At 63.8% G+C, this 230,686-nt stretch carries 189 protein-coding genes (2 of these 189 only partly in view); 111 read left to right on the top strand and 78 right to left on the bottom strand.

Annotated features, from left to right (window positions below):
- Positions 1–552, top strand: partial view of a DUF3379 family protein gene (locus NDK18_RS14660; protein ID WP_250626156.1) — the 3' portion only. Its footprint begins 183 nt before the window's first position; the window shows 552 of its 735 coding nt (coding positions 184–735); its start codon lies off the left edge, out of view; it ends in the stop codon at positions 550–552.
- A gap of 49 nt (positions 553–601) precedes the next feature.
- The gene (locus tag NDK18_RS14655; RefSeq protein WP_250628183.1) at positions 602–1,318 is read left to right on the top strand and encodes a glycosyltransferase; all 717 of its coding nucleotides are present in this window, start codon (positions 602–604) and stop codon (positions 1,316–1,318) included.
- 4 nt (positions 1,319–1,322) lie between these two features.
- Here the strand turns inward: NDK18_RS14655 and NDK18_RS14650 are convergent, their stop codons facing one another.
- Complete coding sequence (locus NDK18_RS14650; protein WP_250626154.1) at positions 1,323–2,324, bottom strand: patatin-like phospholipase family protein; 1,002 nt, start codon at positions 2,322–2,324, stop codon at positions 1,323–1,325.
- A gap of 7 nt (positions 2,325–2,331) precedes the next feature.
- Entirely contained in the window at positions 2,332–3,315 is a 984-nt protein-coding gene (locus NDK18_RS14645; protein ID WP_250626153.1) for a helix-turn-helix transcriptional regulator, read from the bottom strand.
- Positions 3,316–3,491: 176 nt separating this feature from the next.
- Between NDK18_RS14645 and NDK18_RS14640 the strand changes: the two genes are divergently transcribed.
- Both NDK18_RS14640 and NDK18_RS14635 read left to right on the top strand, forming a co-directional pair.
- Positions 3,492–4,370, top strand: a complete 879-nt coding sequence (locus tag NDK18_RS14640; RefSeq protein ID WP_250628182.1) for a hypothetical protein — start codon at positions 3,492–3,494, stop codon at positions 4,368–4,370.
- Between the two features lie 80 nt (positions 4,371–4,450).
- Positions 4,451–5,296, top strand: a complete 846-nt coding sequence (locus NDK18_RS14635) for a DUF481 domain-containing protein (protein WP_250626151.1) — start codon at positions 4,451–4,453, stop codon at positions 5,294–5,296.
- 2 nt (positions 5,297–5,298) lie between these two features.
- On the opposite strand, the gene hemC is transcribed toward NDK18_RS14635, so the two are convergent.
- The 4 genes from hemC to NDK18_RS14615 form a co-directional block, all read right to left on the bottom strand.
- The gene (gene hemC, locus NDK18_RS14630; protein WP_250626150.1) at positions 5,299–6,231 is read right to left on the bottom strand and encodes a hydroxymethylbilane synthase; all 933 of its coding nucleotides are present in this window, start codon (positions 6,229–6,231) and stop codon (positions 5,299–5,301) included.
- A gap of 86 nt (positions 6,232–6,317) precedes the next feature.
- The gene (locus tag NDK18_RS14625; RefSeq protein WP_250626149.1) at positions 6,318–7,025 is read right to left on the bottom strand and encodes a LytR/AlgR family response regulator transcription factor; all 708 of its coding nucleotides are present in this window, start codon (positions 7,023–7,025) and stop codon (positions 6,318–6,320) included.
- Positions 7,006–8,076 (bottom strand): sensor histidine kinase, encoded by a 1,071-nt coding sequence (locus NDK18_RS14620; RefSeq protein ID WP_250628181.1) that lies wholly within the window; start codon positions 8,074–8,076, stop codon positions 7,006–7,008. Before NDK18_RS14620 ends, NDK18_RS14625 begins: the two co-directional genes overlap by 20 nt.
- Before the next feature lie 34 nt (positions 8,077–8,110).
- Complete coding sequence (locus tag NDK18_RS14615; protein ID WP_250626147.1) at positions 8,111–8,776, bottom strand: alpha/beta hydrolase; 666 nt, start codon at positions 8,774–8,776, stop codon at positions 8,111–8,113.
- A gap of 89 nt (positions 8,777–8,865) precedes the next feature.
- On the opposite strand from NDK18_RS14615, the gene rbsK reads away from it, so the two are divergent.
- Positions 8,866–9,759, top strand: a complete 894-nt coding sequence (gene rbsK, locus NDK18_RS14610) for a ribokinase (RefSeq protein ID WP_250628180.1) — start codon at positions 8,866–8,868, stop codon at positions 9,757–9,759.
- A gap of 26 nt (positions 9,760–9,785) precedes the next feature.
- Positions 9,786–11,669 (top strand): LTA synthase family protein, encoded by a 1,884-nt coding sequence (locus NDK18_RS14605; protein ID WP_250628179.1) that lies wholly within the window; start codon positions 9,786–9,788, stop codon positions 11,667–11,669.
- A 16-nt stretch (positions 11,670–11,685) separates the two neighbouring features.
- Here NDK18_RS14605 and NDK18_RS14600 read toward each other — a convergent pair whose 3' ends face one another.
- From NDK18_RS14600 to rpmH, 6 genes are all read right to left on the bottom strand, one after another.
- Positions 11,686–11,934, bottom strand: coding sequence for a hypothetical protein (locus NDK18_RS14600; protein WP_250626144.1), 249 nt, complete (start codon positions 11,932–11,934; stop codon positions 11,686–11,688).
- Positions 11,935–11,999: 65 nt separating this feature from the next.
- Entirely contained in the window at positions 12,000–12,932 is a 933-nt protein-coding gene (locus NDK18_RS14595; RefSeq protein WP_250628178.1) for a ketopantoate reductase family protein, read from the bottom strand.
- Positions 12,933–12,971: 39 nt separating this feature from the next.
- Positions 12,972–14,297 carry a tRNA uridine-5-carboxymethylaminomethyl(34) synthesis GTPase MnmE gene (gene mnmE / locus NDK18_RS14590; protein WP_250628177.1) on the bottom strand — a complete coding sequence of 442 codons (1,326 nt, stop codon included), beginning with the start codon at positions 14,295–14,297 and terminating at the stop codon, positions 12,972–12,974.
- 43 nt (positions 14,298–14,340) lie between these two features.
- A complete protein-coding gene (yidC, locus tag NDK18_RS14585) occupies positions 14,341–16,053 on the bottom strand; it encodes a membrane protein insertase YidC (protein ID WP_250626141.1) in 1,713 nt (570 codons plus the stop codon).
- Between the two features lie 61 nt (positions 16,054–16,114).
- A complete protein-coding gene (rnpA, locus tag NDK18_RS14580; protein WP_250626140.1) occupies positions 16,115–16,501 on the bottom strand; it encodes a ribonuclease P protein component in 387 nt (128 codons plus the stop codon).
- A 10-nt stretch (positions 16,502–16,511) separates the two neighbouring features.
- Entirely contained in the window at positions 16,512–16,646 is a 135-nt protein-coding gene (gene rpmH / locus NDK18_RS14575; RefSeq protein WP_250626139.1) for a 50S ribosomal protein L34, read from the bottom strand.
- A 178-nt stretch (positions 16,647–16,824) separates the two neighbouring features.
- On the opposite strand from rpmH, the gene dnaA reads away from it, so the two are divergent.
- From dnaA to NDK18_RS14530, 9 genes are all read left to right on the top strand, one after another.
- The gene (dnaA, locus tag NDK18_RS14570) at positions 16,825–18,171 is read left to right on the top strand and encodes a chromosomal replication initiator protein DnaA (protein WP_250626138.1); all 1,347 of its coding nucleotides are present in this window, start codon (positions 16,825–16,827) and stop codon (positions 18,169–18,171) included.
- 201 nt (positions 18,172–18,372) lie between these two features.
- Positions 18,373–19,473, top strand: a complete 1,101-nt coding sequence (gene dnaN / locus NDK18_RS14565; protein ID WP_250626137.1) for a DNA polymerase III subunit beta — start codon at positions 18,373–18,375, stop codon at positions 19,471–19,473.
- Between the two features lie 82 nt (positions 19,474–19,555).
- Entirely contained in the window at positions 19,556–20,638 is a 1,083-nt protein-coding gene (recF, locus tag NDK18_RS14560) for a DNA replication/repair protein RecF (protein ID WP_250626136.1), read from the top strand.
- 55 nt (positions 20,639–20,693) lie between these two features.
- Positions 20,694–23,114, top strand: coding sequence for a DNA topoisomerase (ATP-hydrolyzing) subunit B (gene gyrB / locus NDK18_RS14555; protein WP_250628176.1), 2,421 nt, complete (start codon positions 20,694–20,696; stop codon positions 23,112–23,114).
- 222 nt (positions 23,115–23,336) lie between these two features.
- Entirely contained in the window at positions 23,337–24,626 is a 1,290-nt protein-coding gene (locus tag NDK18_RS14550) for a tetratricopeptide repeat protein (RefSeq protein WP_250626134.1), read from the top strand.
- Positions 24,627–24,836: 210 nt separating this feature from the next.
- Positions 24,837–25,496, top strand: coding sequence for an energy transducer TonB (locus NDK18_RS14545; RefSeq protein WP_250626133.1), 660 nt, complete (start codon positions 24,837–24,839; stop codon positions 25,494–25,496).
- 57 nt (positions 25,497–25,553) lie between these two features.
- Complete coding sequence (locus tag NDK18_RS14540; RefSeq protein WP_250626132.1) at positions 25,554–26,321, top strand: MotA/TolQ/ExbB proton channel family protein; 768 nt, start codon at positions 25,554–25,556, stop codon at positions 26,319–26,321.
- A gap of 11 nt (positions 26,322–26,332) precedes the next feature.
- On the top strand, positions 26,333–26,752 hold the full coding sequence (locus tag NDK18_RS14535) for an ExbD/TolR family protein (RefSeq protein WP_250626131.1): 420 nt from the start codon (positions 26,333–26,335) through the stop codon (positions 26,750–26,752).
- 6 nt (positions 26,753–26,758) lie between these two features.
- Positions 26,759–27,175 (top strand): ExbD/TolR family protein, encoded by a 417-nt coding sequence (locus NDK18_RS14530; protein WP_250626130.1) that lies wholly within the window; start codon positions 26,759–26,761, stop codon positions 27,173–27,175.
- Positions 27,176–27,259: 84 nt separating this feature from the next.
- Here the strand turns inward: NDK18_RS14530 and NDK18_RS14525 are convergent, their stop codons facing one another.
- Both NDK18_RS14525 and NDK18_RS14520 read right to left on the bottom strand, forming a co-directional pair.
- Positions 27,260–28,003, bottom strand: coding sequence for a pyridoxine 5'-phosphate synthase (locus tag NDK18_RS14525; protein ID WP_250626129.1), 744 nt, complete (start codon positions 28,001–28,003; stop codon positions 27,260–27,262).
- A 111-nt stretch (positions 28,004–28,114) separates the two neighbouring features.
- Positions 28,115–28,771: a 4'-phosphopantetheinyl transferase family protein gene (locus NDK18_RS14520; RefSeq protein ID WP_250628175.1), complete on the bottom strand. Its 657-nt coding sequence runs from the start codon at positions 28,769–28,771 to the stop codon at positions 28,115–28,117.
- Between the two features lie 39 nt (positions 28,772–28,810).
- On the opposite strand from NDK18_RS14520, the gene NDK18_RS14515 reads away from it, so the two are divergent.
- Positions 28,811–32,374, top strand: coding sequence for a PAS domain-containing hybrid sensor histidine kinase/response regulator (locus NDK18_RS14515; RefSeq protein ID WP_250628174.1), 3,564 nt, complete (start codon positions 28,811–28,813; stop codon positions 32,372–32,374).
- A 339-nt stretch (positions 32,375–32,713) separates the two neighbouring features.
- Complete coding sequence (locus NDK18_RS14510) at positions 32,714–33,205, top strand: hypothetical protein (RefSeq protein WP_250628173.1); 492 nt, start codon at positions 32,714–32,716, stop codon at positions 33,203–33,205.
- An 18-nt stretch (positions 33,206–33,223) separates the two neighbouring features.
- Here NDK18_RS14510 and NDK18_RS14505 read toward each other — a convergent pair whose 3' ends face one another.
- From NDK18_RS14505 to NDK18_RS14495, 3 genes are all read right to left on the bottom strand, one after another.
- On the bottom strand, positions 33,224–33,922 hold the full coding sequence (locus tag NDK18_RS14505; RefSeq protein WP_250626125.1) for a DUF899 family protein: 699 nt from the start codon (positions 33,920–33,922) through the stop codon (positions 33,224–33,226).
- 23 nt (positions 33,923–33,945) lie between these two features.
- Positions 33,946–34,605: a glutathione S-transferase family protein gene (locus NDK18_RS14500; protein WP_250626124.1), complete on the bottom strand. Its 660-nt coding sequence runs from the start codon at positions 34,603–34,605 to the stop codon at positions 33,946–33,948.
- Positions 34,606–34,723: 118 nt separating this feature from the next.
- Positions 34,724–35,470, bottom strand: a complete 747-nt coding sequence (locus NDK18_RS14495) for a glucose 1-dehydrogenase (protein ID WP_250626123.1) — start codon at positions 35,468–35,470, stop codon at positions 34,724–34,726.
- Between the two features lie 106 nt (positions 35,471–35,576).
- Between NDK18_RS14495 and NDK18_RS14490 the strand changes: the two genes are divergently transcribed.
- Together NDK18_RS14490 and NDK18_RS14485 are read left to right on the top strand one after the other, a co-directional pair.
- Positions 35,577–35,933 carry an ArsR/SmtB family transcription factor gene (locus NDK18_RS14490; RefSeq protein WP_250626122.1) on the top strand — a complete coding sequence of 119 codons (357 nt, stop codon included), beginning with the start codon at positions 35,577–35,579 and terminating at the stop codon, positions 35,931–35,933.
- A 92-nt stretch (positions 35,934–36,025) separates the two neighbouring features.
- On the top strand, positions 36,026–36,310 hold the full coding sequence (locus NDK18_RS14485; RefSeq protein WP_250628172.1) for a hypothetical protein: 285 nt from the start codon (positions 36,026–36,028) through the stop codon (positions 36,308–36,310).
- Between the two features lie 184 nt (positions 36,311–36,494).
- Here the strand turns inward: NDK18_RS14485 and NDK18_RS14480 are convergent, their stop codons facing one another.
- The 6 genes from NDK18_RS14480 to acs form a co-directional block, all read right to left on the bottom strand.
- Positions 36,495–37,028, bottom strand: coding sequence for a hypothetical protein (locus tag NDK18_RS14480; protein WP_250628171.1), 534 nt, complete (start codon positions 37,026–37,028; stop codon positions 36,495–36,497).
- Positions 37,029–37,053: 25 nt separating this feature from the next.
- Positions 37,054–37,503, bottom strand: a complete 450-nt coding sequence (locus tag NDK18_RS14475; protein ID WP_250628170.1) for a DUF4262 domain-containing protein — start codon at positions 37,501–37,503, stop codon at positions 37,054–37,056.
- Positions 37,500–37,994: a hypothetical protein gene (locus NDK18_RS14470; protein ID WP_250628169.1), complete on the bottom strand. Its 495-nt coding sequence runs from the start codon at positions 37,992–37,994 to the stop codon at positions 37,500–37,502. Before NDK18_RS14470 ends, NDK18_RS14475 begins: the two co-directional genes overlap by 4 nt.
- Positions 37,995–38,002: 8 nt before the next feature.
- On the bottom strand, positions 38,003–38,434 hold the full coding sequence (locus tag NDK18_RS14465; protein WP_250628168.1) for a GNAT family N-acetyltransferase: 432 nt from the start codon (positions 38,432–38,434) through the stop codon (positions 38,003–38,005).
- A gap of 84 nt (positions 38,435–38,518) precedes the next feature.
- Positions 38,519–39,175, bottom strand: a complete 657-nt coding sequence (locus tag NDK18_RS14460) for a response regulator transcription factor (protein WP_250626120.1) — start codon at positions 39,173–39,175, stop codon at positions 38,519–38,521.
- Between the two features lie 9 nt (positions 39,176–39,184).
- Positions 39,185–41,098, bottom strand: a complete 1,914-nt coding sequence (acs, locus tag NDK18_RS14455; protein ID WP_250628167.1) for an acetate--CoA ligase — start codon at positions 41,096–41,098, stop codon at positions 39,185–39,187.
- 198 nt (positions 41,099–41,296) lie between these two features.
- Between acs and NDK18_RS14450 the strand changes: the two genes are divergently transcribed.
- Together NDK18_RS14450 and NDK18_RS14445 are read left to right on the top strand one after the other, a co-directional pair.
- The gene (locus NDK18_RS14450) at positions 41,297–42,745 is read left to right on the top strand and encodes a porin family protein (protein ID WP_250626118.1); all 1,449 of its coding nucleotides are present in this window, start codon (positions 41,297–41,299) and stop codon (positions 42,743–42,745) included.
- Positions 42,746–42,829: 84 nt separating this feature from the next.
- The gene (locus NDK18_RS14445; protein ID WP_250626117.1) at positions 42,830–44,494 is read left to right on the top strand and encodes an MFS transporter; all 1,665 of its coding nucleotides are present in this window, start codon (positions 42,830–42,832) and stop codon (positions 44,492–44,494) included.
- 64 nt (positions 44,495–44,558) lie between these two features.
- Here the strand turns inward: NDK18_RS14445 and NDK18_RS14440 are convergent, their stop codons facing one another.
- A complete protein-coding gene (locus tag NDK18_RS14440; RefSeq protein WP_250628166.1) occupies positions 44,559–44,825 on the bottom strand; it encodes a hypothetical protein in 267 nt (88 codons plus the stop codon).
- A 124-nt stretch (positions 44,826–44,949) separates the two neighbouring features.
- Here NDK18_RS14440 and NDK18_RS14435 point away from each other — a divergent pair, with 124 nt between their 5' ends.
- Together NDK18_RS14435 and NDK18_RS14430 are read left to right on the top strand one after the other, a co-directional pair.
- A complete protein-coding gene (locus tag NDK18_RS14435) occupies positions 44,950–45,564 on the top strand; it encodes a carbonic anhydrase (RefSeq protein WP_250626115.1) in 615 nt (204 codons plus the stop codon).
- A gap of 41 nt (positions 45,565–45,605) precedes the next feature.
- Positions 45,606–48,404 carry a serine/threonine-protein kinase gene (locus tag NDK18_RS14430; RefSeq protein ID WP_250626114.1) on the top strand — a complete coding sequence of 933 codons (2,799 nt, stop codon included), beginning with the start codon at positions 45,606–45,608 and terminating at the stop codon, positions 48,402–48,404.
- Here the strand turns inward: NDK18_RS14430 and NDK18_RS14425 are convergent.
- Positions 48,401–48,997, bottom strand: a complete 597-nt coding sequence (locus NDK18_RS14425; protein WP_250626113.1) for an ECF-type sigma factor — start codon at positions 48,995–48,997, stop codon at positions 48,401–48,403. The two genes, NDK18_RS14430 and NDK18_RS14425, sit on opposite strands and share 4 nt — an antisense overlap.
- 215 nt (positions 48,998–49,212) lie before the next feature.
- Here NDK18_RS14425 and NDK18_RS14420 point away from each other — a divergent pair, with 215 nt between their 5' ends.
- The 3 genes from NDK18_RS14420 to NDK18_RS14410 all read left to right on the top strand — a co-directional run bounded on the left by NDK18_RS14420 (position 49,213) and on the right by NDK18_RS14410 (position 69,327).
- Positions 49,213–49,959: a SapC family protein gene (locus NDK18_RS14420; protein WP_250628165.1), complete on the top strand. Its 747-nt coding sequence runs from the start codon at positions 49,213–49,215 to the stop codon at positions 49,957–49,959.
- 109 nt (positions 49,960–50,068) lie between these two features.
- Positions 50,069–67,696 carry a beta strand repeat-containing protein gene (locus NDK18_RS14415; RefSeq protein WP_250628164.1) on the top strand — a complete coding sequence of 5,876 codons (17,628 nt, stop codon included), beginning with the start codon at positions 50,069–50,071 and terminating at the stop codon, positions 67,694–67,696.
- Positions 67,697–67,716: 20 nt separating this feature from the next.
- Positions 67,717–69,327 (top strand): ShlB/FhaC/HecB family hemolysin secretion/activation protein, encoded by a 1,611-nt coding sequence (locus NDK18_RS14410; protein WP_250628163.1) that lies wholly within the window; start codon positions 67,717–67,719, stop codon positions 69,325–69,327.
- 8 nt (positions 69,328–69,335) lie between these two features.
- On the opposite strand, the gene NDK18_RS14405 is transcribed toward NDK18_RS14410, so the two are convergent.
- The 4 genes from NDK18_RS14405 to NDK18_RS14390 all read right to left on the bottom strand — a co-directional run bounded on the left by NDK18_RS14405 (position 69,336) and on the right by NDK18_RS14390 (position 71,883).
- A complete protein-coding gene (locus NDK18_RS14405; protein ID WP_250628162.1) occupies positions 69,336–69,692 on the bottom strand; it encodes a VOC family protein in 357 nt (118 codons plus the stop codon).
- A 22-nt stretch (positions 69,693–69,714) separates the two neighbouring features.
- Complete coding sequence (locus NDK18_RS14400; RefSeq protein ID WP_250626108.1) at positions 69,715–70,380, bottom strand: Rossmann-fold NAD(P)-binding domain-containing protein; 666 nt, start codon at positions 70,378–70,380, stop codon at positions 69,715–69,717.
- A complete protein-coding gene (locus tag NDK18_RS14395; RefSeq protein ID WP_250628161.1) occupies positions 70,377–71,243 on the bottom strand; it encodes an SDR family NAD(P)-dependent oxidoreductase in 867 nt (288 codons plus the stop codon). The genes NDK18_RS14400 and NDK18_RS14395 overlap by 4 nt, the downstream gene beginning before the upstream one ends.
- 67 nt (positions 71,244–71,310) lie before the next feature.
- Positions 71,311–71,883 carry a TetR/AcrR family transcriptional regulator gene (locus NDK18_RS14390; protein WP_250626106.1) on the bottom strand — a complete coding sequence of 191 codons (573 nt, stop codon included), beginning with the start codon at positions 71,881–71,883 and terminating at the stop codon, positions 71,311–71,313.
- 283 nt (positions 71,884–72,166) lie between these two features.
- On the opposite strand from NDK18_RS14390, the gene NDK18_RS14385 reads away from it, so the two are divergent.
- The 6 genes from NDK18_RS14385 (at position 72,167) to NDK18_RS14360 (ending at position 79,572) form a co-directional block, all read left to right on the top strand.
- Positions 72,167–74,347 carry a glycoside hydrolase family 3 N-terminal domain-containing protein gene (locus tag NDK18_RS14385; RefSeq protein ID WP_250626105.1) on the top strand — a complete coding sequence of 727 codons (2,181 nt, stop codon included), beginning with the start codon at positions 72,167–72,169 and terminating at the stop codon, positions 74,345–74,347.
- Between the two features lie 66 nt (positions 74,348–74,413).
- On the top strand, positions 74,414–75,706 hold the full coding sequence (locus NDK18_RS14380) for an NAD(P)/FAD-dependent oxidoreductase (RefSeq protein ID WP_250628160.1): 1,293 nt from the start codon (positions 74,414–74,416) through the stop codon (positions 75,704–75,706).
- A 148-nt stretch (positions 75,707–75,854) separates the two neighbouring features.
- Positions 75,855–77,273 (top strand): cytochrome ubiquinol oxidase subunit I, encoded by a 1,419-nt coding sequence (locus NDK18_RS14375; RefSeq protein WP_284692154.1) that lies wholly within the window; start codon positions 75,855–75,857, stop codon positions 77,271–77,273.
- A 6-nt stretch (positions 77,274–77,279) separates the two neighbouring features.
- Positions 77,280–78,287: a cytochrome d ubiquinol oxidase subunit II gene (cydB, locus tag NDK18_RS14370; protein WP_250626103.1), complete on the top strand. Its 1,008-nt coding sequence runs from the start codon at positions 77,280–77,282 to the stop codon at positions 78,285–78,287.
- Positions 78,287–78,421: a DUF2474 family protein gene (locus tag NDK18_RS14365; RefSeq protein ID WP_250628159.1), complete on the top strand. Its 135-nt coding sequence runs from the start codon at positions 78,287–78,289 to the stop codon at positions 78,419–78,421. The genes cydB and NDK18_RS14365 overlap by 1 nt, the downstream gene beginning before the upstream one ends.
- 38 nt (positions 78,422–78,459) lie before the next feature.
- The gene (locus tag NDK18_RS14360) at positions 78,460–79,572 is read left to right on the top strand and encodes an S-(hydroxymethyl)glutathione dehydrogenase/class III alcohol dehydrogenase (RefSeq protein ID WP_250628158.1); all 1,113 of its coding nucleotides are present in this window, start codon (positions 78,460–78,462) and stop codon (positions 79,570–79,572) included.
- Here the strand turns inward: NDK18_RS14360 and NDK18_RS14355 are convergent.
- The gene (locus tag NDK18_RS14355) at positions 79,562–80,470 is read right to left on the bottom strand and encodes a patatin-like phospholipase family protein (protein WP_250626100.1); all 909 of its coding nucleotides are present in this window, start codon (positions 80,468–80,470) and stop codon (positions 79,562–79,564) included. The genes NDK18_RS14360 and NDK18_RS14355 overlap by 11 nt on opposite strands.
- An 11-nt stretch (positions 80,471–80,481) precedes the next feature.
- Positions 80,482–81,498 carry a class 1 fructose-bisphosphatase gene (locus tag NDK18_RS14350; RefSeq protein ID WP_250626099.1) on the bottom strand — a complete coding sequence of 339 codons (1,017 nt, stop codon included), beginning with the start codon at positions 81,496–81,498 and terminating at the stop codon, positions 80,482–80,484.
- A gap of 99 nt (positions 81,499–81,597) precedes the next feature.
- Between NDK18_RS14350 and NDK18_RS14345 the strand changes: the two genes are divergently transcribed.
- From NDK18_RS14345 to NDK18_RS14330, 4 genes are read left to right on the top strand one after another with little or no spacing between them, the layout of a single operon-like run.
- The gene (locus tag NDK18_RS14345) at positions 81,598–81,765 is read left to right on the top strand and encodes a hypothetical protein (protein ID WP_250626098.1); all 168 of its coding nucleotides are present in this window, start codon (positions 81,598–81,600) and stop codon (positions 81,763–81,765) included.
- A gap of 32 nt (positions 81,766–81,797) precedes the next feature.
- On the top strand, positions 81,798–82,502 hold the full coding sequence (locus NDK18_RS14340; protein WP_250628157.1) for a helix-turn-helix transcriptional regulator: 705 nt from the start codon (positions 81,798–81,800) through the stop codon (positions 82,500–82,502).
- Between the two features lie 41 nt (positions 82,503–82,543).
- The gene (locus NDK18_RS14335; RefSeq protein ID WP_250628156.1) at positions 82,544–84,265 is read left to right on the top strand and encodes a DUF885 domain-containing protein; all 1,722 of its coding nucleotides are present in this window, start codon (positions 82,544–82,546) and stop codon (positions 84,263–84,265) included.
- Positions 84,266–84,303: 38 nt separating this feature from the next.
- Entirely contained in the window at positions 84,304–84,939 is a 636-nt protein-coding gene (locus tag NDK18_RS14330; RefSeq protein ID WP_250628155.1) for a hypothetical protein, read from the top strand.
- 17 nt (positions 84,940–84,956) lie between these two features.
- Here the strand turns inward: NDK18_RS14330 and NDK18_RS14325 are convergent, their stop codons facing one another.
- The 8 genes from NDK18_RS14325 to NDK18_RS14290 form a co-directional block, all read right to left on the bottom strand.
- Positions 84,957–85,763: a hypothetical protein gene (locus tag NDK18_RS14325; protein ID WP_250628154.1), complete on the bottom strand. Its 807-nt coding sequence runs from the start codon at positions 85,761–85,763 to the stop codon at positions 84,957–84,959.
- 98 nt (positions 85,764–85,861) lie between these two features.
- On the bottom strand, positions 85,862–87,826 hold the full coding sequence (locus NDK18_RS14320; RefSeq protein WP_250628153.1) for a M61 family metallopeptidase: 1,965 nt from the start codon (positions 87,824–87,826) through the stop codon (positions 85,862–85,864).
- An 84-nt stretch (positions 87,827–87,910) separates the two neighbouring features.
- Complete coding sequence (locus tag NDK18_RS14315) at positions 87,911–88,630, bottom strand: PIG-L deacetylase family protein (RefSeq protein ID WP_284692153.1); 720 nt, start codon at positions 88,628–88,630, stop codon at positions 87,911–87,913.
- A gap of 28 nt (positions 88,631–88,658) precedes the next feature.
- Complete coding sequence (locus NDK18_RS14310) at positions 88,659–90,104, bottom strand: carbohydrate porin (protein WP_250628152.1); 1,446 nt, start codon at positions 90,102–90,104, stop codon at positions 88,659–88,661.
- 69 nt (positions 90,105–90,173) lie between these two features.
- Positions 90,174–91,478 carry a C4-dicarboxylate transporter DctA gene (gene dctA, locus NDK18_RS14305; RefSeq protein ID WP_250626091.1) on the bottom strand — a complete coding sequence of 435 codons (1,305 nt, stop codon included), beginning with the start codon at positions 91,476–91,478 and terminating at the stop codon, positions 90,174–90,176.
- A 76-nt stretch (positions 91,479–91,554) separates the two neighbouring features.
- Positions 91,555–92,454, bottom strand: a complete 900-nt coding sequence (locus NDK18_RS14300; protein WP_250628151.1) for a substrate-binding domain-containing protein — start codon at positions 92,452–92,454, stop codon at positions 91,555–91,557.
- On the bottom strand, positions 92,447–93,310 hold the full coding sequence (locus NDK18_RS14295; protein WP_250628150.1) for an amidohydrolase family protein: 864 nt from the start codon (positions 93,308–93,310) through the stop codon (positions 92,447–92,449). Before NDK18_RS14295 ends, NDK18_RS14300 begins: the two co-directional genes overlap by 8 nt.
- 38 nt (positions 93,311–93,348) lie before the next feature.
- Complete coding sequence (locus NDK18_RS14290) at positions 93,349–94,020, bottom strand: 4-carboxy-4-hydroxy-2-oxoadipate aldolase/oxaloacetate decarboxylase (RefSeq protein ID WP_250628149.1); 672 nt, start codon at positions 94,018–94,020, stop codon at positions 93,349–93,351.
- A gap of 102 nt (positions 94,021–94,122) precedes the next feature.
- Between NDK18_RS14290 and NDK18_RS14285 the strand changes: the two genes are divergently transcribed.
- The 3 genes from NDK18_RS14285 to NDK18_RS14275 all read left to right on the top strand — a co-directional run bounded on the left by NDK18_RS14285 (position 94,123) and on the right by NDK18_RS14275 (position 96,524).
- Entirely contained in the window at positions 94,123–95,346 is a 1,224-nt protein-coding gene (locus NDK18_RS14285) for a LysR family transcriptional regulator (RefSeq protein ID WP_250626087.1), read from the top strand.
- Between the two features lie 90 nt (positions 95,347–95,436).
- Positions 95,437–95,835 (top strand): MbcA/ParS/Xre antitoxin family protein, encoded by a 399-nt coding sequence (locus NDK18_RS14280; protein WP_250626086.1) that lies wholly within the window; start codon positions 95,437–95,439, stop codon positions 95,833–95,835.
- Positions 95,832–96,524 (top strand): RES family NAD+ phosphorylase, encoded by a 693-nt coding sequence (locus NDK18_RS14275; RefSeq protein ID WP_250626085.1) that lies wholly within the window; start codon positions 95,832–95,834, stop codon positions 96,522–96,524. Before NDK18_RS14280 ends, NDK18_RS14275 begins: the two co-directional genes overlap by 4 nt.
- A gap of 27 nt (positions 96,525–96,551) precedes the next feature.
- On the opposite strand, the gene NDK18_RS14270 is transcribed toward NDK18_RS14275, so the two are convergent.
- Entirely contained in the window at positions 96,552–97,271 is a 720-nt protein-coding gene (locus NDK18_RS14270; protein ID WP_250628148.1) for a glucose 1-dehydrogenase, read from the bottom strand.
- Positions 97,268–97,798 (bottom strand): LysR family transcriptional regulator, encoded by a 531-nt coding sequence (locus NDK18_RS14265; protein WP_250628147.1) that lies wholly within the window; start codon positions 97,796–97,798, stop codon positions 97,268–97,270. Before NDK18_RS14265 ends, NDK18_RS14270 begins: the two co-directional genes overlap by 4 nt.
- Positions 97,799–98,034: 236 nt before the next feature.
- Between NDK18_RS14265 and NDK18_RS14260 the strand changes: the two genes are divergently transcribed.
- From NDK18_RS14260 to NDK18_RS14240, 5 genes are all read left to right on the top strand, one after another.
- Positions 98,035–98,442: a GFA family protein gene (locus NDK18_RS14260; protein ID WP_345777083.1), complete on the top strand. Its 408-nt coding sequence runs from the start codon at positions 98,035–98,037 to the stop codon at positions 98,440–98,442.
- A gap of 53 nt (positions 98,443–98,495) precedes the next feature.
- A complete protein-coding gene (locus NDK18_RS14255) occupies positions 98,496–98,714 on the top strand; it encodes a hypothetical protein (protein WP_250628146.1) in 219 nt (72 codons plus the stop codon).
- A 21-nt stretch (positions 98,715–98,735) separates the two neighbouring features.
- On the top strand, positions 98,736–99,056 hold the full coding sequence (locus tag NDK18_RS14250) for a hypothetical protein (RefSeq protein ID WP_250628145.1): 321 nt from the start codon (positions 98,736–98,738) through the stop codon (positions 99,054–99,056).
- 202 nt (positions 99,057–99,258) lie between these two features.
- Complete coding sequence (locus NDK18_RS14245; protein ID WP_250628144.1) at positions 99,259–99,921, top strand: SGNH/GDSL hydrolase family protein; 663 nt, start codon at positions 99,259–99,261, stop codon at positions 99,919–99,921.
- Between the two features lie 69 nt (positions 99,922–99,990).
- On the top strand, positions 99,991–100,386 hold the full coding sequence (locus NDK18_RS14240; protein WP_250628143.1) for an Imm50 family immunity protein: 396 nt from the start codon (positions 99,991–99,993) through the stop codon (positions 100,384–100,386).
- A 13-nt stretch (positions 100,387–100,399) separates the two neighbouring features.
- Here the strand turns inward: NDK18_RS14240 and phhA are convergent, their stop codons facing one another.
- Entirely contained in the window at positions 100,400–101,287 is an 888-nt protein-coding gene (phhA, locus tag NDK18_RS14235; RefSeq protein WP_250628142.1) for a phenylalanine 4-monooxygenase, read from the bottom strand.
- 127 nt (positions 101,288–101,414) lie between these two features.
- Between phhA and NDK18_RS14230 the strand changes: the two genes are divergently transcribed.
- From NDK18_RS14230 to NDK18_RS14220, 3 genes are read left to right on the top strand one after another with little or no spacing between them, the layout of a single operon-like run.
- Positions 101,415–101,900, top strand: a complete 486-nt coding sequence (locus tag NDK18_RS14230; RefSeq protein WP_250626075.1) for an Lrp/AsnC family transcriptional regulator — start codon at positions 101,415–101,417, stop codon at positions 101,898–101,900.
- Between the two features lie 13 nt (positions 101,901–101,913).
- Positions 101,914–102,735 (top strand): lysophospholipid acyltransferase family protein, encoded by an 822-nt coding sequence (locus NDK18_RS14225; protein ID WP_250626074.1) that lies wholly within the window; start codon positions 101,914–101,916, stop codon positions 102,733–102,735.
- Positions 102,732–103,736, top strand: coding sequence for a YheT family hydrolase (locus NDK18_RS14220; protein WP_250626073.1), 1,005 nt, complete (start codon positions 102,732–102,734; stop codon positions 103,734–103,736). Before NDK18_RS14225 ends, NDK18_RS14220 begins: the two co-directional genes overlap by 4 nt.
- A gap of 54 nt (positions 103,737–103,790) precedes the next feature.
- Here the strand turns inward: NDK18_RS14220 and NDK18_RS14215 are convergent, their stop codons facing one another.
- Entirely contained in the window at positions 103,791–104,411 is a 621-nt protein-coding gene (locus NDK18_RS14215; RefSeq protein WP_250626072.1) for a Yip1 family protein, read from the bottom strand.
- Positions 104,412–104,573: 162 nt separating this feature from the next.
- Between NDK18_RS14215 and NDK18_RS14210 the strand changes: the two genes are divergently transcribed.
- The 7 genes from NDK18_RS14210 to NDK18_RS14180 all read left to right on the top strand — a co-directional run bounded on the left by NDK18_RS14210 (position 104,574) and on the right by NDK18_RS14180 (position 109,953).
- Positions 104,574–105,716, top strand: a complete 1,143-nt coding sequence (locus NDK18_RS14210; RefSeq protein ID WP_250626071.1) for a PQQ-dependent sugar dehydrogenase — start codon at positions 104,574–104,576, stop codon at positions 105,714–105,716.
- Between the two features lie 143 nt (positions 105,717–105,859).
- Positions 105,860–106,240, top strand: coding sequence for an ElaB/YgaM/YqjD family protein (locus NDK18_RS14205; protein ID WP_250626070.1), 381 nt, complete (start codon positions 105,860–105,862; stop codon positions 106,238–106,240).
- Between the two features lie 39 nt (positions 106,241–106,279).
- Entirely contained in the window at positions 106,280–106,768 is a 489-nt protein-coding gene (locus NDK18_RS14200; RefSeq protein ID WP_250626069.1) for an ABC transporter ATP-binding protein, read from the top strand.
- Positions 106,722–107,018 carry a hypothetical protein gene (locus tag NDK18_RS14195; RefSeq protein WP_250626068.1) on the top strand — a complete coding sequence of 99 codons (297 nt, stop codon included), beginning with the start codon at positions 106,722–106,724 and terminating at the stop codon, positions 107,016–107,018. The genes NDK18_RS14200 and NDK18_RS14195 overlap by 47 nt, the downstream gene beginning before the upstream one ends.
- A complete protein-coding gene (locus tag NDK18_RS14190) occupies positions 107,015–108,184 on the top strand; it encodes an AI-2E family transporter (protein ID WP_250628141.1) in 1,170 nt (389 codons plus the stop codon). Before NDK18_RS14195 ends, NDK18_RS14190 begins: the two co-directional genes overlap by 4 nt.
- Before the next feature lie 81 nt (positions 108,185–108,265).
- The gene (gene cycA / locus NDK18_RS14185) at positions 108,266–109,633 is read left to right on the top strand and encodes a D-serine/D-alanine/glycine transporter (protein WP_250628140.1); all 1,368 of its coding nucleotides are present in this window, start codon (positions 108,266–108,268) and stop codon (positions 109,631–109,633) included.
- Positions 109,630–109,953: a hypothetical protein gene (locus NDK18_RS14180; protein ID WP_250628139.1), complete on the top strand. Its 324-nt coding sequence runs from the start codon at positions 109,630–109,632 to the stop codon at positions 109,951–109,953. The genes cycA and NDK18_RS14180 overlap by 4 nt, the downstream gene beginning before the upstream one ends.
- Positions 109,954–109,955: 2 nt before the next feature.
- Here NDK18_RS14180 and NDK18_RS14175 read toward each other — a convergent pair whose 3' ends face one another.
- Genes NDK18_RS14175 through NDK18_RS14165 form a run of 3 tightly spaced genes read right to left on the bottom strand, consistent with a single transcriptional unit; the run spans position 109,956 to position 115,768 of the window.
- A complete protein-coding gene (locus NDK18_RS14175; RefSeq protein ID WP_250628138.1) occupies positions 109,956–111,371 on the bottom strand; it encodes an efflux transporter outer membrane subunit in 1,416 nt (471 codons plus the stop codon).
- Positions 111,371–114,565 carry an efflux RND transporter permease subunit gene (locus NDK18_RS14170; protein WP_250628137.1) on the bottom strand — a complete coding sequence of 1,065 codons (3,195 nt, stop codon included), beginning with the start codon at positions 114,563–114,565 and terminating at the stop codon, positions 111,371–111,373. The genes NDK18_RS14175 and NDK18_RS14170 overlap by 1 nt, the downstream gene beginning before the upstream one ends.
- A 9-nt stretch (positions 114,566–114,574) precedes the next feature.
- On the bottom strand, positions 114,575–115,768 hold the full coding sequence (locus NDK18_RS14165; RefSeq protein ID WP_250628136.1) for an efflux RND transporter periplasmic adaptor subunit: 1,194 nt from the start codon (positions 115,766–115,768) through the stop codon (positions 114,575–114,577).
- 131 nt (positions 115,769–115,899) lie between these two features.
- Here NDK18_RS14165 and NDK18_RS14160 point away from each other — a divergent pair, with 131 nt between their 5' ends.
- The 3 genes from NDK18_RS14160 to NDK18_RS14150 all read left to right on the top strand — a co-directional run bounded on the left by NDK18_RS14160 (position 115,900) and on the right by NDK18_RS14150 (position 120,180).
- Positions 115,900–116,919 (top strand): LysR family transcriptional regulator, encoded by a 1,020-nt coding sequence (locus NDK18_RS14160; RefSeq protein ID WP_250626059.1) that lies wholly within the window; start codon positions 115,900–115,902, stop codon positions 116,917–116,919.
- 3 nt (positions 116,920–116,922) lie between these two features.
- Positions 116,923–118,995 carry a beta-L-arabinofuranosidase domain-containing protein gene (locus NDK18_RS14155; protein ID WP_250628135.1) on the top strand — a complete coding sequence of 691 codons (2,073 nt, stop codon included), beginning with the start codon at positions 116,923–116,925 and terminating at the stop codon, positions 118,993–118,995.
- 90 nt (positions 118,996–119,085) lie between these two features.
- Entirely contained in the window at positions 119,086–120,180 is a 1,095-nt protein-coding gene (locus tag NDK18_RS14150; protein WP_250628134.1) for a serine hydrolase domain-containing protein, read from the top strand.
- Here NDK18_RS14150 and NDK18_RS14145 read toward each other — a convergent pair.
- Both NDK18_RS14145 and NDK18_RS14140 read right to left on the bottom strand, forming a co-directional pair.
- Positions 120,134–121,696, bottom strand: coding sequence for a winged helix-turn-helix domain-containing protein (locus NDK18_RS14145; RefSeq protein ID WP_250628133.1), 1,563 nt, complete (start codon positions 121,694–121,696; stop codon positions 120,134–120,136). The genes NDK18_RS14150 and NDK18_RS14145 overlap by 47 nt on opposite strands.
- Positions 121,696–122,490, bottom strand: coding sequence for an undecaprenyl-diphosphate phosphatase (locus NDK18_RS14140; RefSeq protein ID WP_250628132.1), 795 nt, complete (start codon positions 122,488–122,490; stop codon positions 121,696–121,698). Before NDK18_RS14140 ends, NDK18_RS14145 begins: the two co-directional genes overlap by 1 nt.
- 230 nt (positions 122,491–122,720) lie before the next feature.
- Here NDK18_RS14140 and glnA point away from each other — a divergent pair, with 230 nt between their 5' ends.
- The 4 genes from glnA to NDK18_RS14120 all read left to right on the top strand — a co-directional run bounded on the left by glnA (position 122,721) and on the right by NDK18_RS14120 (position 127,773).
- Positions 122,721–124,133 carry a type I glutamate--ammonia ligase gene (gene glnA, locus NDK18_RS14135; RefSeq protein WP_250626054.1) on the top strand — a complete coding sequence of 471 codons (1,413 nt, stop codon included), beginning with the start codon at positions 122,721–122,723 and terminating at the stop codon, positions 124,131–124,133.
- A 138-nt stretch (positions 124,134–124,271) separates the two neighbouring features.
- On the top strand, positions 124,272–125,312 hold the full coding sequence (locus tag NDK18_RS14130) for a virulence RhuM family protein (protein WP_250628131.1): 1,041 nt from the start codon (positions 124,272–124,274) through the stop codon (positions 125,310–125,312).
- 93 nt (positions 125,313–125,405) lie between these two features.
- Positions 125,406–126,746, top strand: a complete 1,341-nt coding sequence (locus NDK18_RS14125; protein WP_250628130.1) for a hypothetical protein — start codon at positions 125,406–125,408, stop codon at positions 126,744–126,746.
- 37 nt (positions 126,747–126,783) lie between these two features.
- Positions 126,784–127,773: an LLM class flavin-dependent oxidoreductase gene (locus NDK18_RS14120; RefSeq protein WP_250628129.1), complete on the top strand. Its 990-nt coding sequence runs from the start codon at positions 126,784–126,786 to the stop codon at positions 127,771–127,773.
- 11 nt (positions 127,774–127,784) lie between these two features.
- Here NDK18_RS14120 and NDK18_RS14115 read toward each other — a convergent pair whose 3' ends face one another.
- From NDK18_RS14115 to NDK18_RS14080, 8 genes are read right to left on the bottom strand one after another with little or no spacing between them, the layout of a single operon-like run.
- Positions 127,785–128,570 carry a 3-hydroxybutyrate dehydrogenase gene (locus NDK18_RS14115; RefSeq protein WP_250626051.1) on the bottom strand — a complete coding sequence of 262 codons (786 nt, stop codon included), beginning with the start codon at positions 128,568–128,570 and terminating at the stop codon, positions 127,785–127,787.
- Between the two features lie 5 nt (positions 128,571–128,575).
- Positions 128,576–129,973 (bottom strand): sugar porter family MFS transporter, encoded by a 1,398-nt coding sequence (locus NDK18_RS14110; RefSeq protein ID WP_250628128.1) that lies wholly within the window; start codon positions 129,971–129,973, stop codon positions 128,576–128,578.
- 34 nt (positions 129,974–130,007) lie between these two features.
- A complete protein-coding gene (locus NDK18_RS14105; protein ID WP_250628127.1) occupies positions 130,008–130,922 on the bottom strand; it encodes an SMP-30/gluconolactonase/LRE family protein in 915 nt (304 codons plus the stop codon).
- Positions 130,919–131,683 (bottom strand): SDR family NAD(P)-dependent oxidoreductase, encoded by a 765-nt coding sequence (locus NDK18_RS14100; protein WP_250626048.1) that lies wholly within the window; start codon positions 131,681–131,683, stop codon positions 130,919–130,921. The genes NDK18_RS14105 and NDK18_RS14100 overlap by 4 nt, the downstream gene beginning before the upstream one ends.
- Entirely contained in the window at positions 131,683–132,831 is a 1,149-nt protein-coding gene (gene dgoD / locus NDK18_RS14095) for a galactonate dehydratase (protein ID WP_250626047.1), read from the bottom strand. The genes NDK18_RS14100 and dgoD overlap by 1 nt, the downstream gene beginning before the upstream one ends.
- Positions 132,828–133,466, bottom strand: coding sequence for a 2-dehydro-3-deoxy-6-phosphogalactonate aldolase (locus NDK18_RS14090; protein ID WP_250626046.1), 639 nt, complete (start codon positions 133,464–133,466; stop codon positions 132,828–132,830). Before NDK18_RS14090 ends, dgoD begins: the two co-directional genes overlap by 4 nt.
- Positions 133,463–134,395, bottom strand: coding sequence for a 2-dehydro-3-deoxygalactonokinase (locus tag NDK18_RS14085; protein WP_250628126.1), 933 nt, complete (start codon positions 134,393–134,395; stop codon positions 133,463–133,465). Before NDK18_RS14085 ends, NDK18_RS14090 begins: the two co-directional genes overlap by 4 nt.
- On the bottom strand, positions 134,392–135,102 hold the full coding sequence (locus NDK18_RS14080) for a FadR/GntR family transcriptional regulator (RefSeq protein WP_250628125.1): 711 nt from the start codon (positions 135,100–135,102) through the stop codon (positions 134,392–134,394). Before NDK18_RS14080 ends, NDK18_RS14085 begins: the two co-directional genes overlap by 4 nt.
- Before the next feature lie 130 nt (positions 135,103–135,232).
- On the opposite strand from NDK18_RS14080, the gene NDK18_RS14075 reads away from it, so the two are divergent.
- Positions 135,233–136,108: an alpha/beta hydrolase family protein gene (locus NDK18_RS14075; RefSeq protein WP_250628124.1), complete on the top strand. Its 876-nt coding sequence runs from the start codon at positions 135,233–135,235 to the stop codon at positions 136,106–136,108.
- Here NDK18_RS14075 and NDK18_RS14070 read toward each other — a convergent pair.
- Genes NDK18_RS14070 through NDK18_RS14050 form a run of 5 tightly spaced genes read right to left on the bottom strand, consistent with a single transcriptional unit; the run spans position 136,089 to position 142,221 of the window.
- On the bottom strand, positions 136,089–136,811 hold the full coding sequence (locus tag NDK18_RS14070) for an ABC transporter permease (protein WP_250626042.1): 723 nt from the start codon (positions 136,809–136,811) through the stop codon (positions 136,089–136,091). The two genes, NDK18_RS14075 and NDK18_RS14070, sit on opposite strands and share 20 nt — an antisense overlap.
- Entirely contained in the window at positions 136,808–137,731 is a 924-nt protein-coding gene (locus tag NDK18_RS14065; protein WP_250628123.1) for an ABC transporter ATP-binding protein, read from the bottom strand. The genes NDK18_RS14070 and NDK18_RS14065 overlap by 4 nt, the downstream gene beginning before the upstream one ends.
- Complete coding sequence (locus tag NDK18_RS14060; RefSeq protein WP_250628122.1) at positions 137,728–138,840, bottom strand: ABC transporter permease; 1,113 nt, start codon at positions 138,838–138,840, stop codon at positions 137,728–137,730. The genes NDK18_RS14065 and NDK18_RS14060 overlap by 4 nt, the downstream gene beginning before the upstream one ends.
- On the bottom strand, positions 138,827–139,753 hold the full coding sequence (locus tag NDK18_RS14055) for an ABC transporter substrate-binding protein (protein ID WP_250628121.1): 927 nt from the start codon (positions 139,751–139,753) through the stop codon (positions 138,827–138,829). The genes NDK18_RS14060 and NDK18_RS14055 overlap by 14 nt, the downstream gene beginning before the upstream one ends.
- 26 nt (positions 139,754–139,779) lie before the next feature.
- Positions 139,780–142,221 carry a TonB-dependent receptor plug domain-containing protein gene (locus NDK18_RS14050; protein WP_250626038.1) on the bottom strand — a complete coding sequence of 814 codons (2,442 nt, stop codon included), beginning with the start codon at positions 142,219–142,221 and terminating at the stop codon, positions 139,780–139,782.
- A gap of 222 nt (positions 142,222–142,443) precedes the next feature.
- Here NDK18_RS14050 and NDK18_RS14045 point away from each other — a divergent pair, with 222 nt between their 5' ends.
- Both NDK18_RS14045 and NDK18_RS14040 read left to right on the top strand, forming a co-directional pair.
- Complete coding sequence (locus NDK18_RS14045; protein WP_250628120.1) at positions 142,444–143,106, top strand: glutathione S-transferase family protein; 663 nt, start codon at positions 142,444–142,446, stop codon at positions 143,104–143,106.
- Positions 143,107–143,316: 210 nt separating this feature from the next.
- On the top strand, positions 143,317–143,556 hold the full coding sequence (locus tag NDK18_RS14040) for a hypothetical protein (protein WP_250626036.1): 240 nt from the start codon (positions 143,317–143,319) through the stop codon (positions 143,554–143,556).
- A 100-nt stretch (positions 143,557–143,656) separates the two neighbouring features.
- Here the strand turns inward: NDK18_RS14040 and NDK18_RS14035 are convergent, their stop codons facing one another.
- Positions 143,657–144,094 (bottom strand): carboxymuconolactone decarboxylase family protein, encoded by a 438-nt coding sequence (locus NDK18_RS14035; RefSeq protein ID WP_250626035.1) that lies wholly within the window; start codon positions 144,092–144,094, stop codon positions 143,657–143,659.
- 91 nt (positions 144,095–144,185) lie between these two features.
- Between NDK18_RS14035 and pdxR the strand changes: the two genes are divergently transcribed.
- Together pdxR and NDK18_RS14025 are read left to right on the top strand one after the other, a co-directional pair.
- A complete protein-coding gene (pdxR, locus tag NDK18_RS14030) occupies positions 144,186–145,607 on the top strand; it encodes a MocR-like pyridoxine biosynthesis transcription factor PdxR (protein ID WP_250628119.1) in 1,422 nt (473 codons plus the stop codon).
- A gap of 87 nt (positions 145,608–145,694) precedes the next feature.
- Positions 145,695–145,937, top strand: coding sequence for a hypothetical protein (locus NDK18_RS14025; RefSeq protein ID WP_250626033.1), 243 nt, complete (start codon positions 145,695–145,697; stop codon positions 145,935–145,937).
- A 5-nt stretch (positions 145,938–145,942) separates the two neighbouring features.
- On the opposite strand, the gene NDK18_RS14020 is transcribed toward NDK18_RS14025, so the two are convergent.
- Both NDK18_RS14020 and NDK18_RS14015 read right to left on the bottom strand, forming a co-directional pair.
- On the bottom strand, positions 145,943–148,099 hold the full coding sequence (locus tag NDK18_RS14020) for a glucosidase family protein (RefSeq protein ID WP_425600649.1): 2,157 nt from the start codon (positions 148,097–148,099) through the stop codon (positions 145,943–145,945).
- A gap of 66 nt (positions 148,100–148,165) precedes the next feature.
- On the bottom strand, positions 148,166–148,837 hold the full coding sequence (locus NDK18_RS14015; protein WP_250628117.1) for a class I SAM-dependent methyltransferase: 672 nt from the start codon (positions 148,835–148,837) through the stop codon (positions 148,166–148,168).
- A 136-nt stretch (positions 148,838–148,973) separates the two neighbouring features.
- Between NDK18_RS14015 and NDK18_RS14010 the strand changes: the two genes are divergently transcribed.
- Positions 148,974–149,516 carry a DinB family protein gene (locus NDK18_RS14010; RefSeq protein ID WP_250628116.1) on the top strand — a complete coding sequence of 181 codons (543 nt, stop codon included), beginning with the start codon at positions 148,974–148,976 and terminating at the stop codon, positions 149,514–149,516.
- A 24-nt stretch (positions 149,517–149,540) separates the two neighbouring features.
- Here NDK18_RS14010 and NDK18_RS14005 read toward each other — a convergent pair whose 3' ends face one another.
- Together NDK18_RS14005 and NDK18_RS14000 are read right to left on the bottom strand one after the other, a co-directional pair.
- Positions 149,541–149,702, bottom strand: coding sequence for a hypothetical protein (locus NDK18_RS14005; protein ID WP_250626029.1), 162 nt, complete (start codon positions 149,700–149,702; stop codon positions 149,541–149,543).
- Between the two features lie 84 nt (positions 149,703–149,786).
- Positions 149,787–158,384, bottom strand: a complete 8,598-nt coding sequence (locus NDK18_RS14000; RefSeq protein ID WP_250628115.1) for a glycoside hydrolase family 94 protein — start codon at positions 158,382–158,384, stop codon at positions 149,787–149,789.
- A 357-nt stretch (positions 158,385–158,741) separates the two neighbouring features.
- On the opposite strand from NDK18_RS14000, the gene NDK18_RS13995 reads away from it, so the two are divergent.
- The 16 genes from NDK18_RS13995 (at position 158,742) to NDK18_RS13920 (ending at position 186,898) form a co-directional block, all read left to right on the top strand.
- A complete protein-coding gene (locus NDK18_RS13995; protein WP_250628114.1) occupies positions 158,742–160,244 on the top strand; it encodes a serine hydrolase domain-containing protein in 1,503 nt (500 codons plus the stop codon).
- 87 nt (positions 160,245–160,331) lie between these two features.
- Positions 160,332–160,724, top strand: a complete 393-nt coding sequence (locus NDK18_RS13990; protein WP_250628113.1) for a hypothetical protein — start codon at positions 160,332–160,334, stop codon at positions 160,722–160,724.
- Positions 160,725–160,827: 103 nt separating this feature from the next.
- Complete coding sequence (locus tag NDK18_RS13985; protein ID WP_250628112.1) at positions 160,828–161,568, top strand: STN domain-containing protein; 741 nt, start codon at positions 160,828–160,830, stop codon at positions 161,566–161,568.
- Position 161,569: 1 nt separating this feature from the next.
- Entirely contained in the window at positions 161,570–162,106 is a 537-nt protein-coding gene (locus NDK18_RS13980) for an RNA polymerase sigma factor (protein WP_250626024.1), read from the top strand.
- Positions 162,107–162,111: 5 nt separating this feature from the next.
- Positions 162,112–163,086, top strand: coding sequence for a FecR family protein (locus NDK18_RS13975; protein ID WP_250626680.1), 975 nt, complete (start codon positions 162,112–162,114; stop codon positions 163,084–163,086).
- Positions 163,087–163,296: 210 nt separating this feature from the next.
- Positions 163,297–164,874: a ShlB/FhaC/HecB family hemolysin secretion/activation protein gene (locus tag NDK18_RS13970; RefSeq protein WP_250628111.1), complete on the top strand. Its 1,578-nt coding sequence runs from the start codon at positions 163,297–163,299 to the stop codon at positions 164,872–164,874.
- A 39-nt stretch (positions 164,875–164,913) separates the two neighbouring features.
- Positions 164,914–166,722: a DUF2341 domain-containing protein gene (locus tag NDK18_RS13965; RefSeq protein WP_250628110.1), complete on the top strand. Its 1,809-nt coding sequence runs from the start codon at positions 164,914–164,916 to the stop codon at positions 166,720–166,722.
- A 12-nt stretch (positions 166,723–166,734) separates the two neighbouring features.
- Positions 166,735–167,139, top strand: a complete 405-nt coding sequence (locus NDK18_RS13960) for an ExbD/TolR family protein (protein ID WP_250628109.1) — start codon at positions 166,735–166,737, stop codon at positions 167,137–167,139.
- Entirely contained in the window at positions 167,136–167,831 is a 696-nt protein-coding gene (locus NDK18_RS13955) for a TonB family protein (RefSeq protein ID WP_250626020.1), read from the top strand. The genes NDK18_RS13960 and NDK18_RS13955 overlap by 4 nt, the downstream gene beginning before the upstream one ends.
- Positions 167,832–167,886: 55 nt before the next feature.
- Positions 167,887–169,599 (top strand): putative porin, encoded by a 1,713-nt coding sequence (locus NDK18_RS13950; protein ID WP_250628108.1) that lies wholly within the window; start codon positions 167,887–167,889, stop codon positions 169,597–169,599.
- Positions 169,600–169,608: 9 nt separating this feature from the next.
- Positions 169,609–170,238, top strand: a complete 630-nt coding sequence (locus tag NDK18_RS13945) for a hypothetical protein (protein WP_250628107.1) — start codon at positions 169,609–169,611, stop codon at positions 170,236–170,238.
- A gap of 71 nt (positions 170,239–170,309) precedes the next feature.
- Positions 170,310–170,699, top strand: a complete 390-nt coding sequence (locus NDK18_RS13940; RefSeq protein ID WP_250628106.1) for a hypothetical protein — start codon at positions 170,310–170,312, stop codon at positions 170,697–170,699.
- 142 nt (positions 170,700–170,841) lie between these two features.
- The gene (locus NDK18_RS13935) at positions 170,842–183,906 is read left to right on the top strand and encodes a filamentous haemagglutinin family protein (protein ID WP_250628105.1); all 13,065 of its coding nucleotides are present in this window, start codon (positions 170,842–170,844) and stop codon (positions 183,904–183,906) included.
- 350 nt (positions 183,907–184,256) lie between these two features.
- A complete protein-coding gene (locus NDK18_RS13930) occupies positions 184,257–185,606 on the top strand; it encodes a substrate-binding domain-containing protein (protein WP_250626015.1) in 1,350 nt (449 codons plus the stop codon).
- A gap of 147 nt (positions 185,607–185,753) precedes the next feature.
- Positions 185,754–185,942 carry a hypothetical protein gene (locus NDK18_RS13925; protein WP_250628104.1) on the top strand — a complete coding sequence of 63 codons (189 nt, stop codon included), beginning with the start codon at positions 185,754–185,756 and terminating at the stop codon, positions 185,940–185,942.
- Between the two features lie 173 nt (positions 185,943–186,115).
- Complete coding sequence (locus tag NDK18_RS13920) at positions 186,116–186,898, top strand: hypothetical protein (protein ID WP_250628103.1); 783 nt, start codon at positions 186,116–186,118, stop codon at positions 186,896–186,898.
- Positions 186,899–186,964: 66 nt separating this feature from the next.
- On the opposite strand, the gene NDK18_RS13915 is transcribed toward NDK18_RS13920, so the two are convergent.
- Complete coding sequence (locus NDK18_RS13915; RefSeq protein WP_250626012.1) at positions 186,965–187,270, bottom strand: ArsR/SmtB family transcription factor; 306 nt, start codon at positions 187,268–187,270, stop codon at positions 186,965–186,967.
- Between the two features lie 83 nt (positions 187,271–187,353).
- Between NDK18_RS13915 and NDK18_RS13910 the strand changes: the two genes are divergently transcribed.
- The 4 genes from NDK18_RS13910 to NDK18_RS13895 all read left to right on the top strand — a co-directional run bounded on the left by NDK18_RS13910 (position 187,354) and on the right by NDK18_RS13895 (position 191,232).
- On the top strand, positions 187,354–188,448 hold the full coding sequence (locus NDK18_RS13910; RefSeq protein ID WP_250628102.1) for an NADH:flavin oxidoreductase/NADH oxidase: 1,095 nt from the start codon (positions 187,354–187,356) through the stop codon (positions 188,446–188,448).
- Between the two features lie 103 nt (positions 188,449–188,551).
- Positions 188,552–189,604 carry an alpha/beta fold hydrolase gene (locus NDK18_RS13905; RefSeq protein ID WP_250628101.1) on the top strand — a complete coding sequence of 351 codons (1,053 nt, stop codon included), beginning with the start codon at positions 188,552–188,554 and terminating at the stop codon, positions 189,602–189,604.
- A 40-nt stretch (positions 189,605–189,644) separates the two neighbouring features.
- On the top strand, positions 189,645–190,430 hold the full coding sequence (locus NDK18_RS13900) for a VOC family protein (protein ID WP_250628100.1): 786 nt from the start codon (positions 189,645–189,647) through the stop codon (positions 190,428–190,430).
- Between the two features lie 361 nt (positions 190,431–190,791).
- The gene (locus tag NDK18_RS13895) at positions 190,792–191,232 is read left to right on the top strand and encodes a hypothetical protein (RefSeq protein ID WP_250626009.1); all 441 of its coding nucleotides are present in this window, start codon (positions 190,792–190,794) and stop codon (positions 191,230–191,232) included.
- On the opposite strand, the gene NDK18_RS13890 is transcribed toward NDK18_RS13895, so the two are convergent.
- On the bottom strand, positions 191,221–192,120 hold the full coding sequence (locus tag NDK18_RS13890) for a LysR family transcriptional regulator (protein WP_250628099.1): 900 nt from the start codon (positions 192,118–192,120) through the stop codon (positions 191,221–191,223). The genes NDK18_RS13895 and NDK18_RS13890 overlap by 12 nt on opposite strands.
- A gap of 109 nt (positions 192,121–192,229) precedes the next feature.
- Here NDK18_RS13890 and NDK18_RS13885 point away from each other — a divergent pair, with 109 nt between their 5' ends.
- The gene (locus NDK18_RS13885; RefSeq protein WP_250628098.1) at positions 192,230–193,279 is read left to right on the top strand and encodes an SDR family oxidoreductase; all 1,050 of its coding nucleotides are present in this window, start codon (positions 192,230–192,232) and stop codon (positions 193,277–193,279) included.
- On the opposite strand, the gene NDK18_RS13880 is transcribed toward NDK18_RS13885, so the two are convergent.
- Entirely contained in the window at positions 193,276–194,838 is a 1,563-nt protein-coding gene (locus tag NDK18_RS13880; protein ID WP_250628097.1) for a glycoside hydrolase family 30 protein, read from the bottom strand. The two genes, NDK18_RS13885 and NDK18_RS13880, sit on opposite strands and share 4 nt — an antisense overlap.
- A gap of 74 nt (positions 194,839–194,912) precedes the next feature.
- On the opposite strand from NDK18_RS13880, the gene NDK18_RS13875 reads away from it, so the two are divergent.
- From NDK18_RS13875 to NDK18_RS13845, 7 genes are all read left to right on the top strand, one after another.
- The gene (locus NDK18_RS13875; protein WP_250628096.1) at positions 194,913–195,428 is read left to right on the top strand and encodes a VOC family protein; all 516 of its coding nucleotides are present in this window, start codon (positions 194,913–194,915) and stop codon (positions 195,426–195,428) included.
- Positions 195,425–196,261, top strand: a complete 837-nt coding sequence (locus NDK18_RS13870; RefSeq protein WP_345777082.1) for an AraC family transcriptional regulator — start codon at positions 195,425–195,427, stop codon at positions 196,259–196,261. Before NDK18_RS13875 ends, NDK18_RS13870 begins: the two co-directional genes overlap by 4 nt.
- A 78-nt stretch (positions 196,262–196,339) precedes the next feature.
- Entirely contained in the window at positions 196,340–196,942 is a 603-nt protein-coding gene (locus NDK18_RS13865) for a LysE family translocator (RefSeq protein WP_250628094.1), read from the top strand.
- 211 nt (positions 196,943–197,153) lie between these two features.
- The gene (locus NDK18_RS13860; RefSeq protein ID WP_250628093.1) at positions 197,154–198,575 is read left to right on the top strand and encodes a serine hydrolase domain-containing protein; all 1,422 of its coding nucleotides are present in this window, start codon (positions 197,154–197,156) and stop codon (positions 198,573–198,575) included.
- Between the two features lie 46 nt (positions 198,576–198,621).
- A complete protein-coding gene (locus tag NDK18_RS13855) occupies positions 198,622–198,990 on the top strand; it encodes a DUF6249 domain-containing protein (RefSeq protein WP_250626001.1) in 369 nt (122 codons plus the stop codon).
- Positions 198,983–199,555, top strand: coding sequence for an RNA polymerase sigma factor (locus NDK18_RS13850; RefSeq protein ID WP_250628092.1), 573 nt, complete (start codon positions 198,983–198,985; stop codon positions 199,553–199,555). Before NDK18_RS13855 ends, NDK18_RS13850 begins: the two co-directional genes overlap by 8 nt.
- On the top strand, positions 199,552–199,875 hold the full coding sequence (locus NDK18_RS13845) for a DUF5056 domain-containing protein (RefSeq protein ID WP_250628091.1): 324 nt from the start codon (positions 199,552–199,554) through the stop codon (positions 199,873–199,875). The genes NDK18_RS13850 and NDK18_RS13845 overlap by 4 nt, the downstream gene beginning before the upstream one ends.
- Before the next feature lie 49 nt (positions 199,876–199,924).
- Here the strand turns inward: NDK18_RS13845 and NDK18_RS13840 are convergent, their stop codons facing one another.
- Positions 199,925–200,818: an SDR family oxidoreductase gene (locus NDK18_RS13840; RefSeq protein ID WP_250628090.1), complete on the bottom strand. Its 894-nt coding sequence runs from the start codon at positions 200,816–200,818 to the stop codon at positions 199,925–199,927.
- Positions 200,819–200,916: 98 nt separating this feature from the next.
- Between NDK18_RS13840 and NDK18_RS13835 the strand changes: the two genes are divergently transcribed.
- The 9 genes from NDK18_RS13835 to NDK18_RS13795 all read left to right on the top strand — a co-directional run bounded on the left by NDK18_RS13835 (position 200,917) and on the right by NDK18_RS13795 (position 211,322).
- Entirely contained in the window at positions 200,917–201,756 is an 840-nt protein-coding gene (locus NDK18_RS13835; protein ID WP_250628089.1) for a helix-turn-helix transcriptional regulator, read from the top strand.
- A gap of 93 nt (positions 201,757–201,849) precedes the next feature.
- Positions 201,850–202,149 (top strand): autorepressor SdpR family transcription factor, encoded by a 300-nt coding sequence (locus NDK18_RS13830; RefSeq protein ID WP_250628088.1) that lies wholly within the window; start codon positions 201,850–201,852, stop codon positions 202,147–202,149.
- On the top strand, positions 202,146–202,568 hold the full coding sequence (locus tag NDK18_RS13825; protein WP_250628087.1) for a hypothetical protein: 423 nt from the start codon (positions 202,146–202,148) through the stop codon (positions 202,566–202,568). Before NDK18_RS13830 ends, NDK18_RS13825 begins: the two co-directional genes overlap by 4 nt.
- A gap of 258 nt (positions 202,569–202,826) precedes the next feature.
- Positions 202,827–203,690, top strand: a complete 864-nt coding sequence (locus tag NDK18_RS13820; protein ID WP_250628086.1) for a c-type heme family protein — start codon at positions 202,827–202,829, stop codon at positions 203,688–203,690.
- 3 nt (positions 203,691–203,693) lie between these two features.
- Positions 203,694–204,377, top strand: coding sequence for a toll/interleukin-1 receptor domain-containing protein (locus NDK18_RS13815; protein ID WP_250625983.1), 684 nt, complete (start codon positions 203,694–203,696; stop codon positions 204,375–204,377).
- 89 nt (positions 204,378–204,466) lie between these two features.
- Complete coding sequence (locus tag NDK18_RS13810) at positions 204,467–205,711, top strand: alpha/beta hydrolase-fold protein (protein WP_250628085.1); 1,245 nt, start codon at positions 204,467–204,469, stop codon at positions 205,709–205,711.
- 60 nt (positions 205,712–205,771) lie between these two features.
- Positions 205,772–207,118 (top strand): ComEC/Rec2 family competence protein, encoded by a 1,347-nt coding sequence (locus NDK18_RS13805; protein WP_250628084.1) that lies wholly within the window; start codon positions 205,772–205,774, stop codon positions 207,116–207,118.
- 275 nt (positions 207,119–207,393) lie between these two features.
- Complete coding sequence (locus NDK18_RS13800; protein ID WP_250628083.1) at positions 207,394–209,370, top strand: glycoside hydrolase family 76 protein; 1,977 nt, start codon at positions 207,394–207,396, stop codon at positions 209,368–209,370.
- Positions 209,371–209,597: 227 nt separating this feature from the next.
- Positions 209,598–211,322 (top strand): tetratricopeptide repeat protein, encoded by a 1,725-nt coding sequence (locus NDK18_RS13795; RefSeq protein WP_250628082.1) that lies wholly within the window; start codon positions 209,598–209,600, stop codon positions 211,320–211,322.
- 46 nt (positions 211,323–211,368) lie between these two features.
- On the opposite strand, the gene NDK18_RS13790 is transcribed toward NDK18_RS13795, so the two are convergent.
- The 4 genes from NDK18_RS13790 to NDK18_RS13775 form a co-directional block, all read right to left on the bottom strand.
- Positions 211,369–212,133, bottom strand: coding sequence for a tetratricopeptide repeat protein (locus tag NDK18_RS13790; protein ID WP_250628081.1), 765 nt, complete (start codon positions 212,131–212,133; stop codon positions 211,369–211,371).
- Positions 212,134–212,245: 112 nt separating this feature from the next.
- Entirely contained in the window at positions 212,246–212,677 is a 432-nt protein-coding gene (locus NDK18_RS13785) for a nuclear transport factor 2 family protein (RefSeq protein ID WP_250628080.1), read from the bottom strand.
- Positions 212,678–212,859: 182 nt separating this feature from the next.
- The gene (locus tag NDK18_RS13780; RefSeq protein ID WP_250628079.1) at positions 212,860–213,390 is read right to left on the bottom strand and encodes a GNAT family N-acetyltransferase; all 531 of its coding nucleotides are present in this window, start codon (positions 213,388–213,390) and stop codon (positions 212,860–212,862) included.
- Between the two features lie 106 nt (positions 213,391–213,496).
- On the bottom strand, positions 213,497–214,087 hold the full coding sequence (locus NDK18_RS13775; RefSeq protein WP_250628078.1) for a TetR/AcrR family transcriptional regulator: 591 nt from the start codon (positions 214,085–214,087) through the stop codon (positions 213,497–213,499).
- Positions 214,088–214,614: 527 nt separating this feature from the next.
- Here NDK18_RS13775 and NDK18_RS13770 point away from each other — a divergent pair.
- Positions 214,615–215,490 (top strand): NAD(P)H-binding protein, encoded by an 876-nt coding sequence (locus NDK18_RS13770; protein ID WP_250628077.1) that lies wholly within the window; start codon positions 214,615–214,617, stop codon positions 215,488–215,490.
- Here the strand turns inward: NDK18_RS13770 and fos are convergent.
- Positions 215,487–215,900 (bottom strand): fosfomycin resistance glutathione transferase, encoded by a 414-nt coding sequence (gene fos / locus NDK18_RS13765; RefSeq protein WP_250628076.1) that lies wholly within the window; start codon positions 215,898–215,900, stop codon positions 215,487–215,489. The two genes, NDK18_RS13770 and fos, sit on opposite strands and share 4 nt — an antisense overlap.
- Positions 215,901–215,995: 95 nt before the next feature.
- Between fos and NDK18_RS13760 the strand changes: the two genes are divergently transcribed.
- The 3 genes from NDK18_RS13760 (at position 215,996) to NDK18_RS13750 (ending at position 220,937) form a co-directional block, all read left to right on the top strand.
- Positions 215,996–217,540, top strand: coding sequence for a rhomboid family intramembrane serine protease (locus tag NDK18_RS13760; protein WP_250628075.1), 1,545 nt, complete (start codon positions 215,996–215,998; stop codon positions 217,538–217,540).
- 17 nt (positions 217,541–217,557) lie between these two features.
- Positions 217,558–218,142, top strand: a complete 585-nt coding sequence (locus NDK18_RS13755; RefSeq protein ID WP_250628074.1) for an RDD family protein — start codon at positions 217,558–217,560, stop codon at positions 218,140–218,142.
- 338 nt (positions 218,143–218,480) lie between these two features.
- Positions 218,481–220,937 (top strand): TonB-dependent receptor plug domain-containing protein, encoded by a 2,457-nt coding sequence (locus NDK18_RS13750; RefSeq protein WP_250628073.1) that lies wholly within the window; start codon positions 218,481–218,483, stop codon positions 220,935–220,937.
- 3 nt (positions 220,938–220,940) lie between these two features.
- On the opposite strand, the gene NDK18_RS13745 is transcribed toward NDK18_RS13750, so the two are convergent.
- Complete coding sequence (locus tag NDK18_RS13745) at positions 220,941–221,930, bottom strand: zinc-dependent alcohol dehydrogenase family protein (RefSeq protein WP_250628072.1); 990 nt, start codon at positions 221,928–221,930, stop codon at positions 220,941–220,943.
- Between the two features lie 138 nt (positions 221,931–222,068).
- Positions 222,069–222,971 carry a LysR family transcriptional regulator gene (locus NDK18_RS13740; protein WP_250628071.1) on the bottom strand — a complete coding sequence of 301 codons (903 nt, stop codon included), beginning with the start codon at positions 222,969–222,971 and terminating at the stop codon, positions 222,069–222,071.
- A gap of 312 nt (positions 222,972–223,283) precedes the next feature.
- On the opposite strand from NDK18_RS13740, the gene NDK18_RS13735 reads away from it, so the two are divergent.
- Together NDK18_RS13735 and cls are read left to right on the top strand one after the other, a co-directional pair.
- The gene (locus NDK18_RS13735; protein WP_250628070.1) at positions 223,284–227,825 is read left to right on the top strand and encodes an autotransporter domain-containing protein; all 4,542 of its coding nucleotides are present in this window, start codon (positions 223,284–223,286) and stop codon (positions 227,823–227,825) included.
- A gap of 150 nt (positions 227,826–227,975) precedes the next feature.
- Positions 227,976–229,244 (top strand): cardiolipin synthase, encoded by a 1,269-nt coding sequence (gene cls / locus NDK18_RS13730; protein ID WP_250628069.1) that lies wholly within the window; start codon positions 227,976–227,978, stop codon positions 229,242–229,244.
- 115 nt (positions 229,245–229,359) lie between these two features.
- Here cls and NDK18_RS13725 read toward each other — a convergent pair whose 3' ends face one another.
- On the bottom strand, positions 229,360–230,133 hold the full coding sequence (locus tag NDK18_RS13725) for an IclR family transcriptional regulator (protein ID WP_250625968.1): 774 nt from the start codon (positions 230,131–230,133) through the stop codon (positions 229,360–229,362).
- 369 nt (positions 230,134–230,502) lie between these two features.
- On the opposite strand from NDK18_RS13725, the gene NDK18_RS13720 reads away from it, so the two are divergent.
- Positions 230,503–230,686: the start of an alpha-L-fucosidase gene (locus tag NDK18_RS13720; RefSeq protein ID WP_425600646.1), read on the top strand. The gene runs 1,523 nt beyond the window's last position; the window shows 184 of its 1,707 coding nt (coding positions 1–184); its start codon is at positions 230,503–230,505; its stop codon lies off the right edge, out of view.

Below are 230,686 nucleotides of genomic sequence, written 5' to 3'. Positions count from 1 at the left end.
CTGCTGGCCCAGGCTACCGTCGAGCGCCGCCGCGACGGCTTCCGTCGCCGTACCTGGATGGCGATGGCCGCCAGTGCGGTGTTCGCCGTGGCCGTCGGCGGCTTCGGCTGGAATTACGCCGACGCCCACAGCCTGCCGGCCATGGCCGTGGCGCACATGCCTTACGAGATGAATTCCCTGGCCATGACCTCCCCGGTAGCCGACCAGGATATCGAGGCGGGCTTCGCCGGTCGCGGCGTCCGCTTGCGCGGGCCGATGCCCTCGGATGTCACCTACGTCCACGATTGCATGGTGGGCGGCGAGGAAGCGGTGCACCTGGTCACCCGTGCCGGCACCGACCAGCCCGTGGTGGCCCTGTATATCCCCGGTCGCAAGGGCGACAACCGCAGCGACTTCACCCGGGGCGGCTGGAAGGGTCGTGACGTCCCCATGGCCGGCGGCACCCTGGTGCTGCTTTCGCGCGACGCGAGCATGGACGCCCTGGACCGGGCCGAGGGCTCATGGCAGCGCGCCATCGATGGCGTGGGCGGGAACCGGGTGGTTTCGCTCTGAGGGCCCAGTTGCGCGATAATGCGCGACCCGCCTCTCCAGGGATCGTCCGATGCCCCAGCTCGCCGTCGTCGTGCCCGTGTTCAACGAGCGCGACAACATCCCGCCGCTGCTGGCCGAGATCGCCACGGCGCTGCGTGGCAACGTCGACTACGAGGTGATCTACGTCGACGACGACTCCAGCGACGACAGCCTCGCCGTGCTCCAGGCGGAAAAATCCCGCCACCCGGAGTTGCGCATCATCCACCACGTCACCCGCAGCGGGCAGAGCACCGCGGTGTGGAACGGCGTGCGTGCGGCGAACGCGCCGTGGATCGCCACGCTCGACGGCGACGGCCAGAACGACCCGGCCGATATTCCCAAGCTGTTGGCGGCGCGGGGCACCGCTCAGGCGCAAGTGCGCCTCTTCGCCGGCTGGCGCACCACGCGCCGCGACAGCTTCAACAAGCGCATTTCCTCGAAGATCGCCAACGGCGTGCGCTCGCGCATGCTCAGGGACGACACGCCGGACACCGGTTGCGGCCTGAAGCTGTTCGAGCGCGAAGTGTTCCTTCGGCTGCCCTACTTCGACCACATGCACCGCTACCTGCCTGCACTGGTCAAGCGCGCCGGGTTTCAGAGCGTGAGCGTACCGGTGGGCCACCGGCCGCGCACGATGGGCACGTCGAAGTACGGCATGCTCGACCGCCTGTGGGTAGGCCTGGCCGACCTTCGCGGCGTGGCCTGGCTGATGCGCCGGGGCAAGGTCACGCAGACACGCGAACTTTGACGCCCTAGAGCAGCGTCGTACCCGAACCCGTCGGTTCGCGGTCGCGAGTGGAGAGGGCTCGGTCGGCTTCGGCCAGCTGCATGGCCGGCGGCCAGTGATCAAGCCGTTGCCTGGCCCGCGTGCGGCCCAGTTCGATCAGCTCCTTGGCGCGATAGAACTCGTAGGCCAGCGACACGTTGCGCGGGATCTCGATCAATAGGTCGGGCGGGTAGGCCGCCAGGCGCAGCCGGGCGAGGTTCGCCTGCATCAGGTCCATCGCCTGGTTCAGCAGTTCCATCGCCCCAGGCGTACGCGCCTTGACCTGGCTATGCGGGATCACCTTGTTCAACATGTCGCCGATGCGCTTGCGGTACCCGGATTCTTCGTCCTGGCGGATTTCCTTGTCGCGCTCGGGAGTGGGTGACTCGGCCACGCCATCCACGCTTACCGCGATCACGTAATCGGCCGGCTCGCGAAGGAGCGGCATCACCGGCAGGGGGTTCATCAGCGCGCCGTCCACCAGGCGCCGGCCGTCCTGTACGTGCGGGCGGAACACGGTGGGAATGGCAATCGACGCACGGATCGCATCGAACAGCGGTCCACGGGTAAGCCACACCTCGCGCTCGCGGTCCAGGTCCGTCGCCACCGCGGTATAGGCCAGGGGCAGGGACTCGATGTCCATCTCGCCGATCAGTTCGCGAAGCGCGCCCATCAGCTTGTCGCCCTTGATCAGGCCGCCGCCGGAGAAGGTCCAGTCGACCATGCGCAGCACATCCATGCGCGCCAGGCCCGATACCCAGTCGCGATAGACATTGAGCTTGCCCATGGCATAGATGCCGCCGATCAGGGCACCCATCGAGGTGCCGGCGATGGCGGTGATCTCGAAGCCGCGGGCTTCGATTTCCTCGATGGCGCCAATATGCGCCAGGCCCTTGGCTCCCCCGGCGCCCAGCGCCAGCGCGACGCGGGGACGACGCGGCAAACCGCTATCGGCGGGCACCGCTCCTGTTTCTGCGATTTCAGTCATCGATGCATCAGGCTGTTTGTTGCTGGTAACCGGTGAGGGCAAGCTGGAGCATGATCTTCATCTCTTCGCGAAGCGGGAGCGGGCCGACGATTTCAGCGTCTGGCCCGTATTTGAGCACGTCCATCAACAATTCCCGGGAATTGGAATAAGGCACCTTCAACTCGTAGCGGCCATCGGGTAGCCATTCGCCCCGCTGTTGCGAATGCCAGTGCTCATCGGCCACCCAGCGCGCGGCATGGGCTGAAAAACGGATCGTGGCCCATGCCTTGGGCTTGCCGGCGAAGATGCCGTAGCTGGAGGCCAGCATCTCGTTGAGTTCCGCTTCACCCACATCCTTAGCCGCGGCGTCCTGCACGCGCGGCTCGACGATACGGTCAACCGCAAAGCTGCGCAGCGCCTCGCGGTCGTGGTCCCAGGCATCCAGATACCAGTTGTCGCGGTAGTGGGTGAGCCGCTGCGGCGACACCGTGCGGCGCGAGTCGGCGTTGGTGGTGCGCGCCTTGTAGCGGAAGGTGATGCTCTTACGCTCCAGCGTGGAGCCCGCAACGATACGGAATGTCTGCTGGTCCATCGTGCGCGCACCCCAGGAGATCACCCGGATGCGGTCCACTGGCAGCGACTTGCCGCTGCCATGGTCGGACAGCAGGCGCTCGATGCGCGTCTTGAAGGGCGCCAGCGCGTTGGCCAGCACGCCGGGGTCCGAACGGCCGATCAACTCGTTCAACGCCAGCAGGGCGGCAAGCTCGTCGGATGTGAGCCAAAGGCCCGGAAGCTCGAAGCTGTCGCCCTCGCCCACCTCGTAGCGGAAGGCGGCTTGCTCGCCAGGTGCGCTCTGCACCGGCGCGCCCAGGCCATCGCGGAGGAACGCCACGTCGCGGTAGAGCGTGGCCCGGGAGCATTGCAATTCGTCCATCAACCGCGGCAGCGGCACCGGGTAGTGGGCCGACTTCAACAGGCGGTGGAGGGTCAGAATACGCTCGTAGCGGTCCATGTTCGTCGCCGTGAAGTGGGGGCAGGGCGCCCATTGCACAGCTTGCCACGGCTGGCGTGTCTTCGGCATGAGGCCAAATGGCGTTTGCTTCCGGACGCGGCTGGGGTAAAGATAGCCGATCATGCGGCCTCCCCAGCCGTACCTTCCCCTTCAGCCAGACATGGAATCCCCCATCCATGGCCGACCGAACGTTGACCTCCCGGCGTCCGCTGGATATGGCCAGCATCCCGCTGACCGGCGTCGTGCTGTCGGTACTGGCCACGGCCGGTTACGGGCTCTGGCTGCTGATGGGCGTGGCACTGGCGGCCGGAGTCTATGTCGACGGGCGCGGTGAAGTACTTGCGCCCTTGCTTGCGGGCGTGGTGCTGGTATCGGGCGGCCTGATCGCCAGTTGCCTGCGCGTGCCCGGGGCACGCCTGTGGCACGGATGGGAACCCACGCAAGGCAGCCTGCCCACCATCGAGGGCCTGGTAGCCATGGGTGCCTATCTGCCGATGCTGGCCGTGGCAGGGCTCGCCCGCGGCAGCAACGATTTCTGGGCCACCCGCCTGGCCGGGCTGGCGCTGGCCGCGCTTTGCCTGGCCACCCTGCTGCAGTCCGCGCGCAATGCCTGCCGCCGCGACGGCATGCGCCCGCCCATGCCCATCCTGCTTCCCCTGGCCAAGCTGGTGGCGGCGTTGCTGGCCGGCGGCCTGTGCCTGTGGCTGTGCGTGGTACTGGAAACCACCGAGCATGGTGAAGGAAATGTGTATGTGGCCCGGGTCTTCGTTCTGATCGCGGCGCTGGCCTCGGGCGTGCTGGACAGCCTTCGCTGGCGGGCGCTGTCGCATGGCCCGATTGGCCGTCTGGACGCCCCGACGGCCGAACCCGTGGCCTCCCAGGGCCGTCTGACGGCCGCGGTGCTGGGGGTGGGGGTACCCTGCGTGCTGGCCGCGGTGGGCTCCGGCGCCCTGGAAGCCGGCGCCGCCGCCATGGCGGCGTTAAGCTGTGTCATAGGACAATGCCTGGGACAACGGCTCTTTTGCGCGGCGCATGCCCGCATCCGCCTCGGCTGATTTCCCTCGAAAGCCCCGTGTGCCGGCCCGCTTGGCCCCGGCTCGTTGACCCCCTGTAACCCAACTACTTCGGACCGACGATGAAAAAAATTCCCCTCGCCACGATATTGCTTGCCGCGTCCTGGGGCGTGCATGCCCAGACCATCGATTCCACCATCCCGCCGCCGCCGGCCGTCTCCGATTCCACCGGCGCTGCCAATGGCGGCTGGACGGGTTCGGGCGAATTCGGCTTCGCTTCGGCGCGCGGTAATTCGCGCACCGAGAACGCCAACGCCAAGCTTGGGCTGGCCCAGGAAAACGAGTACTGGAAGAACTCCTTCTACTTGAACGGATTGCGCTCCAAGGGCGATGTATCCATCGTCGATTCCAACGGCCAGACCATCGACAAGTTCGGCACTACCGCCAACCGCTACGATTCAGGTGCCTCGGTGGGCTACAAGTTCGACCCGCGCAGCTACATCGTGGGCGCGGCCCGCTACGAGCACGACGACTTCGGCGCCAACATCTGGCAGGGCATCGTCTCGATCGGTTACGGCTACATCGCGCTTAAAAACGACCGTACCGAGCTCTCGTTCGAAATCGGCCCCGGTTACAAGGAATACCAGCCGACGAAGTCCGAAGTGGACACCAACGGCGACGGCATAGCCGACACCACCCTCCGGCCCGATCGCAAGAACGAAGTGGTGGCGCGCGGCCTTATCAACGCCAAGTACCGCCTCACCGACAACACCTCGATCGAGGACACGTTCCTGACGGAAGCCGGTTCGCAGAACAAGTACTACCAGAACGACCTTGGGTTCTCGGTGAGCATGACCAAGAAGCTGGCGCTGAAGCTCGCCTACCAGGTGCGCTACAACAGCGACACCCAGCCGGGTACGCAGTCCACCGATACGCTGTACACCACCAACCTGGTCTACAACTTCTAAAGCTATGCCTGGTGGCCGGCGTGTGGGGCGAGCAATTCGTCCGCGCCGGCCTCGCGCAACATGCGCGCCACTTCCTGACCCAAGGCGACCGGATCGTCCGTCGCGCTATCAGCCGTGGCGCGCAGGATGCGCCCGGATTGGACGTCGCCGACCAAGCCGTGCAGGGTAAGCCCGTGCTCGGCCACCACGCACCACGCCGCCACCGGCACGCTGCAATTGCCGCCAAGCTGTTCGTTCATCGCGCGCTCGGCTGTCACCGCGATGCGCGTTTCCTCATCGTCCAGGGCGCTTGTGAGCTCGTGCACACGGATATCGTCCTCTCGGATCTCGATGGCGATCGCTGCCTGCCCCGGGGCCGGCAGCCATTCGGGAGACGACAGCCGCGAGCGGATGCGGGAAGCCAGCCCCAGGCGCTCAAGGCCCGCACAGGCCAGGATGATCGCGTCGTAGTGGCCATCGTCGAGCTTGGCGACACGCGAATTCACGTTGCCGCGAAGGTCGAGCAGTTGCAAATCGGGGCGCACGGCGCGCAAGAGCGACTGGCGGCGCAGGGACGAGGTACCTACGCGCGCACCGATGGGAAGATCGGAGAGCTTTTCCGCCACGTTGCTGACGAAGGCATCGGCGGCGTCGGCGCGCGGCAGGATGGCCGAGAGCGCGAAGCCAGGTTCAAGCACCGCGGGAACATCCTTGAGCGAATGCACGGCGAGGTCGGCGCGATGCTCGAGCATGGCCACTTCCAGTTCCTTCAGGAACAGGCCCTTGCCGCCGACGGTCGCCAGCGAGCGGTCTAGGATTTCATCGCCGCGGGTGCTCATGGGTACCAGCTCGACCGCGAGGCCCGGGTGCGCCTGGCGCAGCAGGGCAGCCACGTGCTCGGCTTGCCAGAGGGCCAGGGCGCTCTTGCGCGTGGCGATGCGCAGTGTCTGGCTCATCGGCAGGTTCTCGGTAAGGTGCAAGGGATGGTCATTGTCACGCAATCGAGCGGCACGCGCAGCGCGGCACGGTGTCGCCAGTCGTGTCAGGCCTCGCGCAGGCGCTGGCGCACGGCCACCAGGTTGCGGCGGCTGACCTCGGGCATCGCATCGGTACCGGCCAGGCGCGCCAGCACGCGGCCGTCGGCGAGCGTCTTCAGGCCCAACAGGGCGTGCGCGGGCACCAGGCAATTCCGGTGCAGACGGATGACCCGCTCGCCGAAGGCTTGCTCGATCTGCCGCAGGGACTCGTCCATCAACCAGGTGTCGCGTTCGAGGTGGACTTCCACGTATTTTTCGTCGGCAACAAAATAACGGACGTCGGCAAGGTCCAATCGGCGGCTTTCACTGCCGCGGCGCACTACCAGGGTATTGCCTTGCTGGGGCAACGGCTGCGCGATGCGCGCGCGGGCACGCGCCAGTGCCTCGGCCAGGCGTTCGCTGCGCACGGGTTTGAGCAGATAGTCCACCGCGCCCAGTTCGAAGGCGCTGATGGCGTGTCTTTCATAGGCTGTGCAGAAGATCACCTGCGGCGCGCCGGCCACGCTGGCCAGCCGCTGGGCCACGGCTTCGCCGGTGAGCGCCGGCATCTCCACGTCCAGCAGCAGGACATCCGGATGCAGGGCGGCGCAGGCGGACAGGGCCGATTCGCCATCACCCACGCTACCGACCACGTCGATGTCGCGCATATCCTTGAGCATCAGCTCCAGGCGCGCGCGCGCCAGGGGTTCGTCGTCAACGACCAGAACGCGCATGGCGGGGAGATCCCGGTAGATAGATGCTGACTACGAAGCGGCCATCGACCGGGCCGGCATCGACCCGTGCGGCGGTACCGAAATGATGTGCGATGCGCTGGCGAACATTGTCCAGGCCATGGCCGTGGCCGCCGCTGACCGGCGCGTCGTGCAACGGATTGTCGATACGCAATTCCACGCCGCCACGATGGGCGTGCCCGCTGATGTTCACCGTGCCCCCCTCCACCGAAGGTTGCACGCCGTAACGCACCGCGTTCTCGACCAGCGGTTGCAGCAACAGGCGCGGCATCGGGAAGGCCACCGGCAAATCGCCGATGTCGCGGCGAATGGTGAGCCGCGTGCCCAGGCGCAGCTGCTCGATCGCAAGGTAGCGATCGACGAGTTGCAGCTCTTCGTACAAAGTACCTACTGCCGCCCTGTCGGCACCGAGTGCGGCCCGGAAAAGTTCGGCGAGGTTCTCGACGGTGCGCTCGGCGGCGGTGGGGTCCACACGCACCAGGGCCGCCACGGTATTCATGCTGTTGAACAGGAAATGGGGGCGGATGCGAGCCTGCAGGGCATCGACCTGGGCCTGCGCCACCGCCGCCATGCGCGCCTGCCACTGCGCCACCACGTAGAAATAGCGCAGCAGTCCCGCGCCGAGCAGGGCGGTGACCGCCGTGCAACGACGCACGAAAGGGGCCGCCGACACGGGTGTCAGCCCCATGCCCAGCGAATGGTCCAGGGCGGCCACGATCATCGCCGCCACTGCCACCAGCACTACCAGCAGCACCCAGACGCCAGCATAGGGAAAAAGGCCCGGCAGCCGCTCCAGTTGATTGCGCAGCTTGCAAAGCGCCAGCGTGGAAAGCGCCGCGATCCAGGCCACGAACAGCATGGCCACCGTGTAGTCCTCGATACGCGCAGCTTCGCCGGGCGTAAGCCACATCAGGGTGACGGTCATCGCGCCCACCAGCAGCAGGGCGAACAGCACCGGAAGACTGCAGAAGTCGGGCAGGCCCACGCCCTGTCCGCGCAGTTTTCCTTCGATAGCGGGGCTGGGATCAGGCATGGCGCGAGTATGCACGATGGCCGTGCAGGCGTCGTCAGTTAGCCAGGCGCTTGCCCAGCCATGCCTTGAGGTCGGCGATCTCGGGCGCGCACACCTGATGCGCCATCGGATAGGCGTGCCACTCCACGTCGGTGCCACCTGCCATCAGAATATCGCGGGAGGCCGCACCCAGTGCCAGCGGGATGACCGGATCGGCCGTGCCATGACCCCAGAACACCTTCAAACCGGCGTTGGCCGGATGGCTTTCCGCGGTCAGCGTATCCCGCAACGGAAGATAGGTGGACAAGGCGACAAGGCCTGCCAGTCGTTCGCGATAACGCAGTGCCGCCGACAGGACCACCGCGCCACCCTGCGAGAATCCGGCCAGCACGATGCGGTGTGCCGGCACCCCGCGTTCGTTTTCGCGTGCGATCAGGGCCTCGACGGCGGCGATCGAATGCCCGATGCCCGGCGCGCGCTGGCGGTCAGCTTCGTCGAAGCTCACGATGTCGTACCAGGCGCGCATCGGCATGCCGTTGTTGATCGTCACCGGGCGCACGGCCGCATGCGGAAAGACGAAACGGAGGGGGGGCCAGGAAGGGTCGACAAGCTCCGGGACGATCGGCGCGAAGTCGTTGCCATCAGCGCCCAGGCCGTGCAGCCAGATGATGGAATGCGTAGGGGCGGGGCCGGTTTCGTGTTCGACGGTCTCGGGGATCATGGGCGAGGGGGCAGCCTTGGGAACGGGCATGCTAACGCATCGACTATCCTAGGCATCGTGATCAAAGACGCGGTAAAGGAAACGGTGGCATGGCACGCATCGTCGTGGTGGGCAGCATCAACATGGACCTGGTCACGGTGACCGCACGTTTTCCCGGCCCCGGGGAAACCCTGATGGGCGAACGCTTCCTTACCGTGCCCGGTGGCAAGGGCGCCAACCAGGCGGTGGCCGCGGCTCGCCTCGGCGCACGCGTGTCGTTGGTGGGAGCGCTAGGCCGTGATGCTTTTGGCGACCAGCTGTACACGGGCCTTCAACGCGAAGGCATCGACCTTACCCACGTCAGGCGCCTGGACGATACCGAAAGCGGCACGGCGTCGATCACCGTGGCCAGCGGTGAGAACCAGATCGTGGTGGTGCCGGCGGCCAATGCCCGTGTCACCGCGGCCCAGGTGGAGAAATCCGCTGCCGCCTTCGATGGCGCCGACGCCGTGCTGCTTCAACTGGAAATTCCCCTCGAAGCGGTGGAAGCGGCGGTCGACGTAGCCGCCCGGGCCGGCGTGCCGGTGATCCTGAATCCCGCGCCGGCGCAGCGCCTTCCTGCGGCACTACTCAAACGCGTGCGTTACCTCACGCCGAACCAGCACGAACTGGCCGGCGTGCTTGGCGAAAACGCTGACGGGGACTTCCGCGCGCTGATGGCATGCGCACCCTGCCCGGTGGTCCTTACGCGCGGCAGCGAAGGCGCGTGGTATCGCGATGGTGGCGAGCCGGTACACCAGCGTGGCTTCAAGGTGGATGTCGTGGACACCACGGGCGCCGGCGATACCTTCAACGGCGCCATGGCGGTATTCCTGGATCGCGGCATCGATGAAGCCGTGCGCCTGGCCTGCGCCGCGGCCGCGCTTTCGGTATCGCGGCTGGGCGCGCAGGGTGGCATGCCGTCGTTACGTGAAACCGAAGCCCTCGCGTCCGCGGTAAAGTAAACGATTGCCTTCAAGGACCACCTGATTTGTTCTCCCTGTGCTGGCGTTTCTTCCTTGCCGCGGTGCTCCTGACCACCGTCTGCCGCCTGGCGTTCGCGATCTGGCAAGGAGCGCGCGTCCGCGGCGCCGGCGGCTTGCGGCCGGTGATGTGGGGCGGCCTGCGCATCGACTTGAGCTTCTTCTCGATGGTCGCGGGCTTTCCCTTCCTGCTGGCGCCGTGGCTTGGCGGCCAGCCGTGGGCGGTGTGGATCGTCGGGACGTGGTTTTCGGTGTGGTGGTGCATCGTGGTGTTGCTGGAGGTTTGCACGCCACAATTCGTCATCGAGTACGACACGCGGCCCAATCGCCTGTTCATCGAGTACCTGGGCAACCCCCGCGAGGTTTCCACGATGCTCTGGCGCGGTTTCAAGGCGATGCTGCTTGGCGGCCTGCTGGTCACGGTGTTGCTGTGCTGGGGCGGGCTTGCCTTCATCCATGGCGGCGGCCCGGATCCCGCGCTGGCCTTGTGGCAGAAGGCGGTGCTTACCCTGGTCCTGTTCGTGGTGTTGTTCGCGCTCGGTCGCGGCAGCCTGGGGCACCGGCCGCTCAACGCCGCGCAGGTGGCATTCTGCAGCGATGCGATGATCAACCAGTTGCCGCTGAACTCCGCTTTCGTGGTGGCCAACGCGATCATGGTGATGCGCAGCGACAAGCCCGCGTCGGCCGTGTACGGACGCATGCCCGCCGATGAGGTGCAGGCGACGGTGGCGAAAGCGTGGGGTCGAGCCGATGGCGACATGCAGCAACGCCAGGTGCCCAGTGTGCGGCGCGCGGCCAAGCCGAACCTGGTGATCATTATCGAGGAAAGCCTGGGCGCGCAGTTCGTCGGTTGCCTGGGGGGCCGCGGCCTCACGCCCAGGCTCGATGCGCTTGCCGGTGAAGGCTGGTTGCTGGCCCGAACCTACGCCACCGGAACGCGTTCGGTGCGTGGCCTGGAAGCGGTGATGACCGGTTTTCCGCCTACCCCCGCCGAAGCGGTGGTGAAGCTTCCGCGCAGCCAGCGCGATTTCTTCACCATCGCCGGATTGTTGAAGCAATTCGGCTACGCCTCGCGTTTCATCTACGGCGGTGAAGCCCACTTCGACAACATGAAGAGTTTTTGCCTTGGCAATGGCTTCGACGACGTGGTGGACCTGCCGAAGTTCGCCGTGAAGCCGGGTTTCATTGGTTCCTGGGGCGCGTCCGACGAAGACATGTTCAATGAGTTGCACCATCGGCTGATGCGGGACGGCGACGCTCCGACCGTGAGCGTGGCATTTAGCGTGAGCAACCATACGCCGTGGGAATATCCCACCGGCCGTATACCGGCGGATGGTGACCCGGCCACGGTGGACAACACCGTGCGCTATGCCGACTGGGCCATGGGCGAGTTCTTTGATCGCGCGAAGACATCGCCGTACTGGGAAAACACCGTGTTCCTGGTGGTGGCCGACCACGACGCCCGCGTGCATGGGGCGAGCCTGGTTCCCGTGCGGCATTTCCATATCCCGGCATTGATCGTGGGAAGCGGCGTGACGCCGCGCCGAGACGAACGGCTGGTAAGCCAGATGGATCTTCCGCCCACGTTGCTTTCCCTGATGGGTATCGATTGCGTGCACCCGATGCCAGGCGCCGATCTAACCCAGCGCGACCCGGACCGCGCCGTGATGCAGTACAGCGATAACCAGGGTTACCTGAAGGGCACGGATCTGTTGGTCATGCAGCCGGACACGGCGCCTATGCAGTTCGCCTACGACAGGGCGAGTGAAACCATGACGCCCATGGATGTGGATCCCCTGCTTGCCCGCGAGGCACTTGCCCAGGCGCTATGGGCCAGCGCCAGTTACATGGGCCAACGCTACCGGGTGAGTCCCGACCAACCGCAGGGCTGATCCGCTGGCCTGGTGTCTAGAGATAGGTAAGGCGCCAGGTGGGGATGTTCGTGCCCAACAGTTCCATCGTGGCCGGGTCCGGCTGCGTTGCGGGTTCGGTCACCATGGGCCTTGTGCCCTGGTAGCAATCCCCCGCGTCGACGACATGGGGGCCTTCAACGTGATGGTACGAACAGGTTGGAGCGACGACGGCGCCCCGAAAGGTGATGCTTCCCGTGTCAGCGGCGAGCGTGGACAGGGCAACGGACAGGAATAACGGGTTCATGGCACACACTCGCGCGGAGGCTCGAGTCTGCGTGTGTGCACCTGTCGTCGCGCTCCGTGCCCGGCTTAGCCTTGCGTGGTGTTTGCGCGGGAATTTTCGTAGGCGCGAAGATGCACCGTTGCCGCTTCCAGTGTCGGCGCGTCAATGTTCGCCGACGTCGCGCGCCTGAGAAGACTGCCCAGGATGTGCTCGCCCTCGGTGGACGATCCGCGCTGGATGTCCCTGAGCATCGAAGCCGTCAACGGTGAGTCTTTGGCGGTAAGCGCGGCGCCTGCACGCTGCCGTACTTCAGCACGCGGGGCGAAACCTTGCCACGCGGCCACCGCCGCGCACTCGTCATAGAGCTTCAGCGCGAGCGACACGCCGCCGGCATCGACGACCTCGCCGACGGACGCACGCATCAGGCAGTTGATGCCCGCGAGCGAAGCGATGAAGCACCACTTCTCCCACATCGCCAGCTGGATGTCGTCGGGCACCTGAACGGTGAAGCGTGTCTTTGACAGGTCGCTCTGGATGGCACCCACGCGCGCACTGTGGGAGCCATCGAGCTCGCCGAAACTCAGCAGATCCAGATCATTGTGGTGACGCACATCGCCCTCGGCATCCAGGCTCGCCGAGATCACGCTTAGCCCACCCAGCACGTTGCGGACGTCGAAGCGATGCTGCAGCCGTTCGATATGATCCATGCCGTTCAACAGTGGAATGATCGCCGTGTCTACACTTACCGCAGGCGCGATCGCCTCCATCGCGCTGGCCAGGTCATAGGCCTTGCAGCTGAGTATGATCGCGTCGTACTCCGCCTTCAGGCCATCGGCCTGCACCAGGGGCGGCTTGTCGACCAGGATATCGCCTTTGGGGCTGGTAACGCGCAAACCCCGCCTGGCCAACGCCGCGGCACGGTGTTCACGTACCAGGAACGTAGTGTCCAGGCCGGCTTCGAGCATGCGACCGCCAAAAAAGCCGCCGAGGGCGCCGGCACCGAGGATGAGGTAGCGCATGTCCATTCCTTATGGGAGCGAGATAGCTATCTTAGCCCGCTACTTGCCGATGCAGAACGACCCGAAAATGCTGCCCAGCAAATCGTCAGCTGTGTGGCTGCCGGTAATCTCTCCAAGGCTCGCCTGCGCAGTGCGCAACGATTCGGCGGCCAGTTCACCGGCACGTGCGGCGAGCGCTTCGTCGGCATGCACAAGTTGTGCGGCGGTCGCCTCCAGCGCCAGGACATGACGCCGACGGGCACTGAAGTTTCCATCCCCTTGTCGGAAACCGGCCAACTCGCGCAAGCGGGCGCGGAGCGCGTTCACGCCTTCACCCGTAAGCGCTGACAACGCGATGCGATCTTTTCCATCGCTCGAAGCAGGATCAACGTCCTGCTTGTTCAATATCACAAGGCGGGCAATGTCCTCCGGGACATCATCCAGTAGCGCCATGTCGTCTTCGACGCTCGACGCCGTCGTCACCAGCAGCGCCACATCTGCCTTGCGCAGGGCATCATTCGCGCGCCTCACGCCTTCGCGCTCCACCACGTCGTCGGTGTCGCGCAAGCCTGCCGTGTCCGCCAGTTCGATCACCATGCCATCAAGGCTCACCAGCTCGTGCACGATGTCGCGCGTGGTGCCTGCGATGTCGGTGACGATGGCGCGCTCGCGCCCGGCCAGGGCGTTGAGCAAACTGGACTTGCCCACGTTCGGGCGGCCAACGATGGCAACGCTAAGGCCATCGTTCAGACGCACGCCACGACGCGTTTCGATGAGCAGATCATCAAGCGACGCACGCAAGGCATCGAGTTGCCGCTGGATCACGGGATCGGCCAGAAAGTCGATTTCCTCTTCGGGGAAATCGATGGCTGCTTCCACGTGGACACGCAGATGGATCAGCTGTTCCTGCACGGCTTCGACCTTGCGCGAAAACACGCCTTCCATCGAACGCATCGCCGCGTGCGCGCCTGCGCGCGATCGTGCGGCGATCAGGTCGGCCACGGCTTCGGCCTGCGCGAGGTCCAGCTTGCCGTTGAGGAACGCCCGCTCGGTGAACTCGCCGGCGCGTGCCAGGCGCGCGCCAAGCGTGCATACATGGCGCAGGAGTTCATCGAGCAACACCATGCTGCCGTGGCCCTGCAGTTCCAGCACGTCTTCGCCGGTGTAACTGGCGGGCGCGGGGAAGTACAGCAACAAGCCGTGGTCGATGGTTTCGCCCGTCGTGTCACGGAAGACACTCAGGTGGGCATGGCGCGCGCGCGGTGCGCGGCCCAGCAATGAGTGGGCAATGGCAGGCGCCAGGGGCCCCGACACGCGAACGACGCCTACACCCGCCATACCTGCGGCGGTGGCGATCGCGGCGATGGTGTCGTTATCGTGGTCCATAAGCGGAGCGGGGCGCATCCTTCGATGCGCCCCGCGTTTTTCCTCAAGCCGTTTTCAGTTTTGTATCCGCGCGGTCGACGCTGCGCGTGATGAGGTACTGCTGCAGAAGGCTGGTGGCACCGTTGATGATCCAGTACAACACCAGGCCCGCCGGGAAGAAGGCGAAGACCACCGCGAAGATCAGCGGCATCACCTTCATCATCTTCGCCTGCGCCGGATCCATGCCCACCGCTGGTGTCAGCCACTGCGTGGCCATGGTGATCAACACGTAGATCGCCGGCAGGATGAACAGCGGGTCGGGCGAGGAAAGGTCGTGGATCCAGCCGAAGAACGGCGCATGGCGCAGTTCCACGCTTTCCATCAGCACGCGGTACAGGCCGATGAACACCGGGAAGGTGATCAGGATCGGCAGGCAACCGGACATCGGGTTGACCTTCTCCTTCTTGTACAGCTCCAGCATGGCCTGCTGCATCTTGGCCTTGTCGTCGCCGTAGCGTTCCTTCAGCGCCGCCACGCGCGGCTGCAGTTTGCGCATGCGTGCGCCGGAGCGGAACTGCGCATCGGTGAGCTTGTACAGCGCGGCCTTGAGCAACAGCACCAGCAGGATGATCGCCACGCCCCAGTTGCCGGAGATCGAATGCAGCTTCGACAGCGCCCAATGCAACGGCTGGGAGATTGCGGTGAGCCAGCCGTAGTTGGTGGAAAGCTCAAGGCCCGGCGCGATGGCGTTCAACGTACCCTGCAGCTTCGGACCGATGTACAGGCGCGCGTTGCTGTCGTGCGCCTGTCCCGGTGCCACGGTGATGGCCGGGCCAAAGGCGCGGATCAGATACCGCGGCTGCGCGGTGTCCGGATCGAGCACCTTGGTGGAATACGCAACCGCGTCGGTCGCCGGCGGAATCCAGCCAACGAAGAAGTAATGCTGGATCATCGCGCTCCAGCCACCGGTGATCGGGCGGTCCAGAGGCTTCTTGATGAACTCGGCGAACGGCATCGACTCGTATTTTTCGTCGGTGCTGTACCAGGCGGCGCCGAAGAAGCTGTGCGAGGACGGATCGGTGTAGGACGTCCACCAGCCGGCAGGCTTGGGCTGGTCCACGCGCTGCAGCTGCTGGTAGGCGTTGCCGGTCCAGGCGCTGCTGCCGCCGTTTTCGATGTGCTGGTCGAAACCGATGACGTAGCTGCCGCGGGTGAAGGTGTAGCTCTTGGTCACCTTAAGGCCGTTGTCGCCCGTCCAGGTGAGGTTGACGCCCACCTGGTTCTGCCCATCGGCCAGGGTGTAGTTGGTCTGCTCGGCATGGAACAGCGCGCGATGGTCGGGGGCGGCACCGTTGGTGCTGACCAAGCCATCCTGTGCGGCGAAGTAGTGGTCGGTGGAATCGTTGAGCAGGCGCACCGGCGGCGGCGCGGGGTTGTTCTTGGTGACCGGCGAATCCGGGTAGGCCAGGAGCTCGGCGCGTACCAGGCTTCCGCCACGGGTATCGATGGTCAGGCGGAGCACGTCGGTGGTGACGGTGACCAGTTCCGCAGCGGGAGCTGCCGGCGCATTGGCCTTGTCGACATTCGCCGCATTGGCGGCGGCCGGCACGGCTTCGGCGCTGCTGCCGGAGGCGGCGGGCACGCCACCGTCGGAGGCTGCGGTAGCCGTGGGCACAGCCACGGGCGGCGGCGGGGCGTAATCCTTCTGCCAGGCTTCCATCAGCAGGTAGGAGACGGCGATGAGCGCCAGGAAAAGGAACAGCCGCGATTGATTCATTAGCTTGGACGTGTCCGGTGGCGCGACGGGCACGGTCGCGGGACGAAGGAAGAAAAGAAGATCAGCTCGCGATTGTGCCGGGAGGCAGCGCCGCCTTCAACGGCCGCACCCGGGCAAAGAGCTCATCAAGCTCGGCAAGGAGCTCCGCGCCCGAACACTCCAGCGCGATAGTGCGGGCGGTCACGACGATATCAACCGGGGGCAAGCCGGGGAGGGCGCGGCGAAACGACTCACGCGCCAGGCGCTTCAGGCGGTTGCGGTCAACCGCACGCTTGGAAACACGCTTGGAAATGGCCAGGCCCATGCGGGCGTTGCCAACCTCGTTGTTTCCATAGCGCAAAACAAAACAGCGGCCGCTTAAGCGACCGCTGCTGGCCTGGCGAAGCGCGTCGAAGTCGGCGGCGCGCCGTAGCCGCGCCTGGCGCGGCATGCCGGCAGCTGCAGCCATCAGCGGGCTACTACGGGATCAGGCGCTTGCGACCCTTGGCGCGGCGGGCGCTGAGGATCTTGCGACCGTCGGCTGTGGCCATGCGGGCACGAAAACCGTGGGTACGGGCGCGCTTGAGGACGCTGGGCTGAAAAGTCCGCTTCATGGCGAAGTCCGTGTGTCTGGATGAAAAAAGGTTGGAGAGTATGGAAAGTTTTTGGCGTCCTGTCAAACACATGGGTGTGGCCGCTGGCCGGATGGCGCCCGGGGGGGGTGGCCCCTTGCTGATAGACTCCACTGTCCTTCCCGCGTCCCGCGGGAGACGAGCCTAGACCGATACCCCGATGAGTGAACTTTGGCGGCGCTGCCTTGAGCGTCTGGAAGGCGAATTGAGCGCCGAGGATCTGCATACCTGGCTGATGCCCTTGCAGGCCCGCGAAGATATCAACGGATTGCATCTTTTTGCGCCCAATCCGTACACCCTGGACGCCGTACGCGAGCAATACCTGCCCACCATTCGTGGTGTGGTGGATCACCTGGCCGGCCGGGAGATCCCCGTGCGCCTGGAGGTGGGTTCGAGCGCACCACGCGCCGCCCCGCCGCGCCCGGCCTCGTCGATGCCAAGCGCCACCCGCCCCTCCGAGCCTTCCCTGCCGGTTGAGCCCGAATACGCGCACAATCTCGACCCGCACTACACGTTCGAGACCTTCGTGGAAGGCAAATCGAACCAGTTGGGCAAGGCCGCGGCGATGCAGGTGGCGATGAACCCGGGCCGGGCCTACAACCCGCTGCTGCTGTATGGCGGCACGGGCCTGGGCAAGACGCACTTGATGCATGCGGCAGGCAACCTGATCGTGGCCAACAACCCCGGTACGCGGGTGCTTTACCTGCGTTCGGAGCAGTTTGTCAGCGGCATGGTGCGGGCCCTGCAAACGAAGAGCATGGATGAGTTCAAGCGGCGCTTCCGCTCGGTCGATGCCCTGCTGATCGACGACATCCAGTTCTTCGCCGGCAAGGACACCACGCAGGAAGAATTCTTCCATACGTTCAACGCGCTGTTCGAAGCCAAGCAGCAGATCATCCTGACCTGCGACCGCTACCCGAAGGAGCTGGACAAGCTCGAACCACGCCTGAAATCGAGGTTGGGCTGGGGTTTGTCGGTGGCGATCGAGCCGCCCGATTTCGAAACGCGCGCGGCCATCTTGTTGTCCAAATCGCACGACAAGGGCATGGCCGTGTCCGAAGATGTGGCCATGCTGCTGGCTCGCCGGATCCGCTCCAACGTGCGCGACCTGGAAGGCGCGCTCAACACGCTGGCCGCCCGGGCGAACTTCTACGGCAAGCCGATCACCACCGATTTCGCCGAGGAAACCCTGCGTGATCTCCTCAACACGCATGCGCAGGCCGTGACTGTGCCGAACATCCAGAAGACGGTGGCCGACTACTACCAGGTACGGCTGTCCGACCTCTTGTCCAAGCGCCGCGTGCGTTCGCTGGCAAGGCCGCGGCAGATGGCCATGGCACTGTCGAAGGAATTGACCGAGCACAGCCTGCCGGAGATTGGCGAGGCTTTTGGCGGGCGTGACCACACCACGGTGCTGCATGCCTGCCGCACCATTCGCGGTTTCTGCGAAAAGGACGTTCGCATGCGCCAGGATTGGGAACAGCTGATCCGTATATTAACGGGCTGACAAGGTGTGGATAATAGTTGGGTAACTACCGGTGCCCGACTTATCCACAGGTCGCGCACAGTCCGCAGACCAAACGATACATCCGAAGCTCCAAGATAAGTTTTTGATTTTAAATGATTTATCGGACTTCTTAAGTTACGCACAGCACCTACAACCACCACTAAATACATCTTAAAAACAAAAAGCAGGAGTAGGGGACGCATGCAATTCAGCATCCAACGGGAAGTTCTGCTAAAGCCCCTGCAACAGGTGGTGGGAGTAGTTGAGCGTCGGCAGACCCTGCCGGTACTCGCCAACCTGCTGGTCCAGGCCTCGGGCGAGCGTGTGTCATTCACCGGCACGGACCTGGAAGTGGAAATGATCGCCAGCACGCCGGCGACCGGAGTCCACGAAGGCGAAGTGACCATTCCGGCACGCAAGCTCTTCGACATCGTCCGGGCCCTTCCCGACGGCGCCAAGATCGACGTGAAACTCAACGGCGAGCGTGTCGCCCTGAATGCCGGACGCAGCCGCTTCACCCTGGCCACCTTGCCCAGCACCGAATTCCCGGTCATCGACGAAATCGAGCTGGTGGAGCGGGTCACGCTTCCCGAGGAAGTCCTGCGCGACCTGATGGACCGCACGTCCTTCGCCATGGCCAACCAAGACGTCCGTTATTACTTGAACGGCATGCTGCTGGATCTGCAGGAGCACACGCTGCGTTGCGTTGCCACCGATGGCCACCGCCTGGCGCTGAAGCAGACCCAGCTGGAAAGCTCGGTGGCCGCTCGCCGCCAGATCATCATCCCGCGCAAGGGCGTGAATGAGCTGGTGGGTTTGTTCGAGACGGGCGAGGGTTCGGTAGAGATCGAATTCGGCCGGAACCACCTGCGCGTCCGCCGCGGCGATGTGGTGTTTACCTCCAAGCTGATTGACGGCCGTTTCCCGGACTACGAAGCGGTGATCCCGCTCGGCGCCGACAAGACGGCCACGATCGATCGTGAGGTGCTGCGCAGTGCCCTACAGCGTGCGGCGATCCTGTCCAACGAGAAATATCGTGGCGTGAAGCTGGAGCTGAGCCCCGGCAAGCTGCGCATCGTGGCTCACAACCCCGAGCAGGAAGAAGCGGTCGAGGAAGTGGAATGCGAGACATCCGTGTCGGATCTCGCCGTCGGCTTCAACGTGGGCTATCTGCTCGACGCCCTGGGTGCGCTGCGAGGCGAGAACGTGCGTTTGAGCCTGCGCGATGCGCAATCGAGCTGTTTGCTGCAGGAAGAGGGCAACGAGGATGCCCGTCACGTGATCATGCCGCTGCGCCTGTGACACCTCCGGCAGCCTCTTGCCGGAAGCCGACGCCGGGACGGTCCTTCGACCTCCCGGCGTCTTTCGTTGCGGGGGCGGTGCGATGAAGATCGATACCCTGCGTATCGCCAACCTTCGATCGTTGGCCGATGTCTCACTGTCGCTCGCGCCTGGTGTGAACCTTTTCACTGGCGCCAATGGTGCTGGCAAGACCAGCGTGCTGGAGGCGGCTTACCTTCTTTCGCACGCCGGTTCCTTCCGAGCTGGAAGCCGGGAGAACCTGATCAGCCGTAGTGCGACGGGGTTTTCGGTGTTTGCCGAGGTCTCACTGGAATCCGGGGCCCGTCATCGCCTCGGATTCGGCAAGGAGGGTGGGAAATGGGCGGCAAGGGTGGACGGCGCCGCGGCGTCCAGTTTTGGCGCCCTCGTACAGCACGCTGCCGTTGTCTGTTTCGAACCAGGATCCCACGCCCTGATTGCCGGCCCCTCCGATGAGCGACGCCGCTTCCTCGACTGGGGTGTGTTCCACGTGGAACACGATTTCCTGTTGGCTTGGCGCCGCTACCAGCGCGCACTTAAGCAACGGAACAGCCTGCTGCGGCAAGGCGGGTCGGTGGACTTCGGTCTTCTGGAGCCCTGGGAGGCTGAACTGGCTCAGTCAGGTCAAGCGATCGATGCCCATCGGAAATCCTATCTTGAGCAGCTTCGGCTCCACTTGGCCCGCTATGCAGCGGCCCTGCTTCCGGAACTGGGCGCCGTGGAGCTGGTATATCGCCGGGGCTGGCCTGACGACCTGACCCTTGATCTGGCCTTACGGGGCCGCCGGGAGCGCGATCTTGGGCGGGGGCACACCACGGTGGGTTGCCACCGGGCGGACTGGTCGATCCACTTCGAAGGCGCCCCTTTGCGGGAACATTTGTCCCGTGGCCAGGAAAAGCTCACAGCGATGGCCGCCCTACTGTCCCAGGCGGCGCTTTATGCAGCGAACCGCGGCGAATGGCCGGTTATCTGCCTGGATGATCTTGCATCTGAGCTCGATCGCACCCATCAAGAGTGGGTGGTGGGGCAGCTTCTTCAGCATCAGGTACAGGTGCTTATTACCGGCACGGACGTCCCATCGGCGCTTGAGACGGCCCGGACCACGATGTTCCACGTGGAACAAGGCCAAGTCGCCGCCCTGCTATAATTGACCGAATGCCCGATCCGCGCCTCCGGCGCGGCGGTGCCTGATGGATGGGTGCATGACCGACCAAACATACGATTCAAGCAACATCAAGGTTCTGAAAGGCCTGGATGCCGTCCGTAAGCGTCCTGGCATGTATATCGGCGACACCGATGACGGCACTGGCCTGCACCACATGGTGTTCGAGGTGGTGGATAACGCCATCGACGAGGCTCTGGCCGGGTATTGCGACCAGGTCGATGTGATCATCCACGACGATGGCTCGGTGAGCGTTCGCGACAATGGCCGCGGCATTCCGGTGGACACCCATCCGGAAGAGGGCAGGTCCACCGCCGAGGTGGTGATGACGGTCCTCCATGCCGGCGGCAAGTTCGACGCCAATTCCTACAAGGTGTCCGGCGGCCTGCATGGCGTGGGCGTCTCGGTAGTGAATGCCCTTAGCGCCAAGCTATGGCTCACCATTTACCGCGACGGCCAGGAATACAACCAGGAATACGCCAACGGCGAGCCGCTGTATTCGATCAAGCCGATCGGGGCGTCGTCGCTGCGCGGCACCATGGTGCGCTTCCTGCCCAGCACGGCCACCTTCACCACCAACCACGAATTCCACTACGACATCCTGGCCAAGCGCCTGCGTGAACTGGCGTTCCTCAATTCCGGCGTCACTATCCACCTGTCGGACGAGCGGAGCGAACGCAAAGACACGTTTGCCTACGAAGGCGGCATCCGTTCGTTCGTGCAGCATCTGTCGGAATTGAAGCAGCCGCTGCACCCGAACGTGATCAGCATCAACACCCAGCAAGACGACATCACCGTTGAAGTCGCCATGCAGTGGACCGATGCCTACCAGGAAACGATGTTCTGCTTCACCAACAACATCCCGCAGCGCGACGGGGGCACCCATCTCACGGGCTTCCGCACCGCGCTTACGCGCACCCTGCAGGGTTATATCGAGCGGGAAGGGCTGGCCAGGAACGCCAAGCTGACCGGCCTTTCCGGCGACGATATGCGCGAAGGCATGATCGCCGTGCTCTCGGTGAAGGTGCCGGATCCTAAATTCTCCTCGCAGACCAAGGACAAACTGGTCTCCAGCGAGGTCAAGACCGTGGTGGAGCAGGTGGTGAACGACAAGTTCTCCGAATACCTGCTCGAGCATCCGGCCGAAGCCAAGATCATTGCCTCGAAGGTCGTTGACGCTGCCCGTGCGCGCGAAGCGGCCCGCAAGGCCCGCGAAATGACCCGCCGCAAGGGCGCGCTGGATATCGCAGGCTTGCCCGGCAAGCTCGCCGATTGCCAGGAGAAGGACCCGGCCCTGTCGGAACTGTTCCTGGTCGAGGGTGACTCCGCCGGTGGTTCGGCCAAGCAGGGCCGCAACCGCAAGACCCAGGCCGTGCTGCCGTTGAAGGGCAAGATCCTCAACGTGGAGAAAGCCCGCTTCGACAAGATGATCAGCTCGGCCGAGGTCGGCACGCTGATTACCGCGCTGGGCACGGGCATCGGCAAAGACGAGTACAACCCCGACAAGCTCCGCTACCACCACATCATCATCATGACCGACGCGGACGTGGACGGATCCCACATCCGCACGCTGCTGCTTACCTTCTTCTACCGGCAGATGCCGGAGCTGATCGAGCGTGGCCACGTGTATATCGGCCTGCCGCCGCTGTACAAGGTGAAGCAGGGCAAGCAGGAGATGTACATCAAGGACGATGCCACCTTGAACAACTACCTGATTTCCAGCGCGGTGGACAATGCCAGCCTGGTCTACAGCCCGGATGCGCCGCCGATCACCGGCGAGGCCCTGGAAAAGCTGCTGAAGGACTACCAATCCGCACTCGACCAGATCGGTCGCATGGCCCATCGGTACGACACGGCCGCTTTCACCGGCATGCTGGAGCAGCCAGCCCTCACCGATGCCCACTGGCAGGATCCAGCCATGATGGAGGCCTGGCTCCAGGGCGTCACCAAGGGCTTGAACACCAGCGGCCTGGGCCGGCCCAGCTACCGCATGGCGCTGCGTCCTGCAGCGGGCGAACAGACCGCGGCGATCGAAATCGTGCGTACCCAGCACGGCCTGGACCACATCTGGCTGTTGCCGCGTTCGTTCTTCAGCGGCCCGGAATTCCGTCCGATCCGCACGGTGGCCGAAGCGGTTGCCGGGATGATCCAGTCCGACGCCGTGGTTCGCCGCGGAAACGCCTCGCGCGGCGTGCTGCGCTTTGTCGAGGCCCGCAACTGGTTGCTCGACGAGGCCAAGAAGGGCCGTACCATCCAGCGCTTCAAGGGCCTGGGTGAAATGAATCCCGAGCAGCTGTGGGAAACCACGGTCAACCCGGAAACCCGTCGCATGCTCCAGGTGGGCATTGAAGATGCGGTCGCGGCCGACCAGATGTTCTCCATGCTGATGGGTGAGGCGGTGGAACCGCGCCGCGATTTCATCGAGGCGAATGCGTTGAAGGTCGCCAACCTCGACGTTTGAGCGTTCATGAGTGCCGTCCCGCCGCAAGGGCGGGGCGGCAGAATGCACAAAAAATTCCCTTGTACGACAATATGTTTCGTGGCGCGCCAACGTTTATATAACAAGTCATTGTTTTGACACACCTTTCTTTGCCGCACCGCAGCTTGTTCCGAGTTGGCTACCGGGTTACCCTCTTGGGTCCCCCATCGCGTTCAGGCGCGATGCCAACCAAAGGTGAGGCGAATGAAACAGGGTTCCCTTCTGAAAGCACTTGCGTGTGCCGCGTTCCTGGCCACGCTGGCCGCAACGCCGGCCATCGCGAAAGACACCAAGGATGCTCCCAAGCAGGAAGCGCTTTACCCGAACGCCACTCGCGCCGAGCCCAAGCTCGACAAGGTCGACCAGAAAGAAGCCGACACGCTCAACCAGGGCCTGCAGGCTGCGCAGGATAACGACGACGCCAAGGCGCAGCAGTTGCTGCAGCCGATCGCCGACGGTTCGAAGAGCAAGTACGCACAGGCGCTGGCAACCCAGGCGCTGGCCAACATCAAGTACAACGGTGGCGACCACAAGGGCGGCATCGAACTGTTGAAGAAGTCCATCGACAGCAACGCGCTGCCGAACGACACGTACTTCCAGTTGCAGTTCAACCTTGCCCAGTACTACGCCGGCGACGAACAATATCCGCTGGCCCTGCAGACGCTGCAGCAGTGGCGCGACCAGGGCAAGAAAGAAACCGCCGAAGCCTACGGCCTTGAAGGCATGATCGACTACCGGATGGAGAAATATCCGGAAGCCATCGCCGCCATCAACAAGGCCAAGACGATGACCGACAAGCCGAACGCGCAGTGGGACCAGATCCTGCTGGCGAGCTATTCGGAATCGGGCCAGTCCGACCAGGTGGCCAAGCTTGCTTCCGACCAGCTGGCGAAGAATCCCAACGACTCCACGGCGCTGCATAACGCCAGCGCGGTATTGCTGCAGCAGCAGAAATATCCCGACGCCATCAAGCTGCTTGAGCAGGCGCGCAGCACCAACACGTTGAACGAAGAATCCGACTGGCAGAACCTGGCCAAGTCCTACATGCTGCTGGCCCAGGACGGCACCGATGCCAAGGGCAACGGCGCCAAGGCCGTGGCCGTCATCGACGACGGCATGAGCAAGGGCAAGCTTCAGAAGTCCGCCGAGAACTACAAGCTGCAGGGCGACGCCGCGATCATCGGGGAGAACGAAGCAGGTTCCATCCAGTACTACCAGAAGGCCGAGCCACTCTCCAAGGACGGCGAGGTAGGCCTTGCCATGGCCCGCGTGCAGCTGCAGCAGGATCAGTACGCCGCGGCGAAGAAATCCGTCACCGCCGCGATCGCCAAGGGCGTCAAGCACAAGGGCAGCGCGTACATGGTGCTGGCCGAGAGCGAGCGCGGGCTGAAGAACAAGCCCGCTGCCGTTGCCGCGATGAAACAGGCTGCCCAAGACCCGGAGACGGCGTCCAAGGCGAATGCCTGGCTCAAGCAGGCGGCAGCAGCGAAGTGAAAGCCAGGTAAAGGCATCGGTAAAAATGCGCCGTGGGGGCGCGAATAGACGTCCATATAACGCCCCTTCGCTGCTATACAAATGCCATAAGCTGGTGTACCGTTGAATACTTTCCGCCCAGGCGTTCAGGCGAAGTTCGCAGTGTCAATGCGGCTTTGCCGACAATCCCTGTGCGATCCGACTTCCGATCGACTTGCTTGATAGTGAAAGATGGCCTCAAGTAACGAATTAACCGGCCAAGCGCCGTTCAGCTGGGGACGCACGAGCGCGTTGGCGGTAGCCATCGCGGTCCATGCGGTCGGCTTCCTCATGCTGGTTGCGCCCGCCACTCCTCCCAAGCAGCAGGAGAAAGAGAAAGAGCGCGTGGTGAACGTCGATTTCATCGAACCGCCGCCGCCTCCTCCTCCCCCGCCGCCTCCGCCGCCCGAGCCGCCGAAGCAGCCGCCGCCGAAGATCATCCAGCAGATCAAACCGCCAGCGACACCGCCGCCGCCGACACCGCCGCCGGCAGTGGAGGAAGCGACTACCAATCCGCAGCCCGCTCCGCCTCCCGCGCCTCCGGCCCCGCCGGCTCCGCCCTCGGCGATCGAAGCGAGTTCGGACCTGTCGTACCAGAGCCGCAATCCGCCCAAGTACCCGCCGCAGGCCGTACGCCAGCGTCATGAAGGTACCGTCGTATTGCTGGTGCTGGTGGCCGTCGACGGCTCTGCCAAGGATGTGAAGGTCGATAAGTCCAGCGGTTTCCGCGAGCTGGACCAGGCCGCGGTTCAGGCCGCGCAACGCTGGAAGTTCAATCCAGCCAAGCGTGGTGGTCAGATCGTCGAGGGCTATGCTCGCGTACCGGTAACATTCAATCTAAGCCAGACTTGATCACGCCTCGTGTTCTCGTCTATCAAAGTTCACGCTTGACTTCCCAAGGGTAGCGTTATGTTGCAAGACACCTCCGCTTCTGCTGCTCCGGCAGCACAGTCCAACGCCGAAGCCATGAAGGCCATGGGCTTCGATCACCTCATCCACAATTTCGATCCGCTTGGTTGGATCGTCTTCGTTGTGCTGGTGATCATGTCCTTCTCTTCCTGGTACTTCATCATCGCCAACGCAATCCGCAACGGCATGGTTCGTGGCCGCGCCGAACGCGTGATCCAGGGCTTCTGGGGCAACAGCTCCACGCAGGATGCAATCCGCGTGCTCGAAGAACAGCCCAAGGGCGAACCGTTCTCCAAGATCGCTCTGGACGCAGCTTCCGCTGTCGCCCATCACCAGCAGGCTGCTGGTGGCCGTCTTGCCGAAACGCTCTCGCGCTCGGAATTCATCGACCGCGCCCTGCGCCAGGCCGTCGCTCGCGAAAGCCTGCGCCTGGAGGGTGGCCTCACCCTGCTGGCAACGGTCGGTTCGTCCGCGCCGTTCATCGGTCTGCTCGGTACGGTGTGGGGTATTTACCACGCGCTGATCCGCATCTCCTCGTCGGGCGACGCCTCGATGCAGGCGGTGGCCGGCCCCGTCGGCGAAGCGCTGATCATGACCGCCTTCGGTCTGTTCACCGCCATCCCGGCCGTGCTTGCCTACAACTTCTTCAACCGTTCCAACCGCCTGACCTACGCCCGTTTCGACGAATTCGCGCACGACCTGCACGACTACTTCGCTACCGGCGCACGTGTCGAAGCCGGTGTGGCTCCGGTCGTCGTCAAGAAGTGAGGGTCTAACCCATGTCCATGAGCACCGGGGGCAATAGCGGCGGCCCCATGTCGGAGATCAACGTCACGCCCCTCGTGGACGTGATGCTGGTGCTCCTGATCATCTTCATGATCACGGCGCCGCTGATGACGCACCGGATCAAGATCGACCTGCCCAAGGCCGACCCACACGTGAAGGAAGAAGTGCAGGTCGAGCCGATGGACGTGGCCGTGAAGGAAGATGGTTCGCTGTACTCGGGCGACGCGCCGGTGACGGAAGCGGAGCTCAAGAGCCAGTTCGCCGTTGCAGCCAACAAATCCCCGCAGCCGGAAATCCAGCTGCGCGCCGATCGCACCACGCAGTACAAGACGGTGCGCAAGGTGTTGGGCTTTGCCAAGGATGCCGGCATGGTGCACGTGGCCTTCCTCACCACCGGCAACGGCAAGGAGTAAGCAGCCATGGCATTCAGTTCAGGCAACAGCAGCGGCCCGATGTCGGAAATCAACGTCACGCCCCTCGTGGACGTGATGCTGGTGCTCCTGATCATCTTCATGATCACGGCGCCGATCCTTTCCCATAAGGTCAGGATCGATCTCCCGCAGCCGAGCAATAATCCTCCGCCGGATGTCACCCCGCCGGATCCGATCCACCTGCAGATCAAGCAGGATGGTTCGCTCTTCTGGAACGACACCCCCGTCGACGAGACCGGTTTGCGGGCTCAGATCGCGGTGGTCGCCCAGCAGTCGAACCAGCCGGAACTGCAGATCGACGCCGACGACAACGCCCAGTACGAGGCGGTCGCCAGGGTCCTTTCCGATGCGAAAGGCCAGGGCCTGGTGAAGATCGGTTTCGTCAACACCGGTGGCGGTCAGTAATACTCAAGTTACCGATTCAAAGCACTACCCTTTGGAAAACCCCCGCCTCGCGCGGGGGTTTTTTTATGCGGGAATCGGGCGACCCTAGTGCAGGATCTGCAGGTAACGACGCACCACGTTGGCCATGCCCGAATACAGCGACTCGGTGATCAGCGCATGGCCGATGGACACCTCGGCAAGGCCCGGAATCGCGGTCTTGAAGGTGCCGACGTTGTCGAGGCTAAGATCATGCCCGGCATTCACCGCCAGCCCCGCCTGCTGCGCCTTGCGTGCAGTGTGCGCACAAAGCTCCAGGGCTTCTTTCACCTTGCCGGCGGCGAAGGCCTCGGCGTAGGGGCCGGTGTAGATTTCCACGCGCTGCACGCCGATGCGCGAAGCTTCAGCGAAGCCTTCGCCACCGGCATCGACGAACAGGCTCACCCGGCATCCCAGCTCGCGGAACTGAGCCACCAGGGGCGCGAGCATGTCGCAATCCCTGGTGAGGTCGAACCCGTGGTCCGAGGTGATCTGCCCGTCGCCGTCCGGCACCAGGGTGACCTGGGTAGGCCGCGTTTCACGCGCCAGTTCCAGGAGGCCCGGGTACTCGCCGCGGGCCGGGGCAAACGGGTTGCCCTCGATGTTGTATTCGCCGCGGCCGCGCAGAAGGGTGGCCAGCAGGCGCACATCGCTTGGGCGGATGTGTCGCTGGTCGGGGCGCGGATGCACGGTCAGGCCATCGCAACCGGCCTCGAGGCAGGTGTGCGCGGCTGTGGCAAGGTCCGGTTCGTTGCCGCCGCGGGAGTTGCGCAGCACGGCGATCTTGTTGAGGTTGACGCTAAGGAAGGTCATTGCAGGTCCATAGACAAGAACGGCGCAGGCCTCGCGGCGTGCGCCAGTGACTGTTACGGAGCATAACGCGCCACGTCCATGTGGCGCCCTTCCACGACTGGCAACGAAGGATCAGACCGGAGCGTGGGCGAAAGGTTCCTCGCCACCGGGCAACAGCACGCGGCGTGTGCGTTGCTCATCGGACCACGCAACGTGCGCGTGCAGGCCCGGCCCGACCGCCGGTTCCACCAGGCTCCAGCGCGAGGCCGGTGCCAGGTCGCCCTCGAACCCATGCGCCGCAGGTCCATCGTTCCAGGTGAAGCCCACCCGGTGCAGGCCATACGAAAGACCCTGGCCGTGGGCCTTCAATACCGCCTCCTTGGCCGTCCACAGTCGCAGGAAGGCAGCCTGTCGGCCTTCCGGTGGTTGCGCTGCCAGCCACGCTGTTTCATCGGGGGCGAAATAGCGCCCGGCAATATCCAGCAGGCGTGGCCGTGGGCGGTCGCGCTCGATGTCCACGCCCAGCTCCGGCAGTTCCCAGGCCACGCCAAGCAGGGCCACTTCGCCCGTGTGCGACCAGCTGAAAGACAGCCGGGCGTGGGCATCCTCGAGCGCCGGCTTGCCAAACGGGCCGCGGCCCAGGCGCAGATCGCCCGGCGATACGCCCAGGTACGCGGCGAGCCAGGGCAGCACCGCGTGTCCGGCGTCTTCGTTGCACGACGCCAGGCGCATCGGCCACAGGTGGATCTCGTCGTCGGCAAGATGGGGCAGGCGGGAGGGCACGCTCATCCACCGATGGTAACGTCCGCGCGCCGGCATGGCGAAGGAATGGATAAGTTATGCCTAGAATGGCTGCATGAACTCCGGGGGCACGACGTGATTGCAGGCGGCTACCTGCTGCTGCTGGCGCTGGTGTACGTGGGCTTGCTGTTTGCCGTGGCCTACGCCGGCGATCGCCGTCCACTTTACCCGCGGCAGCCGCGGCTGCGCCCGATCGTCTACAGCCTGGCGCTGGCGGTTTATTGCTCGTCATGGACGTTCTACGGCGCCGTAGGCACTGCGGCGCGCGACGGCCTGGCCTACCTTCCGATCTACCTTGGTCCACTGTTGCTGCTGGTGATGGGCTTCGGGTTGATACAGCGCCTGGTGCTGGTATCGCGCGAGCGCAACATCACCTCGATCGCGGACTTCATCGCCGCACGCTTCGGCAAATCGCATGGGCTGGCGGCGCTGGTGGCGATCATCGCGGTGGTGGCGATCATCCCGTACATCGCCCTGCAGTTCAAAGCCGTGGCCATGTCCTTCCATGTGCTCACCGCAGGCCATCCAAACGCGGCGATCCCGCTGGTCGGTGACAGCGCGATGTGGTGCGCCATCCTGCTGGCCACTTTCGCCATCCTGTTCGGCACGCGCAGCATCGACGCCTCGGAACATCACCACGGCATGATGCTGGCGGTGGCCGTGGAATCGCTGGTGAAGCTGGTGGCGTTCATCGCGATTGGCGTGTACGCCTGGATGCATGGCCCGGGCCTGGCTGCCAGCTACGCGCCCGCCGTCGCCGAACTGAAGCAAGGCTTGCCCACCGGTTTCATCGCGCAGACGCTGCTGGCCTTCTGCGCGATGTTCTGTTTGCCGCGGCAGTTCCACATCGGCGTGGTGGAATGCGAAGACCCCCAGGACCTGCGCCGCGCGCGGTGGATGTTCCCGGCCTATATGGTGCTGATCAGCATTGCCGTGTTGCCGATCGTTGCCGCCGGCATGCACCTGCCATCGGTACGCGGCGGATCGGCCGACGCCTGGGTACTTAATCTCCCATTGGCCCTGGGCAACGAGGGTATGGCGTTGCTTGCCTTCGTCGGTGGTTTCTCCGCCGCCACCGGCATGGTGATCGTGGCAGCGGTGGCCTTGTCGACGATGATCAGCAACGACCTGGTGATGCCTGCGTTGCTGCGTATCCATCGCTTGGGGCTAGAGCATCGCAGCGACCTGTCGTACATCGTGCTTCGCGTGCGGCGGGTGGCCATCGTGCTGCTCGCGGCCGGTGCCTACGCCTACTATCGCCTGCTTGCCGGTGACGAAAACCTCGCCGCCACGGGCCTGCTTGCCTTCGCCGCCGTGGCGCAGTTCGCCCCGGCGATCGTCTCGGGCCTGTACTGGCGCGGCGCGAGCCGGCTGGGTGTGTACGTGGGGCTGCTGGCGGGCTTCGCCACCTGGGCTTATACCTTGCTGATGCCGGCGATGATCCGCTCGGGCTGGCTGCCACAGGCCTGGTTGCAGGAAGGTCCGCTGCAGCTGGACTGGCTGCGGCCTACCGGCTTGTTCCACCTCACAGGTTGGGATCCGGTCACGCACGGCACGTTCTGGTCGCTGCTGATGAACGTTGGCGCCCTGGTGTTCATCTCCCTGCGCGTGCGGCCCGGCATCGAGGAGCGCCTGCATGCAGCGTTGTTCGTCGATCCGTTGGCCGGGGTGACCACCGGTGCGGGCGACTGGCGCGGAAGAGTGGCCGTGCGCGATCTCTTCGCCATCGCTGGCCGCATCGTGGGCGAGCGCGGCACCGAACGCGCCTTCGCCGACTATGGCGCGCGTCGCGGCAAGGAACTGCAGCCGGGTGAATCGGCTGACCGTGCGCTGATCCAGTTCACCGAGCGCCTGCTGGCCGGCGCGGTGGGGGCGGCCAGTGCCCGGCGCATCCTGATCAGTGCGTTGTCGGGTACGGGCCTGGATATCGCCGAGGCCGTGGCTTTGATGGACGAAGCTTCGCAGGAACTTCGCTTCAACCGTGAGCTGCTTTCCACCACGCTTGAAAATGTATCGCAGGGCATCAGCGTGGTCGACGCGACGATGCGCCTGGTGGCCTGGAACCGGCGTTACGTGGAGTTGTTCGATTACCCCGAAGGCATGGTGTATGTGGGCCTGCCGGTGAGCGACCTGATCCGCTGGAATGCGGAACACGGCGAGTGCGGCGTGGGTGAAGTGGAGCAACACATCGCCAAGCGCATCGGGTACATGCGGGCAGGCTCGCCCCATCTCTTCCAGCGTATCCGCCCGGATGGCACGGTGATCGAAATGCGCGGCCGCGCACTGCCGGGCGGTGGTTATGTCACCACCTACACCGATGTCACCGCGTACAAACACGCCGAGCAGGCCCTGATCGAAGCCAATGAGAACCTGGAACAACGCGTGGGTTTGCGCACCGCGGAACTATCCGAGGCTCTGGCTGACACCGCGAAGGCACGGCTTGATGCGGAAACCGCCAATGCCTCGAAGACGCGTTTCCTGGCAGCAGCGAGCCACGATCTGTTGCAGCCGCTGAACGCGGCCAGGCTGTTCACCTCCGCCTTGCGCCAGTATCCCAAGCTCGACGAGGAAAGCGCACAGCTGGCCGAACGCATTGATGCATCTTTCCGCGCCGCGGAAGATCTGCTCGACGCCTTGCTTGATGTCTCGCGACTTGACGCCGGCAGCTACCGGCCCGACGTCAGCGCGTTCTCGCTGACGGATCTGTTCAATTCCCTGAAACCTCAATTTGCCGTGGTGGCCGAGCAGCGCGGCATCGCCTTCGACGTGGTGCCCACCACCTTGTCGGTGCGCAGCGACCCGCAGCTCCTTCGCCGAATCGTGCAGAACTTCCTTTCCAATGCCCTGCGCTACACGCGGCGCGGGCGTGTGTTGATGGGCGCACGACGCAGTGGAGACCAGGTGCGCATCGAGGTGTGGGACACAGGGCCGGGCATTGCGCTGGACCAGCAAGCCAGGATCTTCGGTGAGTTCCAGCGACTGGATCGTCCCTCGCCGTGGGGCGAGAAGGGCCTGGGCCTGGGGCTTTCCATCTGCGAGCGTATTTCGAACATCCTCGGGCATCGGCTGGACCTGCACTCCGAAGCTGGCACTGGCAGCTGCTTCAGCGTGACGGTGCCGCGCACGGCGCATGTGGCGCCCAAGCAGGTGCGGCCGATGACCTTGCCCGGCGGCGAGCAACTTCCGCTGCGCGTGCTTTGCCTGGACAACGATGCCACCATTCTTGAAGGCATGCGTGCACTGCTGGGTCGTTGGGGAGTCACTTGCCTGACGGCGGAAAATGAAGCGGATGCCGAAGCCATTCTGCGTAGCGAGACGGTGGATCTGATCCTTGCCGACTTCCACCTCGATGATCATGCCGACGGGCTGGATGTGCTTGAGCGCTTCGGCAAGATCATGCCGAACCTTCCACCGGCCGCGCTGATCACAGCGAACAATAGCCCGCAGTTGCTGCAGCGAGCGCGTGCACTTGGCTATCCGCTATTGCATAAGCCAGCCAAGCCGGCCGCGCTGCGCGCACTTCTGGTGGCGTTGGCGCGGCGCAAGTCGACGGCCCGGGACGATGACGACTGGCGGCAGAATATTGCTTAGCTTATTGCGGTTTTCGCGCTCTCGTTCGGGGACGCTGCATCTTTCGTCCAGGAGGCATCGATGTCGGTAGCCAGCACTTGCCCGGCAGGTCCGACACGCTAGCCGATCGCGCTGAGACTTGCGTCCCACTCCTATCATCGGTCGTGGGAAGTTGCCGGTTTGGCCTATAGATTTAGTCGCCGCCCTAAATGGGTGGTGCAATGATGCAGGCGTCGGATTCTTCGAGAAGGCGATGATCTGACGGTAGGCATTTCGTTGTGCCGAAATGCACGCGGAGTGTGCACTTGCCCGACTTCAACAGTCTTGGCGCTCTTATGACAAGGGCTGGGCGCGACCACTATGAGAGCCATCCTAAAAATCGTTTCTGCGACCTCCATGGCGGTCCTGTCCGTCGCTCCCGTATGCGGCGCCGACGTACCCATAGCCAAGGCCCGGCAAATTGCTGGCTCGATCGCGCCGACGACCGTTCAAGCTGCGCGCGTCGTCATGCAGGCACCACGCGTTAACGCAAGCCGTGCGGCAACTGCGGACGACGAAGCTGTCTGCATAGGGACAGATCCCTCGGCCTGCATGGCTCAGGGCATGGGCGTGACACACACGGCATTTTGCGATGTGGAAGACATCGGGTTCGCGGCCTGTCTAGCTAGCTATGCTCCCGCCGTTGTTAACCATGCGGCGCCGGCTCGTCAGGTGTTCACCGTCACCGTGCGTAACAGCGAAGGAAACATACGCACGATCACCGTCTTGTTGACCGGTGCGCAAACCGCCGGGGACGCCGCCACCATGGCTCTCGAAGGCACCTCGGGCGAGACAGTAGTGGCGGTGAACTGAGCACTAGGCAACCCGCTACTAGAGCTTCGGATACCAGTCGCTGCCACGGCCCTCCGGCGTGCTGTCCAGGATCGTCCACATCGGCGCGAGGTCGGGCGCTCCACGTGGATCCTGCCCGGGGTCGGCTGTGACTCCGCCCATTTCCCCGCTCCAGAAATGCCGAATGACGCCGTCGCGTCGCGTGAACACATTGAACCCCGGAACGTCGCTGCCGTCGTCGGCGATGGCGTGGTAGTCGCGACTGAAGTTGTCGTTTACGTCGAAAGCGAGCCTCAGGTCTTTCCAGCCGCGTTCCTTCTTGAACGCCACTAACTTGGCGATCGGCGAGCGCGCCACCACCACCAACGACACGCGCTCGCCGATCGGTTTGGCCTCTCCGTTCCAGGCATCGAGCAAGGTCGTGCACATCGGGCAGGGACGCTCGCGCTGCGGGCCGAACATGTAGCTGTAGATCACCAGCGTCTGCTTGTCGCCAAAAAGGCCGGCGAAATCCACAGGGCCTTCTTCGCCTTCGAAGCGGTAGTCGCCCTTCACTTCGCCGCCGGCAGGCAAGGCCCGGCGTTGTTCGGCAACGCGTTCGATGTGCCGGCGTAACTCAATTTCCTCGGCCAGGAGGGCGGTGCGTGCCGCGCGGTAGGCAACGCTCTCGTTGGGGAAGGTCACGCCATTGCGCTGGGCGAGCTCCAAGGCGGGGGGGAGGGATGCGGCATCATTCATGGCAGTTCTCCAGGACAGCGGCTTCAGTCGCGGTCAGGCGCACCGAGCGGGAAGAAATGGCGATACGGTCGGCCTTCGTCCACCGCTCGCGCAAACGACGGCCGTGCCAGCAGCCGCTGGCGGTAGGCGATCACGTTGGCAAACTTCGTGTCGATGCGATGCGTCCAATCGGCATAGAACAGGAACGGCGCGGCGCCACAGTCGGCCAGGCTGAAGGTGTCGCCCGTCGCCCACTTGCGCGTTGCCATGGTTTTATCCAGCCACGCGTAGGCGGTGTCCAGCATCTCGCGCGCGTCGGCAGCGCCGGTTGCGTCTTTCTTATCCTCCGGACGCATGCTGTCGAAGACAAGCTTCTGTTGCGGGGTGGAGATGTAGTTGTCGAAGAAGCGATCCATCGAGCGCACATCCAGCGCCGCGGCAGGCTCGGACGGCAGCAGCGATACGGGACCTGGGTGATGGATGCCGAGGTACTCGATGATCGTGGTGGCTTCGGGCACCACGCGGCCACCGTCCACCAGCACGGGGAAGCGCTTCATCGGCCAGAGGCCGGCGAATGTCTGGTAGGTCTCGGGATCTTCCGGGGCGAGCATGCGCCACTGGAACGGAGTGCCGTTCTCGTAAAGGGCTACCAGGACTTTCTGGCAGTAGGACGAGAAGGGGTGGGCGTAGAGCTCCAGGGCCATCGTTGGGTTTCCTCGTTCGACGTGGGGTTATACCCATGATGTCGAACGGGCCAGGGGGAAATCGACATGCACGATGGCATGCATGTCGATTTATTATTTCCCGGGGTGAAAAGCCGGTTTAGCGGACGCCGCCGCCGGCAAACAGATGCTCGCCGGTAAGCCAGGCCGAATCGTTCGAGGCCAGGAACACGGCGATCGAGGCGATATCGTCGGGCTGGCCGATGCGGCCGAGCGGGGTATTGGCCACCGCCTGCTTCTCGAAATCCGAACCGATGAAACCGGCGGTATGGGTGCCCTCGGTCTCCACCATGCCCGGGTTCAGGGCGTTGACGCGGATCTTGCGGGGGCCCAGCTCACGCGACAGCACGCCGGTGATGGCATCGACCGCACCCTTGGTGCCCGTATAGACCGCGCTGCCCGGCGGCACGATGCGGGTTACCAGCGAGCCGACATTGATGATGCTGCCGCCTTCGCCCAGGTGCGCGGAGGCCGCCTGGCTGACCAGCAGCAGGCCCAGTACGTTGATGTTGAACTGGCGGTGGAAGTGGTCTTCAGTGAGCTCTTCCAGGCTGCCGAATTCGTAGACGCCGGAGTTATTCACCAGCACGTCGAGCTTGCCGTAGGCCTTGATGGCACCATCGACGATGCCCTTGGCCTCGGCGGCCTTGGAAACGTCGCCCTGTACCGCCACGGCCTTGCCGCCAGCGGCGACGATCTCACCGACCACCTTGTCGGCCCCTGCCTTGCTGGAGGCGTAATTCACCACGACCGAAGCGCCGGCGGCGGCCAGGGCCTTGGCGATGGCGGCGCCGATACCCTTGGATGCGCCCGTAACAATGGCGACCTTTCCTTCTAGCTTGCTCATGGGATGCCTTTATCTATCTGGTAGAGGAATAACGGGTACTTAAATCCCGTAGTTCACGACATTGGAACTACTAAACCAGACTTCAAGGGGGTGGTAAAATGAAATCATGAGGCCGCTTGTCCACCCCGCCATCGAGGACATCACCGTCGAGGGCATCCTCCACGTCCTTTCCGACCCCGTCCGGGCCGCCATCTACGCGAGCCTGGCGGCCTCGGAAAGCGCGCGCACCTGCTCGAATTTCCTCCAGATGCAGGACAAGGAAATCCCCAAATCCACGCTTTCCCAGCATTTCCGCATGCTTAGGGAGGCCGGGCTGATCCGCAGCGAGCGGCATGGGGTGGAAATGCGGAACACCTCCCGCTGCCAGGAGGTCGACCAGCGCTTCCCGGGGTTGCTCGGGGCGATCATGCAGGCGCATGCCCAGCAGTGCGCGCAGAAGCAGGCTGCCAAGAGCGACGGCTAACGCTCGTTGTTCCGGGCGCGCAGCCGCCTCATCGAAGTCCCAAGCACAGACGATGGTTACCATGGGACCGACCGAGGTCGCGGAACTCACGAATGTATTTCAAGGTGCGAATCAACGGCTCGGATTTCGGCGTGTTCGGTCATCCGAACGTGCTTAACATGAGCCTCTCCGTCCAGTGGATTACCCACGACGGCATCGAAGGAACCGAGTTGTTCGCCAGCGCCGTATGCATGGAAGGCGACAAGAGGTTTCTTTATGACTGGGCGCAACATCGCCTTTCAGCGACGGATGTTGTCGAGATAGCGCCGACAGATGAAAGGGATGTTCCCGCGCCCCGCGTCAAATACGAGATGAAGCCAAGATCGCCGGACGAATAACGGGCGCATCCGCCTGGAGTTGAATCCGACATTCTGCCGTTGAACCACTCTTGGAATCTGGAGATGGGCATGCCAGGCGAAGCGATGAAAGCAAGCATCAAGGAAATGAAGCGGAAGAAGGAATCCGCGTAGCAGTTCCTTCTGATGACGGTTATCGTCTGAACAGAAGTTGCCTTGTCATGGCTTACTTGCTCAAATGCCGAGTCAGCCTGACATCAGCAAACTGCTTGGCTTTACCGTCGTCGATGTTGTCGATCCACCAGCGCCATGTGTCATGGGCGGCATCGTAGGAGAAGGCGTTTTGCAAGGAAGTCGATCCGTTTACGTCATTCCATTTGAAGAGTAACGTCTTCGGATCCTTCTCCGCGTGCCCGAGGCCTTCGGTCACGAGGCCATTGCCACCGGTACTGTCCAACCATAGGCAGGTGTATTGATTGAGCACCGGGTTCCACCCGACATAGACGATTGCCTCGTACTCGGGCTTCCCGTCGTGCTTCTTCGCGCGCGACACTTCGTGGATTTGTATGTACTGACGACCAAGCACCCACTGTGCAGTCACATCGTGTACTACGTCGCGGTGGGCGATCTTTCCCGATAGCACCCACTGGCCTGTAAGGTGATTGAGGAGCGGATCATTGATCGCCTGGGCAAACGCTGCGTTACCCAATGGAGCGAAGGCTATCAACACGATGCCCAAGAACGAATGCACGGGTTTCATATGCGTCCCCTGACGGTGGAAGGGTCTAGTCGAGCATCGGCTGAAACCGACGGAAATCGTCGCTACTGTCTTCATCCCAGGGCCAGTAGCCAAACGTGGACGGATAGACAAGCTGGACGAGACGGAACGACTCGCTCTTATACAGCCAGAGATTCCAGCCTACGTATTCACGATAGTGCCGCGGGTCGACTTGACGAACCTCGCAATCAAACCCTTCAAGAAAGCCACTTACGCGCTGACCTGGTTGGAAACGCTCCCCAGCCCGCGCTCTCTCGCAGTATCCATTGATCATGGAATGGGCCAGCTCCTTCCGGAGGCCGATGATGATGACTTCCGGCTGTCCCGCGGACTTCTCGATTCCAACCGAGTAACTGAAGGGAGGCAAGTCTGCTTCCGCGAGTATGTGCAGAACGTGGCAGCCGTACTTCTCTATGTCATCGAGACACTTTTTCTCGCCATCATCCATTTCTATCATCTGAAATGCTCATTCGAAACCTCGACAAGCGCTAGCGCTTCCTCGAATACCCGTTGTCCATCATCGCCCCACCATTGGTGCACGGAAACTTCGCCACCCAGGGTTTGCAGGTCCCGAAGAAGGGCTATCAATCCATCTATTTGAGGGCCTCCCCATTCCGGGCCCATACGGTAATCGAGAATCAGCTCGTTGAGGCCAACGAATACGCCAAGGTCGGGAAGGCGGCAACCAGCGCAGGTGATGCCGTTAAGCAGTATCTGAATCGATTCCGCATCGCCGGATATCACAAGCGCGGCATCCCCGGGGCCTGTAAATGGCGCCTCTGACTGAGAGGCCCTCAGCCACAGCGTTGGCCCGTTGGCTGAGTGGTTAATGGCGCCGAGAGTAAACAGGCGCGTGAACGCCCTTACGGTATGACCCGGCTCCGAAAACCTTACCTCGATTTCAGGGAGCGACCCATCATCGGTCTCGAAATAGTCAAGAAGCGTCATCACGGCTTTCAAGAGAGCTTGGCCCGGAAATGAAAGCATTCCATTCCGAAGCCCTCACGAAAGTAGAACCGATGCGCATGCTCCCTGGTAACCCGCGAGATCAGCTGCACTTCACTGCACCCAAGCGCGCGTCCTTCGTCCTTGAGTCTTGAAATTAGCCGCGCGCCATAACCATGCGAGCGAACGCGTTCGTCAACCACCAGATCATCGATGTAGATCAGGCTTTCGCAATACAACATGTGCATCACTCGATACGCAGCTACCGCCCGAACTTCCCCCTCGTCCAGAAGCGCCAGGACCTTCAGTCCATCGCTTGCCATGAGGCGGCGGATCATCGCCACATAGTTCGATCGCTCAAGGTGAGGGCGCAGTTGCAGCACGACATCAAACGTCGCCGCAATTTGTTCGTCGGTCTCCGCGTGAATAATCTCGGTCGTCATGTGAGGTCTGCTGGAGTTAAGCGATGCCCAAGCCGTCCATCTCGACGAAGGTCGCATCGCCGAGAGCAGTATGGCTTAGACAAACTACATCGGCGGCGTTCCCGCCGGCTCTACCGCCAGATGACTCGCCGCCAACGCCACTTGCGTGCGATTGGATACCCCGAGTTTCCGCATGATCGCCGTCATATGCGCCTTCACCGTAGCCTCGGACACGCCAAGGTCATAAGCGATCTGCTTGTTCAACAACCCCTCGGCGATCATGTTCAACACACGGAATTGCTGCGGTGTGAGCGAGGCCACCCTCGCGGCGATATCTTCTTCACTGGGATCAAGCGCACTGCCGTTGCCGATCATCTGCGGCGGAAGCCACGCATCGCCGTCGAGCACCGCGTGGATTGCCCGCACGATCTGATCCACCGGTGCGGACTTAGGAATGTAGCCCGAGGCGCCGTGGGCGATGGCGCGATGGGCCACCTGCGATTCCTCGTGGCCGGACACCACGATGATCGGCAGGCCCGGGTACTGGCCGCGGATATGAGCCAGCGCCGAATAGCCACGGGCGCCGGGCATGTGCAGGTCCAGCAGCAACAGGTCGGCGTCGGCGTGGCCTTCCACCAGTACCAGCAGTGCATCCACGCTATCGGCCGTGTACACCTGGGCGCCGGGTAGCGCCGCCAGTACCGCACGCTGCAGGGCGTCGCGGAACAGCGGATGATCGTCGGCGATCAGGACGTCGGCCATGGGGAGCCTTTATTTCACCAGCCGCTCATGCACGAGATTGGCCACCACGCTGGGATCGGCGAGTGTGGAAATGTCGCCCAGCTGGTCGGGCTGGTTCTCGGCAATCTTGCGCAGGATGCGGCGCATGATCTTGCCTGACCGTGTCTTGGGCAGGCCGGGCGCCCACTGCAGGTAATCGGGCGCGGCGATCGCGCCGATTTCCTTGCGCACGCCGGCAATCAGTTCCTTGCGCAGTTCATCGCTACCGGTTTCCCCGGCATTGAGCGTAACAAAGGCATAGATGCCCTGGCCCTTGATCTCGTGCGGGCAGCCGACCACGGCGGCCTCGGCCACCTTCGGGTGCGCTACCAGTGCGCTCTCCACTTCCGCGGTGCCTATGCGGTGGCCCGACACGTTGATCACGTCGTCCACGCGGCCGGTGATCCAGTAGTAGCCGTCTTCATCGCGCCGCACGCCGTCGCCGGTGAAGTAGTGCCCGGGATAGGTCTTGAAATAGGTGTCGATGAAACGCTGGTGGTCGCCGTAGACGGTGCGCATCTGGCCCGGCCACGAGCGCGTGAGCACCAGGTTGCCGGAGGCCGCGCCATCCATTTCCTTGCCGTCGGTGTCCACCACCGCAGGCACGATGCCGAAGAAGGGAAGCGTTGCCGAGCCCGGCTTGGTGGCGATGGCGCCGGGCAGCGGGGTGATCATGATGCCGCCGGTTTCGGTCTGCCACCAGGTATCGACGATCGGGCAACGGCCATCGCCCACCACGCGCGAATACCATTCCCAGGCTTCCGGGTTGATCGGTTCGCCCACGCTGCCCAGGATACGCAGCGACTTGCGCGAGGTTTTTTTCACTGGCGCATCGCCTTCGCGCATCAGTGCGCGGATGGCGGTGGGCGCGGTGTAGAACAAGGTGACCTTGTGCTTGTCCACCACGTTCCAGAAACGCGAAAAATCAGGGTAATTCGGCACGCCGTCGAACATCACCACGGTGGCGCCGTTGGCCAGCGGCCCGTACACCACGTAGCTGTGGCCGGTGATCCAGCCCACGTCCGCGGTGCACCAATAGATGTCGTCCTCGCGCAGGTCGAACACGCGCTCGTGGGTGAGGCTGGCGAACACAAGGTACCCGCCGCTGGTGTGCAGCACGCCCTTGGGCTGGCCGGTGGAGCCTGAGGTGTACAGCGTGAACAGCGGATCTTCCGCGTTCATCGGTTCGGCGGGGCAATCGGTGCTCTGGCCTTCCATCAGCGTGTGGTACCAGCGGTCGCGCGGCGACTGCATGGTGATCGCGCCACCTGTGCGGCGCACCACGATCACCGTCTCCACGCTGTCGGTGCCGCGCTTGGCAAGGGCGGCATCCACATTGGCCTTCAGAGGGATCTTCTTGCCGCCGCGGACGCCTTCGTCGGCCGTGATCACCAGGCGTGAGCCGGAATCGGCGATGCGGCCGGCCAGGGAATCGGGCGAGAAGCCGCCGAACACCACCGAATGGATGGCGCCGATGCGCGCGCAGGCAAGCATCGCCACGGCGGCTTCCGGGATCATCGGCATATAGATCGCCACGCGATCGCCCTTGCCCACGCCAAGGTTCTTCAGCGTGTTGGCGAACTTGCAGACCTCCCCGTGCAACTCCTTATAAGTGAGTTTGCGGGTTTCGTCCGGGTCGTCGCCCTCGAAGATGATGGCCGTCTTGTCGCCGCGTGTGGCCAGGTGCCGGTCAAGGCAGTTGGCCGAGACGTTCAACTGGCCGTCTTCATACCATTTGATGTGAAGATCCTTTGCATCCCAGGAGACATCGGAGATCTTCGTGGGAGCGCGCACCCAGTCGAGCCGGCCGGCCATGTCCTTCCAGAAGCCGTCGGGATCGTCCACCGATCGGGCATACATGGCCTGGTACTGGTCGGCGGTAAGGCTATGGGACGGCTTGGACATGCATGGGCTCCAGCGCGCCGCCGGGCGGGCGGCATAGGGGATGAAAGACACCGTAGACGGGAGGCCGAGTGTAGCCGTTGCCAGGCGACACCGATGTACAGCCCTCCTTACGACTTTGGTCGAGTTTCGACCTTTGGCGAATAGCACCCTTGCTGTCACATGGCCATGCTCGGCACGCCAATGGTTGGGGAGGCCATGATGAACACGATCGAAGTCGGCAGCCGCAAGGTGCTTGCCCTGGGTATTGCCTGTGCCCTGTTGCTTCCATTCACCGCGGCGCATGCGCAGTCGTCCACGAAGAAACCCACCGTCCGCGAGCAGAAGCTCGAGCAACGGGTGAACCAGCTCGAGCAGGAACTGGCTGAGCTCAAGCAGATGATCCAGGAACAAAAGGCCGATACCGCCCAGGCCACCGCCACGGCGCAGGCCGCGCAGACCCAGGCCCAGGCCACCGAAACCCGGGTTGCCACGGTAGCCGCTACGCCGCCGCCGAAGCCGGTGTTCTCCAGCGCGCCGGGCGTATCGGTGGCGCTGCACGGCTTCATCAACGCCAGCGCCTTCAGCCAGGACAAGGGCTTCACCTACGGCAACGGCCAGAACGCCGAATTCCCGATTCCGGGCTCGGCAGGACACGTGAACGATTCGCTCACCGGCGTGGATGTGCGTAACACACGGTTCTGGCTCGATTTCACCGGGGCCAAGTTCGGCGGCGACTGGACCGGCGGCGGCCGCATCGAGATGGACTTCTTCGGCGGCTTCAACGGCACCGGTGCCTACGCCCAGTCGCAGCCCACGCCGCGCCTGCGCCAGGCCTATATGGACATCACCAACCCGACGACGGGTTCGACCTTCCGTATCGGCCAGCAGTGGGACCTGTTGTTCCCGCTGGACATGACCCCGCAGTCGCTCTCCCACATCGCCTTCCCCCTGGGCTACGGCACGGGTTTCACCGGCTGGCGCTTCAGTGGTATTTCCTGGATGAAGGAATTGAACCACGGCAGCGACGGCCCGATCTGGCGCCTGGACCTTGGCGCGTACGGCGGTACGTGGAGCACGCCGGGTTCGACCAACAACTACACCACTGCTGGCAATGTGGGCTTCAACCCGCAGTACGAAGCCCGCCTGCACGTGCAGGACAAGACTTGGCTGGCCTTCGTGGCCGCCCACTACAGCAAGGTGGATCTGCGCGGCGTCGATGGCGCCACGGCCACGCCGATCAAGAGCGACATCAAGAGCACCGCGATCCAGGCCGGCGCGCAGTGGATGCCCGGCAATTGGGTGTTCAAGGCACTGGCCTATGCCGGCAACGGCATTGGCGAAGTCTTCGGCGATCTTTCCCAGTTCGGCGACATCGCCGACAAGGGCGGCTATGCGCAGGTCGGCTACAAGTTCACGCCGAACTGGTCGGTGTACGGCTTCTACTCGCAGAGCAAGCCCGACACCGACGACGTGGTCAAGTGGTTGTCCCGCGGTTCCACCGGATTGCTGAAGAACCGCCAGTCGGCGTTGAGCCTTCAGTACACCGCGGGACCGTATGACCTCAGCCTTGAGTGGATCCACGCCAAGCTTGATTCCACCACCAACGGCACCACGCGGCAGACCACGCAGGGCAACGAAATTACCCTCAACGGTAATTACAAGTTCTAAAGCGACGATGGCGGCCCGCAATGGCCGCCATCTTTCGCACAAGCGTGCCTCGTAAATAACTGCGAACCTCACCAGGGGTGCACCATGGCAACAAGCCCATCCGGCGTCCGCGCCGACGGAACGATCGGTACCAGCCACAAACGCGTCGTCTTCGCGTCGAGCCTGGGAACCGTCTTCGAGTGGTACGACTTCTACCTCTATGGCTCCCTGGCCGCCGTCATCGGCAAGCAGTTCTTCGGTGGACTGAACGAGACCAGCCAGTTCATCTTCGCCCTGCTGGCATTTGCCGCGGGATTCGCCGTGCGTCCATTCGGCGCCATCGTGTTCGGGCGGGTAGGCGACCTGATCGGCCGCAAGTACACCTTCCTGATCACCATCGTGATCATGGGTACGTCGACCTTCCTGGTGGGCGCGTTGCCCAGCTACGCATCCATCGGATGGGCTGCGCCGATCATCCTGATCATCCTGCGGCTGCTGCAGGGACTGGCGTTGGGCGGTGAGTACGGCGGCGCGGCAACGTATGTTGCCGAGCATGCGCCGATGGGCAAACGCGGCCTGTACACCAGCTTCATCCAGATCACCGCCACTTTCGGCCTGTTCCTGTCGCTGCTGGTGATCCTGGGCATGCGCTTTAGCCTGGGCACCGAGGCCTTCGAGGCCTGGGGCTGGCGCATCCCATTCCTGCTGTCGGCGATCCTGGTGGGTATATCGGTATACATCCGCCTGCAGTTGCAGGAGTCGCCGGTCTTCAAGGAGATGAAGGAACAAGGCAAGGGCTCGAAGGCTCCGCTGACGGAGGCCTTCGGCAAGTGGCCGAACCTCAAGCTGGTGATCCTGGCGCTCCTGGGTGCCACGGCGGGCCAGGCCGTGGTCTGGTACACCGGCCAGTTCTACTCGCTGTATTTCCTTACCCAGAGCCTGAAGATCGACGCCACGGCGGCCAATCTGCTGATTGCCGCGGCGCTGCTGATCGGCACGCCGTTCTTCGTGGTGTTCGGCGCGCTATCGGACAAGATCGGACGCAAGCCCGTGGTGTTGGCCGGTTGCCTGCTGGCGGCGCTCACGTACTTTCCGATCTTCAAGGGCATCACCCACTATGGCAACCCGGCCATCGAGACCGCTGCCGCCGCTTCACCGGTGACGGTGGTGGCCGATCCGAACGCCTGCAGCTTCCAGTTCGATCCGGTGGGCAAGAAAACCTTCACCAGCTCCTGCGACGTGGCCAAGAGCGTGCTGGCGAAGCGAGGCATCCCTTATTCCAACGTGGATGCGCCGGCGGGTACCGTGGCCCAGGTGAAGATCGGAAGTACGACGGTGGATTCCTTCGAGGGCGGGGGCATGGCCAAGCCGGACTTCACCGCCAAGGCCAAGGCATTCACCACTGCCGTGGGTGCGGACCTGAAGACAGCCGGTTATCCGGAGAAGGCCGACCCGACGCAGTCGAATTACCCGATGCTGGTGCTGCTGCTGACCATCCTGGTGCTGTACGTGACCATGGTGTACGGGCCGATCGCCGCCTGGCTGGTGGAGATGTTCCCCACGCGCATCCGCTATACCTCGATGAGCCTGCCGTACCACATCGGCAATGGCTGGTTCGGCGGCTTCGTGCCCACCATCGGCTTCATGCTGGTGGCCTGGAAGGGCGACATCTATTACGGGCTTTGGTATCCGATCGGTGTTGCGCTGATGACGTTCGTCATCGGCCTGCTGTTCGTGCGCGAGACCAAGGACGTGAGCATTCGCGACTAGCTGCGATCGCAAGCGACACATGTGAAAAGGGAGCGGCCTGGCCGCTCCCTTTTTTATTCCGCCTTCAAGGTTTTTCCGGCGGCGGCTTGGTGATCGACTCGCGGAGCTTCTTCATTTCATAGGCGTTGAGCATTTCGGGCTTGGCGTTGCCCTCGATGCGCTCCTGGGCGAAGGCCAGCCCCGTGGCGATGAGCCCGGCCAACCCCAGGAACAGGCACAGGCCGAGCAACCCCGGCGATTTCGTCGCGAAGCACACGAGCACCATCAGGAGGGTGAAGGCAGCAAGAATCCAGCGCATGGGTCGACCGGCGGGCAGGGCAGGTTGGCGCATCATAACGCCGCCCGCGCGCACGTGAATCGCGGCTGTTGGGGATACTCCGTACGGTGGCGAACGGCGTCCAGGCACGTATCGGCGTAACATGAGGGGGCTTTTTTTCACGAGGCGGGCGATACCCATGCAGAAGTTGTTCGACGGCTACGCGCGGTTCCGGTCGACCCAATGGCCCGAGCGCCGAAAAACCTTCGAAGGCCTGGCCGATGAAGGCCAGAATCCGCAGACCATGGTCATTGCCTGCTCGGACAGCCGGGTGGATCCCACGATGATCTTCGACGCGGAGCCTGGCGAGCTGTTCATCCTGCGCAACGTGGCGAACCTGGTCCCCCCTTACGAGCCCGATACGGCTTTCCACGCCACCAGCGCGGCGCTGGAATATGCCGTGCGCGTGCTGGAAGTAAAGGACCTGATCGTGATGGGCCACGCCATGTGCGGTGGCATCCGCGTGCTGCTCGACGGCCCTCCGGCGCAAGGCGGCGACTTCCTCGTGCCGTGGATGCGCATCGCCGAGTCAGCCAAGTTCCGGGTGTTGGCCCGCGCTCCCGCCGATGTCCACACCGAGTGCGAGTACGAGACGGTGAAGCTGTCGCTGGGCAACCTCATGACCTTCCCGTGGCTTGCCGAGCGGGTGGAAGCGGGCTCGCTCAAGCTCACCGGCATGAGCTTCGACATCCGCTCGGGGCAGCTGTTGATGCTGCAGGGCGATGGCACCTTCGCTCCGGTGGACACCCCGTAGCCTGCTCGTGCCTATAATCGCGCCCTGGGCCAGGGGGCGGCATGGACGGGGCCAACGACGAACGCTACAGGCGGGCGAAAGAACTTGCGCATGCAGCGGCGGAGCTACCGCCAGGCAAGCGCATGGCCTTCGTGCGCGAGCGCGCCGGTGACGATGCCGCGCTGATCGCCGAAGTGGGCTGGATGCTCGACGCGATCGAGGTGACCGCGGGCCTGCCGCACGCGCTGGAAAACCCCGTTGATCTTTCGGGCCTGAGTGCCCAGGCCGCCGCGCCGCGCCACTACCAGATCATCCGCCGCCTGGGCGAGGGCGGCATGGGCGTGGTGTACCTTGCCTCGCGCAATGACGGCGGTTTCGTCCAGCAGGTGGCGCTGAAATTCCTCAATGCCGCCGCGGAAGACTCACCCGCCCTGCTCGAGCGCTTCGCCCAGGAACGCCACCTGCTGGCGCGGCTGGAACATCCGGGTATCGCCCGGCTGCTCGATGGCGGCCTGCTGGCCGACGGCCGTCCCTTCCTGGCGCTTGAGTTCGTGCAGGGCGAGCGCATCGACGACTGGTGCGAGGAAAAATCGCTCAACCTGCGCCAGCGCATCGCCCTGTTCCTGAAGGTGTGCGCAGCGGTCGAGTTCGCCCACCGCCATCTGATCATCCATCGCGACATCAAGCCGGCCAACATCCTGGTGACCCCGGACGGGGAACCGAAGCTGTTGGATTTCGGCATCGCGCGCATGCTCGACGAGGTCCCCGATACCGACCGCGGCGATGGCGACGCCCTCACCCTGGCCTATGCCAGCCCCGAGCAGGTGCAGAAGCGCCGCCTCACCACCGCCGCGGACGTTTATTCGCTGGGGGTGGTGCTGTACCAGTTGGTGGCCGGCCGCCGGCCTTTCCAGGACCTGGTGACGCCGCACCACCTCTCCAGCGCCATCATCAGTGGCGACTTCCTGCCGCCCAGCCGGAGCCCTCGTGGCGATGCCGCCTCGGCGGCAGCGCGCGCGCCGGTACCGGCGGACGTCGATGCCATCGTGATGAAGGCCATGCGCCGGCAGGCTCGCGACCGCTATGCTGGCGTGCACGAACTGGCCGAAGATCTTCGCCGCTTCCTCGAACACCGGCCGGTGCAGGCCCGCAAGGCCACGCCGGCCTACCACGCGGGCCGTTTCGTGCGCCGCAATCGCCTTGGCGTTGCCGCCGGCGTCTTGCTGGCGGTGTCCACCCTCACGGGCCTGGGCGTATCGCTGTACGAATTGGCCCAGGCGCGCGCGCAGGAACGCCTGGCCACCAGCCGGCAGCGTGAACTCGAGCGCGCCGTGGCCTTCGAGCAATCGATGCTCGAAGGCGTGGACATCGATGCGATGGGCCATGGCCTGGCCGATGGCGAGCGCCGGCAACTGGGCGATCGGGCGACAGCCATTTCCGGCGTGGGCTTCAGCGACCTGGCGCGGGAATCGCTGGACGTACACGTGGTGTCCCATGCGCTGGACGCCATTGACGGCCGCTTCGCCGATGAACCACTGCTGGGCGCGAGCCTGCGTCAATCGCTGGCACGCGTGCTGGTGACCATCGGCAGCTATGGCCATGCGGTGCGCGAGTTGCAGAAGGTGCTTGATGTGCGCACTCGCCTGCTTCCCGCCGGTGATCCGGCAGTGCTTTCGGCGCAGGTGGACCTGGCCCGGGCGCTGGATCTGTCCGGCCAGTTCGGCCAAGCGCGCGCCATCTTCGAGGCTGCCCTGGCCAAGGCGCAGGCGCTGGGGCCCGACGATACGTTGCGTACCGCCGCCGAATCGGGCCGCGCCCGCGCCATGGCCGACAGCGGCGACCTGATCCCCGCGCTCGCCGCACAGGAGGCCCTTGATGCGCGCCTGTCGTCCCGGTTTCCGGCATCGGATCCGGGCCTGATGCAGCTTCGGCGCGAGCGCGTGGCTACCTTGATCCGCCTGGGCCGACGTGATGAAGCCAGGGCCATCATCGAGCCGCTGGCCGCGGTGTCCCTCCGTGCCCTGGGCCCCGACCACCCCGATACCCTCGATGCGCAGGCCACCCTGGCGTCGCTGCTCAATTACCGGAACGAGTACGAACGCTCGCTGGCGCTGGCGCGCACCGTGGCCGCCGCGCATGAACGCCGCTTCGGCTTCGACCACCCTGCCACGCTTCGCGACGAAGACCTGGTCGCCGCCAACCTGGTGCGCCTTGAGCAGTTCGACGAAGCCCGGCCGCTGCTCGAGCACATCATCCGGGTGCGGCGCCAGGCGCAGGGCGACGATCAGCCAGACACGCTCGAATCGATGACCACCATGGTGAGGCTGCTCACCCGCACCGACGACTGGGCCGGCGCGACCACCCTGCAACAGTCGATCCTTCAGGCGCGCCGACGCGTATTAGGCCCCGACCATCCGGACACCCTGTTCGCCCAGGCGAGCCTCGCGGGGTTTCTCTCGCACGAGGGAAAATACGCCCAGGCACTGGATCTGGCCACCACGGCGCTGGCCGCCCAGCGGCGTACCCTGGGCATGGATCATCCGATCACCTTCGGCACCCTCGACCTGATCGCCCGGATCCATACCCAGGCAGGCGAGCTCGCCGCCGCCCGCGACGTCCATGCCGAGGCCCTGGCCAACCGCCAGCGCGTGCTGGGCACCATGGACGCGCACACCCTGGAAAGCGCCACGCGCCTGTTCGAGATCCTGGAAAGGCTTCACCAGACGGCCCAGGCCCAGGCCATCCGCCACCGCTATATGGATCCGCTGGTCGCCATGGATCCGGCCACGCTCAATGCCAGCATGCGCGACATGCGCGATGGCACGGTGGACCTGCTCACCCAGTACGGCAACGCCCCTTAAGCGGCGGACAGTTCCCGCCGCAGCCAGGCACGGGCGATGCGCCATTCGCGTTGCACGGTACGCGGCGAGATGGCGAGCACAGCGCCGATTTCCTCCTCGCGCAGGCCGACGAAGAAGCGCATCTCCACGATCTGTGCCTGCCGCGGGTCCAGCGCCTCCAGCTGGCGCAGGGCGTCGTCCAGCTCGTCGGGCGAGGCCTGTTCGGCCAGGTTGTCGGCGATCTGGGTAATGCCGGTACGGTCGAGCGCGCAGGGTCGTTTCTGGGCGTGGCGGCGGCGGGCGGAATCGATCAGCACCCGGCGCATGGCCCGGGCGGCCAGGCCGATCAGATGCCCGCGGTCGGCGACCTCCGGCAGCTTGCCGCCGTGGAAAAGCCGGAGGTACGCCTCGTTGACGAGCTCGGTGGGGTTCATCGTGCAGTCGCCGTGCTCGTGGCGCAGCTGCGCCCGGGCCAGCCGGCGCAGGCTGCCGTACATCCGCCGCATCAGTTCGTCCATGGCCGCCGGCTCGCCGATCTCGGCCAGCCGCAGCAATTGGGTCACTTCGCCCGGCTGCGCGGCCGCCGGTGCAATGACGTTTTCGCCCATCTGCATATCGTTTTCCCCCTGCCGGGAAGAGGTTACTCCAAGCCTGTGACGGCGTGTGTCGTCTTTTCCGGACCCCTTGCGCATCCCCTAATAGGACCCTCAGTGAGCGCTGGGTCCCCATTCGAGGGAGGAGGGCAGTCCGGGATCTTTCGGATTGACGCCCGGTCACGCCCACCCCGACAATGTGTGACGTAGCTCACATTTTCTTCAGGGGGAATCTTGTGAAGCAATTACTTATCTATGACCGTCCGCGGGAATTGAACCGCGTGGCGCACCGCCAGCTGCGCTTGTCGCCGGCCCCGGTGAGCTTCGGGTTCGCCCGTGCGGTGAACTCCGTGCCGCTGGTGGTGGCCGAGTTCCAGCGGGCGAGCCTGGACTATCCGATCGTCTTCGCCGGCGCCCCGGGCGCCGAGCAGCCGGCCGTCCTGCTGGGCCTGTCCCAGGGCGACAACCTGTTCGTCAGCGACGATGGCGGCTGGGCGCTCGATGCCTACCTGCCGGCCTTCATCCGCCGCTACCCGTTCGTGCTGGCCGAGAAAGACGGGGGCGAGGATTTCACCGTGTGCATCGATGAGGCCTTTGCGGGCCTGGGCACCGAGGAAGGCGCGCACCTGTTCAACTCCGATGGCACCGAATCCACGGTGTTGGCCCACGCGGTGAAGTTCCTTACCGATTTCCAGGTCAGCCTGAAGCAGACGCGCGCCTTTACCGAGCGCCTGCGCGAGCTGGACCTGCTCCAGGCCCGCACGCTGCACGTGCAGACCGCCTCGGGCAAGGCCAGCATGCTGGACGGTTTCCAGGTGGTGGACGCCACGCGCCTGGCAGCGCTGAAGGGCAAGCCTTTGCAGGCGCTGCACGCCAGCGGTGACCTGGCCACCATCCATGCCCACCTGTCGTCGCTGCAGAACGTGCAGCGGCTTTCGGCGCGCCTGGATCGCCGGCAGCCGGTCAGCAACACGATCAACTGAAGTGTCCGGCGCCCCGCGAGGGGCGCCTTCGAAATACGTGCGGACGGGGCATTTCCCGTCAACCGGCGCCCGGGCAAAGCCCTGCGGTGCCAACAGGGGATCTACGGATATGTCGAGCTCGTCATCGCACGCCGCCCGCAAGGGCGCTTCCTCGCAGCTGCGCGAAAGCCAGGCCACCGGCATCGGCGCGCATCCCTTGCGGAAGCTCTCGGTAGCCCTGGCCAGCGCGCTCAGCCTGGGCGCACCGGCAGCGTGGGCGGCATCGACGGTGACGGTCTCGGCGAACCGGTTGCCCGGCACCACCAACATCACCCAGACCAACGCGACCACCATCGACGTCAGCACGGTGGCGAAGAACGGCAGCAAGACCGCGTTCAATACCTTCAAGGACTTCACCGTCGGCGGCGGCGACAAGGTGAACCTGCACCTGCCTACCGGTACCGAGAACCTGGTGAACCTGGTGGACAACCAGGCGGTGGTGAACGGCACGGTCAGCAGCTTCCTGGGCAGTACCGAGGGCGCCGGACGGGTGTTCTTTGCCGATTCCAACGGCTTCGTGCTGGGTACCACCGGCGTGATCAACGCCGGCGCGCTGGCCATCGCCACGCCCAGCCAGGCCACCATGGCCAAGCTCAACGCCGAAGGCGCCAACGGCGGCGGCACGGTGACCGACACCCTGCTCAACGGTTCGATCGACCACGGCGCTGCCGATGTCAGCCTGAAGGGCACGATCAACACCACCTCCGGCGTGCGCGTGCAGGCGCGTGCGATCGATGCCTCGGGCACGGTGTTCGTCACTGGCGGCGCCAATGGCACGGGCCTGGCGGCGGTGAACGTGGGCGACGACGGTGCCATCACGGTGGTCGCGGATGACAAGGGCATCCACCTGGATGCCGCCACGATCGATGTGTCCGGCACGTTGAAGTCGGCCGACAGCGGCAACAACGCGGTATCGGACATCACGCTGACGGCCGATGCCGAGGACACCGTACTGTCGGGCCAGTCCACCGCGACCACCGGCATCACAGTGTCGGGCACGATCACCGGCAAGAACGTCACGCTGTCGGCCAATAGCCGCTCCACCGCGGACTATTCCGATCTTAACCAGGCGATCAACACCCTCGACGGCCTGCTGCCTTCGGGCGTGGTGAACATCGGCCTGCCGGCGCTGCCCTTCGGCGTGGTCGCCTCCAATGCCACGGCCAAGGTGCAGGTGCAATCCGGCGCGCATATCAATGCCACCGGTGACGTGACCGTGCAGGCGCTGTCGCAGTCGAAGTCGGCCACTTCCGCGCTGAACAGCGTGGGCTCAAGCCCCGTGCTGGCCGCGGCGATCTACGGCGAAGTGCGCGGCACCACCGAGGCCTCCGTGGCCGGTGGCGCAAGCATCAACGCCTCGGGCAACGTCACCATCAAGGCCTTGCACGGCTCGGACCTGGATATTTCCTCGGAGGTTTCCGGCGACAAGGCCGTTGCTGTCTCCGCGGTGGTCGGCAATGTCATCGTCGATACCCAGGCCACCATCGCCTCGGGTGCCAGCATCACCGGCCAGGACATAAGCGTGCTGTCGCGCAACAGCGGTAGCTACGAGATCGAATCGAAGGTGGAAGCCACCGGCAACAGCCCGGTGGGCGCCAACGCCGCGCTGCTGTTCGTCGATACCAACGCCCGCGCCGAGAGCGACGCAAACCTTGGCAGCGTCGCCACTCCGATCAAGTCGCTGACCGTGGTAAGCGGGTCGACCACCGAAAAGATGTCGGTATCCACGGAAACCTCCGTGGGTACCGAGGCCGAAGACACCGATCCGAAGGAAGTGGTCTCTTCCGGCGGCGACGGCCTGGTTGCCTGGCTCGAAGGCAAGCTCGGCGACTACTTCCTCAAAGCCGACGCCGAAGTAGGCAAGCAGGAAGGCGAAACCCCCGTAAGCACCACGCCAGAAGGCGAAGACGCCGACAAGAACAAGAGCTACGTCCGCGGCGGGCTGGGCCTGTCGCTGATCGACGCCGACCAGGGCTCGCACGCGGTGATCGGACCCAATGCAGTGGTGGTGGCATCGGGCAACGTGGCCGTGCAATCGCTGATCGAAAGCAAGGGCACGCAGACCAGCGCCACCACCGAAACCGAATCGGGCGACGACAACAGCGCCAACGTCTCGGCAAGCCTGGCCATCGATGTCACCCTGGTGCACAACGATGGTTCGGCCACCATTGGCAGCAACGCCAACATCACCGCGCTGAACATCGGCGTGGGCAGCGAAGTGACCGTACCCTGGGACCTGCCCAGCACCTCGGGCCTGGATGATTTTGCCAACATCCCCGAATTCCTGAGCACCATCTACGACGACCTGAAGGCCAACGGCGCGCCGCTGGCCGCCAGCTACGTCAACGCTACCTCCAAGACCGACAAGGTCGGTATTGCCGGCGCGGTGAACTACTTCCAGCTCGGCAACGACAACACTGCGTGGGTGGGCAGCGGCGCTTCGCTGCATGCCACGGCCAACACCGATGCCGCGTGGACGGCAACGGCCACCTTCGGCAGCGATGCCGAGGGCACCGCCATCGATGACGCCACTCTCGCGTGGTCGCATTCGCTTGGTGTGACCGCTGACACCACCGTCCAGACCATTGACATCGCCGGCAACTTCGACCTGCTGAAGGTGCAAGGCACCGCCGGCACCGGCACCGATGCCAGTTCCGTCGGCGGCGGCGTGAACCTGGTGAACTACAGCGACAACACTACCGCTGGCATCGGCGATGCGGCCACCATCCAGGCGGCCGCCGTGAACGTGGAAGCCAACGATACCCAGCAGATGGTCGTGGTCACGCCGTCAGCCGGCCGTGGCTCGGGCATCTCGGGCAATGTCATCTTCGCGATGGCGAACATCGACAACGCCACGCACGCATCCATCGCCAACACCGCCAAGGTCACCGCCGGCAGCGTCGACGTCGATGCCCACCAGGGCGTGGGCGTGTGGTCGATCGCCGGCGCCATCGCGCAGGGCACCAGTGTCGGTGTCGGCGTAGGCATCGCCATCAACAACCTGACCACCGATACCCAGGCCTACATCGGCGACAACAGTGCCGATGGCACCGTGGCCGAACCCGGCGCGGCGGCGGCCTCGGTACGGCCGACGGCTGGCATCCATGCCGACAGCGTCGACGTCACGGCGTCCACCGATGGCCGCAGTGGCGCCATTGCTATCGCCGGCGCCCAGGCCAAGGGCGAAGAGCCCGCCTCGGGCGGCACAGGCGGCACAGGCGGTACGGGTGGCACCGGTGGAACGGGCGGTAGCGGCAGCACCAGTACCGACGACACACCCGAGTCGCTCTCCAACGACCAGAGTCCGGATTTCCTCGCCACCACGCAGGGCAAGTCGGACGACAGCACCGGCGGCTTCGGCATCGATACCCTGCTGGGCAAGATCCCCGTGCTTGGCGACCTGCTCAAGACCGGCCAGAAAGAAGAAGGTGCCACCGAAAAAGCGGGCAATACCGAATCCAAGCCCAAGGTCGCGGTGGGCGTGGCCGGCAGCGCCACGGTCGGCCTCGGCAACCTTGATACCAAGGCGTTCATCACCGGCGCCACCATCGACAAGAACTCAGGCGACGCCTCGGATATCGACGTCACCGCACTGAACCAGACGGACCTTATCAGCGCCAGCGGTTCGGCTGCCTTGTCCACGGCCAAGACTGATAACAAGCCCAGCGCCGGCATCGCCGGCGCGGTGGCCTATAGCTTCATGGACAACGACACCCAGGCGTGGCTCGACGGCGTCACCGCCGCGCACGCCGGCGATGTCACCGTACAGGCGCTTTCGGGCGGGTCGATCGTCGATCTGGGCCTGGGGCTGGCTTACAACAAGAACAATGATCAGAAGAGCGGTTCGGTGGCGGGTTCCTTCTCCATCGGTACCGCCAGCAACAGCACCACGGCGGACATCCGCAATTCGACGCTCACCGCGGCCGATGACACCGCGAAGGTCATCGTCACCAGTTACGACCACACCGACATCGGCGCCGGTGGCGGCGCCTTTGCCATCGGCGGCAGCAAGGGCGTGGGCATCGGTGTCACCTACACGGATATCGGCAATACCAACACCGCGGGCGTGCACGGCAGCACGCTTGATGGCTTTGGCGGCATCTCGGTGCAAGAGCTCAATGCCGCGCGCATTGCCTCGGCCTCGGTGGCTGGCGCGTTGCCTTCCGGCGACGAGAGCGTGGGGCTCACCGGCTCCTTCACCTTCAACACCATCCACAACGACAACGAAGCCACCATTACCGGTTCGACCATCAGTGATGGCCATGGCGATGTCGTCGTCAGCGCGACCGGTGGCGCACCGGTGGCGGCGTACGACACGTTGCTTACCGGCAATGGCAAGTCCATCGCAGACGTGATCGACTTCAGCGGCGGCCCGCTGGCCCAGCAGGGCGATGTCGGCTCGGCGATCTTCGCCGTATCCGGCGCGTTGTCTGCCGGCAACGATGCCGTGGGCCTGTCGTTTGCCTACAACAACATCGCCAATACCTATGCCGCCTCGCTGGTCGGCGGCAGTACGAACACCACGGGCAATGTTGCCGTCAATGCCATCGACAGCACGCGCATTTTCGCGTTGGCTGCCGGTATCGGTGCATCCGATGGCGATTTCGCCGGCGCGGGCTCGGTCACCGCCAACTTCATCAACGACAATGTCTCGGCCACCATCGGCGACACCGCGGCCACCAGCGCCACCACCACGGTGAACGGCGCGACGGTTTCGGCCAAGGCCGATAACGCTGCCACCATCGATACCCTGGCTGGCGCGATCTCCATCTCCACCAGCGGTGATTCGGCCGGCCTTGCGGTGGCCTTCGACGAGATCGGCAACCAGACCTCGTCCACCATCGCCAACGCCAAGATCGTTACCACGGGCACGGCGACGGCGACCGGCTGCGACGCCACCACGGCATCGGTTTCCGCCAGCGCCTGTTCCACCGGCACCATCAATGCCGCCGCAGTGGGCGTGGCCGGTGCCGACGGCGTGGCGCTGACCGCCTCGCTTGCCATCAACGACATCGGCCTTGAGGACACCGGCGCCATCGGCAGCCTGGCCGACGCACTGCGCGATACCTATACCAAGGCCACCATCACCGGCAGCGCCATCAGCACCAGCAGTGTTGGCGTGCACGCGAACGATTCGAACACCATCAACGCCCTGTCCGGCGGCATTGCCGCTTCCACCCAGGCCGCCGCCGGTGCGGGCTTCGCGCTGGAGAACATCGGCGCCAACACCTCGGCCACGTTCAGCGACAGCACGCTGCAGGCCACCGGTACGGTGGATGTGGCCGCCGGTTCCACGGGCTCCATCAATGCCCTGGCCGTCGGTGGCGCGATCTCCGGCGATATCGCCGTGGGTGCATCCATCAGCGGCAATGTCATCGGCAATCACACGCTGGCGACCGTCGACGGCATCACCGGCTACAACGGTGCCGCGCGCGGCAGCATGCAAGATCTCAACGTAAAGGCTATCGACAGCGCGTCGATCAATGCCTACGCCGGCACGCTGGCGATCGGCTTCGAAGGTGCTGGCGTGGGCGCGGCGTCCACCATCAACACCATCACCAACATCACCCATGCCACCTTGAGCGATTCCACGCTTGACACCACCGGCAGCACGGATGTGGAAGCCACCTCCAAGGCGGTGATCCAAACCGTGGCGGCGGCGGCTTCTGGCGGCGAAGGGCTTGGCCTGGCGGGTGCGCTCACGGTCAACACCATCGACAACGACATCGAGGCCAGCGCCACCGGCAACGATGTGGACAGCAGCGGCAACGTGACCACCATCAAGGCCACGGACGACGCGAAGATCCTTTCGATGGCAGGCTCCATCGGTGCATCCGCCGGCGCCGGCGTCGGTGCTTCGATCGCCGTCAACGATATCGGCACCAAGACCATCGCCGAACTCAGCGGCGGTACCTGGCACGCCAAGGACGTCACCGTCTCGGCCACCAGCACCAACCCCAACGCCGAAGGCAGCGACCCGGCACGCCAGCTCGACGCCAACATCCAGACCATGGCCGCCGGCGTCGGCGGCGGGCAGGTGGGTGGCGCAGCTTCCGCCGCGGTGAACATTTCCACGGCCACGATCCGTGCCGACATCACCGGTGGCGCGAAGGTCACCGCCGAGGACAACGTGGGCGTGCTGGCAGCCAACCGCCAGGGCGTGGACGTGTTCGCCGGTAGCTTGGGGATAAGCGCCGACGCCGTGGGCCTGGGCATCGGCGCGGTGGTGAATTACCTCAACGACAGTACGTCGGCTTATATCGATGGTGCTTCCAGCGTCAACGCGCTGGCCAAGAATGCTTCCGATACGCTGGCCGTGAACAGCGGCACGCTGGCCCACGCGTCGGATCTTGATGTCTCGCAGATCCATGACGCATCCGATTACACGAACCCGGATCTTTCGCAGACCCAGGCGAACGTGACGGGCGTTGCGGTGAATGCGGCCTCGTCGCAGGCGGTGACCACGCTGGGTGTCAGTGCGGCGGTAGCTTTCGACCCGTTCGGCTCGGCGGCCATCACCGCCATGGCCAACGCCAATGTGCTCGGTGGCGGTACGCACGCGTACATCAACGGCGCCAGCATCAACCAGTCCAACACCGGTGCGGGCACGCAGCAGAGCGTGGACGTGCGCGCCAGCAGCCACGCCTATGACGCCGCCTTCGTGGCTGGCGTCGCCGCCGGCGCGACCGACGTCGCCGCCACGGGCGCGGTGGGCGTGAATACCTTCAATCGCAGCACCAAGGCCGAGATCACCAACAGCACGCTGACCAGCCGTGGCGCCACCAACGTGGCCGCCGAAGCCAGCCAGCGCAGCGTCGATGCCGTGGTCGGCCTTGCCGCCGGCCTCGTCGGCGGTGCAGGCACGGGCGTCACCAACGTGTTCAATGCCGATACCGAGGCCAATGTCTATGGTGGCTCGCTCACCACCGGCTCGCTCGCCATCGGCGCGCACGACGAGACCGACGCCAACATGATCGGTGGCGCGGGTGCCTTCGGCGGCGTGGCCGTGGCAGGTACGTTCCTGCTGTCATCCTCGAACAACACCACGTTGGCAAACCTGGGCAGCACGGCGGGCGATACCGCGGTGCATACCAGCGGCGCGGTGGGCGTCAACGCCACCTCCGACGTGAACCTGGGCAGCACCATGGTCAGCGGCGCGGGTGCGGGCGGACCGGCCATAGCAGGCATGGCCTCGTTCACCATCGTGGGCAATACCACCAAGGCCACCACCGAGAAGCTTCGCCTGGACCAGGCCGGAGGCGACGCCGGCGCGCAAGCGCTGAACGTGCACGCCACTGAAAATATCCACCTGGTGCCCAACGCCGCCAGCGCGGCGTTGTCCACCGCTAGCGTGGGCGTGGGCGCGGCTGCCAACGTGGCGTTGCTGGAAAGCAACGTGTCCGCTTCCGTGCTGGACAGCACGATCAAGTCGGCCGGCACCGTGGATGTCGCCGCCGTCAGCAACAAGACGCTCGACGTCACCACCGTCTCGGGCGCCCTGGGCACCGATGCCGGCATCAGCGGATCGTTGGGCCTGGTGATCGTGGGCAACGGTTCGCTCACCGGCAACGATGCCGGGGACAACCCGCTCTCCGAACTGGACAAGGGCGGCAACGGCAGCCTGACCTCGATGAACAGCTTCGGCGGTTCGTCCAACGTCAGCAGCACGCAGATGGGCGGCCAGCTGAGCGACGCGGACGCGGCCACCATCAATGCCGCCAGCAAGGTGTCGCTGCTCGACAGCAACCACAATCTCAAGCGCACGCAGGACGGCACGCAGGCGCTGGTGTCCAATTCGTCGATCACTACCGTGAGCCTGAACGTTACCGGCACCGGTACGACCTCGGTGACCAACGTGGTGGGTAACCTGGCCGGTGGCGGTTTCCTCGGCGCGGGCGGCGCGATCGGCTTCAGCGTGGTCAACCAGTCCATCGGTGCCCATGTCGATACCAGTTCGACGATCGATGCCACAGGCACGGTGAAGGTCAGCGCCAAGGCGAACAACGGCACGGCTACCGCTTATTCGCCGACGGGTGCGGAAAGTGGCGATTACAGCGTGGCCACCAGCGCCTACCAGGGCGCGGCGGGCCTCGTCGGCCTGGGTGCGGCCGTGTCCATCTCGCAGCTCAACAACCAGGTGAACGCCAGCCTCGACGCCGACGTCACCGGTCACGGTTCGAACGCGGTGAACATCTCCGCCGAGGACGATAGCGCGGTAGCGGCGCGTGGCGGTGGCCTGGTCGCCGGCGGCGCGGCTGCCGGCGTCGTGGTGTCGCAGGCGCAGAAGAACGGTTCGGTAAGCGCAGGGATCGCCGCCAACACCACCATCACCAACAGCGGTGCGCTGAGCATCGGCGCTACCAGCCAGGGTGCCAGTTCCGCCAAGGCAACGGCCGTCACCGCGGGCCTCCTGCTTGCCGCCAACGGTGCGGACGCCAATGCAAGCGACGATGAGACCATCTCGGCGACGATCGGCAAGAGCGCCAACATCACCGCCACCTCCATTGCCCTGCAGGCCATGGACCAGCCGGACGTGGAAGCCGACGCTTTCGGCGTGGCCGTATCCGGCGGCGTTTCCATCGGTGCTTCGGTGGCCACGGCCGATGCCGGCACCCACGTCACGACCCTGGTGGACGACAGCGCGACGCTGACCTCGAGCGGTGCCACCACGCTTGCGGCTACCAGCGGTGCCACCACTACTGGCGGCGTGCGCGCCAAGGCCGTGGGCGGTGCCGGCGGCCTGCTGCTGGGCGCCAACGCCAGCGTAGCCAAGGCCACTTCGGAAGCGCAGGTCAGCGCCACCACCGGCACCGGCGTTCACTTGCCCCTGGGCATGATCGCCATCAGTGCCAACAACATCAGCTACCAGGACGCCTCGGCCACCGCCGACGCCGTAGGCCTGGTTGGCGTCGGCGCGGCCGCGGCCGATGCCGAGGCCTCAGGCAGCACGATCGCCGGCCTGGGGGCGTCGAACACGTCCGCGACCACGCGCAATAGCGATCTTGCGATCGCAGCCCTCGGCACCGACGACAACGAGAGCGATGCCACCGCCGGCAGTGGCGGCGTGATCTCCGGTAACGCGGCCGTGGCCAGCACCAGGAACACCACCACGACCACGGCGTCGATCGGCGACAGCGCCAACGTGCACGCCGCGGCCATCGAGATAGGCGCGCTGCACAACGACAACTATGCCGTCGAAGTGAATGCGGAAGGCGCGGGCATCGCCAACATGAGCGGCGCCTTCGCCTCCAGCACGGCGACCAACAACGTCAATGCCACCGTGGGCAGCAACGCCAAGCTCTATGCCACCGGCTACGTCGACATCGGCAGCAGCAACGTGTTCGCCAATGTCGGTACCCACCAGCAGGTACAAGGTGGCGGCGGTGGCGTGCTCTCCGGTGCCGCGGCCGACAACAGCACGACGCTTTCAGGGTCGTCCACGGCCAGCATCGGCAACACCACCACCATCGTGTCCGGCCTGGACAGCGGCATGGCCGACCAGCTGGCCACCAAGTACGACGGCCTGACCTACACCGGCGGTACCGACCTCTTCGCCAACCCGGGTCGCATCCGCCTGGGTGCCAGCAGCCAGGTCATTGCCAACGACACGGTGTCGCTGGATTCAGGCGGTGCGGTCGCGGGCGCGGGTGCCAGCGACGAGCTCACGGTTAACCTCACCAACAATGCCACCGTGGGCAACGACGACAAGTTGCTGACCAACGGCGACATCGGCATCGGTACCTATACGCAGTCCACCACCACGCAGTCGGCGCTTACCCATACCTACGGCGGCGGCGCGCTGGGCGATGCCTCGGCTTCGACGACGGTCAACAGCACCCAGTCGGTGGGTGTGGGTACCAACGCGATGCTGCTGGGCTTCGGCCAGATCAACGTCACTGCCGGCATGGATCCGTCGGGCTTCATTCCGTCACTGTTCTCGGCCGACACCATCGGCCAGTCGTACGTGATCGGGCTGATCGCCATCGCCACGGGCTCGGCCAACACCAACATCCACAGCAATGCCACCACCACCATCGGTGCCGGCGCGAATGTGCTTGGCGGTGCGGACATCAGCCTGGGCAGCTATCGCGGCACCAACAGCGTCAGCGCCGAAGGTACGGGCCATGGTTACGAGCTCGGCTTCATCCCGGTCACCAGCGACGACAGCAACGCGCGTGCCGACGGCAGCGAGGCGCTGGCCCTGGCCGGCAGTGTCACCGCCGGCATCTACGCCGACAGCAACATCGCCATCGATGCCAATGGACAGCTGACGCACAGCACCGGCGCTCCCGTGCAGGTTACGTACTCGGCGAACTTCAGCCCGTGGAACTACATCAACAATCACCTGGCGGGCCTCACCGACAACACCGACAGCAGCGGCAATAGCGGCGTTCCCATCGTCACCGGCCAGGGCGCACCGACAGCGCCGACCGGCGTGGGCGTGCAGAACAGCAACGTCAACGACGACGGCACGCAGACGGGCACGACCGTCGGCACCACCACGGGTACCAACCCGGGTTCGGTTACCGGCAACCCGGACGACCTGTCGGTGGGCGATATCCTGAAGGGCACCACCACCAGCGGTAGCACGCCGGCCTATACGCTGGGTTCGCTGTATGCCGCTGGCGGCAACGTCACGGTGCATGCCGGCAGCATCAGCGGCAGCGGCGCGCTCAACGCGCACGGCAGCCCGTCGATCAGCGTGACCAACGCCAGCGCCGACTATCTGGTGCTCAACGACATCACCATCCCCACCGGTGGCGGCGGCGCGGTGACCTTCACCGGCAGCGCAAACGAAAGTTCCGACACGTCGATGCACGTGAACCGGGACACCAGCAACATTGCACCGTCCATTACCCTCAACAACAGCTACACCGGCAGCGTGAGCAACACGCCGGCAAGCGTGACCCAGGGCCCGGCGATCTTCCTGGGCGGCACCATCAGCAATCTCGACGGCCTGGTGGACATCAGCAATGCCTCCGGTTCCGTGGGCCAGTTCGCGCCGATCTCGGCGCAGCAGATCAAGGAGTTCGTGCCCAACGGCGCGGTGGCGGTGTACCTGCCCGACGGCACCTACCACTCCGGCGCCGATCCGGTGGCGTCGTACCAGCCGTACCAGATCAACCTGGGCGACGCGAACTCCGCGATCATGTACGTGGCCAATGCCATCTACAACCCAAACGGCGCCTATACCGACGCCAACGCCTTCACCTCGATGCTGTACAACCAAGCCGGCGGCGGCACCATCGGCGGCGTTTCGCTGATGTTCCTCGGCCAGTGCGCGCCGTACGCGAACAGCGCCTGCGGTTCCAACCCGAGTTCGGGAAGTTTCAACTTCCACAATCAGTCTTTGCCGCTGATCTACACCCTGGCCACCAGCACCAGCCAGGCGACCGATCCCACCCCGACCACCGCGGCCGGGGCTTCGGCCCTGACCGCCCAGACGGTGGCGGTGAACGCCAAGTGGATCGATATCGACAGCCAGATCACAGCGGGCCGTCCGACCACCTACAACATCACGCTCGATTCGCAGGTACAGACGTTCATCAATGCGCAGACCCCAGGCCACGGCATCGTCGATGTGCCGACGTCCGCCTGGTGCGTATCCGGCGGCGCCACGTGTTCGCCGCACCTGGTGCAGTACGACACCGATTCCGGTCATATCGTGGTCAACAACGTCAATGCTTCGGGTGGCGGGTTTGTGTCGCTGGACGGCGGCATCATCAGCACCAAGGCGATCGGCCAGATCACCATCAACGATGGTTACGGCCACGTCACGCTGAACAACAACCTCACCAATGTCCCCGTGCAGATGGCGGACATCAACACCGGCAACAACGCGGTGGGCGAGCTGAAGATCACCGATCACTTCAAGACCTACAATGTCGGCGGCAATACCATCTACCAGACCTTCTGGTACGTCGACACGCAGGGTTCGGGCACCAAGGTCTACACCAACTCCAACGGTGCCACGGACGTCGCCAGCGCCGTGCAGTTCACCGGCTACACCACCGACAGCCAGGGTATCCAGTACGACCCCACCGCGGGCCTGCGTTACCAGTGGCAGCAGCAGGTGAACCTGTCTCGCCCGATGCCGACGCTCGACACCATCACCAATTGGCAGTACGTCGATGCCTCGGGCACCGCCGTCAGCACGCCGCAGTACCTGCTGATCTCCAGCGGCGTCACCACCAGCTCCGCCGACCATGATGCCTTCGATGAGCACATGACCGCGTCGGCAAGCCTGGGCACGGTGAACAATGGGCAGTACCTGTCGGCGGTGGACGTGTACTACCACGGCTGCGGCAGCAACCTTGGCTCGGGCTGCCACTACGGCTTCAGCAAGACCGACCAGGCCGCCGGTGCCGGCGTGTGGGAGTACCGGTACTTCGAGGACGCCCAGATCAACCTGACGAGTTCCGTCAAGGCCGACTACACCTTCCACATCAACTTCCAGGGCAATGCCTCGGGCCAGGTCAACATCAACTCGGCCTCCAACGTGTTGCTCGGGGGCAATATCTACAACCCGACCGGCAGCACCAGCATCCTGGCGACGCAGGGCAACGGCGGGTCCATCATCGGCAGTGCCTCGGGTGGTATCACCACCAACGGGCTCACGCTCAAGGCCACCGGCAGCGTCGGCGACGCCAGCAACCCGCTGAACGTGGTGATGACCGGCGGCAAGCTGTCGGTGGATTCCGGCGCCGCGGGCACGAACATCGCTGCGACCACGGCGCTCGACCTTGACCATGTCACGGCCGGCAACGCCACCACCGGGTATGGCGATGTCACGCTGACTTCCGGCGGCAGTATCACCGGCGGCAGCGGCACGTCGATCACGGGCCGCGATATCACCCTGAGCGCCGGCGGCGCCATCGGTGGCGCGCTCAATGGCGGTAATCCGCTGATCATCGCCGCCCATGCCACCACCGCGGCCGATCACAGCATCGACCACGGCGTGGTGAACTTGGATGCGCTCAACGACATCAACGTGCGCCAGACCGGTGGCGACCTGCTGGTCGGACTGATCAAGTCCGAGGGCGGTTCGGTGAACGTGGACGTGCCTGATGGCTCGATCGTCGATGCCGCCGGCATCACCTCCGGCCAGGCGTTGTCGTCCGATCAGTTGCAGACCGTCAGCCAGACCCTGCACCTGACCACGGCCGACGATAACGGCGCGATCGCCGCGGCCACCAAGCAGCGAATCGAGCAGACGGCCGACGGCTACTACACGCAGTACCAGGGCCTGATGGACAACGGCCAGGTCGTGGGTAGCACCTTCGTGCTGGATGCCTCCAAGCTCGATCTCTACCGGCCGCTGGCCGCCGCGGAACTTGGCCACGCAGCCAGCGATGCCGACGTCCAGGCCTACGCGGCCGGGCGTTACAGCACGTACGACGCCTACTTCAAGGACCTGATCGGCGCCGGCTACGCCACGACCGCCAAGTTCACCACGCCGGTGGCCTCGTTCAACTACGTGGCCGACGACGCGCAGGTAGAGGCGCTCACCGACAACGCGTTCTGGAAGGAAGGCTGGCTGACGAGCGCAGTGAACAACGCCGCGTTGACCGATCCGGGCAACAAGCCGGTGGGCAGTGCGGCGCCGAACATCCAGGGCCGCAACGTCACCTTGACCGCGAAGAAGAACATCGGCGCGCTGGGCGATACCGCCACCATCAGTGCCAGTGCGCTGATCGACGGCACGGTGAGCGATGCCGATGCCGCGGCACTGGCGGCCGCCAATGCACCGGGTGACATCACCCTGGTCCGCGACTCGAACGGCGTGCTGGTAAGTGTTCAAGTGCGCCAGACCCAGCCGCTGTTCCTCACCGCCGGCGGCACCGTGGCGGCGTCGAACCAGGCAGGATCCGGTGGCTCGATCTACCTGCAGGCCAATGGCGACCTCAACCTTGCCGGGATCACTTCCGACAAGGACGTGAGCCTGGTGGCGGTGGGCAACATCAACAACACCCTCACCGATCCGAACCAGGCGGTGATCAAGGCCAACGGCGACCTCACCATGCTGGTGGGCTCGGGTAGCAGCATCGGCAACGTGGCAAGCACCACCGGTGGCGTGACCACGCCCGAGCGCGCGGTGTCCTATGACATCGGCGGTACCTTGCTGGCGGCCGACGCCAGCCAGGACGTGGTGCTGCGCGCCCTGAACCACGACCTCGTCTTCGACCGCATCGGCGGCAACGGGCAGATGGTGCTGCATACCCTGGGCAACATCGAGCAGGCGCTCGACGGCCTGGCGCTTACCGGCCGTGGCATCACGCTGGACGCGGGCGGCAACGTTGGGTACCTGGGCGACAACAGCAAGTACCTGCAGCTCTCCACGGGCACCGGCACGGTCGACGGCACCGTGGGTGGATTCGTGCGCCTGGATGACACCACCGCGACCGCGCTGAACATCGGCACGCTCACGGTCGGTGGCAACGTGGATGTCGTGGCCACGGGTGACCTCAACGTTACGTCGCTGACATCCACCCTGGGCTACCTCAACGCTTCCAGCGGTGGCGATGCTGTCGTCGGCACCGTGCAAGCCACCGGCCCCGTCGACCTTACCGCCGTAGGCGATCTCACCGTGGGCAGCGCCACCAGCGCCGCGACCACCGGTATCGGCGCCACGCTCGAGGCCGGCAAGGCGATCATCGCCACCGACGATGGCAGCCACCAGGCCAATGTCACGGTGGGTGACGGAGCATCCGTGCTGCTTCAGTCCGGTACCGGGATCGGCTCCCCGCTGCGTGTACACGGCGGTTACCTGACCGCCACGGCGGACAACGGCGATATCGACCTTGCCATGCTCACCGACCTCATCGGCGGCAGCATCGATGCCACCACGGGCTCGGTGACGCTTACCGGTACCGGCGCGATCAACGGCACGTCGATCCACGCCGGCCAGTCGGTGGACGCGACCGCGACGACCACGTTCAACGTGGGGACGGTACTGGCCGACGCGGGTTCGGCCAGCGTCCATGCCGGCGGCGATCTCACGGTGACCACCGTCGATGCCGGCGGTGCGGCGACGCTCGTTTCCGGCGGCAACATTAACGCCCAGGACATCACCGCGGGCGGCAACGTTCTGGAAACCGCCACGGGAAGCATTACCGGGCATTCGCTGCACAGCGATGGCGACGCCCAGTTCTCGGGCACCGACGTCAACATGGACCTGGTCAATGTCGGAGGGAACCTCGACGGGACGGCGCTGGGCGACCTTGGCCTGGTGAACACCACCGTCACCGGTGACACCACCCTCGATGTCAGCGGCACGGCCACGCTTGGTAGCCTGCATACGGGCAACGACCTGGGTATCACCGCAAACGTCATCGACGCGGGTGACCTGCATGCCGGCCGTGACATGACGCTGGCCGCCATCGGCCTGTTGCAGGCGACCTGGCTCGAGATCGGCCGTGATGCCGAAATCCATGCCGGCACGCTCGATGTCACTACCCTGGACGCCGGGCGCGATGCCGACCTGCACGCCGGGACGCTCGACATCACCACGTTCGGTGTCGGCCGCAATGCCTCGCTCGACGTGGCCGGCAACGCCAGCATCGGCAGCACCACGGTCGGTGGCGACGCAACGGCGACGATCGGCGGTGATGCCACGTTTGGTGACGTCACTGTCACCGGCGCGACCCTGCTCCAGTCCACCGGTTCCACTTCGATCCATCAGTTCACCGGGAACGGCACGCTTGGCGTGACCACCGGCAAGGCACTGGGCATCGACGTTGCCAGCGTCGATGGCAATGTGACGCTCGATACGGGAACCACGCTGACGCTCGGCGACTTCACCGGCAACGCGGCGATGGCGACGACTTCCGGCGGCGATACCACCATCGGTAGCCTGAAGGTGGCCAGTACTTTTGACGCCAGCTCCGCGGGCGGCTTCAACCTGACTACCGGTACGGTGGGCGGCGACGCTTCGGTGGCGGCTACCGGCGCGATTGGTTCCGGTCATCTGGATGTGGGCGGCAACCTGGTGGCCCAGGCGGGCAGCAGCATGGACCTGGACCAGACCACCGTCGGCCAGGATACGAAGCTGACCGCAGGTGCTGCGCTCACTTCCAACACTTTGGATGTCGGCCACGATCTCCAGCTGGACGGCAGCACGTCGGCCACGCTGGGAAGCACGACGGTTGGCAACGATGCCGCTCTGACTACTGGCACGTCACTTAAGATCGGAACGATCAAGGCCGGCAACGACCTGGCGGCCACTTCCGGCGGCGACACCGCGATTGATGCGGCGACGCTTGGTCGCGACGCGCTGCTCAATGCGGGCCTCGGCATGACGCTGGGCACGGTGACGGTCGGCCGTGACATCATCGGCACTGCCGGCGAAGACCTGGCCTTCACCGAGCTCGACGCCGATCGCAACATCACCCTGCGCTCGCTGCGGGGCCGGATCCTGGGCGGCACGGCGCATGCCACCAATGCCTTCCTCGCCACGGCGCAGACGGATATCGATGCCGATACGCTCACCGCGGGCACCAGCCTCGATGCCACTGCCACCACGGGCAGCATCGACATCGGCACGGCCCTCGCCGGCACCACGCTGACGGCTACCGCTGCCGCAGACCTGCATATCGACACGGCTACCTCCGGTACGGCATTCACCGCCACCGCAGGCAACGACCTCACCCTCGGCGCCGCCACGGCGGGGCAGGGTGCGACGATGAAGGCGGGGCAGGACCTGCGCGTGGACACGCTCGGCGTGAGCGGGGACGTCCTGGCCACGGCCGGCCGCGACGCCTACGCCGGCAACGTCACCGTGACGGGCAACCTTACCGGTGTCGCCGGTCGGGATCTGACGGTGAACAACTACGACGTAACGAAGGATGTCTCGCTGACAGCCGGCCGCGACATGTTCCTTGGCCGCGGCATGAACTCAGGCCAGCTCGACCTATCGCTGGGACGTAACCTCGACTTCGCCTCGCTCACCGCCGGTGGCCCGATCAGCATCGATTCGTCGGGCGGCACGGTGCATGGCGGCGATCTCATCACCGACCTTGCCACCATCGGCGCCCGCGACGGCATCGTGCTCGACACCTCGCACATCGGTACGCGCCTGAACCTGGCCTCGGCCGACATCGATGCCCACGTGATCCAGACCACGACTGGCAAGCCGATGACGATGACGCTCACCGGCTACCACGGCGGCGTGGCGAAGAAGATCGTGGTTGACCTGCGCGGTGCCGATAGCTGGCTGATCGACCGCCTGGCAGCGGTGCAGGCGGTATTCGACACCTCGGCAACTTCCGTATCGATGCCCAACGCCACGATCCAGGGCGACATGTGGCTGCGCACGCCGGTGGCCACGCTGTACATGAACAACGTGTCGCCGAAGCTGGCGCAGGCCGACGTGCAGTTCTTCGAACCCGATACCCAGTTCCAGCTGTACCAGGTGGGCAAGGCCACGGTGTCCGATGCCTTCGTGTCCCGCTACACGGTGGGCTACGACATCACCACGCCGAACTACATCGCCACCCACACCAATACGGATCTGGACTTCCTCGGCGACAGCGTACTGCGCTACCTCGGAAGCACGTTGACCCTGCATACCAACCAGACGTCCACCGATGGCGACGACAGCGATACGCCGCTACCGCCGGCCGATCGGCATGACCATCGCCAGGACGACCTGGTGCAGTCGGCCGGTCCCGTCGCCGTGAACCTGGGTGCCCCCAACTGATGTCCCGGAACTTGACCCTGATGAATCGCAAGGCCCAAGCCTGCACCTGTCTGTTGTTGCTTGCAGGTGTCCCTGCGAATGCAGCGTTCGCCCAGTCCACCACGCCGCCGTTGCAGACGCCGGCGCAGCGCACCGACCAGTACTACCAGGATCGCCAGGCGCCGCCCGTGCCCACCCGTACGGACAATCCCTTGCCGACGGACACCCCGGCGAACAAGTCGGGCGTGCGCAGCGACGCGCGCTTCGAACTTACCGCCGTGCAGTTCAATCAGTCGGCCTTCATCGATGAAGGCTCACTGGCGGCCGTGGCACAGCCCTACATTGGCAAGTCCGTCGGCGCCGTCGAACTCAACGCCATCGTCGACGGGGTGAATGCGCTGTATACCCAGCGCAACATCACCACGGCACGGGCGGTGCTCAGCCGCCAGCCGGTGGTGGGTGGCGTGGTGCATGTGGACATGGTGGAAGGCCATCTGGGCAAGCTCACCATCGAAGGCAACAAGCGTACCCACGAGGACTTCGTGCGCCGGCGCATCCGTACCCAGCCCGGCGACCTGCTCGACGCCAATGTCCTACGAGACGACATGGTGTACATCAACCGCACCAGCAACCTCACCCTGGCTGCGTTGATGCAGGCGGGTACCGAGCGCGGGCAGACGGACGTGATCGTGGATGTCGCCGAACCCAAGACCTACAGCTTCGATGCCTTCGTCGACAATGCGGGTGTGGACACCAGCGGCAACACCCGCCTGGGCCTGGCCGGGCATATGGACGGCCTGTTCGGGGTGAGCGATCGGCTGGACGTGAACATCGCCAAGTCGCGCGGTGGCACCGATGGACAGCTGGCGTATTCGGCCATCGTCACGCCCAGTGACGGCCGGCTTGGCGTGAGTTATTCGCGCAGTCAGATCGATATCGTTACCGGCGCGTTCCGCGACCTGGACATCACCGGCCATTCGTCGGTGATGTCGCTGGACTGGACCCAGCCCTTCATCGCCACCCAGCGCTGGCTGTTGGAAGGTACAGCCTCGTTGCTGAAGTCGAAGTCCGATACCTCGATTTCAGGCACGGCGGTGTCCGATACCACCACCAATGGCGTGTCGGTCGGCGTGAGCCTCAACCACCGTGTCGAAGGCCGCGAGTGGACCTTCGTGCAGCAGATCAATCATCTCAATGCCGACCAGCCGATTTCTGGCAGTGGCTCGTTCCTCACGGCCACCGGCAGTTTTGACGGTGTGCAGCGGCTGGGCGGTGCGTTTGCCCTGCGGCTGGATGCAGGCTGGCAGTTCACCTCGAAAGACGCGTTGCCTTCCTCGTCGCTGTTCCAGCTGGGAGGCGTCGGCAGCGTGCGCGGTTACGACCGCGGCATCGTGGCCGGCACCAAGGGTTATTACTTGGATCTTGAAATCCACCATCCGCTCGGCCCCACCGATGCCTACGTGTTCGCCGACCATGGCGCGGTGTACCAGGCCTTCCCCAAGGATCGCCAGATCACCGGCGCCGGCCTCGGGGTGGTGTGGAATTACCGCAAGTGGTTGAGCTTCAACGTCGATGCCGCGCACGCCTTCACCAAGGTCATCCCCGACCAGGACAGCTGGCGCGCGGATTTCCGCGTGGCCGTGCACTTCTAGCCACGCCTTTACTCGGCGGGAGGCTCCCACAGTTCAACGGGGTTGCCTTCCGGATCGTGGATGCGGGCGAAGCGTCCGGTCTCGGGGGAATTCCATTCGTCCTTGGTGATCGCCTCGATCCCGGCTTCGCGAAGGGTGGCGACCAGGGCGTCCAGTTCGGTCACGCGCAGGTTCAGGATGTAGTGCTTGTCCGCGGCGAAGTAGTCGGTGTCGTGCTTGAAGGGCTCGATGAAGGTGGTGCCGGCCTGCTGCTGCCAGCCCGACCAGCCTTCACCGATGACGCCCAGGTGTTGGGCGTACCAGGCGCGAAGGCCCTTGGGGTCTTTCGACCGGAAGAAGAAACCGCCGATTCCCGTGACTGGCATAGCTCGTCTCCGTGTTGAATGGTTAACCGGCCGCGTCGGCGATGTCGCCGGTTTCAAGGATGGGTTTGGAAAATCCCCGCGCCGCCACGTTCACCATTGCCCGGCCGACGCGCTCGGTGTCGAGGATGGTGCGGGGGTAGGCGCGGCGCAACAGGCCGACGACCGGCGCCAGCACGATGTAGAGCGCGTTATACAGCGGTGTCTTCGTCTTCGCCCCGTTGAGCGCCTGGATCACGCCCGGGCGAAACATGAAAGCCCTGCCGGGGAAAAGACGCAGCAACGCATTCTCGGTGCGACCCTTCACCCGCGCCCACATCGACTTGCCCTCTTCGGTGCTGTCGGTGCTGGCGCCGGAGACGTATTCAAAGCGCATGCCGGGGTTGAGCCGGTCCAGGACGGTCGCCACCGACATGGTCAGGTCATAGGTGAGATGCGTGTAGGTATCTTCCTTCATCCGGAAGGACGATACCCCGAGCACGAACAGGCAGGCATCCACGCCGCCAAGCCGACTGGCCACGGGCGACAGGTCGAACATGTCGCCGTGGATGATTTCCTTGAACTTGTCATGGACCACGCCGGTGCTCGAACGCACCACGGCGCGGACGGAGGTGACTTCCGGCGACAGCAGGCATTCGCGAAGCACGCCCTGTCCGACCATGCCGGTGGCGCCGAAAATCAGGATGTTCATCCGACGGACTCCGGGAAGGCGGGGATCAGACCGGAAGTGTAGTCCGTGGATTCACTCACCGCCTTCCAGGCGGCGCCGGTCTTCGCACGCAGGGCATCGACTTCACCGGCGTTACGACTGGCGTCGCTGCCCAGCAGCAAGTGCAGCGGCGGGGTGGGGTGGTCGGCCAGGCGATGGATGACTTCCGCGACGCGGGCCGGGTCGCCCGTTTCGTTGCCGACGTATTGCGCCAGCATGTCGTTCAGCGCGCCCACCGACGCCTGGTAGTCGGGCATCACCGGCTGGCGGTTGCCGCGCGCCCGCTGGCCCCAACCGGTACGCATGCCACCGGGCTCCAGCGTGGTGATGCGGATGCCCAGCGGCTCAAGCTCGCGCGCCAGCACTTCGGTGAAGCCACCCACGGCCCATTTCGCCGACTGGTAGGCCGACAACCCCGGCGTGCCCATGCGACCGCCGACAGAGGACACCTGCATGATGAAGCCGGACCGCTGCTTGCGCATGACCGGCAGCACCGCGCGCGTCACTTCCACCACGCCGAAGAAATTGGTCTCCATCTGCGAACGGAACTCAGCAGGGTCCATCTGCTCGAAGGGCACCACTTCGCCATAACCGGCGTTGTTCACCAGCACGTCGATGCGGCCGAAGCGCGCCACGGCGGCGTCCACCGCGGCCTTGATCGAGGCGGCATCGGTAACGTCCACGCGGGTAGCGAGGAGGGCGTCGCCGTGGGCCTTTGCGAGGTCATCCAGGGTGGTGGCATCGCGCGCCGTGGCGACGACGGTCTCGCCATGCGCCAAAAGGTTTTCGACGATGTCACGGCCCAGGCCGCGGGATGCGCCGGTAACGAACCAGATCTTGCTCATATAGACTGACTCCAGTGGATATTGAGTGTTTGGACACTCATTTATGAAAAGAAAGAAAACGGAAGTTTCAGTGGCCGGAAGCAACCAGCCAGAAAGCGCGGAAACCTGCTTCAGCGTATTCAGAGGCCTTGTCCGGATAGGCCGCCACGAACTCGATCGTGGTGTCGGCCAGCGACGTCATGATCGCCCCGACGAACCGCTCGCCCTGGACCGCCATGGGACCGGCGGCGGTGACTTCACGCAGGGCCATGGTGATGGCATTGAACGCGGCCGAACCCGTGGCCCGCGTCTCCGGCGTGATCCGGTCCGACAAGGTGAGCTTGGCCATCACCTTCCGCTCCTGCGGATGCTCCAAGCCCCAGGCCACATAGCCCGACCAGGCGTGGCGCGCCCGTTCCTCCAGGCTTGCCGTGTCCGGATAACCGCCAAGCATGGCCATCCGAAGGCCATCCTTCAGCTCAAGGTAAAGCTCATTCAGCAACACATCCTTGCTGGCGAAGTAGGTAAACAGCGTACCCTCGGCCACCCCGGCCTCCCTGGCAATCCGCGCCGTCGGCGCCGACAGGCCAAGCTCGCCCATGACGCGCGAGGCGGCAGCAAGGATGGCATTACGCTTGTCGGTACTACGGGGGCGAGCCATGAGCGGGCTACTTAAGTGAGTGTGTACTCAATCATATAGGCGCTCTTCCACAAATACAAGGCCCGCCCCAACCCCACTAGGGGTCAGAGTCATTGTCGGAAAGCCGCCGCGCGCCATGGGCCACTGATAATGACTCTGACCCCTAGTGGGGTTGGAGCGGGTTGATTGGGCGGGCTGAAAGCTATCTAATGCGCGTAAACGTTTACGCCCGTGCCGCCCAAGGGGAGCATGGCCAAGCGCGCCCCGTGCCGGCGCGCCATTTTTTTGCAGGTCCGTCCGCCGAATGAAAAGCCCCGCCGAGATCGATGCCCTCATCGCTTCCATGACCATCGATGAGAAGGTCGGCCAGCTGGGGTGCTTCGCCGATGCGCTGCGTCCGTTCGCACCGGATGTGAATCCGGAAGCCAACGCCCGCGACGCCGCCCAGGTGCTCGAGCAGATCCGCGCCGGCAAAGTGGGCGCGCTATTCAATGGCGTCGGCGCCGCGGCGGGCCGCGAGTCGCAGCGCGTGGCGGTGGAAGAGAGCCGGCTGGGCATCCCGCTGCTGTTCGGCGCGGACGTGATCCACGGCATGCGTACGGTTTTCCCGATTCCGCTTGGCGAAGCCGCCAGCTTCGAACCGGCACTGGCCGAACGCACGGCCCGCGCCGCGGCGGTGGAAGCGACGGCGGCGGGTATCCACTGGACCTATGCGCCCGCAGTGGACATTGCCCGTGACCAGCGCTGGGGCCGCGTGGCCGAAGGCGCGGGCGAAGATGTCTACCTTGGCTCACGCTTCGCCGAGGCACGCGTGCGCGGCTTCCAGGGCACCGACCTCACCGCCGCCGATAGCCTGTTGTCCACGCCCAAGCATTTCGTCGCCTACGGTGCGGTGCAGGCCGGCATGGACTACAACAGCGTGGACATCTCGCAGCAGACGTTGCACGAAGTACACCTGCCGCCGTTCAAGGCGGCCTTCGATGCCGGCGCCATCACCACCATGAGCGCCTTCAACGACATCAATGGCGTGCCGGCTTCGGCCAACCGCGAAATCCTGACCGACCTGCTGCGCGGCGAGTGGGCCTTCCCCGGGCTGGTGGTGTCGGACTACACCGCCGACATGGAACTGATCGCCCACGGCTTTGCCGCTGACGCGCGCCATGCCACGAAGCTCGCCTTCACCGCCGGCGTAGACATGAGCATGCAGAGCGGCTTCTACGCCGATCACCTGCCCGACCTCGTGGCCACCGGCGAGGTGCCCGAGGTGATGCTCGACGATTCGGTTCGCCGCGTACTGAACATCAAGAACACCGTCGGATTGTTCGACGATCCCTACCGTTCGCTCGACGCCGCTCGCGAAGCCGCCGATATCACGCGCGATGAACACGCCGCCCTTGCCCGCGATGCCGCGCGCCGATCGATCGTGATGCTGAAGAACGAAGGCGATGTGCTGCCGCTGAAGAAGTCCGGCCAACGCATCGCGTTGATTGGGCCTTTTGCCAGCGACCGCCTGAACCTGGAAGGCTGCTGGACCTTGTTCGGCGATGACGCGCGCCACGTCACGCTGGAAGACGGCCTGCGCCAGGCCATGGACGACGCAAGCGGCCTGAGCGTGGAACCGGGCTGCGATTTCGAAACGGAACTGCCCGGTGGCTTTGCCGCGGCCATCGCCGCCGCCGAGGCCGCCGACGTGGTGCTGCTGGCCATCGGCGAACCGCAGGTGTATTCCGGCGAAGCGCAGTCGCGCACGCAGATCGTGGTGCCGGCGGTGCAGCAGGCGCTGGCCGAAGCCATCGCAAGCATCGGCAAGCCAGTGGTGGTGCTGTTGCGCAATGGCCGCGCGCTGGCGCTGCAGGGCGCCGTGCGCGATGCCCAGGCCATCCTTGTGACCTGGTTCCTGGGCAGCCAGACGGGGCCCGGCGTGGCCGATGTGGTCTTCGGTGATTATTCGCCTTCCGCACGCCTGCCGGTGAGCTTCCCGCAGGATTCCGGCCAGCAGCCGTACTACTACAACCACCGCCGCACGGGCCGTCCCGAGCTCGCCGGTCAACCGTACGCTTTTAAATCCCGCTGGCGTGAATTCACCAACGAGGCGCTGTACCCGTTCGGCCATGGCTTGGGGTATACGCGCTTCGCCTATGCCCAACCCGCCCTCGGCAGCACGCGCGTGGGCTGGAACGAGGTGCTTACCATCCGTTGCAAGGTGAGCAACCTCGGCGAGCGCGATGCGGAAGAAACCGTGCAGCTATATATCCACGACAAGGTGGCCAGCCGCGTGCGTCCGGTGCGCGAGCTGAAGGGATTTGCGAAGGTCACCATCCCGGCAGGTTCCACGCGGGAAGTGGAGTTCGCCCTCACCCGCCACGACCTGGCCTTTGCCGGCGCCGACGCGCGGCCGGTGACCGAACCGGGCGTCTTCCAGGTGTGGGTGTCCCCTTCGGCCACCACCGGCGAACCGGTGGAATTCGAACTGCTCCCAGCCTGACACGACGAGTTTCTTACATGCGTCGCGCTAGCGTGTGCCGGTGCATGTAACCGAAGGAAGCCCCGCGTGACACAGAACCCGCATCGCATCGTCATCGTCGGTGGTGGCGCCGGCGGGATTGAACTGGCCACGCGCCTGGGCCGGAAACTCGGCAAGCCGGGCGTGGCCGCGGTGACGCTGGTGGATGCCGAACTCACCCATGTATGGAAGCCGCTGCTGCATGAAGTGGCGGCAGGGTCCCTCGACGCCGCGCATGAAGAACTCAACTACATGGCGCAGGCGACGTGGAACGGATTCGAGTACGAATACGGCCGCATGGACGGCCTGGACCGCGCCAACAAGCAACTGCGCCTGGCCCCGCAGATAGATATGGATGGCGTGCAACTGATGCCGGCGCGTGTGTTGCCCTACGACACGCTGGTGCTGGCGGTAGGCAGCACGGGCAACGACTTCGGCACACCCGGCGTACGCGAGCATGCCATCTACCTCGATACCCGCGAACAGGCTGAAGCCCTGCGCCGTCGCCTGCGCGATCGCTTCATCGCCGCGCACTCGCGCAACGATGGCGTCCCGGTACGGGTGGCCGTGGTGGGCGCCGGCGCCACGGGCGTTGAGCTCTCTGCGGAACTGCGCGATGCAGCCAACCTTTATTCGCACTACTCAGGCGACGCTGAGAAAGTATCTCTGGAGATCACCCTGCTCGAAGCCGGCACGCGCGTGCTGCCGGCGTTGCCCGAGCGCATCGGACACGCAGTGACCACGCGGCTGCGCGAGGAATTCGGCGTCCAGGTGCATACCGCATGCCCCGTGCGCCGGGTGGAAGCCGGCGCCGTCTACGCGGGCGACGACCAGCGCTTTCCCGTAGACCTCGTGGTCTGGGCCGCGGGGATTCGCGCACCGGCCTTCCTGCGCGAACTCGATGGCCTTGAAACCAACCGCGCCGACCAGCTGGTGGTGGATGCCACCATGGCCACCACGCGCGATCCATCGGTGTTCGCCTTCGGCGACTGCGCGGCGTGCCCGCTGGGCGACGGACGCAGTGGCATCGTGCCGGCGCGGGCGCAAGCGGCCCATCAGCAAGCCAGCGTGCTTGCCGCGAACTTCATCCGCCGTGTCGAAGGCAAGCCCATGAAGCCCTTCGTCTATGTCGATCACGGATCACTGGTGTCGCTGGCCTCCCATGACGCCGTCGGCGACCTCTTCGGTGGCCGCATGGTGGAAGGCAAACTCGCCCGCGTGGTCTACATTTCGCTTTACCGCATGCACCAGGTGGCGCTGTTCGGCTGGATGAAAACCGGCCTGCTGATGCTGGGCAGCCTGCTTACGCGGGGAACGCGTCCGCTGCTCAAGCTGCACTGACGCGACAGCTTGCCGCAGCGTGCCGGCAGCGCAAAACGCCGCACCCGCGCGCGGGGTGGCGGCCCGGGCGTATGCTGGCCGCATCGCACAAAGGGGTTGTGATCATGTCGTGCATCCTCGTTGAAGCTGCCCTGGGATCACCGCGGCCATGATCGTCGCCAACGATGCCCTGACCCTGGCGCGGCTGCAGTTCGCCTTCACCGTCTCCTTCCACATCATCTTTCCGGCCATCAGCATCGGGCTTGCAAGCTACCTGGCCGTGCTCGAGGGCCTGTGGCTGCGCACCGGCAAAACGGTTTACCGCGAGCTCTTCAATTTCTGGTCGAAGATATTCGCCGTCGGTTTCGGCATGGGCGTGGTATCGGGCGTGGTGATGAGCTACGAGTTCGGCGCCAACTGGGCCGGCTTCTCGCGCGTGGCGGGCAGCGTTACCGGGCCCTTGCTTGCCTACGAAGTACTTACCGCGTTTTTCCTCGAAGCGGGATTTCTCGGCATCATGCTGTTCGGCTGGAACCGCGTGGGCCCGAAGTTGCATTTCCTGGCTACCTTGATGGTTGCCGTGGGCACGCTGATCTCCATGTTCTGGATACTGTCGTCCAACAGCTGGATGCAGACGCCGCAGGGTTTCGACATCGTCGACGGCAGGATCGTCCCGGTGGACTGGTTTGCGATCGTCTTCAATCCCTCGTTCCCGTACCGCCTGGCGCACATGGCGTTGGCCGCATTCATCGTCTCGGCCACGCTGGTGGCGGCTTGCGGTGCGTGGCACCTGCTGCGCGGCCGGCGCGATCCCGGGGTAAAGAAATCTTTCTCGATGGCGATGTGGATGATCCTGGTGACGGTGCCGGTCCAGATTGCCGTGGGCGACGCGCACGGCCTGAACACGCTCAAGTACCAGCCGGCCAAGATCGCGGCGATGGAAGGCCTGTGGGAAACGGAGAAGGGCGGTACCTCGCTCAACCTGGTCGGCTGGCCGGACATGAAGAACGAGCGCACCGATTACACGGTGAAGGTTCCGCACCTGGGCAGTTTGATCCTCACGCATAGCTGGGACGGCGAGATCAGGGGCCTGAAGGAATTCGCGCCCGAAGATCGCCCGAACTCCACCATCGTGTTCTGGAGCTTCCGGATCATGGTGGGCATGGGCCTTTTGATGTTGCTGCTGGGCGTGTGTGGCCTGGTGCTGCGGCGCAAGCAGTGGCTCTACGAATCGCGATGGTTGCAGCACTTCGCCCTGGCGATGGGGCCCTCGGGCCTGGTGGCGTTGCTTGCCGGCTGGATCACCACGGAAGCGGGCCGCCAGCCCTGGGTGGTCTACGGCGTGATGCGCACGGCCGATGCATCGTCGGCGCTGTCGGCGGAGCAGGTGGGCACCTCGCTGATGATCTTCGTCATCGTCTACTTCCTGGTATTCGGCACCGGCATTTACTACATGCTCAAGCTGATGGGCAAGGGTCCGTCGCTGGAGCACGACGGCGACGGCGATAGTCGCGGCGATACCGGCAAGGGCAGCGCGCGTTACGACCATCGGCCGATGTCCCGTCCCACCGACCCCATCGACGAGTAGACGGCCATGCATATCGACCTTCCCATGGTGTGGGCCGCGATCATCGGCCTTGGTGTGTTCCTCTATATCCTGCTCGACGGCTTCGACCTGGGGATCGGGCTGCTGTTTCCCTTCTTCAACCAGGAAGGCGAGCGGCAGGTGATGCTCAACACGGTCGCCCCGGTGTGGGACGGCAACGAAACCTGGATGGTATTGGGTGGCGCGTGCCTGTTCGCCGCGTTTCCGGTGGCCTACAGCAGCCTGCTGCCGGCGGTGTACCTGCCGCTGGTGGCAATGTTGTGCGGACTGATATTCCGCGGCGTGGCGTTCGAGATCCGCGCCAAGGCCCATCGCACGCAGCACCTGTGGGACTTGGCCTTCATGCTGGGCTCGGCCACTGCCACCTTCTGCCAGGGATTGATCCTGGGCACCTTGCTGCGCGGCATCGATATCGTCGATGGAAAATACGTGGGCGGCCCCTATGGCTGGTTGTCGCCCTTCGGCCTGTTCTGTGGGCTGGGCCTGCTGGTTACCTATGCCACCACCGGCTGCGCGTGGCTGGTAATGAAGACCGATGGCGAACTGCAACGCCGCATGCGGCTGATGCTCAAGCCGCTGGCGCTGACCCTGCTGGCGATCATCGGCGTGGTAAGCCTGTGGACGGTGCTAAGCCATTCGTATATCGCCGACCGCTGGTTCAGCGGCGCGCACTTCCTCTACTTCGCGCCCGTGCCGATCCTGGTACTTGCCTGCGTGGCCGGGATCATCCGTGGGGCGAACAGCGCGCACGAGTGGCGGCCGTTCCTGCTGACGCAGGCCATCATCTTCCTGGGCTATAGCGGTCTGTTGATCAGCATCTATCCGAACATCATCCCGCCCTCCCTTACCATCTGGCAGGCGTCCTCGCCGCATTCCAGCCAGGTATTCACCCTGGTGGGCGTGTTGATCATCCTGCCGATCATCCTTGCCTATACGGCGCTTTCGTACTGGGTGTTCCGCGGCAAGGTGCGTCACGGTGACGAGGGTTACCACTGATGGACGCGCAGGCTACCAAACAATCAGCGTGGAAGCGGCTGGGCTGGTTCGTGTTGCTGTACGCCGGCGGCGTGCTGGCGGTGGGCATCGTGGCGTTGATTTTCCGGGTGCTGGTGTTGAACGCGGTGCGCTAGACTTCGGGTTTGCGCTTTTGCAACGGAGCATCAAGCCCATGAAATCCCGCGCCGCCGTGGCCTTCGAGGCCGGCAAACCGCTTTCCATCGAAGAGATCGACGTCCAAGGTCCCAAGGCCGGTGAAGTACTGGTGCGCATCGTCGCCACCGGCGTGTGCCATACCGATGCCTTCACCTTGTCCGGCGCCGATCCGGAAGGCGCCTTCCCGGTGATCCTGGGCCACGAGGGCGGCGGCATCGTCGAGGAAATCGGCGAGGGCGTCACCAGCCTCAAGGTGGGCGACCATGTGATTCCGCTGTACACGCCCGAGTGCGGCGAGTGCAAATTCTGTCTGTCGGGAAAAACCAACCTCTGCCAGAAGATCCGCGCCACGCAGGGCCGCGGCGTGATGCCGGACGGCACATCCCGCTTCTCGCTCAACGGCAAGTCGCTGCTGCACTACATGGGCACCAGCACCTTCAGCGAATACACCGTGCTGCCGGAGATCTCGCTGGCGAAGATCAACAAGGACGCACCGCTGGACAAGGTGTGCCTGCTCGGCTGTGGCGTTACCACGGGCATCGGTGCGGTACTGAACACCGCCAAGGTGGAGCCGGGCGCGTCGGTGGCCATCTTTGGTTTAGGCGGCATCGGGCTTTCGGTGGTGCAAGGCGCGGTGATGGCCAAGGCCGGGCGCATCGTGGTGGTGGACGTGAACCCCGAGAAGTTCGCCATGGCGCGCATGCTCGGCGCCACCGATTGCATCAACCCCAAGGACTATCCCGACACGCCCATCCAGCAGGTGATCGTGGATCTCACCGATGGTGGCGTGGATTATTCCTTCGAATGCGTGGGCAATGTAAACCTGATGCGCGCGGCGCTGGAGTGCTGCCACAAGGGTTGGGGCGAGTCGGTGATCATCGGTGTGGCCGGCGCGGGCCAGGAGATCAGCACCCGCCCGTTCCAGCTGGTGACCGGACGCGTGTGGCGCGGTTCGGCCTTCGGCGGGGTGAAGGGCCGCTCGCAGCTACCGGGTTATGTCGACCGCTACATGGGTGGCGAGATCAAGATCGATCCATTCGTCACGCACACCATGGGCCTGGAAGACATCAATCACGCTTTCGACCTGATGCACGAAGGCAAGAGCATCCGCTCGGTGATTATTTACTGACGTTGGCAGCAGGGGTCGCACGCGACTCCTGCTTGGCCGCAATCGCTGCCTTGATCGCCGGGATCGCCGCCAACGCAGCACGCTCGCCTTCCAGGATGGCCATATTCTTCGCATCGAAATCGGTGGGCCCGATCTGGCCCACCTTCGGCCGGATCACCACGTCGGCGCGCGCGAGTTCCTGTTCGCCGAGCTTCTGGCCCATGATGGTGATCGACTGCCCGACCACGCCCATCATGCCTTCCGGCCGCGTAGGGCTGGCCTTGGCCGAGATATCCACCGCGATCACGATGTCGGCGCCAAGCTGCCGGGCGGCGTCCACCGGCACCGGGCTCACCACGCCGCCATCGACGTAGGGCACGCCGTTGATGTCGGTGGGCTGGAACACGCCCGGGATGGAGCTGGACGCGCGCACCGCCTGGCCGGTGTTGCCGCTGACGAACACGGCGCGGTCGCCGGTCTGCAGGTTGGTCGCCACGGCCGCGAAGGGAATGCGCAAGCCCTGGATCGGGCGCTGGTTGACCAGCGTGTTGACATAGTCTTGCAGCAGTTCACCCTTCACCAGGCCGCCGCCAAAGAAGCCGACATCGCGGATCTTCGCTTCATCCAGCGAGAAGGCCTGCTCCTGCAGGGTGAAGGCATCCATGCCGCTGGCGTACAGCGCGCCGACCACGCTCCCGGCGCTGGTGCCGGCCACCACATCCGGATGGATGCCGCTGGCCTCGAGCATCTTGATCACGCCGATATGGGCGAAGCCCTTGGCGGCGCCGCCACCCAGTGCCAGGCCGATGCGAATCTTCGCGGGTGTGGGCGGGGGAGCGACGGGCTTGACGTCGGCTTGGCCAAAGCAGCCGGCCAGCAGCAAGCTGGCCAGGAGGGGCAGGGTACGCAGGGTTTTCATCGGATGGGGAATCAGGCGCGGCTGTCGTCGGATTCGAGGTGGTAACGGGTGACCACGTCGATCTCGTCCTTGGAGCCTAAGAACACCGGCACGCGCTGGTGCAGGCCGGTGGGCTGCAGGCCCATGATGCGTTCGCGTCCGGTGGTGGCCGCGCCGCCGGCCTGTTCCACGATGAAGGCCATGGGGTTGGCTTCGTACATCAGGCGCAGTTTGCCGCCCTGCTCGCGGATGCGGGCGTCCAACGGGTAGATGAACACGCCGCCGCGGGTAACGATGCGGTGCACATCGGCCACCATCGAGGCCACCCAGCGCATGTTGAAATCGCGCCCGCGCGGTCCGGTGGAGCCGGCCTGCAGTTCGCCGATATAGCGCTGCATGGGGGCTTCCCAATGCCGCTGGTTGGCCATGTTCACGGCAAACTCGGACGTTTGCGCGGGGATGGTCATGCCGCGGCGGCTGAGCACGAAGCTGCCGTGCTCGCGGTCGAGGGTGAACTCGTGCACGCCGTGGCCAAAGGTCAGCACCAGCAGCGTGCTGGGGCCGTACACCACGTAGCCGGCGGCTACCTGTTCGGTTCCCTTCTGCAGGAAATGCTCGGCAAGAACCTCGTCGATGTCGTCGGGGCAGCGCAGCACCGAGAAGATCGTCCCCACCGATACGTTGACATCGATATTGGACGAACCATCCAGCGGATCGAACAACAGCAGGTGGTGGCCCTTGGGGTAGGCGTCGGGGATGGGCTGCGGATCGTCCATTTCCTCCGAGGCGCAGGCCGCCAGGTGGCCACCCCAGGCATTGGCTTCGAGCAGGATCTCGTTGGAGATCACGTCGAGCTTCTTCTGCGCCTCGCCCTGGATGTTGTCGGTGCCGGCGTTGCCCAGCACGCCCCCCAGGGCTCCCTTGGCCACGGCCACCGAGATGCGCTTGCAGGCGCGGGCGACCACCTCGATCAGCAGGCTTAGCTCGCTATTGATGTGACCGGCGCGCTTTTCCTCGATGAGGAACTGGATCAGGGAGATGGACTTCATGGGGGGCCTTATGTATGTCCGCGCCATTGTCTCCTGCTGACAAGACGCTGTCAGCAGGGGGCGCGCAGCATGAGTTACCCGCCATAACGGAAGTACGCCATGAACCGCATCATGCGCCTCATCGTCGCCTCTTATGCGCCCCTCCTGGGCCGCATGACCGTGGTTGACCCCGTGTTGCCGCCCTTGGCGCCCGAGGCCGCCCGCGGCCACAAGAAGAAGGCTGGCAAGAACCGCCGGTCAGCACCCCGCCTGGTCGTTCCGCACTAGCCGCCCGCAGGCCGCCGGGCGATCATCGGGGCATGCGTCGTGCCGACCGTCTTTTCCTCATCATCCACAGCCTCCGTGGCCGCCGCACGGCCATGCCCGCGCGGCGGCTGGCCGAGACGCTGGAAGTATCGCTGCGCACGATCTACCGCGACGTGGCGGACCTGCAGCTCTCCGGCGTGCCGATCGAGGGCGAGGCGGGCGTCGGCTACATGCTGCGCAAGGGCGCGGACATCCCGCCGCTGATGTTCACCGAGGCCGAACTTGAAGCTCTGGTGGTGGGCACGCGCTTTGCCCGCGCCTTCGCCGGATCCCGCCTGGCCGATGGCGCATCGGCGGCGCTGGCCAAGATCGAGGCCGTGCTGCCGCCGGACCTGCGCGAACGTGCCGCCGGTACGCGTATCTATGCACCCTTCTACAAGGACGACGAGCGCGAGGCCCACCGCCATCTTATCGACCTGCTGCACGGGGCGATCGGCGGGCGCCAGGTGATTGCCTTCGACTACTCGGACAAGGAAGGCCGTCCCTCGCACCGGGCATTCGAACCGCTATGCCTTTCGTTCTGGGGTTGCGCCTGGACGCTGGGCGGCTGGTGCCGGCTGCGCGAATCCTTTCGCAATTTCCGTCCCGACCGCATGTCCGGGGTGGTGCTGACGGGCGAGCTGTTCACGCCGGCACCCGGGCGCGATGTGGCCGCCTATACCGATGCCATGCGCGGGCAGTTCGGCGGGATGGATTAGCCATGCGATGATCGGGTTTTCCTTGCCTTCCTTGGGATGACATGAAGCCGATCCTCGCCAGTATCCTTCTCGTGGCCAGCTTCGCCGTGCACGCGCAGGCGGGCGACGATGCTTTCAAACGCATCTACGAGCGGGAATACGCCTGGCGCACCGGCCAGGCGGGCGTGCAGAGTTCGGGAGAGTCGCTGCCCAACAACGGCCGGCTGGACGACGTGGACGCCGCCGGCCAGATGCGCCGCCTGGACTACTGGAACCACGTGCTGGCTGACTTGGCGAAGATAGATCCAGCCACCTTGAGCCCCACGGCGCGCGTGGATTTTGCGATCTACCGCGAGCAGATCGGCAACCTAGCCGCGGCCCAACGTTTCGGCCAATGGCAGATGCCCTTCAATAGCGATTCGGCGTTCTGGTCGGACGTGGGCTACCAGCTTGGTGGTGACAACCTGCATACGCCGGCCGAGGTGCAGCACTACCTTGATCGCCTGGCCCAGGTGAGTGACTACATCGACCAGGAAATCGCCAACATGCGCCTGGGGTTGAAGCGTGGCTTCACCGTGCCGCGCGCCGTGTTGGACGGGCGCGATGTGTCGATCGCCGCGGTGGCCAACCAGAAGGATCCCGAAGCCACCTCGTTCTACCAGCCACTGAAGAACATGCCGGTCACCTGGCCTGCCGCGCAACGCGAGAGCTTTGAAGCCAGCGCACGCAAGACCATCAGCGGAACGGTTATTCCCGCCTATGGCCGGTTATTGGCCTTCTTCCACGACGAATACGTGCCCCATGCGCGCACCACGCTCGCTGCCGAGGCCATGCCCGACGGCAAGGCCTGGTACCGCCAGCAGATCCACGAATACACCACGCTGGACCTTGATCCGGACAGCATCCACAAAACCGGTTTGGCGGAAGTCACCAAGATCCACCAGCAGATGCTGGCGACGATGGCCGAGAGTGGCTTCAAGGGCAGCTTCCCCGAGTTCCTCGCCTTCCTGCGATCGGACCCGCAGTTCTATGCGAAGACGCCCGATGAACTGTTGATGCGCACCGCCTGGGTGGCCAAGCAGGTGGACGGCAAGCTTGGGCAGTTCTTTGGCCTGTTGCCGCGCCAACGCTTCGCCATCATGCCGGTGCCGGCAGACATTGCGCCGTACTACACCTCTGGCCGCGGTGGTGCGGACACGTACCTGGTCAACACTTACGACCTGCCATCGCGCCCGCTGTTCGCGATGCCTGCGCTTACCTTGCACGAATCGATGCCCGGCCATGCGCTGCAGCTGGCCTTGGCCGCCGAACAGAAAGGCCAGCCCGCCTTCCGCCGCGAAAGCTATATTTCCGCCTACGGGGAAGGCTGGGCGTTGTACTCGGAATACCTGGGCCAGGAGATGTGCATTTATCACACGCCCTACGAGAAATTCGGCTACCTGAGCTACCAGATGTGGCGCGCCGCCCGGCTGGTGGTGGACACCGGCATCCACCACGAAGGCTGGACCCGCCAGCAGGCCATCGACTACATGACGCAGAACACCGCGCTAAGCCAGCGCGAGATCGTCAACGAAGTGGATCGCTATATCAGCTGGCCGGGCCAGGCGCTGTCGTATGAGCTGGGGTATCTGCGCATCCTGGCGCTGCGGCATGAAGCTGAGCAGGCACTGGGGCCGAAGTTCGATTTGAGGGCGTTCCATGACGCCGTGCTGGAGCTTGGCTCGGTGCCGTTGCCGGTGCTTGAGGACCATGTGCATGCGTGGATTGCGAAGCAGAAGGGGTAGTACAGGTTCGCAAATGGACTGAATGGGGGAGGGAGTACATGAAACCGCAGCTGGAAGATTTTCTTGAGCAGTTCAGCAACATGGACACGAATGTTCTGCTGCTGCGCTACCGCGCTGGTGGCATGGTTCCCGATGCAGAGGCGGCGTTGCTCGAGGTTCTCGAAGGAAGGGGTTATTCGCTACAGGCATTGTTGATGGAACGACGCGCCAAGGTTACGACGGCAGATGTGATGCCCACAGATCCGCCCTGGCTCAATCTGCCTCCACTACCACGGGTAAAGTCTTCCGACCCACGTTTGCGTGGATTTAACCGCGCCCTGAAGTGGCTGCTGATTCCCGTAATCGTCGCGCTCGTGTTACTGGCACTACCGCTGGTGGGCAACTTTCTGGTTCTCGGCGGCGTAGGGGCGCTGGGTTGCAACACTGGTGAAGACGCGATTCACCCCTGCCACGTGCTTGGGCGGGACATCGGAAGCCTGGTCTCTGGATACGGAGTGAGTATTTTTGTGCTTGGGGGCCTGAATCCGTTTCTCGCGATGGAGGCGTTCGCAGAGTTTCTTCAGACCCCGTACGGCGTGGCATGGTTGCTGGCGGTGGGGGGAACATTGAAGCTCAGGTCGGTCAAGCGAGGTCGTCTGGAGCGAGCTATCGACGCGCAGGATGGCCATTTATAGCAGTGAAGCGCTTAAGGTCACTCCGCCGCCTGGCTCGTCAACTTTCCACGGTGCCCATCCGCCCGGCATTCGTACACGCGTGATGTGGCGTTGATCCGGCCGCGTTTGGCCGATACCACGACGCGATCGGATTCATCGCTGCCGTGGTCGCCGCAGGGCCACTCCTCGACCTCCTTGGGTTTGCCGCTTCGCTTCAGTACACCCCAGACCCATTCGCTCATCATCAACGGTTCGTTGGGATGGGCGGCGGTTCCGAAGACGTGCAGGTGGGAGTTGGCGGCGCTAACGCCAACGGCGGCAAGCTGGAGCTTGCCACACGGAAGTGTGCCTACCTGTAGCAAGAATTCCGTCGCGTTGCCGTCGTGGTCGTAATCGGCGAACGTCATGAGCCGGACAGGCTTGCGATGCTCGATATCCTTGATCAGCTTGGGATCTTCGTCTGCTTCGCGATCTGAATCCTTATCGCGCATCGGCCAGCGCTGGGCCGTGGCCATGCCATCGACGTCGCCGGGGCCATCAAACTTGCCGAAGAGCGGGGTCAGATCCAGGTGTTCTATATCGCGGCCGCCGCGACGACGAACGAGCCACAACTGGCCGGCCTCACCATAGGCGAGGCCGGAGCAGGGACAGGTGTTGGCCATATAGACGGCATCGGCACCGCAGGCCTTGACCGGCTTGCCCTGCCATTCCAGGCGCCAGGTTTCGCGATGACCGGCGACCAGGATCGTGCATTGCTCGCGGACCACGACGTCCCCGGCGTGGGCGGCGAAACCGGCCAGCCCCAACCAGAGAGCAAACATCGTTAAAACCAGGCGCGCCGGCAAACCGGCACCCCTGCGCAACCCCGACCGCTTTTGCACGTTTGGCTCCCCCGAACCTGGTCGCCATACGATACATCGACGTCGCGCCGCCAGCGTGGCTTTTACTTGTGCGCGGCGATAATTTCGCTCAGGTAATCGGGCGTGCCTTCCACGCGCACCAGGTGCGGATACTGCAGGCCGCCGTGGTAGTCCACGGCAATCTTGCGGTAGCTACCCTGGTACTTCAGCAGAAGCTCGATCGGTGCCTTGCCGTCCTTCGCTGCCGTGATCTCACTCTTGAGCACGTCCTTGGAATAATCCTTCCCGTTCACCGCCACCAGCGTGGCGCCAGTGCTCACGCCCGCCTTGAACGCAGGGCCATCCCAGCGCACGTCGTTGACCTTGCCCTGGTCGTTCATCGTCAGGCCGATCGACCAGCTGAAGTTGTACAGGTGGCGGGATGGTGCCGGCCGGCTGTTGTACGACTTCTCGAAGTCGCTTTCCTTATCGGTATAGACCAGTTTCCAGCCGGTGCCGGCAATGCCGTCTTCCAGCGGAGGATTGATGGTGTCGACGTGCGCATGCAGGAAGGTGGCCCAGTCATACTTGGCCACGCCATTGAGGGCGGCCACCACGTCGTCGAACGTATAGGTCTTGGTGACATAACTGCCGTTGTCGACGCCGAAGAACGCGCGTGCGAAATCATCCAGGGATTTCTGGTCCTTCGTCAGGCTGCGCAGCTTCGCGTCCACCTCCAGCCACATCATCTGGCCGCCGCTGTAGTACTCCTCGCTCATCTGCCAGCTGCGAAAGGGCAGGCTGGTGCGATGGGCGATGGTGGGATCGTTGGTGGTGTCGGTGAGCGTGCGCCACTGGAAGCCCACGCGGTTTCGCTCGTAGTTGGCGGCCGTCATGGCCAGGGCGTCACGGAACTGCTGCGCCGACCAGATCCCCGATCGCGCCGTCAGCACGAAGCCCCAATACTGGGTCTGTCCTTCGTATACCCACAGCAGGGAATTAGCCATCGGTACGTTGAAGTTCGGCGTCCACAGGTCCGCCGGGCGGCGGAACTTGCCGTTCCAGGAGTGCACGTACTCATGGGCCAGCAGATCACGCTCGGGTGCCCCATCTTTCCAGGCGGTGAAATAGTCCGATCCCAAGCCGTCCTCGCTGGACTGGTGGTGCTCGGTACCGTTGCCGCCTAGCTGGTCGGACAGCGAGAACAGGAAATCGTAGTGATCGTAGTGATGCGATCCGAACAGCTTCACCGCCTGCGTCACCAGTGCGCGATGCGCGGCGACCTGCTCGGGCGTCATTTCGAGGTCGTCCGGCGTGTCGGCGAACACATCCAGGTGCACCGGTGCCTTGTCGCCCGGATTAAGGTCCACGCGCTTGAAATACTGGCCCGCATAGACCGGGGAATCGACCAGGTTGTTGAAGGTCACGGGCTTGAAAGTGGTGGTGTCGCCCGACTGCGAGGCGGTTTCCAGGGCCGTACCGAACTGCCAGCCGTGCGGCAGCGTCATGCTGGGAACGAAGGTGATGCCGCGGGAATAGTGGCCGGCTGGATACAAGCCCACCTTGCTCCACTCCATGTCCATCATGCGGTCGGTGATCTCGAAGCCGCCGTCGTCGGCCCGCCCGGACAGGTACTGGAATTCCACATCGATGCTGGAAACATCCGCGGGTACGTCCAGATGGAACGCGTACATGTTGTATTTGTCGCGCAACCACGCAAGCGGCTTGCCGTTGGCGCTGAGCTTCAGGCCGGCGAGCATGGCAATGGGGCCGCTCGGCGAGTGGTCGCCCGGAATCCATTGCGGGTACAGCAGGGTCAGCGCACCGGGCTTAACCGGAATGGATTCATGGACGCGGAAAATCCCCTGCACCGTGTCGTTGGCATCGACATGAAGGTTTATCGTGCCCTCGTAAGGTGTGTCCTGGGGCGGCGGCACGTTGTCGGCGCGCGTCGGCTCCGGCTGCGCAGCCGCACCGCCAGCCGCGAGGGCCATCGCGAGCGCCAGGGACAACCGTGAGAATTTACGAGTCGCGGTAAGCGAACCGCCAGTCAGGAGGGCACGGGGCATGCGGGAATCTCCGGGGACATGTGGATAGATGCGGAACGTAGCATTGCACCGAGGCCCGCGGTAGAGCGAATGCAATAGCGTCAGCTACCCTAGCGTACTGACCACCGAGGGAAATACCCCTTCGTAAGCCTCGCCGTAAGTCATCGGCGTGCCCGAATTCCTCCCGCCCTGGACGCCACGCTGCAATGCCACCCGCGTGTAGTACTCCCACAGGTGCTCCTGCCCTTCCATGCACTCGATGGCGGCGCGCTTCTTCTCCCAAACTTCGGTGATATTCAGGATGACGTTCGGCTTCCAGGCACACTGCTCCGGCTGGTGAGGCTCGAACAAATACACCTGCGGTGCACCGATCACCGGCACGCCCGGGTTATGCCCATGCGCCTGCCCCACAATGCGCGCCTCCTGGGTGAAGGCGCTCACGGCCACGTGGTCGGCGTTGTACGGGTCAAGGCGCGAATGCGTCATGACCCAGGAAGGTTTGACGGCACGGTAGAGGTCGGCCAGCCGGAATAGAGAATCGGTCGACAGGGTGATCGGGTAGTCACCCAAATCCCAGAACTGGATATCGGCAACGCCCAGGTGCCTGGCGGCGTTCCCGGCCTCGCGCTGGCGCTCGGCCTTGACCTTCTCCAGCGTCATGTCGGGCTTGCGCCACAGCTTGGCCGATTCACCGCGCTCGCCGTAGGAAAGGCACACCACGGTGATATCCCAACCGGCGGCCGCGTGCAGCGCGATCGCGCCGCCGGCGCGCCACACGAAGTCGGCCGAATGCGCGCTCACCACCAATGCTGTCTTGTTCGTCATGATCGTTTCCGTTCTACAGGTAGAAAAATCAGTCTCCCCCGACTGTCCGTTCGAAACCGAGCATGCTGCCGATATCCAAGCGCAGGCTCAGGCCGAAGGCGAACATGTTCTTCGGGAAAATCTTGGTGGTCGTGATGCTGGAGTTATCCGGGTGCACGATGTACTGAACGCTCGGCATCAGCTCCAGGCCGCGGGTCACGTGCCAGCCATAGGTCAGCTCGAAGGCTGTCTGGTGAGCAGCGTTGCTGCCATGGCCGCCCTTCTTGATGCGGGCGTCGCGCAGGAATTCCCGCTCACGGGGGGTGAGCTCAAACTCGGAGACCGAGAAGTTCAAGGTGTCCTTCGGCAGCGCGGCGAAGGGCGAGGTCCAGACAAAGCCGGTATAGACCTGCTGGCGCATGATCTCCGCTTCGTCCAGTTGCTGCACGATGCCGCCGAATATATTGAAGCTCTGGGCGCTGGCGTCGTTCGGCCTCCAGACAACGCGGTCGCCCATGATGTACACGCCGTCGCGGCTGCTGTTGACGGTCAGCGCCGTGCCGCCATACAGGGCCTTGGAGCGACCGGCAGTATTGAAGTAGGGGTCGGTCAGGGGCGCGGTGCTGACGAAGGCGCCGACCTTCAGTTCAAACGGATAACGGATGGTCGCCGGGTCGGTCTTGGCCCAGGCCCACTCCACCGGCACCGTGATGCCCGTGGCATTGGCGATGGAGAAATCCAGGCCGTTGCTGGCGGAGGTCGTCGGGTTCACTTCGAACACGCCGCTTTCGATATAGGTATGCGCGGTGGGTTTGTACTTGACGTTCAGGCCCCAGGTGGCCGACGGCAGCAGGCTGAAGCCGGCCTCGGACACCAGGATTCTTGGCTCGCCGCAGGTGTCGGCCGACTCGAACTGGCAGTTGGTCACCAGATGCCCGTAGTAAGTGGTCGTGCCCAGGCGGCCGGCGGTAATGTCGAGCTTGTCGTCCAGCAGCTTCTGTTCGTACGCGAACAGTCCCAGGTGCCAGCGGTAGAACTCGTTCTTGTAGATGTACTGCTGCTTGGTGAACGTGCCGGTGACGTTCTTATTCAGGCTCTCGCCATAGTCGCGGTACACGGTGAAGTGGAACGAGCCACCCGTGAGCCCGATCATCTTGTCCAGGTCGAAGTCGGCACCGATGTTGAACTGGCCGACGTTGGTATGGCCCTGATAGATGCCGCCGGTGGTGTTGTGCGCGTACTGGTCGATGATGCCGCTGCGGAGGTTGATACCCTCGGCTTTCAAGGACTTCGCCAGCCCCGCCAACGGGGGCTTCGAGCCATTGGCAGGCGTTGTTGTGGTGTCGTCCGCATCCGGCGACGCAGGATCGGCGGTGCTGGCGCTACTGGCTGGCGCGGAGGATGCGGGCGCCGTGGCCTGGGCAGCGGCGAGCATCGGCGTGAAGCCGGCTGCCAGCGCGAATAAGGTGATGCCGATACAGGTCATGCGATTCATTTGGACAGTCCCTCCCTGATCGCGAAGCCATAAGCTTCGCGAGGCTCTTACTGCTTGCGATGTGGTGGATCAGGCGGGCTGGTAGCCCGCGTCCAGTTGCTGTTTCAGTTGTGCCTGGTCGACGGCCTTTTCCCACCGGCCGACGACCACGGTTGCGACGCAATTGCCGGCGATGTTGGTGAACACGAAGAACGCCGAGAGAATCCGGTGGACACCCAGGATCAGCGCGATGCTGTTTACGGGAATGGTCTTGGTGGCGGCGAGGGTGAGCGTGAGCACGGCGATGGCGGAGCCGGAAACACCGGCGCCTCCCTTCGAGGTGAGCAGCAGGATCGCCAGCAGCCCAAGTTGCTGTTCCCAACCCAGCGCGGTGCCCGTGGCCTGGGCCAGGAACACCGCCACGGCGGCGAAGTACAGGCAGGTACCGTCGTGGTTGAAGCTATAGGCGGTGGGAAGCACCATGCCCACTACCGATTCATTGACGCCGAGCCTGGTGAGTTTGGCCGTAAGTTGCGGAAACACGCTTTCGGAGGAACTGGTGCCCAGCACCAGCACCAACTCCTCACGGAAATAGCGCATCAGCTTGAGCAGGTTGAAGCCTGCGAAGGCACAGATCGGCGCAAGCACCAGGCCGATGAAAAGCACGCAGGTCAGCAGGAATTCGAGCACCAGCGCGCCCAGCGGCAGCAACGTGGCCAGGCCGAACTGCGCCACGGTGAAGGCGATGGCACCGAAGGCCGCAATCGGCGCGATCTTCATCACCATGCGGATGATCCAGAAAAGCGTGGCCTGCACCGTGTCGACCACGGTCAACACCGGTTGCGCCTTCTCGCCAAGCGACGCGAGGCCGCAGGCGAACAGCACCGAGAACACCAGGATCTGCAAGATGTCGCCTTGCGCAAACGCATTGAGCGCGGAACTGGGGACCAGGTTGACCAGGAACGCACCCACGCCGGTAGGCGCCGCGGGCGCGGCGTCTGTGTGGGCCGTCGTATGCAGCATGGCCGGATCGATATGCATGCCCACGCCGGGCTTGAGCACGTTGATCGTCACCAGCCCGATCACCAGCGCGATGCTGGTGACCACTTCGAAGTACACCATGGCCTTGATGGCGATGCGCGCCACCTTGCCCAGGTCGCGGACGCTGGCGATGCCATGCGTCACCGTGCAGAAGATGATCAGCCCGACCACCATCTGGATCAGCCGGATAAAGATGTCGCCCAGCGGCTTCAGGTCCTTGCCGATGTCGGGCGCCAGCGCACCCACGCCGACGCCCAGCACCATGCCGGCCACGACCTGGAAGGTGAGGTCCTGGTAGAACGGGCGGCGTGGGCGCACGGCCGAATGGATTTCGTTGACTGTCATCTTGTTCATCAGTTGGAAGGACCCACGCAACGGCCGGGCGGCACGCCGCGATGCGAGGAGTGTCCCACCATGACCCCGGCGACATTCATGCGGGGAGCCCGCCGAGGATAGTTTCTGCCGGGCCAAATACCTCGTCGATGCCGAGACGGCGCGGTAGCAGGCCTTGTTCGAGGCATGCATCGATCACGTATTGGACTGGTTCGAGCAATGAGCTGAAGCCGAAAGCGTACGGGGAAGGCTTTCCGTCCGTTGTGGGTAACCGGGCGAACGACTGCAACAGCAGGCCGTACGCCTCGCGTACAGCGCCTGGATCGCGCTTGCATGCGGCTGCGCTGGCCGAGACAAGGTGATTGATCGGCACGAAGCCGTGCCTGGCGTACCACGCGCTGTCCTTCTCGCTGGCGTTGGCGATCACGGGCACGAATTCCTCGTCCTTGGGAAGGTCGTTGCCGAGGATCGCCGCGTCCGTGATGCCTTCGCGCAACTGGTCCAGCAGGCTCTTGTCATCCGCGGCGTGCTCGACGAAGAACGGATCCTCGTACTGCTCGACGTGGGCGGGATCATGGGTGAGCCAGTGCATCGAGAGGGTGGCAAGGCCGTAGTCTTCAGCCAGGTGCGCGCGCACCCACATACCTGTGGTCTGGGTGTAGGCGCGCACGCCGATGCGCTTGCCCGGGAGGTCCTGCGGACTCGCCACGCCGCCGCTGCGGCGCGTGATCAGGCAGCCTCGCTGAAACCGCGAGGCCACCACGGCGGGCAGCAGGATGATTGGACGGCCATAGGCCACGGCCTGCAGCGCGGTGACGATCGCCAGTTCCGACACGTCGTAGCTTTGCTGGCGGACCATTGGCGCGAAGGCCTTGTGCACGGGCGACACGTCGATGAAGTCGAAGGTGAGCCCGGGACTGGCCACTGCGCCGCTCTTGAGCGGTTCGGTCAGCGGCGAGGTCGCCAGCACCGTGCGTAGCGTGCGCGACTCAGACATGGGCAGGCGCCTGCACCAGTGCCGGGTACACCGTGGCCGCAGTGCCGGCGAAGATCATCGCCTGGTCGTGCACCGGAAGCCGGGCCAACACGTCGCGCGCGGTGGTGAGCAGCGTCGGCAGCGCGCCTTCCGCCGCGGGGAAATTCGATCCCCAGGCAATTCTGCCCGCGCCGAATACATCGATGATCTTCTCGAGGAAATCGCGCGGAGTGGACTTGCCGGCCGTGGCCGCGGCGAGCGTGCGGTTGGTGAGCTTGAGGAACACGCCCGGGAAGCTCGCCATGTCGAACAGCGCCTCCGCCTGGGCGAAGGGCGTGCCATCGGACAAGTCCGGTCGTGCGCAATGATCCAGCAGCACGCGCACCCTGGGGAAGCGCTCCAGCAGGGAACGCAGGGCAGGGAGCCCTTCCATCGTCATCTGCAGGCACACCGGGATGCCCAGCTTCTCGGCGTGTGCCCAGGCGGGGTAGGAGTGCTTATGCCCCAACCAGTCCGACTGGCCGGGCATGGTGCTGCCCGTGGTGAACAGGCGAAAGCCTGAAAGCCCTTCCGCCTGCCAATGGTCGATGCGCTCCACGGCATCCGGCGCCAGGGCATCGATCGAATACACACCCACCAGGCGCGTCGGGTGCGCGCGGACGGTATCCACGACATAGCGGTTGTCGTGGCCATAGACGGTGGAAGCCTGTACCACCACCGCCTTGGCGATGCCGGCTTCGTCGATGGCCCTCAACAGGCTGGCTGCATCCACGGGGCGCGCTTGCGACCACTCCGACTGGTGGCCGCCGATCGGATCCCTTGGGTAGGCCGAGGGGTCGGGGGAGATGACGTGCGTATGTGTGTCGAAGATCTTCATCGGATTCTTTGCAAGTGGGAATGCTTTGGGGCGTGTGGCTAGCGGTAGGTCAGGCCCTTGGCCGCCAGGCGTTCGCGCATGGCGTAGATGTCCAGGCCCAGTTCGCCGCTCCTCAGGCGCTCACGGACCTTTTCCTCGCGGGCTTCGCGCTCGATGCCCTTGGCCAGCACCTCGTTGGCCTCTTCGTGGCGGACCACGCACACGCCGTCGTCGTCGGCCAGGACGATGTCGCCGGGGCGAACATATTCCCCACCGCAGACCACCGGCACGTTCACCGAGCCCAAGGTCTCTTTCACCGTGCCCTGGGCGAACACGGCCTTGGACCACACCGGGAAACCCATCGCAGTGAGGTCGCGGACATCGCGCACGCCAGCGTCGATCACCAGGCCGCGGCAACCCCGCGCCATGGCGGACGTCGCCAGCAGGTCGCCGAAGTAGCCGTCGACGCAGTCGCTGGTGGGGGCCACCAGCAAAATGTCGCTATGGTGAAGCTGCTCGATGGCCACGTGGATCATCCAGTTGTCGCCGGGCGGGATAGACACCGTTACCGCGGATCCGGCGATGCGCGCGCCCGCATAGATCGGGCGAAGGTGGCTGGCGAGCAGCCCCTTGCGGCCCTGTGCCTCGTGGACAGTCGCCACACCGAGCCGGCCCAGCGCGTCCACCAGGGCCTTGTCAGGCCTTTGGACTTTGGTATTGACTGTGGACATGCACCTTTTCCTACAAACTGAATAAGGCAAAGGTGCGCGCCAGCATGGGGTTTGCCAAATTCGTTTTATGATCAGGCCATAAGCAAATACGATTGATTGCTCGTGAAAGACATTTTCCAGCTCAACCTCAGGCACCTGGATGCGCTGCTCGTCACCGGACGGTCGGGCAGCATGAGCGCTGCCGCGCGCGAGGTGAACCTGTCGCAGCCGGCCCTTGCCCAGGCGATAGGCAAGATGGAGCGCGTGCTCGGCGAGCGCCTGTTCGACCGGCAGCCCGGTGGCGCCATGCCCACCGTGGCGGGCAAGGTGATGATGGTTCGCGTGAATCGTGCGCTGCGTTACCTGGCGCACGGCGGGCGTTTGGTCAGGCGATCGGCGCGACTGGCCCCGCTGCCGCATATCGAGCGGCGCGTGACCATGGTCCAGTTGCGCGCGCTGATCGCGGTGGAGGGCAACAGCAGTTACGTGCAGGCGTCCGAGTTGACCGGCCTCTCCCAGCCGGCGGTGCATCGCGCGGTGCGTGAACTACAGGACATCCTGGGCATGGATCTTTTCGTGCGGGTGGGCCGTATCGTGCGGCCGACGGATGTGGCCAGCCGCTTCGTGCGCTTTGCCCGCCTGATGCTGTCGGAGCTGCGGGCGGGCGTCGAGGAGATCGGCGCCATCAGTACCGATGACGCCGGTCGCGTGATCGTCGGCATCCTGCCCAGTGCCCGCGCCATCTTCTTCTCCGAGTTGCTCGCGCGTTTCACCACGGCGCACGTATCGGCGGCGGTGAAGGTGGTCGAGGCGCCTTACCTGGAGCTACTTAGCAGCCTTCGCCAGGGAGATATCGACTTGATCATCGGCGCGCGCCGAGAACCGTCGCCGCACCGCGAGGTGGTGCAGGAAGAGCTCTACGACGACGATCCCGTGGTGGTCGGCCGTACCGGCCATCCCCTGCAAGGCAAGAAGCAGCTGGATCTGCCAGACCTCCTGGCTTATCCGTGGGTGATCTCCGCCCCGGGAATTCCCCTGCGCACCAAGTGGGAACAGATATTCCTCAGCCGGGGAGTGGAACCGCCGAGGCTTCGCATCGAATGCGGGTCGGTTTTGGTGACGCGAGGGCTACTGCTGCAGGGCGACTGGCTTGCGCTCATTTCCCGCGATCAGTTCCTATTTGAACAGCGCGCCGGCACGCTCACGGAAATGGGTGACCTGGGCAAGGAACTGCGGCGTGGCATTGCGCTAACGCGTCGTCGCGACTGGATGCCCACGCCGCTGCAGGCGGATTTCGTCAGGCGGACGCATGTGCTTGCGCGGGAGCGGCGGGAAGGGGTTGTGTAGGTACGGACGCCGGGCCCTTGGTCAGAATAGTGGCAAAAGCTCTATGTGTGGTGTAGATTAACCAATAACTTCACAGGTGAAGTTACTGCCATGACCCAAACCCAGCCCTCCGTCGCCCCCGTTCCGGAACTCGGTGGCCCTGCTTTGCGGGCCTTTTTCGCTCTGGCCGAACGCTGGGAGCTGCGCGCCGGCGAACAACGCACCCTGCTGGGCGACCCGCCCGAATCCACCTTCTACAAGTGGAAGCGCGAGCAGGACGGCCATATCGGCCGCGACACCATCGAACGCATCAGTTACCTGCTGGGCATCTACAAAGACCTGGCCATCCTCTTTCCCGACCCGGCCCAGGCCGAAGGCTGGGTGCGCCGGCCCAACACCGCGCCGCTGTTCGGCGGCCGCTCGGCACTGGAACGCATGCTGTCGGGGAACGTCGCCGACCTCTTCGTGGTGCGCCAATACCTGGACGCCCAACGCGGCTGGAACGGATGAGCGCGCAGCCACCGCTGCGCCGCGTGCGCTGGACGCAGGCGTGGCGCATCGTCTCCAGCCGTTTCCCGCCCACGGGATTATTCGATCGCATTGCGGACCCAGCGGACCTCGACGCCGTGTTCGCCATCGAATCGCTGACCAACCCGCGCCTGCGCGCCGAGGCGGGCACCTTGTCGCTGGTGCCACGCGAACGTCGCATCTCAGGCCCCGGCAGCACGCCGGTGATGGCCGCCTTTACCCATCTGAACCCGATGGGCAGCCGCTTTTCCGATGGCAGCTGGGGCGTGTTCTACGCCGCGCGCACGGTGTCCACCGCGATCGAGGAAACCGTGTACCACTGCGAGGCCTTCATGCGCGCTACGAAGGAACCGCCCACCGATATGCAGATGCGTTGCTACACCACGTCGATCGTGGCGCAGCTGCACGACATCCGCGGCGGCTGGCCGGACGAGCAATCTCCGAGCTCCTATGTCGCCAGCGTGACGTTGGCGCGCGAGTTGCGCGCCGCGGGGTCGGACGGCATCGTCTACGAAAGCGCGCGGCATGCCGGCGGCCAGTGCGTGGCGGCGTTCTATCCCGATGTGGTTTCGCCGTGTACGCAGGCCCAGCATCTGGCCTATCGCTGGGATGGCGCGCGGGTGTCGATGGTGTTCGAACTTACGCCGGTCAAACGTCCCAAGCCGGTCTAAACAGGCCGGGACTGGGACGGAGTTCGATCAGGCGCGCTGGCCACCAGAGGCCGTGATCCTCTCGCCGGTCACCCAAGCCGAATCATCGGAGGCCAGGAACAGCGCCACGCGAGCGATGTCTTCGGGCATACCCGGACGACCGAACGGGATCGTCGCGACCACGGCTTCGACGGCCTCCTTCGGCCAACCCAGAGCTGCAATGCCTTCAGTGATGGTGGCACCAGGCGCGAGGCTGTTGACGCGGATTTTCTTCGGGGCAAGTTCCACTGAGGTCACACGCGTGACGGAGTCGACGGCACTCTTGGATGCTGCATAGATCACCGAGTTGGGCATGTAACCAACACTGGCAATCGAACTGATGTTGATAATGCTGCCGCCATTCGGGCCAAAGTATTTCGCAGCCTCTTGTGTCGCGGTGATTATGCCGAGCACGTTCGTGCTGAACTCACGATGGAATTCCTGCTCCGTGGAGTCCTGCAAGGGTCCGAAGGCGTAGACGCCCGCGTTGTTCACCAAGATGTCGAGCGTGCCGAAGGCACGTTTCGTCTCTTCAAACAGTCGTCGGATGTCGGCGGTTTTTGAGAAGTCGGCCTGCACGGCCACGGCCTTGCCACCGGAACTCTTGATCTCGGCGACCAGGGCGTTTGCTGCGTCCTTGCTGGTCGCGTAGTTCACGACGACCGAGGCGCCCGACTGGGCGAAAAGCTTGGCGATTCCGGCACCGATGCCCTTGGAGGCGCCGGTCACGATAGCGACCTTAGATAGCTCGGCGACGCCGCAATCAACCGCTGCGTCCGCCCGATCACGCGCGCGGTGGCACTTGAGTCGGCCAAGTCGCCGAGTCGAAGTGCGACGTCGGCACCTTCCTTGATCGTGTCTTGCCGTTGATCGCTCATCAACAAGCTGACGTTTAGCGAAGGGTGGCGCGCAAGAAATTCCGGCATCAAGGGAATGATTTCGCGCACGCCAAAGCTTGCAGGCATGGCAACGCGCAGTGAGCCGCGGAGTTCCCGCGATCCACGAGCAGTGTGATCGGCCTCCTCAAGCGAGGACAGGATCGCTTCGACACTGGCCAGGTAGTCGTTGCCAATGTCAGTCAGCGTGACAGCCCGCGTCGTGCGGGTAACCAAGGCCGCGCCTACGTCTTCCTCCAGCGCCGCGATGATCCGCGATACCGACGGTTGTGACAGATCTAGCTCCCCCGCCGCAGCAGAGAAGCTTCCCGAGCGGGCAACTCGCACGAAAAGTCGGAGCGCCAGAAGCTTGTCGTTCATGCGATGAGTGTGTCCTAGAGCGAGCGGCCGTAGCAAGTAGGTCCCGCAGTAGATGGACGAGGCTTTTCTTGGCGCCATTTTCATCTGCCCGGCTTGACGCATAATTGCCTAATGGCCCCCTCCGTCTAGCGCACCACGGTGTGAATGGAACAGTTGCAGGGGTGACGGATGAGCTTCTTGAGCATCTTGAATCAAGCAGTGTTACTCAGTGATTTGGTAGCAAAGGATGTTTTGACATGACTACTCCATTTTCCGGTGGGTGCACATGCGGGTCGATTCGCTACGTGTGCTCACGTACGCCCGTCGCGATGCTCAATTGCCACTGTCTGGATTGTCAGCGTTCCAGCGGTGCCCCATTCGCTTCGGGCTTCATCGTCGCGGACTCGGGCATAGAGATTACTGGTGCGCCGAAAACGTACTCGGTTCAAGCGGCTAGTGGCGCCGTCGCGACTCGCAGCTTTTGCCCTCAATGTGGCTCACCATTGTTCACGCGCGGCGATGCCAACCCAGGATTCATGTCCGTTCGCTTTCCTACGCTGGACGACACTTGGGAGTTTCAGCCGATGCTGGACATTTGGACAGCCAGTGCGCAACCGTGGGTTTGCCTTAGCCAGGCAATTCCACAATATCCCCGGTTGCCCTAATTCGACCGCTAATATGGCGTCCATCCGCAGTCTAGGTATGGATGAGGATCACCATGGGAACATTGCTTGAGAACAATCGTGCGGTCCTCGATGGAAGGATTGCATTGCTGACGGAACGGATAGACGAATTAGAAAGGAATCTTCACGTTCAAGTTGCAAAACTGCGCGCACCGATTGATCAGCTGCACGCTGAGCTTCAATTGCTGATGCAGGAACGCCACGAGCTAGATGGCCTGGTGCCTGCCATCGACCCTGACGCGCCGGACGAATGAGCAGGCGAAGGCTAGGTGGTCATGGGCGTTGAGGATCTAGCGACACTGAGTATCGCTGCGCGCATGGGTGCTGGGCTATCAGGGGAAGAAATGGCTTTCATAATCGAACAGGACTCCGCTCGCGATTCCTTTGGGAACTACCGTTACCGTATCTACAAGGACGGAGCGCTGGTCGCTCGCTACTGGCACGATTTCCGGGGTGATGAGCACGGCATTGAATTCGTGACCGGCAAAAGCGACTCGTGGCCGGTTGGTCGCATGACAGACTTCCTGGAAGGAGGCGGACCAGAACCGCTGACGCTGAGTGAGCGCGCCGTGGCTTATATGGATCAACGAACTTAAGTGCTCGGCGTCTCGTCTTGACGATCGGCAAGGCCTCTGGAATCGATCAGTCCAGGTAGAGCCGTTAAGCTTGGGCTAGCCAATTGTGCATCGTCCGATTGGATGCCAGATACACCGCCTTGCCTCGATATCTGGCACCCTCATGGTTTGCGACGCGGCACTGTAGCCGTACGTCAACGCGCGAACCCACCGCGAGGTCCCCATGAAACGCCTGCTTCTCGTGCTGTTCCTGCTGCTCCCCGCAATTTCCTTCGCCAGAGAGAATGCTCACGGCGTATGGGACAAAGACATCGCCGCCTTCCAGGCCGAGGACAAAGCCAACCCGCCACCGCCAGGCTCGGTGCTGTTCGTCGGCAGCTCGTCGATCCGCTTCTGGAAATCCTTGAGCGAGGATTTCCCGTTCGTGCACACCATCAACCGCGGCTTCGGCGGATCCGACCTGGACGACTCGGTGTACTTCGCCGACCGCATCGTCACTCCCTACAAGGCCAAGGCCATCGTGGTGTACGCCGGCGACAACGACATCATGGGTGGCGACACGCCGCAGGGCGTGTTCGACGACTTCAAGGCATTCGTCGCGAAGGTGCGTAATGCGCAGCCCAATGTCCCCATCGCCTTTATCGCGATCAAGCCCAGCGTGGCGCGTAAATCATTGATGGCGCCAATGCACCAGGCCAACGACTTGATCAAGGCGTGGGCAACCACGCAGAAGAACGTGACGTTCCTGGACATCTGGCCCGACATGCTCGACAAAAATGGCCAGCCGCGGCCAGAGCTTTTCATCCAGGACGGCCTGCACATGAACCGCCAGGGCTATGACATCTGGGTGGCTAAGGTCACGCCGTGGCTGAAGTCACTGCATTAATCCCTGGCCAGATCAATCGGTCTAACTTTCAGTGAAGAAGGGATGGCACCACGTGGCCCTGCAAGAGCGATGAATCACATTGATTTAGTCGAGCAGAGTGAACTGCTTGTCGAAGCCATGGGCCGCTGGCCTTCGTTTCACGACGCCAAGGTGCTGGGCATTTCGCGACTGCAGAACTCCTGCATCGCGACGATCCACGTCTTTGAGATGACGCGTGAAGTCGATTCACAAGGGTATTTCATACTTCGCAACCATCACCGCGTCGAAATGAGCATGCTTGGTGTGCACAGCGATTCGCTTCCACTGCACTACACGGGCGATGTGCTTTCAACTCTGGCCGTGAGGCGGGACGGCGACCTCATAAGGGTGGATTTTGAGTCGCACATGGACAACGACGGCTCGATTGTATGCGAGCACGTTCGATTGGTTAGCGTTGACCCATGCGATGGCGACGGGGTCGTTTGACCGAAATCCGCAACTAGTTATCGCCGCCTGTAGCCCAACCTTCACGCGTTCCGCGCTGGTATACCTTGTCACCTTCCAGCACATCGCCCGCCGCATGCACTGGCCGCGTGGCCAACTCCGCGTAGAGTGGCGTGAAGTCCGGCCCCGTGGCTTCGAACAGCTGCTCGAAGCTGTCGATCACGAAGTAGGTCTGCTGATAGGTGTCGATGCGGTAGCGCGTTTGCATCACGCGGGCGAGATCGAAGCCGATGCGGTTGGGCGCCGGCGAATCGATGCTGTAGATGGATTCACCCTTGGAGCTCACAATGCCCGCGCCGTAGATGCGCAGGCCCGCGTCGGTGCGGATCAACCCGAACTCCACCGTGTACCAGTACAGGCGCGTCAGGTTCATCAGCGCCTCGGGGCCGATGGCGTAGGCCTTCATGCCGCCGCGGCCATAGGCCTGCATGTAGTCGGCGAAAACGGGGTTCAGCAGCAACGGCACATGGCCGAAGAGGTCGTGGAAGAGGTCCGGCTCGGAGAGGTAGTCCAACTGGTCCATCTTGCGGATCCACCAGCTCACCGGGAAACGGCGGTTGGCCAGGTGGTCGAAGAACACTTCGTCGGGCAGCAGGCCTTCCACGGCCACCAACTGCCAGCCGGTGGCCTTGGCCAGTACCTCGTTCAGATGGTCGAAGCGCGGGATGCCGCCGTCGCCCAGGCCAAAGCGTTCCACGCCCTCGAGGAATTCCGGGCAGGCATAGGCCGGCAGCAGGGCGCTCTGGCGCTCGTAGAGGATGTTCCACACCTGGTGATCGGTGGCCGTGTAGCTGTCCCACGGCTGCTCGACCACGCCCGTGGCATACACCGGCACGTAACCGCGATCGGTTTGCTGGTGTTCGACGCGACGGGGGGTCTGCATGACGGTGCTTCCGTAGTGGCTCTGGTATCAGCTTAGCGGCGAACGCGCGCAATGGGCTTGTTTTATTGCACCTTATAGGGCTTATGGCGCAAGATATATGCTATCGAGGCAGCAATGACGCAATAAAATGTCGATTTCCCTGGACAAGACCGATCTGCGCATCCTCGCCACCCTGCAAACGCAGGGCAGGGTGACCAACGCAGAACTGGCCGATATGGCGAGCCTGTCGCCCTCGGCCTGCCTTCGCCGGGTACAGAAACTGGAGGCGGAGGGAGTCATTACCGGCTACGCCGCGCGGGTGGACCCGATAGCGGTGGGCCTGGGCCTCCAGGCCTTCGTCCGCGTGCAGCTGGAAAAACACGACAACACCAGCATCGAGAGCTTCATCGAGCGCGTGCGCGACTGGGAGGAAGTGGTCGACTGCTACGCGCTCACCGGTGACATGGACTACCTCATGCACGTCTACGTGGCCGACCTTGAAGGTTTCTCCCGCTTCCTGCTCGACCGGCTACTCAACGCCGCGGGCGTGGCCGACGTCAATTCAAGCTTTGTCCTACGCACGGTGAAGCGTTCGGCGGCGCTGCCTCTAGCGGCTTCGCGCGCGGCTGGTTAATCTTGCAGGCTTGATGACCCCCGACGCTGCCAGCCAGGCATCCCCCGACCGCATGCGCCCCTGGCGCTACCTGTGGCGCATTCCGTTGCTCGTGCTGCACGTGTTGTTCGGCGTGCTGGTGTGCGGAGTGGTCCTTAGCTGGTCGCAAGGGGTGATGAAGAACGGCCGCGAACCCTTCGGCCACCGCACGATACGGCTGTGGTCCACCTGGCTGCTGCGCATCTTCGGCTTCCGTAGCCGGAGCTTCGGCAAGCCCCTGGCAGATCCGGTGCTTTTCGTCGCCAACCACACCTCATGGCTGGATATCGAGCTGGTGCACTCCCAGCGCGCGGCCTGCTTCGTGGCCAAGGCCGAGATCGCCGGCTGGCCGCTGGTGGGCTGGATGGCCGCGCGTGGCGGCACCATCTTCCACCGCCGCGGCAGCAACCACTCGCTGGCCTCGGTGATGCAGGTGATGGTCGAGCGCCTTCGCGCCGGCCGCTCGGTGGCGGTATTCCCTGAAGGGGGAAGCGGCTACAACGGTGTATTGCGCGTGTTCCACGCCCGCATCTTCCAGGCGGCGCTCGATGCCGGGGTGCCCGTGCAGCCGGTGGCGCTGCGTTTTGCCCGCAACGGCGAACGGCTGATCGACATCGGCTTCCGCGAAGGCGAGTCGTTCATGGGCAACTTCCTGCGCATCCTGGGCGAGGCGCCGCTGGACGCGGAAGTCCATTTCCTCGAGCCCGTACCCGCCAGCCCGGACGCGCGCCGCCGCATGGCCGAGACCTCGCGCGCGCGCATCGAACAATCGCTGGGGCCGGTACCGGCGACAGCAGGGGCCGGGGAACCGGCATGACCCTGCCTCGGGGGGCAGATTTCAATCCACCCTGGCCGCTGCGCAGCGGCCACATCCAGACCATGCTGTCGTCATCGGGCGTGCGCAGCTTCCTGCTGCCCAGTGCCGCACACAAGGTGCGCGAGGGTGCCCAGAACGTGATGGTGGAAGGTGGTCCGGGCATCCGCCTGTCCGGCGCCTATACCGCACAGGGCACCGGGCGAGCTTCGCGGGGCCTGGCCGTGTTGTTCCATGGGTGGGAAGGCAGCGTCGACTCCACCTATGTGCTGCAGACCGGTAGCCGGCTGCTCGACGAAGGCTGGGACATCTTCCGCCTGAACTTCCGCGACCATGGCGACAGCCACCCGCTGAACGAATCGCTGTTCCACTCCTGCCGCATCGACGAAGTGGTGGTCGCGGTGGGCGAAATCGCCCGGCGTTGGCCCTCGCGTTGCATGGCCCTGGCGGGATTTTCCCTGGGCGGGAATTTCGCCCTGCGGGTGGCCATGAAGGCGCCGGAGGTAGGTATTCCGCTGGACTACTCCCTGGCCATATGCCCGATCATCGATCCGGCCGAGGGGCTGTTTTCCCTCGAGAAGGAAGCGCCGTGGTTCTACCACGCCTATTTCATGCAGAAGTGGCGGCGTTCGCTGCGCATGAAGCAGAACGCGTTTCCCAACCAGCAGTACTTCGAGCTGGCGGAGCTGAAGCAGAACATGCGCGACCTCACCCGGTCGCTGGTGCTGCGCCACACAGATTTCGATTCGCTGGAAAGTTACCTGGAAGGTTACTCGGTAGCCGGTGACCGCCTGCGCGGCATGACCTTGCCCGCCACCATCTTTACCGCCGAGGACGATCCGGTGATTCCCGTCGGCGCGTTCCGCCAGTTGTCGCTGCCGCCGAACATCGAACTGGATATCGCCGCCCACGGCGGCCATTGCGGCTTCATCCAGGGCTGGGACATGACCAGCTTCACCGATGACTACATCGCCGCCCGCTTCAACGCGATCGCCGACGCCTGAAACGAATGCGCCCGGCCTTGGGGCCGGGCGCGTCTTCGATAGGCTTTGTGCCTTTTAGTGCGTGTGGGACAGCGCCCCCGCCGCGGTGATCGCCGCGCCGCCGATCGCCAAGACCAGCACCAGGCCCACCAGCCACTGCAGTACCACCGCGATCACCACCGCCAACGCGGTGTAGCCGGCCGATTTCTGCGGCGGGTTTTTCATCACCGGGGACATGCCCAGGTACATCAGGTAGATGCTGTATACGATGCCGGCCAGCCACACCAGCCAGCCAAGCCACGGCAGGATGATGAATGCGCCTCCCACCCACGCAGCGGTATAGGAATAGGCCACTACCTTCAGCGCCTGCACCATGTCCTGGCGGCCTTCGAAGGTCGACGCCAGCGCGTTGATGACCAGTGCCACCACGTACACCACCAGCAGGCTCAACGCATAGGTGAATACGGCCGTGATGATCCCCTGCGGGATCGGCGTGCGGATGGTGATGCCGACGGTGCCGATGCCGATCAGGCAAGTGCGGATGAAGCCCGCGACGGCCGGTATGGCTGCCAGGATGACGATGTAGTTGAGATACAGCCCCTTGACCGTTGCCGGCTCTGCCGCGATCAGCGGCCACTCGGTGCGTGGCGAGGCCAGGATCTGCTTGACCCGGGTGACAATGCTTGCCTGATCCATACCTTCCCCTTCCTTCCGGTTGAATGTCGTCGATCGCAAGAATTCCCCTCGCGGGGAGTCTAGCCGAGCGCGGCAGTTTCGCCACACCCGGCGCCCGGACGATGGCAGGGTCGAGGGTGCCAGTAGTACCCTCAGCGGCCCAGCCGGCGAGAGTGGCCCAAGATGCGCGCTTCCTTGATCACCATCCTGGGCCTGATGGCCCTCGCTCCGGCGGCGTACGCCAAACCTGAGCTGGACAAGCTCACCCTGCCGCCGGGCTTCCATATCGCCATCTACAGCGACAAGGTGCCCGATGCTCGCGAGATCACCGTCGGCGGCCACGGCACGGTTTTCGTCGGCTCCAGCGACACCGGGAAGGTCTATGCGCTCACCGACAGCGACGGCTCGGGCAAGGCGGACAAGGTGCGCGTGGTGGCCAGCGGGTTGACCCAGCCCCTCGGCATCGCCTTCAAGGGCGGCGACCTCTATATATCGGCGATCAGCCGCATCGTGGTGCTGCGCGACATCGAAAGCCACCTGGACGACCCGCCCAAGCCTGAGCTGGTGACCGACAAGCTCACCCGCGATACTCAGCACGGCGGGAAATACCTGGCCTTCGGACCCGACGGCAAGCTGTACGTTCCCATCGGCGCGCCGTGCAACGTCTGCGACCAGAAAGGCTACGCCAAGCTCACCCGCATGAACACCGATGGTTCGGGCGTGGAAGACGTGGCCCTGGGCCTGCGCAACACCGTGGGCTTCACCTGGAACCAGGACGGCACGCTGTGGCTCACCGACAACGGTCGGGACATGATGGGCGACGACCTGCCAAGCGACGAACTCAACCACGTCACCAAGCCGGGCCAGCATTTCGGATTTCCCTACTGCCACCAGGGCGATACCCTCGACCCGGACTTCGGCAAGGGCAAGAACTGCGCCGACTACACCCCGCCAGCGCTGAAGCTGGGCGCGCACGTGGCGGCGCTGGGTTTGCGCTTTTACGAAGGCAAGGCGTTCCCCAGCGACTACCGTCAGGTGCTTTTCATCGCTGAACATGGCTCATGGAACCGCAGCACCAAATCTGGCTACCGGGTGATGAGCGTGGACATCCAGGGCGACCGGGTGAGCGACTACAAAGTGTTCATCGACGGCTTCCAGCAGGGCGAGCAGGCCTGGGGTCGTCCCGTGGACGTGCAGCCGCTGGCCGATGGCTCGTTGCTGGTGAGCGACGAGCTGGCCGGCGCGGTCTACCGCGTGACTTACACCAAGCCACCCGGCGCCCCCAAGACCGATGCACCGAAAACCGGCAAAAAGCCTGGAAAATGAACGGCCGCCGAGCGCGTGGCGGTTTTGCGCGCGCTTTGTTCACGCCCAGTGCGCGCGCACCGGGCGTTAATGGTTTGGCAAGACCGCGTGCCACTACTCTTGTGGCTACGTCGCGACCACCCCGCCCGGACTGGAGATTCGAAATGAACAAGCAGGTCGAACCGGCCGTCGTCGCCGCCGCCAACACGGTCAGCGCCGCCGAACGCATTGAAGAGCGCGCCGAGCGCGTGAAGCAGGCCACCTCCAATGTGGTGGAGAAGACCAAGGACGCGGTGGACCGCGCCGCCGACAAGGTCGAGACGAACTTGCACAGCGCCACCGACAAGGCCGCTGCCGGCGCTACCCATGCCGCCGAAAAGGTCAACGAATACGGCGAACGCGCGCGTGAAGTGGTGGGCGACGCCCGCGAACGCACCGACGAATGGCTGGAGACGGCCCGCGAATACGTCCGCGAGAAACCGATCCAGTCGCTGGCCATCGCGCTGGCCGCCGGCTGGGTTGCCGGCCGCATCCTGCGTCGCTGATCACCCATCTGTACCCGATAAGACGACCAGGGGCGGCGGATGACTGATCCAGGAACCGCCGGCGTACCGCCGCCGGAAGATTTACCGACCCCGCCAGAACCGTCGTTGACGGCGGAGCTGGGTAAGCTTGCCAGCGGGATCAGGCAGGTGTTCGGCAGCCACTTCAAGCTTTTCGGCGCCGAGGTGAGGCTGGCCAAGAGCGGCATCATGTTGATGCTGTTCATGGCGCTGGGCGCCACCACCTTCGCGGTGGCGCTGGGCTTTACACTGCTGGCGCTGCTGGGCTGGGCATTGGCCCAGTGGTTCGGATCGTGGGCCTGGGCGCTGGGTGCGCTGGCGCTGATCCAGCTGCTTTTGTTGTTGGGCGCCATCACCGTCTTCAGGCGGTGCATGGCCTGGCTGGGCATGCCGGTGACGCGTGCGGAAGTGCGCGCACTGATACACGAAGCGACCGAACGCGGTCGGGAGGAGGGGGAAGAACATGAGCGTCTTCAAGAACATCGCCGCCGTCCGCCTGGCCCAGGCTGAGGTCCGTGCTTCGCGCGAGGCCGTGGCCGCGCCGGCCGCCGCGCTCTATGCCAAAGGCTACGAACATCCGTTGACGGTGGTATCCGCCGCGACGGGTGTGGGCGTGGTGCTGGGCATGCTCAATGTCCATCCTCTGCGCGTGCCGGGGTTGGTCTCGATACTCTCCGGCGGCGCGACGGAACTGGCCAGCCGTGCGGTCATGCTCGCCGCCGGGAATTTCATGGGTAGCGGGGACGGCGGCAACCCATGAGCGACCTGCAGGCGACGCCGCTTACCCCGGCCACGCCCGCCGTGGCCCCTGGCGCTGCCGTCTCGTCGAAAACCCCGCTTCTTCGCGAACACCATCGCAAGCTCAACGGTACGTCGATCCGCCGCATCTCGAGGCACATGCGGTCGATCCGCGTGATCCTGCAAACGATGCTGTTCCTGGCCATCATTTATACGGTGACCATCGGCAAGCCGCTGTTGATTCCCCTACTGCTGGCGGGATTCATCGGCCTGGGGTTGAACCCCATCGTTTCGTTTGGCGCGCGGCTGGGCGTGCCGCGCTGGCTGAGCGCCTGCGTGGTGATGCTGGCCCTGGGCACCGCGGTCGGCGCCGGCACCAGCATGGTGGCGCCGGCGGCTTTGAACTGGTTCCACCAGGCGCCCGACGCCATGCGCCAGCTGGCGCCGAAGATCAAGCCGATGACGCAGCAGCTGGAAGCGGCCAGCCGTGCCACGCAAAACCTGGTGGGCGGCAGCCCGCGTGCGGGCCAGCCGGCGGCGCCGACGGTAGCAATCTTCAGTTCCTGGGATGTCATCACCGGCGCGCCGAAGGTGATGGCAAGCGTGCTCACCGTGGTCCTGCTGGTGTTCTTCTTCCTGATCTATGGCGATGAACTGTTGCGGCGTGCGGTGGAGGTGTCGCCTACCTTCGCCCAGAAGCGGCATACCGTAACCATCGTACGAAGTATCCAGTCGGAGGTATCGCGGTACCTCCTGACCACCATGGCGATCAACTTCGGCCTGGGCCTGATCACCGCGGCCATGCTCTATGGCTACGGCGTGCCCGATCCGCTGCTGTGGGGCACGGTGGCCATGCTCTTCAATTTCGTACCCTACGTTGGTGCCATCACCACTACCGTGGTGCTTTCCCTGGTGGGCCTGCTGCATTTCAACGATGCGGGCACCGCGATGTTGCCTGCGTTGAGCTTCGCTGCGATCACCGCCATCGAGGGCAACGTGATCACCCCGCTGATCCAGGGCCGCCGCATGCGGCTTTCGCCGGTGGCCATCCTGCTGTGGCTGCTGGTGTGGGGCTGGCTGTGGGGTATCCCGGGCGCGCTGCTGGCGGTGCCGATGCTCACCAGCGCCAAGCTGGTGGCTGCGCGCCTGCGGGGCTGGGAATGGTTCGCCATGATGGTGGGTCGCTAGACCCTGGGCGAGGGCACGGCTTCGCGGCGGACTGCATGGCTGCTATCGTCAGCGGGACTATCCCGCGAGCGAATCCATTCGATGTCGACTGAGCCCGATCACCTCCGCCGCAGTCTTTCCAACCGCCACCTGCAACTGATCGCCATCGGTGGTGCCATCGGCACCGGGTTATTCATGGGGTCGGGAAAAACCATCAGCCTGGCCGGGCCGTCGATCCTGCTGGTCTACCTGATCATCGGCGTCATGCTGTTCTTCGTGATGCGGGCGATGGGCGAATTGCTGCTGTCGAACCTCGAGTACAAGTCGTTCATCGACTTCTCCACGGACCTCTTGGGCCCCTGGGCCGGCTTCTACTGCGGCTGGACCTACTGGTTCTGCTGGATCATCACGGCGATCGCCGATGTGATCGCCATTGCCGCCTACGTGCAGTACTGGTTCCCGGACATGCCGGCCTGGATACCCGCGGTGCTGTGCGTATTGTTGCTGCTTACCCTGAACCTGGTGACGGTGAGACTGTTCGGCGAGATGGAATTCTGGTTCGCGCTGATCAAGATCGTTGCCATCGTGGCGCTCATCATCACAGGCGTCGGCCTGGTGGCCTGGGGCTTTACCTCGCCCTCGGGCAACAAGGCGTCTTTAGCCAACCTCTGGAATGATGGCGGGTTCTTTCCCACGGGAATTGGCGGCTTCTTCGCCGGCTTCCAGATCGCCGTGTTCGCCTTCGTGGGCATCGAGCTTGTGGGCACGACGGCGGCGGAAACGGCCGACCCCGAGCGCAATCTGCCCAAGGCGATCAACTCGATCCCGGTGCGCATCATCATCTTCTACGTACTGGCCCTGGTGGTGATCATGACGGTCACGCCCTGGCGCCAGGTGCTGCCGGGCAAAAGCCCGTTCGTCGAGCTGTTCGTACTGGCGGGCATCCCTGCCGCGGCCAGCCTGATCAACTTCGTGGTGCTGACCTCGGCCACCTCCAGCTCCAACAGCGGCATCTTCAGCACCAGCCGCATGATCTACGGCCTGGCCGAAGAGAACCACGCGCCCAAGGTGTTCTCGAAGCTGTCCAAGGCCGCCGTGCCCTCGCGCGCACTGTTGTTCTCGTGCTTCATCCTGCTGCTGGGCGCAACCATGGTGTACGTGGTGCCGGACCTGGTGACGGCGTTCACCCTGGTCACCACGCTCTCGGCCGTGCTCTTCATGTTCGTCTGGTCGCTGATCCTGTTCGCTTACATCGCCTATCGACGCAAGCGTCCGCATCTGCACGAGGCGTCGAAGTACAAGATGCCCGGTGGCGTGTTCATGTGCTGGGCCTGCCTGGTGTTCTTCGTGTTCGTGCTGGTGCTGCTGACGCTGCAGGCCGATACGCGGGCTGCGCTGATGGCTAGCCCCGTGTGGTTCGTGTTGCTGGCGATCGGTTATGCGGTGAAGAGGAAATCACTGCCGGCATGAAGCGGCCCGTCGATGCGCGTGTGCATTTGCGGCTCTATACCACTGCCGAAGGTGGACGACAGAAAGCCGTCGATGCCCCCGCCTACGGGTATCGGCCCACCGCGCGAATCGACGGCAAGTACTTCGATTTCAGGGTGGCGACCGCGGGTCGAATGGAGCTTGGCGACGCATACGATGTCGACATCGCCTTCCTCGACATCGAAAATGCAAAACCCCGCCTCGGTATCGGGGTGGGGTTTTGCATTTGGGAAGGCAAGGATGTTGGAACCGGGGTCATCCTCGAACTCGTCGATCGGGACGACCCCAGTAGCAGCGACTGAAATTAGCGCGCTGCTACCTTCTCGCTACCCGTCCAACCGCCGCCCAGCGCCTTGTAAATCGCCACGGCGCGTGTGTTGATCGCCGCTTCGCCTTCAGCCAGCTGGTCTTCCGCTGCCAGCTGCGTGCGCTGCGCGTCGAGAAGCTCCAGGAAGCTCGTCGAACCTTCCTTGTAGCGGATCTGTGCCAGATCCGCGGCGCGGCGGCTCTGGTCGGCCTGTTCGATCAGGCGACCGACCCGCTCGTGCTGGTGGTTATACGACACCAGTGCGTTGTCGACGTCCTCGATGGCCTGCAGCACGGTGCGCTGGTAGGTGGCGCGGGCCTCGTCGGCGCGCGCCTCGCTGGCCTTCACTCCCGAGCGCACGCGCTCGACGTTCAAGCCCGACCAGCTGATGCTGGGTGCAATGGACCAAGCACGGCTGTTGGCACCGCCAAAGTCATTGCTGCGTCCGGCGAGGAAACCGACAAACCCACCCAGCGAGATGTGCGGGAAGTATTCGGCCTTGGCCACGCCGATGCGCGCATTGGCAGCGGCGAGATTCCGCTCGGCGATGCGCACGTCCGGACGGCGACGCAGCACGTCGTCGGCCGCACCGATGGGCAGCGACGTGTCGATCGGATGGAAGCTGGCCGGCGAAAGGTCCACGCCCAGCTCACCCGGACGTTCACCCAGCAGTACCGCGATGCGAGCCTGCGAAGCGAAGGCATCGGCTTCCAGCGAGGGCAGGGCTGCCTCGGTAGCCGCCAGGCGGGCCTTGGCGCTGGCCACGTCCTGCTCGGAGCCCGAGCCGATCTGCTCGCGGGCGGTGGTCAGACGCACCGTCTCGCGCTGGTTGTCGATGTTGCGATGGGCCACGTCGATGCGCAGCTGCGTACCGCGCAATTCGAAGTAGTTGCGCGCCACCTCGGCGAACAGCGTGACCTGCGCATCCTGCAATGAAGCTTCGCCGGCGCCGACGTCCGCGCGTGCCGCTTCCACCTGGCGACGGATGCCGCCGAAGAGGTCCAGCTCCCACGAGGCATCGAAGCCTGCCTGGTAGCTGGTGATGGTGCTGCGCTGGTCGGTGAAGCCCGGCTGTTGCTGCCTGGCGCGTGAATACGTGGCGCCGGTTTCGATGTCGGGAATCTGCGCGGACTTCGCCGTACCCAGCAACGCGCGTGCTTCACGCAGGCGCGCCTGGGCAATGGCAAGGTCGGGCGCATTCTTCGCCGCCTTGTCGATCAACGCATCCAGCGTGGTGTCGCCGAACTGCGACCACCACTGGGCGGGTACTGCTTCGGGCACCTGGGCGTGGGCATCGGCGCCGATCAAGGCCACCGGTTTCTCGACCGGTGCCTTGTAGTTGGGGCCGATGCTGGCACAGCCAGCGGCGAGCAGGGCGGCGAAGATCGCCGTGTAACGGAACGTGGTGTGCATCAGTGTTCTCCGGCGCCTTGCGCTTCAAGCGCGGCGTGTTCACGGCGCAGGCGACGGCGCTCGGTAGAGCGCTCGGTCCAGCCGCGGATGATGGTGTAGAACAATGGCGTGTACAGCAGGCCGAAGAAGGTGACGCCCAGCATGCCGGCGAACACCGCCACGCCCATGGCATGGCGCATCTCGGCACCGGCACCATGGGAGGTGACCAGCGGTACCACGCCCATGATGAAGGCGAAGGACGTCATCAGGATCGGACGCAGGCGCAGCCGTGCGGCTTCCAGCACCGCGTCGCGGCGCGACAGCCCGCGGTCCTGCGCATCCTTGGCGAACTCCACGATCAGGATGGCGTTCTTGCAGGCCAGTCCCACCAGCACGATCAGTCCGATCTGCGTGAAGATGTTGTTGTCACCACCGGTAAGGAACACACCGGCAATGGCGGACAGCAGCACCATCGGCACGATCAGGATCACCGCCAGTGGCAGCGACAGGCTTTCGTACAGCGAAGCGAGCACCAGGAACACCAGCAGCACGCACAACGGGAACACCACGACCGAGGTATTGCCGGCCAGGATCTGCTGGTAGGTCAGCTCCGTCCATTCAAACGACATGCCGTTGGGCAGGTTTTCCTTGGCCAGCTTTTCCATCGCGTCCTGGGCCTGCCCGGTGGAGAACCCGGGTGCCGCGCCGCCATTGATCTCGGCGGTGGGATAACCGTTGTAGTGCTGCACGCGGTCGGGGCCGACGCCCTGATGAACGGTGACGAACGAACCCAGCGGTACGGGCTCACCCGCCGCATTGCGGGTCTTCAGGCGCAGGATGTCCTCCGGCTCGTGGCGATACGACGGATCCGCCGACACGTTCACCTGGTAGGTGCGGCCGAAACGGTTGAAGTCGTTGACGTAGAGCGAGCCCAGGTACGACTGCATGGTCTCGAACACATCGCCCAGGTCCACGCCCTCGGCCTTGGCCTTCTCGCGATCGACATCCGCATCCACCTGCGGCACCGATACCTGGTAGCTGGAGAACAGCCCTGCCAGGGCAGGTGTCTTGTGGCTGGCGGCGATCAGGCCCTGCGTCTGCTTGTACAGCTCCTGGAAGCCGAGGTCGCCACGGTCTTCCACCTGCAGGCGGAAGCCACCGATGGTACCCAGGCCGTTCACCGGCGGCGGCGGGAAGATCGCGATGTAAGCATCCTGCATCGCCGAATACTTCTGGGTGAGCGCGGCGGTGATGGCGCCAGCCGACAGGCTGGGATCGCGGCGCTCGTCGAAGGGCTTCAGGGTGACGAACACGATGCCGGAGTTGGTGCTGTTGGTGAAGCCGTTGATCGACAGGCCCGGGAAGGCCACGGCGCTTTCAACGCCCGGCTGTTTCAGCGCCACGTCGCTCATGCGGCGGATCACGTCTTCGGTGCGGTCCAGTGAGGCGGCGTCGGGCAGCTGCGCGAACGACACCAGGTATTGCTTGTCCTGCGGTGGCACGAAGCCGGTGGGCACGTGGGCAAAGCCGGCGAAGGCCAATACCACCAGGCCTGCATACAGCACCAGCGCTGCCGAGCCCTTGCCCAGCACGCGCTTGACGCCGCCCACATAGCCATTGGAAGCGCGTACGAACATGCGGTTGAACGGGTGGAAGATCCAGCCCAGGCCGCGCTCGAGCACGATGGAGAGCTTGTCCTTCTTCGCGTCGTGGCCCTTGAGCAGGATCGCCGAAAGCGCCGGGCTGAGGGTGAGCGAGTTGAAGGCCGAGATCACCGTGGAGATGGCGATGGTGAGCGCGAACTGGCGGTAGAACTGGCCCGTCAGGCCACTGATGAACGCCGCCGGGATAAACACGGCGCACAGGACCAGCGCCGTGGCCACGATCGGCCCGGTCACTTCCTTCATCGCCGCACGCGTGGCTTCCAGTGGCGGCTGGCCCATTTCGATATGCCGCTCGACGTTCTCCACCACCACGATGGCGTCATCCACCACGATGCCGATGGCTAATACCAGGCCGAACAGCGACAAAGCATTGAGCGAGAACCCGGCCAGGTACATCACGGCAAAGGTACCGATCAACGACACCGGCACGGCTATCAATGGGATGACCGACGCGCGCCAGGTCTGCAGGAACAGGATCACCACCAGCACCACCAGGGCGATGGCTTCGAACAGGGTATGCACCACGGCATCGATGGAGCCGCGCACGAACACCGTCGGGTCGTAGACGATCTTGTAGTCCATCCCTTGCGGGAAGTCCTTCTTCAGTTCCGCCATTTCAGCGCGGACCTGATCGGAGATATTGATCGCGTTGGAACCGGGGCGCTGGAACACCGGCACCGCCACCGCTTCCTTGTTGTCCAGCAGGCTGCGCAGCGCGTAGCTGCTGGAACCGAGCTCCACCTTGCCCACGTCACGCAGGTGCGTCACTGCACCCTGGGCGTCGCTGCGCACCACGATGTTGAGGAACTCATCTTCGGTGGTCAGGCGGCCCTGGGTGTTGATGTTCACCTGGAAGGCGTTGTTGTTCGGGCCGGGCGGCGCGTTCAGGGCGCCAGCGGCGACCTGCACGTTCTGCTCGCGGATGGCCTTGATCACGTCGCCCGTGGTCATGTTGCGCGAGGCGAGTTTGTCGGGATCCAGCCACACGCGCATGGAGTATTCGCCGGCACCGAAGATCTGCACGTCACCCACGCCATCCAGGCGCGCCAGCTGATCCTTAACGTGCAGGCGCGCGTAGTTGGACAGGTACAGCATGTCGTAGCGGTTATCGGGCGAGATCAGATGCACGACCATGGTGAGGTCGGGCGAGCTCTTTTGCGTGGTCACGCCAAGGCGCTGTACTTCCTCAGGGAGTCGGGGCAGGGCCTGCGACACGCGGTTCTGCACCTGCACCTGGGCATCGTTCAAGTTGGTGCCCAGGGCGAAGGTCACCGTCAGCGTCATCTGACCATCGCTGGTGCTCTGCGAGGACGTGTACAGCATGTTTTCCACGCCAACGATCTGGGTTTCCAGCGGCGTGGCAACGGTTTCGGCGATCACCTTGGGGTTGGCGCCGGGATAGCTGGCCTTGACCACCACGGTGGGCGGCACGACCTCGGGATATTCGCTGATCGGCAGCTTGAACAGCGAGATGCTGCCCGCGATGACGATCAGCACGGAGAGGACGCCCGCCAGGATCGGGCGGTCGACGAAGAACTGGGCGATTTTCATGTCTTTGCCTTAGCGGCTGGCATCCGCGATCGACGGGGATTTCGTCGTACGGTTGGCAACCTGCGGATCGGTGTCGCTGCGACGGGAATCCATCGCGACAGTCTTGGGCGTTACTTCCACGCCGGGGCGCACGTGCTGCAGGCCGGAGACGACAACGCTGTCGGCGGCGGTAAGGCCGTCGTCGACCACACGCAGGCCGTCGACCAGCGGACCAGTCTCCACGCGGCGATATTCGATCTTGCGATCCTTGTCGACCACGTAGACGAACTTGTTGCCAAGGTCGGTGCCCACGGCGCGGTCATCGATCAGCGCACGCGGACGGCTGCCGGCACTACGCAGCTGGATGCGGGCGTACAGGCCCGGCGTATAGGAGTTGTCGGCGTTGTCGAACACCGCGCGCAGGCGGATGGTGCCGGTGCCCGTGCGCAGCTGGTTGTCGACGAAGTCGATGTGGCCGGCATGCGGAAAGCCCGACTCGTCGGCCAGGCCCATGGATACGTCGGGGGCATGGCCACGCTCGCGTCGCAAGCGGTCGAGCTTCAGGTAGGCCTGCTCATCCACGTCGAAGTAGGCGTACACCGGGTTCACACTCACAACGCTGGTCAACACGTCGTTCGGCGTTACCAGGTTGCCCGCGGTGATCAACGCGTTCGACACGCGGCCGTCGATCGGCGCACGCACCTCGGTGAACTCGCGGTTCAACCGGGCGGACGCCAGTGCCGCCGTAGTGGCGGCCACCTGCGACTGCGCGGTCACGGCTGCGGTCTGTTGGCGGTCGGCTTCTTCCTTGGATACGGCTTTCTGTTCCAGCAGGCGGCCGGCACGCGAGGCATTGGCCTGGGCTAGCGATAGTTCCGAGCGGGCCTGGGCAAGGGTGGCTGCCAGGCGATCGACCTCGGCCTGGTAGGGTCGGGGGTCGATGCGAAAGAGCAGCTGGCCTTTCTTGACCAGCGCCCCCTCGGTGAATTCCACGGAATCCACGTAACCGCTGACCCGGGGGCGCAGCGCAATGGTGTCCACGGCTTGCAGCCGGCCGGTAAAGGAGGCGGCATCGTCCACCGGGCGCACCAATACCTGGGCGACGGTGACTTCAGGTGCCGGAAGGGCGGCTGCCGCTTGGATAGGCGCCGGGCGCCCCAACCAAAAGGCCGATGCTGCTACCACCGCGGCCGCGGCCGTGGCGAATACGATCTTGGTCTTCATTTACGTGCCCCAATGTTCTGGTTCGGAGAAATACCGAACCGGTCAGGCTAATAACTGGGTCTTGCTCCGGCGGATAAAAGTCGGCGTAGAATCATTTGTCCTGTGACCAGCAGTCATCAATAGGCGAAGTGATGGAAGATCTGTCAGCGATTGCCGCTTTTGTACGAGTGGTCGAATCCAAGGGTTTCTCGGCCGCCGCCCCAAAGCTGGGTATGACTCCTTCCGGGGTCAGCCGGGCAATTGCCCGGCTCGAGGAGGCGCTGGGCGTCAGGCTTTTCTTCAGATCAACCCGAGCCCTGCGTTTAACCGACGATGGCAGCGCGTTCTATGAACGATGCAAGCAGATCCTGATCGATCTGTCGGAAGCCACCGAGGCCCTGGGTGAGTCGCGCTCCTCGCCATCGGGCAAGCTCCGGGTGGGCGTGGCGGTGTCCATCGGGCGGGCCGTGCTGATGCAGAACCTGGCTGACTTCGGGGAGAAGTACCCCGACATCCGCCTGGACCTCTCCATGTGCGATTACCCCTACGACCTGAACGAAGAAGGCATCGACTGCGCCATCCGCATCGGCGACCTGCCCGATTCGAACCTGATTGCCCGGAAGCTGGGGTACCTGCGCAACGTGCTGTTTGCCTCGCCCGCGTACCTGGCAAAGCATGGCCGGCCCACCAGCATCGAAGACCTGCAGAAACACCGCCTGGTCCGCCATATCTCGCCCAGCACCGGCAAGCCCACGGCCTGGTGCCTGGAAACCAGCGAGGGCCGTATCGAGGTGGATTACGAGCCGCACATGCTGATCAACGACGGTGAATCAGTGATCCAGGCTGCCGTGAACGACCTGGGCATCATCTACGCCCCGCACTGCATGGCCGCCTGCATGGTGGCCAAGGGCATGCTGGAAGTGGTGCTGCCGGAGCTGGTGTGCACCGGTTCGCCGGTATGGATCGTCTATCCGCAGAAGCGGCACCTGTCCGCGCGCGTGCAGGCCTTCATCGGTTGGGTGGATGCGCTGTTCTCGCGTACCAATGAGCCCTCGTGCGCGGTGTCCTTCGCCAAGGATCCGCCGTCCGCCCATGTGGCCAAGGCCGCCGACTCACGGAAAGGGCGAAAGAAAGTTACTACCGAGGACGAGCCTGACATGGCGGCGGCCTAAGGCGTGGCCGATACGGACGTACGTACCGGCCGGCGCGCCTTCATCCGGGCTGCCGGCACCGCCGTTGCCGCGCCCGCGCTTGGCTTCGTTGGCGGCGCCTTCGCGGCGAGTGCTTTTGCAGCCGCGGCACCCAACGGCGGTGCCACCGCCGTCGATCCCAATGCATCCTTCCGCGCCGTTGTGTTCCCGCCATCCCCGCTGGCGCGGCAACCCTTCCAGCTTCTACCCACAGGCGCGATCAAGCCCACCGGCTGGCTGCGCCGCCAGTTGCAGATCCAGGCCGACGGCCTGGGCGGCCACCTGGACGAGACCTGGCCGGATGTCGGCCCTGACAGCGGATGGCTGGGCGGCAAGGGCGAGTCCTGGGAGCGCGGGCCGTATTTCCTCGACGGCCTGCTGCCACTGGCTTGGCAGCTGGATTCCGAACCACTGAAGGCGAAGGCGCTCCGTTTCATCGACTGGACGCTCGACCATCCCTGGCCCGACGGCATGTTCGGCCCGCCTGGCAACGACGACTGGTGGCCGCGCATGGTGATGCTGAAGGTGCTGACCCAGTTCCACGAGCTCACCGGCGATGCCCGCGTTATCCCGTTGATGACGAATTACTTCGTGCATCAGTTGCAGGCGCTGCCCGCGAGGCCGCTGCGCGACTGGGGCCGCATGCGCTGGCAGGACGAACTGGTGTCGGTGGTGTGGCTTTACAGCCGCACCCAGGATCCCCGTCTGCTGGAACTGGCCAAGCTGCTGCAGGCCCAGGGCTACGACTGGCAGGGCATGTTCGCCAACTTCCCCTTCAAGACGAAGGTGGATCCGGACGTCATCAAGAAGGAAGCCCATGGCGGCGATGCCTTCATGGAAGACGTCGGCCTGCAGGTGCACGGGGTGAACAATGCCCAGGCGTTGAAGGCATCGCCGGTGTGGTCGCAAGTGTCCGGCAAGGGCACCGACCGCGAGGCCGTGCAACACCAGCTGGCCATGCTCGACCAGTACCACGGCCTGCCCAACGGCATGTTCTCGGCCGACGAACACCTGGCCGGACGCAGCCCGTCGCAGGGCGTGGAACTTTGCGCCGTGGTCGAGGCGATGTACTCGCTGGAACTGGCCCTGGCCATTACCGGCGATGCGGCCATCGGCGACCGCCTGGAGCGTATCGCCTTCAATGCCTTGCCCGGCACGTTCACCGACGACATGTGGGCGCACCAGTACGACCAGCAGCCCAACCAGGTGGAGTCCAGCCTGCACCGCCGGCCGTGGACCACCAACGGGCCAGAGGCAAATCTGTTCGGCCTGGATCCGCACTTCGGCTGCTGTACCGCCAACTTCCACCAGGGCTGGCCCAAGTTCACCGCCAGCCTCTGGATGGCCACGGCCGATGGCGGCCTGGCCGCTGCTGCCTATGCCCCCTGTGAAGTGGCGACGACGGTCCGTGGGATTCCGCTGAGGCTCGAGCAGGCAACGGACTACCCCTTCCGGCAGCAAGTAAAGATCACCGTGCATCCGGAATCGCCCGTCGCCTTCCCGCTGCGGCTGCGCATGCCGGGCTGGTCACAGCACACCGTGATCAAGGTCAACGGCAAGCCCGCGGCTGCCGCCGCGCCCGGAAGCTTTGCCACGATCGAGCGCAACTGGAAGGCCGGCGATACCGTCGAGCTCGCCTTCGATGCCCAGCCGGTGGCCGAAGCAGGCTTCAATGGATCACACAGTTTCACCTTCGGTGCCCTGGTCTTTTCCCTGCCCATCCGCGAGAACTGGGTACGCTGGCGCAAGCGCGGCCTCACCGCCGACTGGCAGGTGTACCCGGGCTCGCGCTGGAACTATGGCGTGTCGGCCGGCGCCAAGGCGGTGGCAAGCGAGCACGCGCTGCCAGTCTCACCCTTTGCGGGACCGCCGCCGCTGACCCTTGCCGTCGAGGGCCGGCCGGTACCGGCATGGAAGGCCGAGGAAGGCGCGGCCGATCCGGTGCCCGTCCAGCCGAAGGCCGCCGTCGATGAGCCGGCCACCACGCTTACCCTGGTGCCCTATGCCGTGGCGAAGCTGCGGATCACCTCGTTTCCGGTGATTTCCTCGCCTTCATAATTCTTCATTCGCGAATCAGGCACTTCATTCGACGCCATGGCCTGATGGCCGAAGCGGCAGTGGGCCGCGCGCCGATGGAGCCTTCAAGTGATGAAGTCGTTTGCCCTGGTCTTTCCCCCCGTACTGGCCTTCGCCCTTGCGGCCGCCGCGCACGCCTCGCCCCCACCGCCGCGCCTGGACCCGGCCCGCATCGCGGCCGTGGAGCCGAAGATCGCCGACAACACGTTCAAGGACATCACCAGCCTGCTGGTGATCCAGGACGGCCACACCGTGTACGAGCACTACTTCAACGGCAATGCTGCCGACACCCTCAATGACATCCGTTCGGCCTCGAAGAGTGTGACCGCCCTGTTGATGGGGGCGGCGCTCGATCGCGGCCTGGTCAAGGGCGTCGACGCGAAGGTGTACGACTTCTTCCCCGAGTACCACGAGGCGGACGCGCGCAAGCGGGCCATCACCGTCGAAGACCTCATGACCATGAGTTCCATCTGGGAATGCGACGATGAAAACCAGTTTTCCACTGGTAACGAGGAGCGCATGTATGTCAGCGAGCGCTGGCTCAATTTCGCGCTATCCCTGCCGGTGAAGGGTTTCGCGCCGTGGATGACAAAGCCCGCTGATAGCCCCTACAAGCGCGCCTTCTCGTACTGCACGGCTGGCGCATTCACCGTCGGTGCCGTCGTCGAACGCGCGGCACACAAGCCCCTCTCGGCCTTCGCCGCCGAGGTACTGGAAAAGCCCCTGGGCATCACCCACGTGCAATGGAATGTTTCCGCCGAGGGCATCGGCATGGGCGGCGGTGGCACCCGCTACTCTGCGCGCGATCTGGCCAAGCTCGGCCAGCTCGCCCTGGACGATGGCCGTTGGCAGGGCCGGCAGGTGATATCCGCCGCCTTCATCCATTCGATGCTTACGCCGCATGCCCAAGCCAGGGAGGACGCCGATTATGGTTACTTCTGGTGGCGCTTCCACTTCAAGGTGGGCGGCCATGAGTACGTCACCTGGGCGATGTCGGGTAACGGCGGCAACTACGTGTTCGTGGTGCCAGAACTACACCTGGTGACGGTACTCACCAGCCATGCCTATAACCAGCGCTACGCGCACCCGCAATCACAGAAGATCTTCACCGACTACGTGCTTAGCGCGACGGGGGCGGCAGGTCCGGCGGCCGCCAGCTCGCATTAAGTACCTCGGCACGCTGGTGTGCGACATCGGCTGCGATGCGATCCAGGGCATGGGCAAACCCTGGATCGCCCGCCAGCTTGATGAACAGCGGCGACACCTGCAGATAAGCCTGGTCACGGTAACCGGCGTCGATCGCGCGGTTGATCGCCGCCACTGCCGCCGGCTTGCTGTTGCGTGACAGTTCAAGAATCGCCAGTTCCAGGTACTGCGATGGCCATGGCGTGCCGCCCGCCGACTGATGGTTGAATTCGTCGATGCGTTCGGCGGTCCACGCCGGGTCGACACCGGCCGGGCCGTATATGCCCACCAGCGTGGTGGGCAAGCTGGCCAGGGGTCGCAGGCTCGCGGCATGGTGGAAGGCCGCTTCCGCGGTGACGCGGTCACCGCGTTGCAGGGCCAGTTCACCAGACAACAAGTCCAGCTCGACGTGCGGGGTGTTCCGCCCTTGCGCTACCGCCAGTTCCGACGCGGCCTGGGCGAAGCGGCCCTGCAGGAAAAGGGAGCGCGGCCAGGCCAGGTTCGAGAATACGTTGTCCGGATAAAGACGGAAGCTGCGCTCCAGGCGCATCTGCGCGTTGGCGGTGAAGCCGAGCAATTCCAGTTCACGACCGATCTGCACCTCTCGGAAGCGCACCTTGCTACCGTCGCCGCGCATCGACAGGTTCTCGTGCAGCGCTTGCGACAGCAGGCCTTTCTCCTGGTGAAGATAGGCCAGCGAGGCGCGCGTGGCGTCGTCGGCGGGATCCAGCTGCACGGCACGCGCATAGGCGGCCATGGCTTCGTCGATGCGGCCGGCGCAGTCCTGCGCGTAACCCTTCGCCGACCACGCCGCGGCGCGGACCGGGTCGATGGCAAGCAGCCGGTTGCTCAGTTCCAGGCCGCGTTCGACGTCGTCGCGGTCGCCGTTGTATAGGCAGGCGCGGGCGCTCATCGCGCGGCTCAGGCCCAGCATGGCATCGCGATCGAGCGGGGCTTCGTTCAATGCATCGGTGTACAGCTCGATCGCGCGTTCGTTGTTGTCGCGCTGGCCGATCGCCGCGTAGTAAGACGCACGCACCAGCAAGGGGCTGCGTGGATCGGGTGCCGGCGTGCGTTCGGCCCGGTGCGTCCACACATACGCCGCACTGGCGGCCGCGAACATCCCGGCCACGCCCACCGCCAACCACCAGGGCCACCGCCGCCGCGGGGCTGCCGGCAACGGCTCGCCCTCGATCCGCGGCATCGCCGCCAACTGGTAGCCGCGTCCGCGTACCGACCGTATATAGCGCGGCTGCCGCCCTTCATCGCCCATCGCCTGCCGCAGCAGCTTGATGCGCTGGGTCACCGTTTCCTCGCCGACCACGGCCGGCGCCCACACCTGGTCGATCAGCTCGTCGAAGCCGACCACGCGATCACCTTGCGTAAGCAGGAACGCCAGCAGGCGGAAGCTCAGTCCCGACACGGGAAGGACATCCTCGCCGCGCGTGACGCGCTGGCGTTCGGTGTCGATGCCAAGATCGAGCAGGCGGTACTGCATCAGCCACCGAACTTCAGGAAGGCCAGCAGGCCCACGCCCAGCACGATGCGGTAGATCGCAAACGGCGTGAAACGGTGGGTGCGGATGTAGCCCAGCAGCCATTTCACGGCGACAAAGGCCACCACCGCGGATACCACGAAACCCACGGCGAGCGAGGTCCAGTTCTCGTGCACGCCGTCGCCGTGATGGAGCGTCTTGTAGAGCTCATAGCCGCTGGCGGCATACATGGTGGGAATGCCCAGCAGGAACGAGAACTCCGTGGCTGCCGCGCGGTTCGTGGTGCCGGCCATCATCGCGCCGAAGATCGTTGCCATCGATCGCGACGTGCCGGGAAACAGACCCGCCACCATCTGCAGAAGTCCCACCACGATGGCGGTGAGCCAGGTCACTTCCGTACGGTCGACATTGCGCTCGGCCAGTTTTTCGGCCGCCAACATCCAGATGCCGCCGATCACCAGCGCCCAGGCGATGGGCCCAAGCGTCTCGGGCAGCTTGAAGCCCAGTTTCACCGCAATGAAGCCCAGCACCGAGGTGATCAGGAAGGCCACCGCGAGCTTGGCCAGGTAATCGCGGTTGGCCGGATCCCGCCATTGCGAGAACAGTTCCCAGATCCGCCGCCAGTAGATGAAGGTAACGGCCAGGATCGCGCCGGCCTGGATCACCACGTTGAAAGTGTCCGACCGCTCGCCCAGCCACCGCTCGGCGATAAGCAGGTGACCGGTGCTGGAGATGGGGAGGAATTCGGTAATGCCCTCGATGATGCCGAGCAGGATGGTATTGATCAGGTCGCCCACGAAACGTTCCGGCAGATAAGGGAAGCGACCTAGCTTAAGGCCTTCGCACCGCAAAGGGTTTCGCCCTGCGCTGCCGCGCGACATACTGGGGAGGCACGTCCTTGCATTGCCCCATGGTGGTGCAATCGCTGTGCAACGACTCCGTCAAGTCATTGATGTACAACAATCTTGTCTTGGCACATCCATTGCTATGGACGCTCATTCACCCACTAAACCCGAGGTTTCGCCCCATGTCCTCCGTTGAAAACGTGCTTGACCTGATGCAGGAGCACGATGTCGAGTTCGTCGACTTCCGCTTCGTCGATGTGCTGGGCAAGCAGCACCACGTAACGTTCCCTGCCCATGCCGTGGACGCGGAAACCTTCGAGGACGGCAAGATGTTCGACGGTTCGTCGATCGCCGGCTGGAAGGGCATCAACGAATCGGACATGGTGCTGATGCCCGACCCGGACACCGCCTACCTCGATCCGTTCTCCCAGCACACCCAGTTGGTGCTTCATTGCGATGTGCTGGAACCGAGCACCATGCAGGCCTACGGCCGCGACCCGCGCTCGATCGCCAAGCGCGCCGAGGCCTACCTCAAGAGCACCGGCATCGCCGACACCGCGTTCTTCGGCCCGGAGCCTGAGTTCTTCATCTTCGATTCGGTCCGCTGGCAGAACGACATGGGCCGCGTGTTCTACGAGATCGGTTCCGAAGAAGCCGCCTGGAGCTCGCGCTACAAGTACGAGGGCAACAACACCGGGCACCGCCCGGGCGTGAAGGGCGGTTACTTCCCGGTGAGCCCGGTAGATACGCTGGGCGACCTGCGCGCGGACATGTGCAAGGTGCTCGAGTCGCTGGGCCAGGTGGTGGAAGTGCACCACCACGAAGTGGCCAATGCCGGCCAGTGCGAGATCGGCGTGAAGTTCAACACGCTGGTGAAGAAGGCCGACGAACTCATCACGCTCAAGTACGTGATCAGGAACGTCGCCCACCAGAACGGCAAGACTGCCACCTTCATGCCCAAGCCCATCGTGGGTGACAACGGCTCGGGCATGCACGTGCACCAGTCGCTGTCCAAGGGCGGCGAGAACCTCTTCGCCGGCGACCTCTACGGCGGCCTGTCGCAGACGGCGCTGTGGTACATCGGCGGCATCTTCAAGCACGCCCGCGCCATCAACGCCTTCGCCAATTCCTCCACCAACAGCTACAAGCGCCTGGTGCCGGGCTTCGAGGCGCCGGTGATGCTGGCGTACTCCGCCCGCAACCGCTCGGCCAGCTGCCGCATCCCGTATGTGTCCAACCCGAAGGGCCGCCGCATCGAGCTGCGCTTCCCGGATCCGGTGCAGTCGGGCTACCTCACCTTCACCGCGCTGATGATGGCGGGGCTGGACGGCATCATCAACAAGATCGACCCGGGTGCGCCGTCGGATAAAGACCTTTACGACCTGCCGCCGGAAGAAGAGAAGAACATCCCGCAGGTGTGCTCGAGCCTTGACTCGGCCCTCGAGGCGCTGGACAAGGACCGCGACTTCCTCAAGGCCGGTGGCGTCTTCACCGACGACTTCATCGACAGCTACATCGCGCTGAAGATGCAGGAAGTGACCCGCTACCGCGCCAGCACGCATCCGCTTGAGTTCCAGATGTATTACGCGATCTGATGATTTTTAAGGGCTAACGCCCTTCGAGTAGAAAAGCCTTGCTGGCGCCCTCGGTCTTCACTGGGTCGCGTCAGCAGGGCTTTTTTGCAATCGGTGCGAGGTAAAAAGTGCACAATGCCGCGAAGCAAAGGAGCGCATATGAGCGAGGGCAAAGGCGAACTGATCCTCTATCGCACCGAGGACGGGCGAGTCGACATCCACCTGCGCGCGACAGACGGCACAGTCTGGCTCACGCAGGGTGAGATGGCCGAGCTTTTTGATACCACCAAACAGAATGTGAGCCTGCACATCCGCAACATTCTGGAAGATAGCGAGTTGTTGGCGGAAGCAACTGTCAAGGATTCCTTGACAGTTCAAACCGAAGGCAGCCGGGAAGTCAGTCGACCTGTTCAGCTTTACAGGCTCGACATGATTCTGGCGGTGGGCTTCCGTGTGCGCTCTCCGCGTGGCGGCCAGTTTCGTCGCTGGGCTGGTTCCACCTTGGCGGAGTATCTGGTCAAAGGCTTCGTGCTGAACGATCAGCGTCTGAAAGACGCCGAACGCGTTGATTACTTTGATGAGTTGTTGCGCCGCATTCGCGACATCCGAAGTTCGGAAAAGCGCTTCTACCAAAAACTGCGCGACCTATTCAAAACCAGTAGTAGCGACTATGACGGCACCGAGAGGACTGCCAAAGCCTTCTTCGCCACTGTCCAGAACAAATTGGTGTTCGCAGTTACTGGACGTACTGCAGCGGAGCTGATCGTGGAGCGAGCTGATCCTGACGCAGCCAACATGGCGTTGACCCATTGGTCTGGCGATCGGGTCGTTAAATCAGACACGGTGGTTTCCAAGAACTATTTGGATTCCGGCGAGCTCGAGCAGCTCAATCGGTTGGTCACCATGTTCCTGGATTTTGCCGAAGATCGTGCCTCCCGCCGCATCGAGACCCGCATGGCTGATTGGATCGCACAGACTGACCGTTTCCTCAGCTTCAATGAGCACTCGTTGCTGACCGGTTCTGGCCGAATTTCACACGAACGGATGCAAAGCTTGATTGGCGAGCGTTACGCTGACTTCGATGCCCGTCGCCGAGCCGCCCAGCTACGAGCTTCCGAGCAAGAAGCTGATGAAGAACTCAATCAGCTGCACGTACAAGCAACGCGGTTGACGTCGGGTAAGGACCCAAGGAAGCCCTAACCCAAGAACAGGGCCATTAACTTATTGAATCTCCGGCCGATACCGTTACTATCCGGCCACGCCGAACGTGGCGAACGCAGGGGGATGGGACCGATGGGGTTGGCCAGGCGCATCGCGGGAGCGGTGTTCGTGCTTCTGCTGCTTGCCTTGGGCCTGGCAGCATGGGGCCGCTTCCGCGCGCCCAGTGCCGTCGAGCGCGAAGCGCTGGAATTGCTGCGCCTGGACTCCACTCCGTTGCCGGCGAAAAACGCCTGGCACGCTCTTTGGCTGCTCGATTACGTCATCCCCGCCGGTGAGCGTGAGGCGGTGTATGAGCAGGATCTGACCCAGTTGCGCGACCGCGCCGCCGCGGTACATGCAGGCAAGCCTGCAGCTGCCTTCGCCAAGGCTGCCGAGAGTCACTACGGCACCTTGCCCAAGCTCACCGACGACGACCGCGCGGCGATCTGCCGTCCCGTGTCGCAGTGCCTGGCGCAGGTGCGCACCCATCCGGAGGCCACGCGCCTGGTGTTGACGCGCCATGCCGAGCGATTGGCCGCCATCGCCGGGCTGGCCGGCATGGACTATCTCTGGAACGACATGCCGCCAGTAACGGCGGCGCCTGGCCTGGATCTGGGCGACGTGCAGGCGCTCTGGCTCACCGCGGCAGCCGCCGATTTCGTCGAGGGCAGGCAGCAGGAAGGCCTGGCCCAGGCCTGTACCAGTGCACTGACCATGCGCCGCCTGCACGTGGGCAGCAATGACGCGCTTGGCTCGGTGATCACGGCGCGCTGGGTGGTCGAAGCCGGCGGCCTGGCCATGGACATGCTGGCGCAGATGCCCGGCGACGCCCCGGTGCCCGCTATCTGCGCCGCGGCGTTCGCGCCGCCCACCGACGCCGACGTAAATTTCTGCGAAGTATCGCGCGCGATGTGGCGTGGCAGCTTCGGCAGCCTGGAGAATTTCCCGGTGGTCGGGCATGGCAACGCTGGCGGCTCCTCATGGTTGCTCAGCCGCGACCAGACGCGCCGGCTGGCAGCGCCAGCGTTCGTGGCCGCATGCAAGGCCGATGTCCGGGCAGCGGAACTCGCCGACGCTCGCCTGGACGATGCGCTCCAGCCCCGGCCAACCCCTGATTTCTTCGACCGGATCGGCAATGTCCAGGGCGTGGACCTGGCCGTGGCTGGCGTGCCGAATTTCGTGCCATACCTGCGGCGCAACCAGGATTACGCCGCCACCTTGCGCATGTTCGGTACCGCGCTGTGGCTGCGTACTCTGAAGGGCGATTACCGCACCTTGGCTACCCGCGTGGCCGCGCGGCCGGCAAGCCTGAATCCGCCGGGTTCGCGGCCGATCAAGGCAGGTCCCGACGGGATCAGCCTGGAGATGGAACTCTACGCGCCTGCCGATGGTGAACATATGACCACGGTTCCGCTACCCGTCCCCACGTCCTGATCTTGCAATGCCCCGGCATGCCGCCATCTGACGGGGCATGACTTCTTATTCCGTTCTCGACCTCTCCCCCATCATCAAGGGCGGTAGCGCCGGCGATGCCCTGAACAACAGCCGCGACCTGGCGGTGCACGCGGAAGCCTGGGGCTACAAACGCTTCTGGCTTGCCGAGCACCACAACATGCCCGGCATTGCCAGCGCCGCCACGTCGATCGTGATCGCCCACGTGGCCGCGGCCACCTCGACCATCCGCGTAGGCTCCGGCGGCGTGATGCTGCCCAACCACGCGCCGTTGGTGATTGCCGAGCAGTTCGGCACCCTCGACGCGTTGTTCCCAGGCCGCATCGACCTTGGACTGGGCCGCGCGCCCGGCAGCGACCAACTCACCGCGCGTGCCCTGCGCCGGGAATTGGGTGCCAGCGACGAGCGCTTCCCCGAGGATGTTGCCGAACTGCAGCAGTTCCTGGGCGAGCCCCATCCGCTGCAGCGCGTGCGCGCGGTGCCGGGGCAGGGCTCGAATATTCCGATCTGGCTGCTGGGTTCGAGCCTGTTCAGTGCGCGCCTTGCGGCGGAACTGGGCCTGCCGTTCGCCTTCGCCTCGCATTTCGCGCCAGACGCGCTGATGCAGGCACTGCACGTGTACCGCACGCTGTTCCGCCCGTCCGCGCAACTGGACAAGCCTTACGCGATGGTGGGCGTGAACGCCTTCGTCGCCGGCAGCGACGAGGAAGCCCGCTACCTGTTCACCTCGTTGCAGCAGCAGTTCCTGAATTTGCGCCGCGGCACGCCGGGCCTGCTACAGCCACCGGTGGACACCATGGACGGCCGCTGGAGCGAGATGGAGCAGCGTGGGTTGGAGCACACCATGCAGTACGCGGCGGTAGGCTCGACGGACACCGTGCGCACGAAGCTCAAGGGTTTCATCGCCGACACCGGCGCCGATGAGGTGATGCTGACAGCGCAGATCTTCGACCATGCCGCACGGCTGAAGTCATTCGAGCTGGCGGCGCAGGTGATGAAGTCGCTGTAGTTGCTTAAGGTTTAGTCCATCACCCAGCCATGCGAGGCCAGCAGCGACTGGCCGGTGAGCGCATTGGTGGGGAAGGCTGCCATGAACACGGCCACGCGGGCGATATCGTCAAGCGTGGTGAACTCCGCATCCACGGTGTCGCGCAGCATCACATTGGCGATCACTTCGCTTTCGCTGATGCCCAGCTCCTTCGCCTGCTCGGGAATTTGTTTCTCGACCAGGGGCGTACGGACGAAACCCGGGCATAGCACATTGGCGCGGATGCCCTGGGCCGCGCCTTCTTTGGCGATGGTGCGGGCCAGGCCCAGCAGGCCGTGCTTGGCAGTAACGTAGGGCGCCTTGAACTTCGACGCCACGTGCGAATGGGCCGAGCCCATCAGCAGGATCGACCCGCCCTTGCCGGCGGCGATCATCTGCCGCATCGCCGCACGTGAAGTAAGGAATGCGCCATCCAGGTGGATGGCGAGCATTTTTTTCCAGGCAGCGAACTCGAGGTCGACCAAGGGGGCGATCACCTGGATGCCCGCGTTGGACACCAGAATGTCCACCGCACCCCAGCGCGAGGCGACTTCGTCGAAGCCCTGGTTGACGGCTTCCTCGTCGGCGACGTCCATGGCCACGCCCATCGCGTCGCCACGGCCGCCGTCGATCTCGCCGGCCACCGCCTCGGCTGCATCGCCGTCGAGGTCGGCGATCACCACCCGCGCGCCCGCCTGGTGGAAGGCCTGGGCGATGGCCTTGCCGATGCCGCTGGCGGCACCGGTGACCAAGGCGACCTTGCCGGCGAGCTCGCCCATGGCGATCAGGCGCCGATATCCCGGAGCTTCTTGCCGTGCATCAGCTTGCGTTCGATATCTTCAAGCGTCACGCCCTTGGTCTCGGGCACCAGCAGGAAGGTGAGCACGATGAACACCGCATTGAAGGCCGCATACAGCCAGAACGTCTGGCCCGGGCCGATGCCGTTGACGAGGGTAAGGAAGGTGTTGCCCACCACCCAGTTCATGGCCCAGTTGGTGAAGGTCGAAACACCGATGCCGAAGTCGCGTCCCTTCAATGGCTGGACTTCCGAGCACAGCGTCCAGATCAGCGGGCCGGCCGACATGGCGAAACCGATGATGAAGACCAGCAAGGTGCCGACGGTGAAGTACTGCTCGGCGCGGGTGGTGGTGCCGATGTGGATCATCGTGCCGACGACGGCCAGCGACACGGCCATCACCACGAAGCCGGTGTAGAGGATGGGCTTGCGGCCGATGCGGTCGACCAGGCCAATGGCGATGAAGGTAGCCAGCACGTTGGTCAGGCCGACGATGGCGGTAAACCAAAGCTGGGACTCGTGATCGTAGCCCAGGGTGCCGAAGATGCGCGGTGCGTAATACATCATCACGTTCATGCCGGTCAGCTGTTGCATCACCTGCAGCAGCACGCCCAGGCCGACCGAACGACGGAAGTTGCTGTTTTCCTGGAACAGGTGCCAGCCACGCTGCGGGGTCTGCAGCGACTCGGCGATATCGGCCATTTCGTGATCGACCAGCTTGCGATCGCCGCGCAGCTTCATCAGCACGTTGTCGGCGTCCTGCTTGCGGCCTTTCATCATCAGCCAGCGCGGGCTGTCGGGCAGCCACAGCACGCCCAGCAGGAACAACGCGCCCGGGACGGCGATGATGCCGAGCATCCAGCGCCAGCTGCCGGTGTAACTGAAGGCGAGGTCGGACAGGAAGGCCACCAGGATGCCGATGGTGATCATCAGCTGGTAGAGCGAGATCATCGCGCCGCGGATTTTCTCCGGCGCCACTTCCGCCAGGTAAAGCGGCGCGGTGAACGAGGCGATGCCGATGGCAAGGCCCAGGATCACGCGCGCCACGATCAGGGTTTCGGGATTGGTGGCCACGCCACAGAGCACCGAACCTATGACGAAGAGCACGGCGCCGAGGATCAGCGAGCGCTTGCGGCCCAGGGCCGAGGACATCCAGCCGGCGCCCAGGGCGCCCACCGCGGCGCCGCCCATCATGGAACTGACGATCCATTCGACGGTGCGGTCGGTGATGGCGAAGTCGGCCTTGATGAAATCGGTGGCGCCGGAGATCACGCCGATATCCAGGCCGAACATCAAGCCGGCGAGCGCGGCCAGGATGCAGGTGAAGATGGCAGTGGCCTTGGCATGTGACTGCGTGGCCGCGGCAGTGGATGCAACGCTATTCATAGGGTGTTCCCGAGGGTGCGTTGGAAGTCTTCGATCAACGGATGGCGCGGGCATCTTGCCATGCCCGGCCGCTGGGTGGGGCGCCCGCGAAGCGGGGTTCGGTCAAACCGGTGAAGCCGGGTTCGAATGTGTGCAGTGCACCATCGCCTTCGCCGCGTGCCGCAGCGGACAAACCGTCGCTGGCGCTGGTGACGTACAGGCGATCGAGCATCGGTCCGCCGAAAGCGGGTCGCGTGGGCTGAAGTGCCGGCACCTCGAACACGCCGGCGAGCGTTCCGTCGGGGGTATAGCGGACAACCTGGCCGGCGCCCCAGCGCGCATTCCACAGGCCGCCGTCGGCATCGACGGTGGAGCCATCCGGTTCGCCCGGTTCGGCGCGAACGTCGACGAATACACGCGGCTCGCCCAGGGTGTCGCCGTAGTCCACGCACATGATGCGTTTGTCCAGCGAGTCGCAGAAGTACATCACGTCGCCGGACGGGCTGAAGGCAATCGAGTTGCTGATCGCAACGCCAGGCAGCGGCAGGTGTTCCAGTTGCAGGTGGCGATCGAGCCGGTAAAAGCCGCCCACGGCTTGCTTCGGGCCGCTGGCAGGTTCGTGCAGCGTGCCGAAGACGAAACGGCCCTGGCGGTCGCAGGCGCCGTCGTTCGCGCGCGTGGACTTGCCTGGTTCCACGTCCATCAGCACCAGCAGTTCGCCACTGTCGATGCGCCAGAAGGCCAGCTTTGATGCCAGCGCCAGCAAAAGAACGTTTGCATCGTCGCAAAGTGCAAACGACGCCAGCCGCTCGGGCATGTCCCAATGGGCAACTTCGCCGCTGGCCGGGTGCAGGCGCCACAGCGTGCGCCCGACGATATCCGTCCACCACACGGCCTGCCCGCGGTCATCCCATTGCACGCCTTCGCCCAGGATGTTTCCCGCGGCAAGGGCGATACGCGAATCGGTCATACCCAGCCACCATCCACGATGTAGTCCTGCCCGGTGCACATGCGGCTGTCGTCGGCGGCCAGGAACAGCGCCGCGCGGGCCAGATCGTCGGGCTCGATATGGCCGGGCATGCACTGCATGCGGCGGATAGATGCCTCGCCTTCCTCGTCGAGCCAAAGCTCGCGCTGCTTGGGCGTAATCACCCAACCTGGCACCAGGCAGTTGATGCGGATGTTCTGTGCACCGAGCTCGCGCGCCATGCCGTTGACGAAGCCGCGTACCGCGGCCTTGGCCATCGCGTATAGCGGGTAGCCGGCGTTCTTCTGGATCCAGCCGGTGGACCCCATGCAGATGACCGAGCCGTGGCCCAGCTGCTGCATGTCCGGGATCACGGCCTGGGTCACGAACACCTGGTGGCGCAGGTTCACCGCGAGGCTCTTGTTGAAGAAGGCCTCATCCACTTGGTCGAGCGAATGCCGCGCGTCGTTGGCGGCACTGTTGATCACCACGCCGAACGGGCCGGTTTGCGCGCGCAGGGCCTGGATCGATGCGGCGACGGCGTCGAGGTTGGTGAGGTCCGTATGCGCGTAGACGGGCTTGAAGGGAACATCGCCGAGGCTTTCGATCAAGGCAGCCGCGGCACCGTCGTCAAGATCGACAAAGGCCACGCGCGCGCCCTGCCGGGCGAACTGCGTCACGAACGATGCGCCGATGCCACTGGCGCCGCCGGTGATCAGCACCGCGCGGTCGCGCAGGCTGGGATAGCTTGCGTACTGATTCATTACCACTCCGCCACGCTGCCGTCTTCATGGCGCCACACCGGGTTTCGCCAGCGGTGGCCCACGGCGGCGCGTTCGTCCACGTAGGCCTGGTTTACTTCGATGCCGAGGCCCGGGCCATTGGGAATGGTGACAAAACCGTCTTCATAGGCGAACACGCTGCGGTCGACGACGTAGTCGAGCAGGTCGTTCGCCGCGTTGTAGTGGATGCCCAGGCTCTGTTCCTGGATGAAAGCGTTGTGGCTGACGGCATCGATCTGCAAATTCGCTGCCAGCGCGATCGGCCCCAGCGGGCAATGCAGGGCCACGGCCACGTCGTAGGCCTCGGCCATGGCGGCGATCTTCACCGTTTCGGTGATGCCGCCGGCGTGCGCCGGGTCGGGCTGGATGATGTCCACGCCGCCGATCTGCAACACGCGCTTGAAATCGAAACGGGAATACAGGCGCTCGCCCAGGGCGATCGGCGCGGGCGAAATGGCCGCCAGTTCCGGGATGCTCTCCAGGTGTTCGGAGAGCACGGGCTCTTCGATGAACATCAGGTTGTATGGCGCAAGTTCGCGCATCAGCACCTTGGCCATCGGCTTGTGCACGCGGCCGTGGAAATCCACGCCCAGGCCGATGTCCGGGCCGACGGCTTCGCGTACGGCCTGGACGTTGGCCAGCATGCGGTCGACCTTGGCGTGGGAGTCGACGTACTGCAGTTCCTCGGTGCCGTTCATCTTCACCGCGCTGAAGCCGCGGGCGACGGCGGCGCGGGCAGCATCGGCGGTGTCGGCCGGACGATCGCCGCCGATCCACGAATACACGCGGATTTTATCGCGCACCGGGCCGCCCAGCAGCACGTGCACGGGCACGCCCAACGCCTTGCCATGGATATCCCACAGGGCGTGGTCGATGCCGGCCAGCGCGCTCATCAGCACCGGGCCGCCACGGTAGAAGCCGGCGCGGTACAGCACGCTCCAGTGGTCCTGGATGCGGCGGGGATCCTTGCCGATCAGGTAGTCGGCGAGTTCGTCCACCGCGGCGGCCACGGTGTGCGCGCGGCCCTCGACGATCGGCTCGCCCCAGCCGCTGATGCCGGCATCGGTGTCCACGCGCACGAAGCACCAGCGCGGCGGCACGATGAAGGTGGTGATGGCGGTGATCTTCATGCGCTCGCCTCCGTGGCGACCAGTGCGGCCCAGGCCTGTGCAAAGGCATGCGCGCGGTTGGAGGTGTCGCTGAGCGCGCGGCCGGGCGCGTATAGCGCCCCGCCGATGCCGAAGCCGCTCGCGCCGGCTTTGACGAACGGCGCCATGTTGCCGGGCTCGATGCCGCCCACGGGCAGCAACGCCAGGTCCTTCGGCAGCACGGCTCGCCATGCCTTGAGCACATGCGGGCCGATCAGTTCGGCGGGGAAGATCTTCAGCGCATCGGCGCCGGCGTCGAGCGCGGCGAAGGCTTCGGTGGTGGTGGACACGCCTGGCAGGCAGTAAAGCCCGGCGGCCTTGGCTGCGCGGATCACGGCCACGTCCGCGTGCGGCATCACGATGATCTTGCCGCCGGCGGCGGCGACCTCATCGACGCGCGCGGGCGACAGCACGGTGCCGGCACCTACCAGTGCACGGTCGCCGAAGCGCTCGCGCATGATGCCGATGCTGCGCAAAGGGTCTGGGGAATTGAGCGGCACCTCAAGGATGCGGAAGCCGGCTTCGACCAGGACATCGCCGACGTCGGCAGCCTCGGCGGGGGTGATGCCACGCAGGATGGCGACGAGCGGAAGAGGATCGAGCCAGGCGCCGATCATGGGGTAACTCCGTGGATGGTTCGTTCGTGCAGATGGGCATGCCGGGCGATCAGCCACAGCCCGTGGGCGGCGGTGTCTTCAACGGCGGGTGAAACGGTAAGGGCGAAGTCGCTGGCGGCCATGCGGTAGCGCGCGCCGAGCGCGGCATCGCCCACCAGGCGCAGTGGCAACGTGCAGTCCATGCGGCCGTCGGCCAGGGTCGAGCGGATTTCCTCGCCGATCAACAGGCCCGAGAGGTAATCCGGAACGCTTGACGCGTCGAGCGTGCCGTCGAGCATCAACGCCCGCGTCGAGAACAGCCGCGACACGCCGCCGGCGCCGCCACTGGCGCGCGCGGTGCGCACGCCGCGGCTGAAGGCGTCGACGTCCATGGGTGCGTCGGGCTTGATCTCCACCGCCAGGATCGAATGGCGGGACAGCAGGGCGAACAGTTCGCCCGTCATCGTGGTAACGAAATCGGTGATCTCGCCATCCTTCACCCGCACCCACTTGCTGTGCGTTCCGGGCAGCACCACGGTCGCCTCGCCCTGGGGCGGCGGCCGCAGTGCCAGGGCGCCGACCAGCTGGGTCTCTTCGCCGCGCATCACGTCGGGGCCGCGGCTGTTGCGCAGGCCGGGTACCAGGTACACCAGGCGTCCGCCAGGAGCGGGAACCGGCACCAGGGCTGCCGCCAGCCCGGCGACGCCTGCGGGAATATCAAGGTAGGGCGCTTCCTGCCAGCCATTGCGGCTGCCCACCATGCCGGCGGCGATCACCGGGCAGTCGGGCCAACCGGCCACCATCGCGGCAAAAGCACCGCCGAAGCCGCCCTCGGGCAACTGGCGGATGCCCCACGGCTTGTGGCGCGTTTCCACGATGAGGCCCGCGGCATCGAGCAGGTAGGCACGGAAGCTTGAAGTGCCCCAATCCAGGGCGATCAGGTGGTTCATGGCTTTTCCGCGCGGCGCGTTTTCAAGGTATCGCGCGAAGCGCTGATCAGGCCCCGCATCGCGTCGGCCGCGGCGTTGGGCCGGCGCCGACGGATGGCGTCGTACACGGCATGGTGCTGGGGCAGGGAATACCGGAAGTTGGCGGTGGTGCGGGCGGACATCAGGAAATACGTGGCAAGGGCGGTCTGGATCACCGAGAACAGCGATCCGAGCAATTCATTGTTGGTGGCGCGCAGCACCGCTTCGTGAAAGCGGACGTCGGCTTCGGCCCAGGCGTCCAGGTCCATCGCCTCGTCCATCGCCTGGTAAGCGGCGGCGACCTCGGCCAGTTGGGCGTCGTCGCGACGGCGCGCGGCGGCGGCCGCGGCGGCGGGCTCGACGATCTCGCGCATCTCCACCAGCTTGTCGACGAAGTCGTCGGTGGGCATCGCCGCGCACCGCCAGGCCAGGACATCAGCGTCGAGCTGGTTCCAGAAGCGGGTTTCGCGCACGCGCATGCCGGTCTTCTGGCGGGTTTCGATCAAGCCCTTGGCAGCCAACACTTTCAGCGCTTCGCGTAGTACCGTGCGGCTGACAGCCATGCGGGTGGCCAGGGCTTCCTCGCGCGGCAAAGGTTCGCCCGGAGCAAGGCTGCCCCCGACGATCATCTGTCCCAGTTCCTGGACCACCTGGCCATGCAGGTTTCGCGGTCCCGTCGTTCGTGCCACGTGGACCCCCTCAGGGTCATTTGTCATACAAATCATTTATAGCACATCGTTGGCGGAATACATCGGTCCGCCTTGCGCCCAAATTCGGCAGGCCCCACGCTTGGACACCTCCAGCCCTGGAATGTCCCCGATGCGCTCGATATTGGCCTGCCTTGTCCTGTCAGCGCTGGTTTTCAGCGTCTCGGCCGCTCCCTACCCGCACCCCGGGGTGGTCACCGCCGATCCGCCGGCCGACAAGGCGAACCCCGCCAGCATGCAGGTTGCCCAGATCGACAGCCACGGCTCGAAGATGAATGCGGTGCTGTACCTCGCCTCGGGTGCGGGGCCGCATCCCACCCTGGTGCTGTTCCATGGTTTTCCCGGCAACGAGCAGAACCTCGACCTGGCCCAGGCTGTCCGCCGGGCGGGTTTCAATGTCCTGACCCTGCATTACCGTGGGTCGTGGGGTAGCCCAGGTACGTTCTCGCTCACCCATGTGCTGGAAGATGCCGACGCCGCGGTGGCCTTCGTGCGCGATCCTGCGCATGCGAAGGACTACCGCATCGACCGTGACCGGATCTTCGTCGCCGGCCACAGCATGGGCGGCTTCGCTGCAGGTTGGGCGGTGGGCCATGCCAAGGACGTCAAGGGCCTGGTGATGATTTCCGGCGCCGACATGGGTAGCGTCACCCCCGACAAGGTCCAGGGCGCGCAGCGCAAGGAATGGGAAGAAGACATCATTCCGCTGGTGGGCTGCACCGTGGATGGATTGATCGCCGAAGCCCAGGCCAATACAGCGACCTGGAAGTTCCAGTCGTGGGTGCCGCTGCTGAAGGACCGCCCGGCCCTGCTGATCTCCTCCAACGACGGCCTGCAGCCCTCGGCGGAGGCGCTGGCCGATGCCCTGCGCAAGGCCGGGGACACTGACGTCCAGACCCGCCACTTCGACACCGACCATCCCTATTCGGACAAGCGCCTGGCGCTCACCTCAACCGTGGTCGACTGGCTTAGCGACCACGCGAAGTAACGCGCCGCTCCACCCATTCGAGCAGGCCGTCGAACAGCATCGCCAGCGCCGCCACCAGCAGGGCGCCCTGCACGACGTAAGCGGGGTTGTTGCCGACCAGGCCCTCGACGATGGGCGAGCCCAAGGTGGTGGCGCCCACGGTCGATCCGATGGTGGCCGTGCCCACGGCCACGATCACCGATAGCCGCACGCCGGACATGATCGCCGGCACCGCCAGAGGCAGCTCGGCATCTTTCAGGCGCCGCCACGGCCCGTAGCCCATGCCATCCGCCGCGGCGATCGCATCCGGCGGCACGCTGCGCAAGCCCGCGATGGCCTGGCCAAGCACGGGAAGCACCCCATACACCGTCAGCGCCAACAAAGTGGGCGGCGCGCCGAAGCCCAGCAAGGGCACGGACAGCACCAGCACCGCCACCGGCGGGATGGTCTGGCCCACCACGGCCACGGCATTGGCCGTCGGCAGCAGGCTGCCGGCGAAGGGGCGCGTGACCAGCGCGGCCACGGCCAGTCCCACCAGTACGGCGGTGGCGCTCGCCAGCAGCACGATGCCCGCATGGATGGCCACCAGCTGCCCGAACCCCGTGCGCAAGTACACCGGCTTTCCCAGCGCGGGGAACATCGCGTGGAACGCGGGCGCCGAATGCGGCAGCCAGAGCAACAGGGCCACCAGGGCCAGTGCCGGCAGGGCGATGCGCCAGTTCATCGCGGTGGCGCCAGCAGGCCATCCAGGCTGATCACCTGGCCATCGGCGCCGTCGACACGCAACGTACGCAAGCGTGAATCGACCATCATCGACAACGCCTGGCGAAGGTCCGCATCGGCGTTGATCGAAGGCGTTCCATCGGCCACGCTTCCCGGCGTCATGGCGTCGCGCACTTTGCGCACCGACAGCAGGCGCAAGCCTGCCGATGCGCCACCGACGAAACCGCGCACGACCTCGTCCGCCGGGCTCAACAACAACTCCAGCGGCGTACCGCACTGGCGAACGTGCCCGCCGTCGATGAAGGCTATGCGATCACCCAACTGCAGCGCTTCGTCCATGTCATGGGTAACGAACACCACGGTGGTGCCGGTATCGGCGTGGATGCGGCGGAAGGCGTGCTGCAGTTTTTCGCGGGTGACCGGGTCGAGCGCACCGAAGGGTTCATCCATCAGCACGATGGCAGGCGTGGCCGCCATCGCCCGGGCCACGCCCACGCGTTGTTGCTGGCCGCCAGAAAGTTCCGCGGGCAGGCGCGTGGCGATGCCGGCATCGAGTTCCAGCATCGCCATCAGCTCCTGCACGCGGGCTTCGATGCGGTCGTTACTCCAGCCCAGAAGGCGGGGCACGGTGCCGATGTTGCGCGCCACCGACCAATGCGGGAACAGGCCGACCGACTGGATCGCATAGCCGATGCCGCGGCGAAGGTCGGTCGCCGGCGTATCGCGTACATCTTTCCCGTCGATGCGTACCGAACCTTCATCGGGTTCGACCAGGCGGTTGATCATGCGCAGCAAGGTGGACTTGCCCGAACCGGAGGGGCCGACCAGCACGAACAACTCGCCCGAGGCGATCTGCAGCGACACGCCATCCACCGCCTCGCCCTGCCCGAATCGTTTGCTGACGTTGGAGAATTCAATCACGCGCGCGGCTCCATCCATCGTTCCAGGGCGCGGCACGCGCCATCGGCGGCAAGGGCCAGCACGATGATGGCCAGCGTGCCCAGCATGACAAGGTCATTGGCGCCCTGGCCCAGGCCCAGGAACACGAATCGTCCCAGGCCGCCGGCGCCCACCAGCGCCGCCACCGCGGCCAGGCCGATCGACTGCACCAGCACGATGCGCAGGCCCGCCGCGAACACCGGCAGGCCAAGCGGCAACTGCACGCGCGTAAGTACCTGCCAGGGTTGCAGGCCCATGCCGCGCGCCGCGTCCAGGGCTGCGGGCGGCGCCGTAGCCAGGCCAGCCAGCGTGTAGCGCACCACCGGCAGCAAGGCGTAAGCGGTGAGCGCGACCAGCGCCGGTGCGTTACCCGTGCCGCCCACTCCAAGCCAGGCCAATGGCGCCACCAGCAAGGCGAACAGGGCCATCGAGGGAATGGTCTGCACCAGGTTCAGCACGGCAAGCGTGGCGCCACGCCCACCTTGCCGTTGCGCCACGGCCATGGCCAGCGGCGCACCCAGGGCCACTGCCGCAGCGGCGGCGGCGAAGGCCAGCAACAGATGCTGGCCCACGGCCGTGATGAAGCGCGTTCGCTGCAGGGCGAATTCCTGCACGACGGAAAGCCTGTCGAACACACCCGTGGCAGCCATCGCCACCACCAGCAGCGCAAGGCCGGTCCAGCAGGCAAGGCGCAGGTAAGGCCGCGCCTTGAGTTCGCGCAGGCGATCGGCCACCAGCAACACCGCTGCCGTGACCATGCACCAGAAGCCCGCGCCCAGTTGCACCCGCGCGTGCTCGCCAGCGGCGGCAAGCAAGCCGGCGGCAGCGAGGCCCGTGGCAAGCAGCAAAGCAGATAACACTGACATGGCCGCCGCCAGTCCTGCCGCGGCCGGCAGGCGCGATGTCGCCAGCACCACCAGCCACGCCAGCGGCAGCCAGCGCAAAGTGGGAATGGCGATGGACACGTACCCATGCCCAGTAAGCAGCCGGTTCGGAGCCACCACCACCGCGTTCAATACCAGCGACGCCAGCAATCCGGCGATGCCCAGCGCGAGCAAGGCGAGTGGCCAGGTACGCTCAGTCCAGCGCATGGATGCCCTCCAGGAAATCGTGCGCCACCACCGAAGCATCGGTGCCGTCTACCTGGGTGCGTGCGTTCAACCGGCGCAACGTGTCCACGTCCAATCGTTCGAAGACCGGATCGAGCAGGGCGGGGATCGCCGGATATTTTTGCAGCAACTCAGCTCTCGCCACCGGTGCCGGCTGATACACCAGTTCCACCTTACGTGGATCCTCCAGCACCACCAGGCCGGTGATCGCCAGCGCGCCATCGGTCAGGTACACCATGCTGGCGTTCACGCCCGAGGTGCCCTCGGCCGCGGCCTTGATCGTTACCGAAGTGTCGCCGCCGGCAAGCACCAGCAACTGGTCCCCGCGCATGGTGAAGCCGTACGCCTTCTCGAATGCAGGCAACGCCGCGGCGCTGTCGACGAACTCCGCGGAGCCTGCCAGCTTCACCCGCGCGCCGCCGTTCACCCACCGCGCGAAGTCGTTCAATGTGCGCAGGTGCTCGCGCTCGGCCAGGGCATGGGGGACGGCGATGCCCCAATGATTGTCCGCCGGCGCTTGCTGCATCCACACCAGTGCGTTGGCCTGGCGATCAAGCGCCGTGGCCAGCGCATGGGCGCGTGACGCATCGCGGAAAGAAGGGTCGTCTTCGCGGTGGAAGAAGAACGCCGCGTTGCCGGTGTATTCGGGATAGATGTCCAGCTCGCCCGCCAGCAGGGCGCGACGCACGATGGCAGTGGGGCCCAGTTGCGTGCGGTCGTCAACGGGCATGCCGGCATGGCGCAGCACCTGCACGATCACCTGGCCGAGCACGGCGCCTTCGTTGTCGGCCTTGGAGCCGACGCGAATGGCTTGGGCGAAGGCGTTGCCTGCCAGCAGCAGGCAGGCAACGACGAAGATGGTGCGCCAGGTGGCGATGGGCCCGACTCCTTGCACGAGGGTCGGGCCCGACTATAAACCGGTCAGAACTTGAAGGTGACCTTGCCGTACCAGTAGCGGCCGTTGAAACCGAACGGCGATAGCGAGGAGTACTGCAGGCCGTCCGCCCGGTCTTCGTAGACGTTGTTCAATGCCGCCTTGGTGGGGTACTGGTTGGTGACGTTGTCGCCACCCAAGGTGAAGGTCCAGGCATCAAGGTTGTAGCTGGCGGCAAGATCCAGCAGCCAGCGCGCGGAGAATCTCTGATCCTGGCTGGCATCGTCCAGGTCGCCACGCCGGATTACCGCGCCATAGCGGGTGAGGTTGGCATGCAGGTCGAAACTGCCCAGTAGCCAGTCACCGGCGAACACGTACTTGGTGCGCGGCGTGCTGGAGGTCAACAAACCCTCGCTGCTGCGGCCGAACGCCGGCGTGGTGATCTCGAGCACCTTGGTCTTGTTGTAGTTGCCACTGGCGGAGAAGCGCAGCTTGCCCCAGCTGTCCAGGTCCGTGGTGTAGTTGGCGATCAGGTCGGCGCCGCGCGTGCGGGTGGTGGCGCCGTTGACGAAGAACTGGGCACCGGTCACCTGGCTGGTCGGTGTCGGATCCACTGCGATCTGGTCGGAGTAAAGGATCTGGTTCCAGATACGAATTTGGTACACGTCCAGCGTGGCGCTGAAGGCATTGTTCGGCTGCCACACCGCGCCCAAACCGTAATTGGTGGATTTTTCAGGGGTCAGCGGCTTGGCGCCGAGGGCGATGGCGGCGGGGTCGGAGGTACGGAAAGTGCCGATCTGCGCCAGCGTGCCGTTCTGGATCAGCGTGACCACCGATTCGTAGTTCTGCTGGGCCAGCGACGGCGCGCGGAAGCCATTGGACACGGTGCCGCGCAATGCGATGGTGTCGGTGAGCTGGAAGCGGCCGGACAACTTGCCCGAACGCGTGGAGCCGGCATCGCTGTAGTGCTCATAACGCGCCGCAACCCCCGCGGAAAACCGGCTGGTGATGTCGGTCTCGGCATCCACGTAGGCTGCCTCGCTGTGGCGGGTGAACGTGCCCGCCACCGATGGCGTGAGGCCCGGGAACACCTGCGAGCCGCCTGCGTAGGGGCCGGTGGTGCCGGGGATCAACGTGTTGGGATTGAAGTAGTACGAATCCGGCTCACCAGCGTCGATGGTGTATTTCTCGTGCCGGTATTCACCGCCAAAGGAAAGTGTCAGCGGATTCGGCAGCCATCCCACCTGCAGCGGTTTGCTGATATCGACATTGGCCACGCTCTGTTCATTGCGGAATCCACCGGCGTAGAAATAAGTGGGTGAGGAACCGGTGGATCGGTACAGGTTGGTGTTGATCGAATTGCCGATGTCGAACACCAGGTTGTTCACGCCGTAGTCGGCCGATGCATCCCAGCTCCAGCCCCCGTCGGTGGTGCCGCGCGCACCCAATACCGCGGCGCTGTCGTTGGAGTTGTTGATGATGTGCGGCAGGAATCCGTTGGGGTACACCTCGATCACGCTGCGGACGGAATCGAAGGCACGGTAGTAACCGTTGGAGTCCACTTCGCGGCGGCCGAGGTTGAGGTAGCCGTACAGCTCCACCCCAGGGGTGATGTCGTAGCCGAAGTTCAGCAGCGCCTGCTTGGTCACCACGGATGGATCGCCGTACCGCTCGTACGGGATGCCGCTGGGATTGGGCGCACCGGCAAGCGTCGTTGAAATATCCGTGTTTTCCGCACGGTTGGTCTTCATGGTGTCGCTGTAGTTCCAGGCCAGGCGCAGCCAGCCAGGTGCCTTGCCACCTTTGCCGTCGCCGCCCAGCGGGATACCTACCGAACCCATCAGGCCGTTCTGCGCGCCGTCCCCCTTGTCCTGGATGCCGCCGCTGGCGGTGATGGAGTTCTGGCCCGCCTCGCCGCCGTGCTTGAGCACCACGTTGATCACGCCGGCGATCGCGTCCGAACCGTACTGCGCCGCGGCACCATCACGCAGCACTTCGATATGGTCGATGGCCGAGACCGGGATGGAGTTCAAATCCACCGGTGCCGCGCCGCGGCCGATGGAGGAGTTGTAATTGATCAGGCTGGTGGTGTGATAACGCTTGCCGTCCACCAGCACCAGCACGTCGTCGGGCGACAGGCCGCGCAAGGTCGCCGGGCGGATCGCGTCGTTGCCATCGTTGATCGCCGGGCGCGGGAAATCCAGCGACGGCAGCAGCGAGGAAAGTGCCGAGGCCAGGTCCGTGCTGCCGCTTGCCGAAAGGTCGGCGGGTGTCAGCACGTCGATCGGCGAAAGGGATTCAGCTTCTGTCCGGTTGGTGGTGCGGGTACCGGTCACGATCACCTGTTGCAGCTGCCGAGCATCTTGTTCGGACGCTCCGGTACCGACCTGGGCGAGATCCTGGGCGAAGGCGCTGGACGCCGGGAGCGCGAGGGTGATCCCAAGCGCGAGGAATAGCGGATGACGGCGGTTGCCTGGCTGGATTCGCATGCTGCCCCTCTGGAAGACGTACTGGAAGATCCCCGGCCACCGGTCTGTACTCGCCGGTTTGGCGGGCGGTGCGACTCGCGTGTTGCAATGCGGCAACTCGAATGTAACGGAAATGTAGGGGTCTTCTGCTATGCGAATCTTTCCTATGTTGCGTAGCAACAATGAGGGCTACGGTGAGGGGCTGGGCTAGAATTCGCGATCCGGAGAACCAAGGGATCGACTTTGGGCTACACGCTCTATTACTCACCCTCCACGGCGAGCTTCGTGGTGCACTGGATGCTCATCGAGCTCGGCGTGCCCTTCGAGTTGGTGCTGGTGGACATCGAGACCGGCGCACAGAAAGAACCTGCGTATCTGGCGCTCAACCCCGACGGGCGTGTCCCCACCCTGATCGTCGATGGCCAGCCGCGGCACGAATGCGTGGCGCTGGCCACCTTGCTTGCCGAGCGGCATCCGGAGCGCGCATGGGCTCCCTTGCCCGGCGACCAGGACCGTGCCGAATACCTGGAATGGACGATATTCCTCGCCAATAGCCTGCTTCCGGCCATGCGCGACTGGTTCTACGCGGGCGTCGATGGCGATCCCTCAGGGGCCGACGCCGTGCGGGCGCTGTCCCGCTCACGCATCGAAGCGGCGGTGGCGCGGCTGGACGGCCATCTGGCCGACGGCCGCGATTTCTTCCTGTCCGGGCGCCTGACGAGCCTTGATTTCCTCGTTATCATGCTGATGCGCTGGACCCGTAACATGCCGTGCCCTGCCACAAACTGGCCAAACATGGCACGCTATGTGAAGCGCCGGCGCTCGATGAACTCCTTCATCGAGGCATGCCGGCGTGAGGGAATTAGCGACTGGTTGAATGATTCGACCCAATCCGGTGCAGAATAGGCGCCTGGGACGTTGCCGGTAGGCAATGGCCTGGGCGGGGGACCGGCAACTGGGTCGTTAAATCGGTTTCATCAACCGATCCCTGTCAGCTGACAAAAGCAGTTGCACTATCCGAACGCAGGCGCGGTGTTCCAATGCCGTGGAAGAATCAACCGGTTCGCTGGTTGGCATCGCGCCGGCACTTTGCCCTTTTAAGCCATGGAAAAAGACATGAAAGCCACCACCTCGCTCCGCCTGCTCGCCCTCGCCTCCATCGCCCTGGTTGCTGCTTGCAGCTCCAACAACAGCGACACCCCGCCGGCTCCGGCCGCAGCGTCCACGGCCCCGGCCGCTGCCCCGGCTCCGGAAGCTCCGGCCGCAGCGTCCACGGCCATGACCCCGGCTGCGTCCGCCACGGCCGCTCCGGCTGCCTCCGGCACGGCTCCTGCTGCCGCTTCCACCGCGCACTAAGAGGTCGTAACGGCGCGCGCCTGGCTTGCCAGGCAAGCGCGCCGGCTTTCATGACCCTGCCGCGCAGCTGCGCGGCAGGGTTTTTGTGTTGCTTGAGCCGTTAGTCCAGCGTCTTGCGAAAGCCGATGGAGAATCGGTTCCAGCCGTTGATGGCCACCACCAGCAAGGTGAGGTCGGCCAGTTCGCTTTCCGAAAAATGCGGGTGCACCTGGTTCCAGACTTCATCCGGAACATGCCCGTCCGCCACCAGGGTGAGCGCTTCGGTCCAGGCCAATGCCGCGCACTCGCGATCGGTGAAGAAAGGCGTTTCCCGCCAGGCGCTCAAGGTTGCCAGGCGGCGTTCGTTATCGCCTCCTTTGCGGGCATCGGCCGTATGCATGTCCATGCAGAAGGCGCAGCCGTTGATCTGCGAAGCCCGCAGGCGCACCAGCTCCACCAGCGGCTTCTCCAGCCCACTTTTACCGACCCGGTGCTCCAGGCCCATCATCGCCTTGATCGCTTCGGGGCTTGCCTTGTAGAAATCCAGACGCTGCTTCATGAGGTGACTCCTGTGTAAGTGATGGACACAGGCTATGCTTCGTCTTGGTGCCATCAAATGGCCATTTTTCGATATTTCGAGGTAGCCAAGAGTGGACCTCCAGCTCACCATAGACGAGCGCCAGGGGCTTACCGTCCAGCTTTACCGTCAGCTGCGCGCGGCCATCGTCGAAGGACGCCTGGCCGCTGGCCAACGCCTGCCCTCCACGCGCGAGCTTGCGTCGCAGTTGGCGGTCAGCCGGAAAACCACGCTTGAGGTGTACGAAAAACTGGAAGCCGAGGGATTCCTCGCAGGCCACGGCGCCAAGGGCAGCTTCGTCGGCCGGGGCCTTGCGTCATCGGCCGGGCGGCGCCCAGTGTCGATCGACATCGTGCCTGCATCGGTGTGGCGTTCGGTTCCCGAAGCGCTTGCCATGCCGCGGGCCGGCGCGGACTTGCGGCTGGATTTCCGGGGCGGTGTGGTGGACCGGCGGATCATCGACTTTGCCGCATGGCGGCGCGCCATAGCCCATGCGGTGCGCCTGCAGGCGCGGATGCCCGGTACTTATCGTGATCCAGCAGGCGAGCAGGAATTGCGCCTGGCCATTTCGCGTTACGTGGGCATGCAACGCGCCGTGGCCTGCCAATGGAATGACGTGCTGGTGACAGCCGGCGCGCAACATGCGATCAACCTCATTGCCCGCGTCATGGTGGAGCCAGGCGATACCGTCGCCGTGGAAGATCCCGGCTATCCACCTGCAAGCCAGGCCATGCGCACGCTGGGCGCTCGTGTGGTGCCGGTACCCGTCGACGGGCAGGGCATGATCGTGGACGCCATTCCCGCCGATGCGCGGGTGATCTACGTCACGCCGTCGCATCAATTCCCCTTGGGCATGCCGATGTCCCTGGAACGGCGCGTGGCGCTGGTGGAAGCGGCCGCCCGCCGGGGTGCGGTGGTGATCGAGGACGATTATGACGGTGAGTTCCGCTTCGACGGCCGGCCGGTGGAGTCGCTCAAGAGCCTTGATCATGCCGGCGTGGTGATCTACGTGGGATCGTTCTCCAAGACCATGTTTCCCGATCTTCGTGTTGGCTACGCCATCGCGCCGCCCTCGTTGATGCCGGTTTTGCTCAAGGCGCGGCAACTGGAAGACTGGCATGGCTGCACGTTGACGCAACTGGCCTTGGGGCGCTTCATGCTGGAAGGTGATTTCGCCCGCCACCTGCGTCGCGCGCAACGCATCTACGCCCGTCGCCGCGAAGCCTTGCTGGGCTGGATAGGGGGGGCGCTTGCCCCATGGATGGAAGTGGTCCCGTCATCGTCGGGTATCCATCTCACCGCCTTGCTCCGTGGCACCAGCGAAGCCGGGATGGTCGCTCACGCGGCCAGGCTTGGTATCGGGCTGCACGGCATCGCTCCGTTCCACGCAGGCGGCCAGGGGCCTGGTGGCCTGCTGTTCGGCTATGCCGGCATGGATGTCGACGACATCAACGCAGCCATGTCGGCGTTGGTGTCGGAGCTTGGATCGCAGTGAAAAGCGGGGGCTGGTCAAATGCCTTTGCTGCCAGCACAATCGGGCCAGCTCGAGCCACTCAACACGGCCGGACGATCAGGCTGACCGATGAAGATCCGCATCTCGGAAGAAGCGCGCACCCTGTTGCTTGCGCACCGTGAAACCAGCGAACTGGCCGAACTCATCCTGCACGGCCATGACGGCCTGGTAGTGGGCGGCGAACAGGAAATCCGCGACGACTTCCGCGACGCCTGTGAAGACCTCCTCACCCGCATCGGCTTCGACGACAACTACCAGCCCACCCGCGAAGGCGCGTTGCTGGAGAACCTGATCGAGCAACTCTGCGCCTGACCGGTTCAGGGCAGCGACATCACCGACGCACCGAACACACGTGCCGTGTCCAATGGACCGGATGCACCGCCCTTCGCCTGCGTGTAGTGCGCGAACTGCGCCAGGTACGACATGTTGAAACCCGGCTTCAAGCTGATGGTGCACGAGCCATGGGCCGGCACGTCGAAACGCGCAGGGGTCGATACTTGCCGGCGAATGCCGTGCGCCATCACGATCACCTGGGTTTGCACTGCGGCGCCATCGCACTGCAGCTGTGCGCGGCGCACCGCTGCGGTGACGCCGGTGTTCACCGGCCCATTGTCGTTTTCGTAGGACACCCTCACCTGCACCGGTCCCTGGTGCGACGGGTTGAAGGTCCATGGGCCTTCGCCTGGCAGCGTTTGCACCGTACCCAGGCAGCGCGTGGGGCTGTGCAGCGACTCAAGCCCGTGCTCCTCAACGGTAACGCTCACGCATTGCGCCGCGTCGCGGTGGGGCAGGCGGGTGGCCTGGGTACGCACGCCATTGACGTACAACACGCCACCGGGCGGAAGCAAAACGTTGTCGCCGTCGCCCTTGTCGGTGATGGCGGGTGCGTCGGGTGCGCCCGGCGCATAAAGCGGGGCATCCTTGCGCAGCGGCACGTCGGCCACGGTCGTGGCCTTCAGCCAGATATCGGTAGTGTTGCCCGATGTCTTGCGCAAACCTGCGACCATCAGGTTGCCTTTCATCCCGGCCGGCTTGTGCAGCACGATTCGCTGGGTGCCGGTGTCGAGCGTGATGGATTCTTTATCGCCGAAGAGGTCGCGGGCGAGCCCGACGGGAAGCTTCGGCGCAATGGTGTTGTCCGGCTCAAGCCCGAATACGCCTTCCACCACCAGGCCCACATACGCGCCCACCGACCACAGCTGGCGCGGTGAATCCACCACCGGTCCGCTGAGCGGGCCTTCGTCGACATGGATCTTCTGCGAGACGAGCTCGAAGTTCTCCATGTTCGAACCTGTAAGAGCCGCGCCCTGCATCAGCGAGCGTATCTCGTGCTCGATGTGCGCCGGCGCATCCGCCCGGCGCGCGGCGCGCAAGGCGTAGGCGCTGACAAAGGGCCAGATCGAGCGGTTGTGATAGATCGACTGGTCGCGGCGCTCGGGCCAGATCACCGGGGTACCGGCTGGCCACACCGGGTAGTTGGCCAGGATCTTCTTCGCACGGGTAACGTCCGCCACGCCGCTGTCGATGGCCAGCGCCAGCCCCAGCATGTCGTAGGTATCGAACGGTGCCGGTTCCACGTCGCCGCCGATGTAGCTCATGTACATGCCGCGGTCGTCGCGCCAGAAGCGGCGGTTGATCGCGGCTTTCAGCGCCGCTGCCTGGCCTGCGTAGTCATTGCCATCGTGCAGGCGGCCCGCGGCGATGCGCAGCGCCTGGTAGTGCAGCACATTGGTCGACAAGGCGAACGACTGGGCAATGAAGGTGACGTCTTCCTTCGTCCAGGCAGGGTAGGTCTGCTCTCGCCAGTCCAGGAACGAGGTTTCGCCGCGATACAGCCCCAGGTGGTTGTCGAAGGCATAGATGCGGTCCTGTGCCAGCGTGTCGGCCAGGGCCTTGTCGTAGCGCGCGGCGAAGGCCTTGTCGCTGAGCAGATGCTGCGCACCGACGAACCACACCACCCGATCGGTGCTTATCGGCCAGCTGCCACCGGAGCCTGTGTCCTGCATCACGTACGTTCCATCGCCCGCGCCTGGCTGGCGCACGCCCGATACCTTGAAGGCGAAGGAATTTCGCGCGCGCTGGGGATCGAACCGCCACAGGCCCAAGTCCACCGAGAAAGAAAGATCGCGTGTCCACACGAAAGGCCATTTCTCGCCCGTGACAAAGCAATCGCAGGCAATCGGCTGGCCGTGGTCGAAGCCCGGGTCGCTGATCGCCTTCACCGAATCGGCGGCAAGATCGGCCTGGGCCATGGCGAACAGGCCATCGAACAAGGGGCTGGCGGTGGTGGTCTTCCATGGCTGCGCGGCGATGTCGCGTGTGCCGCCATCGTAGGCCAGGCGGAAGGAGCCATCGGCGTTGGCGCTGATGCGGGCCTGCCGGCCCTGGAAGGCGGCGCCATCGCGGGTCACCCCGTCAGCAAGGGCGCTGCACGAGGCACCGGCCAGCGCCAGCGTCATTGCCAGGCGGATCATCGTCGGGCGGACAGTCGGCATCGAAAGGCTCCGTTCAGTGCGAACGCCCATTCTAGCCTTCGTCCGCTAACGGGAGGGTCCGGGTATCCGTATGCGAAACAGCGCCACGCAGCCAACGACACGAAGCTGTACGTCATCGAAGCGGGCGTGCAGTTCGTACTCAAGACCGGCAAGGCTGTCCTGGGTATTGGAGAAGATCTGCCGTGCGTTGTAAAACGCCATAAGCTTGCGCGCGATGACGCCGCGGGCGACGTCGGCACCCAGGATGGTGGCGCCGAACATCACTCCACCGTCGCGCAGCAGCGGCCGGAGATGGTCGAACACCACGCATTTCTGGGGCAGGGACCCGGGAAGGCAGTGCAGCAGGTAGGTCAGTGCGATTGAACCGAACGGCTCGATGTGCCCGGGTATGGGTTGCAAAACATCAGTCAGGTAAGTTTCCGGGCCATAGCGGGCTACCCGGGCGGCCGCCTTGTCCAGGGAATTGCCGTTCGCATCCATCAGGGCCAGCCGTGGCGCCGGATCGGGGAAGCGGCAATGGTCCAGGTACCAGCCCGTACCCACGCCCACATCGAGGTGGTTGGCCGAGATGTTCTGGTTGTAGAAGTCCAGGATCTTCTGCGTCGGGCACTTCCACAGCCAGGGGTTGGACAGACCCAGCACGAGCACGTCGTACACGCTCAGGGTGAGCGGCGAGTACACCTCATGCCCGGCAAATTGCTTGTCCTGATTCTTCATGGCGGCGGCATCCTCCTGATGCATTGGTACGGGTCCATTGTTCGGCCTTGGGCGCGCCACGGCATGTGCCGTTGGTCGTCGGCCGGTCGCGCTAGGCTGGCTATAAACTTGCGGCCTGAGCCAAGGAAATTCCGCCATGCAGCAACGCGTCGACCATCTGCGCCTTCTGGCCCGCTACAACGCCTGGATGAACGAGCGCCTGTACGCCACGGCAATGAAGCTTTCCGACGAGGAGCTCGCGGCTGACCGCAAGGCGTTCTTCGGCTCGATCCTGGCCACGCTCAACCACATCGCGGTAGCCGATTCCATCTGGCTGAGCCGGTTCGCCACGCATCCTGACGGACTTCCGGCGCTTCAGCCCATGCTTTCCTATCGGATACCGGGGCTCGACGAAGGCTGGCCCTACGCTGACATCCGTTCGCTATGGCAGCGCCGACAGGAGCTGGATGCGATGATCCCGGCATGGACGGAGAACCTTCGCGAGGAGAGCCTGGATCTTCCGCTCAGCTATACGATGCGCAGCGGCGCCACATGCACCTACGCCTTCTTCCCGTTGGTGGCGCACTGCTTCAACCACCAGACGCACCACCGCGGACAGGTCACGACCCTGCTGTCGCAGGCGGGCCTGGATATGGGTGATACGGATCTGCTGGTCATCGCTCCGGTGTTCGACGCGTGACCTGACGGCGCGCTAGTGCTTGGCCTAGGGCTTCTTCGCCTTGGTGGCCGGGTTGTGCTTTATCACCACGGACTTGTCCGGCGCCACATGGGGATTGTGCGCGGCCGCCACGTTGTACGCCTCGGTGCATTCCCGACGCGAGGTGGGTTTTCCGGTGCTCGGCTCGATGGGTGTGGGCTTGGTCATGTGATGCGGCCTGGGATGGCGCGATTGCGCAGGGTGCAGGTGCAAGGTTGCGCGTGGGCGTGTTGTCGCCGTGTCCATGAGATGCTACGGCCGTACGGCGGCGTGCTCCGCATAGACCACATCCACGCGATAGGTGCCGGCGGGATCACCAAGCACGATGCGTCCGCCCGGCAGCTCCTGCCCATCGCGCATCACGCTGGATGCCTCACCCGGAGCCGCCTTGCGCAAGGTCACCTGGTAAATGGCCTCGTGGTGGCGATAGATGACCTCGAAGCCCGCCCAGGATGCCGGTACCACCGGGTGGAACTGAAGCGCCCCATCCACCAGGTGCACGCCCAGCAGCGATTCCACCACCAGGCGATACATCCAGCCGGCTGAGCCTGTGTACCAGCTCCAGCCACCACGGCCGACATGGGGCGGCACGGCGTAGATATCGGCCGTCACCACGTAGGGTTCTACCTTGTAGATATCGGTACTGGCCGCATCGCCGACGTGGCTGCCAGGCTGGATCATCCGCAGCAATTCCCACGCCCGCTCGGCGTCGCCGAGCTCGGCGAAAGCCATCACCGCCCAGATCGCCGCATGGGTGTATTGGCCGCCGTTCTCGCGCACGCCAGGGACGTAGCCGCGGATATAGCCAGGGTCCATGGGGGTACGGTCGAAGGGAGGATCGAGCAGCTGGATCAGGCCGGCATCGGCGCGCACCAGGTGCTCGTCGAGCGACGCCATGGCCTGGCGCCGGCGGGAGTCGCCACCCATGCCCGAGAGCACCGACCAGCTCTGCGCGATGGAATCGATGCGGCATTCCTCGTTGGCCGCCGAACCCAGCGGCGTGCCATCGTCGAACCAGGCGCGGCGGTACCACGCCCCGTCCCACGCTTCGCGCTCAACGGCTTCGCCCAGCTTCGCCACGTGCTCGGCACATGCCTTGGCGAAGGCATCGTCGCCGCGGCGCTCGGCTACCCGGGCAAATTCCTTCATGACGAAGCCGGCAAAAAAGCCCAGCCAAACGCTTTCGCCCTGGCCCTTCTCGCCCACGCGGTTCATGCCGTCGTTCCAGTCGCCGCTGCCTATCAGTGGCAGTCCGTGCACGCCGCGCGCCAGGCCGTGTTCGATGGCGCGCACGCAGTGGCGGTAAAGCGGCTCGCGCAGCATCGAGGTTTGTGGCAGGTCGTAATAGGACTCCTCACCCGGCAATAGCGCGCGTCCTTCGATATAACCCACCGGCTCGTCCAGCACGGCCAGGTCGCCGGTGGCCAGCACGTAGCGCGCGGTGGCCAGGGGAAGCCAGAGGTAGTCATCCGAGCATTGCGTGCGCACGCCGCGGTCCAGCGGCGGGTGCCACCAATGTTGCACGTCGCCTTCGGGGAATTGATGGGCGGCGCACAGCAGCAGCTGCGCGCGCAACAGGGATGGCGCTGCATGCAGCATGGCCATGGCGTCCTGCAACTGGTCGCGGTAGCCCATGGCGCCGCCGGATTGGTAATAGCCACTGCGCGCCCACAAGCGGCAGGCAATGGCCTGGTACATCAGCCAGCGGTTGGCAAGCAGGTCCACGCCGGCTTCGGGTGTGCGCACCTGCACCGCGCCAAGCAACGCATCCCACTGTGCGTGCACCCGTTGCAGTTCGTCGGCGGCCGTACCATTGCGGCGGAAGCGATGGACCAGCGCCGAAGCGGCGGCTTCGTCGCGGCCCAGGCCCATGCGGAACACCACCTCGCGCTTCTCGCCCGGCTCCAGGGCGATGTCGAGCTGGATCGCGGCGCACGGATCCAGGCCCGCACCCACCCGCGACGACCATTGCGCCCGGCCGAGCGCGGCCGGTGCCGCCATGCTGCCGTTACGTCCAAGGAATTCGGCACGGTCGCCACCGATCCGGCGCTTGGGATCTTCCACGTCGAAGAAGGCCACGCGGCCGGGGAATTCCGTGTTGTAGGCGTTGCGGGCGAAGATCGCCCCGCTGGCCGGGTCGGTGGAAGTGACCACCTGCATGGCGGCCTTCTCGCGTACGTCGCCAAGCACCCATTCCACATAGCCCGTGGCCGACAGCCGGCGTGCACGGGTGGACTGGTTGTGGAGCTTCAGCACCAGGAATTTTATCGCCGCATCGGTTCCGACGTAGGTCCACAGCTCGCTGCGGATGCCTCGTTCGACGTGCTCGAACACGCTGTAGCCCGCGCCGTGGCGGGTGATGTAGCGACCTTCGCCCCGGCGCGGCATCGGCGTGGGCGACCATACGTGGTCGGTCTCATCGTCGCGCAGGTACATCGCTTCGCCGCACAAGTCTTGCACCGGGTCGTTGCCCCACGGCGTGAGGCGGAGTTCATGGGCGTTCTCGGCCCACGTATAGGCGCTGCCGCTTTCAGACACCACGGTGCCGAACTGGTCGTTGGCAATCACGTTGCACCACGGTGCCGGCGTCGGCTTGCCTTCGTCGAGCACCACCACATATTCCCGGCCGTCGGCACTGAAGCCGCCAAAAGGATTGGGCTGCTGAAGATCCAACGTGGCGGGTGGCTCGATGGCTTCAAGGCCCGAAGCCGTCACTTGGGACAGGCGCGCCGGATAGGGGGCGCTATCGCCCGGCGCCCGCGCGCCGGCCACGTGCCGATCGATCTGCTCAGCCAGGCTACCGCGTGCATCATTGACGATGATGCGCGCGCTGGCCATGGTGACCTGGCGATCCTCCGGCGAGAGCTGCTGCGTGCCACGCACGAAGATGCCGCCGGGACGATCAAGCAGGCTCGCCTCGCTGCCGGAGGTGATCAAACCCATGATCTGGTCCTGCAATTCCTGCCGGTAGCCGGCATGGTCCTCGTTCCAGATCACCAGGTCCACGGCCAGCCCCTTCAGCCGCCAGTAGGCATGGGCCTGCACCAGTTGTCGCGCCAGGTCGATCCGCAACGGTTCGGCGATCTGCAACAGCACGATGGGCAGGTCGCCGGAGACTGCCTGTCCCCACAGTCCTGATTGCCCGCGCCGATTGCTGGCGATGATCGCCGGATCGGCACGAAGCGTGGCGTTGGGATAGATGATCGAGGTTGCCATGTGTTCGTACAGTTGAGCCTGCGCCAGCGTGGCATTGAGCTGGCGCAGCAACACCTGGGCATGGGTCCAGGCCAGGTCGAACACGCGATCGGCCAGATGCCGGTCGCGGTACTTCCCGATCAGGCCGATGCAACCTTCGCGGGTGTCGGCGATGCCGGTAACGAAATCCAGCGTGGCCGACTGTTCGGGCTCCAGCACGATCCGGCAGCGGATGGCGACGATCGGGTCGAGCACGGATCCGGCGCTTCCGGACAGCGTCGAGACATCGCCATCGAGCGCGCGCGGCCGTGATGCATCGCGCCCGCGTCCAATAAAACGGGCCCGGTCGGTTTCGTAGGACACTTCTTCCACGTGCGCATCGTGTACCGCCAGCAAGTGACACATCCATGGCGTGGCTTCGTCGTGCGAGCGTGGCCGACGCGTACAAAGGATGGCCTGCAACTCATGCACCACTTCGGTCTGCACGAACAGTTTGCTGAAGGCCGGGTGCAACAGGTCCGCCATCGGTGGGGCGAGCACCACCTCACCATAGCTGGTGAGTTCGATCGTGCGCGGGGTGCGGCCAAGATTGGTCACGCGAATGCGGCGAAGCTCGATGTCGTCCTCGGGCGATACGACGATCTGGGTGTGGGTATCCACATCGTTCCGGCGCACGCGGAATTCCGCACGTGATTCGGAGAAAATGGCTTCGAAGCGGTCGGTCTTGGCAAGCGTCGGCTGGTGCGCGGTCGACCAGGTATCGCCCGAGGCCACGTCGCGCACATAACCGTGCATGCCCCAATGGTCGCGGGTGATGTCCTCGCGCCAACGGGTGACGGCCAGGTCGCGATGCCGGCTGTAGCCGCCGCCGGCACTGCTTACCATCACGTGGTAGCGGCCGTTGGAAAGAAGCTGCACGGCCGGGCGGGCGCGATCGGGATCGGTGAACAGGCGAAGGCGCGGTTCCACGACGGACGTCGCGCCTTCCGGTTCCGGGAAGCCGGTGACGTGAAGATATTCGGCGGCCGTGCGTGGCACGCGTTCCTGCAGCAGCAACGAGGTGGCACGCAGCTGCGGGTCGGCCATGAAGCGCCGCTGCATGGGTTTGCCCAGCAGCGTGTGCGCCAAGGCCAGCAGGGACATGCCCTGGTGGTGCACCATGTGCGACTTCACCATCGCCGCGTCCTGGCCCAGCGGCAGCCGTGACGGCGTGAAATCGATGGCCTCATAGAAGCCGAGCCTTGCCTCCATGCCCATGCCGGCCAGGCGCTGCAGGTTGGTGGCCGCCTGGGCCGGCCTTACCATGGCCGCCAGCACGCAGGCATAAGGCGCCATCACCACGTCCTCGGCCAGCCCGCGCTTCAGGCCCAGGCCGGGAACGCCAAAGGCGCGGTATTGGTACGTCAGGTGCACGTCCATCGCGTTGTACCCGGATTCGGACACGCCCCAGGGGCGTCCCAGTTGCCCGGCGTATTGCACCTGGCGCTCCACGGCGGCGCGGCAGGTCTGGTCCAGCAGCGTGCCTTCGAAGCTGGGCATCACCAGCATCGGCATCAGGTACTCGAACATCGAGCCCGTCCACGACAGCAGCACGGGCGAGCCGCCGGTGGTGGTCAACAGGCGTCCCATCGAGAACCAATGTTCCTGCGGCAACTGGCCCTGGGCGATGGCCACGTAACTGGCGAGCCTGGCTTCGGAGGCAAGCAGGTCGTAGTAGCTGGCATCCAGGCGCCGCTGTTCCACGTCGAAGCCGATCGACAGCAGCCGACGTGTTCCCTCGTAGAGGAACTGGAAGTCCATGACAGCCATATCGCCGGCTTGCGCCGCCAATTGCTCGATCCAGGCAATCCTCTCCTGCGCCCGGTTTCGAACAAGCTCGGCATCGGCCTGGGCGGTCCAACCCAACGGCTCGACACGCGAGAGTTCACGCAACGTGGGTATGCCGATGAAGCTGTGCGTATCGCCCAGCGAGGGATCCAGGTGCAACCAACGCGCCTCGGCAAGCAGGTCCGTGCACTGTTCGAGGAATTGCTTCGACCAGAATGCAGCGCTCCCATCGGCGGTGCCCACGTGGGTAGCCACCAATATCGCGGCAGCATCATGTTGTGCCTGCAGCAGGTCCAGCACGTGACTGCTGGTGACGGGCAAGGCCGTCGCCAGGCTGTGCAACAAGTTGTCGATGTCCCGCGTGCTGCCATCCGCTGCGGCCTTGAGCAACAGCAGCGTGTCCCGTAGCCCATCCAGGCACGCGCCGTCGAAGGTGCGCTGGTCGACGATTTCCAGCAGGCCCATGCGCAAGGCAAGGAGGTGGCCGGCAAGGTTGCCGCTATCCACGGACGATACGTACAGCGGCCGCAAGGGCTGCAGTGAGAGTGTGTCGTACCAGTTGAAGAAGTGCCCTCGATGCCGTTCGAGCAGGGCCATCGTGGCCAGGCCCTGGCCTGTGCGCTCCAGCATGCGGCACGCGCTCAGGTAGCCGAAGTCCCGTGCCGCCAGGTTGGCGAGCAGGGCAAGGCCCATGTTGGTGGGCGACGTGCGGTGCGCTACCGCCGGGGCAGGGTCCAGCTGCACGTTGTCAGGCGGCAGCCAGTGGTCTTCCGGTCCCACGTGCACGTCGAAGAACGCCCAAGTCTTGCGCGCCACGGCGCGCAGGTAGGCGTGTTGTTCAGTCGTCGGTGCTACCGACGGCGGCCGCTGCGGCAGGCTGATCCATCGAGCCAGCTCCGGCGAGACGAACCATGCGGCCAGGAAGGGCGCGGCCACCAGCAAGGCGAGCGGACGGTCGAGCATGACGAACGCAAACGTCGCCACCGCCACCACCGGCCCCGCCGCCATCTGGCGCCACAGCGCCCAGGTTCCGTGGTTACTGCGCCGGGCGACATCTTCGGACGACTGCCATTCCAGCAAAGCCTTCTTCGATATGGCCATGCGCCACAGGGTGCGCCCGATGGCATCGAGGTTATACACCGCCTCGTGCGGCAACATGGCCACCGCCAATATGGCGCGCATGCCATGCTGGCCGATATTCCCCAGGGCGGCGTGCAGGTGCTGGCGCAAGCCCACGCCTGCCTGTTTCTGGACGACTTCGAGCAGTGACGACAGCACCGCCGGCAACAGCAGCATGGCCATGGCTACGGCGGTCCACTCGCCAAATTGCACTAGGCCCAGCCAGCCCACCAGCAACATCGCCAACAATGCTGGTGGCACCAGGCTTCGACGCAGGTTGTCCAGGATCTTCCAGCGCGACAATACCGACAGTGGATTCACCCGCCAGCCGTGCGACGCGGTGGGTGCCCAGGGCAACAGCCATGGGAGCAGTTGCCAGTCGCCGCGTATCCAGCGGTGGCGGCGGCGGGCGTCGTCCACATAGCGGGCGGGATATTCCTCGTAGAGCTCAACGTCGCTGACAAGACCCGCGCGGGCAAAGCAGCCTTCGATCAGGTCGTGGCTAAGGATGCGCTCGGGCGGCAGGCGATCGGCCAGGGAAGCCTCGAATACGTCGACGTCGTAGATGCCCTTGCCGATGAACGAGCCTTCGTCGAAGAGATCCTGGTAGACGTCCGATACGTTGCGCGTATAAGGATCGATGCCGGCATCGCTTCCATGCAGGCGCGCATAACGCGAGCGGGCGATGTTGGGCAGGCTGATGCCCACGCGCGGCTGCAGGATGCCATGCCCCGATACCACGCGGCCGCGATCTGCGTCGAGCACGGGTCGGTTCAGCAGGTGGTCCATGGTACCCACCAGCACATGAGCCGATTCGCGCGGGAGCTGCGTGTCGGTGTCCAGGGTGATCACGTAACGTACGGGTGGAAGCGCGGCGAGGTCGCCGGCAATCAGCACGAATGCGTCCGCGGGGCCGCCACGCAGCACCTGGTTGAGATCGGCAAGCTTGCCGCGCTTGCGCTCATGACCCATCCAGCACTGGCTGGTAGGGCTCCATGTGCGTGCGCGATGCAACAGGAAGAAACGATCGACGGTGGTGGTGAGGTAGTGTTCGTTCAGGGCTTCGATGCGTAGGCGCGCCAGATCCAGCAAGGCGGCGTCGCCGGGTAGCGTCTGGGTGCTGGCGTCGGTGAAGTCGGTAAGCAGGGCGAAGTGCAGGTGGTCGTCGCGATTGGCCAGGAAGCGAACTTCCAGCGCGTCTACCAGGGCTTCCAGGTCGTGCGCACTGGCCACCAGGCTCGGGATCACCACCAGCGTGCGCGCCGTCGCAGGAATGCCCAAGGCATAGTCCATGCGCGGCAGGGCATGGGGCGATACCGCCAAAGTGGCCAGCAGATTCCCCAGGCTCAGCGCAAGCTGGCTGGCCACCAATACGGCCGCGACACTTGCCAGGGCCCATATCCAGATAGCCGGGAAACCCGTGCCAGCCAGCATGATGGTGGGCCTGGCAAGGGCGGTGGTAAGCGCCAGCACCAGGACAAGGAATATCGCGACCGGCGCCTGGTCGAAAGCCCGGCGCGCGCGATCGGGGAAGCCGGCGCGCAGGGATAGCGATGTTTCCAGCTCCGCGCGCCCCTTATCGACCAGGAAAAAGCCGACATGGCGCCGCACGCCACCGGACGACCCCTCCGATTGCCCGCATAGTGCGACCGCGGCGCGGGCGATCTCGCGCTCACTGCTGGGCCCGCCGCGTGCGAGGTGTTCCACAACGTGGCGGTAGTGGTCGCGGGTGGCGAAATCCATCAACGGGTAAACCCCCGCGGGGTCGCGTCGCAGCTCCGCTTCCACCAGGCTGGCGCGCTCGACGAATTCCCGCCAGTCGATCGTGGCCAACAGACGCAGGCTGCCGATGCTATTGGCGATGGTGACCTGGTTGGAGGCCTGTTGCTGCGATTCCAGCTGCACCAGATGCTCGATGCTTTGCCCGGTCTCGGCCAGGCGTTGTTCGATCCAGTTCAGCGGCAGCGCCAGCGCGGGGCCCTGGCCCTGCAACCGTCGCGCGAGTTCGGCCACGAACGGGCTGGACATCTCCGGGTCCGAGCGCGCCATATCGGCCACGACCAGCACCACGTTCTTCGGATCATCCCGCGCCAGCACCATCATGGCGTCGGCCCAGTGGGTGGCCAGGGTGCGGCCGCGACGGTCGGCCATCACCTTGGCAGCCACCCGGCGCAGGTTTTCGATCAGCGCCAGGCGCAACATGATCGGCACGGCCCACAGCTCGCCCAGCTGCAATGGCGTCACCAGCTGGTAGGCCTGGATGAACCGCTCCAAATTCGAGGCATCCACGCGCCCATCGCCGTGGGAGATGGTCTCAAGGGCGATGTCGTAGACCCGCGGCAAGCCCGCCGACGCGCCGCCGCGCAGCTGGGGCAGGGCACGGCTATAGCCCCGGGGGAGGTCCTGCCGTGCGATGCGGATCTGTTCCTCGATCAGGTACAGGTTGTCGAGCAACCATTCGGCCGCGGGGGTGATGGTCCATCCCAGGCGATTGACCGATGTCAGGCGCTCGCACGACTGGATCAGCATCGCCTCGTTGTCCGCCAGGCGGGAGAGCAACCGCTCCGGCGCCCGGTGCGTGCTCAAGACGTGTTGGGCGGCCAAGACCTCGCCGTGCGCATCCATCTCGCGCGCGCTGAAAAGCTCGGCGCGCAGGATCGGTTCTGAAGCTGCCACCGGCTGCCGCGCTACCCTGCGGCGACGTTGCATCCGACGTAGCCGGGCCAACAGGCGGTCGGTGGAAACCGGGCGTCTCAAAGCAGCGGGTATAAACGGCGGATGCCGGGAAGGCGTGCACCTTGCATCGGCGCCGCGATAGTGCGCGTACAAACGATCATTCTAATAGCCGCCTTGCGCGCGACCCCAGCGCGCCCGCAGTTAGCCTGCGAGCGCTGGGTTTTATCAGCGAGCCCGTGCACGTTACACCCTCGCGCTTGAGATCATCAGCAACTACTTACGGCATGCTGCGCGATGCGCACGTCAAGAAAGGTTTAAATGACCGGTGGCACAGGCCTGGAGGGGGTGCCGCGGGGCAGACTTTCCCCGTTATCGACGAGGGTTGGGCGCATGAGCAGGTTCCTGCAAGGCGTGGCAATGATGTCGTTGGTGCTGGTGAGCGTTCCGCAGCCGGCGTGGGCGGCACAAGCATCCGCATCGATTCCGGCATCGGTGCGAACGTCCATTGAAAATGACATCAACAAGGAAATTGCCGCGGGCCGGCTTACCGGCGTGTCGGTGGCACTGGTGAGCCATGGCCGCATCGTCTGGGAGCAGGGCTTCGGCTGGGCCGACCAGCAGGAGGGAAGGAAGGTAACGGCGCACACGCCTTTTTCCATCGCCTCCACCACCAAGCCATTCACCACCACCGCGCTGATGACGCTGGTGGCGGCCGGGAAGATCAAGCTCGATCACCCGGGCAATGAATACCTGGGGAAGGCCAAGATCGTCGATGAGAGCGGTCCTGCCAACGGCGTGACCGTGATGCAGATGGCGACGCACTCCGCGGGCCTGCCATCGTTGTTTGCCATGTATCTGGACGGTACCGACGACCATCAGCCTTCCGTTGACCAGATGCTGGAAGACTATGGCCACACGGTGGCGCTTCCGGGCGAGCACTACGCCTATTCCAATGTGGGCATGGGCGCGCTGGCCGGCATCGTCGCCCGTCAGTCGGGCATGGAGTATGGGCAGTACCTGCAGAAGGCCGTCCTGGCCCCGCTTGGCCTGCACGATACCTTCTTCGACACCGATGTTTCCCGTCGCTCGTCGATGGCCGTGCGCTACACCGACGACGGCAAGCCGTTGCCGTTCTACTTGACCCCTACGCCGGGATCGGGCGAGGTGATGTCCAGCGCGCACGACCTGGCGCGCTTTGCGATGTTCCACCTGAAGGATCATCTGCCTGACCAGGAAGCCATCCTTACCGATGCGCAGATCGACCAGCTGCATGCGCCGCACTCGGACGTGGCGCCGCCGGGATTCTTCTACGGCATGGGCTGGCAGGTGCACCAGACGGACGGCAAGACGGATGTGCTGTACCACGGCGGCGGCCAGACCGGCGTGGATGCCGAGTTCGTGCTGCTGCCTGGTGCCGACGTCGCGTGCATCGTGTTGAACAACCGCCATGCGGACGAGGACTTCATTACCGGCGTGCGCGATCGGTTGATCCAGGCCATTGCTCCTTCCTGGAAAGGCATACCCAAGCCGCCGGTGTCCGCTCCCATGCCGCTGACCGCCGACTACCAGGGCACATGGCAGGGAACGGTGCAGGCGCAAGGTCATCGCGTCAATGCCACGCTCGTGATCGACAAACAGGGCAAAGGCACGTTTGCCATCGAGGGGCAGTCGCCCGCACCCATCACGGACCTTGGCATCGTGGATGGCTGGCTTTCCGGTGACACCACGGGTAGGACCGGTGCGTCAGATGCCGAGCGTGCCAAGTTGACCAAGTTGAGCCTTGGCCTGAAGTTGCGCGGTGACACCATCGACGGCGAAATCGACGCCTGGGACAAGACGCCGGCGAGCATGACGATCCTTCCGTTCTGGGCGAAGCTCACCCGGCAGCCATGAGTGTGGCTGGCGGGATTCTCCCGCCTCGTGGCGCGTGGAAGATCTCGCTTCTCGTACAGAAGATCTCGTAAAGTGTGGAACTGGCACATGCATGTGGCGCAGGGCGAAAGCATGTTCGATCTCAGGAAATTCTTTCTCGCCGCCATCGTCCTGCAGCCAGGCCTGACCGCGCCCGTGCATGCCCAGAACGAACCATCCCGCGCTCCAGTCAACGACACCTGCGTGGACGTCCAGGTCAATGGCCGGGCGGTGCTTTCCTACGCCTGCCTGTCCCGGCAAATGCTTCCCGCCGCGGGCAGCACATCGACGCTGGCGGTGGCGGATGGGGTGCAGAACGTATCGTCGAACCGCCGTGTGGGCCAGTACAACCAATCAGCCTTCGGCCAGCGCATGGGCGACAACCTTGGCAAATCGGTCCACCCGGCACGTCCCCCGGCGGCGTCGCCGCCGGCTCTTCCGGTGCTCAAACCGGGCGGCTGACACGCGCATGTCATGAATCGTGTCATCAAAGTGATGCCGTACTGTTATGGATCGCGCCTAAGTTAGCTGTTGGTAGGGACCAAAGACCTTTCGGGTGGACGGGATGGCCGTAACGCGTGGCACTGTCGCGTGGTTCGGTGCCCTGGCCTGCCTCAGCTTCCAATGCCTGGGTACTGAGCAAACGCAGCTCCCCGTGGCGCCTGCAGCGAGCCACGTGACCGATGAACAAATTCGGTTCGACATACCGGCACAATCGCTCGTGACGGCGCTGCGCGCCTATAGCGAAGCCACGGGCCTGGCCGTGCTGATCGATGATCCATTGACCCAGGGTCGTCATTCGCCGGGTGTGCAGGGATTGTTCGATCCGGCCGATGCCCTGCGGGAACTCCTGGCAGGCACGGGGCTGCATGCACAGTACGCGGCGCATGGCGGGTTCACCGTGGTGCCCGATGTACGACCCGGTGCCGAGACCAACCTCAGCTTCGCCGGGTCACCGCCCGAAGACGACCAACAGGACGCTCCTTCCTTCGTCGAGGAAAACTACGCGCGCGAGTTGCAGGCGCGGGTTACCGCAGCCCTGTGCGAATCGGCGAAGACCCGTCCGGGTACGTTCCGCCTGGCGATACAGCTGTGGATTGCGGACACCGGCAGGATCGAGAAGGTCAATCCGCTGGAAACGACCGGCGACGACGGCACCGACCGCGCCATTGCCTCCGCCGTGCGCGGTGTGCGCCTGTCGCCGCCGCCTGCGGCCATGCCGCAACCAGTCACCCTGCTGCTGCGGCCGCGTACACCGGGCAAGGCCGACCCGTGTGCCGGCACGAGCCCCCGCGAGCCTGCCTGACATGCAGCCGACGATGCTCAATCTTTTCATGGAGCACTACCAGTCGTTCGCCGGACGGCTGCGCCGCCGGCGGCTCCCCGATGAATTCGTCAATGACGTGATGCAGGAAACCTTCCTGCGCGTGGAGGGCATGGGTAGTTCCCACCGTGTGGTTCACAACCCCGTGGGCTATCTGTTCCGCATGGCGCTGAACGTGGCAGCCGACCAGCGCAAGGCAGACAGCCGCCTGCTTACCGGCGGCGAGATCGAGGAACTGCTGCATATCGCCGACGACTCGCTCGATCCGGCTTGGGTATTCCGCTCGCGCCAGGAGCTGGGCCAGCTCGAGACGGCCCTGATGGAGCTCACCGTGCGCCAGCGCGCCATCCTGGTGGCGGCACGCGTGGAGGAAACCCCCCAGGCCGATATCGCCCGCCATTTCGGCATCTCCACGCGCATGGTGGGGAAGGAATTGAAGAAGGCACTGGAGCATTGTGGCCGGCGACTGGACCGCAAGGTAACGCAGCGGTTCGGTCCCGGCTCCGGTAAAACGTCTTGACTGGTATGGAAGGTCAACGATTCCACCGGACAACGGACGACGAACTGCGCCGGGAAGCGCAGGCGTGGTTGTTACGCCTGACCTCCGGCCACGCTACGGTGGCTGATGCCCAGGCGTTCCGCGAGTGGTGCGCGCGCAGCCCGGCGCACGCCGAAGCATTTGCACGCACGCGGGTGCTGTGGGAAGAGATGGGCCGCCATGCGCGGAACGTCCAGGAGAGCCCGCAGCGCAGCCGGAAGCAGCCCGCTCGTGATCGTGGCGGTCCGCGCATGAGCCGCCGGGCTTTCATCGGCGGCGCCGTGGCCGCCTCCGCGGCGCTATGGCTGGCGCGGGCGCCCATCGGCGCGTGGCTCGATGCCGATGGCGCGGACCTGCGCACCGCCACAGGCGAACAGCGCCGCGTGGAAGTGGCGCGCGGCGTGGTGGTGGAAATGAATACGCAAACCGCAATCAGGCTGGTGCCTGGCGGTCGCGGCATGACCTTGCTCGAAGGCGAGGCCACCATCACCACCGATCAATGGCTTGCGCAGCCCTTCGCCGTCCAGGCCGGCCATGGCCGGGTGCTTGCGGCGGCGTCGAGCGAGTGCAATGTGCGCTGCCTGGATCGCGGCATCGAAGTGACCTGCCTGGAAGGTTCCACGGAACTGGCCTGCGGCGGCGTGCAAGCCACGATAAAGCCATCGCAGCAGCTCGATTACGACGACCAGGGCCCCGGCGTGGCCGTGGCGGTGAACCCGGAGGTGGCCATGGCGTGGCGCCGCCGGTTGCTGATCTTCGATGACGAACCCCTGTCGGCCGTTATCGACGACATCAATCGCTATCGTCCAGGAAAAATCATCCTGACCAACCGTGAGTTGGCGGCCCGCAAGGTGCACGCCCGTTTCTCGCTCGACCAGATGGCCGACATCGCCACGCTGATCCACGACGCCTACGGCGCTGACATCACCACGTTGCCTGGCGGGGTCATCCTCCTCGGCTAAAGGCCGCGGCAGGTGAATTTTTTATGACAACGGTTCAGTGCGGCGAGCCTGCGTCCGTCTGTTAGACGACAGCGCGTCGATGTCGGCGCGCGAACGAATTGACCATAGGGGAAACGGCGGCGTGAGCAAGCACGGGCGGCGGGTGGGCGTATGAGCGGATGTGTGCCACCGCTGCGCAGGGCAAGACTTAGGCTGTGCGTCAGCATTGGCATGCTGTTGGCCGCGGCATCGGCCACACAGGCACAGCAGGCGCCCGCCGCCGCGGCGCCGGAGACGTTCGACGTCAACGAGTACGTGGTGGACGGCAATACCGCGCTGCCGGCCCTGGACATCGAGACAGCGGTCTACCCGTTCCTGGGTCCTGGCCGATCGATGGGTGACGTCAATGGCGCCCGCGATGCGCTGCAGAAGGTGTACCAGGACCGCGGCTATCAGTCGGTGGTGGTGGACGTGCCGCCGCAAGCGGTGAAGGGCGGCGTGATCCATCTGCAGGTGATGGAGAACACCATCGGCCGCGTGCGCGTGGAAGGCGCGCGCTACCACTCGCCGCAGGCCATTCGCGACGCCGTACCAGCCCTGGCCGAAGGGACCTTGCCGAATTTTCATAACGCGCAAGACCAGCTGACCCAGGTCAACCGCCAGCCCGGCCAGCAGGTGGTGCCGGTACTCAAGCCCGGCACGATGTCGCAGACCATGGATGTCACCCTGAAGGTGGACGACGCCTCGCCCTGGCACGGCAGCGTGGAAGTGAACAACGACCACAGCGTGAACACGCCGGAGCTGCGCACCGTGGGTACCGTGCGCAACGACAACCTGTTTCAAAAGGGTCAGTCAGCCTCGCTCACCTATATCGTGGCGCCGGCCGACCGCCACGCCGCCGAGGTGTATGCAGGTTCGTACCTTGCACCGTTGAACGACACCTGGAGCGTGCTGGGCTCGGCGTACAAATCCAACAGCAATGCGAATATCGTCGGCGGCACCACGGTACTGGGCAAGGGCAACGCCTTCGGTTTCCAGCTGATCGCCACGTTGCCCACGCACGGCGGATTCGCGCAGTCGTTAAACCTGGGCGTAACCCGCAAGCACTTCGACCAGAACATCGGCCTGAACGGCGCCGAGTCGAAATCGCCGATCACCTATATTCCCTTCACCGCCACCTACAACGGGCAGGTGGCGCGGGAGAAATCCACCACCACGTTCTCCATCGGCGCCACGGCAGGCATGCGCGCCGGCGGCAGCGACTCGGCGGAGTTCGACAACCAGCGCTACCAGGCCAAGGCGGACTTCTTCTACCTGAAGGGCGACCTCGGCCACGTGTACACCTTCACCAGCGGCTTCAGCATGGCGCTGCGTGCCAGCGCACAGGCTTCCAATACCTCGCTGGTGTCGAGCGAACAGTTCGCCGCGGGCGGCGACAGTTCCGTGCGCGGCTACCTGGAAGCGGAGGACACCGCCGACCACGGCATGATCGGGTCGGTGGAATTGCGCACCCCGTCGGTGGCGGGGCACCTGGGCAAGCCGATCGACGAGCTGCGTTTCCATGCCTTCGTCGATGCCGCCCATTTGATGCTTTCCAATGCGCTGGCCCAGCCGGTGGACGTGAGCGACCCGAGCCTGGGCGATACACGCCAGACCCGCTTCAACCTGCTGAGCGCAGGACTGGGCACGCGCTTCCAGGTGTTCAACATCATTACCGGCACGCTCGAGTTCGCCTATCCGTTCAAGGACGGCCAGTCCACGCGCGCGCACGACACACGTATCCATTTCAGTCTCAGGGCGGATCTGTAGGCCGCAAGGCCACACCGTACTTTCAGGGGAATACAAGCTATGCGATTTTTGACCTTGGCCTGCCTCATCGTCCTCGCCTGGATGCCCCAGGTGGTTCGCGCCGATACGTCCTGGTGGGATTCCGACTACGCCTATCGCAAGGCGATCACCATCGACAGTACGCCGGCAGGTGGCAACCTGACCCAGGCAACGGGGCGCGTGCCCTTGCTGATTCGCCTGCACTCGGGGAATTTCCAGTTCGATGGCGTGGGTGAGGGCGGCGGTGACATTCGCTTCATCGCTGCCGACGGCAAGACCCCGCTGAACTACCAGATCGAGCGCTTCGATCCGCTGCTGGGCGTGGCGATGATCTGGGTGGATATCCCGGACGTCGGCGCATCCGCGCAGCAGCCGATCTGGATGTACTACGGCAACACCAAGGCGGTGGATGGGGGCAAGGGCAGCGCGGTGTTCGACGCCGACTACAGCCTGGTCTACCACTTCGACGATGCCGCCGGCGCCAGCCCGAAAGACGCAACTGCCTACGCCAACAACGCGCAGCACGGCGCCGTGCGCACCATCGATGGCGTGATCGGCAAGGCCGCCCACCTGGACGGAACCTCGCCGCTGGTACTGCCGGGCAGTGCATCGCTCAATACCACCGACGGCGGCGGCTTCACCTTCAGCACCTGGCTGAAGGTGGACGCGCTACCTACGGCACGTGAGCTGGTCTATGCACGGCGCCAGGATGGCCGCGACCTTCTGGTGGGCCTGGATGCCGGTGGCCTGCCGTTCGTCGAAGTCAATGGCGTGGTCTCGCAGCCCAATGCCACTACCGGTGCCATCAAGGCCGGGCAGTGGACGCACATCGCCGTGACCGCGGCCAACGGGAAAATCCAGCTCTACGTCGACGGCGCGCCCTACGGTGACGTCGCCGCCGCACTGCCGGCCTTCACCGCAGCCGCCACCATCGGCGCGGACGCAGCCACCGATGCGACCGCCGCGGTTACGGCGCCTTTCGTAGGCGACCTGGACGAACTGCGCCTCTCGCGCATCGCCCGCTCGTCCATGGTGGTGCACCTTGATTCTTTCGCCCAGGGTTCTGAAACCAAGCTGGTGCAGTACGGCGAAGACGAGAAGAAATCCGGTTTCGGCTTCGGCTACTTCGGCATCATCGTCAAGTCCGTCACCGCCGATGCGTGGGTGGTGATCGGCATCCTGATGATCATGGGCGTGCTGTCGTGGGTGGTGATGTGGCGCAAGGGCCGCTACGTGTCGGCCATCAGCTCGGCCAACGATCGCTTCCTGGCGCGCTACCACGAGTTGGGCGACGACCTGCTCGGACTATCTGGTTCCGATAGCGCCAACGCCGGTGGACGTCGGGAATTCACCGGTTCATCGCTTTACCACCTCTACGAGACGGGCGCACGCGAAGTGTGGCGTCGCCGCGACAAGAGCGGGCGCGTCGTGATCGCCTCCGAATCGATCGAGGCGATCCGCGCGGCGATGGACGCCACGCTGGTGCGCGAGAACCAGTCGCTGTCCAAGTCGATGGTTCTTCTGACCATCGCGATTTCCGGCGGCCCCTTCCTAGGCCTCCTGGGTACGGTGGTAGGCGTGATGATCACCTTCGCCGCGATTGCCGCCGCGGGCGACGTCAACGTCAACGCCATCGCACCCGGCATCGCCGCCGCATTGCTGGCCACGATTGCCGGCCTGGCCGTCGCGATTCCCGCATTGTTTGGCTACAACTACCTGCTCACCCGCAACAAGAACGTTACCGCGAACATGCAGGTGTTCGTCGATGAATTCGTCACGCGCCTGGCCGAGCTGCATCGCAGCATCGACCAGAAATCCCTGGAAGGCTAAAGGAAGCATCCCATGCGCGCCCAGGACGACGACAAGCCGTACGACGACATCAACATCACGCCCATGCTGGACCTGGCGTACGTGCTGCTGGTGATCTTCATCATCATGACCACGGCCTCGGTGCAGGGCGTGAAGGTCAACCTGCCCAAGGCCAGCGCCTCGGTGAGCCTTTCCAAGGCGCAGACCAAGGCCATCACGGTGTCCGAATCCGGGCAGATTTTCCTGGATGCCTTCCCGGTAACCCTGGACGAACTCGAACAGCGGCTGCGCGCGCAAAAGGCGTCCACGCCCGATTTCCCGGTGATCGTGAAGGGTGACGCCAACGTCCAGTACCAGAAGGTGGTGGACATCCTGGACCTGCTGCGCCGGCTGGACCTCAGCCAGGTGGGCCTGGTCACGGGCAAGCAGTCCACATGACGTCGGGTCCACCCAACTGGGTTGAGCCTTCGCCGCTCGCCAAACGCTGGCAACGCTGGCGTGGCTGGATCGTGCTGCTGATCGTGTTGCTGGTGGCGGGCTTCGCCATCTGGCAACTGGCCGGCAGCCAGGTAGGCGTGCGCCGCTCGGCGCCGCGTATCGCCACCATCACGCCGCTGCCACCGCCGCCTCCGCCGCCGAAGGAAAAGCCGCCGGAGCCGAAGAAGCAGGAAGTGCAGCAGGACCTGCCGCGGCCGAACAGTCCGGCCAAGCCCGTTGAATCGCCCAAGCAGGCACCGGACACGGCCAAGCAGGTCACCATCAATGGTCCCGCGCAGGCTGGCAACGACGCCTTCAACATCGGCGCGGGCGAGGGTGGCGGCATGGTGGGCGCCAATGGCGGCACGGGTGTCGGCGGTGCGTCGTACGACCAGTACCTGGGCTATGCCATCCAGCAGGCCGTGCAGCGCGACGACCGCATCAACCGCCTTGCCTTCGAAGTGCGCGTGGACATCTGGATGGATGCCGACGGGCGGCTGACCCGCGCGCAGCTGGTCAATTCCACCGGCAGTGAAAAAACCGATGCGGCGCTGGCCGATGCCTTGCGCGCGATGCCCGCGGTGGACGTGCCGCCGCCGGCAACCGCGCATTTCCCCTTGCGCGTGCTGATCCGCGGCCGCCGACCCGGCTGATGACCTTCATATGCCCATGAACAGCACACGACTTTTTAAAGTTCCGGAGAACAGCATGACCATGCACAAAGCCCTTCAGCGCTCGCTTCGGTTCGGCGTGCTGTCGGTAGCCATCGGCCTTGCGCTAGGGGCGGCCCCGGTGATGGCGCAGACCTCGCCCTCGCCCAACGCCACGATCAACCTGGTGCGCCTGCTGGTGAAGCGCGGCGTGCTGACCCAGGCCGACGCCGACGGGCTGATTGCGCAGGCCAACGCGGAAGCCGCGCAGGCAGCGCCCGTGGCGGTACCGCCGGCGGACCAGGCTGTCGCTGCCACGGGCCCGGTACATGTGCAGTACGTGCCGCAGGTGGTGCGCAACCAGATCCGCGACGAAGTGAAGCAGGAAGTGATGGCGCAGGCGCGCACCGAGCATTGGGCGCAACCCGATGCCTTGCCCGGCTGGCTCGACCGCATCGCCTGGTCGGGCGACATGCGCTTCCGCGACCAGTTCAACTACTTCGACAAGGGCAATGCCTCGCCCGTGGTCGATTTCGCGGCGCTCAACCGCAAGGGCCCGTACGACCTCAACTCGCTGGTACCGCCGCCGCTGTTGAACACGCTGGAGAACCGTACCAACTCGCTGCGCATCCGCGCACGCTTGAAGGCCGAGATCACGCTTGGCGACACGGTAACCGCAGGTATCGGCCTCGGCAGCGGCGACGACAACGACCCGGTATCGACCACTCAGACCCTGGGCGGTGGCTTCACCAAGAAGAACCTCTGGCTCGATCAGGCCTACCTGACCTGGAAGCCGGCCGACTGGTTCGCCATCACCGGCGGCCGCATGCCCAATCCGTTCATGAGCAGCAACCTGCTCTTCGCCGACGACCTTAATTTCGACGGCCTCGCCAGCAAGTTCAACGTGCCGTTCGGCGACGACTTCAGCGCCTTCGCCACCGCCGGCATGTTCCCGATCGAATACCAGGCGGATGATTTCCCGACCACGCAAAGCCCGAAGGATTCCAGCCGCGACAAGTGGCTGACCGCAGCCCAGGTGGGCGTGAACTGGAAGATCGACGAAGACACCCAGTGGAAGACCGCGCTGGCCTACTACCGTTTCAACGACTTGCGCGGGCAGTTGTCCGCCCCGTGCGCGATCTACCAGGGTGCGGATTTCTGCAGCACCGACAACACCCGCCCGGCCTTCATGCAGAAGGGCAACTCGCTGTTCCTGCTGCGCGACATCATCCCCGATCCGTCCTCGCCCAGCGCTTACGCCCAGCCGCAGTTCGTGGGCCTGGTCTACGACTACCACCTGGCCGATGCCATCACCCAGCTGGACATGCACGTGGCCGGTACGCCGCTTCGCCTGGAAGCTGAGTACGTGCGCAACATGGCTTACCACAGCGCCGATGCCTTCGGCCCGAACATCGGCCTGAACCGGCTGGTGAACAACTTCGGCAGCGGTGATGTCACCGCCGATAGCTACAAAAGCGGCCCGGTCGGCTGGATGCTGCGCACTACGCTGGGCCATCCGCAGCCCACCGAGGCCAACGACTGGAACGTGGTGTTTGGCTACAAGTACCTGCAGCCGGACGCCGTGGTCGATGGTCTGAACGATCCGGACTTCCACCTGGGCGGCACCAACGCCAAGGGCTTCGTGCTTAGCGGCAGCTTTGGCCTGAACAAGTACACATGGCTCTCGGCGCGCTACTTCAATGCCAAGCAGGTATACGGTCCGCCGCTGTCGATCGATGTGATCCAGCTTGAAATGAACGCGCGGTTCTAGGAGGCGATGATGAAGCTTATCCTCCCGCCATTCGCACTCCTGCTGTCGCTGGTGATGGCCGGCAGCGCCGCCGCGCAACCGGCCAGCCTTGAATCGCGCCTGCGCGACCAGCTTCGCCAAGTGCAGGGGCAGATGCAGGACATGCAGGGTCAACAGGCCCAGTTGCAGTCGCGCAATGCGGCGCTCGAAGCCGAGCGCGACGCGGCGAAGAAGGACGCCGAAGCCGCCCGTGCGGAGCTTGCCAACAGCAAGGGTCGCAGCTCCGGCGATGCGCAGGCGCTGGCCGCGGAGCGTTCCCGCCAGCAGGCGTTGCAGGCCACCGCGGATCGCTACAAGAAAGACTACGACCAGTCCGCCACGGCGGCGCGCGCCACCGAGGCCGAACGCAGCCGCCTGGCCGGCCAGCTCGAGCAGGCCACCGCGAAGCTCGATACCTGCGCTGCTAAGAACATCCAGCTCTACGACGTGGGCAAGGAGATCCTCGACGCCTACGAGCACATCGACATGGGCCAGGTAATGTCGGCCCGGCAGCCGTTTGCCGCCAGCTCGCGGGTGCGCCTTGAGAACGCGGCGCAGGCCTTCGGCGACAAGCTTTACGAACAGCGCTTCGACCCGGCCAAGCAGGCTCCGGGGCGCTAATGCATTCAGGCGCGCACCATGGAAGAACATGTACAGCAAGGGCAGCGGCGTGGGCCGCTTGTGGCCTACCGATGAGCGCGCCTGACGCACTGGCCGAGGCGGTACACCAGCTGATCGCCGAGCGGCACCAGCCCAATGCCGACGTGGTGCTGGACCGTTGCTCCCGCGAGGTGCTGGTGAGCTTGCTCGAGTCCCAGACCCACGTGCTCACCGGCCGTACGCGCTACGTGGTGGAAACCAAGCTCCGGCTGCGCCGTGTGGATCACCACACCGAAGAGCTGCCGCCGCTGAAGGTGCTGATGCACGTACTCAATACCTGGTGCATCGAAGGCTGGCGCGCGGCGATCCATCGAGTGCTGGCCGAGCTCGATGCCGGTGAGCTGGCGGCACTGGCCGCGCTTCCGGGCCTGGACCCCGAGGTCGCTTCGATGTCCCGCAACAGTTTGTACCGGGAGGACTGACGGCCATGCCGCACTGTCATCCCATCGCCATAAAACGTGGCACGCCAGCGTCATTACCGTGCGCAGGGACGCGCGCGACCCTTGGTGGCAGGACCGCCGCCGGCTTTCTTATCGATCCATCCAGCGTCTGCAGGACATGCCCATGAGCGCACGTGCATCCCATCCCTCCGCCAACCGCCGCCCGGCGTTGCGCCGACGCGCGCTTGCACAGCTGATCACCCTGGCGCTGGCGGCGGGCAGCATGAGTGCCCATGCCGCGGGGCCACAGGCATTCAGCTCGGCATGGCTGGCGCAGAAGGGTCAACCTGGTACGTCTAACAACGTGACCACGCCGGGCACAGGCGGTGCGAACACGGGTGGTGCGCTGACCCCTGGCAATGCCTTGCTGCAGAAGAACGTGCAGCAGTCGATCACCAACCTGAACAACGCTGCCCAGGCCGTCGCGGCGCAGATGGCCGCGCAGCAGGCTGCGGCCACGCTTGCCAGCAAGGCGCCGTCGAACATTCCCAATGGCCTGGCGACGGGCGGCCTTGCGCCGTCGGCAGGCATCGCCACCGATCCCACGTTGTGGCAGAACGCCAATGCGCCGACGCAGAGCGTGGCCAACGGCCAGACCACGGTGGAAGTAAAGCAGACGGCGGCGAAGGCGATCCTGAATTGGGATAGCTTCAATGTCGGGCGCGATACCACGCTCTATTTCAACCAGAGTGCGGGTAACCAGACCAGTGGTGGGAACCAGTGGATCGTGCTCAACCGCATCGCTGCGGGGGACTTGCCCAGCCAGATACTGGGGCATGTGAAGGCGGAAGGTACGGTTTATCTGCTTAACCGGAATGGGTTCCTGTTTGGCGGCGGGAGTACGGTCGATACGCATTCGTTGCTGGTGTCGTCGCTGGATTTGTTTAGTGCGGATACGGCTACGAGCAATCAGACATTCCTCAACCAGGGCCTTGCCGCGACACCGGATGGTGCAGGCCGCATAGGCATGCTGGTTTCCAACTTCACGGACGGCCAAAAGCACGATGTGGTGATCGAAAAGGGCGCCTCGCTGAACGCGGGTGCCCAGGGCTTCGCGCTGGTGGCCGCACCCAACGTCAGCAATGCGGGTCAGGTAGTGACCGATGATGGACAGGCGATCCTGGTGGCGTCCACCAACGTTGGCTCCACCGGTGCAACCGGCCCACTGGACGTGTTCGCCAGCGCGCTTACATCTGTCGGTTTGGATTACGCGGCCAATCGCGGCACAGCGCTGAACACGGGCCTGGTACAGGCGCGTCGAGGTGGTGTGCAGGTACTTGGCTACAACGTGGACCAGGAAGGCGTGGTTCTGGCCTCCACCAGTATCAGCCACCCGGGCAGCATCGAACTGCGGGCACAGGATTCCAAAGGCAATACCACCGCTGGCGCCAGTGCGTACCCCCGCTCCGGCAACCTGACACTCGGCAATGGCTCGGTCACCACCATCCTGCCGGAGAAGGATGGCACCACCACGTCGTCCAGCCCAAATGCAGACAAGGTCTTTGTCAACGGCACGGTTACGCTCGCTGGCGGCACGGTGACATTCGCCGGAGGCTCACTGTTGGAGGCCCCGGCGGCAACCCTCGATGTCACCGCAATAAGGGACGCTGCCGCTGATCCTGCGCTGCTCCCGTCCACGGCGGGCCGCGTATACCTTGACGACGGCGCAGTAATCGACGTCTCGGGTCTCGCCAATGTCGTGCTGCCGATCTCGGCATTGCTGGTGGACATTCCGCGCATCGGCCAGAACGAACTGGCCAACTCGCCTTTGTTACGCAATAGCTTCCTTTACACGCAAAAAGACATCCTGATCGACAGCAGCCAGTCGGGAAAGCGCGCTGACGGCCTGGACTGGGTCGGCAGCCCCATCCTGAACGTGAGCGGCTATGTCGACAACGTGCCTCGCGACATTTCGCAGATGCTTACGCAAGGCGGGAGTGTCAACCTAAACGGCAATGAAGTGATCGTGCGATCTGGCGCCCAGCTGAAGCTGGACGGCGGCTACCTGGCCTACCAGGCCGGCTGGATAGACACCCCTAATCTGCTCGGCGCGGATGGCCGCATCTACAACATCGCCACCGCCGATCCGCAGATGGACTACGTCGGGTTTGCGGGCCAGTACTCGATTAACCACCCGCGTTGGGGCGTTACGCAAACATACAATTCGCCCATCCTTGCGGGTGCACGCCGCTGGGATGATGGCTTCATAAGCGGCAGTGCGGCGGGCAACCTGACTATCCAGGCCGACGACGCGCTGGTACTCGATGGCGATATTTCAGCCATTGCCTACGTCGGTCGCAATCAGATCGTCAACGGCACGCCACCGGCCCCCGGAGCACTGGAGATTGGCGTGATGCCTGCTTCGGTGACTCGCCGGGCGGATGTCGCCGGTATTCGCTTGCAGCAGTCGTCGCTGGTACTCGACGAACTTGCGCCAGGATTCAGCGCTGATACTCCGTGGGATGTCGCGCTTACGGCGCAGGACGCCACGGCCAACGCCAGCGACAACCTTCGCGACTGGCTGATCGTTCCCACCGATGCCATCGCGCGCGCCGGATTCGGCAGCGTTTCCGTTGTCAACACAGGGCAAATCGTCGAAGCGTCGGGGACGGTGCTGGCGGTCGCGCCGGGCGGGTCGATCAACCTGCAAGGTTCGCGCATCGACGTCCTCGGTACGCTTAGCGCGCCGTCGGGTCAAATCCAGCTCACTACCACCGGGCCGAACGCAGCGGCCGGGTCGACAAACACCGACCTGCAGCTGGGCGCGGACATCACCCTGGGCGATGGTGCGCTTGTCAGCACACGCGGGCTATGGGTGAACGACAGTGGCGCCAGCCCGGATGCCCTTCAGGGCGATCACTACATCAACGGCGGTAGTGTCAGCCTGACGACCAACCAGGCCTATTCGGGTGATTCCAACAACCTCGTCGACGGCACGGGTTCGATCGTTCTGCAGTCTGGTAGCACGATCGATGTTTCGAGCGGCGGTTATGTAGGACCTGATGGGCTGGTCCGCACCAGCAACGGCGTGCCTGAAGGTAGAGGCGGCGATGTATCGCTGGTGACGTATGGCGGGAAGCAGCTTTACGGTATCGAAACCGGGTCGCCTACCAGCCTTCACGGCGGCCGTATCGACATGGACGGCAGCATTCTTGGTTATGGTTTTAGCGGTGGCGGCAATTTCACCCTGCAGGCACCGTCGATCCAGATCGGCGGAGACCCCAATAGCCGACTGACGCCCGATACGCTGTATCTCGACGCTGGATTCTTCGCCGGCAACGGATTCGACAACTACGCGCTGACCGCCATCGCCGACGCGACGATTGCCGCCGGTACTACCGTGCAGGTGCAACGCGACAACTTCCTTCCGGATCTCGATGCGTTGCGTACAGCACCGACCGGCACCGATCTGTATGCAGTTGATGCCGCACATCCGGCTGGCACGTACGCCACGATTGGCAGCCTGGATGCCTTCCACTGCTGGGCAACGCGTGATACAGCGGAAGGGCGTGGCCCAGGCTTCAGCCTTGCTGCCGGCGGCTACCTTACCTGGTTCCGTATCCCCCAGAATTTACAAGCCGGCCCTCCCGTCTATGCTGGGCTAACCGGCGCTTTGCTGATGGATGAAGGCGCTTCGATCAACGTAGATGCCGGCGGCAGCGTCAATCTCTCCAGCGTGCGATCGGTCACTGTGCTGGGTGACGTGACGGCACATGGTGGAGACATCGACGTTTCCACTCTATCTCCAGGCCTTGTACGGCAGGCCGCTATTGGGGAGGTATGGCTCGGTTCGAATGCCTCGCTGGACGCTTCTGGTGTAACGCTGATCGATCCGCTGGCGTCGTCCGTGCGCGACTCGTCGTATGGCGCGCCATTGTTTACGCCCCGCACGGGGACCGTGCTGGCGGGAGGTTCGGTGTCGCTTACCGGTCAGAACGGTTACGTTCTCGCCAGTCAAGGTTCGCGTATCGACGTATCGGGTACGGCAGATCAATTCGACTTGCCCGTGGCCTCGCAGCTGTTTTCGGGTGATTCCCAAGGCTATCTGCGTTCGCCGGTATGGAGCGATGCAGGCAGCATCACGCTCGCCGCGACCACGGGACTGGATGTTGACAGTACGCTTGTCGCCCACGGCGGCGCGCCGTTGGCGGAGGGCGGTTCGTTAACTGTTGAGGCACTGCCCGCCGGCGTCCCTGGATTGCCCGGGCCCGCGGGTATTTTGGTCCGGCAATCGGGCAACACCCTGGATCCCGCCCTCATGCCAGGCGATGTGGTGGAAGCCGGTGGTCCTTCGGGTATCGTGAACTTCGTGGCCGACAGCCTGCATGGTTCCGGCATCACCAGCCTGGATCTTGATAGCCAAAAAGTAATCGGCTTTGCCGGTAATGTGGACATTGATGTCGGTCGCGCATTTACCGCCGAAGCGTTGTCTCTTGTCGCTTTGCCAGCACAAAGCACGAGCCTGACGACGGCTGCTGGTTCCTACGCGCTGGGCAACGGAACAGTACACATCCGTGCGCCTTATGCCAGCTTCACCGGTGGCAACAACGTCTCCGGTGACAGTCCCGCGGCGCGAGCAGGTGACGGAACCCTCGTCGTCGATGCCGACTTCATCGATATCGGCGACAGCCTCAATCTGCAGCAGTGGGCCAACACGACATTTAACGCCAGTGGTGATATTCGGTTCGATGGTGCCCTGCCGGCCGTCAACGGCGTCATCCCGACGGGACTGCTGTTTACCACGGGCGACCTTACTTTCAAGGCTGCCCAGCTGTACCCAGCTACCAACTATCGGTTCGTGATCGATGCCAACGCATCAGGCATCGCCGATGCCAACGGCAACGCGCGCGAGACCACGGTAACCTTCTTGCCCGATGGTGTATCCGATGCCCCCCTATCCGCCGGCGGCGCGCTGCTCGTAAGCGCGGACCATATCGAGCAGGAAGGCAGCATCAAGGTGCCGGCTGGCACCCTGGTTCTTGGCGTGAAGGATCCTTCTGCCGATGCGGCAGCTTTCGGCCTGGACCTTTCGAAATTCCCGCTGGTTGCCACCAAGAGCGTGCATCTTTCCGACGGCAGTCTTACTTCCGTCTCGCTTGATGGCGCCACCGTTCCCTTCGGAACCACCGTCGACGGCACGGAGTGGCGTTATAACGTGGCGGCAGGCACCAATTCCGCGGACCTTACCGCGCCACCATCAGGACAGATCACCATTGGTGGCACGGCCCTCGCTCTGGATAAGGGAGCGGGCATCGACCTTTCCGGCGGCGGCAAGCTTCAGGCCCAGGAATGGGTACCCGGCACAGGCGGCACGCGTGACGTGCTTGCGCAGTACAGCACGGACTTCACGCAGGGCAATGGCTCGGGCACGGCGGTACCGCAATACGCCGATGGCCGCGCGGTCTACGCCATCGTTCCGGGTTATCACGGACCGGTAGCAGCCCATGATGCCTCGATCGAGGCGAATGGAAATACGCCGCCGTTGTTGGGACAGGCGATATATCTATCGGGTGTGCCGGGCTTGCCCGATGGCGTCTACACACTGTTGCCGTCGGGATACGCCACGCTTCCCGGGGCGTTCCGCGTGGTACAGGACACAGGCGCGTCCGCAGGCGTGGCTGGCCGTACGGCGATCCAGCCCGATGGCACCATCAGTGCGGTGGGTTACATGGCTGACGCGCTCAGTGGGGCGCGTTCGGCGCAAACCAGTACGTTCCTCTTGCAGGGCGGCCCGGTGTGGCAGCAGTACTCGCAATACACGCTCTCCGACGCCGATACTTTCTTCGACAACCTGGCCAGCAAGGCGGGTAACGTCGCGCCTCCAACACCGCGCGATGCCGCGCGGCTGGTCCTTTCCGCCGGCAAGACCCTCGACCTTGGCGCCACGCTCACGGCGCAACCGGCCGACGGTGGGCGCAGTTCCCAGGTGGATATTGCCGCCCTGGCGATCCAGGTGCTGGGTGATGGCGAGACGGCGCGCGACGGCTATCTGCAGCTCTCGGCCGATGGCCTGACCCAACTGGGCGCAGGCAGCCTGTTGCTGGGAGGTACGCGCAGCACGGCAGATGACGGTGACCACATTACCAGCGTGGCCGACAGCGTCGTGGTGTCCAACGACGCGGCCCATCCGCTGGCTGGCCAGGAAATCATGCTGGTCGCGCGCGGCACCACCGATAGCGGTGCGGAAGGCGTGCTGGTAGAAAGCGGCGGCGTGATCCAGGCTCGAGGCGACGGAAACGCTTCGAGTACGCATCCGCTGGTGTTCGGCAGCGATCCATCAGTTGACGCCAACGGCGCCACCATTCCCGGCATCAGCGGGGACGGCTCCATGCTGCGCGTTTCGCAGAACGGTGCCGCTACCACCACGCGTTACCAGGTGCCGGGCATGGATGGCGTGGCAGGCACTTCGCAGGGCCGCCTCACCATCGACGCCGGCGCCAACATCGACGGCGGCAGCGCGCTTACCCTCGATGCCACCGGTGCCACGGTGGTCGACCCCACCGCGACGTTCACCGCCAAGGCCATCGATGCCAACAGCAACCTGATCACCTTCGTCGGCAACGATGCGGTGACCGGCCTGGGTGGGCTCGTTATCGGCCCGCAGACGCTGAATCTGTTCCGCGATGCCGATTCCGTCACCCTACGCAGCCGCGGCGCCATCGACTTCGTTGGGAACGTGGATGTCTCGCTCGACAATTCCCTGGAATTAAGCGCGCCGGTGCTCGCCAGCGATGGCGGTCAAGTGACGGTAGAAGCGGGGACCTTGCGCCTGGGCAACACCCTTGGAAGCCAGGACGGCAACTTCGCGGCGGGCTCGGGTGGCTTTACCGCGCAGGCCAACGAGATCGACTTCGGTCCAGGCAATACGACTTTGCAGGGCTTCGGCAGCTTCGTAGCCACCGCGAATCAGGGAATGGTGGGGCAGGGCACGGGCGGCGTCGATTTCGGCAACCTGGACGTGCATTTGCAGACACCGATCCTGATGGCCGACAGCGGCTCCGATACCAGCCTGACCACGACCGGCACCATGACCATTGCCTCAGGCGCAGGTACTGCCCTGCAACGTGATGCGATGGGTGGCGCGCTTGCGCTGCAAGCGGGGAACCTCGCCATCGGCAGCAACCTGCAGGCGGCGGCAGGCAACCTGGACCTTACGGCGACGTCTGGCAATATCGACCTGCTGGCCGGAAGCCGCGTGGATACCGCCGGCGTCAACAAGACTTTCTTCGACACCCAGACCTATGCGCCGGGTGGCGCGCTCACCATCACGGCCAGCCACGGCAATGTGAACCTGCAGCAGGGCGCCTCGCTCGATTTCGCTGGAGCCGCGCAAGGTGGCGATGCCGGCAGCCTCTCGGTAACGGCCGAAGGCTCGGCGACACTCGCTGGACAGATCGATGGCCATGCGGGCGATGGTTACCGCGGCGGCTATTTCAGCCTCGCCTCGGGCACGGCGGTGGACCTGGACAACATCGCAGCCCTGGCGACCAACGCCGGTTTGACGGGCATGGTGAGCGTCACCAGCGGTGCGGGCAACCTGCAGCTTTCGGCCGGCCACGACCTGGTGGCCCAGAAGGTCTATCTCACCGCCAATGGCGGAACTGTACCCAACGCCACCGATGGCAATGTGATCATTGACGGCACCATCGACGCGTCGGCGCCGTCCGGCAGCTACATCGAGCTTTACGGAAAGAGCGGGGTGGATATCGAAGGCACGTTGCGCGCCACCAGTTCGATTGCCGCCCAGCGCGGCGGTGACGTGGTGATCGATACCGACGGCGTGGCCAATGGTTCGTTGAATGCCACCTACGGCTACGAGAACGTGGATGCCACGGGTTCGGGCTTCATCCATCTTGGCTCGAATGCGCTTGTGGATGTCTCGGGCGGCTCCAGCGACCCCTCCACCGGTGGTCATGTGAGTTTCCGGGCGCCGCTGCTCGCCGATGGAGACGTGCGCATCGCCATCGATGGCGGTGGCAAGGCCATTGCCGGTGCGCGACAGGTGGACATCGAGCCGTTTGCGGTGTGGAGCACCAAGGATGCGTACGATGCCACCGATCCGGCGAGCGCCGGCAAGCACTTTGATGGCGTGATCGATCCATCAGGCTGGTATGCCGCCGGTGGTACAGGCGCGCCTGCCCTGGTCGCCGGCAAGTGGGTGGACGCGTCGGGTACCGTGCTGGATGCGCCATCGGACGATGCACAGCTGAAGCAGTACCTTACCAACGACTACTTCATGCCTGATACGGCTAACGCCGATCATCAAACGTTCTACGGGTATGTCGCCGGTGACGCCAGCAAGGGCCCTGGCACGTTGATGGGGTTCGTGGAGCAGCCGGGCTTTAGTTTTGGCGACCGCTTCAGCGGCATCGCCAACGCGGCTGTGCGCCCAGGCATCGAGCTGCGTAATCCGCTGGACGGCAGCAACGGCGGCACCATCTCGGTGCTGACCAACTGGAATCTCGGTGCCGGCGTTACCGGTACCGATGGCACGATCACCTTGGCCTATCGATACCAGGGTCAGGCGCCGATCCTGACTGTGCGCGCCGCCAATGACCTGGATATCCAGGCCAGTATCACCGATGGCTTCTACCAGCAGAATGATGGTGCCGTCCTTGCTGATCCACCGGCGCCGCCGCCGCCGGTAAATGACAATGGCTATTCCGATGCGGTTGCCGCCTATCAGGCCACGCAGCAATATTTGGATGACAACAGTATTTGGAACGGTACGGTTAACCTGAAGAATGGCACCGTGGCCGCCGGTATGACACCGGGTGGCCCGACCATCAGCATCACCAGCGATCCGTACTATCAACCATTGCAGGCGCCCTTGCAGAACCAGAGCGCGAACTACTATGCAAACTATGAGGGATATATCGGCGAGTACGGCGATGCCGACAACCCCAAGTGGGCGGCCCAGTTCGCCCTCATCAACAATTTCACCCAGCGCCACTTCCTTGCTTACAACCCGACAACACTGATCGCACCACAGCCAGCGGCATATAGCAGTTATGCCGACTACGTTGCGGACTACCAGAGCTGGCTGACGGCCAACTTTGCGTTGAATCCGGTGGCCAAGCGGGCCAGTACACCATCCCCCTTGTTGTTGCCGATCGATGCCGATTACGGCCTCTACACCGCGGACTACTCGCAGTACGTCACCGGTCACGCTGCCTATTACACCTATGTGTCGACGAAAGTAGGCAATACTTCCGCGGGTAGCCAGCTTTTCTATGCACCGTTCGCGCCGAAAGCCAATGCCGCTAACGACAACCCGGCCTACGACGCGGCTCTAGCGGCTTACCAGATCACGCAGCAATACCTGGACGACAACAGCATCTGGAATGGCACGGTCAACCTGAAGAATGGCACGGTGGCCAATGGCATGACGCCGGGTGGCCCGACCATCGATATCACCAGCGATCCTTACTACCAGCCATTGCAGGCGCCCTTGCAGAACCAGAGCGCCAACTACTACACCAACTACGAGGGATATATCGGTGAGTACGGCGACGCCGATAATCCAAAGTGGGCGGCTCAGTTCGCCTTGATCAACAATTTCAGTCAGCGTCGTTTCCTTGCCTACAATCCAACGTCACTGGTGGCACCGCAGCCGGCGGCGTACGACAGCTATGCCGATTACGTCACTGCTTACCAAAGCTGGTTGACGGCCAACTTTGCCCTATCGCCGGTGGCCAAGCGGGCCAGCACACCATCACCCTTGCTATTGCCGATCGATGGCGATTACGGGATTTATACCGCGGACTACTCTCAATACATCACCGGCCACGCTGCCTATTACACCTATGTGTCGACGAAAGTCGGCAACACTAGTTCCGGCAGCCAGCTCTTCTATGCGCCGTTCGCGCCGAAGGACGATCCCGCCTCCGCGGGCGGCGGTGGTGACCCGACCACAGTCCCAGTGCCAGCCAGTGCGGCCGATAACAGTCCGTCCAACATGCCTCGCCTGGGTAGCCCGGCATCGCTGGCCTCGGCGACGTTGATGGATGGGCCAAGCAGTTCGTACCGGCTGGTTGCGGGGGCTGATATGGATGCCGTCAATCCACTGGCAGTTAGCTCAGATGGCGTCGGCGACGTCACCCTGGACGGACATTTTGCCGTCGTTGATTCGCTAACCGATCCGAGTGTTGTCACGACGACGAGCCCTTACGCCGGCAAGACTCTTGTATTTCCGACCACCGTGAGAACGGGTACCGGATCCATCGAAGTCTCTGCCGGCAACGATATCCAGTGGCTGGACCAGACGGCGCCGGCCGATATCTATACGGCAGGTACGCCAGTGGCAGGCACTTCCGCAGGAACTGGAGTGAGCGTGCTTCGCCCATCTGAACTGGACCCTGCAAGCGTCAACGTTCCGGATATGTTGGTGACCGGCCTGGTCAATCCCGACCACGCCGGCGATATCTCGCTGTCGGCGGGCGGTGACATCAATAGCATCGCCAATGCCATTGATACCGACGGAAGCATTACCAAGGGAACAAAGGGAGGCAGCATCGAGCAGTTCTGGTGGCCGTGGATGCAGACGGGCAATGCCGCCGATGGCAGCAGTTCGTCGATCAACTTCGGCAACTTTGCGCAGGGTGTCATGAGCGTAGGCGGCAATGTCAGCGTCGACGCCGGTGGCGATATTCGTCAGCTTGCGGTGTCTTTGCCGACCACCTGGATCGCCAATGCTGATCGCACTGCCATCACCACGATAGGGCGCGGCAACCTACAGGTGCATGCCGGCGGCGACATCTTGAGCGGCAACTATTTTGTGTCGAAAGGGACCGCGGATATCGAAGCTGGTGGACAGATCGCCGCCGACTACAACTTCACCGCCAACTTTGGTCCAGGGGGAAGCTCACTGACGACGCCGGTTTCCACCATCCTTGGCATACAGGATGCGCAAGTGGATGTGCGCGCCCGGCTAGGCGCAGACCTCGGCGGTGTGTTCAATCCTTCCTACTATACCCAGCCGGATTTCCTGTTCCTGTTGCCTGCCACGCACGTCGACACGCAGGCTTTGGGTAGTGATTCCTCACTAGTGGTAACCAGTACCGGCGGCAATGTAGCGCTGGGAAGCACATCCGTTCCCGGAGCTCTTTTCAGCCTGGGAGCGGACCTGAGCGGCATTACCAGCCCCGTGCTTCCCTCAACTGTTGAACTTAGCGCGCTGTCGGGCGACATCAATATCTTGAGTGCGGGTGAACTTTATCCCTCTGCCACCGGCAACCTGCAGTTACTTGCCGATGGCTCGATCCAGTTCTCCAGGCAAACGGTGTTCGACCGGTCGCAACCCCAATCCACATCATTTGGCCTGATTGACACTCCGCCTGGGGAAATGCCATCGCCGTTGTCAACGAGCCAGTCTAGTTCCTACATCTCGACGGTAGTGTCATCGACGGTGCAAACGCCACCGTTGGCCCGGACGGACAACACCCCCGTTCGTATCTATGCTTTGAACGGCGATATCGTTGATGGCATCACTGCCCCGAATGGATTCAACTTCGTCTCGCTGGTGCTCTACCCCGCCAAGCAGGCGCTGGTGTATGCCGGGCGGGACATTGCAAACCTTTCGTTCGTTGGCCAACATCTGCACGATGCCGACGTCACGCGGATTGCCGCGGGCCGGGATATCTACGACACCGCTCTGACTGCTGCGCCATGGGATCTCTTTATCCCAGATGGCTATGAGCTTGTGCCGTCGCTATTGCTAGGCGGCCCTGGTAATTTCCTTGTGGAGGCCGGTCGGAACATCGGGCCGCTTGCCAACGAGACCGAAATTACCAGCAGCTCGGTAAATATGGCGGGGAACCTTACCGGCATACAGGCAATCGGCAATCTGTACCAGGCAGCGCTTCCGCACGAAAGTGCTGATGTCAATGTCGCCTTCGGTGTCGGGCCCGGCGTGGCCACGGAGAATTTCATTGCCCGCTACGTGGATAACGCCAACCAGGCTGATGGCCTCGGTGATGCCACGGCTGATCTCGTCGCTTTCATGGAGCAGCGTGTCGCCGGGCAGGTGGTTGATACAGGCCTGGTGGCGGACAAGAAGCAGGTAACCCTGTCGCCTGAACAGGCCCGGGCGCTCTTCGATGCACAGCCGGAATACGTACAAAGGCTGTTCGCCGAGAAAGAGCTGTTCAAGTTCCTGGCTGTCGTTGGCAGCGATTACAACAATGCTTCCAGCCCGTTCTTCAACAAGTACCAGCGCGGTTACGCCGCGATCGATACCTTGTTCCCCGCTTCGTATGGCTACACGGCCAACGGTGCTGGCCAGGGCGGCCTCAACGGGGCAGCCCAGACGGTCGATACCGGCGACCTGGATATCCGCGGCTCCACCATTCAGACCCAGCAAGGTGGTGATGTCACCGTCGTGGGTCCTGGTGGACAGGCCCTGCTTGGCAGCACGTCGGCGCCATCGCAGATCGTCGATGGAGGGGGCAACGTGCTCGCCGGGCCGAACACCATGGGCGTGCTTACGCTCGAGCAGGGCAACATCAACATGTTCACCGACCGCAGCGTGCTGCTGGCACAGAGCCGCATCTTCACCGAGCAAGGTGGCGACCTGGTGATGTGGAGCTCCAATGGCGACATCAACGCCGGCCAGGGTGCGAAGACGTCGTCTGAGATCCCGCCGCCCACCTACCAGTGCACGCTGGAGGCCTGGTGCCGGATCGACGCGCGCGGCGAGGTAAGTGGTGCCGGCATCGCCACGTTGCAGACGGTCGCTGGTGGTCCCGAGGGGGACGTGTTCCTGATAGCCCCGCGAGGCACCGTCGACGCCGGTGACGCCGGTATCCGCGTGGCCGGCAATCTGGTGATTGCCGCGGCCCGCGTGGCGAATGCGGACAATATCCAGGTGAAGGGTGAGGCGATCGGTGTGCCAGTGACCGCGCAGGTAAATGTAGGGGCACTCAATGCCGCCAATGCGGCGGCCAGTGCAGCGTCAAAGGTGGCCGAGGACGTCGCGCGCAAGCAGCAGGACGACGCTCGCGATCGTATGCCGTCGATCATCTCCGTGCAGGTGCTGAGCCAGGGCAACAATGGCGCGAGCGTCGATAGCGGAAGCGACAAGCACGCCTACGATCCGGATAGCCCGGTGCAGGTGATTGGCGCTGGGCGGCTTAGTGCACGCAGGCAGTCGTCATTGACGCAGGCCGAACGTAGTCGCCTGGCCGAGTGACAACTGAGGGCGTCAACCCTTTCATAAATCGCTCGAACTAAATCGCAATTATTTAATTATCCGATTATGCGCATTTGACAATAAAACCTGTTTTTGTGCAGAAATTGTGTAGGTGCCGGAATTGTGTAGGTGATTAATTACAAGGTAAATTTCCCTGATATGAATTCAGTGAAGAGGTTGGCGAATTAGTTGTGAAGTTAATGATTGTCACTGCAGCAACATAATATCGGACACTCCATGGTAATTGGCTGGTTATCCGCGACGCGCATAGTCATCGAGCCTTCAATTCGGGAGGCTTTTATGCAAGGGGATACACCATGATCAATGGACTTTCCATTGGGGATACCCGCATGAAGTTGCTCGCGGGTGCGTTGCTATTCGGTTTTGCCTCGCTCGCCAGCGCACAGAACTCCATCATCGTCGGCGGCGGCGCCACGTTGCCGGCCGCTGGTTACGGCGGTGACACCTCCACCCGCCTGCAGGGACCGCTGCGCGCCGACACCACCGGTGACGGCACGCTGCTGGGCGAGTACGCCAAGACCCAGAGCTCGCCGTCCAACCTGCGCGTTTCCTACTGCCAGACCGGCAGTGGCGGCGGCAAGAACATCCTCGCCGGCAATCAGCTCACGGCATTTGCCGTGAACGCCAACTGCGTCGCCACCCCCAACCCGATCGGCTTCGGTGCCACCTCGCTGGGCGAAACGCTGGCCCAGCCGCATTTCGTGGGTTCCGACTCGCCGCTCAACAGCACGGACCTGTCGAACTACGCCGCTGGCCATACCGGCATCACCGGCGCTCAGCCGGTGCAGATCCCGTCGGTCTCGGGCGCCATTGCCATTGCCTTCAACAAACTTGATACGACCGGCAACCCGGTTGCCTCGCTGGCTCTCAACGAGACGCAGGTGTGCAAGATCTTCTCCGGCGCCATCAAGACCTGGCAGGACCCGGCTCTCGCCTCGGCGCTGCCGTCGGGCGTCTCGGTGACGGGCCCGATCACGATCGTCTATCGTTCGGATGGTAGCGGCACCACCTTCAACTTCACCAACCATCTGTCGAAGGCTTGCGGTGCCACCGCAGCTCCGCCTGTCGGCACTGGCGGCAACGGCGTGGCTACCAAGTTCAAGACGGACCAGACGTTCACCGTTGCCACTGGCGCCACTCCCGCTCCGACTTACTTCAGTTCGTATTCCGCCACGCTTCCGGAGTCGGGCAATCCCGCCGTTGTCAACGGGATCTCGATCACCGACGGCAGCATCGGCTACGCTGAAGCAGCTAACGTTGCTGCAGGCTTCTTGACCTTCGCTACGGTGAACGGTTTCGATCCGAGCAACTATGGCGCTACCACCTTGCCGGTGACCGTGAACTTCGACCAGATCATCACTGGTGTCGACGGCAACGGCCGTCCCACGCTCGCAGCTTCCGGCCTGACCACCCAGTGCATTGGCCTGGTCAATCCGGAAGACTACGCCACTTCGACGACCAACTATCCGATCGTCGCGGTGTCCTACCTGTTGGGCAATGCCAAGTCCAATGGCCTGGATGTGGGCCAAGTGCGTGGCGTGCTGTTCTCGCCATATAACTCGACCGTGAAAGCCCAGGTGAACACCATCGGTGTCGCCGGTGCGGGTCTTTCCTGGCTGAGCATCAACGGTGCAACGCCGGCTGTGATCCAGGCCAAGATCAACTCCTGCGTCAACTAAGCAACAAAGCAGTTTGAAATTGTTGGGATAAGGTAAGCGCGACACTGGTCGCGCAGAGGAGGGCCGCCCCCGGCCCTCCTCTTTTCCTGTCTTGAAACAGCACAATTGGCCGCGTACGCTGAAGGACCCCAGTCGGCGGAGAAGCTTATGCAGCTCACGGTACACGACACCTTCGGCCGGCTTCATTCCATCTTAACGACTGACGCCGATACCCCGCACCCTCGCTGGTTCCTGCAGGACGGAAATCGCGAGTTGGTCCGCTTGGGCGACGATATGTTCATGGTCATCGACCAGCCCAACGCCGCGCCGCTTCGCGTTGTCCATGAGCGTGGATAACCCGGCTTCGATCTGAGCTCGCAGCACTCGGCTAAACGGCCAATGCCCGGCGTGTCGCCCGGGTGATACGTTGCCGTGGCTGGGACTCGGAGAAAGAGGTGGAACTGGCACCTTGGGGGACCTGAGCTATCTGGGCGATCTCGGCCGCGGTTATAGCTAGTCGGGGATAGTCTATGAAAAAGTTACTTTTCAGCGGGATGCTTTTGGCATGCCTGCTGCCCTGCGTTGCCATGGCGCAAAGTGCATTCGACGGTACCTGGAAAATCGACGTCGACAAGGTGAAGGCCTCCACCAAGCCGATGGTCATCACGCTCAAGGATGGCCAATACACATGTGATTGCTCGCCGCCCATCAAGGTTGCGGCGGACGGCATGGATCATCCGGTGACCGGGCATCCACGCATCGAGACGATGTCGGTGAAGGTGGTCGACGACCACACGGTGGTCGAGACTGGAAAGAAGGATGGCAAGACTGTCTACACCGAAACCACCACCATATCGGCGGACGGCAAGACAGCAACCTTTGACGACATCTCCTACCGCCCAGGTTCCGCCGATGCCAGCGTCAAAGGCACGATGACGCGTGTTGCTGCCCCGCCCGCGGGATCGCATGCACTGGCGGGCTCCTGGCGCACCTCGAGCTTCCAGGACGCCTCGGACAACATGCTTACCTACACCTATAAGATCGAAGGCGACACCGTCACCATGAATACCCCGCGCGGTGAGTCGTATACGGCCAAGCTGGGCGGCAAACCGGCACCCTATAAGGGCGACCCAGGCACCGACATGGTCGTCGTCAAGATGGTGGGCAAGGTTTTGCAGGAGACCACGATGATGAGCGGAAAGGAAACCGCCGTATCGAAGATGACGGTATCGGCTGATGGAAAGACCATGACCACGGTCGTGACGGACAAGCCGAGCAATCGCGAAACGACCCTGGTGGCGATGAAGCAATAGGGCAACTCGAGTAGTCGTTTGGAAAGCCCGGCTTTGTGCCGGGCTTTCGCGACGGCGTCGTCGCGATCAGCCGGCAGGCTGCGCCAGGATGGCGTCAAGCAACCCAGGGAAGCGTGCGTTCAATTCAGCGCGACGAAGCGTGTTCTGATGCACCGTACCCGCCCCGCGGGTATGCACCAGGCCCGCGTCACGCAGGATGCGGAAGTGGTGGGACATGCTCGATTTCGGGCGGCCGCCGTCCAGCTCGCCGCAGGTGGCTTCGGTCACGCGATCCAGGTGCCGGACGATTTCCAGTCGGATCGGGTCGCTCAGTGCCTGGAATATCCGCTCCAGGGCGAACTGGTCGGCGGCGGGGTGCTTGTACGGGCGCATAAGACGAATTCTAGGGCATTTGACCTTCTCTCGATAGTTCGAATATTATCGAACTTAAGAATTACCCTCAAGGAATCGTCCCCATGGCTTCCCTGTTCGATCCGTTCAAACTCAAGGGCGTGACCCTGCGTAACCGCATCGCCGTACCGCCGATGTGCCAGTACACCGCCGAAGAGGGTGTGATCAACGACTGGCATCGCGTGCACCTTGCCGGCATCGCACGCGGCGGTGCGGGCCTGCTGATCGTGGAAGCCACGGCGGTGTCGCCGGAAGGCCGCATCACCCCGGGCTGCGCAGGCCTGTGGAACGACGCCCAGGCTGCCGCGTTCGTGCCGGTGGTGCAGGCGATCAAGGCGGCCGGCGCCGTTCCGGGCATCCAGCTCGCCCATGCCGGCCGCAAAGCCAGTGCGAACCGCCCATGGGAAGGCGACGACCATATTGCCGAAGACGACCCGCGCGGCTGGCAGACCATCGCGCCATCGGCTGTCGCCTATGGCGGTGGCTTGTCGAAGCTGCCGCAAGCCATGACCAGGCAGGACATCATCCGCGTCCAGGCGGATTTCGTCGCCGCGGCCAAGCGCGCGCTGGAAGCCGGCTTCGAGTGGCTGGAATTGCACTTCGCCCATGGTTACCTGGGCCAGAGCTTCTTCTCCGCGCATTCCAATCACCGCGACGACCTCTACGGTGGCAGCCTGGAAAACCGCAGCCGCTTCCTGCTTGAAACCGTGGCCGCCGTGCGCGAAGTGTGGCCGGAGCATCTTCCGCTTACCGCGCGTTTTGGCGTGATCGAATACGACGGGCGCGACGAGGAAACCATGGTCGAGTCCATCGAGCTCGCCAAGGGATTCAAGCAACACGGCCTGGACATGCTTGGCGTGAGCGTCGGCTTCTCCACTCCATCGGCCAATATTCCCTGGGGCCCTGCATTCCTGGGTCCCATCGCCGAACGAGTGCGCAACGAGTCGGGACTTCCCGTGTCGTCGGCGTGGGGCTTCGGTACGCCCGAGCTCGCACAGCAGGCGGTGCAGGCAGGGCAGCTCGATCTGGTGATGGTGGGGCGAGGCCATCTGGCTGATCCGCACTGGCCGTACCAGGCCGCGCGCGCGTTGGGCGTGGCGCGTCCGTCGTGGACGTTGCCGGCGCCGTATGCGCACTGGCTGGAGCGTTACGCGGCTTGAATCGGCGGTTGGCATGCGGCCCGTTCGGTACGCCGGACGGGTTGCGTTACTTGGGCTGCCAGTAGACTGGCATCATCGTGTTAGCCATGCCGTCATTTCGCCTATGAAGAACGTCCGCTCTACCGCTTCTATCGCTTGCTACCTGGTACTTGCCTGTTTGTCGGCTTGCCTGCCGGCAGCGGCATTCGGCCAGGCGTTGGCGGGGAATGACTCCGGTCCGGTGTATGGCGCGGAACTTCAAGGCTTCGACTATCAGTACCCCATTTCGTACTACACGTTCCAGTCGCAACGGCAAGAACTCAAAATGGCCTACATGGATGTTGCGCCGGATGCGGGGACCGCGAACGGGCGTACGGCCGTATTGCTGCATGGTAAGAATTACTGCTCCGCTACCTGGGGCGAAACCATCAAGGTACTGGCCAAGGCCGGTTACCGCGTGATCGCCATCGATCAGGTTGGCTTTTGCAAATCGAGCAAACCTCGCAGTTACCAGTTCAGCTTCCAGCAACTGGCGAAGAACACCAACGACCTGTTGCACTCGCTCGACATACACGTCGCCACCATCATCGGCCATTCCACGGGCGGGATGCTTGGCATTCGTTACGCCCTGACCTACCCACGTGAAACCGGGCAGCTAGTGTTGGTGAATCCGATCGGCCTGGAAGATTGGAAGGCCAAGGGCGTGCCGCCCATATCGGTAGACCAGTGGTACCAGCGGGAGCTTGGCACCACGGCCGAGCGCATCCGTACTTACGAGAAAAACACGTACTTCGCAGGCCAATGGCGCGCTGATTACGATCGCTGGGTGCAGATGCTGGCGGGCATGTATCGCGGCCCCGGGAAAGAAGTGGTGGCGTGGAACTCCGCCTTGCTCTACGACATGATCCTGACCCAGCCCGTGGTCTACGAGTTCCCGCAGCTGAAGGTTCGCGCCCTGCTGATGATCGGCGACAAGGACAACACGGCCATCGGCAAGGAATTCGCTCCGGAAGACAAACGTTCCTCGCTGGGGAATTATCCGCAGCTGGCCCGCGCGGCCGTTGCGGCTATTCCAGGAGCGAAGCTCGTGGAGTTTCCCGATGCTGGGCATGCGCCACAGCTACAGGATCCAGATGCCTTCCATGCGGCGCTGTTGCGGGGGATGGGAGACTTGTAGCACTGACGCAACATCCCGCGGCCTTGGCATGATGGATGCCATGGAATCAGCCCTCATAGAGCTGCTGCGTAAAAGACGGTCGCGCCTGATGAAGGCGTACGTCATTCACGTCATCTGGTTCTTGTTGATGTGCGCATTGGGGGCCGCGGACGTTGGGCGGACTGGAGTGCTCACGGCGCTATTGTTTACGTTGGTCACCGTGCCCCCGGTCCTGCTCTATACCTTGCTTGTGCACAACACCTGTCGCGCTATTGATCCGCGATCACGAAGTGCCGGCATCGTTCTCATCGTGTTGTTCACCATCTTCCTGACCCCATTCGAATCGGGGCTGATCCTTCCCGCAAGGAATCTGCTGATATCCCGTCGTATTCTTCGTGAATGGGAACGTTGCCACTTCAAACCGGAGGCTTCCATGTCAATGGCGTTGGTAGGTCTTACACCGCTAATACAAGTATTCGATATGACCACGTCGCTGGAGTTCTATCGGGACAAGCTCGGTTTCGAAGTGGTCTCTGCGTCGCCTGTTGTCGAGACGCCGGAAGGAAGGTTCTCCCACTGGATGTGGTTGCGCTCGGGAAGTGTCGACCTGATGCTCAACACGGCTTACGATTCTGGTGAAAGGCCAGGTGCACCCGACGCCTTCCGCATGGCCGCGCACGGCGACACGTGTCTGTATATCGGCTGCTCCGATCTTGACGGCGCCTATGCGTCGCTCAAGCAGGCAGGCTTGAAGATCGATCCGCTGGCGATGGCTTCCTACGGCCTGAGGCAGTTCAGCCTGCGTGATCCGGACAACTTCCAACTTGTGTTCCAGCAGGTTGGTTAGGAGAAACCCATGCTCGTTGAGTCCTGTATGCCTGTCGTTCCGACTGATTCGTTATCGCCGATGATCGGGCAGGAAGATTGAGCAAGCTGCGATAGAAAGCGCTGCTCAAGTTTGAGACGCTTACTATCGACTGCCAGCGTCGCGGACGGCACCATTGCAGGGTTACCTCTGTCGAGGTAACCGGGTTTCGAAAGCCCGCTTGTTAAACGACTGGCGCCGCGAACAATTCGCGGCGCCCGTGCGTCGCTTATGGCGGCGTGTCGGTGCGGGCTTTGCCCAAGCCGTTTCGTTTACGCGGTATTTCGAGCCCGGCACGCCGCCACCTCCCTCTTGGGAGGTGGCCACGCCCCCCGGAGCATCAATGCCAATCACGGACGAAAAAGAGTTCCACACCCTTGTCGGCGAAATCATGGTGTGGTCCGCACGCGTGGAATCTTGCCTTGAAGCGTGCATCGCCGCCTGCCTGCCCGGTAATACGGTTGAATTCTCACAGCCGGTACTAAGGCGGCTGAACTTCACCAATCAACTGGCGACCCTGCGTGAAGTGTCGCTGCTTCTATACGACCGGCACGATCCCACCCTGGTGGAGTTCCGTCGCTGGCTGCGCCGCCTGGGCAGAATTCGGGTCCGCAGGAACGACCTGGTCCACCACGTTCTGCGGGTAGAGCGCTCGCCCGAGGAATTCGGGCGTTGGAAGTCGGAAGTCGCGCTCATGCGCGAAGCGTGTGTCGAGGCGCCGGCATGGGTTGACGTGTTCGAGGCGCGGATGGCGACCACGCGCGAGTCGGAACTACCGCTCTAGTGCGATTTGTGTGGCATCTTCCAGCAAGGCAACAAATGCCCGCGCTGTCTCGGGAATGTATGCCGCAGACGGATACACGGCATGAACCTCAAGCGGCGGGTAGCGAAAGTTGGGCATGACGGGAACCAACGAACCTCGCGCCACCGCCTCGCGCACCAGCGGTCGTTGCACGCCGCCAATGCCTATGCCTGCCTCGATAGCCTGGATCAGCACAAAGGTATTGTTGGCCGCAAAGCAGGTCGGCACTCGCACGGTGACTGGCCCGCTCTTTCCCAGAAGCGTGATGTCGTCGCCATTGGCCAGCCAGCTGAAGCGCACGTGCGGATGCGTGGCAAGGCTCTCTGGGGTTTCCGGCAGCCCATGCTTCTGCGCGTAGATAGGGGAAGCGACCAACATGCGATCGAGGGTGCCCAGGCGTTTCGCCACCAGCATCGAAGGGGCGAGTAGCCCCAGCCGAATGGCAACGTCCACGCCTTCCCCGACGAGGTCGGCAATCCGGTCATCCAGAAGCACCTCTACGCGTACGTCGGGATGCCGCAACTGGAAGTCGATCGCCACGCCGGCCACGACATGCCGCCCAAGACCGGTAGGTGCCTGCACGCGGAGCGATCCTTTCAACCCACCGCCCACGTTTGTCTTCAGCCCCGCCTCGGACGCATCCACCAGCGCCAGGATGTTCTTCGCCTGTCGGTAGTAATCCTCGCCGGCCGCCGTTGCAGTGACCCGTCGCGTGGTCCGATGTAGCAGGCGGCTACCGAGGTGCTTTTCCAATGCGGCCATCTGCTGGCTCACCGCAGGTTGACTCAAGCCCAGGTCGCGGGCCGCTGCCGAGAGTGATCCAAGCTCCACGACGCGCACGAAGGTTTGCAGGGCAGCAAGGCGGTCCATGGCGGGTCCTTGGTCATAAGCATTACTTATTAATGTAATCGATAATTACCGGCTTCTGCTGCTTATGACGAATACGCATCATAGGTCCATCCATAAGGAGGGCGGTGCGATGGCAGAACAGAAGGTGGCGTTGGTAGCGGGCGCGAACGGCGTGGTTGGGCGGCGATTGGTCGAGGAATTGGCCACGCTCGACGACTGGCGTGTGATTGGCCTGGGCCGGCGCGCTAATGCGCCGATCCCTGGCGTGCAGATGCTCGGCGTGGATCTGCTCGACACCGCCGAGGTTGCCCGCGTGCTTGGCCCGCATCTTGAGGTGACGCATCTTTTCCATGCGGCCTATCAGGACCGACCCACCTGGGCGGAACTGGTGCCGCCGAACGTAGCCATGCTGGACAACGTGCTTGGCGCGATCACCGGACCCGCGTTGCGTCATGTGAGCCTGATGCAGGGCTACAAGGTGTATGGCGGGCACCTGGGTCCGTTCAAGACACCCGCCCGCGAAACCGATCCGTACTTCATGCCGCCGGAATTCATGGTGGACCAGCAGCGTCTGCTGGAAGCCAGGCAGCAAGGGCAGCCGTGGTCGTGGTCCGCGATGCGTCCAGCGGTGGTTGGTGGCGCGGCCCTGGGCAATCCGCTGAACCTGGTGGTGGCCATCGCGGTCTACGCGAGCCTGTCGAAGGAAGCGGGGCTACCGCTGCGGTTCCCGGGCAAGCCTGGCGCCTACGACAAGATCGTGGAGATGACCGATGCCGGCTTGCTGGCGCGGGCCACGATCTGGGCCGCCACCGATCCGGGGTCGGAGAACCAGGCGTACAACATCAACAACGGCGATGTCTTCCGCTGGAGCGAGATGTGGCCGTTGATCGCTCGTTACTTCGACATGGACGTAGCACCGCCCTTGCCGTTGCAGTTGACCACGGTGATGGCCGACAAGGAAACCGCGTGGCAAGCGATGCAGCAACGTCACGGGCTGGCGCCGATACCCTACAAAGACGTCTCGTCCTGGCCGTTTGCTGACTTCGTCTGGTCGTGGGATTACGACATGTTCGCCGATGGCAGCAAGGCCAGGCGACATGGCTTCGTCGAGCACGTGCAGACATCCGCCATGTTGTTCGCCCAGTTCGATCAGCTGCGGGCGGCGGGTGTTATTCCTTAGTTGAGGTTGGTTCCGCTACCAACTCTCTTCAGCCACCAGAGGGCACGTCGCACTATGGCGACTGCTTGATCCGGGCTCCATACGAAGGTCGCCACGCTCCGCGGGGGCATTGCGTATTCGAAACGGGTCTTGCCCTCCGCCACCGAAACGCGACGCACGTCCTCATTGCTGTTCACCATCACCAGCACGATCGACCCGTCGGACACATTCTGGAATGCCACGTTGTCGAGGCCCTTGTCGGTGGCCGTGGAGTTCACCCGGACGGCGCCGGGCAACACGAAGCGGCTGAAGTGCGCTATGGCGTAGTACTCGTCGTTGCGGCTCACCGCCCCGGTGCTAGAGTCGATCGTGATCAGTCCCCTGCAAAGGGCGCATCCGCCAAAATGCGGGCCGTAATTCTCGTCGAGCGCCAGGTTCCAATACACGACGGCGCGGGCCCACTGCCTGATACCGGCGATCAAGAGATCCCGGGAAAACCAGATCAGTTCGCCGTTGATGCCCGACGCCCAGTCGCCGCCGGAGCACTCGGTGATATAGACATCTTTGTCGGGGAACTGGCGATGTACGTTGCCCTGCGCACGAGGGTTGCCTTCATAGCAGTGCCAGGCCACGCCATCGATATAGCGGGCAGCATCCGGGTTGGACAGCACGCTGGTCGGCTGCTCGGGATGGTTCCAATTGTGGTCCCACTCCAGGATACGTGTGGCCGACTTTCGTTTGGCCAGTTTCGGGCCCAGGTACTGGGCAACGATGCGCGCCCGCTGGTCAGCGGATAACCGCATGCCCGGATAAGTGATCGGCTCGAAGTTGGGCTCGTTCTGCAAGGTCAGGGCGAAGATCGGGATGCCGTAGTTTCGGACGGCGTCGAGATACTTGACGAGATAATCCGCATATGCGCTTTCGTATTGCTCTAGCAAGGTCCCGCCAAGCAGGTTTCCGCTGTCCTTCATCCACGCCGGCGCCGTCCATGACGAGGCGATGATGCGTATTTCAGGATCGATGGAAAGGACTTCGCGCACCGTCGGCAGCAGGTAGGCCTTGTTGGGCGCGATATTGAAGTGTTCAAGCTGCGGATCGACCTGCCCAAAAGGCAGGTCATCCATGGTGTAGACATCCAGCGAAAAGTCCGATGAACCGATGGTCAGCCGCATCATGTTCAGGTCGAGATTGGGCGGCGGCCCATACAGCTCGTGCAACAACTCAGCGCGCTGTGGCGCATTGAGCTTGTTCTGGAGCAGCCACGCGGACGAGTCCGTCATCGCCGCCCCGAAGCCCTCCATCGTCTGATACGTCTTCTGGACGTCGATGACCACATCGGCCGGCGTCGAGCCGCGAGCGCTCATGGCGATGTCGGGCTGCTGCAGCAGTTTCAGCTTGCGATCGGCCGTACTCAGCCACAGCTCGACGTTGGGCATGGTCGGCGCCTTCGCGGGGGCGGCTTTGAGCCCCGGAGTGGTGCGCTCAATACGCAACGCATAAAGAGCAGCCACGCTGACCAGGACGAGCAAGGCGACGAGGGGAGCGGCGGCCCACCAGGACCCCGGTCTGCGCTCATCCATGGCGCGCGCAAAGCCCTTCGCTGATGTTGCATTGCACCGGGATCATGTTCCCAAGAGTAGGCCCGACACCATTCTTGCATAGCGACCCTTCCATCGGAAATGATGGCATTGGGCTGGGCCCAGGCAAGCGGTTCCGGCCGGAGTGCTGTCGGGTTACCCTGAACCGGGTCTGCGAGTTGTCGCGGTGGGGGCTGGATATGCAGATATCGAATGTGATTGCTCAGCTACGTACAACGGATATCTCGGCGTCGATTGATTTCTACACCACAAAACTCGGGCTGACCCTGGGATTCCGCTACCAGGATTTCTATGCAGGTATTTGCGCCGGAAATCAGATGTTCCATCTAAAACTCGTCGACGAGATGGACCCTTCCATACCATTCGTGGACGACAACGAACACTTTCACCTCTATCTGCAAATCGATGACGTCTCAGTCTTTGCGGCGATGTTGAAAAGCAAAGGAGTGAACTTCGTCAAGGACGTGCACGAAACCCCATGGGGAACCAGGGAGTTCGTCATAAAGGATAATCAAGGACATACGTTGTACTTCGGTCAAGTCGAAGATGAAGGAAAGGCATCGAAAAATTGAGACGGGAGGCGGTACGTGTACATCAAACCGAGCCGGCCTTGAACACGAAGACACATGTCGTCACGGTTCATCGGGCCTCTCTAACTGGGGTTGAGGCGATATCGCTCCGAAGCGAGCATGTCTTTCCACGCCACGCGCATGACCACTACGGGATTGGCGTGATGAGTGAGGGTGCTCAGAAATCCTGGAGCGTTGTGGGAGCGGTGGAGGCCGGCAAGGGTGACGTCATCATGGTCAATCCTGGTGAAATGCATGATGGCTCGCCAATCCAGGGGCCACGAGCCTGGCACATCGTCTATTTTGATCCGGACCTGCTCAGCCACGAACTTGCCGATGATGAACGCGGGACCGACGTAGTATTCAACCCCGTCGCGAACGATCAGGCCTTGGCAGGCAAAGTCACGGCACTGCTCCACGCCATCCAGTTCAGCGAGCCTCATGAGGCTGAAGAAAGTCTGCTTACTTGCATGCTGCACATTCTGCAGCAGCATCGACTCAGCGGTTCAAGCAAGACAGATAAGTCGCCGCCGGTAGCACGTGCCATCGAGTGGATAGAGGCGGAGCCCGATATCAATCAGCCTTTGTCGGCGCTGGCGGCGGCAAGTGACATGAGCCGCTTTCAGCTGATTCGCGGTTTCATCCGGGATGTGGGTACGACGCCGCACGCTTACCGCATGCAGTATCGCGTGCGACTTGCGCGCCGGCATCTCCTGCAGGGCCGCCCCATCGCCGAAACAGCGCAGCTGATGGGCTTTGCCGATCAAAGTCATCTTACCCGTGCCTTCCTTCGTCAGTTTGGCGTGGCGCCGGGACGATACCTGGCAGCGCGTTAGCCTGTCCGCAATATTCTTCAAGACGGCCTGAAGGCCAAATTGCGATGGTCTAGCCTTCCCAAAGGAAGGCATTGACCGATGAGTATCGGATTCCTCCTCACCTCGCTCCTGGTGGTGGCATCTCCCGGAACGGGCGTGCTCTATACCGTTTCAATGGGGTTATCCCGTGGAGCCCGCGCGAGCATGGTTGCGGCCGCCGGGTGCACGCTTGGCATCGTGCCTCACCTGGCGATAGCCATTCTGGGCGCCGCGTTGGCATTCCAGGCCAACGCGTTTGCCTTCCAACTACTTAAATACTGCGGTGCAGCCTATCTACTGTATATGGCTTGGAACACATGGCGAGATCGCAGTACGTTTGAGCCCGACCAGCAGGTTGCTGCCAAGTCATCCTATAAGATCGTCATGTCAGCCATTGCGCTAAACCTTCTCAATCCAAAACTGCCGATTTTCTTTTTGGCGTTTCTCCCACAGTTCATCGCGAAGAACGACAGCCACATGTTCGTTCGTTTGCTCGAGCTCAGCGCCATCTTCATGTTGATGACGTTGCTTGTCTTCGCGTTGTATGGCGTATTCGCCTCGTCGATGCGTGCGTACGTGCTTGGCCGTTCGCAAGTTACAACATGGCTGCGCCGGGCCTTTGCCTTGGGGTTCGTCGGCTTGAGCTTGAAGTTGATCCTCTAGGGCGGCTTCGCGGCCTCAGTCGTTCAGGCGCAGCGGGCTTGAATCCAATGAGAGGGGTCGGTGCATCTAAGGGATAGATACCGCCATGTTGGCCGGTGCCCCAGAGAGCCCCATGATCGACCGCTTTCCCCCCGCCAGGATTGCCAATTGCGTGCTCCGGCCCGCTCCCCTGTGGGTCTGCGTTGCGCTCCTTTGCACCGCGACGTCGTCCATGGCTGCTGAGCTCAAGCACGTTCAACTGCCGGACACCCCGGTTGGCCGGCTCGCCGGTGAGTTGATCCATCACGCCAATACCGACACCCCTGAGCGGATCCAGCAATGGGCGCCCACGATTCTGTCGGCATCCATGCCTCACGACGACCAGGCGGCGTTTGTTGCTGACCTGGCCTCGGCAGCACGTGACGGCGGTGGCCTGGAGGTGTTCGATGTGCGCACGGACCCGCATCAGCCGGGCTTGCTGGAAGTAGCCGTGCAAACGCGGCGCGGTGGGCAGCGGGCCTTATTCCCCCTGGTCGCCGATTCCGCGCAACCCGATCAACTCGCGCAAGCCGCCTTGTTTCCCATGGACGACCCAGGGCTTTATGAAGGTTGGCCCAAGTCGGCGGTAACGCACGTTGAGATGGGGCAGGTGATTCACGCAGCCCTTGATCGGCTGGTGAAAACGAAGGACTTCTCCGGCTGCGTGACAGTGCGCGACGGCGGTGACTCCGTGTTCAACGAATGCCGCGGCTTGGCCGAACGCCGCTTCAACGTGCCAGCGGATGGCCAGACCCGGTTCCATATCGGATCCATGGACAAGATGTTCACCGGCGTCGCCATTGCCCAATTGGTCGAGGCGGGCAAGCTTTCATGGGATGACACGCTGGCCAAGCGCGTTCCGGAGTATCCCGACCAGGAGGCCGCGAAAAAGATCACCGTCTGGGAACTGCTGCGCCATACCGCAGGCATGGGTGACTTCCTGGTGCCGGAATATCTAGAGCACAGCGAGCGCTTCATCAACCCCGTGGACTACCTGAGCCTTATTGCGCGCCAGCCACTGGTGAGCCAGCCCGGCAAGCAATGGATCTACAGCAACGCCGGCTACATGCTGCTGGGTCGCATCATCGAGAACGTTTCCGGCGAAAGCTACTTCAACTACATCCAGCGCCATGTCTTTGCACCTGCGCATATGGACTCCAGCGGTTTCGATGGGCTGGACGAGATCGTTCCCGCGTTGGCCGTTGGCTACTACCACGACGGTCTGTTCTCCAGCACGTGGAAGGCCGACTGGTTGAAGCTTGGCTACAAGGGCGGCCCGGCGGGTGGCGGCTACTCGAACAATACCGACCTGCTGCGGTTTGCCACGGCGCTGCGTGAAGGCAAGCTGGTGGGGTCCGCCACCCTGGTGAAGATGTTCGACGATGAAACGCCCGCTGGCCCCGGCGGCTATGCGGCTGGATTCGGCGACCGGCTCTCGCATGATCGCCACATCCGCGGCCACTCCGGCGGAATCGAGGGGACCACCGCGAACCTGCAGATGGTCTGGGAAACCGGTGCGGCCGTGGCCTTGACCAGTAACCAAGGGCCATCGGACAACTGGATGCTTGCCGAACACATTGCCGACCTGCTGGCCGCCGAGGGCGCGAAACGCTAAGTTCCAAAAACGCGCCGCCTTACCACCTTTCATCTGGAGCAAGACCATGGAATATCTTTTCATACCCCTCATCGTGATGCTGGCGCCCGTGCTCATCGTGTTTATCGTTCTGCGCTATCGCTACCGGCAGGCGCAGGAACGTTACCGTACGCTGCTGCAGCTGGCCGACAAGGGCGTTGAGCTGCCGGCGCAGCTTTTGCTGGAATCGCAAGGGGCTGGCGATGAGCGCAGACGGGGGTTGGTGCTGATCGGCGGCGGCCTGGGGCTGATGGCGATGTTCCTGACTTTGCCGGGTCAACTCGACAATGGCCTGGGCATCAGTCACTTGTGGGGCATTGGCCTGCTGCCGCTGATGACCGGCCTGGGTTACCTCGCCAGCTGGTGGTTGAATGGGCGAGGGGACGTGCGTGGCTGATAGCGCCGAAGAGGCGCGTATCGACCAGGCGCTGGTCACACGCATACGGTTGGGCGGCGATCAAGGTGCATTTGAGCAACTTGTGCGTCGCCACCAAGGCATGATCCGCGCGCAATTGCGTCGGCTGCTGCACGGCGACGAGGCTGCGGCGGACGACCTGGCGCAGGAGACATTCATGCTGGCCTGGCGAAAGCTGAATCAGTTTCGCGGTGAAGCGCGCTTTTCCAGCTGGCTCTACCGCATTGCCTATACCTGCTTCCTCCAGGCACGCCGAGGTCCCGCGCGGCACGAAGGCATCGACGACGAGACGATGGAGCAACTACAGGCGCCGTCCCGTGCGATCGACCTGCAACTGGACCTCGAGCGCGCCATGCAGCGCTTGTCCGCAGCCGAGCAAGTGGTACTGCTTCATTGTTCGCAACTGGGCCTGAGCCATGACGAGGCCGCCTATGTACTGGGGATGCCTCTTGGTACGGTGAAGACCCATGCGACGCGTGGCAAGGCAAAATTGAAGACATGGTTGGCAGCATGGCGCGACGTCGCCAGCACGGAGAAATTCTCATGAACGAACCGCATGACGAAGAGATCGATGCACTTCTGCGCAGGCAATTCGAAGGCCCCGTGGCGGACAACGGCTTCAGCGATCGGGTAGTGCGGCAACTGCCGCCACGCCGCCGCCGCGCCGCCTGGCCTTTGCGCTTGGGTGGGCTCGCAGGAGCGATGGCTTGCTGGTTGAGCCTGACGAACGTGCCGATGCTGCAGATGGGCTGGAGGGACTCGCTCGCCGGCCAGCTATCGGTGCCTGCCATCGGCACGTGGCTGGCCATGGCCGTCCTGGCACTGCTGGCTTTAGGATGGAGCTTGGCCGAGAGTGGGAAGCGGTGAAAGCGTTAAAAGCGGAATTTCTCTCTGACCACGAGCGAACGCTGGCCGCTCAATGCTGCACCGAATAGTTCATCCGCGAGAGATCCTCCAGCAACGTTGGCCCCGTCGGATGCCAGCCCAGCGCCTTCTGCGTCCAGTCACTCGAAGCCAGCATATCCAGGCCGACAAACGCGCCAAGCCACCCGAAGTGTTCAGCGGCCTCGCTCGCTGCGATCGACTTCACCGGTAGGCCCATGCCCTTGCCGAGTACCTCAGCGATATCACGGGCAGGGACGCCTTGCTCGGCGACGGCGTGATAGCGCGTGCCCGGTTTGCAGTATTCGATGGCAAGTCGGTAGAGCCGGGCAACATCCAGTACATGCGCAGCTGGCCAGCGGTTCTGGCCGTCGCCGAAGTAGGCGGACACGCCTTTCTCGCGGGCCACCGCGATCAATGGACTGATCAACCCCTGGCGGAAGGTGTCGTGCACCTGCGGGAGCCGCACGACCGACACGGCGACGCCGGCATCCAGCTGCTCGGCGCCTTCAAGCTCCGACGCTTTCCGTGGATTGGGATGTTCGGTATTGAACACGTCTTCGGTGGCGGGCTTGCCCGGCACGGAGCCCATGCCCGTACCCGAGGTGATCAGCAGCGGGCGGTTGGAACCACGCAATGCCGAACCGATGGCCTTGATCGCCTGGCGATCCTTCTCGCAGTTGGCCGCGAAGTTCGCGAAGTTGTGGTCGAAGGCGGTGTGGATCACGGCATCGGCCTTGGCGGCGCCGTCGCGAAGGGTGTTCGGTTCCTCCAGTGAGCCACGATGTACGTCGACGCCGGCGGCTTCGAGCGCCCTCGCGCCGTCGTCCGATCGCGTCACGCCAAGCACGGTGTGCCCAGCCGCAAGCAGCTCCGGAATGATCTTCGAGCCGATGAAGCCGGTCGCGCCGGTAAGGAAAATGCGCATGGGGAGATTCCGCTGATGGTGGTTGAAGCCACCATAGCGCTGACTTCATACTGGTAAAGTAGTGACGTTATCGTGGTATAGAAACCAACAGGATCGCCATGTCCATCCCCGCCGGAAACATGCTCGGAGCCTATCTCCGCGATCGACGCACCCGACTCGATCCCGCAGCCTTCGGATTCACCGGCGGCCGCCGGCGAACGCCGGGACTGCGCCGGGAGGAAGTCGCCCAGCGCGCCAACATCAGCCCCACCTGGTACACCTGGCTGGAGCAAGGGCGCGGCGGCGCGCCGTCGGCGGATGTGCTCAACCGCATCGCCGAAGGGCTGATGCTGACGGAGCCGGAACGCGAACACCTCTTCATGATCGGGCTGGGCCATCCGCCGGAGGTGCATTTCAAACCCACCGAAGGCGTCTCGCCGCGTCTTCAGCGCGTGCTCGATGCATTCGAAGTCGGTCCGGCGATCATCAAGAACGCCTTATGGGATGTCGTGGCCTGGAATCGCGCCGCGGCAGCGCTGCTCACCGACTACGGCAAGCTGCCTCCCGCTGAGCGGAATATCCTGCGACTGATCTTTTCCAATGCCCGGATACGCGCCGCGCAGCAGGACTGGCATGCCATGGCGCGCTTCGTGGTGGGTGCGTTTCGTGCGGATGCCGCGCGCGCGGGCGCCGTCGCAGAGATCGGCCAGTTCGTGGAGGAGATGTCTGCCCTGAGCCCTGAGTTCAAGGAGATGTGGCTCGCCAATGACGTGCACGCGTATGGCGAGGGGACGAAGCGGTTACACCATTCAGAGTTGGGCGTACTGGATATGGAGTTTTCCGCGTTTTCCGTGGATGGGCGGCCGGATCTGGGGATGATCGTGTATCACCCGGTAACGAGTGGGGATGCAGAGCGGATTCGGGAGTACGTTGGGTCTCGCCCGTCGTCGCGAAGTTGAGTTCGTCCCCAATAAATTCCCTAGTGACAACGACTTAGCTCACTATCGAAATTTTACTTGACTCTAATTTAGATATTTAGCTAAATATCGACCATGAACACCGTCTTCAAGGCCCTGGCCGACCCCACCCGCCGCAAAGTGCTGGAGTTGCTCCGCCAGCATCCGATGAGCGCCGGAGAGTTATCGGACCACTTCCCGGTGTCGCGGCCGACCATGTCGGCGCACTTCGCCGTACTGCGCGAGGCCGACCTGATCGAGGCCAACAAGATCGGCACAAGCGTCATTTATCAGTTGAAGTTGTCGGTGCTGGAGGACGCACTGCTGGGCTTCACCCAGCTGTTCGGCATCGGCGCCGGAGAGCGAAAAGAAACCCGTGAAGGAGCCGACGAATGAACGAGAACCCCAACCCTCGAATCAGGCAAGACATCCTCTTCGGCCTCAAACTCGGCGCCGTGATGATCGGAGCCGCCCTGCTGTTTACCCTGGCCCGCAAGCAAGGATGGATCGACGCTGAGCAAGTCTTGCGATGGAACAGCGTCGTCATGGGTCTCGCCCTCGCGGCCTACGCCAATGCCATCCCGAAGATGTATGGACCTCCGCCCCGCACCCTCCACCATGCGACGTTGGCGCAGGCGGTGCGGCGCGTCACCAGTTGGGCCCTGACATTGGCATTCCTGGTGTGGGCCGCGCTATGGGCGTTCGCGCCGCGGGGGATCGCCCAAATTGGCTCGGTGGCCGCTGTCGGCACCGGCGTCGCGGTGATGTTTGGCTACTTGGTATGGAAGGCGACAAGGTCCGCTTCTGGCCGGTAACGGACGCTCATTGAGGCATCCTGAAATGGCCATTTTATTTCCAGGCAGCGGCGAGCTTGGCCCCGGTCGCGGTGCGAAAGATCCTGGTTTGAAGGGAGAATCATGCGATAGCCCGGCAGATCCACCGCCCTACGCTTTGTGTCATGATTTCCAAGCTGGCAGGCATGAGTGGCGGGCTTCCAAGACGCCACCGAGGTTCCAATAGCCACAAAGTCGGGGCCGGGTCGGTCGACCTATGCCCAGGCAAGGGGGCCGGGCATGCTGCTGCGGATCAACCTGATACTGCTTGTCGCATTCGCGCTCGGCATGGTCGCGATCTCTCTGGTCGTGACTTCAACGCTGCAGGAAAACGCGACGCGCGAAGTGCTTGCCCAGGCCGGGTTGATGATGGACAGCGCTGCGGCGATCCGTTTCTATACCGAGACCGAAATCGGGCCTTTGCTCGACGACAAGATGGTCAGCGCGTTCCGGCCGCAGAGCGTGCCGTTCTACGCTGCGACGCAGAACTTCCTGACGTTGCACAAAGAGCACCCCGACTACTCCTATAAGGAAGCCACGCTCAACCCGACCAATCCACGCGACCGCGCAGCGGATTGGGAGGCGGACATCGTGCAACGCTTTCGCAACGACAGCACCACCCGCGAAGTGAGCGGAACACGCGACACCCCCATGGGCAAAAGCCTTTACCTGGCTCGCCCGATTCGCGTCGATCGCGGATGCCTGGGTTGTCACAGCCTGCCATCGGCGGCACCTGCAACGATGATTGCGCGCTATGGCAGCGACAATGGATTCGGCTGGCAGCCTAACGAGATCGTCGGCGCGCAAATCGTCTCGGTGCCGTTCGCCAGTGCCGAATCAAGCGCCGGACGCGTCCGGCGCGACATGCTGGCCGCCATTGCCGCGATGCTGGTTTGCGTGCTGCTGGTAGTCAATGCCTCGCTCTACGTGCTGGTTATCCGCCCGGTACGTCGGATCGTGCGGATAGCCGGCCGGGCTAGCCTTGGCGATACCTCGGCCGGGGAATTCCCAAGTGGGGGAGGGTCCGAGATGGCAGCGCTGTCGGCCGCCTTTAACCGCATGCGCAAGAGCCTGGACAAGGCGCTGCGGATGCTGGGCGGCTAAGCCATGGCACACGACCTCTTCGTCAGCTATTCGCAGCCGGACCGGGAAGCTGCGTTCGCGCTCGTACAGCGCCTGGAGGCGCACGGCATAAGCGTATGGATCGCACCGCGCGATGTATCTCCGGCAGCCGACTGGGCCGCCGAGATCATCGATGCGATTTCCAACGCGCGGCTCATGGTCTTGGTGTTCTCCGGCGGCAGTAACGACTCTGGCCAAGTGCGACGAGAGGTGGAGCGGGCCGTGCACAAGCAACTGCCGATCCTTCCCTTTCGGATCGAGAATGTGCTGCCGTCAAAGAGCCTGGAGTACTTCCTCAGCACGCAACACTGGATGGATGCGTTCCCGCCGCCACTCGAACCACATATCGATCGCCTGTGCGACTACCTGGATGCTGCCCTCGGCGGCCATGCCGCCCACGACATCGCCGCCGAGCACCGGCCATTGCGGGGCGGGGCGCCAGTAGATACTACGCATCCAGCCGGCAAGGTTGATGCGGCGCATTTGCGCCTGCTAGAGGTTGAACTCGCAAAGCGAATCGGGCCCGTGGCCGGACACCTGGTACGCCGGGCCTTGCAGGGCGGGGGCAACCTGGATGCCCTTGCGCAGCGCCTGGCACCGGAGATCGACGGTGAGCCGGAGCGACGGATCTTCCTTGAAGCCTGCTGGCGGATCGGCAAGGGTAAATAAGATCCTTTAAACGTTCTGCGAAGTTTCCGCATCCAATGATCTTGACCGGAAACCGGTTTAGACCAAAACACGTTGGATGGGGTGATCTTATGCAGAATGGCCAAGCGAGAAGGACCGAATTCGTTTTCTCTTGCGCGAGAACGATCACCTTCTTGGTGCTGTGCTTTTTAGCCAGCACACCCAGCTACGCGCAAAAGGACAACCGGATCGTCATAGGAACGACCGAGGTCATTCATTCTTCTGTTTTGGGTGAAGACAGGACCATCCTGGTTCATGTCCCTCAAGGAGAGCCAGGTCAACGTTATCCCGTGCTGTACGTGCTCGATGGCGAGGACCATTTTGGCTCGGCGGTGGCCATTACCGAGCAGCTAAGCGGGGTGTTTCCACAACTGATTGTTGTTGGTATCGAAAACACCGCCCGGCAACGAGACTTGACGCCCGACAAGGGACACATCGGCAAGATCCTTAGCGCAAGCGAATCTGCAAGGTCCGGCGGCGGCGGGAACTTCATGTCCTTTCTCGAAAAGGATCTGATCCCTTACGTTGACGGACACTATCCCTCGGCACCCTACCGCATACTTAGCGGCCATTCCCTGGGTGGGCTAGCCGTAATCAATGCTTTTTTTAATCACACGGCATTGTTCAACGCCTATATCGCCATCGATCCAAGCCTTTGGTGGGATGACCAGGATTGGGTCAAGGCGGCCGAAAAGACATTCCTTAAAAAGGACTTCGCAAACAGGAGGCTGTTTGTAGCGGCTGCCAACAACATTCCGGCTGGGTATGACGTCAAGTCCATTTTGAAAGACAAGACCGGCCTGGCGCCCGTTACACAAGCAGTACTCCCGTTTGTAAGTTTCCTGCGGGAAAACAAGTTGAAAGGCTTGGACTGGTCCACGAAATTCTATGAGAATGAGCGCCATGGAACGGTTGAACTGAACGCCGAATATGATGCCCTAAGGTATATATTTCGCGATTTTGAATTCAACGTTCGCTTGTTCGATGAGCATCCTGATTGGGATCGCTACGCTCTGCTTGAAGCCCACTATAAGCAGGTCTCCCAGCGAATGGGCTACACGGTGTTGCCCTCCGAAAGCATGGTGAACCAGCTGGGCTATGCGTGCATGGAACGGCACCAGATGAAGCAGGCGCTTGCCCTGTTTGAAAGAAACACAAATGAGCATCCCCATAGCGCGAACGCCTTCGATAGCCTGGGTGACTACTACTCGGCGGCGGGCGACAAGCCGAAGGCGATGGAAGCCTTTTCCAAGTCACTAACCCTCGGTGCCACGAAAGAAACCCGTCAAAAGCTGGACGAACTTAAAGGTAAGTGACCTGACCCCTTATGCGGAGCCTTGTTAAGCTATCGGGCGAGCCTAGGGGAGAAACGAATCGTGCCGCTTTCGCAAATGTCCTTTAGCAGAACCTGTCGCCTGCTCGCAGGCGTTGCACTGGCCGCTTTTGCCACGGGGACGGCCTGGGCCAATGGCTCCCCGGCCCAAGGTACGCCGGAGAGCCCGCCGGCCGCCGAAGCTCGGCAGCAGGCGCTACCGCCGTGGACTGATGGCTACCTTTACATCCATCACATCAGCACCGGACGTGGAAATGCCGCCTATGTCGTGATGCCCGATGGCACCACCATGCTCATTGACGCGGGGGAGGCGGACCCGGAATTCGTCAAGTCCGTGGCTCCGCTGAAGGCATTTCCAGCCCTGCCGGACGCCGCGCACTCCGCCGGGTATTGGATCGCGAACTACATCCGCCAGTTTGCGCCGCCCGGCAGGCCGGTTGCGCTCGACTATGCGCTCATTACGCACTTCCACACCGATCATATCGGGACGGTGCGACCCGACAGCCCCATGTCGGCCACAGGTGCCTATCGGTTGGCGGGCATTACCGAAGTGGGCGACCTTGTCCCGATCAAGACCCTCGTCGACCGGGCGGCGCCGAACTACACGGTTCCCGTCGACCTTCGAGCCTGCACGGAGGGTCATGGCAACGACAACCTGTCGCTTGCCAACTACCTGGACATGGTGGCGTTCCGCAAACAGCATGGAGAGCCGGTAGTCGGGCTTATGCCGGGACAGCTGGATCAGATCCGGTTGCAGAAACCGCAAAAATTCCCTGACTTCCACATCAGGAATATCGCGTCGAGCGGCGTGATCTGGACCGGGCGCGGCACCGATACACAGCAGTACGTCCCGCTTGACGCCATCAAGGACTGTCACTTCGACGAGAACCCGCTGAGCAATGTCATCCGGATAAATTACGGGAAATTTTCCTATTACTCCGGTGGCGACATTCCTGGTGTTCCCGATTACACGCAACCGTATTGGCGCGATATAGAGACTCCGGTTGCCGCTGTCGTCGGGCCGGTCGACGCCATGACCCTGGACCACCACGGCAATCGTGATTCCACCAACGGCGCCATCCTGCGGGCGCTGCGCCCACGGGTGATCATCCAGCAGAACTGGCTTTCGGCGCAGCCTGGGGAAGAGGTCGTGGTGAGAATGGCGTCCGGAGAGTTCTACCCCGGACCGCGCGATGTGTTTGCGACCGGAATGAGCCCGGAAACACGGATCGCCATCGGGCCCATCATGGACAAGATCTACAAGAGCTACGGCGGTCACGTCGTCATTCGCGTAGCACCAGGCGGGGCCACCTATGAAGTCTTCATCCTTGACGATGCTGACCAGACACGGGAAGTGATCAAGCACTTCGGGCCTTATCAGGCCCATTGAGGGATCCCATTCAACGGATCGTTACAAGTGGAACAATTTCGCGGGCAGGAGGCGCGCGATATCTCGTGGCTGCATTGACGTGGTTCTCAATATCGAGGGAGTAGCTCTGCAACACTTCGCGGGCTCGCACGAGCCGTAGCCTCCCTCACCCCCCAAAACGGCGCCATGCGTGCACGTTTCCAGGTCGGATCACCTCCCACGGTCCGGCTGTGGATCGGTGGGGGAGGCATAGCCTCCATTCCCTTCGTGGGAGTCCAAGAGGAGCGCTGCTGATCATGACTTTAATGATCAAGTCCAAGCTGTTCGTGCATCGGTTGAACCGTTTCCCGGCAATCCTTGCCGGCCGACTCGTCGCCATACGCATACGCGTCCAGACATTGCTGGCCGTGGCCAGCCTGACGGCCCTGGCCGTCGCCTTGCCTTCGACAGCGGCAGGATCACCCCCACCCAATCCGCTAGCCGATGGCCCCACCTCAGTTGCCCGTGCCCGTGTGGCGGCGGATGTATTGATGAGTTCCTACGACCCCGTCAAAGCCTGGTTTCCATCAAGCTGGTGGAACTCTGCGGTTGCCCTGCAGACCATCGGCGACTACATGCAGCGCACTGGCGACCGCCGCTATGTCAGCCAGCTGGACAATACCTTCGAGAAAGACAAAGGCGTGTTTCCAGGCGGCGTTTTGTCCGGTGATCCCTTGCTCGGGAATTTCACCAGCCGGGCCATCGACGACACCGAGTGGTGGGGCCTGACCTGGGTGCAGGCCTATGACCTGACTGGCAACCACAAGTACCTCGACATGGCGGTCGCCATCGCCAACTACGTCAACGGCTACTGGGACACCAGCACTTGCGGCGGTGGCGTCTGGTGGAATGCCGAGCGCACCTACAAGAACGCCGTCACCAACGGCTTGTGGATCCGGCTCACGGCCGAACTGCACAACCGGATCCGTGGCGACAAGGTGTGGCTGGCGCGCTCCCGCACGGCGTGGGCATGGTTCACCGGCAGCGGCATGATCAATGCCAACGGCCTGGTCAACGACGGCCTTACCGACGCCTGCACCAACAACGGCCAGACCGTGTGGAGCTACAACCAGGGCATGGCTATCGGCGGCGGCCTGGAATTGTGGCGCGCAACCAAAGACCCGCAAATCCTGGCGACAGTGCGCCGCCTGGCAGATGCCGCGATCGGTCCGAACGCATTGGTGAGCAACGGCATCCTGACCGAAAGCTGTGACGCACTGGACCAGACCTGTGACGACAACGGCAAGCAGTTCAAGGGCATATTCACGCGCTATTGGACCGATCTTGTCGACACGACCCACGATCAACGGTATGCGGCGTTCCTCAAGGCCCAGGCCGAAAGCATATGGAACGACGATCGCGACGCCGCTGACCGGCTCGGTACCCGATGGTCTGGTGCCACCAGCGACGACCACCCCAACGTGTTCGACTGGCGCACCCAGGCCAGTGCGCTCAGCGCTTTGATCGGGGAGGTGCCGACCTTCACGCCACTGGAGTCGCTGGCCGCGACCACGTCCCCCGCGCAATCGGTGATCATGCCCGCGGCGTCCGGCGCTTCGGCCATCGCCGTGAACCTCGGCGTTTCGGCGACTGGTTTCTTCCCGCTGCAAGCACTTGCCGTCATCGATGCCCCCGCCGGGTGGAGCGTCTCGCCACGCGTCACCACGTTGCGCCTGCAACCGCACGGAATCGCGAACCCCGTTAGCGGCAGCATTCCGCTAAAGGTCACCGTGCCGAGCCTGGCGACGGATGGGCACCACATGGTCACTGCCAATGTGACGGCAGCGTGGCTTCGCTTCAGCACCCAGGCCGACGTGCTGGTCGCCCACAAAATCGACTTCGACACCGGCACCGTCGACGAAAACCCGTGGCTGTTCGATCCCGATGGCTCGCAGAGCAACGGCGTGCAGAACCGCTTTGCCGACGGCAACGCCCACTTCACCTATCGGTTCCCATTCCCGGCCGATACCACCTCGGCGCAGGTCATCCTGACGATCGACGCTGAATTCCTGGTGCAGGTAAGCGTAGACAACCAGAACTGGACGACTGTGCTGCAGGAGACGCAGCCGGTTACCGACGGCTCGAACAAGGCTGACCGAACCATCGACCTGACACCGTACCTCGGTGCCGCCGCTGATGGGTCCAAGCCGGTTTACTTAAAGGTGTCCGATGCGTTCCCCAATGATGGTTGGGGTGGGCGCGTGTACCACGTTACGGCGAATATCGTCGAATAGTGGACTCAGCAGTGCCTTCGTCCCCGATTAAGAGGGGACGGAGGCAGGCGCGAACCCCGCCGCTATGCGAACCTCGCGTATATCTGTGTGGGTGGGATATAGGGGCGTCTCCAGATTGCGTAACAGCGGGCCGGTCAGGCTATGATCTGCCGCGATGTCCGCTTTCGACCCAAAGGGGGCCCAATGAACGCGGAAGCCCGGTTCGAAGTCTAATTAAGGAAGAAGCCATGGAAATGCGTCAGCATAGGCGGCGACTCTGGATTGGCTTGGCGGCATGCGCCATCACTCCTCCCATGGTGTACCTCGCACTCGTGAAGCTCACGTTGCTGCGATTTCCATTTCTTATGGCGCCCGCGCAAGCGTATATGGTGATGGCGCTGATCTTTCTGGTCGTGTTGATCCTTTCCTCGGTCGCGACGTTTAGTATCGGGTTGCTCGCGGTAACTGGGCTGAAGAAAGTATTTCGTCTCAATGCGGTCTATGTATGCGGGCTCGGTGTATTGACGGGGGCGTTGCTTGGTTCGCTATTGAACTGGACGGCGGGCTTTCATACAACGGCGATGACGCATCTGCCATTGCCTAACGTATTGAATCGAAGTCTGCTGGGAGCCATGGTCATGCCGGCATGGGTCGGTCTGACAGCCGCAGTGGTGCTATGTCTAGTGTCGGGAATACCCATTCGCTCCGTTCGCAGAAGTCAGATGGTTGACGGCGCATTAAGTCCATCGGTTTTCAAGCAGAGACTGGCCTTTTCGATCCTCGTTGTAGCGCTTTCCACCTTGATGCTTAGGCCATTCGTCGCGCCGCTTTTTTTGAAGGAAAAGCTGGCGTTTCCGAATATGCCGACGGCAGCGCCACGCTCCGTCGATGCGAAGTCCTGGGATCGAACCTGCCCCAAGGAATATGCATCACCTGAAGATCCCACCATCGAACTCGTCGAGACCGATGTGGCGCAACTGGCCATCGAGACATCTGAGGGCGATACAACAGCGCAGCGCAAGCTCACGCAGTTTGCAGAAAGCGGCAATCAGCTGGCCCAGTACAAACTGGGCAAGATTTATAACTTCGGTTGTCATGACGGCTCTGGCGTCCCAAGAGACGCCGCTCGGGCCGCCCAATGGTTCGAGTTGGCTGCTCGGCAAGGGAGTGCAGAAGCGGCATCAGAACTCGGGGTTATTTATTACCGTGGTGACTTGCCCTCGAAAGGCCCGGCATTGTCCGTCTACTGGTTTAACCAGGCAAACACTTTGGGCTATCGAGATGCCATGGTGGTACATGGACAATTGATACGAAAAGTGATCGTCAATGGACTGCCCGCATGGCCTGCCGAAGTAAAGGATACTGTCGCGCAAACCGAAGTCCTTGCCGAGCAAGGCGATGCAGAAGCTCAAGAAGAAATGGGTGAAATGATTGAGCAAGGCATGGCTGGTCCGATCGATTTTGCTTTAGCAGCCTCATGGTTTCAGAAATCGGCCATGAAGGGCAATGCGGTAGCCCAGCGCAATCTCGGTCTCCTCTACATGAATGGGTGGGGTGTCACGCGCGATACGACGCAGACACTCTCGTGGCTGACAAATGCGGCCACACAAAACGACGCGATAGCTGCGGACAAACTTGGGAGCATTTATCTCTTTGGTTTGTCGGTTCCGAAAGATGCCACCGCCGCCGCTCATTGGTATTCGGTGGCGGCGGAGCATGGGAGTGTAGCCGGGCAGGGTTCCTTGGCGACCGCATATATGTTGGGTCGAGGGTTGCCGAAGGATGACGTGAAAGCGTGGCAATGGTTCCTTATCGCTCTTGCCCATAGCGAAAACGTGGCGATATTTGCCTATGATGACCTGCGTCGGCTAAGAACAACGATGCCGCCTGATCAGTTGCTGGCAGCTAGACAAGCGGCGCGCGAGTGGTGGAGAAGCCATTCATCGTTATCCAGTAGTTCACCGCTGCATTGAGTCGCTGCTTACCAGTCCTTTACGCTGGAATGATCTGCATGGCAGATCATTTGCTGCTGGCCTTCTTGCGCTGCTCTGCAATGTAGCCAAGCTCAGCCTTGGACTTGGGCTCGTCCGGTACCAAGGCCATGCATTTTTTATATGCGGCTTCCGCCTCGTCGAGGCGATGGAGTTCGACCAGGTCGTAGCCCTGGCCTCGCAAGGCGACGCACTTGACCTCCACCGGGTACGGGGATGTCATCTCGGCATATTCCTCGGCCTCCTTGTACAGCGCCAGCGACTCCGATATCTTGCCGCGGCGCATGATCAGGTAAGCCAACTCGTTCTTGTACTGGCCGTCCATCGGCGAGAGTGCCAAGGCCTTTTGAAGGTCGGCTTCAGCCTCCGTCGTGCGGTTCATCTCGGTCAATGCATAAGATCGGGCCCAGTACGCCATGGCCCAGGAGGGGCCGATCACGACGATATGTTCGCCGGGCTTGGCACCTGTCGTACCCCCCAATGCTGCATACATGATGCCTTCTGCGGCGCCACGCGCGGAATACACTCGCTTGCCCGCGTATTCCTTCTCGAATTTCGCAATGACTTCGTTGATCGGGCCGTCTATGGCCGCCTGGATCTGGCCGCTGTGGACCATCTGCATGGCATGGGTAATCTTCTGGCCGTCGTCGTCAAGCGCATAGAAGTCACTTCCTTCAGCGTTCGGACTCATGACGACATCGATGTGCGCGCCGGCATCCGCCTTGGGCGACGATGACGATGCGCAACCGGCGATACAAACGACAACTGCAAGCACAACAAGTGCTGGACGCATGACCTACTCCCCCCGGTGGGTAGTGCCAGCGCAGCCTACGATATTTATGGGTGAAAAGCCTAGCCCGCTAATAATGGCGATGCATGGGTCTTTCTTGGCTTCGACGGGTCAATCAGTACTTCGTATCTTGCGAGAAAATCGCGTGCCACTGCTTGCCGTCATACTCGTAGATATCGGTGACCCGGAAACCGTGCGCGTCGTCGCCTTTGAAACTAGTGGCAACGGCCGTGTTGCCAAACATTTTGATTGTGCGTGTGTAAGCATGCTGGTTGGAGGTCCACTGCTTGCCACGGTTCTTCAAGGAGGAGGCGATGTCATCTTCCTTGCTTGTAAGTTTTCCGCGGGAATCAGCGCTAAGGAGCTTTGGAGCATACAAACATTGCAGGAAAGCCGTATCGCCGGTCCAGTACGCGCGCGACCAGCTTTCTTCCAGCTGTTGAATGGCCGCCTCGGAATGCTCCGTTGCCGTGACGCATTGGGCGGCTTCTGCCTCATGGATGCCCGAGAGGGCGAGGAGTGTCGCGGCGACAGTCAGGTATTTCATGGCAACTCCGGGCAGGGCGGGCATCGACAATGGCGATGCGCTCGTTCGCCTAGCCTGGAGGTGCCTACGTGGAGCCGCACTACGCCTGGGACGAGCGGCTCGAAAGACGGGACGAACAGTCCCTGAGAAGTGTTCTACGGCGGCTTTGGGTGAGGGCGTGGTCGTTTCGGGAAGCGCTGGTACTAAAGCGGCTTTAGCCAGACGCGATCATCATAATCCCGCCCACCGAGCGTGAAAGTGCAGCGCCCGACTTCGCTGAATCCATGCTTGCCGTAAAAGGCTTTTGCTCTCTCGTTGTGGTCGAAGACCGTGAGGTAAAGCTCTGTGGCGCCAAGTTGACGCGCTGCTGATACGGACCAGTCCAGAAGCTCCCTCGCCACGCCCTTGCCGTGCCATTCCGCCGCGACATAGATCTGTTGAAGTTCCAGCGCGCCCAAGGCCGCGTCGGGCGCGGGTGCGGCCAATGGGCGTAACTTCGCATAGCCAATGGGTTTTCCTTCCGCCTCGGCGATCCGCCACAGGATGCGGGCGTCGCCCAGGTCTTGCACCATCGAACCATTCTCACCATAGGCCGAGTCGCAGAAGGCGGCAAAGGCGGTTGGTTCAAAGAGGTGGGCGAACGTCTCGACGAAAATGCGGCGAGCCATCGGTGGGAGGCTCTTCGCATCCGAAGGGACCGAATTCCTGTAAGTGAGAGGGGCTTCGTCCTTCATGCACACACCTAAGCGGGGCCGCGCTCGGCCGATTGACATCGAAGGCCACTACTCGCATGCCGATGAAGCTATGCGTGCCTTGTGGGGAATTTGCACGCCGAGCCGATTATCCCGGTTGCCGTAGTCCGGACAGGAGCCGCTCGAACGCATTGCCATACTGCCGCATGGTTTGCGATGGCGATGGGCTTGATGCGCATACCATGGCAGCCTCGGTGACTGCCCCCAGCAGCATGCGCGCAATCGGCTCCACGGGCTGGTCTGCAACCAGGCCCCGGGATACCGCAACCTGGAGGGCCGCGGGCAGCATCGCCCCGAAGTGGCGACTGTCGATCTCCCGCCACCGCTGCCAACCTAAAACGACAGGCCCATCAATGAGGATGATGCGTCGCGTCGGCCCCTTCGAACAAAGCCGGAAATAGGCCCGGGTTCCCTCCGCGATGCCATCGATTGCATCGGCCGCCCGGCGACCGGCGGTCGCGACGTCCCGGGCCACGGCCTCGGAGACCGCTTCGAAGACGAGCTCGAAAATAGCGTCTTTACTGGCGAAATGATGGTAGACGGCGCCCTTGGCTACGTTTGCGCCCGCGGCAATGTGGTCGACCGTTGTCTCATCAAATCCCCGCTCGCCAAAGAGCTGCGTGGCGGCCTCAATGATCGCCGCGCGGGTGGTTTCACTTCGTTCTGCTTGTCGTGCCATGCGCCTTTTTATCATGAAAATCGCGGCGGGTTGACTTACCGACTCACAGTCGGATAAATTACCGACTCGAAGTCTGTAAGACCCGGCGCGGGTCGTCAGGAGTGCGATGTGATTTGGTCTCGGTGGACGAAAGGGCCCGACGAATCGGCCCAATCAAGCAATGTCTTCGTCAGCGTTACGCGCTTTACGGCCTCCCGCAAGCTGCTTCTCCCGGGTATCGCCCTGCACGGATTGGCGTTGAAACGCCGCTGGCACGAGCTCCCAGGCGCGATAGGCATGTGGTTATGGGTGGATATCGGCGAGCGAAGTTCGGGATCAGTCTCGGTCTGGCGTACGGAAAACGATATGCGAAACTTTGTTCGCTGGAAGCCCCATGTCGAGACGGTGAAACGCTATCGATCCTCGGGCGTCATGACATCCACAACTTGGTTCGCGCCAAAGTTCAGGCGCGCTGTCATCCGACGTCAAGCAGCCCTCTGGTTGGCGGGTAAGTGAGCAGTCCAAGAATGTAAGCTAAGGAGTCGAGAATGTTCGTAGTCGTTGGAGCCACAGGAAATGTCGGGTTTGCAACATCGTTGGCACTGCGCAAAGCGGGTGTTCCGGTTAGGGCGGTTGTGCGCGATTCCGCAAAGGCAGCCCCGCTCAGGGAACTAGGATGCGATATCGCCCTGGTCGACTTGAACGACGCAGATGCGGTCGCCAAATCGTTCGCCGACGCGACCGCCGTACAGATCATCATTCCGGTTGCGCCTCGGGAGAAAGACCCCGCCGCTGCTCTCCGGCATTCCATCGACAGCCTCGTCAAGGCTCTTCAGCAGACGCCGCCGAAGCGGGTATTGGCCATCTCCGACTACGGCGCGCACGTTGCCGATGACATCGGGATGCCCACCGTCTTCCAGGGATTCGAGCAGCGGCTAGGCCAACTCGATGCACCCAAGCTGATCCTTCGATCAGCAGAACATATGCACAATTGGGCGCGCGTTATCCCGGTGGCGCTTGAGTCCGGTTTCTTGCCGACGTTTCAAGACCAGCTGGACATGGAGCTTCCAACGATTGCCGCATCGGACCTTGGCCTTATCGCCGCCAAGCTTTTGCTGCGTCACACCGATGAGAATTTTAAGATCGTCCATGCCGAAGGGCCCCGTCGGTATAGCGCAAACGATGTTGCGGCCGCGCTGACCGAACTCTCGGGCCGGGCCATCATCGCTAGGTCGGTGCCTCGGTCGCACTGGAAACAGACCTTCGAGAAAAGCATGGCGCCGAGCCTTGCCGACCTGTTGATCAAGGCCAATGACGCCAAGAATAGAGGCGGTCTTGTCGATGTCGAACCAGGCTCGGCGGAGGTCTTCCATGGCGAGACCGTATTGATCGACGCTTTGCGGCCATTGCTACCGACGTCTTAAAGAACGCGGACGTTCTTTTCCGGATGGGCACGGTAGTAGTCGAGCCTGGACTCAAGGCTGCCCACATGAATCTCCAGCTTGTGGCCATCCGGGTCGAGGAAATACATGGATTCCCCTTCGCTGCGATTGTCCTTCCACGTCGGGCAGCTTGCGGCTAGTCGCGCAGCGAGGGCCTGAAATTCACCCTTCACGACCGTAAAAGCCATGTGGGTGTAGTCCGGATGCGGTGAAGTGCGGGCGGCTGGATCGTAGGACAGACAAAGCCACAATTCTCCGGCCTCGAGGTACGCCCCCTCGTCCCACACGGCACGTAGTTTGCAGCCCAAGACCTCGGTGTAGAAGGAAACCGAGCGGGACACGTCGTGGACGGCCAGGGTAAGGTGGTTCAAGCCAGTGATCGTGGGTGCCATGAGCGGGGACTATGCCACGCTGCCATCGGCAATTTCTTGCGACTTGCGAACTATCGGGTGAGACCGCAAGCTCCCAAGAGGTACAGGGGAGCTCAATGGAAGATCAGCAAGTCGTGCTTGATGGCGGCGGCATGGACGCGTCTGCCGTAACTCAGGAAGAAGCCGTGGCGTACGGGGACGAGCGCTTCGCCGTGAGATTTGAGAAGGCTGCAAACCACTATGGTTTGGAAATTGGACCGGCAAAGTTTCGCGGAAACGGCCGCATCACGATCCAGGGCTCAGTCATAAGCTTCGATGGTAGATCCTGCAGGCTTGGGTGGTTGTGCAAAGAGAAGCATTTTGATGTTCCCGACTCGGACGCATTCAACGTACAACGATCGGACAAAGCGATTATTCTCCAGTTGCGCAATAGCGCTGGTACGTTTTTCTCGATCAGAATAACCGCCTCCAGCACGTTGGCTGCAGCCCGACTGGCATCGCGGCTTCCCGCGCATCAGACGCCCGAGTTTGCTGTCGCGTCGGCCGAACGGTCCGAATTCCACGAGCGTCTGGATGCGCTGAGCCCGAAGGCGATTGCTGTTCCGGTGCTCGTTGGAATCAATATCGTGGTGTTTATCGCCATGTGCGTCAGCGGCGTTGGCATCTTTACAGTCGACGGCAATGCGGTGCTGTCTTGGGGGTCGAATTACGGACCGCTTACCGCCGGTGGCCAGTGGTGGCGTTTGCTAAGCAATATGTTCGTACATTTCGGGGTCATCCACGTCTCACTTAATATGTGGGCGCTTTACGCCAGCGGCCGCACAGTTGAACGCCTTTTTGGTACTGGGCGTTTCATCGTGCTCTACCTGTTTGCCGGCATCGCTGCGAGCATGGTCAGCCTGCTTTGGAATCAGACCGTCAACAGTGCCGGTGCGTCGGGCGCGATCTTCGGTGTCTTTGGCGGCATGCTTGCCTTTGTGATGAACAAACGCAACGAAGTGCCCCAATCGGTGATGATTGAGCATCGCAACAGCACGTTGGGTTTTGCAGCCTATTCGCTGTTCTACGGCGTGGCCCACACGGGCGTGGACAATGCGGCACACATTGGCGGCTTGGTATCCGGTCTGGCGATGGGTTTCGTCCTGGCTCGGCCGCTGACGAGCGAGGCACGCCGTGCCCCGCGACCGGCGAGCTTTTGGCTTTCAGTGTCCCTCGGCGCCGCAGCGCTATTCGCGTTGAGCTGGCCAATGACACATCCAAACGCGCAAACGGCGCGCACCAGGCAGTTCGCTGTGCTGCTTGGGCACCTTAGCGAAGATGAAAATGTCGCTGTCGGCGCGACAAACGCACTGCAGCAGCGCACCACGAGTCAAAAGTTGTCCAACCAGGAAGTGGCAAGGGAACTTTCCAGCGCGGTTTCCCCGAAATGGGATGCGTTGTATAGCGAAGTCGCCGCCGTTCAACTGCAGCCTGGGGACGCGGACTTTGAGCTTCACAACTTGTTGCTTCAGTACTTTGATGCCAGAAGGCAGCAGTTTGCACTGCTTGCCCGGTCGTTGCCCAACAACGATATGGCAATCCTTGAACAGTCAAATGCCCAGAGGGCCTCGGCGGACAAGGCGCTGTCCGAGCTCAAAGCCGAGAGGTCCAAGAAGCCGTGATAGCCCAGAGTTCCCCCATGATCTACTCGACGTTCTGGCGCCGCGTCGGCGCGCAGCTACTTGATGTCGTCGTCCTGCTCCCAGTCCTTGCCCTGCACATCGCGTTGGGTGGCCTGGGGCGCGAGGCCTATGTTGTATCGATAGTGCTTCTATTGCTGTTCAACCTCGGGTATCACGTTTATCTCGTGACGCGGTTTGGTGGCACGCCCGGCAAGTTGCTTGTCGGCTTGCGAATCGTTCGTGTGAATGGACTCCCTGTCAGCTACCAGCAGGCCTTGCTCCGTTACATCGTCTACCTGTTCCTGTCCATTTGCAGCTTCCTTGCCCTGGTCGTGGCGGCGCTGACAATAACCGACGCCGATTACGCGTCGCTCGACTGGCGTCATCGGAACGTGTCCCTGCTTGCGCTTTCACCGAGTTGGTATTCGTGGGTGATAGGACTAACTCGTCTCTGGGGCCTCGGGCTACTGATCGTCATGCTCACCAACAGCGAGCGTCGCACAATCCACGACTTCATTGCCGGGACGGTGGTGGTTCGCAAGGCGCAGTCGCCAGATGTCGCCGACGTGGCTCCAGAGCCTCCGGCCTTGCCGGCGGACTGAACCCGCATCCAGGTGCCTGACCATCCTGGTTTGGACGGCTAGCCTTCTTTTTGCTTCGGTAAAGGGGCTTGACAACGCGCTCGTGCGGTGCAACAAATGGCTACCGGCGCTCTGCCGGCCGGCCCACTGCCAGTCGTACCCCGGGGATACACTTTGTTGCCCACCGCACACTGCAACGTTCTGTCCAATCGCGTGCCGCATGGCGGCGCGATGGGCCGATGTTGTCCGGGCTGACGCCGTAGCGGACGTGCCGCTCGACGTTTAAGGCTGAAAGCCACTACGCCTGCCGCCGCATTCGCGTGCCGCACGGCGGTCGCGACTACCCCAAGAGATCGCCCATGACTCATCCCGCCAACGCGCTTCGGCGTGCGTGTTCGTTCGCATTTGTCCTCGGCAGTGCCGCACTGTCGTCGCCTGCTGGCGCCCAGGCCAGTGCCGAGGCAGGGCAGGTCAAGACGCTCGACCAAGTGGTGGTGACGGGGGTTCGTGCAAGCAACCGTACGTCGCTGGACTCGCCGGTTCCCGTTGATGTGCTTACCCAGGAAGACCTTCGGAGCGCGGGTGCCGTGAATGGCGAACTGGGCGCGGCCCTTGCCGTGCTGTTGCCGTCGTTCAATTTTCCGCGCCAGTCGAATTCTGGAGGGTCGGACCATGTGCGGTCTGCGCAGCTGCGGGGATTGTCGCCGGACGAGGTGCTGGTGCTGGTCAACGGCAAGCGTTTTCACACCTCCGCCCTGGTGAACACCGATACCAAGATCGGTAATGGCACGACGCCGGTGGACTTCAACGCCATTCCCATCAGCGCGATCAAACGCGTCGAGGTGCTACGTGATGGTGCCGGAGCACAGTATGGTTCCGATGCCATTGCCGGCGTCGTGAACATCATCCTGAAGGACGCACCGAGCGGAGGCGAGGTCTCGGCGAACTATGGTGCCTACCATACAAAATTCACACCCACCGATCGCACCATCACCGATGGCCAGGGTGGATACGCGTCCGCCGACTTCGGCACCCGGCTAGGCGACGCGGGATTTCTGCACGCGGGCGTGGAAACCAGCCATCATGCCGGCACCAACCGCGCGGGCTACGACACCGTGCCCGATTTCATCGCCGATCCGACGCCGGCGAACCTGGCGTTGCAGGGCAGACGAAACTACGCCGCGGGGGATCCTCCCAACGAAAGCTACAACGGCTGGTTCAACGGCGAGCTTCCGTTGAATGACCACGCGAGCTTGTATGGCTTTGGCACCTACACGCAACGGCATACCACGGGTGACAACTACTTCCGCTACCCGGATAGCAGCGCCAACGTTCCATCGATCTACCCCGATGGCTATCTGCCGCAGTCACTCGGACACAACCGTGACTTGCAGACGGCCGGAGGTATCCGCGGGACGGCCGGCGAATGGAACTACGACGGTAGCCTCAACTGGGGCAGGAATGCATTTGACTACGACCTGAGGCATTCCCTCAACGCATCCCTGGGTACGGCCAGCCCGACCGACTTCCACATCGGTAGCTACGCTTTCAATCAGGGTACGGCCAATGTCGACGCGAACCGCCAGTTCGACATCGCCGGCAGGCCATGGACCCTCGCCGTGGGCGGGGAATACCGTCGCGAGCACTTCTCCACCGGCGCGGGTGACCCGGCGTCCTATGCCGTGGGCCCGATAGACGCCCCAGCGGGAGCCCAGGCCGGTGGTGGCCTGCAGCCGCAGGACCGGGCCGACCTGTCGCGCCACGTCCAGGCCGCGTATGCGGAAGCTTCCAGCGACCTGACGGATAACGTATTCGTTGACGCGGCAGGCCGGTACGAGCACTACAGCGACTTTGGCGGCAACTGGAGCGGCAAATTGAGCGCGCGCTGGGAATTCACCCCGGGCTTCGCCTTGCGCGGCGCCGCCTCCAACAACCTTCGCGCACCCTCGCTCAGCCAAGTGGGTTACGAGGCGACCACCACCGGCTACGGTGCGGACGGCAAGCTGGTCACCGGCCGCATTCTTTCCGTCAACAACCCACTGGCGCGCGATCTGGGCGCGCAGTCACTCCGTCCGGAAAAGGCGCGTAATTTCAGCCTGGGCCTGACTGGGCAATTAGGCGATGCATTCGACTTTTCCGTCGATGCCTACCAGATCGCCATCGATCATCGCGTCACCTTGTCCGAGACAATCGACAATGATGGCCTGGAGCAATATATCGAGCAGAACTTCGGCGTTCCCGGTGTGCAAAGCGTACAGTTCTTCACCAATGCCGTGAACACGATCACTCGCGGTGCAGAGGCCGTGGGCAACTACCACCAAGCCGTTGCCGCCGGAAAGCTGCTGCTGACCCTCGCGTACAGCCACAACAACACGCAGATTCGCAGCGTGCAGGCGACGCCTGCCGCCTTGCTGGCCGCGGGTGCGGATAACGTGCTGTTCGGTGTGGAAGCGCGCAATACGTTGACCGACGCCGCACCGCGCCAGCGTGGAAGTTTTACGGCGCGATGGGATAACGAGCGCTGGGGCCTGCTCGGACGCGTTACCCGGCAAGGTGCGACCACCCGCGTATTCGATTTCGGCGATGGATTCGAGCCTACGCAAACCTACGTGCCAAGGTTCCAGCTGGACGCCGAGGTGCAGTTCCACGCCACACCTCGACTTAGTTTCTCCCTGGGTGGCGACAACATCACCAACCAATATCCGACGCGGTCGGATAGCGACATCAACTACGGCGGAAACTTTCCCTACGATGTGATTTCACCGATCGGCAGCAACGGCGCTTACTGGTATGGCAGTGTTCGCTACACGTTCTAACTGTCACACCGTTACCACAACCTTCCCGAACTGGCCGTTGGCCTCGAGGTACCGGTGAACCTCCACGATCTCGTCGAAGGGGAAGACCCTGTCGATGACGGGCTTCAACGCGTCGCTGGCGAATCCTTGAACGATATAGCGGACCGACTCCTTTAAGCGGGTGGGATCGCCGCTGGTCTGCCAAATATTGTGGGCCTTGATCGTCTGTCGCTTCGCCAGGAAGTCGAGGACGGGAATCGAAGTGGCCCCATCGTCGAGCGCCCCATAGAGAAGAATGATTCCCTCGACGGCCAGGACTTCCATCAGCTTCGGAAAGGAGGCGCCGCCGACGGGATCGAAAATGACGCGCGCGCCATTGCCGTTCGTGATCTTCAGCACTTCCGCGACCAGATCCTCCTCGCCGGTGACGATGACATGCTTGGCGCCAGCCTCGAGCAGTTGTTGGCGCTTGGCCCGGGTGCGTGTCAGCGCAATGGGAGTCGCACCGACGAGATTGGCAATCTGGATGGCGGCAAGACCGACGCTACTCGAGGCGGCAGGAATCAACACCACGTCTTGCGGCGTGAGTTTGGCACTCTCAATCAGGGCGCCATACGCAGTGACGAACATCATCCAGACCGACGCTGCCTCCTCATGGGAGAGCGATGGCGGATGCTTGACGACGGCATGGATCGGCGCAAGGACCACCTCGCCGTACATGCCGTACTGATTCATCGAGAAAGCTGGAATAGTGCTGACTACGTCACCGAGCTCAAATCCGGTCACGCCCTCGCCGATGGAATCGATGACGCCAGCAGCCTCATAACCGAGTTGCGCTGGCAAGTTGGGCGACTCGATATACGCATCCTCGCGGAACATCGCCTCCGCGCGGTTGATGCCGATCGCCTTGACCTGGATACGGACCTCGCCGGGACCGGCGTCGGGAACAACCACATCTTCAAATGCAAGGACTTCGGGGCCGCCGGACGCGGCGAAACGGACAATGCGGGACATGGGCCACCTTCTTTCCAGCGTCGCGGAATTGCGATCGCTCGAATAAAGATAGGTCCGCCCGATGCGCGTAACTAGCCGATGGTCTGGACTAGCGCTCATTCCAAATCAGCATGAATGGTCGAGCATCGCCTCTTTAACTCAGGCGGCGAGTGCGGCGCGCGGCTGAAGGCAGCTTTCGACGAAGGCGATGAATTCCCGGGCTTTGGCGCTCACCAGCCGGCCAGTAGGGAAGACGGCGGAGAGCGCAACCGGCGCGAGGACCCAATCCACCATGACGGGGACGACGGCACCTGAAACCAATTCCGGTGTGAACGACCATTCCGATGCGATCGTCAAGCCGATGTCGGCCAGGACGGCTGCGCGCACGCCCTCGGAAGCCGTGATGCTGATGCGGCCCCTTGGAGTGATGGTGGCCTCCTCGGTTTCCCGTCGAAACGTACAGGCTTCGCCGACTCCATCATGCGTATAGATCACCAGCTGATGGTCTAGAAGCTCACTGGGCGAGGACGGCGTTCCATGCTGCGCGAGGTAGGCGGGCGTGGCTATCAACAAACGTCGAGCCTGGCCGATCCTGCGGGCCGGCATGGAGAAATCCGCCAGGTCTCCCATGCGCAGGGCGACGTCTATCCCCTCGTCCACAAGGTCGACGTGGCGCTCGTCCAGCCTGAGGTCGAGATCGAGGTCGGGGTGTTTGTCCAGGAAACGTTGAAGCTGCGGGATGATGTGGAGCCTGGCAAAGCAGACCGGTGCCGACACCCGCAGGCGGCCATCCAGGCCGCTCGCGGATCCTCGCGCCGCTCGCACGGCTTCATCGGCGTCCTCCACCGTCCGTTTGGCATGCTGGTAGAAACTAAGCCCGGCCTCGGTGGGTGTCAGGTTTCTGGTCGAGCGCAGCAACAGCCGTACCCCCAGCCATTCCTCAAGCTGGCTGATGGCCTTGGAAGCGGCCGGTTGCCCGATACCCTGGTATCGCGCTGCTGCGGAAAAGGATCCCGTTTCGATAACCCGAACGAAGATCTCGAGGGAGGCTAGGCGATCCATATTTATGCTCCTTTGGAATAAGCATACAAGGATCGAGATGCAAAGCCCTCATCGGCTCGATACGCGGAATTCCCTCCGCGCGCATCCGCGAAACCGCCAACCATATCTTCATCTTCATTCCCCTGTTGATCGATTCTGATTTTGTGCAACCAGCCATCGGCGCCCACACGCGCGCATGTTCTTACGAACGGGCAGGGACAACTTGGTGCTGCGTCCGTGCCCACTGGTATGCGTCAGACGGTTACGGCAAGATGCCGCTACCAGGGGGGATACGAAATGGAAGCATGGCGCGGAGCGGGAGCATCCGATCGGATGATCGTGGGCAAATGGAATACGCCGGGCGCACTCGCCCTGGCCGTGATGATGGCACTAGGCCTCTCGGCGTGTGGCGGTGGAGGTGGCGGAAGCAACGTCAAGTCGACCCCATCGCCCCCGACCAATCCGGGTACACCCGCCGGCTACTCCGGCGGGGCGATCGACGTCGGTGCCAACGCGACCACCACCGTCGCCGATAACCTCGGCGGCTCGGTCGATGTAGTGAAGGGCGGCGACGGCACCCTGGCGCTCACGGGGACCAACACGTACACGGGCGCAACCCAAGTGAATGCGGGCTCGCTCTACGTCAACGGTAACCAGTCCGCGGCAAAGGGCGCGACCACCGTCGCACCCGGCGCCACGCTGGGTGGCAGCGGCATCATTGGCGGCGATGTCACCGTTGGCAGCAACGCGACACTCGCGCCCGGCCAGCAGGGCAGCATTGGCACGCTGACCATCAACGGCAACCTGATCCTCACCGCCGCCTCGCAACTGAATGCAGGCTCCCAGCTGAATTTTGATTTTGCCCAGGCCTCTGGTGGCACGCAGGCCAGCGACCTCATCAACGTCAAGGGTAACCTTACCCTTGCTGGCACGCTCAACGTCAATGTGGCCTCCGGTGGCGATCTTGGCCCGGGTGTGCATCGCCTCATCAACTACGACGGCAGCCTGGTAGATAACGGTCTGTCCCTCGGCTCACTGTCGTCCACCATTTGGGCCCTGCAGACCGGCGTCGCCCACCAGGTGAACCTGATCGATACCCAGGGCATGAATTTCAGCTTCTGGGACGGTGCGGGCCCGAAGGGCAACAACGTGATCGACGGCGGCAGTGGCAACTGGGTGGCAGGCGGGCCGGACACGAGCTGGACCGACGCCAGTGGGGCCGTGAACTCGCGCTTCAACAACGGCACGTTCGCCATCTTCCAGGGCACGCCGGGCACCGTGACAGTGAGCGATGCCAACGGCCCCGTGAACGCGGGCGGCATGCAGTTTGCCGCCAATGGCTATTTGATTCAGGGCGACGCTATACAACTGAGTGGCAGTACCCAGGCGAATAGCTCGCAGTCGATCTTCCGTGTCGGCGACGGCACCCAGGCCGGCGCAGGCTATACCGCCACGATCAACAGCGTGCTTGCCGGATCCACGATGCTGGTCAAGACCGACGCCGGTACCTTGGTGCTGGGTGGCAACAATACGTACACCGGAGGCACCACGATCAGCGGCGGCACGCTGCAGGTCGGCAACGGCGGCGCTACCGGCTCGATCATGGGTGATGTCACCGACAACGCGACGCTTGCATTCAACCGAAGCGACAACGCGGGATACGCGGGAACCGTGAGCGGCACGGGCAATCTGGTGAAAGACGGCGCGGGCTCACTCACGCTTATCGGCCAGAGCACGTACAGCGGTGGCACGATGGTGAAAGCCGGCACGCTGATCCTCGACCTGGGTGCAACCCTCGGCGGCGGAGATGTCACGGTTGGCAACGCCAATGATCACCAATACTTCAACCCGGCATCCACATTGCAGGTGGACCACGGCATCGCGATAGAGAACCACATCGTGCTGCAGGGAAATGGCGTCGTGGACAACGCTGGAACGGTGGGCGGCAACGTAAACATCGGCATCGATAGCAACTTCACCTACGGTGGTAACACCCAGGTGTTGAATCATGATGGCGCGCATATTTCGGGCAATCATGCGGGCATCCTGCTCACTGGCGACTCAGCCTCAGTGATGAACAGCACCGGCGGACTGGTCGAAGGTGGGGACTTTGCCGCGGAACTGGATTATAGCGGCCAGGTCGGCAATGACGGCGTCGGCAGCATCATCCGATCCGTTGCGGGCATCGCTGTCTACGGCGGGGCCGTAAGTGTCACGAACACAGCGGGCGGAACCGTGAGCGGCGGCCTTGGCGCCGTCAAGCTTCTGAATGGCGGCAGCGTCAGCAATGATGGCGCCGGCAGCACGATCACGTCCGCCAGCGGCATGGCCGTGCAAATCCTGGGCAATAGCGGCAGTGTCACCAATACCGGCGGCGCCACGATTTCGAGCCCGACGACGGCGCTCTACATGCAACACGGTGGCAATGTCACCAACGGCGCCGGCTCGACGATAGAAACAACCGTGCCCACGGCGGTGGACTGCGCGACCGGAAACTGCGCCATCTATGTCGACTCGAACGCGTATACACCGAGCAATATCGACGGAGGCGTGACCCTGTCGAACGCTGGAACGATCATCGGCAACGTACAGCTCTTCCCCACCTCGAGCAATAACGTGACCTTGTCGCCCGGGGGTACGATCCACGGCGACCTGGGTATTGGCACGAATAACATGTCGTCCCTGACGCTGAACGGTGTGGCGGGAATCACGCAGTCCTATTCGCAGGCGGTCCTCGGCCACACCACGTTCAATGGTTTCATGACCGGCCCGACGGCCGGAACCTGGGTGATCGACAACGACGATCTGACGCCACGTTCCCTCTCGATCAATGGCGGAACCTTGCAGATTGGCGATGGAGGTACGACAGGCTGGATCGGGTCCACGCTACCCATCGACGTCTACCACGGCAGCCTCGTGTTCGACCGTAGTGATGACGTGGTATTCAATGGCACGATCACGAGCGAGAACACGCAAGGGTTCAACGGCTCCCTCGTTCAGGCCGGCACGGGAACACTGACGCTGCTGCTGGCTGGCAACGACATCAGTCCCGCGACCATCGAAATCCAGCGCGGGACGTTGCAGATCGACAATACGGGGAACCAGCCGGGCGCCACGACGGGGTCCACAATAGTTGAGTCTAACGTGGTGAATAACGGCTCGCTCGTGTTCGACAGCTCGCTGTCGATTTTCGGCCCGCTGATCTCAGGAACGGGTTCTGTTACGCAGAACGGTTCGGCGGAGCTGATTCTTGAAGGCCCCAACACCTATACAGGCCTCACGACAATCAATTCGGGCTCGTTGATGGCCATGCAGGCACTGCCCGGCAGCGTGACCGTGAACCAGGCCGGTACCCTGGATGGCTTCTCAGGCGCGACCGTGCATCCGGGTGTTCCCAGCATCGGCGGGAACCTCTTCAACGCGGGCAAGGTCGTTGTGCACAACGGCGACACCGCGGTCGCTGGCACCTACAACCAGCCTTCGACGGGCACGCTCGCGCTGAATCTTGGCAGCAAACTCGCCGTCACCGGCGCGGCGACGCTGGGCGGCGGTACGCTGGAGATCACCGGCGCCGACAGCGGCTACGTGAGCAACACGCATACCGAAGTGCTGACGGCCGCCAGTGGGCTCACCGGCACCTTCGGCCAGCTGGTAAAGGACACCGGCGTGGTGTTCACCGCGAACACGATCAGCTACGACGCAAACAGCGCGTGGCTCGACACCACGGGCCTCAACGTGACGACAGCCGCCGCGGGCAACGGCGTTTCGTACACGCCCACGTCGTTCAGCAGCGCGCAGCGCGTGCAGGGCGTCTTTACCCAGCTCAACAGCAAGATCGCCGCAGGCAACATGGCGAGCGTATCGAGCGATTTCCTCCAGGCTGCCGGTCAATTCCAGCAGGCGCCCACGCTGCAGGCGGCGCAAGCGTCGTTGCAGAGCCTGTCGGGCCAGCTGCACGCGGCCAGCGCGGCCATGACGTTCGAAGCCATCGACGCTTCCGGCCGTGCGTTGTCGGATCACTTTGACGAAGTGCTGGGGAAGAAAGCCGGCTTCGGCGCGTGGACGCAGAACCTCAACGTCGGCGGCAACATGGGCCGCGCGGGCTACGACGGCGTCGGATTCCAGTTGAATGGCTGGCTGGTCGGTAACGACCGGCAGCTCGGCAGTTCGGGCGTGGCGGGTTTCGCCTTCGGCCAGAGCCAGGGGCAACAGCAGCTCGACCAGAGCTACGATCACAACCGCAGCCGAAGCACCGAAGGCATGTTGTACGCCGGGTGGCTCAACGGCAACTGGTATACCCAGGGCCGCATCGGCTTCGGCCATTTCCAGCAGGACGTAAGCCGCCAGCTGTTGCTGGGCACGAGCGCCGATGGGGTATCGACGAACTACAGCGGCAACTACAACGTCGCCTACGGTGAAACGGGCCTGCACCTGGACGTCGCTGGCAGCCGCATCATGCCGTTCGTCAACGTGGAATACGCGAGCATCGAACGTGGTGGCTTCACCGAGCAGGGCGCCAGCGGTTTCGGCCTGCGCGCGGATGGGCAGACACTCGATCGCTTGCAGGCCGGTGTGGGCCTTCGGGCGGCTCGTCACTGGACCCTCGACGGCGGCCGCGGCGTGGACTTCACCGTGGGTGCGCAATTCCGTCGCACGCTCGCTTCGCATGGTGATGAGTTCAACGCCAGCTTCGTCGGCCTTCAGCAATTCCAGCCGTTGGTCGGTATCGGCCTGTCGCGTTACAGCGGCGTACTGAACCTCGGCCTCAACGCCACCTTGTCGGCGCGTACGTCGCTCAACTTCGGCTACGACTACGAGAATGGACAGCGCGACCAGTCCCAAGTGCTGTCGGCGCACTGGGTGATGGCGTTGTAAGTTCCCGCTATGCGCGCTGTCCAAGCGGTAGCGGTACGGCAAGGTTGGCCGGTTAGCCAAGTGAAGACGTAGCGCTGGGGCGGCGCTCACCTCGTCTTGCGGCCTTGCCGGCTACCGTACGCGCACCCAACCCGAGGAAGCCGGCCCTTCATGTGGACCGTGATCGTCATCACCGCCCTGCTCACCGCCGTGGCCATCATCGTCGCGACCAACTTCCATAAACCGGAAAAGAGCATCCGCTTCCCGGTAAAGCATTGCCACGCGGTACGCGACCCGCAGTTCCGGCTGGAGATGGATGCGATGCTCGGGCCGGACGTACTGGAGGGCAACCGCGTCACGGCGCTGCAGAACGGCGACGAGATCTTCCCGGCCATGCTCGCGGCGATACGTTCGGCCACTCGCACCATCACTTTCGAAACCTACATCTACTGGTCCGGGAAGACAGGCAAGGCATTCGCCGACGCCCTGAAGGAACGTTCCCAGGCCGGGGTGACGGTCCACGTGATGCTGGACTGGGCCGGCAGCGAGAAAATGGACAAGCGCCTGCTCGATGAGTTGCGCGATGGCGGCGTGGAAGTGGAGCGCTACCACCCGTTGCGCTGGTTCAACCTGGCCCGCATGAACAACCGTACCCACCGCAAGATGCTGGTGGTGGATGGCCGGATCGGCTTCACCGGTGGCGTCGGTATCGCCGACCAATGGACGGGCCATGCGCAAGATCCGGAGCACTGGCGCGATATCCACTTTCGCGTCGAAGGCCCGGTGGTCGCCCAGATGCAGGCCTGTTTCATGGACAACTGGATCAAGACCACCGGTACCGTGCAGCACAGCGATGGCTACTACCCGGAACTGGAGCCCGTGGCCGACGAGGCCATGCACCTGTTCGTGAGCTCACCCGCCGCGGGTGGCAATTCGAGCATGCACATGATGTACCTGCTGGCCATCGCCGCAGTGAAGGAAAGCTTCGACCTGGAGGCCTCGTACTTCATTCCCGACGACATCACCATCAAGGCGATCCTCTCCGCGCGCGACCGTGGCGCCCGGGTAAGAATCCTGGTTCCAGGGAAATACATCGATTCGAAGCTGGTGCGCATGGCCTCGCGGCGCACCTGGGGCGTCCTGCTGGCCGCCGGCGTGGAAATCTACGAATACCAGCCCACCATGATGCACAACAAAGTGCTGATCATGGACCGCCACATGGTGTCGGTGGGCTCCACCAACTTTGACATGCGCTCGTTCAACCTCAACGACGAGGCCAGCCTGAATGTGTATTCGGATGCCTTCGGCGCCACGATGACCGGGGTGTTCGAAGCCGACCTGCGGCATGCCAAGGGATATACCCTGGACATGTGGCACCGTCGGCCCCTGTGGCAGAAGCTGGGAGAAGCGATGATGCTGCCGTTCGAGTCGCAGCTATAAGTCGGTGCCCGGCGAACGGGAAGGCTGCGCGCACCTTAAACGGATCGGCGAATGAACGCCCCGGCATTTACACCCTCACCGAAGCCGTGCTGCTGTTGAGTGAGTCATAGATGGCCTAGCCCTCTTTCATTTGGCCATGCGCAAGCATGTGGGAAACCCTTTTTGCTGCATTCATGAGCAAGTGCCTGGCCGTCGTCATGTTGACGGATGATCCGCGCCGCTCGATGAACGGGATCGTCATGGCACAGACGGCACGATCGTGCTCGATCACCGGCGCGGAAAGATCGGTAACGCCATCGACCACCTGGCTGGGGATCGTCGCAATGCCCGCCTGGCGAATTTCATCAATAGCCGTCTCGATAGGCCGGCGGCGCAGGTCCGGCTCATGCGCAATCATGGTCTTGAACCAGCGCTCGCGCGTCTCATCGTCCTGCCATGCCAGCAGGACGTGGCCCGATGCCGAGCGCGACATGGGGCGGCGGTGGCCGACGCGTACGACCAGGCCGATCTCGCCAGGAGGGTCGACGCGCGCGATCACTACGATCTGCTCTTTCGAAGGCACCACCAGATGGCAAGACTGCTCGACCTCTTCTGCAAGTTTATGCATTACCGGAAGCGCAGTCTCGACCAGGCTTTTGACCGGAGGCTGCTCCATTCCGAGACGAAACAGGCGGGGAGTGATCGAGTACGCGCCTTCCCCGCCAGGGCGGCTGATGTAGTCGCGATCCTCCAGGACCTGGAGCATGCGAAAGATTTCGCTGCGTGAGCGTCCTACGCCCTCGGATATTTCCGCGATCGTCAGCGGCGTAACCGCCTTTGCGAGCAGTTCCAGGATATCCAGCCCCTTGTCGAGAGCGGGAGCGCGGTACTTGGGGGACTCGGCAGTCATGTCATTCCGTGGCATCAAAGGCGGTTGCGTGGATGAATAGTAAGTTCATATTTGCACATTCTCCAGTCGAATCATGGGGATGCAACTGCGCCCCGGGAAGGCCTATTCCGAATTTGTCGTATGGACAAAAAAAGACTCTCTGAGCCACCGGTCCAGGTGACCGGCGCCCGCGTAGGGATACGGAACCCCCGGTTTTTATGCGATCGGACCCACGTTGCGACGCAGCATTGAAATGCTTGATTTTTCGGAGCATATTGTGCCTGCCGGACCACCAGTGAACTATAAGTTCGCTAATGAACGGCTAGGGTAGGGGCGCCAAAGGCGCCGGAGAGGGGGCGGTGACAACGTTGTCGAACGGGGCCATGGTTCATGCAGATCGAGCAGCCGTCAAAATGTGGAGCACGTCCGGGTCGTGGACACGGGACGGGGAGATGGCATGGCGTCGCCTCGATGCGACGAACCCTTGCTCGCTACCTTTTCATCGCGAGCTGGCTGCTCTGCGGAGCGGCCATGGCCCAGTCGCCGACCGCGCCGACTGCCGACAAACTGTCCT

Origin of the sequence: Pinirhizobacter soli (assembly GCF_015905305.1) — a bacterium.
Classification (GTDB): domain Bacteria; phylum Pseudomonadota; class Gammaproteobacteria; order Xanthomonadales; family Rhodanobacteraceae; genus Pinirhizobacter; species Pinirhizobacter soli.
This window is presented reverse-complemented; position numbering and strand designations above follow the sequence as displayed.

Excerpts from the sequence above, each read along its gene's own strand:
- NDK18_RS14655 (WP_250628183.1), top strand. The coding sequence starts at position 602 with ATGCCCCAGCTCGCCGTCGTCGTGCCCGTGTTCAACGAGCGCGACAAC.
- NDK18_RS14650 (WP_250626154.1), bottom strand. The coding sequence starts at position 2,324 with ATGACTGAAATCGCAGAAACAGGAGCGGTGCCCGCCGATAGCGGTTTG.
- NDK18_RS14645 (WP_250626153.1), bottom strand. The coding sequence starts at position 3,315 with ATGGACCGCTACGAGCGTATTCTGACCCTCCACCGCCTGTTGAAGTCG.
- NDK18_RS14640 (WP_250628182.1), top strand. The coding sequence starts at position 3,492 with ATGGCCGACCGAACGTTGACCTCCCGGCGTCCGCTGGATATGGCCAGC.
- NDK18_RS14635 (WP_250626151.1), top strand. The coding sequence starts at position 4,451 with ATGAAAAAAATTCCCCTCGCCACGATATTGCTTGCCGCGTCCTGGGGC.
- hemC (WP_250626150.1), bottom strand. The coding sequence starts at position 6,231 with ATGAGCCAGACACTGCGCATCGCCACGCGCAAGAGCGCCCTGGCCCTC.
- NDK18_RS14625 (WP_250626149.1), bottom strand. The coding sequence starts at position 7,025 with ATGCGCGTTCTGGTCGTTGACGACGAACCCCTGGCGCGCGCGCGCCTG.
- NDK18_RS14620 (WP_250628181.1), bottom strand. The coding sequence starts at position 8,076 with ATGCCTGATCCCAGCCCCGCTATCGAAGGAAAACTGCGCGGACAGGGC.
- NDK18_RS14615 (WP_250626147.1), bottom strand. The coding sequence starts at position 8,776 with ATGATCCCCGAGACCGTCGAACACGAAACCGGCCCCGCCCCTACGCAT.
- rbsK (WP_250628180.1), top strand. The coding sequence starts at position 8,866 with ATGGCACGCATCGTCGTGGTGGGCAGCATCAACATGGACCTGGTCACG.
- NDK18_RS14600 (WP_250626144.1), bottom strand. The coding sequence starts at position 11,934 with ATGAACCCGTTATTCCTGTCCGTTGCCCTGTCCACGCTCGCCGCTGAC.
- NDK18_RS14595 (WP_250628178.1), bottom strand. The coding sequence starts at position 12,932 with ATGCGCTACCTCATCCTCGGTGCCGGCGCCCTCGGCGGCTTTTTTGGC.
- mnmE (WP_250628177.1), bottom strand. The coding sequence starts at position 14,297 with ATGGACCACGATAACGACACCATCGCCGCGATCGCCACCGCCGCAGGT.
- yidC (WP_250626141.1), bottom strand. The coding sequence starts at position 16,053 with ATGAATCAATCGCGGCTGTTCCTTTTCCTGGCGCTCATCGCCGTCTCC.
- rnpA (WP_250626140.1), bottom strand. The coding sequence starts at position 16,501 with ATGGCTGCAGCTGCCGGCATGCCGCGCCAGGCGCGGCTACGGCGCGCC.
- rpmH (WP_250626139.1), bottom strand. The coding sequence starts at position 16,646 with ATGAAGCGGACTTTTCAGCCCAGCGTCCTCAAGCGCGCCCGTACCCAC.
- dnaA (WP_250626138.1), top strand. The coding sequence starts at position 16,825 with ATGAGTGAACTTTGGCGGCGCTGCCTTGAGCGTCTGGAAGGCGAATTG.
- dnaN (WP_250626137.1), top strand. The coding sequence starts at position 18,373 with ATGCAATTCAGCATCCAACGGGAAGTTCTGCTAAAGCCCCTGCAACAG.
- recF (WP_250626136.1), top strand. The coding sequence starts at position 19,556 with ATGAAGATCGATACCCTGCGTATCGCCAACCTTCGATCGTTGGCCGAT.
- gyrB (WP_250628176.1), top strand. The coding sequence starts at position 20,694 with ATGACCGACCAAACATACGATTCAAGCAACATCAAGGTTCTGAAAGGC.
- NDK18_RS14550 (WP_250626134.1), top strand. The coding sequence starts at position 23,337 with ATGAAACAGGGTTCCCTTCTGAAAGCACTTGCGTGTGCCGCGTTCCTG.
- NDK18_RS14545 (WP_250626133.1), top strand. The coding sequence starts at position 24,837 with ATGGCCTCAAGTAACGAATTAACCGGCCAAGCGCCGTTCAGCTGGGGA.
- NDK18_RS14540 (WP_250626132.1), top strand. The coding sequence starts at position 25,554 with ATGTTGCAAGACACCTCCGCTTCTGCTGCTCCGGCAGCACAGTCCAAC.
- NDK18_RS14535 (WP_250626131.1), top strand. The coding sequence starts at position 26,333 with ATGTCCATGAGCACCGGGGGCAATAGCGGCGGCCCCATGTCGGAGATC.
- NDK18_RS14530 (WP_250626130.1), top strand. The coding sequence starts at position 26,759 with ATGGCATTCAGTTCAGGCAACAGCAGCGGCCCGATGTCGGAAATCAAC.
- NDK18_RS14525 (WP_250626129.1), bottom strand. The coding sequence starts at position 28,003 with ATGACCTTCCTTAGCGTCAACCTCAACAAGATCGCCGTGCTGCGCAAC.
- NDK18_RS14520 (WP_250628175.1), bottom strand. The coding sequence starts at position 28,771 with ATGAGCGTGCCCTCCCGCCTGCCCCATCTTGCCGACGACGAGATCCAC.
- NDK18_RS14515 (WP_250628174.1), top strand. The coding sequence starts at position 28,811 with ATGGATAAGTTATGCCTAGAATGGCTGCATGAACTCCGGGGGCACGAC.
- NDK18_RS14510 (WP_250628173.1), top strand. The coding sequence starts at position 32,714 with ATGAGAGCCATCCTAAAAATCGTTTCTGCGACCTCCATGGCGGTCCTG.
- NDK18_RS14505 (WP_250626125.1), bottom strand. The coding sequence starts at position 33,922 with ATGAATGATGCCGCATCCCTCCCCCCCGCCTTGGAGCTCGCCCAGCGC.
- NDK18_RS14500 (WP_250626124.1), bottom strand. The coding sequence starts at position 34,605 with ATGGCCCTGGAGCTCTACGCCCACCCCTTCTCGTCCTACTGCCAGAAA.
- NDK18_RS14495 (WP_250626123.1), bottom strand. The coding sequence starts at position 35,470 with ATGAGCAAGCTAGAAGGAAAGGTCGCCATTGTTACGGGCGCATCCAAG.
- NDK18_RS14490 (WP_250626122.1), top strand. The coding sequence starts at position 35,577 with ATGAGGCCGCTTGTCCACCCCGCCATCGAGGACATCACCGTCGAGGGC.
- NDK18_RS14485 (WP_250628172.1), top strand. The coding sequence starts at position 36,026 with ATGTATTTCAAGGTGCGAATCAACGGCTCGGATTTCGGCGTGTTCGGT.
- NDK18_RS14480 (WP_250628171.1), bottom strand. The coding sequence starts at position 37,028 with ATGAAACCCGTGCATTCGTTCTTGGGCATCGTGTTGATAGCCTTCGCT.
- NDK18_RS14475 (WP_250628170.1), bottom strand. The coding sequence starts at position 37,503 with ATGATAGAAATGGATGATGGCGAGAAAAAGTGTCTCGATGACATAGAG.
- NDK18_RS14470 (WP_250628169.1), bottom strand. The coding sequence starts at position 37,994 with ATGACGCTTCTTGACTATTTCGAGACCGATGATGGGTCGCTCCCTGAA.
- NDK18_RS14465 (WP_250628168.1), bottom strand. The coding sequence starts at position 38,434 with ATGACGACCGAGATTATTCACGCGGAGACCGACGAACAAATTGCGGCG.
- NDK18_RS14460 (WP_250626120.1), bottom strand. The coding sequence starts at position 39,175 with ATGGCCGACGTCCTGATCGCCGACGATCATCCGCTGTTCCGCGACGCC.
- acs (WP_250628167.1), bottom strand. The coding sequence starts at position 41,098 with ATGTCCAAGCCGTCCCATAGCCTTACCGCCGACCAGTACCAGGCCATG.
- NDK18_RS14450 (WP_250626118.1), top strand. The coding sequence starts at position 41,297 with ATGAACACGATCGAAGTCGGCAGCCGCAAGGTGCTTGCCCTGGGTATT.
- NDK18_RS14445 (WP_250626117.1), top strand. The coding sequence starts at position 42,830 with ATGGCAACAAGCCCATCCGGCGTCCGCGCCGACGGAACGATCGGTACC.
- NDK18_RS14440 (WP_250628166.1), bottom strand. The coding sequence starts at position 44,825 with ATGCGCCAACCTGCCCTGCCCGCCGGTCGACCCATGCGCTGGATTCTT.
- NDK18_RS14435 (WP_250626115.1), top strand. The coding sequence starts at position 44,950 with ATGCAGAAGTTGTTCGACGGCTACGCGCGGTTCCGGTCGACCCAATGG.
- NDK18_RS14430 (WP_250626114.1), top strand. The coding sequence starts at position 45,606 with ATGGACGGGGCCAACGACGAACGCTACAGGCGGGCGAAAGAACTTGCG.
- NDK18_RS14425 (WP_250626113.1), bottom strand. The coding sequence starts at position 48,997 with ATGCAGATGGGCGAAAACGTCATTGCACCGGCGGCCGCGCAGCCGGGC.
- NDK18_RS14415 (WP_250628164.1), top strand. The coding sequence starts at position 50,069 with ATGTCGAGCTCGTCATCGCACGCCGCCCGCAAGGGCGCTTCCTCGCAG.
- NDK18_RS14410 (WP_250628163.1), top strand. The coding sequence starts at position 67,717 with ATGAATCGCAAGGCCCAAGCCTGCACCTGTCTGTTGTTGCTTGCAGGT.
- NDK18_RS14405 (WP_250628162.1), bottom strand. The coding sequence starts at position 69,692 with ATGCCAGTCACGGGAATCGGCGGTTTCTTCTTCCGGTCGAAAGACCCC.
- NDK18_RS14400 (WP_250626108.1), bottom strand. The coding sequence starts at position 70,380 with ATGAACATCCTGATTTTCGGCGCCACCGGCATGGTCGGACAGGGCGTG.
- NDK18_RS14395 (WP_250628161.1), bottom strand. The coding sequence starts at position 71,243 with ATGAGCAAGATCTGGTTCGTTACCGGCGCATCCCGCGGCCTGGGCCGT.
- NDK18_RS14390 (WP_250626106.1), bottom strand. The coding sequence starts at position 71,883 with ATGGCTCGCCCCCGTAGTACCGACAAGCGTAATGCCATCCTTGCTGCC.
- NDK18_RS14385 (WP_250626105.1), top strand. The coding sequence starts at position 72,167 with ATGAAAAGCCCCGCCGAGATCGATGCCCTCATCGCTTCCATGACCATC.
- NDK18_RS14375 (WP_284692154.1), top strand. The coding sequence starts at position 75,855 with ATGATCGTCGCCAACGATGCCCTGACCCTGGCGCGGCTGCAGTTCGCC.
- cydB (WP_250626103.1), top strand. The coding sequence starts at position 77,280 with ATGCATATCGACCTTCCCATGGTGTGGGCCGCGATCATCGGCCTTGGT.
- NDK18_RS14365 (WP_250628159.1), top strand. The coding sequence starts at position 78,287 with ATGGACGCGCAGGCTACCAAACAATCAGCGTGGAAGCGGCTGGGCTGG.
- NDK18_RS14360 (WP_250628158.1), top strand. The coding sequence starts at position 78,460 with ATGAAATCCCGCGCCGCCGTGGCCTTCGAGGCCGGCAAACCGCTTTCC.
- NDK18_RS14355 (WP_250626100.1), bottom strand. The coding sequence starts at position 80,470 with ATGAAAACCCTGCGTACCCTGCCCCTCCTGGCCAGCTTGCTGCTGGCC.
- NDK18_RS14350 (WP_250626099.1), bottom strand. The coding sequence starts at position 81,498 with ATGAAGTCCATCTCCCTGATCCAGTTCCTCATCGAGGAAAAGCGCGCC.
- NDK18_RS14345 (WP_250626098.1), top strand. The coding sequence starts at position 81,598 with ATGAACCGCATCATGCGCCTCATCGTCGCCTCTTATGCGCCCCTCCTG.
- NDK18_RS14340 (WP_250628157.1), top strand. The coding sequence starts at position 81,798 with ATGCGTCGTGCCGACCGTCTTTTCCTCATCATCCACAGCCTCCGTGGC.
- NDK18_RS14335 (WP_250628156.1), top strand. The coding sequence starts at position 82,544 with ATGAAGCCGATCCTCGCCAGTATCCTTCTCGTGGCCAGCTTCGCCGTG.
- NDK18_RS14330 (WP_250628155.1), top strand. The coding sequence starts at position 84,304 with ATGAAACCGCAGCTGGAAGATTTTCTTGAGCAGTTCAGCAACATGGAC.
- NDK18_RS14320 (WP_250628153.1), bottom strand. The coding sequence starts at position 87,826 with ATGCCCCGTGCCCTCCTGACTGGCGGTTCGCTTACCGCGACTCGTAAA.
- NDK18_RS14315 (WP_284692153.1), bottom strand. The coding sequence starts at position 88,630 with ATGACGAACAAGACAGCATTGGTGGTGAGCGCGCATTCGGCCGACTTC.
- NDK18_RS14310 (WP_250628152.1), bottom strand. The coding sequence starts at position 90,104 with ATGAATCGCATGACCTGTATCGGCATCACCTTATTCGCGCTGGCAGCC.
- dctA (WP_250626091.1), bottom strand. The coding sequence starts at position 91,478 with ATGAACAAGATGACAGTCAACGAAATCCATTCGGCCGTGCGCCCACGC.
- NDK18_RS14300 (WP_250628151.1), bottom strand. The coding sequence starts at position 92,454 with ATGTCTGAGTCGCGCACGCTACGCACGGTGCTGGCGACCTCGCCGCTG.
- NDK18_RS14295 (WP_250628150.1), bottom strand. The coding sequence starts at position 93,310 with ATGAAGATCTTCGACACACATACGCACGTCATCTCCCCCGACCCCTCG.
- NDK18_RS14290 (WP_250628149.1), bottom strand. The coding sequence starts at position 94,020 with ATGTCCACAGTCAATACCAAAGTCCAAAGGCCTGACAAGGCCCTGGTG.
- NDK18_RS14280 (WP_250626086.1), top strand. The coding sequence starts at position 95,437 with ATGACCCAAACCCAGCCCTCCGTCGCCCCCGTTCCGGAACTCGGTGGC.
- NDK18_RS14275 (WP_250626085.1), top strand. The coding sequence starts at position 95,832 with ATGAGCGCGCAGCCACCGCTGCGCCGCGTGCGCTGGACGCAGGCGTGG.
- NDK18_RS14265 (WP_250628147.1), bottom strand. The coding sequence starts at position 97,798 with ATGAACGACAAGCTTCTGGCGCTCCGACTTTTCGTGCGAGTTGCCCGC.
- NDK18_RS14260 (WP_345777083.1), top strand. The coding sequence starts at position 98,035 with ATGACTACTCCATTTTCCGGTGGGTGCACATGCGGGTCGATTCGCTAC.
- NDK18_RS14255 (WP_250628146.1), top strand. The coding sequence starts at position 98,496 with ATGGGAACATTGCTTGAGAACAATCGTGCGGTCCTCGATGGAAGGATT.
- NDK18_RS14250 (WP_250628145.1), top strand. The coding sequence starts at position 98,736 with ATGGGCGTTGAGGATCTAGCGACACTGAGTATCGCTGCGCGCATGGGT.
- NDK18_RS14245 (WP_250628144.1), top strand. The coding sequence starts at position 99,259 with ATGAAACGCCTGCTTCTCGTGCTGTTCCTGCTGCTCCCCGCAATTTCC.
- NDK18_RS14240 (WP_250628143.1), top strand. The coding sequence starts at position 99,991 with ATGAATCACATTGATTTAGTCGAGCAGAGTGAACTGCTTGTCGAAGCC.
- phhA (WP_250628142.1), bottom strand. The coding sequence starts at position 101,287 with ATGCAGACCCCCCGTCGCGTCGAACACCAGCAAACCGATCGCGGTTAC.
- NDK18_RS14230 (WP_250626075.1), top strand. The coding sequence starts at position 101,415 with ATGTCGATTTCCCTGGACAAGACCGATCTGCGCATCCTCGCCACCCTG.
- NDK18_RS14225 (WP_250626074.1), top strand. The coding sequence starts at position 101,914 with ATGACCCCCGACGCTGCCAGCCAGGCATCCCCCGACCGCATGCGCCCC.
- NDK18_RS14220 (WP_250626073.1), top strand. The coding sequence starts at position 102,732 with ATGACCCTGCCTCGGGGGGCAGATTTCAATCCACCCTGGCCGCTGCGC.
- NDK18_RS14215 (WP_250626072.1), bottom strand. The coding sequence starts at position 104,411 with ATGGATCAGGCAAGCATTGTCACCCGGGTCAAGCAGATCCTGGCCTCG.
- NDK18_RS14210 (WP_250626071.1), top strand. The coding sequence starts at position 104,574 with ATGCGCGCTTCCTTGATCACCATCCTGGGCCTGATGGCCCTCGCTCCG.
- NDK18_RS14205 (WP_250626070.1), top strand. The coding sequence starts at position 105,860 with ATGAACAAGCAGGTCGAACCGGCCGTCGTCGCCGCCGCCAACACGGTC.
- NDK18_RS14200 (WP_250626069.1), top strand. The coding sequence starts at position 106,280 with ATGACTGATCCAGGAACCGCCGGCGTACCGCCGCCGGAAGATTTACCG.
- NDK18_RS14195 (WP_250626068.1), top strand. The coding sequence starts at position 106,722 with ATGAGCGTCTTCAAGAACATCGCCGCCGTCCGCCTGGCCCAGGCTGAG.
- NDK18_RS14190 (WP_250628141.1), top strand. The coding sequence starts at position 107,015 with ATGAGCGACCTGCAGGCGACGCCGCTTACCCCGGCCACGCCCGCCGTG.
- cycA (WP_250628140.1), top strand. The coding sequence starts at position 108,266 with ATGTCGACTGAGCCCGATCACCTCCGCCGCAGTCTTTCCAACCGCCAC.
- NDK18_RS14180 (WP_250628139.1), top strand. The coding sequence starts at position 109,630 with ATGAAGCGGCCCGTCGATGCGCGTGTGCATTTGCGGCTCTATACCACT.
- NDK18_RS14175 (WP_250628138.1), bottom strand. The coding sequence starts at position 111,371 with ATGCACACCACGTTCCGTTACACGGCGATCTTCGCCGCCCTGCTCGCC.
- NDK18_RS14170 (WP_250628137.1), bottom strand. The coding sequence starts at position 114,565 with ATGAAAATCGCCCAGTTCTTCGTCGACCGCCCGATCCTGGCGGGCGTC.
- NDK18_RS14165 (WP_250628136.1), bottom strand. The coding sequence starts at position 115,768 with ATGAAGACCAAGATCGTATTCGCCACGGCCGCGGCCGCGGTGGTAGCA.
- NDK18_RS14160 (WP_250626059.1), top strand. The coding sequence starts at position 115,900 with ATGGAAGATCTGTCAGCGATTGCCGCTTTTGTACGAGTGGTCGAATCC.
- NDK18_RS14150 (WP_250628134.1), top strand. The coding sequence starts at position 119,086 with ATGAAGTCGTTTGCCCTGGTCTTTCCCCCCGTACTGGCCTTCGCCCTT.
- NDK18_RS14145 (WP_250628133.1), bottom strand. The coding sequence starts at position 121,696 with ATGCAGTACCGCCTGCTCGATCTTGGCATCGACACCGAACGCCAGCGC.
- glnA (WP_250626054.1), top strand. The coding sequence starts at position 122,721 with ATGTCCTCCGTTGAAAACGTGCTTGACCTGATGCAGGAGCACGATGTC.
- NDK18_RS14130 (WP_250628131.1), top strand. The coding sequence starts at position 124,272 with ATGAGCGAGGGCAAAGGCGAACTGATCCTCTATCGCACCGAGGACGGG.
- NDK18_RS14125 (WP_250628130.1), top strand. The coding sequence starts at position 125,406 with ATGGGGTTGGCCAGGCGCATCGCGGGAGCGGTGTTCGTGCTTCTGCTG.
- NDK18_RS14120 (WP_250628129.1), top strand. The coding sequence starts at position 126,784 with ATGACTTCTTATTCCGTTCTCGACCTCTCCCCCATCATCAAGGGCGGT.
- NDK18_RS14115 (WP_250626051.1), bottom strand. The coding sequence starts at position 128,570 with ATGGGCGAGCTCGCCGGCAAGGTCGCCTTGGTCACCGGTGCCGCCAGC.
- NDK18_RS14110 (WP_250628128.1), bottom strand. The coding sequence starts at position 129,973 with ATGAATAGCGTTGCATCCACTGCCGCGGCCACGCAGTCACATGCCAAG.
- NDK18_RS14105 (WP_250628127.1), bottom strand. The coding sequence starts at position 130,922 with ATGACCGATTCGCGTATCGCCCTTGCCGCGGGAAACATCCTGGGCGAA.
- NDK18_RS14100 (WP_250626048.1), bottom strand. The coding sequence starts at position 131,683 with ATGAATCAGTACGCAAGCTATCCCAGCCTGCGCGACCGCGCGGTGCTG.
- dgoD (WP_250626047.1), bottom strand. The coding sequence starts at position 132,831 with ATGAAGATCACCGCCATCACCACCTTCATCGTGCCGCCGCGCTGGTGC.
- NDK18_RS14090 (WP_250626046.1), bottom strand. The coding sequence starts at position 133,466 with ATGATCGGCGCCTGGCTCGATCCTCTTCCGCTCGTCGCCATCCTGCGT.
- NDK18_RS14085 (WP_250628126.1), bottom strand. The coding sequence starts at position 134,395 with ATGAACCACCTGATCGCCCTGGATTGGGGCACTTCAAGCTTCCGTGCC.
- NDK18_RS14075 (WP_250628124.1), top strand. The coding sequence starts at position 135,233 with ATGCGCTCGATATTGGCCTGCCTTGTCCTGTCAGCGCTGGTTTTCAGC.
- NDK18_RS14070 (WP_250626042.1), bottom strand. The coding sequence starts at position 136,811 with ATGAACTGGCGCATCGCCCTGCCGGCACTGGCCCTGGTGGCCCTGTTG.
- NDK18_RS14060 (WP_250628122.1), bottom strand. The coding sequence starts at position 138,840 with ATGCGCTGGACTGAGCGTACCTGGCCACTCGCCTTGCTCGCGCTGGGC.
- NDK18_RS14050 (WP_250626038.1), bottom strand. The coding sequence starts at position 142,221 with ATGCGAATCCAGCCAGGCAACCGCCGTCATCCGCTATTCCTCGCGCTT.
- NDK18_RS14040 (WP_250626036.1), top strand. The coding sequence starts at position 143,317 with ATGAAAGCCACCACCTCGCTCCGCCTGCTCGCCCTCGCCTCCATCGCC.
- NDK18_RS14035 (WP_250626035.1), bottom strand. The coding sequence starts at position 144,094 with ATGAAGCAGCGTCTGGATTTCTACAAGGCAAGCCCCGAAGCGATCAAG.
- NDK18_RS14025 (WP_250626033.1), top strand. The coding sequence starts at position 145,695 with ATGAAGATCCGCATCTCGGAAGAAGCGCGCACCCTGTTGCTTGCGCAC.
- NDK18_RS14020 (WP_425600649.1), bottom strand. The coding sequence starts at position 148,099 with ATGATCCGCCTGGCAATGACGCTGGCGCTGGCCGGTGCCTCGTGCAGC.
- NDK18_RS14015 (WP_250628117.1), bottom strand. The coding sequence starts at position 148,837 with ATGAAGAATCAGGACAAGCAATTTGCCGGGCATGAGGTGTACTCGCCG.
- NDK18_RS14010 (WP_250628116.1), top strand. The coding sequence starts at position 148,974 with ATGCAGCAACGCGTCGACCATCTGCGCCTTCTGGCCCGCTACAACGCC.
- NDK18_RS14005 (WP_250626029.1), bottom strand. The coding sequence starts at position 149,702 with ATGACCAAGCCCACACCCATCGAGCCGAGCACCGGAAAACCCACCTCG.
- NDK18_RS14000 (WP_250628115.1), bottom strand. The coding sequence starts at position 158,384 with ATGCAACGTCGCCGCAGGGTAGCGCGGCAGCCGGTGGCAGCTTCAGAA.
- NDK18_RS13995 (WP_250628114.1), top strand. The coding sequence starts at position 158,742 with ATGAGCAGGTTCCTGCAAGGCGTGGCAATGATGTCGTTGGTGCTGGTG.
- NDK18_RS13990 (WP_250628113.1), top strand. The coding sequence starts at position 160,332 with ATGCATGTGGCGCAGGGCGAAAGCATGTTCGATCTCAGGAAATTCTTT.
- NDK18_RS13985 (WP_250628112.1), top strand. The coding sequence starts at position 160,828 with ATGGCCGTAACGCGTGGCACTGTCGCGTGGTTCGGTGCCCTGGCCTGC.
- NDK18_RS13980 (WP_250626024.1), top strand. The coding sequence starts at position 161,570 with ATGCAGCCGACGATGCTCAATCTTTTCATGGAGCACTACCAGTCGTTC.
- NDK18_RS13975 (WP_250626680.1), top strand. The coding sequence starts at position 162,112 with ATGGAAGGTCAACGATTCCACCGGACAACGGACGACGAACTGCGCCGG.
- NDK18_RS13970 (WP_250628111.1), top strand. The coding sequence starts at position 163,297 with ATGCTGTTGGCCGCGGCATCGGCCACACAGGCACAGCAGGCGCCCGCC.
- NDK18_RS13965 (WP_250628110.1), top strand. The coding sequence starts at position 164,914 with ATGCGATTTTTGACCTTGGCCTGCCTCATCGTCCTCGCCTGGATGCCC.
- NDK18_RS13960 (WP_250628109.1), top strand. The coding sequence starts at position 166,735 with ATGCGCGCCCAGGACGACGACAAGCCGTACGACGACATCAACATCACG.
- NDK18_RS13955 (WP_250626020.1), top strand. The coding sequence starts at position 167,136 with ATGACGTCGGGTCCACCCAACTGGGTTGAGCCTTCGCCGCTCGCCAAA.
- NDK18_RS13950 (WP_250628108.1), top strand. The coding sequence starts at position 167,887 with ATGACCATGCACAAAGCCCTTCAGCGCTCGCTTCGGTTCGGCGTGCTG.
- NDK18_RS13945 (WP_250628107.1), top strand. The coding sequence starts at position 169,609 with ATGAAGCTTATCCTCCCGCCATTCGCACTCCTGCTGTCGCTGGTGATG.
- NDK18_RS13940 (WP_250628106.1), top strand. The coding sequence starts at position 170,310 with ATGAGCGCGCCTGACGCACTGGCCGAGGCGGTACACCAGCTGATCGCC.
- NDK18_RS13935 (WP_250628105.1), top strand. The coding sequence starts at position 170,842 with ATGAGCGCACGTGCATCCCATCCCTCCGCCAACCGCCGCCCGGCGTTG.
- NDK18_RS13930 (WP_250626015.1), top strand. The coding sequence starts at position 184,257 with ATGAAGTTGCTCGCGGGTGCGTTGCTATTCGGTTTTGCCTCGCTCGCC.
- NDK18_RS13925 (WP_250628104.1), top strand. The coding sequence starts at position 185,754 with ATGCAGCTCACGGTACACGACACCTTCGGCCGGCTTCATTCCATCTTA.
- NDK18_RS13920 (WP_250628103.1), top strand. The coding sequence starts at position 186,116 with ATGAAAAAGTTACTTTTCAGCGGGATGCTTTTGGCATGCCTGCTGCCC.
- NDK18_RS13915 (WP_250626012.1), bottom strand. The coding sequence starts at position 187,270 with ATGCGCCCGTACAAGCACCCCGCCGCCGACCAGTTCGCCCTGGAGCGG.
- NDK18_RS13910 (WP_250628102.1), top strand. The coding sequence starts at position 187,354 with ATGGCTTCCCTGTTCGATCCGTTCAAACTCAAGGGCGTGACCCTGCGT.
- NDK18_RS13905 (WP_250628101.1), top strand. The coding sequence starts at position 188,552 with ATGAAGAACGTCCGCTCTACCGCTTCTATCGCTTGCTACCTGGTACTT.
- NDK18_RS13900 (WP_250628100.1), top strand. The coding sequence starts at position 189,645 with ATGGAATCAGCCCTCATAGAGCTGCTGCGTAAAAGACGGTCGCGCCTG.
- NDK18_RS13895 (WP_250626009.1), top strand. The coding sequence starts at position 190,792 with ATGCCAATCACGGACGAAAAAGAGTTCCACACCCTTGTCGGCGAAATC.
- NDK18_RS13890 (WP_250628099.1), bottom strand. The coding sequence starts at position 192,120 with ATGGACCGCCTTGCTGCCCTGCAAACCTTCGTGCGCGTCGTGGAGCTT.
- NDK18_RS13885 (WP_250628098.1), top strand. The coding sequence starts at position 192,230 with ATGGCAGAACAGAAGGTGGCGTTGGTAGCGGGCGCGAACGGCGTGGTT.
- NDK18_RS13880 (WP_250628097.1), bottom strand. The coding sequence starts at position 194,838 with ATGGATGAGCGCAGACCGGGGTCCTGGTGGGCCGCCGCTCCCCTCGTC.
- NDK18_RS13865 (WP_250628094.1), top strand. The coding sequence starts at position 196,340 with ATGAGTATCGGATTCCTCCTCACCTCGCTCCTGGTGGTGGCATCTCCC.
- NDK18_RS13860 (WP_250628093.1), top strand. The coding sequence starts at position 197,154 with ATGGCTGCTGAGCTCAAGCACGTTCAACTGCCGGACACCCCGGTTGGC.
- NDK18_RS13855 (WP_250626001.1), top strand. The coding sequence starts at position 198,622 with ATGGAATATCTTTTCATACCCCTCATCGTGATGCTGGCGCCCGTGCTC.
- NDK18_RS13845 (WP_250628091.1), top strand. The coding sequence starts at position 199,552 with ATGAACGAACCGCATGACGAAGAGATCGATGCACTTCTGCGCAGGCAA.
- NDK18_RS13840 (WP_250628090.1), bottom strand. The coding sequence starts at position 200,818 with ATGCGCATTTTCCTTACCGGCGCGACCGGCTTCATCGGCTCGAAGATC.
- NDK18_RS13835 (WP_250628089.1), top strand. The coding sequence starts at position 200,917 with ATGTCCATCCCCGCCGGAAACATGCTCGGAGCCTATCTCCGCGATCGA.
- NDK18_RS13830 (WP_250628088.1), top strand. The coding sequence starts at position 201,850 with ATGAACACCGTCTTCAAGGCCCTGGCCGACCCCACCCGCCGCAAAGTG.
- NDK18_RS13825 (WP_250628087.1), top strand. The coding sequence starts at position 202,146 with ATGAACGAGAACCCCAACCCTCGAATCAGGCAAGACATCCTCTTCGGC.
- NDK18_RS13820 (WP_250628086.1), top strand. The coding sequence starts at position 202,827 with ATGCTGCTGCGGATCAACCTGATACTGCTTGTCGCATTCGCGCTCGGC.
- NDK18_RS13815 (WP_250625983.1), top strand. The coding sequence starts at position 203,694 with ATGGCACACGACCTCTTCGTCAGCTATTCGCAGCCGGACCGGGAAGCT.
- NDK18_RS13810 (WP_250628085.1), top strand. The coding sequence starts at position 204,467 with ATGCAGAATGGCCAAGCGAGAAGGACCGAATTCGTTTTCTCTTGCGCG.
- NDK18_RS13800 (WP_250628083.1), top strand. The coding sequence starts at position 207,394 with ATGACTTTAATGATCAAGTCCAAGCTGTTCGTGCATCGGTTGAACCGT.
- NDK18_RS13795 (WP_250628082.1), top strand. The coding sequence starts at position 209,598 with ATGGAAATGCGTCAGCATAGGCGGCGACTCTGGATTGGCTTGGCGGCA.
- NDK18_RS13790 (WP_250628081.1), bottom strand. The coding sequence starts at position 212,133 with ATGCGTCCAGCACTTGTTGTGCTTGCAGTTGTCGTTTGTATCGCCGGT.
- NDK18_RS13785 (WP_250628080.1), bottom strand. The coding sequence starts at position 212,677 with ATGAAATACCTGACTGTCGCCGCGACACTCCTCGCCCTCTCGGGCATC.
- NDK18_RS13780 (WP_250628079.1), bottom strand. The coding sequence starts at position 213,390 with ATGAAGGACGAAGCCCCTCTCACTTACAGGAATTCGGTCCCTTCGGAT.
- NDK18_RS13775 (WP_250628078.1), bottom strand. The coding sequence starts at position 214,087 with ATGGCACGACAAGCAGAACGAAGTGAAACCACCCGCGCGGCGATCATT.
- NDK18_RS13770 (WP_250628077.1), top strand. The coding sequence starts at position 214,615 with ATGTTCGTAGTCGTTGGAGCCACAGGAAATGTCGGGTTTGCAACATCG.
- fos (WP_250628076.1), bottom strand. The coding sequence starts at position 215,900 with ATGGCACCCACGATCACTGGCTTGAACCACCTTACCCTGGCCGTCCAC.
- NDK18_RS13760 (WP_250628075.1), top strand. The coding sequence starts at position 215,996 with ATGGAAGATCAGCAAGTCGTGCTTGATGGCGGCGGCATGGACGCGTCT.
- NDK18_RS13755 (WP_250628074.1), top strand. The coding sequence starts at position 217,558 with ATGATCTACTCGACGTTCTGGCGCCGCGTCGGCGCGCAGCTACTTGAT.
- NDK18_RS13750 (WP_250628073.1), top strand. The coding sequence starts at position 218,481 with ATGACTCATCCCGCCAACGCGCTTCGGCGTGCGTGTTCGTTCGCATTT.
- NDK18_RS13745 (WP_250628072.1), bottom strand. The coding sequence starts at position 221,930 with ATGTCCCGCATTGTCCGTTTCGCCGCGTCCGGCGGCCCCGAAGTCCTT.
- NDK18_RS13740 (WP_250628071.1), bottom strand. The coding sequence starts at position 222,971 with ATGGATCGCCTAGCCTCCCTCGAGATCTTCGTTCGGGTTATCGAAACG.
- NDK18_RS13735 (WP_250628070.1), top strand. The coding sequence starts at position 223,284 with ATGATCGTGGGCAAATGGAATACGCCGGGCGCACTCGCCCTGGCCGTG.
- cls (WP_250628069.1), top strand. The coding sequence starts at position 227,976 with ATGTGGACCGTGATCGTCATCACCGCCCTGCTCACCGCCGTGGCCATC.
- NDK18_RS13725 (WP_250625968.1), bottom strand. The coding sequence starts at position 230,133 with ATGACTGCCGAGTCCCCCAAGTACCGCGCTCCCGCTCTCGACAAGGGG.